Below are 177126 nucleotides of genomic sequence, written 5' to 3'. Positions count from 1 at the left end.
AGAAAGCTGCTGCGTAAGAGTTATAAGCTTTATAAAAAAGCTTTAAATCCTCTCTTTCTTTTTATTTCTATAAATGACGCAAGCCGTCGGCTCAAAAGCGCGGTTCAAGGATGAATGGCCTGTAAAAGACGTATATGAAGAAAAGCTGGTTGGAAATTGACCTAAGGGCGCGCTTTCTCTAGAATCCCCGATCTCTTAAAACGGGGGCCATTCCGGCCCGTAGTGGACGAACCAGGTAACACGCCATGAAACGTACTTTCCAACCCAGCACTATCAAGCGCGCCCGCACCCACGGTTTCCGTGCACGTATGGCCACCAAAAACGGCCGCGCCGTCCTTTCGCGTCGTCGTGCCAAAGGCCGTAAGCGTCTGGCAGTTTGATAAATCGGCACAGGAGGTGAGTCGAGACTTCAGTCGGGAAAAGCGTTTGCTGACTCCCCGGCATTTCAAGGCAGTCTTTGACTCCCCTACCGGTAAGGTTCCGGGGAAAAATCTCCTGCTCCTTGCGCGCAACAACGACCTTGATCATCCCCGTCTGGGGCTTGTGATAGGTAAAAAGAGCGTGAAGCTCTCCGTCGAGCGCAATCGTTTGAAACGCCTGATGCGCGAATCATTTCGCCAACACCAAGACAGTTTGGTCGGTTGGGATATCGTTATCGTCGCGCGTAAAGGTTTGGGTGACGTAGAAAACCCTGAACTGATTCAGCATTTCGGCAAGCTCTGGAAGCGTCTGGCGCGTAGCCGACCCACTCCGGAAGAAAAGTCCGAACCTGCAGGGGTAGACAGTACCGATGCGTAAACTGGCACTCGTTCCGATCCAGTTTTATCGCTATGCCATTAGCCCGCTGATGGCCAGTCACTGTCGTTTCTACCCCAGTTGCTCCTGCTACGCGTATGAAGCCATCGATAATCATGGCCTTTTGCGCGGCGGCTGGCTGTCAATTCGTCGCCTGGGTCGCTGTCACCCGTGGAATCCCGGTGGTTATGACCCGGTTCCAGCTGTCCCCACCTCCCGTTCTTCTTCGATGGCCGAGTAATCATGGATATTAAACGCACGATCCTGATCGTTGCCCTGGCAATCGTGACCTACGTCGGGGTCCTGAAATGGAACCAAGACTATGGTCAGGCTGCCATGCCAACCCAGAATGTTGCAGCCAGCAACACCGCACCGGGTATTCCGGATACGGCTGCTGGTAATAATGGTTCTGCAAGTGCCGACGTTCCGAGCGCTACTGGCAATACTACCAGTGCAGCGCCTCTTGAAACTCCGGCCGTAGCCAGCAAAGACCTCATCCACGTCAAGACCGACGTGCTTGATCTGGCGATCGACCCGGTAGGTGGTGACGTCGTTCAGCTTCGTTTGCCTCTGTACCCGCGTCGTCAGGATCGTCCTGACGTGCCTTTCCAGCTGTTCGATAACGGCGGCGAGCGTACTTTTCTCGCACAGAGCGGCCTGACCGGGACCAATGGTCCTGATGCTCGCGCCTCCGGTCGTCCGGTTTATTCCTCCGCGCAAAAGAGTTATCAACTGGCTGATGGCCAGGACTCGATGGTCGTGGAGCTGAAATTCTCGGAAAACGGCGTCAACTACATCAAGCGCTTCACATTCAAGCGCGGTCTGTACGACCTGGTCATGACTTACGTTGTGGATAACCAGAGCGCGCAACCCTGGGCCGGTAATCTGTTCGCGCAATTGAAGCGTGATGCCAGCTCCGATCCTTCGTCGACCACTGCAACCGGCACAGCCACCTACCTGGGTGCTGCGCTCTGGACTGCGGCCGAGCCGTACAAAAAAGTGTCGATGAAAGATATCGACAAGGGCCAGATCAAGGAAAACGTTCAGGGCGGCTGGGTTGCATGGCTGCAGCACTACTTCGTGACGGCGTGGATTCCTGATCATAACGTGACCAACGCCGTTCAGACCCGCAAAGACAGCCAAGGCAACTACATCATTGGTTTCACCAGCCCGACACTGTCGGTTGCGCCAGGCGCACAAGGCGAAACCACTGCCACGTTGTACGCAGGTCCGAAAAGCCAGGCGGTGCTCAAAGAGTTATCCCCAGGTCTGGAGCTGACAGTCGATTACGGTTTCCTGTGGTTCATTGCCCAGCCTATCTTCTGGCTGCTGCAACACATCCACGCGATTCTGGGCAACTGGGGCTGGTCGATCATCGTCCTGACCATGTTGATCAAAGGCCTGTTCTTCCCGCTGTCCGCAGCCAGCTACAAGTCGATGGCACGCATGCGCGCCGTGGCTCCAAAGCTTGCAGTGCTGAAGGAACAACATGGCGATGATCGTCAGAAGATGTCCCAAGCAATGATGGAGCTGTACAAGAAAGAGAAGATCAACCCACTGGGTGGATGCTTGCCGATTCTTGTACAAATGCCGGTTTTCCTCTCGCTGTACTGGGTACTCCTGGAAAGCGTGGAAATGCGTCAGGCGCCGTGGATCCTGTGGATAACTGATCTGTCGATCAAAGACCCGTTCTTTATCCTGCCGATCATCATGGGCGCGACCATGTTCATCCAGCAGCGTTTGAACCCTACTCCGCCGGACCCGATGCAGGCCAAGGTCATGAAAATGATGCCGATCATTTTCACGTTCTTCTTCCTGTGGTTCCCTGCCGGTCTGGTTCTGTACTGGGTTGTGAACAACACCCTGTCGATCGCACAGCAGGCGTACATCACTCGCAAGATCGGAGCAGCTACCAAGAAAGCAGCTGCCTGATCTAACCTGTGAACACGCTATACAAAACGCCCCCTAGTGGGGCGTTTTGCTATCCGTCATTTGTCCTGGAGCCGGACCATGAACGTTCCTCGTGAAACCATCGCCGCCATCGCTACCGCCCAGGGGCGCGGTGGTGTCGGTATTGTCCGTGTGTCGGGGCCTTTGGCCGGCAAAACCGCGCAAGCCATTACCGGTCGAATGCCCAAGCCACGATTCGCGCACTACGGCCCTTTTGCCGACGAGTCGGGGCAGGTGCTCGATGAAGGCATTGCGTTGTATTTCCCCGGGCCAAACTCGTTCACCGGCGAGGACGTGCTGGAGCTTCAGGGTCATGGTGGGCCCATCGTTCTGGATATGCTGCTGCAACGCTGCCTGCAACTGGGCAGCCGCCTGGCGCGTCCGGGTGAATTCAGCGAACGTGCGTTCCTCAATGACAAGCTCGATCTTGCCCAGGCCGAGGCCATTGCTGACCTGATCGAGGCGAGTTCTGCACAGGCAGCGCGCAATGCGCTGCGCTCGTTGCAGGGTGTTTTTTCGCAGCGTGTGGATAACTTGACCGAGAAATTGATCAGCCTGCGTATCTACGTCGAAGCCGCCATCGACTTTCCAGAGGAAGAAATCGACTTTCTCGCCGACGGCCATGTGCTGGGTATGCTCGACGATGTGCGTGCCGAGTTATCCACAGTGCTGCGTGAGGCAGGACAGGGTGCGTTGCTGCGTGACGGCATGACGGTGGTGATCGCCGGTCGTCCCAATGCGGGCAAGTCCAGCTTGCTGAACGCTCTGGCGGGCAGAGAAGCGGCCATCGTTACCGAGATTGCCGGCACGACTCGCGATGTATTGCGTGAACATATCCACATAGACGGAATGCCCTTGCACGTCGTGGACACTGCTGGTTTGCGCGACACTCAGGACCAGGTTGAAATGATCGGCGTGCAGCGTGCACTCAAGGCTATAGGTGAAGCTGACCGGATCCTGCTGGTGGTGGACGCAACCGCCCCGGAAGCTGCAGATCCGTTCGCCTTGTGGCCGGAATTCCTGGAGCAGCGTCCGGACCCTGCGAAGGTCACTCTGATCCGTAACAAGGCTGATTTGAGTGGCGACAGCATTGCCCTGCAAACAAGCGCCGATGGCCATGTCACGATCAGCCTCAGCGCCAGGTCAGGAGGAGAGGGGCTTGAGCTGCTGCGTGAGCATCTGAAGGCCTGCATGGGCTATGAGCAGACATCGGAAAGCAGCTTTAGCGCGCGTCGGCGCCACCTTGAGGCGCTGCGCCACGCCAGTGACTCGCTGGAGCACGGCAGGGCGCAATTGACCCTGGCTGGCGCTGGAGAGCTGTTGGCCGAAGACCTGCGTCAGGCGCAACAGGCGCTTGGCGAGATTACCGGGGCATTCAGTTCCGATGACCTGCTCGGCAGAATCTTTTCCAGCTTCTGTATCGGCAAATAATAGCCACCTGATGAAGGTATGACCGCTCCGGTCATACCTCCCTGCCTGGCACAACCTTCTTTTAGCTACGCCCTTCCTCACCCGATGCAACAGACCACTGCTTTTCAGCTCGGGTTTTGATTTTTTTCGCACGAAAATCTTCATCGAGTGGATTTTTTGCGCCTCTTTTTTGTTCACCAGGCAATTTTTTGTGGATTAAGCCCTGTGAATAACTGCCCCTCAGCTCGGTGGGTAAGCAGGGTGCAAACCTGAAGATAAACCGGCCTGTGGACAAGTGGACATTTTATCAACAGGCTCAAGACGGTTATCCCAACCCCTCATACCCACATGAACACAGAGTTTTGAATCCCTGTACATAACGTAAATAAAGGCCTGTAGCGTTCTATCCACAGAAACTGTGCTCAGTAAGAATAAACATAAAAATAAGGCTTTATAAACTTTCTTTCCTTTTTATTTTCTTTATTCGCGAGTTTTCCACAGCTGGTTAAATTTTGTCCAACGGGTTTCATTCAGGTGGGGTAAGTCCCTATACTTGTCAGCTATCCCAATTTCTCATCGACAACAGGCACGAGGTGCGTGGTGGATTTCCCTTCCCGTTTTGAAGTGATCGTCATCGGTGGCGGTCATGCCGGTACCGAGGCCGCACTGGCGTCGGCACGCATGGGTGTCAAAACCCTGCTGTTGACGCACAACGTGGAAACCCTGGGCCAGATGAGCTGCAACCCGGCCATCGGTGGCATCGGCAAAAGCCATCTGGTCAAGGAAATCGACGCCTTGGGCGGCGCAATGGCAATGGCTACCGACAAGGGCGGTATACAGTTTCGTGTCTTGAACAGCCGCAAAGGCCCTGCGGTACGGGCAACCCGTGCTCAGGCAGACCGGGTGCTGTACAAAGCCGCCATTCGCGAGATCCTCGAAAATCAGCCGAACCTGTGGATATTTCAGCAGGCCTGCGATGACCTCATCGTCGAACAGGATCAGGTGCGTGGTGTAGTGACCCAGATGGGCCTGCGCATCCTTGCCGACTCCGTGGTGTTGACCACCGGAACGTTCCTCGGTGGACTTATCCACATCGGGATGCAGAATTATTCAGGGGGCCGTGCAGGCGATCCACCGTCGATCGCGCTGGCTCAACGGTTACGTGAACTGCCACTGCGTGTAGGACGACTGAAAACAGGAACTCCGCCTCGCATCGACGGGCGTTCTGTCGATTTTTCGGTCATGACCGAGCAACCAGGTGATACGCCTATTCTGGTCATGTCGTTCCTGGGCTCCAAAGAGCAGCACCCGGCGCAGGTCAGTTGCTGGATTACCCACACCAACGCCCGGACTCACGAAATCATCGCGTCCAACCTGGATCGATCGCCCATGTATTCCGGTGTGATCGAAGGCATCGGGCCGCGCTACTGCCCGTCGATCGAAGACAAGATTCATCGTTTTGCCGACAAGGAAAGCCATCAGGTTTTCATCGAGCCAGAAGGCCTGACCACCCACGAGCTGTATCCGAACGGGATATCCACCTCGTTGCCGTTCGACGTGCAGTTGCAGATCGTACGTTCGATTCGTGGCATGGAAAACGCACATATCGTCCGCCCCGGTTACGCTATCGAATACGATTATTTCGACCCGCGTGATCTGAAATACAGCCTGGAAACCAAGGTCATCGGCGGGTTGTTCTTTGCCGGTCAGATCAACGGCACAACTGGTTACGAAGAAGCGGGAGCCCAGGGTTTGTTGGCTGGAACCAACGCTGCCCTTCGGGCGCAAGGCCGAGACAGCTGGTGCCCGCGTCGTGATGAAGCGTACATCGGCGTGCTGGTTGACGACCTGATCACGCTCGGCACGCAAGAGCCCTACCGAATGTTTACGTCCAGGGCCGAATACCGTCTGATCCTGCGCGAAGACAACGCTGATCTGCGTCTGACCGAAAAAGGTCGCGAGCTGGGCCTGGTCGACGATGCGCGCTGGGCAGCGTTCTGCACCAAGCGCGAAAGCATCGAGCTGGAAGAGCAGCGGCTGAAAAGTACCTGGGTTCGCCCCGGTACCCAGCAGGGTGATGCAATATCCGCACATTTCGGCACGCCGCTCACCCACGAATACAATTTGCTCAATCTGCTGACCCGTCCGGAAATCGATTACAACAGCCTGATTGCCCTCACAGGCCAGGGCTGTGCTGATCCTCTGGTGGCCGAGCAGGTCGAGATCAAGACAAAATACGCCGGTTACATTGATCGGCAGCAGGAAGAAATTGCCCGCTTGCGCGCCAGCGAAGACACACGTCTGCCCGAAGACATCGACTACACCGGTATTTCTGGCCTGTCGAAAGAAATCCAGAGCAAGCTGGGGATAACTCGCCCGGAAACACTTGGCCAGGCCTCGCGCATTCCAGGCGTCACGCCAGCCGCTATTTCCCTGTTGATGATTCATTTGAAAAAACGCGGCGCGGGCCGTCAGTTGGAGCAAAGCGCTTGAGTTCTATGGTCACCCCGCAACATGCCCAAGAGTTATCCACAGGTGCCCGGGAATTGGGCATTGACCTCAGCGAGGCTCAGCACGAGCAATTGCTGGCGTATCTGGCGCTGTTGATCAAGTGGAACAAGGCTTACAACCTGACCGCTGTACGCAATCCGGACGAAATGGTCTCGAGACATCTGCTCGACAGTCTCAGCGTTGTGCCATTCATCGAAGGTACGCGCTGGATGGATGTAGGCAGCGGCGGCGGGATGCCTGGTATTCCTATGGCCATCCTGTTTCCTGAACGAAATATTTCGCTGCTGGACAGCAACGGCAAGAAGACCCGGTTTCAGACACAGGTCAAACTGGAGCTGAAACTGGACAATCTTGAAGTTATCCACAGCCGTGCAGAAAATTATCAGCCTGATGTGCCGTTCGACGGGATCATTTCCAGGGCCTTCAGCAGCCTCGAAGACTTTGCTGGCTGGACGCGCCACATGGGCGACGTCAATACGCGCTGGTTGGCAATGAAAGGGCTGCATCCTGCTGATGAGCTGGTAGCATTGCCCTCGGATTTTCACCTCGATAGCGCACAAGCCTTGACCGTTCCGGGTTGCCAAGGCCAACGCCATCTGCTGATACTGCGCCGCACGGCATGATTGGGAACACAAGCAAGAATGGCTAAGGTATTCGCGATAGCGAACCAGAAAGGTGGGGTAGGCAAGACCACCACATGCATAAACCTCGCCGCGTCGCTGGTTGCGACCAAGCGCCGTGTGCTGTTGATCGATCTCGATCCCCAGGGCAACGCGACCATGGGCAGCGGTGTGGATAAACACACTCTGGAAAACTCGGTCTACGACCTGTTGATCGGTGAATGCGATCTGGGCGAGGCCATGCAGTTCTCCGAACACGGTGGCTACCAACTGCTTCCGGCCAACCGCGACCTGACTGCAGGCGAAGTGGTGCTGCTGGAAATGCAGATGAAAGAGAGCCGTCTGCGCAATGCGCTGGCGCCGATCCGGGAAAATTACGATTACATTCTGATCGACTGCCCACCTTCGCTGTCGATGCTGACACTGAACGCGCTGGTTGCCGCCGACGGCGTAATCATCCCCATGCAGTGCGAGTATTTTGCGCTGGAAGGTCTCAGCGACCTTGTGGATAACATCAAGCGCATCGGTGAACTGCTCAACCCGCAGTTGAAGATCGAAGGCCTGTTGCGCACCATGTACGACCCGCGTCTGAGCCTGATCAACGACGTTTCGGCGCAGCTTCAGGAGCACTTCGGCGAACAGCTGTACGACACCGTGATCCCCAGAAACATCAGGCTGGCCGAGGCGCCGAGTTTCGGCATGCCTGTGCTGGCGTATGACAAATCGTCTCGCGGTGCGCTGGCCTATCTGGCCCTGGCAAGCGAGCTGGTTCGTCGTCAACGTCGCGGCGCAAAAAGCGCTCAGCCAACCTAAGGAATTTCCATGGCCGTCAAGAAACGAGGTCTCGGACGTGGGTTGGACGCACTTCTGAGCAGTCCAACCGTCAGTTCGCTGGAAGAGCAGGCCGTCAAGGCACCACCCAGCGAGTTGCAACATGTGCCGCTGGACCTGATCCAGCGCGGCAAGTATCAGCCGCGCCGTGACATGGACCCGCAAGCGCTTGAAGAGCTCGCGCAGTCGATCAAGTCGCAGGGTGTGATGCAGCCGATCGTGGTTCGTCCGATCGGCAACAACCGTTTTGAAATCATCGCCGGCGAACGTCGCTGGCGCGCCAGTCAGCAGGCTGGCGTCGAGACCATCCCGGCGATGGTTCGTGACGTACCGGACGAAACTGCCATTGCGATGGCGCTGATCGAAAACATTCAGCGTGAAGACCTCAACCCCATCGAAGAAGCCATGGCGTTGCAGCGTTTGCAGCAGGAGTTTCAGCTGACCCAGCAGCAAGTGGCGGATGCCGTTGGCAAATCACGGGTCAGCGTGGCCAACCTGTTGCGCCTGATCGCATTGCCCGAGGCCATCAAGACCATGTTGTCGCATGGCGACCTGGAAATGGGTCATGCCCGTGCATTGCTCGGCCTGGGTGAAGATCGGCAGGTCGAAGGTGCGCGACACGTTGTCGCACGCGGGTTGACCGTACGCCAGACCGAAGCACTGGTCAGGCAATGGCTGAGCGGCAAGCCCGAGGCGGCAGAACCGGCCAAGGCCGACCCGGACATCAGCCGGCTCGAGCAGCGTCTGGCCGAGCGTCTGGGCTCTGCAGTGCAGATTCGCCATGGTCAGAAGGGCAAGGGTCAATTGGTCATCCGTTACAACTCGCTGGACGAGCTGCAAGGAGTGCTCGCTCACATCCGCTGAAACAATTGCTCTGTAGCGTGTAGTCGGAAATCACTACCCGCCTGTTGAATAGGGGCTGAACCGCCCCTATACTCTGCGCGCATTTTGTCGGCACAAATTATGCCAAGTTATTGATTATGGCGACCGACATCAGAGGAGCAGTTGCGATGGAATCCCGCATGCCAGACCGCTTGCCGTTCTATTGCCTGGCGGTTTTTCCGTTATTGCTGGCTCAATTGATCGTCCTGCTCATCGCCGCGTTGGTGCTGTGGCAGTGGCAAGGAGTCGTAGCGGGATACTCGGGACTCTGCGGAGGCCTGATAGCCTGGCTACCCAATTTATACTTTGCCCACAAGGCATTCCGGTTTTCCGGGGCCCGGGCAGCGCAAGCCATCGTGCGGTCGTTCTACGCCGGCGAGGCTGGCAAACTGATTTTCACGGCAGTGCTTTTTGCATTGACGTTCGCAGGTGTGAAGCCATTGGCGCCGCTGGCTGTATTCGGCGTGTTCATGTTGATCCAGGTGGTCAACTGGTTCGCTCCCCTGCTTACGAGAACAAGACTTTCGAGACCTTAGGGCGTTTGAGGCAACCATGGCAGAGCAAACAGCTTCGGGCTATATCCAGCACCACTTGCAGAACCTTACATTCGGGCACCTGCCCAATGGCGATTGGGGCTTTGCCCACACCGCAGCAGAAGCCAAGGAAATGGGTTTCTGGGCCTTCCACGTCGATACACTCGGCTGGTCGGTTGCGTTGGGTCTGATTTTCGTTCTGATCTTCCGCATGGCGGCCAAGAAGGCAACTTCCGGTCAGCCAGGCGCCCTGCAGAACTTCGTTGAAGTTCTGGTCGAGTTCGTCGACGGCAGCGTGAAAGACAGTTTCCACGGTCGTAGCGCGGTCATCGCGCCACTGGCTCTGACCATCTTCGTCTGGGTTTTCCTGATGAACGCGGTCGATCTGGTACCGGTGGACTGGATTCCACAACTGGCGATGATGATCTCGGGCGACGAGCACATTCCGTTCCGCGCCGTACCGACCACCGACCCGAATGCGACGCTGGGCATGGCCCTGTCGGTGTTCGCGCTGATCATTTTCTACAGCATCAAGGTCAAGGGCATTGGCGGCTTCATCGGCGAACTGACCCTTCACCCGTTCGGCAGCAAGAACATCTTCGTTCAGGCACTGCTGATCCCGGTCAACTTCCTGCTCGAATTCGTCACGCTGATCGCCAAGCCGATTTCTCTGGCTCTGCGTCTGTTCGGCAACATGTATGCTGGCGAGCTGGTCTTCATTCTGATCGCCGTGATGTTCGGCAGCGGTCTGTTGTGGCTCAGCGGTCTGGGTATTGTTCTGCAGTGGGCGTGGGCTGTGTTCCACATCCTGATCATCACCCTGCAGGCGTTTATCTTCATGATGCTGACCATCGTCTACCTGTCGATGGCGCACGAAGACAACCATTGAGATTCGTCTCACGACGTGTCTGATGACCGTCTCGCCATCGGCGAGGCGGTGCCCGCAAGGGCTGATGTAGAAACGATTTTGTTTTACCGCTTCAATTAAAAAAACCTAACCAATACGACGTAAAAGTCGGGAGGAAAGATGGAAACTGTAGTTGGTCTAACCGCTATCGCTGTTGCACTGTTGATCGGCCTGGGCGCACTGGGTACTGCAATCGGTTTCGGCCTGTTGGGCGGCAAGTTCCTGGAAGGCGCTGCGCGTCAACCGGAAATGGTCCCAATGCTGCAAGTCAAAATGTTCATCGTTGCGGGCCTGCTCGACGCCGTGACCATGATCGGTGTCGGTATCGCTCTGTTCTTCACCTTTGCGAACCCCTTCGTTGGTCAACTCGCTGGCTGATCACTCGAATTTTCGAGTTGATTGGTGTGATGGACAACGAACGAGCGAGGTGTTGGCGTGAACATTAATGCAACCCTGATTGGTCAGTCCGTTGCGTTCTTCATCTTTGTGCTGTTCTGCATGAAGTACGTGTGGCCTCCGGTCATCGCTGCTTTGCACGAACGTCAGAAGAAGATCGCGGATGGACTGGACGCTGCTTCCCGAGCAGCTCGCGACCTGGAGCTGGCCCAAGATAAAGTGGGTCAACAACTGCGCGAAGCTAAGGCTCAAGCAGCCGAGATCATTGAGCAAGCCAAGAAGCGCGGAACTCAGATTGTCGACGAGGCCCGTGAAACGGCACGCGTTGAAGCTGACCGTGTGAAGGCTCAGGCTCAGGCCGAGATCGAGCAGGAACTGAACGGTGTCAAAGACGCCTTGCGCGCCCAGTTGGGTAGCCTGGCAGTCAATGGCGCAGAGAAGATTCTGGGCGCCACAATCGATCAAAACGCGCACGCGGAGCTGGTTAACAAACTGGCTGCTGAAATTTAAGCGAGGGCGATCATGGCAGAACTGACCACGTTGGCCCGACCTTACGCGAAGGCGGCCTTCGAGCATGCGCAGGCCCACCAGCAACTGGCCAATTGGTCAGCCATGCTCGGCCTGGCTGCTGCAGTGTCGCAAGACGACACCATGCAGCGCATGCTCAAGGCCCCGCGAGTGACGAGCGCACAAAAGGCCACCACTTTTATTGAAGTGTGTGGCGAAAAGTTCGATGCCAAGGCACAGAATTTCATTCACGTCGTTGCTGAAAACGACCGTCTCCCGCTTCTGCCGGAGATCGCCGAACTGTTCGACCTGTACAAGGCCGAGCAGGAAAAATCGGTCGATGTGGATGTCACCAGTGCTTTTGCATTGAACCAAGAACAGCAAGACAAACTCGCCAAGGTTCTCAGTGCACGGCTCGGCCGGGAAGTGCGCCTGCATGCTGCGGAGGATGCCTCTCTTATAGGGGGTGTCGTAATCCGCGCCGGCGACCTGGTTATCGATGGCTCAGTTCGCGGCAAAATCGCGAAACTAGCCGAAGCATTGAAATCTTGAGTTTGAAGGGGCAGCAGAGCAATGCAGCAACTCAATCCTTCCGAAATAAGTGAAATCATCAAGGGTCGCATCGACAAGCTCGATGTAACCTCCCAAGCCCGTAACGAAGGCACAGTCGTCAGCGTGTCTGACGGTATCGTGCGGATTCACGGTCTGGCCGACGTAATGTACGGCGAGATGATCGAGTTTCCGGGCGGCGTCTACGGTATGGCGCTGAACCTTGAGCAAGACTCCGTAGGTGCCGTTGTACTGGGCGCTTACACGACTCTGGCTGAAGGCATGAGCGCCAAGTGCACTGGCCGCATCCTCGAGGTTCCGGTGGGTAAGGAACTGCTGGGTCGCGTTGTCGATGCACTGGGTAACCCGGTTGACGGCAAAGGTCCGCTGAACAACACCGAGACCGATGCGGTCGAGAAAGTTGCTCCAGGCGTGATCTGGCGTAAGTCGGTAGACCAGCCTGTACAGACTGGCTACAAGGCTGTCGATGCCATGATTCCTGTCGGCCGTGGCCAGCGTGAGCTGATCATCGGTGACCGTCAGATCGGTAAAACCGCTCTGGCCATCGACGCAATCATCAACCAGAAGAACAGCGGCATCTTCTGCGTCTACGTAGCAATAGGTCAGAAGCAATCGACCATCGCCAACGTTGTTCGCAAGCTCGAAGAAAACGGCGCACTGGCTAACACCATCGTCGTGGCTGCAAGTGCTTCCGAATCCGCTGCGCTGCAATTCCTTGCACCGTACTCGGGTTGCACCATGGGTGAATTCTTCCGCGACCGCGGTGAAGACGCGCTGATCGTTTATGACGATCTGTCCAAGCAAGCAGTGGCTTACCGCCAGATTTCCCTGCTGCTGCGCCGTCCACCAGGCCGTGAAGCTTACCCAGGCGACGTGTTCTATCTCCACTCCCGTCTGCTGGAGCGCGCATCGCGTGTTTCCGAAGAGTACGTAGAGAAGTTCACCAACGGCGCAGTGACCGGCAAAACAGGCTCCCTGACCGCGCTGCCGATCATCGAAACCCAGGCTGGCGACGTTTCCGCGTTCGTTCCGACCAACGTGATTTCCATCACCGACGGTCAGATCTTCCTGGAATCGGCCATGTTCAACTCCGGCATCCGTCCGGCTGTGAACGCCGGTGTTTCGGTATCCCGTGTGGGTGGTGCCGCTCAGACCAAGATCATCAAGAAGCTTTCCGGTGGTATCCGTACTGCTCTGGCTCAGTACCGTGAACTGGCGGCATTCGCCCAGTTCGCTTCTGACCTGGACGAGGCGACCCGCAAGCAACTTGAGCATGGTCAGCGCGTTACCGAGCTGATGAAGCAGAAGCAATACGCACCAATGTCGATCGCTGACATGGCGCTGTCGCTGTATGCCGCTGAGCGTGGGTTCCTGACTGACGTCGAAATCGCCAAGATCGGCAGCTTTGAACAAGCGCTGATTGCTTACTTCAACCGCGATCACGCCGATTTGATGGCCAAGATCAACGTTAAGGGTGACTTCAATGACGAAATCGACGCTGGCATGAAAGCCGGTATCGAGAAGTTCAAGGCCACCCAAACCTGGTAAGCCGCAGCGGGGGCCGCAAGGCTCCCGCTTGCTAACCTGATAGGTGTTACATGGCAGGCGCAAAAGAGATTCGCAGCAAGATTGCGAGCATCAAAAGCACGCAAAAGATCACCAGCGCCATGGAAAAAGTGGCGGTCAGCAAAATGCGCAAGGCTCAAATGCGTATGGCTGCTAGCCGTCCTTACGCGGAGCGCATTCGTCAGGTGATTGGTCACCTGGCAAACGCCAACCCGGAGTATCTCCACCCGTTCATGATCGAGCGCCCTTTGAAGCGTGTCGGTTATGTCGTAGTGAGCAGTGACCGTGGTCTGTGTGGTGGCTTGAATACCAACCTGTTCAAGACTCTGGTCAAGGACATGGCGGTGAACCGTGAAAACGGTGTAGAGATCGATCTGTGCGTGGTCGGCAGCAAAGGTGCGGCATTTTTCCGCAACTTCGGCGGTAACGTCGTCGCTGCGATCAGCCACCTGGGCGAAGAGCCGTCGATCAACGACTTGATCGGCAGCGTCAAGGTGATGCTGGATGCCTACCTGGATGGCCGTATTGATCGCCTGTCCGTGGTATCCAACAAGTTCATCAACACCATGACCCAGCAACCCACCGTGGAGCAATTGATTCCGCTGGTGGCAACCCCGGATCAAGGGCTCAAGCACCACTGGGACTATCTCTACGAACCCGACGCCAAAGAGCTGCTTGACGGCCTGATGGTTCGCTACGTGGAATCGCAGGTGTACCAGGCGGTGGTCGAGAACAACGCAGCTGAACAAGCGGCGCGGATGATCGCGATGAAGAACGCCACAGACAACGCCGGTGATTTGATCAGTGATTTGCAGCTGATCTACAACAAGGCGCGTCAGGCAGCGATCACCCAAGAGATCTCGGAAATCGTCGGCGGCGCTGCCGCGGTTTAACGGTTCAAATATTAGAGGAACCAGCTAATGAGTAGCGGACGTATCGTTCAAATCATCGGCGCCGTGATCGACGTGGAATTCCCACGCGATAGCGTACCGAGTATCTACAACGCGCTGGAAGTCAAAAGCGCGGCAGGAACCACTCTGGAAGTTCAGCAGCAGCTGGGCGACGGCGTGGTTCGTACCATTGCGATGGGCTCCACCGAGGGCTTGAAGCGTGGTCTGGAAGTAACAGACTCTGGCGCAGCCATCTCCGTACCGGTCGGTAAAGCGACGCTGGGCCGGATCATGGACGTGCTGGGCAACCCGATCGACGAAGCTGGCCCGATTGCCACCGAAGAGCGCTGGGGCATTCACCGTCCTGCACCGTCCTTCGCTGAGCAAGCTGGCGGCAACGACCTTCTGGAAACCGGCATCAAGGTTATCGACCTGGTCTGCCCGTTCGCCAAAGGCGGTAAAGTCGGTCTGTTCGGTGGTGCCGGTGTCGGCAAGACCGTAAACATGATGGAACTGATCCGTAACATCGCCATCGAGCACAGCGGTTATTCCGTGTTCGCCGGTGTGGGTGAGCGTACTCGTGAGGGTAACGACTTCTACCACGAGATGAAGGACTCCAACGTTCTGGACAAAGTGGCACTGGTTTACGGTCAGATGAACGAGCCGCCGGGTAACCGTCTGCGCGTAGCACTGACCGGCCTGACCATGGCCGAGAAGTTCCGTGACGAAGGTAACGACGTTCTGCTGTTCGTCGACAACATCTATCGTTACACCTTGGCCGGTACTGAAGTATCCGCACTGCTGGGCCGTATGCCTTCCGCAGTAGGTTACCAGCCGACCCTGGCTGAAGAGATGGGCACTCTGCAAGAGCGCATCACTTCCACCAAGAATGGTTCGATCACCTCGATCCAGGCCGTATACGTACCCGCGGACGACTTGACTGACCCGTCGCCAGCGACCACGTTTGCCCACTTGGACGCCACCGTCGTTCTGTCCCGTGATATCGCTTCCCTGGGTATCTACCCAGCGGTAGATCCACTGGACTCGACTTCGCGCCAGCTGGATCCGAACGTCATTGGCCAGGAACACTACGACACCGCTCGCGGCGTTCAGTACGTGTTGCAGCGTTACAAAGAGCTGAAAGACATTATCGCGATCCTGGGTATGGACGAGCTGTCGGAGACCGACAAACAGTTGGTTAACCGTGCTCGTAAGATCCAGCGCTTCCTGTCCCAGCCTTTCTTCGTGGCAGAAGTCTTCACCGGTGCTTCGGGTAAATACGTTTCCCTGAAAGACACCATTGCTGGCTTCAAAGGCATCCTCAACGGTGACTACGACCACCTGCCAGAACAAGCGTTCTACATGGTCGGCGGCATCGAAGAAGCGATCGAGAAAGCCAAGAAACTGTAATCCCGGCGCCCGGCAACGGGCGCTAATTAGGTTGAGGCAAGCAAATGGCTATGACAGTCCATTGCGACATCGTCAGCGCGGAAGGGGAAATCTTCTCCGGTCTGGTCGAGATGGTGATTGCGCACGGCAACCTGGGTGATATCGGTATCGCTCCAGGCCACGCGCCGCTGATCACTGATCTGAAGCCGGGCCCGATCCGCTTGATCAAGCAGGGTGGGGAAGCGGAGGTGTTCTACATCTCCGGTGGTTTCCTTGAGGTTCAGCCGAACATGGTCAAGGTGCTTGCCGACACTGTGCAACGTGCTGCCGACCTGGACGAAGCTTCTGCTCAGGCCGCTGTCAAGGCTGCCGAGAAAGCCCTGAACGAAAAAGGCGCGGATTTCGATTACGGATCTGCAACTGCTCGTCTGGCCGAGGCTGCAGCTCAGCTGCGCACCGTTCAGCAAATTCGCAAGAAGTTTGGCGGCTAACCCGCTGACTCCTATACGCGATTGAGAAAAAGGGTAGCTTCGGCTACCCTTTTTCTTTTTTCAGATTTCCTTTTCCACGTCAGCCTGCCTACGGTACCGGTTGCCGCTCAGTTGGTAGTCCTATCATGTCTCTCGATATCGTTATTCTCGCTGCTGGCCAAGGTACCCGGATGCGTTCGGCGCTGCCCAAGGTTCTACATCCAGTGGCAGGCAATTCCATGCTCGGCCATGTTATCCACAGCGCGCGTCAGTTATCCCCAGTCGGCATCCATGTGGTGATTGGCCACGGCGCGGATGCTGTGCGTGAACAGCTTGCGGCCGACGACCTGAATTTCGTGATGCAGGACAAACAGCTGGGCACAGGCCATGCGGTTGCTCAGGCATTGCCTGCGCTGACGGCTGAAACCGTGTTGATTCTGTACGGCGATGTACCGCTGATCGAAGTGGAAACCCTTCAGCGTCTGCTCAAGCGGGTGACACCCGAGCAACTCGGCTTGTTGACCGTGAAGCTGGATGACCCCACCGGCTACGGTCGTATCGTTCGCGACGATCAGCATCGCGTTTGCGCTATCGTCGAGCACAAAGATGCCACTGATGCGCAGAAGGCAATCACCGAAGGCAACACCGGGATTCTCGCGGTGCCTGCCTCCCATTTGCAGGACTGGCTCGGGCGCCTCTCCAACAACAACGCCCAAGGCGAGTATTACCTGACCGATGTCATCGCGATGGCGGTCAATGACGGCCTCGTGGTTGCGACTGAACAGCCACACGACGCAATGGAAGTGCAGGGAGCCAATGATCGCAAGCAGCTCTCGGAACTGGAGCGTCATTATCAACTGCGCGAGGCACGCCGTCTGATGGCGGCAGGCGTCACCTTGCGTGACCCGTCGCGATTCGATGTGCGCGGTGAGGTCAGTGTCGGGCGGGATGTGCTGATCGACATCAACGTGATCCTCGAAGGCAAGGTGATCATTGAAGACGACGTGGTGATCGGCCCTAACTGCGTCATCAAGGACAGCACCTTGCGCAAGGGTGTGGTCGTCAAAGCCAACAGCCATATCGACGGCGCACTATTGGGCGAGTGCAGCGATGCCGGCCCGTTCGCACGCTTGCGGCCTGGCAGTGTGCTGGGTGCCAAGGCGCATGTGGGTAACTTTGTCGAGCTCAAGAATGCGAACCTCGGCGAGGGTGCCAAGGTCGGCCACCTGACGTACCTGGGCGACGCCGAAGTTGGCGCACGCACCAATATCGGTGCCGGCACCATCACCTGTAACTACGATGGTGCCAACAAGCACAAGACCACGTTGGGTGCAGACGTCTTCATCGGTTCCAACAACTCTCTGGTTGCGCCTGTGGATATCCTGGACGGTGCGACGACTGCAGCCGGTTCGACCATCACGCAGAATGTGCCTGCTGAACAGCTCGGCGTGGCCCGTGCCCGCCAGCGCAACATCGAAGGCTGGAAGCGGCCGGTGAAAATCACGAAAGACTGAGTTATCCACAGCCCGGAAAAAATGATGCCCTGTGGGAGCGGACTCGTCCGCGAAAGCCATCTCACGTCCTGGAATCTTTGTGAATAGCTTTCGCGGACAAGTCCGCTCCCACAAAAATGCATTCCGGATCGGTCCAACTGGCCTATGCATACTTCTGAGAGCGGATCACTGGAACGTTAGTTACGAGAATCTCGTTCCTCATGCTCCAGTGGGAGTGCCTTGCATTACACTCTGCTCCACAATTGCTGCACACAAAGTAGCGGCAGGGAGCCAATAAAAGTGTCCTGCCAAACCCTCTGGCCTTGACCAATCCGCAAAAATAGGTTTTGATTGCCTTCGTTATCTTTCGAAACGAAACCTAAGGCAGTCATGACGAAGCGCAATACACCACAACGCCGCCACAACATCCTTGCCTTGCTTAACGAGCAGGGTGAAGTGAGTGTCGATGATCTGGCTAGGCGCTTTGAAACTTCCGAAGTTACGATCCGAAAGGATCTGGCGGCACTGGAAACCAACGGCCTGCTATTACGCCGCTATGGTGGTGCGATTCCTTTGCCCCACGAGTTGATCAGTGAAAGCAGTCAGCCGGTGTCCCGCTATAAAAAGGCCATCGCTCGCGCTGCCGTTTCAAGGATTCGTGAGCACGCCAGGATCATCGTCGACAGCGGCAGCACTACTGCTGCGTTGATTCCTGAACTGGGCCAGCAACCCGGCCTGGTGGTCATGACCAACTCCCTGCACGTCGCCCGCGCACTCACCGACCTGGAGCACGAGCCAGTACTGTTGATGACCGGTGGGACGTGGGACCCGCATTCCGAGTCGTTTCAGGGCCAAGTCGCCGAGCAGGTACTGCGCTCCTACGATTTCGATCAGTTGTTCATCGGTGCCGACGGCATCGATCTGATTCGTGGCACCACCACGTTCAATGAGCTGCTGGGCTTGAGCCGGGTCATGGCTGAAGTCGCCCGGGAAGTCGTGGTCATGGTCGAAGCCGACAAGGTAGGCCGCAAGATCCCCAATCTGGAACTGCCCTGGAGCAGTATCCATACCCTTATTACTGATGATCGCCTGCCCGTTGAAGCGCGCGATCAGATACAGGCCCGTGGCATCAATCTCATTTGTGCCGCTGTCAGTTAGGAGAGAACCATGTGTGGAATCGTCGGCGCCGTTGCTGAACGTAATATCACGGCTATTTTGCTCGAAGGCCTCAAGCGCCTTGAATATCGCGGCTATGACAGCGCAGGCGTGGCTGTCTTCACTAACGAAGGCGTTCTTGAACGCCGTCGTCGCTCCGGCAAGGTCAGCGAGCTGGAACAGGCGCTGGCCGGCGAGCCACTGATCGGCCGTCTGGGCATTGCTCACACCCGCTGGGCCACGCATGGCGCACCGTGCGAGCGTAATGCACACCCACACTTTTCGGCCGACGAGCTGGCAGTTGTCCACAACGGCATCATCGAAAACCACGAGGCCCTGCGCGAACAGCTCAAAAGCCTGGGCTACGTTTTCGTGTCCGATACTGACACCGAAGTCATCGTTCACCTGCTGCACCACAAACTCAAGGACACGCCTGATCTGGCGGTTGCCCTGAAGTCTGCCGTGAAAGAACTGCACGGTGCCTACGGCCTTGCGGTGATCAACGCCGCACAGCCTGATCGCCTGCTGGCCGCCCGCAGTGGCAGCCCGCTGGTGATCGGCGTTGGCATGGGCGAAAACTTCCTGGCCTCCGATCAACTGGCGCTGCGTCAGGTGACCGACCGTTTCATGTACCTGGAAGAGGGCGACATCGCCGAGATCCGTCGCGACAGCGTGCAGATCTGGACCGTTGACGGCCTGCCGGTCGTGCGTGAAGTGGTGCAGTACCACGAAGGTGCAGAAGCCGCCGACAAAGGCGAATACCGCCACTTCATGCTCAAGGAAATCCACGAACAACCTAAAGTTGTGCAGCGCACGCTTGAAGGTCGTCTGGGCCAGCATCAGGTATTGGTCCACGCATTTGGTCCACAGGCAGCCGAGCTGTTCGCCAAGGTCCGCAACGTTCAGATCGTGGCGTGTGGCACCAGCTATCACGCCGGCATGGTCGCGCGTTACTGGCTCGAAGGCCTTGCTGGCATACCTTGCCAGGTAGAAGTGGCAAGCGAGTTCCGCTACCGCAAGGTTGTGGTTCAGCCAGACACCCTGTTCGTCTCCATCTCGCAATCAGGCGAAACCGCCGACACGCTGGCCGCGCTGCGCAATGCCAAAGAGCTGGGCTTTCTGGCCAGCCTGGCAATCTGCAACGTGGGCATCAGCTCGCTGGTGCGGGAATCCGACCTGACCCTGCTCACCCAGGCCGGTCCGGAAATCGGCGTGGCATCCACCAAAGCCTTCACCACGCAACTGGTCGCCTTGCTGCTGCTGACCCTGTCGCTGGGTCAGGTCAAAGGCTCGTTGGAGGAGGGCGTCGAAGCGCAACTGGTCGAAGAACTGCGCCGCCTGCCGACCCGTTTGGGCGAAGCCCTGGCAATGGACGGCACCATCGAGAAAGTCGCCGAGCTGTTCGCCGAGAAGCACCACACCCTGTTCCTCGGGCGCGGCGCGCAATTCCCGGTGGCCATGGAAGGCGCGCTCAAGCTCAAAGAGATTTCCTACATCCACGCCGAAGCCTACCCGGCTGGCGAACTCAAACACGGCCCGCTGGCATTGGTCGACGCCGACATGCCGGTTGTCACCGTCGCGCCCAACAACGAGCTGCTGGAAAAACTCAAATCCAACCTGCAGGAAGTCCGCGCGCGCGGTGGAGAGTTGATCGTATTCGCTGACGAGCAAGCCGGCATGAAAAACGGCGAAGGCACCCACGTCATCGCCATGCCGCACATCATCGATGCGCTGGCGCCGATTCTGTACACCATTCCGTTGCAGCTGCTTTCGTATTATGTGGCAGTGTTGAAAGGGACGGACGTTGACCAGCCGCGGAATCTGGCGAAGTCGGTGACGGTGGAGTGAGTTATCCACAGGGAAGAGGCTTGTTGGCTGTTCAGAATAAAGATTGACACAAAATAATAAAGTTTGACACAGCGTGAAAACCCCCGAAAATACGGGGGTTTTCGGTTTCTGGACCAAGCCGTTGGTCCGGATTAGCGGCTTCGCTTTTCAGTAAGAGTAGGCTAGGGAGTACTTCCAAGAGGTCGTTTCGCGGACCGTTTTTTCCTAGGGAAACTCTGAAAAAGGTTTCCTGATTTGGCAAAATACCCCAACACCTTTCACCGAGCTTCCCTGATGAAACAGATGACCTTCGCCGATGCCGAGTACGCGGGTATGCGCTTTACGCAAAAAATAAGACATCCACGATCCGCAGTGCTTACGACAAAATGCTAAGGAGGTTCTACTCGGTAAAAGAACTCTCCAAAAATGCTGAGAACCGCGTCCGCTTGCTACCTGAGTCGGAAATACCGACATTCAATCAGTTTGATTATTGGGGCAAGCTCTTTTTCGATGAAATCGAAACCGATCGTGGGCGTAAGGGCAAGACGAGGTGGCTCAAGGATTGTCGTCCGCTAAACGGCACTGTTCGCGATTGGCTTCGAGGTCCATGCCATCAATTCGAGATTGACGCGACGATTGCCGACATCTATCTGGTCAACAGTTACTCCCGGCGTATGCTGATTGGCAGGCCCGTGGTGTATATCGTGGTGGATAGCTACTCGGGGATGATTGTGGGTCTATATGTCGGCCTGGAGGGTCCGAGCTGGAACGGTGCTCGGCAGGCTCTTTTCAATGCGTTCACTTCCAAAGTAGGCTTCTGCGCGCAGAACGGCGTTGAAATCAACTCTGAAGATTGGGCCTGCAGTCATCTGCCACATCACATCTATGCCGACAGAGGCGAGATGCTGTCTTTGGCAGCAGAAGGACTGGCGAGTGGCTTGGGTATCGAGATGGGTACGGCTCCTCCGTACCGACCAGATTGGAAACCCATGGTCGAGAGTCGGTTCGGTATCCTCAATGATCTAACTGGTATCAGGTGGCTTCCAGGCGGTGTGGCTGCGCGCGAGAAGGAACGGGGTGAGCGTGATTATCGACTTGACGCCACGCTGAACCTGAAGGAGTTCACCCAGATCGTCATTGAGTGTGTCCTTCACTACAACCGCTATCACCGGCAGCCGGACCGTCTCACTCAAGTCATGATGAACGACGATGTCGAACCTACTCCTATTGGCATTTGGACTTGGGCTTCGGAGAATGACCTGATTCAGGCCAACAACCGACCTGATGACCTGATCTATCTCCACCTGCTGCCCCGTGAACGAGCCACCGTGCAAAAGGGGGGCGTGATATTCCGTGGGATGCACTACGTCTGCGAGCTGGCGATCCAAGAAAACTGGTTCGCCAAAGCGCGGCGCAATGGTGTTTGGTCGATCGACTGCCGGTTCGACCCGAACTCTGCAGCCCATATCTGGATCCAGGGTGAGAACAAGCAGTTCCTACGCTGCGACCTTCGTCGCTCGGATGCCAAATACGCAGGTTATCGCTCCGACAAGATCTACGATGTGCTGGAAGCGCACCGGCAGTCGCCCCCAGCCCATAAGCGCGCGGAGTTGGAGAGCCGCGTAGGCTTGGTCGACACAGTGGAGCAGATCATCAATACGGCACTGGCCGAGCGGAAGCTTGAACCTCCTGCCCCTACTAAGGCAAAGGCGGTGGCCAATATCCGTGACAATCGTGCAGAGGAGCGGCGGCTAGAGCGAGAAAACGCCACGGTCCCTGATGGTGTTCGTGCGGAACCTGTCCTACCTGACGTAGAAGTCCCGTCCATTGCGCATGACTCGTATGCGGGGCCCCGCAGCGCGCAGGTTATCGACTTGCTAAAAAGGCTTCGGCCGGGGCATTCCAAATGAAAGGAGCGCAAATTTTTGCGAGCTATACCAAGCAGGCCATCACTGAGTATGCGGGAAATCCGTTGATTGAAGCCTTGCCGCCAATTCTTCCGGAAACGGTAGCCATCGAGTTGATATCGAATTTCCCCCAGCCAGTAACACCTGAAGAGCTTGATCTTGAAGGAACAACGCGGATTCACTGCATTGATCGTCTGAGGACAGTCGTACAGCCGTTCCTGCTGCATTTGGAGCTTGAGTCCATGTTCTCTCTGCTGATCCGCCGCGGATACGTTGGACGCAATCCAACCTCACCCGACACGGTCAGGCATCTGCACTCCTTATCGGGTTCTCAGCGCTATCATGACTCCTTCAAGTCGACTGCTGATTCTTTCAGCGTCGTAGGGCTGAGTGGTATTGGGAAGTCCACTGCTCTCCATGCCATTTTAAGCCTTTAAAGGTGCACTGAAGCCAGAGCTTGTGGCCGCCGGAGGTAATCTTGCCTGCCCCATGCATCAAGTGAATGCTCAGTGGCGTGCCGAAATGAGAGGGCTTGGTGTTCTGAGCATGAACCACCAGTTTCAGGGCAATACCCTGTTCAAAGAAATAAGCGGTACCAGCTTTTCCGCGCCCTACATCACCCATCTTGCGGGCCGTCTCCTTAACGAGCACCCAGAGGCATCGGCGAACCTCTTGCGCGCTATGCTGGTGAATCATGCGTCATTGTCTAGCGAGGTCGAGACGACTTTCTCCGACGACATGAGGAAGGGCTACAAAGCTAATAAGGCGACCCACAACCGTGAAATATCGCGCGATGTGAGTGGTTACGGCCAAGTGAATGAGGCAGACCTGTTTCGGTCTTCCGACCATTGCGTTGTGCTGATGTGTGAAGAGTCCATTGAGAAGGACTCGTGCCAGTTCTACGAACTGCCTTTGCCCACTTCGTTTCTTCGCAGGGCTAGAGGGGCAAGGCACCTGAGCGTCACGCTGGCTTATTCTCCTGCCGTCAGGACAACTCGGTTGGACTATCTGGCAACTCAGATCAGTTATCGCCTAGTGAAAGGTTCGTCGCTTGAGGAAGTCCAGGCCTCGTTTAACTACGACAAGCAGGACGAAACGAAGACCCGTGGAGATGACGCTGAGCAGAATCGAGACATCACTGCTCAGTTGAGAAGCCGCGGGACCGTCCAGTCCTCGCGGTGGACGTTCAAGAAGCGAAATCCAGAAGAAAAATGGTTTGTAGTTGTGATCCGCCAGGATCGGGAATGGAATCATCCCGACGTGCTGGATCGAGAATCTTACGCCCTGGTGGTAACAGTTGCTGATCGTGACAACGAACACGCGCAGTTGTATGCCGAAATTCAAGCCAAGCTGACGCTTCAAAATCAGGTGCGTGAAGAGGCAAGGCAGCGGGCTGTTCTGTAAAGGCACAATGCATCGCCAGTGATAAGGCTGGTTCAACGGGCCTTTTCGCTTAATCAACATCGAGTGCTGAGGTGATTCAGTTGTGAATGATCTTCCACGAACGCTATCTACCTATGACATGGCGATGCGATCTCTTATAAAAATTTTTTGAAGCTGCCCGTTAATAGGGGGCAAGCGGTGGGTAGATTCTTTTGGGTGTATCTTGACTTGGCTATGCATTCAATACGATAGCGCTCAAACCACTGGTCTTGAAAATTTACAACCAGAGGATATTCTTTGAAAAAGGACCACCTAAATTTCAATCTCAACACCCTATCAACGCGGTCTACTGAATATGCTTAAATCTCCACAAGAAGCAAAGCTCTGATTACAAGCCCAAGGAATCAGCGTAACTGAATTCGCACGCGATCATGGCCTCGACCTAGGGACTACTTACCAGGTACTTGCTGGTCGAAAGAAAGGGCTCCGAGGCAAGGCACATAAGGCGGCTATCGCACTGGGTATAAAAGCAGGGGTCCCGGCATCGCTTTTGTCAGTCAGCATATCGCGCACAAAGCTTTGATCAATTTTCAGTACATTGATGAGGACTTGCCGTCCACATTTCAGCGTCGCGCTATTGAATCGACCTGGCACAGCTCTATGAGCAAGGAGTGGGCAGACGAAGTCGGATGGGATCAGTCCTCGCGCTATAACCGTAAGCGATCCACCAACCACACCTACCATCAGATGCGGCTTCCGTTTATCTTGGCATTTCCGGTGAGCAGTTCCACGGCAGCAACGCCTCATAGTCGGCCACCGACTGCGCAAGTGGCAACCTCTCCAGTACGTGGCGCAGCCACGTATAGGGCTCCTGGCCGTTGACCTTGGCGGTCTCGACCAAGCTATAGATCTGTGCACTGGCGGTGGCGCCTTTAGGCGTGTCGCTGAACAGCCAGGCTTTGCGCCCAATAACAAACGGCTTTATTGCGCGCTCTGCCGGGTTGTTGTCGATCGGTAAAAAGCCGGCTTCCACGTAACGCTTCAGCCGACTCCAGTTATTCGCCAGATAACCAACTGCCTTGCCCAGCACGCTTTGCGGCGTCACGTGGGACTGAGTTTTATCCAGCCAGCTTTTCAACTGAGCCAAGATTGGCAGGCTTTTCTCCTGCCGACCGGTAAAGCGCTGTTCGTCGCTGCCGTCTTTCAATTCGCGCTCGATACCGTACAGCTTATTGATCATCGTCAGCGCGATATCGGCACGCCCGGTCTTGCCCTTAGGTTGCACTTTTTGTGCTTCGACAAATTTGCGCCGCGCATGGGCCATACACGCCAAGCGCTCCACGCCCGGTTGTAACGCCAGCGCGTTATAGCCCGCGTAATCATCAGTCATCACATAGCCGCGATAACTTTCCAGCAGCCGTAACGGTACGTCCTGCGCGCGGCTGGAAGTGTAGTCGAACAATACGACTTTATGATCTGGAGGCCCGCTGGCCTGTACCCACATCCAGGATTGGCTGGTCGGGTCTCGATCTGGTTCTTTCAGTACCTGAACGCGGGTTTCGTCACAGTGGATGACCGGGCTTTCCAGCAATCGATCACGCATCAGATTTAACAGCGGCTGCAAATGTTCGCCGCACTGGATAATCCAGCGGGCCAACGTTTGACGCGGGATTTCTATGCCATGTCGGCTTAGCACCGTTTCAAAACGATGCAGCGGCAAGCCGTCGACATACTTGGTGGTCAGCAGCATGGCCAACACGCTGGGGCTGGCCATGCTCTTTTCAATCAACTGCGCAGGCTTGCCGGCTGTGACCGGTGCCGACTCACAGCCACGACAGCCGTAGACTTTGCGGATGTGTTTGATCACCCGAATCTGCATCGGCACGATATCCAGTTGCTCGCTGGTTTCCTCGCTGACGACATGCTTGCGGCAACCGCAGGCACAGGTCAGTTCGTGTTCGGGCAGCTCGTGGATGACTTCAATGCGCGGCAGATCAGCCGACAGTGGCTTGCGCTTGCCACGGCGTGGCGCAGGAGCAACTACTTCCTCATCAGCATCGCCGACCGGGAGCATAGGCTCGCTTTCAGGTTCATTGAACAAGGCAAGTTGAGGGGTATTAGGCTCGACGGTTTGTTCGGACTTTCGACCAAAAATACGGTCACGCAGCAGCTTGATCTGCTCTTTGAGATCAACGATGTGAGTGGCGTAGGCGTCTTTAACTTCCTGTTCGCGCGAGCGTGCTTCGTAGCTCTCAAGCAGCATCTGTTTGAGCAATACGGGATCGTCAGGAAGGTTGTCGGGCAATGGTCGCATGCCCTGGATTATACCCGTCAGGCAACAAACCTTGGAGTCAAAATCTTATGAGGACGGTTGCGCCACAGATCAAATCCATCCAGCAGCCAATTCAATTCCTGAACCGTCAGCACAATGGCTTCGTCGACATCATCTGGCGAGATTTTGAAACGCTCGGACTCGAGACGCTTGAGCCAAAGGCAGAAGCCGTTACGCTCCCAATACAAAATCTTCACTCGATTCCGGGATTTGTTGAGAAAGACAAAGAGCACCGGATCAAAGACCGCCACTTTAATATCCAACTCGACCAAAGCAGCTAAGCCATCGATGGATTTTCTGAAATCCACGGGTTTGGGATAGAGGTAGACTTTCTCGACTTTGGCGTCGGGTCGCATCATGGTGCTGGCTCCTGAAAGAAAACGGGAGCACAGCATCAGGCGTCAGCCAGTGGCTTGAAATGTGGGGTTCGTGGATCGGATACCTATAACCAGATAAATAGGTACGTTGCGCGTTCTGTGCAGAGTCACTGGTTGGCCATTGATGACGACATTCAGGGGTGGCCCGATACAGACCGGACCCGATTGATCAGAACGATCCAGGTCTTGGCTTATCCGGCCCCGGCGCGTTGCCTGAACTCAGGCGCAAACTGGCTGACCTAAGCAAGCAATGATCGGCTTGCCAGTGCCAGTTTTCCCCGTAATGCACAGATACTGGAAAGCTTATGAGCCGCGCAATCAGAGGCCTGCTCACGCTACTATTTCGATAATTTCGAAAATTTGTAAAACAGATTCGGCTCGCTGACCACGTACAAGTTGCCATCATGATCCATCGTCAGTCCTTCGGGTTGAGGCGCGCTGTTTCGAAGATCGGAAAATGCACTCGTGAGTGAGCGTATGCTGACGAACCGGCCATTGCCGTCCAGCTCGGTAATCGAGCGTGACTGGTCACTGAGCAGCAGCAAGTGTCCGGTGCGCTGATCGTAGTGGCCGTCCGAAAGGTCGCGTGTCGCAACACTCTCTGTAATCCAGTCCAGCCGATCCACGACCTTGATCTGCAAACGATGTTGATCGATGGACCGCAAGACGCCTGAGACCTCGAACAGCTGGCGTGGATCGCGCTCCTTGATTGCGAATAAACGGTCGTTAGCCGGATCGTAAGTCACCCCCTCGAAGCCCTTGTTATGAAGGCTCGGATTGATCACCAACGCAATATATTCGGCCTCTTCGACCTGAATCGGACGCGCTTGCCCGGGCACCTTGATGATATCCAGTTGTTGGAGCTGTTCGTCGCAAAGTGCCACACGTCCGTTACCCAGGTAGGTCACCCCTTCGGTGTCCTCAAAGCCGATCAACGGATAGCGTTCGAGTATGTCTCCGTCCATGTCCAGCGCCAGCAGCTGCATCGGGCCTTTGTTGGTCACCGCCAACAGGCGATGGTTGTCGTAGTCGTAAGTGATTCCCGAGATATTGGCCACCGCCGGATCGATGGGCTTTGCGTCAATGACCACCTGAAAGCCCGGCAACCAGATGTTCCTTTCGGGAGCCTCATTGCCTTTCAGCCAGGTCAGGCCGTAATGGTAGAGCTGTTGATGAAGCTGAAAGTGGGCCGACACGGCGTATGCCAGTATCAACACCGCGAATACAGCTGCAAAGAGCAGTACCTGCAGGAACGAAACTCGTCGTCGAGGGAGACCCGACCAACCCGCCCGTTTTGTTTCAGTCTTTTCCAGAAGCATGGCTTCACGCGCTCCCTGCTGTTGTGGCGAGTGGGGCTTGCGGTCATTGAGCATTCTGTTTCCAGGCGAATCGATACACTTCCGGAGGGCGTTCAGGTCGGCACACGCCGTTGTCGGCCTGGGCATCGACTAAGAACCAGTCAGCTCTGGACGTCTTGCCCAGCGGGTGGGCTTTTTCTGGAAGGAAGCAGTTGGCCAATAGTTCGCCTGGCACCAGCGCGAAGGTGCCGGGGTGCTCTCTAAGCCAACTGGCCGCCCGCTCGTTCGCCAGCGCGTGGGCAAAGCCGAAATGCACCATGGGCTGGCGCGCATAGAGCCAGTGTCCTTCACGCCAATTGACCAGGACCAGGTCGGCCCCGTGGGTGACTTCAGCTGCCTGCTCCATGAGTTCTTTATGCGGGTTTTCGCCTTCAACGACAGGCTCGATAAAGCCTCTGGCGAACCACAGAGCGAGCCAGACAACGACGATCGTGGGAACGATTCGCCGGGCCAACACGCGTTCCCGAAACCAGCGGCGCAGGAGCCAGGGCACGAGTGGTGCAGCGACCAGGACCAGGCCAGGTAGCGCCGGAAAGATGTAGAGCTTGCGTTTGCCACTGGAAAGACTGAAGAACAGCAGTACCAGCAAGACCCAGCCCAGCAGTACCAGTACGCGACCATCCTGCTTGCTCAATTGCCTGCGCCAGGCCGGGATGAGCCAGGGCAGTGCGAACACCAGTGGCAGCCAGTACTGAGGGATGACGTTGACAAGGAAATACCAGAAGGGCTCGCGGTGGTCCCATGCGCTGGCGTAGCGGTTGGCCGTCTGGTGCAAGAGTATTTCATGAAGGTAGGCAAAGCCTTCGGGTCCACCGTCACGCACGACCGAGATCACCATAGGCACCAACCAGAGGCAGCATGCAATCAGTGTGACCAGCAGGCCAAGCGCCCAGCGTGCGGCCTGCCCAGGCATTCGCACCACACCGTGCCAGTTTTTACGTACGGCGTAGGCATACGGAATCAGCATAAGAGCCGGTACGAAACCTACGCCTTTGCTGATGATGCCCAGGCCCATCGCTGCGCAACTGAAGTAAAACCAGCCCCAGGCAGGTCCAAGCAACAGATGGCGAACCAATCCGTAGAAGCCCAGCGCGACCCACAGGCAAAGGAAGCTGTCGATTTGCCCTGTTCGCAGGATGCTGTAGGTTTGATACGTTGCCAGGAACAGCAAGGCGGCGTATCGACCGATGCGTCGTTCCCAAAGACGATTCCCCAGGTCATAGAGGACAGCGGTGATCGTGCCTGCGGAAAGGAGACCGGGCAGATAAAGTGCGATGTTCGGGCTACCGGTCAGCCAGATGAAGAAGGCGACCGTCCACATGAACAGCGGTGGCTTATCGGCGTAGATCTCGGCCGCCCGGTGCGGAACGAACCACGAACCGTTTTGCAGCATCTCCAGAGCAACACCCAGAAAGCGCTCTTCGTCAACGTTCTGCGGCTGGCGCATACCCAGACCTGCGCCGATCAGCAGGACGGCCAACGCGACCAGCAACCATCCTTCGAGGCGTGGCGAAAAGGGAGTTCGCAACATCACTGCTCCTTGGGCGTGCTGGCCTGGCGGCTGATCAATTGAAGATTTCGCAAGTACACGAGCAGACCGAAGGACTGACCTGCGATGAAGACCGGGTCCTGTCGATAGATGGCGTAGACCAACAGGATGGAACTGCCCAGCATGCTGAGGTACCAGAACCCTACTGGAATGACGCTGCGTTTCTTGAACTCGCTGTACAGCCATTGCAGAACAAAACGGCCGGTGAAGACCGCCTGCCCTACAAAGCCCACGATCAGCCAAAGCGTTTCGCTGTCCGGTTTCATGGGCGATGCTCCTGTGCCGGAACATTCAGACGTGTTCGGCGGATCAGCCACCAGACGCCGAACAGATCAAGAATGCCGACCAGTGCGCGGTCCAGATTGCCGTATTTGGAGACTCCGGCCTGGCGATGGCGGTGATTGACCGGGTGGACGATCATCCGGCCGTTGTGCCGCTGAATGAGCGCAGGAATGAATCGATGCATGTGGTCGAAATAGGGCAGGCGCAAGAACGCGGCTCGCTCGATCAGCTTCAAGCCACAGCCGGTGTCCGGCGTTGCGTCCTTGAGAAGGCGACGACGCAAGCCATTGGCGAATCGAGAAGCCCAGCGTTTGCTGGCCGTATCGCGGCGATTGACCCGGTGCCCCGCGACCAGTTGGATGGAGTCCGAACGCTCCTGGCGGGCTCGTACCAGCGACAGCATTCCCGGAATATCGGCAGGGTCGTTTTGGCCGTCACCGTCCAGCGTCGCCAGCCAGTTACCCTCGGCTGCCAACGCGGCGTGATAGATCGAGGTGCTCTGACCGAGTGATTGCTCATGGCGCAGGATACGCAACTCCGTTAGGCCGCTTTCCTTGAGCGTTGTCAGCACGTGCAGGGTTTCATCCGTGCTGCCGTCGTCAACCACCACGATCTCGTAATGCTCTTCAGTGAGCGCTGTACAGATTTCCCTTATCAGGACGGGCAGGTTCTGCGCTTCGTTCTTGGCTGGAATCACGACAGAAAGAAAAATGGGCGTGGTCATGGAGGTCCTTATTGGAGAGATAGCGGAGGCGGTCCGGATTGATAATGCTCTCGGTACCACTCAACGAACGCGCTCACACCGCTGTCGACCGAGACGTGCGGCTGGAAATCGATCCAACGGGCCAAGGCGGTAACGTCAGCCCAGGTCTGCAGTACATCGCCTGCCTGCAGAGGGAGATAGCGACGCTGGGCCTTGAGGCCCAGCGCCTTTTCCAGGCAATCGACGAACTCCAGCAGCTTGACGGGCTGGCCGCGTCCGATGTTGAAGAGCTGATGTGCAGGCTCACCGCCCGCTGGCTCGGGCGGGCGCAGACGCAGGCGTAGGATGCTTTCCACGATGTCGTCGATGTAGGTGAAATCCCGCGCCATCTCACCATGGTTGTAAATGTCCACAGGCTCTTCGCGGAGCATGGCTTGGGTGAACTTGAACAGCGCCATGTCCGGTCGACCCCAGGGGCCGTAAACCGTGAAAAAGCGCAGCCCGGTAGCTCGCAAGCCGTACAGGTGGCAGTAGCTGTAAGCCGCCAGCTCATTGGCGCGCTTTGTGGCCGCATAGAGGGAGAGCGGCCTGTCGACGGCATCCTCCACCCGAAACGGCAGGCGCGTATTGGCCCCGTAGACCGAACTGCTGGAGGCATAAATCAGGTGCGAGGGGCGGTGCTGGCGGCAGGCCTCGAGCACGTTGCTGAAACCGACCAGATTGGATTGGATGTAGGCGTCGGGTTGCTCCATCGAATAGCGCACACCCGCCTGGGCGGCGAGGTGAATGACCTGTTCGAAGGTATTGTGTTCGAACAGAGTGGACAGACCCGTTGCATCCGTAATGTCCAGCCTTTTGAAGACGAAACCTGGCATGCGCTCAAGGATGGCCAGTCGTGAATGTTTCAGTTCGACGCTGTAGTAATCGTTCAGGTTATCGATGCCGACAACTTCAATACCCTGCTCACACAGATGTTTGGCAACGTGGAAGCCAATGAATCCGGCGGCGCCTGTCACGAGCACCGTCATACGTTGATCCTCTGGCCGCGCCCAATGCCGTGGTACACAAACCCTGCTTCCCGTAGCTGTACCGGATCGAACAGGTTACGGCCATCGAAGATGACACGGTCGCGCAATGTCGTACCGAGCCGGTCCAGATTCAGAACGCGGTAGTCCTGCCACTCAGTGACCACTACCAGGGCGTCCGCGCCTTCAAGCGCATGTTCCTTGCAGTCGACGAGCTTCAAGTCATCACGCTCGCCATAATGAAGCCGTATGGCTTGCATCGCCTGCGGATCATGGGCCTGAATCCTCGCGCCAGAGGCCCAGAGCGCTTCCAGCAAAGCGTGACTGGAGGCTTCGCGGATATCGTCAGTGTTGGGTTTGAAAGCCAGCCCCCAGACGGCAAAGACTTTACCTGCAAGTTCGCCCTGATAATGGGTACGGATCTTCTCGAACAATCGGTGCTTCTGGCGACGGTTGACCTGTTCTACGGCACTGAGCAGCGAGGTCTCGACACCGTGTTCCGCAGCAGTGCCGATCAGCGCCTGAAGGTCCTTGGGAAAGCATGACCCGCCGAAACCGCAGCCAGGGTAGATGAAGTCGTAACCTATGCGCGGATCGGACCCGATGCCCAGACGAACCTGCTCGATATCGGCATCAACCTGTTCGGCCAGATTGGCCATTTCATTGATGAACGATATTTTGGTTGCGAGTAGGCAGTTGGCTGCGTATTTGGTGAGTTCAGCGCTTCGGGCATCCATGACTACAAACTTTTCACGGTTGCGGCTGAAAGGTTGGTAAAGCTCACGCAGGAGCTCCAGTGCCGATTGACTGGCACCGCCGACGATAATGCGATCCGGACGCAGACAATCGCCGACCGCAGAGCCTTCCTTGAAAAATTCCGGGTTGCTGATGACTTCGAAACCATCATCGCATCGCGGGCTGGCAGCGATTTCGGCGAGCAAACGGTCCACCGTCCCGACGGGTGAGGTGGACTTGTTGACGATGATCCGGGCACCGTCGGCGTGCTCGAGCACGGTGTGCATTACGGCAAGCACCTGGCTCAGATCGGCCCTGCCGTCCGCTAGCGGCGGCGTTCCGACAGCGATGAATATCAACTCGGCAAAGCGGCTGGCATGGGCTGCGTTCGTGGTGAACTGCAACCGTTGGCAAGCCAGACCGCTTTGCAGAAGGTCCGCAAGACCGGGCTCGAATATCGGGCATGCGCCTTCACGCAGTGCCTGGATACGTTTTTCGTCCACATCCACACAGCAAACGGTGTGGCCTACTTTCGCCAGACATGCGGCTTGGGTAAGCCCCACGTAGCCGGTTCCAAACACTGTCACTTTCATGCGCTGCTCCCTCTGCTCATGAAGCGATGAGCGTGGTTTGCTTTCAGATGCCAGCACCGGGTGCTGTATACGTAGCGCAAGATGAATGTCATAAATGTGTTAAGAAAAGATGACCGTGTTTGTCATATAAGGGTTGGTGGTGTGAAGTTTGAGCGCGTCGTCTCACACCTCCCGACATGAGACGCGGAGATCAGGTCCTGTTTATTGCTCCGCCAATGCGTCCTGTTCGCGGGGGCTTCGACAGCCTGAAAACATGTCCAGAGCGGGGTCGTAAGCCTTGGTATCTACTCGCATTAACCCCAGCATTGAGTGAAACAGGTTGTCCTGGCTCAGTGCTGAGTCGCGCTTCTTTTTCAGGCAGTCTGAGTTGATAGCGAACGATTTTTTATAGTTTTCAGAGAACCAGGTGATCATAGGGACATGCTTTTGCTGGATAGGCGCTAGCATGTAAGGAGTGCCATGCAGGAACAGGTTGTATTCCCCCAGTGATTCGCCATGGTCTGAAAGATACAACATGGCCGTATCGACTTTTTCCTGATTGCTGCGCAGGATATTGATCAGGCTGGACAAGACATGGTCGGTATAGGTCAACGTATTGTCGTAACTGTTGACGATGCTTTCTCGCGAGCAATTGTTCAGCGCGTTGCTTTCGCAAACAGGCGTGAATTTCTCGAATTTTTTTGGGTAACGTTTGAAGTACTCCGGGCCGTGGCTACCCATTTGATGAAGCACCAGCACTGTGTCCTTTTCGAGGTTATCGATGCGCGCCTGCAGACCCTGCAGCAGAATTTCGTCGCGGCATTCGTTATCAAGGCATAACGCAGGATCATCGAGATTGCTCACATCTTCAAAGGTCACTCGGTCGCAGGTGCCTTTGCAGCCGGACTGGTTGTCCCGCCAAATCACATCCACTCCGGCGCGTTTCAGTACATCCAGCAACCCTTCCTGATTCTTGGCCGTTGTAGGGTTGTAGTTTTTCCGACCCATATTCGAGAACATGCACGGTACCGATACCGCCGTCTCTGTGCCGCAGGATTGCACGTCGCTGAACGCGATTACACCAGACTGGCTGCGCAATTCTGGGGTGGTATCTCGGCTGTAGCCGAGGATTCCGAAGTTATCGGCACGTGCGCTTTCGCCGATGACCAGTACTGTCAGCGATTTTCGCGAATGTTGCGCCCAGGAGCTGTTCAGCTTTGCGTCTTCGGCAATGGTTGAAAAAGGCTTCTGAGCGGAGACCACCTTCTCGCGCAGGTAGCTGATAGAGGCACCAATGTAGTTGCTGGGAACCACCATAAGTCGCAATTCGTGGTGGTTGCGAAGAAGCGATGACAAGCCTTGGTAATTGAGCAGAGCAATCGAGCCTACAGCAAAGCCGCAGCCAGCTAGGACAATCGCTTTACTGAGTAACTCTCTGGGCCAGCGTCTATAGTTAATCGGGGTTTTCCACAGTACGATGGAGGGCACGATGCCCAGTAGCACGAGGTAGACAAGCAGTTTGAGAGAAAGCAATCCCTGGGCTTCGGTGATATTGGTTTCGGCCACGTTTCTGAACATGCCTACGTCAATCAAAACGCCATACTGGTCCATAAAGTATGAGACCGCTGCGCTCAGAACGAACAGGACAGTCAAAATTGGTTTTAGCACAACTTTAAAAGCTAGCAATGTCAGTACAATGTTGAAAATACAAAAAACTATGAGGCCGAATGCGACACGCAGCTCGGCACTTCCGTCATGATTGTCTGTGATGTTGAACAGGTGTTGCCACAACGTCGCATTGAAAGCCAGTAACAAAAATAAGCTGGCGAGCACAATCGCAAACTCGGGACGAGCTGCTTTGATTTTCCACATTCCGGTCTTCCTGACTTCAGTGAGCGAGTACTAGGCAGCTCAATGGCGGCCTCTGCAAGGCTGCGAACTTTAGGTCTAGGATTATAAAATTTGTGTGAAAAGCTCGGTGATAAAAGGTCGGTAAGTGCAGCGTTCAGCTCTTTTATTTTTCGGCTATGCTGGCATCGATCCCGTCCAAAAAATCATTGTTCGCATTAACTAATTTTTGACATCTTCTTCACTGCTCAGCCACGTCAGCATCTTTATTTTTCGCCCCATGTCGTGGTGCGACGCTTCATCCATATGAAGGGATACTGCGATGACCAATAGGAGCTCGATGTGTCACATACATTTATTCATGACCAAGGTGAGCCCAAAACAAGCTTTGGCTCACTTCATCTTGTCAACTGGCGCACATTGTTTGCGGTTTTCTCGTTAATGCTAACCACAACGTTGATCTGGTTTTCGACCACGGCCCAGGTTTCCGACTTGGCTAGTGGCAAAAATCTTGTCACCTCGGGGCTTGTCGAGCAATGGAGACATGGTGATGTAGTGGTCATGATCAGGCACGCGGAACGCTGTGACCGATCTGCAAATAGCTGTCTCGGCAGTCCTGACGGCATTACGGTGAACGGTAGCCATGCGGCGTCTGATGTAGGTGAGGGGCTGCGAAGGTTAGGGCTTGATCGGACCCAGCTGATCGCCAGCCCATTGACTCGTACGCAGCAGACGGCAAATTACATCGCGGGACAAGCAGTAGTCCCTCAGGGCTGGGCTGGGGACTGTAACAATCACTTCAAGGATGCAGTCGTTGCCCACAAAATAAAAGGGGAAAACCTGGTGTTGATAACCCACAGCGGTTGTATCGATCATTTCGAGCGAACCATGGGGGTGCCTGCAGGGGAGCGGTCTAGCGAATACGCTGAGGCATTCTTTGTAAAAATGGACGGCAAGTCGACCCCCAGAATTCTTGGCTCATTGAATGCGGTGCAGTGGAAGAGCTTGGCCAACGACCAGCTTAAGTAACGACCAGCTTAAGTAACGACCAGCTTAAGTAATGAAATACCCACCGTCATCAGCCGTCTGCTCGGAAATTAAGGTATGCGTCCGGCCAAGTCATCTACCCGGCCCCACAAAGCCAGGGCATGGTGTGCACTTAAATTTAGGGAAGGTCTGAAGTAGGCATCGATTTTTGACGCTCTCATGGCCTGAGGTTCAAAAAAAGCTCGCCCGATCAGATAATTAGACGTTTTCCGCTCTTAACTCATCGATTTTCCTTCAAACAGCACCTTTCCAAGGCGTTTTTCCGCATTACAGGCGCACCTCTCCCATCGCCAGCAGCCGTTTTCGCACCATCCAAAGGTTCGACAAGGCAAACAGAGTAGCCTGTTGCGCGGTGTTTTTAGCCAGCCCGCGAAACCGGACTTTCGTATAACCAAACTGGCGCTTGATCACGCGAAACGGATGTTCAACCTTCGCCCGTAACTGGGCTTTCGTGAACTCGATTTTGCGATAGACCCGTGCGATCAAACTTTTCTCGCCATGCTTTTTATAACGGCTTGGGCGGGCCGCAATTGACCAGATCATCTGACGATCCTGATGCTCCGCACGCTTGTCCACGCCGGTGTAGCCCGCATCACCGCTGACATAGGTTTCCTCACCATGTAGCAATTGATCAACCTGAGTCACGTCCGCCACATTCGCCGCAGTACCCACCAGGCTATGGACTAAACCCGACTCGGCATCGACGCCGATATGCGCTTTCATGCCGAAGAAATACTGGTTTCCTTTCTTCGTCTGATGCATTTCGGGATCGCGTTTGCCGTCCTTGTTCTTGGTCGAGCTCGGCGCATGAATGATCGTCGCATCGACCACCGTACCTTGGCGCAGCATCAAACCTCGATCACCCAGATAGCCATTGATGACCTGCAAAATCCCGCCTGCCAACTCATGCTTTTCCAACAGACGCCGGAAGTTGAGAATCGTGGTTTCATCGGCGATTCGATCCAGACTCAACCCTGCGAACTGGCGCAGGATCGTTGTCTCGTAAAGTGCTTCCTCCATCGCCGGATCGCTGTAACCAAACCAGTTCTGCATCAGGTGAATACGCAGCATCGCCATCAGCGGATAAGCCGGACGGCCACCTTCGCCCTTTGGATAATGTGGTTCGATAAGGGCAATCAAGCCTTTCCAGGGCACAACCTGATCCATCTCGATGAGAAAGCGCTCGCGGCGGGTATGCTTACGTTTACCCGCGTACTCGGCATCGGCGAAGGTCATCTGTTTCATCAGGGAAGCTCGGTGAAAGGTGTTGGGGTATTTTGCCAAATCAGGAAACCTTTTTCAGAGTTTCCTTAAGTGGACACCAGTTCTAGCTTTTTAAGCGGGTATTTCATGCAGCCAACACGCCGTTCCTATTCCAATCCCTTCAAAGCCCAGGTCATTCAGGAGTGTTCCCAACCCGGCGCTTCGATTGCCAGCGTCGCACTCAGCCATAATCTCAACGCAAACCTCGTCCACAAATGGATTCGGCTGCATGCGCAGAAAAGCCCAACGCTCCCACCTGCATTTATTCCGTTAGCCATGCCGCCGGCCGGTGCAAACCCCCATCCAGCATCACCGAATATCTGCGTTGAAATACAGCACACGCGCGGCACCGTAAAGGTGAGCTGGCCCACTGAAAATGCTGCTGCTTGCGCGACCTTTCTTCGAGACCTTCTGCGATGATTCGCATCGACTCCATCTGGCTCGCCACCGAGCCGATGGACATGCGCGCCGGTACCGAGACGGCATTGGCCAGGGTGCCGACGCAGCGTGCGAGTGAGATTAACAAGCTGCTGCCGCACAGGTGGGCACCTGTTTAATCGAGCAGGGTGTTTTGTGCTTATGTCTTCCCTGGCATCTACATTTTGCGCCACACCAAAGCAGGAATTGCTCGGATGTAAATTAGTTCGCTGACCAACTCAATCAGCGTTTGAGTAATGACTGCTGCCGCAGCCAGCCCTCTGATTTCCTCGGGCAAGGCCAATGCCAATGGTAGAACTACCAATGAGTTTCGTGTCGAACTGCTGAAAGCGACAGATCTTGCCGTGCTAGCCGGTAACTTAAACGCCCAAGCAACCAGCGCACCCACCACGGGTGCCAAGAGCATGAAACCAATGTAGACGGGAATAACAGGCAGCAGCTTGTCCATGTCTCTGACCACCGTTGAAATCTGAGAGCCGATCACTACGACCAATACAGCCGCCATAGCTGGCACAGGCATCCAAGCCCATACATTGTTCCAGCCCTCAACGACGCGTGACCCCTTTGCCCCGGCAGCTGTTGCTACTGCCAAGACCAAGGGTAAAGCGATCAGCACTCCGAAGGCCTCAACAAATGGGCCGACCGATATAACCACCGCCGAGTCATCACTCACCATGAAGGCTAGATAGAGGGGTAGTAGCACAAGCTGAAGCACGAGTAGTAATGGCGTTGCCGCCAGAGTCAGTTTGGAGTCGCCCTTACCGATATGGGTAAACACCACCACATAATCGATACAAGGCGTCAGCAAGACCAATAGTGCGCCCACCAAAATCGCCGGGTGGTCGGCTAGGCCCATCGTCAACGCCCAAACCAACAGGGGGGTGGCGACGAAATTAGCGGTCAGCAGCGCGGTCATGAAACGCTTGTTTGCAAGCCCTTTGCGGAGATCCAGGAATGGGATCTGTAGAAACATGGCGTACATCAGCACCGCGATGGCTGGTGTCACCAACGCACCTAACGCTTGAGAGGCATCAGGTGCGAGCAGGCCTCCGATAGCCGCGACAATGACCGCGACGAAGTAAACGGGAATCTGGTTCTTCTCTAGCTGTTCTCTGTCCACGGAATGCCCTTAAAACGCGTGAAATCATTTTTCGATTGAGCAGGTTAATATCTGTAGCTACTACAGGTTCAAGAAAATGCTTGGGGAGTTTGGATGTCAGGAATCGGAGCGCTGTCGAAAACAACGGGTTGCCACATTGAAACGATTCGCTACTACGAGAAAATAGGCCTTCTCCCTCCGGCCCTACGGTCGACAGGGCGGCATCGAATCTATACCGAAAAGCACCGGTCACGACTCATCTTCATCAGGCAGAATCGTGAACTGGGCTTTCCACTCGACGATATCCGCGAACTCATTGCGCTCGCGGCAGATGCTGATCGTCCGTGTGCTGATGCCTTGTCGGTGGTCAAGAAGCACTTGGCAGAAGTGGAATCTAAGGTAGCTAAGCTACAGCAGATCCGGATAGAGCTGCTCTCAATGTCACGCACGTGTGAGTCAACATGCCTAGGCTCGAACACTCCAGACTGTACGATTGTTGAGTCACTGTTCGAACCCGCTGCTGGGGCTCGCTCTGGTTGCTGCTCCTAGACGAGTCAAGAGCATAGGGGGAGCAAGCGGCCATCGAAACCGAATAGCGCGATAGTCTCGACAGGGTGTTTCGAGCGTCCGTCTACACCAAACGGCCTGGTGCAAGATGTGTTCGGCAGACGCTTACGTCCATTCACCGTGCTCCTCCATTGCTGACAGGAAAAGTGTACGAGCTATTCCGGAAAACTCACGATGCTGGTGGACGAACGGATTCAAAACTACGGCTTTCGGCTCGACTTGTCCGTAGCCGAGCTTCAAGGGGTACAGCCTGCCAGCGCAATATCTGATGGAAATGCTGACGGTTGTCTTTAGGTTTGCTTGGAAGCGTATGCCATGGAAGACGCTACAGCTTTCTCAAAAGATAGACCCGCCACATTGCGTAGAGCGGTATGAAGTCAATACGTTCTTCGATAGCGAACCCAGCCGAAAGAAATTCCGCCTCTGCGGTTGCGCGATGCAGGACAAACCGATTTTGGTAATCACCTTGCCTACCCGATGCCCTGCGAGCAGCCTCCTGGCGTGTGCGCCTCCAGGATTTGTAGTTGCCATCCACCCACAGCGAAAGGATGACAGTCTCACGGGTAACGCGGTGAAACTCTCTGAGCATCGTCATGCGGTTTTCTGCCTCACCAATGTGGTGGAGCAAGCGCATGCTGAAAATGGTATCAACTGAATTGTTGGGCAGCGAAATATTGAATGCTGACGTCTGTAATGGTTTTACCCGTTTGACAATGTCCTGATCCTGTAGCGTACAGGCAGTGCTTAGCATGTCTGCTGAGTTGTCTGCACCTATGATTATTCGACTTTTCTTTTCTGACAGGAGAGGCCAGAACCTGCCTGCGCCACAGGGTAAATCCAATACCAGGCCTGGGTCTCCAGCTAGCTTGAGCGCTTTACGCACCATTTGCTCATCCCGCAAGTGGGACATGCGACGGGCCAGAGTGGCATGGTGCTTCTGGAAATACTGCTCTGCATGATCCTGATCGTATTTTTCAGAAAACTTGAGTTTGACTGGGCCGCTCATGATGCTCTCCGGGTGTTCATGAGCAAAAGATAGAGCGATTCGCGTTGTTGCTGGGTCAAGTGATTGTGAAAACTGTGTTGCTCCGTAACAAGCTATTCCGCCTTACTGAGCTTGTAACCAAGGCCATGTGCGGTGTGAAGCAGAGGGGCGTCAAAGCCGCTGTGTAATGTACGTCTCAGGTGTCAACGCCAACTAAAAAGTGACCCCCTTCCGTGCTAAATCGCCAACTTAGTTTTGACCCCCCTCGGGTTCATATTTTCGAGCCGGTTCGGCCCGAGAAGATTTGGTTCCTGCTTTGCGCTTGTCCTTGAGTCGATAGCTTTCACCTGTCATCTGCACGATATGGGCATGATGTAACAGCCTGTCCAGCATGGCCGCTGTCAGTGTTTGATCATCCGCAAAGGTTCCGGCCCACTGGGTAAACGGCAAGTTACTCGTGAGGATCAGGCTGCCTTGCTCGTAGCGCTTGGCGACAACATTGAAGAACAGGTTGGCTTCATCACGACCAAACGGCAGGTAGCCGATTTCATCGATGACCAACAACCCAGGGGCCATCACCACACGACTGAAGTATTCCTTGAGCCGTTCCTGGCGGTGCGCAGCGGTCAGTTGCAGCATCAAGTCAGCCGCCGTGACGAAGCGGGTTTTGATACCGGCCATCACTGCCCGGTAGGCCAGGGCGATAGCCAGGTGGCTCTTGCCTACACCACTAGGCCCCAGGAACACGATGTTCTCGGCACGTCCAACAAAACTCAGTGCTGCCAGCTCCTGGAGCTGTGCCCGGGGGACGCCGGTGGCAAACGCGAAGTCGTATTGCTCCAGCGTTTTCACAGCGGGCAGCGCGGCAGTTTTCAGCAGGGCCTGTCGAGAGCGTTCACTTCGGGCATCGGTCTCGGCAGCCAGCAGCTTTTCGAGGAAGTCGGCAAAGCTGTCTTCGCCGCTTGCTGCTTGTTGGGCCAGGTGCGGCCAGTCCACCCCGACGCGCTCAAGCTTTAGCCCCTTGCATAGTTCTGTCAGGCGAGCATGTTGAAGGTTCATGCTCTCACCTCCAGCAGTTGCTCATAAACCGACAGCGGATGCTGCAAGCTCTCGTACGGCAGGACCCGTCCCAGGCGTAGGCCTTGGGCGGGTTGTGGGCGCAGGCTCTGTGTTGGCAGTGGTAATAGTACCTGCTGCTCTTGGGCCAGACGTACCGCCGGTTGAACACCCGTCGTGCCGTGAATCCGCTGATGAGCGACTTCGTCGAGCCATTGGCCGATATGTGCGTTGGCCGTCACCACATCCAGCGTCAGACCCGCACTCTTGAGCGTAGCGGCCAACGGGGTAATGAAACTGCCCTTCAGATACCCGTTGAAGCGCTCAACCTTGCCCTTGGTCTGGGCACGGTAAGGGCGGCAGACCTTGGGAATAAAACCAAACTCATCGGCCAGCGCAGCCAATCGGGGATGCCAACGGTGCTGGCCCTCCCCAAAAGCATCTCGCTCGGTGATGATGGTTCCGGCGTTATCAAACAATGCCTGCTCGGGCACGCCGCCAAAGTAAGCGAACGCCTCCCGAAGCCCTGTCAGCCAGGCTTCGCTGTCCTCTCGCTCGGAGAAACGGACAAAGCTTGCTCGACTAAAACCAAGTGTCGCCACGAACGCCTTAAGCGGCTGACGGCCTCGTCGAATGGTGGTGAAGTCCACCTGTATCTGCTTGCCGGGCAGTGTCTCGAAACGTACCACCGGCTCTTCTGCCTTACGTTTGAAGGGGCGAATATAAGCCTTCAGACGACTGACGCCGCCGCTGTACCCCAATGCCGTGATCTCACGCAGCAGGACGGTCGCCGGAATCCAGTGTGGGCGCGCCGCCTCAATACGCTCGTGCAGGTAGTCCTTGAAGGGGTCGATTTTGCACGGACGTGCGGGTCTCACCTTGTCACTGGGTAGCGACCGGGCCTTTCGCAGGTACTTGCGCACGGTGTTACGCGAAATACCCAGCTCACGGGCGATGAATTTGATGCCATGGCCCTGACGGGCCAACACTTTAATTTCCACAGACTGCTCCTGGGTCAACATATTGGCAGCTCAAAGCCGCCAGTTTTACCCAGGGGGGTCAATTCTAGGTTGGCGTTAGGGGGTCATTTTTACAGTGGCGGTGACACTCAGGATGTGAATATTGCTGCGCAAACTGTCGCTGTTGGGTGCGTCGCGCCCCCAAACGACATCTTCAAGCTCTGCGCGCTTTACGATGTGGGGACTTTTGCGCATCAACAACTCCAGCAATTTCATACTAGTAGGATTCAGTTTAAGGAGCTTGCCGTTTCTGGAAACCTCCCATGTGTCCAGGTCAAATTTTAGATCAGCAACGACCATGACTCGGTTATTCCGTCGTTGACTGCGAGCGACCACCGCTTCGACTCTGGCAAGGACTTCCGACATGGCGAAGGGTTTCGTAATGTAGTCGTCAGTGCCCACACTGAATCCTACAAGTCGATCTTCAAGCTCGTCTCGGGCGCTGAGCATGACGATCGCAACTTCCGTTTTGGAATACTGGCGTAAGCTTCGACAGATCTGGTTGCCATCGATTCCTGGCAACATGATGTCGAGAATGATGGCATCGAATTTCTGGGTGGCCGCCAAGTGCAGCCCGCTCAGGCCGTCGAGCGCGCTCTGCACGTTGTGCCCTCTCAGTTCGAAATATTCCACCAGGTTGTCGTGGATGTCTTGATGATCCTCAATAATCAGAATTTCCATCACTGCGCCTTATTATTGTCCATCAAATTTACTGAGAATCGGCATCCATTGGGCTCCTGACTGTAAAGCTGGACCTCCCATTTCTGGTTTGTGCAGATCCTTTGAACCAGAGAAAGCCCCAAGCCTAGACCCTCACCTCGTTTTTCATCACCCCTTACGAAGGGTTCAAACATGGCCCGCTGTTTCTCTTCAGGTATGCCAATCCCTGTGTCTTCGACCACAAAACCATATTCGGTCAGGGCCAGAGTGATGCGTCCTTTGTCGGTGTAATGCCAAGCGTTGCGCAGCAGATTGCCCATGACTGAAGACAGCAATGTATCGCTGTAGCGAGCTTGAGAATGTTCTGTAGGGTCATAGATAAACTCGAGACCTTTTGAACGGATCTGCTTTCCCCAAATATCTGCCTGTTCGTCCGCTACTTGCCTCAGCGAGACGGGATTTGCTTCAGTCGGATGACGGTCTTCATCGCGGGCCAACAACAGGAATGTGTCGACCAAATGAAGCATGGTGTCGGTTGCTCTAGCGATACGAGTCACCTGTTTTTGGCAGCGAATATCCAGCGAAGCAGTCTGGAGCAGTGTTTCTGAAGCGCTTGCAAGTACTATCAGTGGCGAGCGCAGTTCGTTGCTCACGTCACTCGTAAATAATTGCTCGCGCGCCAGGGCTGGGCGAAGCTTCAGCAACGTATCGTCGAATGAGCGGGCAAGGTCACCTACTTCGTCAGCAGCGTAATCGGGCCCAAGGGGGGGAGCGAAAGACAGCAATTGGTCGCGATGTCGAACTTGTCGCGCAAGACGAATGACAGGTGACATGACGCGGCGGGCGAGCAGCCAACCTAAGCCCAGTGCCAGGAGAACGCTTAACAAAACGCCTCCGCCTACAGTCATGAACAGCAGGTTTTCACGTCGCTGTAGGGCCTTATGGTTGCGTAGCAAAACATATTTCTTGCCGTCCACCTCTCGCACCATCGCGTAAAATGGAGCACCTTGGAGCTCGATCTCTTGAAAGCCTGAAGGCAACGAGAGCAAATTTCTGGGCATCAGCAGGTCGCCAGGTCCGTCCTGGACATAAAAGAACTCATCTTTTTCAGGCTCATGACGCCAGTCGTCGACTGTATCCATGGCAAGTATGCGGTGCAGGCTACCCGCCAGGCTTGTGTCGGTGAGTCTGCGCTCGACCACGTGAAAGGTCGCAACGATCCCTGCAGCAAAAACAATGGCTACAAAAGCAGTCATCAACGCGAACACAATGACGATTCTTTTCTTGATGCTGTGTGTGAAGTCCATATCGCTCCGTATCGTTGCTCAAGGCCGCCACTATGGCGCGGACCCAGCTCGCGACACCTTCCGATAGTGTCAGAGCGGTTCCTGATAAAGATAGCGCATCAGAAGGACGAAACCTGCAATCGTGTTGGTCGCGACCTCAAGTCGGTAAAGCTTTTGCCTTCTCCTCTGGCCGTTCGGTAAAAAATTCTTCATTGACCCGGAAAGTCGTCACGCTTTTGTGGAAAGCACTCGGTAGGGCCAGCACGCCTGTCCAGCGAATTTCTAAGAAGTACCAGGTTTAGGCTTTTGTTGATGAGTTCAGTATGATGGGGCTGTCAGCACGGATGGCTGCGTCAAACCCTTATGAGAGCACCCTCAGTTTTTCCTGTCCTCATGTCGTTGCTTCGCAACGCTGCCCTGCCTGAAAGGGGTGGTGTGGCCAAGCCACCGTCTGACTCATGCTCATTTTTGAACGATTCGTTCACGAGATTTGCCAACGGCGGTTTCAAGTCCACCTCGGTAACACCCTCTCGATCCGCAGTCTTGTAGAACTCCAGCGCCATTGGGCGCCGGGATAAAAACAAAGAAAGGATTCTCTTATGCTTCAAATGCGTTACTCCCCCCTGCGTTTATTAGCCATGATATGCGGCATCTGGTTCGTGATCTTTCTTGTCACTCGTTTTGCGTTGGTCATTAGCCACCCCGACGAGTCTGTTGATGGGTATGCGTCCGTTTTTGGAAAAGGGCTACTTTACGATCTGAGCTTCCTTGCCTATGCCATGCTTCCCTTTGGGCTTTATGTACTGCTGTGTCCACCCGTGTTATGGCGTTCTAGGTGGCACAGGTGGTGGCTGCAAGGACTCGTATCCGTTAGCTTTTTCGTGATGTTGTTCACCGCTGTGGCCGAATTGTTGTTCTGGGATGAGTTTGGGGTTCGCTTCAATTTCATTGCGGTCGACTACCTCGTTTATTCGGATGAGGTATTGAACAACCTGTTCGAGTCGTATCCCATGGGCACCTTGCTGACGGCACTTGGTGTTTCGGCAGTAACGCTCAGTTGGGCGTTGCATAAAACGTTATGGCGTATTCTCGATGCACCGTTGCCTAACTGGCGTACTCGCGCCGCTGTACTGGCTTCGCTCTGTGTGTTGATGGTGGCAAGCCTGATGTTTGTCGACCAGGACACGCCAAAGGGGCGCGGTGGAAATACCTACCACAACGAGTTGGCAAGCAACGGGCCTTACCAATTCTTTGCGGCTTTTCGTAATAATGAACTGGATTACGAACAGTTTTTTGCCAGCCTTCCGCCTGATCAGGCTGGAGGGCTTGTTCGGGCTGAGTTGGGTGAGCCTGGAGCCATATTTACGGGCACAGATCCTATGGACATCCGTCGCAGGATCACACGCCAAGGCAAGGTTAAAAAACTGAATGTCGTGCTAGTCACGATCGAGAGCTTTAGCGCCAAATACATGGGTAGCAATGGGGATGGTCGCAACCTGACGCCCAACCTTGATGAGCTGCGAAGACACAGCCTGTACTTCAGTAATTTTTATGCGACGGGCACCCGGACAGATCGAGGTCTGGAGGCCATTACGCTCTCTATACCGCCGACTCCCGGCCGTTCCATCGTAAAGCGCGTAGGTCGCGAGGGCGGTTATGCGAGCCTGGGGCAGCAGCTCTCTGCCGTGGGGTACGACAGTGTATTTGTCTACGGAGGTCGTGGTTACTTTGACAACATGAATGCTTTTTTCAGTGGAAACGGTTATCGAGTGGTCGACCAAAGCAGCGTTGCCGAATCGGATATTCATTTCAAAAATGCCTGGGGCATGGCTGACGAAGATCTTTACGCCCAAACACTCAAGTTAGCGGACGCAAACTTCGCTGCGGGTAAGCCCTTTCTGCTGCAGTTGATGACAACGTCAAACCACCGTCCGTACACCTATCCTGACAACAGAATTGACATCAAATCTGGCAAGGGCCGTGACGGGGCCGTGAAATATACAGATTATGCCATCGGTCAATTCCTGCTCGCCGCTAGGCAAATGTATGGTCAGCCCACCTCCTGCAATCGCAGTTCGATGAGCGGTAAAGCATGCTTGCGCTAATGTATCCGGGCTCATTCTGGGCAATTTCGCTGCCCGGCCCTTGATGAGTATTCGCCGCCTTACTGTCCTCAAAAATCCCTAAAGCCTCGAAGGCTGCTTTGCCTATCAGGTTTTCAGTCTGGCCATGAGCTGTTTATCGTCATCATCACTGCGTCGCAAAAGCCGGTACGCCTATGTCCTACTCAGATCATTGATGCGTTGTAAGTGCTACCTCGTCTGAGCACCGCCCATACGATTCTTGCCAGCTTGTTCGCTAAAGCACATGCCACCTTGTTCGGATGCTTGCGTGCCAACAAGTCTCTTACCCACTGCCCAAGGGCATCATCGCGGCGTTCTATTCGAATCATGAGCGCTCGAGAACCTTGCACCAACAGGGTTCGCAGGTGCCTGTCACCTCGCTTGCTGATACCCAGCAATACGGGTCTCCCGCCTGTAGAGAACTGTCTGGGAACCAGCCCCAGAAAAGCGGAAAGGTCTCGTGAGGCTCGAAAATTGGAAGCGTCACCCAGATCCGCTACAAATGCGCTGGCGGTAATAGGACCAATGCCAGGAATCGTCATCAAGCGTGTACCAGCATCGTCTTGCGCCAGTTGCTGCTTGATTTGCGCATCACAGGCCTTTATTTCGGTATCAAGGCGATGAATATCCTCCAGCAAATGCTCCATGACCCTTTTGAACTGCAGCGGCAGGTCGCTACGTGAATCGTCAATCAGCTCAGGCACTTTGGCGATCGCTGCCTTGGTGGCTGGCAAGGCAATTCCGAACTCAAGCAAAAAACCATGCACCCTGTTGATGGCTTCAGTACGGTGGCAAACCAGTGACTCGCGAAGACGATGTTGTACAGAAAGTACCTGCTGCTCCACAGTCTTGACGGCAACGTAATGAGTACGTGGTCTGGAGGCCGCCTCGCATATAGCTTCGGCATCGATGAAGTCATTCTTGTTGCCCGTCACGTAGGGCTTCACATGTTGCGGAGCAATCAACTTCACCCGGTGCCCCAGCGAGGCGAGTTTCCTGGCAAGCCAGTGAGAGCCACCGCACGACTCCATTGCAATGGTGCAGGGTTCAATCTGAGCCGCAAACTGCAGAAGGCGATTGCGATTGAAGCACTTGCGTAATACTTGGTGGCCGCCTGCATCATGGCCTATGAGGTGAAAACTGTTTTTACCAATGTCGATGCCTAAGAGCTTGAGGCCGTTTTTCATGAGTGATCTCCTCGACGTTAGAGAGAAACCCGGAAAGTGTAGACACTCCGGGTTTCTCGGATCGGGCTGACCATCTCATTAGCCGTGGTTTGACGAAACGATTTTTGTCTTCGTCGCGGATCACACCGCTGGGAGTGCAGGCAAGGAAGACTTGCCCGTGGTGAACTATCAGATCCCGCTTTTCATTTATGCGCCCAAGATCGTGCCGCCAAAGGACGATGGTCAGTTGGCGAGCCAGATCGATTTGGCACCGACCCTGCTCGGGCTACTCAATATGAGCTATGAATCAACGTTTTTCGGCCGAGATCTGCGACTTGCGCCGACGCTGCCCCCTCGCGTGGTATTGGGTAACTACCAGCATTTGGGACTCTTTGACGGACAGAATCTTGCCATCCTCAGCCCGCGCAATGGGCTACGTCGTCACAACGATGCGTTAGGTGCAAGTGTTGAAGAGGCTTCACAGAGTTCCGATCCGCTGATTGCTCGCGCTATAGCTTATTACCAGTCGGCGAGTCATGGCTTCAAGCATCAGCTTTTGATGTGGGCAGGCAGTCTGCAAGCACCACGCAGCGATGCCGGTAAAATAACGGAGCTTTGATTGGCACGTTTCGGGTATCTGATGAAAGCGGTTGCCACTTAATCGGTGGCAACTTTGAGATAGCCCTCTGGGCAGTTGTGAGGCCGAAAAAGCGCTGGCGCTCATTGAATTTTTTGCCCGTCTTGAGGCTAAAATTGGGGTGGGTTAGAGAAGATATCTTCCATTCGCAAGTGACCATCAGTGATCGCGGCTTCCAAGGTCTCAATCCGTCAGGAAAACGCGCATGGCGACCTCTCGATGCATGCCAGTCCGAGGAATGCCCTGGCGTCGCTGCGAGCAGCTTCTACGCTCAAGCCAAAACCTTTGTAAGCAACAGACCTGAATTTAGTGCCGGGCCGTCCCCTAATTGCACCGCCTTGCTGCAGAGCATAATCAAGTCCGGAATCGAAGTACCAGATCATTCAGGTTGACTGCCAGCTGCGATAGCTCGTTACTGGCGATGAGCGTCTGGCGAGTTCCCTCACTGCTTTGCATTGCGAGATCGCGAATACTGACCAGGCTGCGATCGACATCGCGCGCTACGTGCGCTTGTTGTTCGGACGCCGTTGCGATCTGCAGGTTGCGTTCGTTTATCTCCAGCACAGAATTTGCGATCTGTCGCAAAGACTGTCCTGCGTCTTCTGCGGTTTTGCGAGTGCTATGCACTTCCTGAGTGCTTTTTTGCATCGACTCCACAGTAGCAGACGAGCCTGCCTGTATGGCCGAGATCATCTGCTCGATTTCCTGAGTAGAAGTCTGTGTGCGATGCGCCAAGGCGCGCACCTCGTCTGCAACAACTGCAAAGCCTCTGCCTTGCTCACCTGCTCGGGCAGCTTCGATTGCGGCGTTCAGTGCCAATAGATTGGTCTGCTCAGCGATGCCTCTAATTACACTCAGTACCTTACTGATGTCTTGGGCCTGGCCTGCGAGTGCTAATACTTGTGCTGATGAACCTTCGACCAAGCCCGTCAACGCTTGCATGGCGGTTAGGGTCTCAGCGACACGGCTATTGCCCAGATCTGCTGATGCACTGGATTGCTGGGCTGCTTGAGATGTCGACGTAGCATTACGTGCAACCTCATCTACGGCAGCGCTCATCTCGTTGACGGCGGTCGCAGCCTGTTCAATTTCGCTATTTTGTTGCTGCAGCGTACGGTCTGCGCTTTCGGTGATGGATGTCATTTCTACGGCAGCGGTGCTCAGTTGCGTAGAGGCACCGGAGATATCTTGAATGGTGCTCCTCAATTTCCCAGACATCTGGTTAAGCGCCTGCATCAACCTTGAGGCCTCATCCCTGCCGGTAACCTCAAGATGTCGGGTCAAGTCACCTTCGGCAATATCTTCAGCAAGTTTCAGAGATACGCTCATAGGCCCTACAATGCTGCGTGTCATGGTGATTGCGAGAATGACGGTCAGAATAGAGGCGAGTACGACAACAGCTATCATAACGTTGACGCTATGGTTGTAAACCGATGTTGCATCTGCCCCCGACTGCTGTGCTTCCTTTGCATTCTCATCGCGGATTGTCGTCAAGGTTTCCTGATAAGCGCTCGCCCTGTCGGCCTGTTCCGAATTGGCAAAAGATACGGCTTGTTCATGGTCGGCAACATCCATTGCAATCACCTGCTTCAAACCGCCAAGGTAATTGCTCATTTTGTTACGGGCATCGTCAAATTGAGAGCGATCTTGTTCACCTGATATGAGATTTTTTTGATAGAAATCGCTGCGTGATTGAAGGGTGTCCATTGCTTGTCGCACCTTGGCCTCCGATGCCTTTTTAACGTCAGGATCTGTACTTGCTAGCATTCTTATACTTTCAAGACGTGCATGAAGAAGCGCGATCTGAATGTCATCAATGACCTGAATGCTGGGTAGCGAGTTTTGCTCAATGTTTTGTTCCGCTGCGCGCAAATGACCAATTTGAACGTAGGAGAAACCACCCAAGCCGATCAAAAGCAGAGTAATGACGCCGAAGCATAGGAAAGCTCTATGTGCGATTTTCAGAGATCTGAGATTCATGGATGGCTCCAGCGAGGCAGGACAGCAGGTAACAATTTATCAAAAGATGGCGCTATGCCGGTCATGACAGCTTTCGACAAAGCCGATGAAAATTTTGTGACCAGTGTGTGGTTTTTTTGAAAACGGCGGTATAGGTCAAGCGTAGCAACAGGATGAGATATAGCATGATGAGGCCTCTTGGCTTGTGGCGCTTCGGATGCATATCGGCGACATGGCGCGCGAAGGCTTTCGAGGTCATCACGAATTCAGGTATCAAATTGATGGTATTCAAGAAGCCAGATGCCCTGGATGGAAATCTATCGAGCAGCGAAGCTGCAGGGGGCCTCAAGAAAGGGCTGGCGTCTGAATCGCTACATTTCGCCTGAGCTGAGAATGAGACAAAATCACGGTAATCAATCCGGAAATTGATTTTTTCGCTACATTCCAGCCAAATTCTGAAACAACATGCGGAAATCACGGTTCATCTGAGTGGGCCATCTCTCAGAAATTTTAAAAATTCTTGACGGTGCGCTCAAGGCTATTGGCAGCATGGCGTCCAACTATGCGGGTTTGCATGCGGACAAACTGGAGCAGGACGGTAGCGCACGTCAGGCACGAATGATCAGAGAGTCCTACTAGAGCCCCGGTTGCCTTGTCCACGGCCCAAGATGGCTCCGGTAGGATAAGCTTTGGAACGCTTCCAGTGGACGGCGAAAGTCATCTTCATACTGTCGATGTGAGCCATCCCTCTGTCGGAGAAGCCGCCGTTCAGCCTAATCTTCTCATCAGCGATCAGAAATTTGATCATACCTATGTGTTCTTCTGCGGTTATACATAGTCGCAGCTACAATCATAGTCAGGAGAATCCCCACTAGTACCGCTGAGGAACCCACGGTGCCGAAGTCTAGGCCTCCTTTTGAATAGGGCTTGGTAAGCACGTCTCCGAGTGTTGCACCAAAGGGACGTGTCAGCACAAAGGCTATCCAGAACAAAGCCACAGAAGATAGTTTTGTTGTGTAATGTAGCGCCGCGACTATGGCGATGCCGCTGCCTACAAGAAGCGCGCCCCCCATGAAACCTAGACCTGAGTCATCAGCGAGGAAATCGCCTAGAGCGGTGCCGAGCGTGTTAGAAATCAGAATCGCAATCCAGTAGAAAAGCTCCGCTTTGAGCGAGGTTATACGGTTAACCGATAGTGATTTTTCGCTCCAGTACCACACTGAAAAAACTGCCAATAACACTGCGATCAGAATCGCCGAGCCAGTTGTATAACCAAGGCCCAATGTACGATCCATAAAGTCGGAGATAGTGGTGCCAGCAGTGCTGGTGGACAGGATTACAACCCAGTAAAGGGCCGGGTTGTAGCGTTTGCTGGCAAGCTGCATGAGAAGAGTTACGACAAAAACACTTACAAGAATTAGCGAGCTGATAGCGTAACCGACGTCCAAGGTCATGGACAACAAGTCGCCTGCAGTCTCACCAAGCGTGGTCGCGCAAATTTTCATTATCCAAAACGCGAGCGTAATTTTAGGTAGTTTATTCATGTTAAAACCTGGCCGATTAACCGATGGTGCAGGCTGAAGGTAGGTGCCTACTGAAGCTCATGATCAGGATATGTATGTTGAATATTTGTATAGTGAAGATGAAAAAAAGGTAGCTGATCTCAGCGTGAAGTCATTCGCCGCAATGCTTCAATCAACAAACGCTGTGTTTGTGGATCGCCTAGGCCCAAGTCGGGATTGCAGGCCACCAAGCGGTGTTGCGCGGTAGTTCCCCATCCTTCTGGGTCGTCTTCGAGTGACACCCAATTCGCAAGCTGGGCTCTAGCCGCATACCGGCTGATCTGGTCGTAACGCATCCGTCCATCCCATTTGTTTTCATCTGCCCAATCCCTCGCCATGGAGCTGTGCCATGTTGCGCCTGTAACCCGATTACCCAAATCGAATGGCAAAAAGCCCATTGCTCTTTTGAAGCTCAAATTTCGAACCCAGCTCGTACTGAGGACCAAGGAAACCTCTTGGAAATCTTCCAGGATCTTAACAAGAACGGGGGCCCACATGAAAAGCTCCCCTTCTGCACGCAGTACGGGTCCTTGGCGGGACAAATACACCGCATCTGGATGCAGTACACCGTCGTAATCCAGGAAAAGGACTTGTTCTCTTCTGGCTGGCATGAAGATTTTCCGTGGTTGGCAGTAGGTAATGGTGATCTTCTGCCCCATAGTCTGCCTGCTCGTCTTCGTGGTCAATCAAACGTGCCTAGCATTCAGCGGTGGATTCGTTCGACTGACCGTAAAAGCCAATTTATTGCAAACGAGAAACCGAAACGCGCATGTAGGACGAAGTTATTTTCAAACCGGAGAGCATGTCTAATTGCCATCATTCAGGAGGCGAAAGAGGGGAATTGAACGTAGTTGCGGGCAGTTCCAACAGCTCACCTAATGTCATTCAGTAAGCAAATGTACTTCGTGTAAACTCCCAAGAATCCTGGCCTCTGATAACCGCTTGGTTTGATACAAGCATACCGGTCACTGAATGCACGTATTTTCCGAGCCCTACTTCGTAAGTCGGTAACCGATGTCTGACCTTCTATTCTTCCCTATCTCTATGCCTGGCGAGACGCTACATTCCCGTATCACTCGCTACCACTTCCTTTCAGGCAATAAAACTGCGGGTGAGACCTTCCGCGACCTGTTCGGCTCGGCCACTTTCTCAGTAGGCATGTTGCCGAAGCAGATTGAGGTGCTTGCAACCAGGCTGCCCGGAGACACTGAGAGCAATCTCGACGAACTGATCTTTACGAACACCACGTTCCCTCTTTACAGACCTTTTCTGGGGATAAATCAAGGAGGAGACTGCGCTGGTGCAGGGCGTGGTCTCCATGGCGTTGCCCGTATTCCCCGCCGAGAGGGAACGGTCCACGGTAAGGCAAAGCTCTGCCCTACCTGCGTTCAGCAGGACCTCCTTGAACTGGGTTATGCATACTGGCATCGATCACACCACTTGCCTGGTGTGTCAGTCTGTTGGCGCCATGGCGACTCGCTGATGCATGCGTGTCCCAAATGCTCTCACCCGTTCTTTCGAAAGCTGCGGTTACTTCCTGGCCTATCAGAGCCCTGCGTATGTGGTTGGAGCGCTCTCGCCCCTGCGAAAGCTAATCAAGGCATTCAGCTTGATAAGAAGTTTGCGGAATTCGCGCATGAGCTTTTACAACGCAATTTACCCCTGATTAGCAGCGATGCGTTATGTTCTAGCTACCTACGGCAATGCAGAAAGAAAGGTTTTGTACACGGAAGGTTAGCTGGCACAGCAAAGTTATTTAACAGCATTCGGGATAAGTATGGTGATGAAGCTTTGTCACAAATGGATAGCGCATACGCAACGGGCAAACATGAACAATGGATAAGATTTACTTCTTATAAGGGCCAGATGGATATGCCCCTTGCGCGGCATATGATCATTGCGCTGCATTTGTTTGGTAGCGTTGATAATTTTGAGGACGCCTTAAAGAAAGAATCCATTCTTCAGAGCGTTGCAGGTGCCAGGTTAGCATCGCTGCAGGAAAAGCCAAAGGTCGGGAGTAAGGCGCAGTTTCGACAGAAAATCGAAACCGTTCTTGCGGTCCGAGCTGAAGCCAGCCTGGAGTATCTTTGGACGAGCGCGTACAAAGCAACTCGGTGGCTTTATGAGAATGACAAAGCATGGCTGATGGCGAAGATAAGCACGCCAAAACGTGAGCATGCTGAGGTCGAAGACGTTAGCGACTCCAGAGATAGCGCGTTTGCCGCGATCCTTCTCGAGGGGGGTAAGGATCTATATAGGATTTCCAGAAGGCAAAAACGGGTTAATTTAAGCAATTTGCAAAAACTACTCCCAGTCCGTTTACCTCCGGACCCGTCGACGCGGAAGAGCAAATTCCCCTTAGCCTCTCAGCGAGTTGAGATACTCTTGGAGTCGGTCTGGCATTTTCGGTTGAGGAGGTTAGTTTGTGCTCTATCCGACATGACACGGCTAAATCTCCCTATAAATATTGGAAGTCTTTACACAGTGTCCAGTGTGCCAGGTCCTGTGTTCCAAGCCATCGTCAGCTTTTTCGAATGGGACTTGGAGAGTTTTGCAAGAAATGGCGTAGACCCAGATGCTTTACTCAAGTCGACCGGCGTATCTCGGGATTGGCAGGGACCTCCAGGTTTCAATGTGGCTCTAGGGGGAAATGCGTACTATCACAATAAAAACGTGGGTGGGTTTGTCGTAAGAGTAGAAGGCTGAGCCCATGAGAGTCGGCTGACTTACCCTTCAGCCGATCATACTAGAAGAACCGGCATAGGCTCGATCAACGTTGATGGGGCTGTGAAGCTCTGGAACGGCAAGGCTATCGTTAAGCAAGCTTACCGGACGCAGTGTCAAACTTTATTATAGACGGTAGAGGGTGTTTTTCGTCAGCATATTTGTCTGTGTCAAACTATATTTTGGCTGCCGTAGTCATCAATGATGCTGAACCCCGCGGATCTAGGGGGGCAATGTGTCAAACTATATTACGGGCAGCCACTTGTTGGTTTTAGAGAACTAAAGCTTTCCCTGGAGCCAGTTGGGGCTATCCTTGCCCGCTCCCGAGCCATTCGTCTCGGGAGCGACTTTTTATCCTACTCCCCCTGTTTATGCTTATGGGGTTTCAGTTTTGGGTGATCCTTTTGCTTTTCAGGCCTAACCCTTTGCCTCTTATCCGGAGTGCCATCCTCGTTCGTTCTCTTCGGGCCAGGTTTGATGCTCATGATCGATTTCCTTTATCGCTTAGGTTGTTAAGTCCTGCTTCTCAAATATCCAAGCCTCTTTAATCTGTCAATAGGCAGTGGGCAAGGATTGCGTAGTCGCAATGTAGGCATTCGGTAGACAGCCTACATGCAAAAAAGGTGGTAAGTGGATGCAATTGTCCATGAAGGTGTTTTGCCAGCTATGACGACTTGATATATTATAACTACTGCCATTTCGATGGTAGCAATTGGTCGACTTAACTTTCCAACGGTGCCAGTGCAGACAGGCACTGAAGGTATAAATCATTACTCGGTAGTCTAGCAGCCAATAGTTAATAAGGAGTTTTACTTGAATCATTTAATGAGCAGGATGCGTAGAATTTTTCGTAGAGCGTACGTTGGAATGCCAAGGCTGCTCCAGGATAGAACGAGTAAGCCATCGTACCTATCGGTACTGGTGTCCATTCTGGTAGGTGCAAAAGCTATCCATGAGCGTCAACGCTACAACTTCTGGATTTTCCTGGTGGTCGGTATGATCTGCGTACTTGGTATGCTTATCCCTAATACAAGAGTGTCATCTTTCTTTAGTAGCATCTACGGTGAGCAATTGGCCTTCAAGACAATCCTGATGACGTTCACCGCTTGTTTTCTTCTCGTCCTGCTGACTTTTTTCACCAAGGGCCCACAACACTATCGCGGCCGACGCCGACATGTCTGGGCGTATCGCCTGGTTGAGCGACCTGCACTATTTGGGGAAGACTTGAGCTGCGTCGCCGCTGCGGTGAGTTTGCCGCTTTGCATTGCTGTCGCCATAGAGAGCGAGTTGAAGTGGGAGCACGTCATGTACCCTATTACGCTGGGATTAATCGCGCTGCTGTTCAGAGGAATACCTTGGATGGTCTATAGCCCCCTGTACCGTTCCGGAAATATGACGTTCGATCGCGTGATTTTTGGGCTCGGTGCTACCGCGGGGCTCGCGCTCCTTTGGTTCTCTGCGGGTGGAATTACTTGACGCGCGATTCCGATGATTTTTGTGTCGTTAAGTCATCTATTAGTATGGGGGCAGCACAGTGACGGCATAAAAATCTATGTGTTATGGGCAAAAAATTATAGCTACAGTTTAGACTCGCCTTCTACCGGTAGTTAGATACTTAAATATTAATACCTTTACATAGACACTTAGCGCTGAGCTGATGCATCGATTGCTCTGGCAGTCGACCAATAATCGCCTGTGAAAGTTTTCGTCAACGCTCACAGTCTGTTGTAGGGTTTATCACCTTGATTCATACAGTTCCTGAATGTGCATGGGTCGGTGCTTTTATTACACTGCGTCGTTTTTAGCTAGGCGGCTCTTGGCTTTGGAAAAAACTTAAGGAAGGTCTGAAGTAGGCATCGATTTTTGACGCTCTCATGGCCTGAGGTTCAAAAAAAGCTCGCCCGATCAGATAATTAGACGTTTTCCGCTCTTAACTCATCGATTTTCCTTCAAACAGCACCTTTCCAAGGCGTTTTTCCGCATTACAGGCGCACCTCTCCCATCGCCAGCAGCCGTTTTCGCACCATCCAAAGGTTCGACAAGGCAAACAGAGTAGCCTGTTGCGCGGTGTTTTTAGCCAGCCCGCGAAACCGGACTTTCGTATAACCAAACTGGCGCTTGATCACGCGAAACGGATGTTCAACCTTCGCCCGTAACTGGGCTTTCGTGAACTCGATTTTGCGATAGACCCGTGCGATCAAACTTTTCTCGCCATGCTTTTTATAACGGCTTGGGCGGGCCGCAATTGACCAGATCATCTGACGATCCTGATGCTCCGCACGCTTGTCCACGCCGGTGTAGCCCGCATCACCGCTGACATAGGTTTCCTCACCATGTAGCAATTGATCAACCTGAGTCACGTCCGCCACATTCGCCGCAGTACCCACCAGGCTATGGACTAAACCCGACTCGGCATCGACGCCGATATGCGCTTTCATGCCGAAGAAATACTGGTTTCCTTTCTTCGTCTGATGCATTTCGGGATCGCGTTTGCCGTCCTTGTTCTTGGTCGAGCTCGGCGCATGAATGATCGTCGCATCGACCACCGTACCTTGGCGCAGCATCAAACCTCGATCACCCAGATAGCCATTGATGACCTGCAAAATCCCGCCTGCCAACTCATGCTTTTCCAACAGACGCCGGAAGTTGAGAATCGTGGTTTCATCGGCGATTCGATCCAGACTCAACCCTGCGAACTGGCGCAGGATCGTTGTCTCGTAAAGTGCTTCCTCCATCGCCGGATCGCTGTAACCAAACCAGTTCTGCATCAGGTGAATACGCAGCATCGCCATCAGCGGATAAGCCGGACGGCCACCTTCGCCCTTTGGATAATGTGGTTCGATAAGGGCAATCAAGCCTTTCCAGGGCACAACCTGATCCATCTCGATGAGAAAGCGCTCGCGGCGGGTATGCTTACGTTTACCCGCGTACTCGGCATCGGCGAAGGTCATCTGTTTCATCAGGGAAGCTCGGTGAAAGGTGTTGGGGTATTTTGCCAAATCAGGAAACCTTTTTCAGAGTTTCCTTAACACCGCTGAGCCTCAGCCCCGCTTCATCATAAAAATAAAAAACACCCCACCCAACAGTGCGGTCGCAATACCTATCGGCAGATCCTCAGGCGCGATCAGCGTGCGGGAGATGACATCCACCCAGATCATCAACAACGCCCCCAGCAGAGTGGCGACTGGCAGCAGTCGTCGATGCTCCGAGCCCACCAGGCGTCTGGCGATGTGCGGCACCATCAGGCCGACAAAGCCGATGGAGCCGCACAGGGCGACCAGCACGCCGGTCATCAGTGAGGCGATCAGGAAAACCAGCAGGCGCACATTGCGTACTTGCAGACCAAGGCTTGTGGCGGTCTGATCACCACCCATCAGCGCGTTCAGGGAGCGACCCAGCCCTTGCAGGAGAATCCAGCCAGACATAACCGTGATCAGTGGCACGGTCAGCAGTTCCCAGCGTGCCAGCCCCAGGCCGCCGAGCATCCAGAACAGCACCGAGGAGCTGGCGCGGTGGTCGCCCAGAAACAGCGACAGGTTGGCGATTGCCATCATCACGAAGGACACGGCGACGCCGCCGAGCAGCAGGCGCTGGCTGTCCAGGCGGCCGTTGTGGCTGGCCAGCCACAACACCAGGCACAGGCTGACCAGCGAGCCTGCAAATGCAGCCAGTGGCAATGTCAGCAGGCCTGCCACTTCCCCGACATGCATGACCACAATAACCGCGCCGAGCGTCGCGCCTGAGGTCGCGCCCAACAAATGCGGGTCGGCCAGCGGGTTGCGAGTCGCTGCCTGCAGGACGCTGCCGATCAGTGCCAGCCCGGCGCCTGCCAGCACGCCCAGTAACACGCGTGGCGTGCGTATCAGCCAGACGATGGTTTCCTGTCCTGCCGTCCAGAGCGGTGGGGTTTGGGCAGTACCGAACAGTTTGAACATCAGGATATCCATCACCCGATTCAACGGAACAGGGGCCGCGCCGAAGGTGATGCACACCAGACAGGACATCAGCAGCACGAGCGTGAGGGTAACCAACAGACCCGTGTAACGGCTTCGCCGCTCGGTCAGCCACTGCGCCAGCGTCATTGCTTCAAGTCATGAAATGCCGCTGCAAGCGTCTCGATGGCCGAGACGTTGTCGAGCCCTGGCGTTACCGCCACGTAAGGCAGCACGACATAGCGTCGGTTGCGGATCGCATCGACAGATTGCAGCGCCGGGTTGCTTTCAAGGAAGTGCTGTTTCTGCGCAGCGCTGACCTCGCCGTAGTCGACGATCACGATCACCTCGGGGTTGCCTTGCACAACCGACTCCCAGTTGACGTGGGTCCAGCTGGCCGCCACGTCCGCCATGATATTGTGCCCGCCAGCCGCGCTGATCAGTGCCTGAGGGATAGCCAGACGTCCGGCGGTCATGGGTCGGTCTTCGCCGCTGTCATACAGAAAAACCCTGGGCGATGTTTTACCTGCCACGTTTGCCTGGACGTCACTCACGCTGCGGCGCATCTGCGCAACCAGTGTTTCTGCCCGGGTCTGCACGTCGAATATCCGGCCTAGATTGAGCAGGTCGTTGTAGACATCCGCCAGTGTCGCTTCAGCGCGAGGCATGATCTGCGCGCAGGACTCGGTCAGTTCATAGGCCTGAATACCCAATGGCGCGAGGCTCTGCGGCGTGACGTCGCCGCCCACGCGCATGCCGTAATTCCAGCCGGCAAAATAGAAGTCGGCATTGGCATTGAGCAGTGTTTCCAGCGACGGGTATTTGCTGGCCAGCTCCGGCAGGTTGCCAAGGTCATGCAACAGTGCCTGGTCGGGTTTGTTCCAGCCGGTGATGCCGCTGTAGCCGACCATGTGCGATTGCAAACCCAGGGCAACCATCATTTTAGTCAGGTTCACGTCGTTGCTGACGGCGCGCTGCGGCGCAGCCGTGAAGGTCACCGAGCGGTCGCAGCTTTGCACAGTGACGGGGTAGGCGGCGTGCGCCATCGGGCTGCATAACAACATGACCAAAGCCAGGCGGGTGAGCAGGGCGTTCATCTAGGGTATCCAGGTGATGCGTGGGTAGTCACGCAGAGGGTGGCTGTCAACCAGCGCCTTGGCGCCGAATACGGTGAGCAGCATTTCCGGGGTCAGTACCTCCCGAGGCGAGCCTTGCGCAATGAGCCGACCATGATGAATGACACACAGGCGATCACAGAACGCCGCTGCCAGGTTCAGGTCGTGAATACTGGCCAGCGTCGCCACGCCGAGCTGTTTGACCAGCCCCAGCAGTTCCAGCTGATGGCGCGGGTCCAGGTGGTTGGTCGGCTCGTCCAGTACCATCAACCGAGGCTCTTGCACCAATGCCCGCGCCAGCAGACAACGCTGCTTCTCACCGCCGGACAACGTATCGAAACGGTGCTGCTCATAGCCCGCCAGCCCGACGGCCTTGAGCGCGTTCTGCACAATGGCGCGGTCGTGATTACTGTCGGCGGCGAAAAACCCCTGATGAGGTGCGCGGCCCATGCTCGTCACATCCAGCAGCGTCAGGCCAAATGCGTCGGGAAACTCCTGGGCAACCACCGCGACGTGCCGGGCGCACCAGCGTGGGCTGCGGGACCAGATATCGTGAGCGCTGATTGTGACCTTGCCACTGTGCGGACGGCTGTACCGAAAGGCGCAACGCAGCAGGCTGGTCTTGCCGCTGCCGTTAGGACCAATCAGCCCGACGAACTCGCCGGTAGCGATCTGCAGGTCGATATCCTTCAGGGCGAAATGCTCGTGCGCGCACACTGACGCCTGTTCCGGTGCCCACGCGAGACGCTCTAGCGCAAGCATCAGAAACTCAGGTCCGCTGTGACGAACAACGAGCGGGGTTCGCCCAGAATCCATTGCTGACCTTCGTTGTACTGACTCGCTGCGTACTGACGGTCAAACAGGTTGCGCGCCTGCAGGCCTAGGGTGGTGTTGCGCAGTGCTTTCCATGACAGGCTGGCATCGGCCACAGTGTAGGCGGGCAGTTTTTCGCTGTTGGCGATGTCGGCGTATCGGCTGTCGACATAGCGCAGCCCACCGCCGATCTGCACCGAACTGCCGAGCTGTTTGTCGAGCCACAGGTTGGCCGTGCGCCTTGGCACATCGACCGGTGTATTGCCGTCACGCGAGACAGACACGCCCGATACGCCCTGATCAAATTGGTCATAGCGGGCGCGCACGATGGCCGCATTGGCTGTCAGAGCCCAGTCCTGCGGCAATTGCAGCTTCATGCTGGCCTCCAGCCCGTCGGCAGACTGCTGCCCGACCTGTTGGGTGAGGTCAGGGTTACCGGCGTCGGTGGTGAGCAGCTTTTTCTTGACGATATGGTAAGCCGCCAGCGTCCACTCCAGGCGCTGATCCCACAGGGCCTGTTTGAAGCCCACCTCCGATTGCCTGGCGGTGGCGAGGTCGAATTGTTGCTGCGTGGGGTTGAGCGAGACAAGGCTGCCAACCCCATCGGTGCTGGTCGAATATTGAGCGTAGGCGGAACTGTCCGGCGTCAGAGCGTAAACCAGTCCGATTTTCCAGTTGTTGCCGATCAGGTCCTTTTCAGTGCGGCTGTCATCACGCAGGTTATTGCGTTCGATATCCGCATAGTCACGCCGCACGCCTGTGATCACCGAGAGTTGATCGCTCAGTTGCGTGCGGTTTTCCCCGAATACCGACAGCTGCCGGGTCGTGCTTTTGAACAGCTCGGAATAAGGTGACGCACTCTGAAAAAGCCCCGGCACCGGGTGCTCTATATCTATCGGGTCGCCCGCCGGATTCACATCGTTGTAGGGCGAATTGTTGGTCAGCTTGAAGCGAATGCGGTTGACGTCCATTCCCAGCACACTCTGGCTGTCCAGCCCGCCCAGACTGTGTTTGAAGGTGAACGTCTGGCGATCGCCCACCTGTTCCTGGTTGTGCTTGATGCTGAAATAGCCGCTGCGCGATAGCTGTTGAGTAGCAGCGTCCCAGTTGTAGTTTTCGGCGTTCTGCCAGCGACGGTGCGAGGTCAGGTAGTAAAGCTCGTTGGATGAGGTCACATTATCGGACACCTGCCAGTCGGTGGTCAGCCGTGTCCATTGATCGTCGTAATGTTGTTTGTCGTTCTCGATGTTGTAGTTCTTGTCGCGCAGGACCTCGTGGTAGCGGCCGTTGATCAGCGGCACGCCGAAGTAGTTCATCGGTCGCTGGTTGCCGCCGTCGTGGGCGAGGGCGAACGACAGGTCTTCGTTGGCCTGCCAGCGCAGCGCACCGCTGAAGAACGTGCTTTGCGAGTCGCCGTCACCGATCCAGCCGTTGCTGCGCAGCTGATTGAGGTTCAAGCGATAGCTCAACTGATCGGTTAGCGAGCCGCCGCTGTCGAGCGCTGTCTGCTGGCTATCGTACGAACCGTAGCCAAGGCGCAGGTGGTTTTCGATCTCGCCTTCAAAAGGCTTCTTGGGGATGACATTGACTACCGCTCCCGTAGCACCTTCGCCATAAAGCACGGAGGCCGGGCCGCGCAACACGTCCATGCGCTCGATTGCCCAGGTATCCACGGGCAGGGTGACCGTGCCCATGGCGCTGTACATGCGGCTGCCGTCATACAGCTGCATCACCGATCCCTGGCCTGTGAAACCACGCGCGGACAACGCAGTGCCTCCGTCGCCTGGCGTACCGATAGCTGTGATGCCGGGGCTACGAGCCACGGCCTGCTGGACATTCGCGTCACCGCGACGACGCACCTCGTATCCGTCAAGCGAGCTGGTGCTTGCCGGAGTCTGTAACGCCGTCAATGGCAGGCGAGAACCGGCATTGGTAACGGAATCGAGATGTTCTTCCGCTTGGGGCTGAGCTGCAGCTCTTATCGTGGACGGAGCAAGCTCTACCTGTTCGGAAGCGTTTACATAACCCGCGCTGCTGGCCAGCAGGCAGAGCGTTGTGACTAGACGACGGGATTGGAAAAGAGGGCTGATCATGGAATGGAGGATCACTTGGGAGGAATGCGTTTGATAACCTAAATTTGTTATAACATAACATTTATAGGTCGGCATACCCGCTTATTGATCTCAAGCGACGGGAGCGCCCCAGCTAGCCCCGACGAGTCACCACCAGCTCCACCGCCGCAATACGGTCCACGTCCTCATAACCCTCTTCAAGCAATTCTTCGCTGAACACATCCGGGTCCAGTTCGCGATAGGTCCATGCCAATGCCGCATGATCAATATCGTCACGTACAGCCTCGAAGAACGGATCATGTTCACCGACCATGGCCACTCCGGTGTAAAGCACCAGTGAGCCACCGCGAGTGAGGCGATCCAGCGATTCGCGCACGATGCGCACTGACAGGTCCGCGCCCAGTGCATCGCCGCCGTGGCGGTAGGCTCGGCGTTTGGCGTCTTTCATGTAGGGCGGGTTGGCGACGATCAGGTCGAAATTGCCGGTCAGCCCCGAGAGGATGTCGCTGTGGCAGCACTCCATGTTTTGCAGCCCGGCCACGACGGCGTTGGCCTGAGCAAAATGCAGTGCCTTGGGGTTGATGTCGACGGCGTAGACCTGCGCGTCCGGGCGTGCAACGGCGATCAGCAGTGCACCAGCGCCCGTGCCGCAGCCGATGTCTGCTGCGCGTTTGATCGGGTGCGAGGTGCTTTGCAGGTGGTGATTGATCGATTGTGCAAAGCGATAGGTGTCGGGGCCAAAGAAGACCGAGTCTTCATCCAGAGTCGGGAATGCGGAGTGCATCAGCAGCAAATCATCCAGGCTTGAAAACCTGACCCGGCTCTTCAAGCCGTCTTCGCTGCGCTCAAGAATGCCGGCTTCCAGCAGGCCTTGTGCCTCGGCAAGCGGCAGCATGGTTTCCGGTATCAGGCGGCTCCAGCCGAACACGTCGCGCAGCGAGGCGGCCGTGCGGTTTTCCGGGCGCTGATTGACCTGCTGATGAGTCAGCGGCGTCGGCGTCACAAAACGATAACCATTGGTTTTGAGGCGCTGCGCCAACGCAATCAGTGCAGCGTGATCCGGTAAAGAAGTGCCCGGTAAAGAAACATCTGGTAGAGAAACACTCATGCAGGAACCCCTGTCACTCGCTCGGCCATGCTGCTGACAAACAGGCGTGTGGCGCACAATCCCGCTGCCGTCGCGTGCCTGGCGGGCGACATGCTCTCGATCAGCGTGGGCATCTTCTCGGACGCGGCCGCCGATTCAAGTTTCATGTGCAGCTCGCGTACGTCCGGGTCGGCGTCTGTGGCCGTGGGTGCGCCAGCAGTTAAAGAAGGCTGACCAGCGTTTTGCAGATTGCGAAAGCGCGAGCGAAACGCTTCGGGCAGTCGCTTGCCAACCGTCGGTGGCGCGCTACCGTCCGACAGCCAGTCACCCGCTATCCAGTCGTGCATCAGTTGCTTCTCATAGCCGTTGAACACCCCGAACATCGGCGCGCCGACGCCCTCGAACAGTTTCCAGAAGCGACTGTGAATGGGGTCTTCATGACGCTTGATCCAGCCCCTGCTTTGCAGCACGTCGAGAAACTCCGGGATCTGGTCGGGTTGCGCGAGCCACTCGTTGACGGTCTTGCCATCCAGACGGCAATAGTCGGAATGCATATGCTGACCGAACGTGCGCTTGCGCTCGAGCATCGCGACCACTTCCTGCTCCAGATCGAACGACTGGATCACGGCGGTAGAACCCATGCCCAGCTCGTTCAGTCGGTAACCACTGGCGACCCGGCGATAAAACTCGTTGCGTTCCTGCCCCACAGGCAGCAACTCGATGACGCTTTGCGCAGCCTTGCGGGCATGGCCGGTGCTGGCGTTATCGATGGTCACGTGCAGGGTGAAATAATAGGGGTCGATGCCCAGTTCGTTCAGCTCGAACGAGGTAATGAGCAAGTGCAGCGGCAGTTGCTCGTAGCCCAGGTTGTAACCGATGACTTCGGGCAGATATTGCTCGCTCAACTGGCCCAGTGACAGCTGAATGGCACCTTGCAGATAGGCTTCATCGGGCAGCGGGGCGCTGGTGTCGCAGTCCAGGTCGGCGAGCAGTTTGCGATACAGCGACACGTGGTTCTGCGCTTGTTCACCGTCGCCCAACTCTTCCAGATAGGTACGAATCAGGCCATGAAAGCGGTAGTCCGCCCAATGTGGCAACAGACCATACAGCCAGGCACCGTCGACCAGTTTGGCCGGTGCCACCTGCTGGATGAAATACATTGCCTGAGCTTTGCTTTTGAAAAATCGTCGTGGCTGCCCGGCGCGGCGTTGTTCCAGATACTGCGCGTATTGATCGGCTACAACACCTACGTTCTGTTCCATCCACTGTTCAAGCGTCTCGGGCTGGGCCGGAAGATCACAGTTTTCCCGCTCCGCCCGGGCCAGACAGTGGTTCAGAAACATGACCGCATCGTGTTGATGTTCTGGAGCGCGCTCATTCATCCATGATTGGTAGATGACTTTTGCACATGCTTCTTCAACAACGGTTTTGACGACGGCATTGCCGGCCATCACTTGAAGAGACGTCATGAAAATCGTACCTCGGCAGTTAAAAGTCACCCTTGACGCGGTCATGCAGGACTTTGTGTTTTTCTATGCCGTTGTTCTGTGCGGCGTAGAGAAGTGAGTGCTGCGGCGCGGGTAAAATTCAGCGTATTTTGCCGGGGGCCGATAGGTGGTGATTGTCGTGGGTGCCTTTATTCCATCAGGGCGAATGCCTCGTGGAAAAAAATGTATTCTCGTTATGTGTGCACAACCCTGAATGGATGATCATGGAAAACTCACAGGGCGGACAGAGTCTTGTCTGGCAACCCAGCCAGGTCTCTTCAAAGGACCGCGAGCAGCACTTGCGCCAGACGCCGAAGACGGTGTGGCTGACGGGACTCAGCGGCTCAGGAAAATCCACCATTGCTTTCGCGCTCGAGCGAGCGCTGATGGACCTCGGCAAACTTGCCTACACCCTTGATGGCGACAACATTCGTCAGGGTTTATGCCGTGATCTGGGCTTTTCTGCCGAGCACCGTTCGGAGAACATCCGACGCATTGCTGAAGTTGCCCGATTGATGAATGACGCAGGCTTGATCGTTATCTCATCATTCATTTCGCCCTATGAGGCGGACCGCGAAGCAGCCCGTTCGATCATTGGCAATGAACGCTTCATGGAAGTATTTATCAGCACTCCCCTGGAAACCTGCATTCAGCGTGACCCCAAAGGGCTTTATCGCAGGGCTGTGGCAGGAGAATTGAAAGACTTTACCGGCATCAGCGCCCCGTATGAGTCGCCGTTGTATCCCGTGCTGCAACTGGACACCCGCCATGTACCCATTGAAGAGTGCGTCGCACGGATTCTGGATATTCTTCAGATAACAAAAAACCATTTTCGCGCCTGATTTCTAAGGAAGGTCTGAAGTAGGCATCGATTTTTGACGCTCTCATGGCCTGAGGTTCAAAAAAAGCTCGCCCGATCAGATAATTAGACGTTTTCCGCTCTTAACTCATCGATTTTCCTTCAAACAGCACCTTTCCAAGGCGTTTTTCCGCATTACAGGCGCACCTCTCCCATCGCCAGCAGCCGTTTTCGCACCATCCAAAGGTTCGACAAGGCAAACAGAGTAGCCTGTTGCGCGGTGTTTTTAGCCAGCCCGCGAAACCGGACTTTCGTATAACCAAACTGGCGCTTGATCACGCGAAACGGATGTTCAACCTTCGCCCGTAACTGGGCTTTCGTGAACTCGATTTTGCGATAGACCCGTGCGATCAAACTTTTCTCGCCATGCTTTTTATAACGGCTTGGGCGGGCCGCAATTGACCAGATCATCTGACGATCCTGATGCTCCGCACGCTTGTCCACGCCGGTGTAGCCCGCATCACCGCTGACATAGGTTTCCTCACCATGTAGCAATTGATCAACCTGAGTCACGTCCGCCACATTCGCCGCAGTACCCACCAGGCTATGGACTAAACCCGACTCGGCATCGACGCCGATATGCGCTTTCATGCCGAAGAAATACTGGTTTCCTTTCTTCGTCTGATGCATTTCGGGATCGCGTTTGCCGTCCTTGTTCTTGGTCGAGCTCGGCGCATGAATGATCGTCGCATCGACCACCGTACCTTGGCGCAGCATCAAACCTCGATCACCCAGATAGCCATTGATGACCTGCAAAATCCCGCCTGCCAACTCATGCTTTTCCAACAGACGCCGGAAGTTGAGAATCGTGGTTTCATCGGCGATTCGATCCAGACTCAACCCTGCGAACTGGCGCAGGATCGTTGTCTCGTAAAGTGCTTCCTCCATCGCCGGATCGCTGTAACCAAACCAGTTCTGCATCAGGTGAATACGCAGCATCGCCATCAGCGGATAAGCCGGACGGCCACCTTCGCCCTTTGGATAATGTGGTTCGATAAGGGCAATCAAGCCTTTCCAGGGCACAACCTGATCCATCTCGATGAGAAAGCGCTCGCGGCGGGTATGCTTACGTTTACCCGCGTACTCGGCATCGGCGAAGGTCATCTGTTTCATCAGGGAAGCTCGGTGAAAGGTGTTGGGGTATTTTGCCAAATCAGGAAACCTTTTTCAGAGTTTCCCTAAGCGGGGAAGCGATGTGAAAACAGGGTTCAATAGAATTTTATAATTCAGCTGAAACTGCCATTATCTTCATGTATCTGTTTTGGTGCCTGTAGCGCCTGACTAAAAGCCGCCCAGTGCGTCACGCTGAAAACACCGAAAAAATGCAGCTATAAACAAACGCTATCAGTGAGTAAACCAAAGGGTTCAGATATAAAAGAGATTGTTGTATGGCTATCTGACATCTTTTAGATGACGGCATTAATATTTTGAATTTTTAGAAAAGGCCGCGATCTGTTTTTCGAGTCGACAAAGCAGGAGCACTCCCATGGCTGATGAAAAACACTTCCGTATCGATTACCTGCTGCATGGCAGTTACAAGACGTTCTATATAAGAGCAGGTGTCATGGACAACAAAGAGGCCTGGCATTGGGCGTCGGTGGATGCAGGGTTCGGTGCGATTCCCAAGTACCGTTCCGATCCGGTGCCCAAGCTGAGCAAGCCTCAGGCTGAAAAACTCGGGTTGTCGAATGTGGAGTGGACGAGGGCTTGAAACACAGCCTTGGTCTGCTCGGTCATTAACGCTCGCCGTCGTGCGTCACGATGTCGCACGACGGTGTAGCGGTTGATACGTAAAAACCGGCCGATCGGCCAAAACCAGCGTTTTTCTCGTGTTATCTGTCTAAAAACCCCCGTTTGAATCAACACCCGGCCCTGACTCTGTTCGTCATGCGCCATCCCCGCCGGTCCCCTTGCACCTTCTCAAGCTCACGTTCCATATGGCCTGGCCGATAGCTGGGTATCAGATTATGGCCCTCATTGAACTTCTCGATGAGGCATGCCTCTGAGGTGATATCACAGTGCCTTCATCTGAACGAATATGCCTGTTCAGCCTTGGCAAAGATGACGTAGCACCTGTCGCGACGCGAAGAAGGGATTTTCTTTAGCCGTATCAGGCACCCTAACTAAAAAGAGAACGTTATGAACATCCTTTCGCCTGGTATCTACCTGACCAACCGCCTGCGCTTCCCTGCCAAGTTCGCCGTATTAGCCATCATCGTCGTCATTCCGCTCATCGTTCTGGGGTTGCGGGTGTTCAACAGCCTGAACTCGAGCATCGACACCGTCGCCCAAGAGCGCGTCGGTCGAGAGTACCTGCACGTCGTAACGCCCATCCTGCGGCTGTCCATGCTGCAGCGTGCGGCAACCAACCGTTTGCTCGCTGGCGATGCGTCCGCGGCTCAAGACCTGGTCACCAACCGTGGCCAACTCGAGACAGCTTTCAATAACCTTGCCGACATGGACGCCCGTCAGGGCCGCACGCTGGAAACCGAGAATCGCGTGCAGCGCCTGCGTGACGGTGCCCGCTCGTTGATGGATAGCGTCAAGCCGGGCCTTGCGCAAGACGAGTTTTTTGCACAGTGGAGCGAGCAACTGGCTCAGACACTCAACTTTATCTACTACGTTTCGGCCACCTCGGGCATGGTGCTGGACGAAGATTACGCCTCGCTGTTTATGATCGACCTGAGCACCATCAGGATGCCTCGGGAAATCAACGTGGCCGGTCAGATCCGTGGCATTACGGCGGGATTGAGCACCGGGCAGGGCCTGAACGTACCGATGCGCGGTTCGCTTGAAAGCCTGTTGAAGATCGAGCTGCAATTTCGCGCGGAGCTTGAGCAAAGCATTCGCCTGCTCAAGCGTCGCGCTCCAGAACTCGCTGCCCGTATTGGCGAGCCGATAGCCACTGCCACCTCAACGATGGACAGCTTTCGCAACGATCTCTCGACCTACGTCAGAGGTTCTGAGTTTTCAGTGCAGCAGGGTCAGGCGCTGAGTGCTCGCGGCAATGTCGTGGTCGCGGGCCTCTACAAGGCTCAGGACGAAATTCAGACCGCGCTTCAGGGCGAACTGGATGCGCGTTACGACGCGCTCCTGCGTCAACGCGAAGTTGTCATCGCCATGTGCGTGGTGATGGGCCTATTGTTGCTCTATGCGTTCTGCAGCATTTATCGCGCCTTGCGCGTTGCCATCGACAGCCTGCTGGGTGTTACCCGGCGTCTGGCAGACGGCGATCTGAGTGCCCGTGCGCAGGTGGTCAGCCAAGACGAAATCGCGGATATCGGCAACGGCCTGAACGCGATGGCAGAGGCGTTCGCCAGCTCCATTTCGCACATGGATCGCACCTCCTACGAGCTGTCCGACGTCGCTGCACGACTGGGCACCTCCATCGGTCTGGCCAAGCAGTCGATGAACGCCCAGCAGGCTGAAACCGAACAAGTGGCCACGGCCATCAACGAGATGACCGCGAGCGTCGCCGACGTGGCGCAGAATACCGAAGGCGCAGCGATGGCGGCTGATGCGGCAAACACTGCGTCGCGTGACGGTTTGCGCATCATGGGCCAGACCCACTCGACCATTCAGGCGTTGGCTGAAGAGGTGGAAATCAGCGCCCAGAAAGTCCAGGCCCTGGCCCTGCATAGTCAGTCGATTGGTGGCGTTATCCAGGTCATCAGCACGATTGCCGACCAGACCAACCTGTTGGCCCTGAACGCTGCCATCGAAGCCGCACGGGCCGGCGAGCAAGGGCGCGGGTTTGCGGTGGTGGCTGACGAAGTCCGCACCCTGGCATCGCGCACCCAGGCTTCCACCCAAGAGATCCGCAGCATCATCGAGCAACTGCAAAGTGCAACCCATGCCGCCGTGCAACAGATGCAGGCCGGGCAGCACAAGGCGCAGGCCTGTATCAGTGCGGCCAGCGAAGCATCGGGCAGCCTGTCGAGCATCAGTCAGGGTGTGGAGCGTATCGTCGAGATGAACACCCAGATCGCCAGCGCTGCTGTGCAGCAGCATGCGGTGTCCGAAGACATCAACCGCAACGTCATGGAGATTCGCAACAGCTCCGGGACCCTGATGCTGGGCATCGACAACAATGCGGTCACGGCCGAAGAGCTGGCGCGGGTTGCCAGTGACATGCGCAGTGTCGTGGCGCGCTTCAAACTGGTTGCCTGACCTGCCGGGGGCGTTCAGCCCCCTGGCTTCCCCCGAATCAGCGCTCAGGCGCTGATTTCTTTTTTATAAAGTTTTGCTCCTGTGCGGCCGATAGCTCTGGCGCGCGGTTTTGCTGTCCATAAAAACAAGTCTTCAGCTCTTTCAGTGCACTTAAAAAAGCATAATCAGGAGATTTTATGAACAGCGGCTTCGCGAATATCAGCGTCAACATGAAGTTGGCATTGGGCTTTGGGACAGTTCTTTTTTTCACTGCCATTCTCGCCTTCGTCGGCTGGACCAGCCTCGACAAACTCATCTATCGCACCGACAGAATCGGCAACATCACTGAACTCAGCAACAACCTGACCAACCTGCGGGTTGCGCGTCTGCAGTACATGCTCACCGAAGGCGACGAGACCGCCGCGCAGAACATGCAGAGCAAACTGGACGTCTTCCGCACGCACCAGCAATCGCTGCTGACACAGTTCACCAACCCGCTTAACCTGAAGCCTCTGGGTGAGTTGTCGGATATCACCCGCGATTACGAAGCATCGCTGAACCGCATGCGCGCGGCGTATCAGTCCGGTGCCAAAGTGCGTGGCGAGATAGCCACCCATGCTGGCGCTGCTTCTCAAACCATTGAATCGCTGAACAATGCCGTGATGCAGATGGACCCTTCGGAGCCGGCGCGTTTCGACCAGGCCTTGTTGGTAAACACCGCCAGGCAGGACCTGCTGTTGGTGGGCAATGAAGTGCGTGGTTACACCGCCAAGCCGGATGAAAAGACCGAGAAGGCTGTCTTCCAACTGCTCGATACTGCCATCAGCCATCTGGACAAACTGAAATCCGCTTTTGATGCGGGCAATCGCGAGCGGATTACGCAACTGGAAACCGCTCTGCGTAACTACCGTGCCTCGATCGATGCGTTCAAGGTGACGACCCAGACCGCTGGCGCAGTTCGTAAAGACCTGACCACGCAAGGTGCGGCCATCGTCAAACTGGGCGAAGAGCTGTATGGCATCCAGATGCAACTCGCCAAGGCAGATACCGCCAAAGCGCGAAACTTGCAGTTGGGCTGCGTTGTGCTGGTGATGCTGTTCGGCATTCTGGCGGCCGTCATCATTACCCGTCAGATCACCCGTCCGCTGCGCGATACGCTGGCCATTGTCGAGCGCATTGCGTCCGGCGACCTGACCCATTCGGCGGCCATCACCCGACGCGACGAACTGGGCGTGTTGCAACAGGGCATCCAGCGCATGGGCGCAACCCTGCGCGACCTGATTTCCGGGATTCGCGACGGCGTGACGCAGATTGCCAGCGCTGCCGAGCAATTGTCGGCGGTCACCGAGCAGACCAGCGCTGGCGTCAACAGCCAGAAGGTCGAGACCGATCAGGTCGCCACTGCCATGCACGAGATGTCCGCCACTGTTCACGAAGTTGCGCGCAACGCTGAGCAAGCATCCGTTGCCGCATCGGATGCCGACAAGCAGGCGCGTGAGGGCGACAAGGTGGTGGGCGAAGCCATCCAGCAGATCGAACGACTGGCTGCCGAAGTCGTCCGTTCGTCTGATGCGATGAATGTGCTGGAGCAGGACAGCGACAAGATCGGCAAGGTCATGGACGTGATCAAGGCGGTTGCCGAACAGACCAACTTGCTCGCGCTCAATGCGGCCATCGAGGCCGCGCGTGCGGGTGAGGCGGGTCGTGGTTTTGCGGTGGTTGCCGATGAAGTGCGCGGTCTTGCCCAGCGCACTCAGCAGTCCACCGAAGAAATCGAAGGCCTGGTCGCTGCCTTGCAAAACGGCACTCGTCAGGTGTCGGGCATCATGCTGGGCAGCCGCACGCTGACTGACAGCAGCGTCGAGTTGACGCGCAAGGCGGGTACGTCACTGGAAAGCATTACCCGTACGGTGTCGAACATCCAGGCCATGAACCAGCAGATTGCAGCGGCTGCCGAACAACAAAGCTCGGTCGCCGACGAAATCAGCCGCAGCATCGTCAACGTTCGCGACGTGTCCGAACAGACCGCCGAAGCCAGCGAAGAAACCGCAGCATCCAGCGTCGAACTGGCACGCCTGGGTGGCCAGTTGCAGATGATGGTCAGCCACTTCCGGGTGTGATGAGGGGGCGTTGAGACGCCTGTCGTTGCGCACGCTCCAGCGTCGGATGCCGTGCGTCACACCTCTGCGCCGCTCATTCAAGACCGGACGCAGAGCGTCCCGAACGCCATGCGACGCAGAGCGTCGCACGATAGTGAGGTTATCGTTGCGCACGCTCCAGCGTCGCAATGCCTTGCGTGACGCTCTGCGTCACACCTCTGCGCCGCGCCGCATACTCAAGACCGGACGCAGAGCGTCGCACGATAGTGAGGTTATTGTTGAGCACATTATTAGCACGTTAGTCATAGCACTATACGTTGGTATATATAACCCATACTGACAGATAAGCACGACCTACTTTTGCAGGTTATATCTATTGTTTAAATCCCTATAAGCTTTACCTCATCATCCGGCAGCCATTAATGCCCTTTATCTGTAATCGCTGAAAGCCCGTCTGCTCGTAAAGCCGACTGGCCTGCGCCTGTGCAGCCGATTCGAGGTGAGCAATGCATTCTATATTTGAACTCGGTAAAAGCCTGCGTGCGCCCCGTTTTGTAAAACCCGGTGCGCGTAATACGTATTGGGCCGATGGTCTTTGTCTGGCCTTACTTGCGCTGTTTGTCGCGCTGGTGCTGTTTGGCGCAGGTCAGATGCTGCAGCCGATTGAAGTGCTTACTTCAAGCCCGATGAGCCTCGACCCTGCACGGTTGCCCGAGTACGCATTGCGCACCACGCTGCGCATGTTCATTGCGCTGGCGGCGTCGTTGATCTTTACCTTTGTCGTGGCCACGCTGGCGGCCAAGAGCCGCAAGGCCGAGCACGTCATCATTCCTGCGCTGGATATTCTTCAGTCGGTTCCGGTGCTGGGTTTTCTGACCTTCACGGTGACGTTCTTCATGGGCCTGTTTCCTGGCCGGCAATTGGGCGTCGAGTGCGCCGCCATCTTTGCCATCTTCACCAGTCAGGCGTGGAACCTGGCGTTCAGCTTTTATCAGTCACTGCGCACCGTGCCCAGCGACCTGAGTGAAGTCAGCCGCCAGTTCGGCCTGTCCCCTGTGTTGCGCTTTACCCGGCTGGAACTGCCGTTCGCCATTCCGGGGCTGGTGTGGAACATGATGATGTCGATGTCCGGCGGCTGGTTTTTTGTGGTGGCCTGCGAGGCGATTTCGGTCGGCGACACCACCGTCAACCTGCCCGGCATCGGTTCCTGGCTGGCGCTGGCCATCGAGCAGAAAAACCTTGCCGCGATTGCCTGGGCCGTCGGCGCAATGGCGCTGGTGATTCTGGCCTACGACCAGTTTCTGTTTCGCCCGATAGTGGCGTGGGCGGACAAATTCCGCTTCGAGCAAACCGCATCGTCCAAGCGTCCCCGCTCCTGGATGTACAGCCTGCTGGGCCGCTCGCGTGTGGCACCCATGCTGAGCGCGCTGCTGGCGGCACCGTGGAAAGGCCTGATGCTGATCAACGGGCGCGGTGTTTCCCGGCTGTGGAAAGTGAAGCCCACGCCCGGTGTCGTGCGTGTTATCGACTACCTGTGGCTCGCGCTGGTCATGGCGGGTTGCCTGACCGCCAGTGTCTACCTGTTCCGTTTCATCGAGGCGTCATTGGGCTTGAGCGACATGGTCGGCGCGTTTGGTCTGGGGCTGGCGACCATGCTGCGGGTAATCGTGCTGATCGCCATTGCCAGCGTGATCTGGGTGCCCATCGGTGTGTGGATCGGCCTGCGCCCGGTCTGGGCTGAGCGGTTGCAGCCGATTGCGCAGTTCATGGCAGCGTTTCCGGCCAACGTGCTGTTCCCCTTCGCGGTGATCGCCATCGTCGGCCTGCACCTCAACCCGGACATCTGGCTGTCGCCACTGATGGTGCTCGGCACCCAGTGGTACATCCTGTTCAACGTGATCGCCGGGGCCAGCGCACTGCCGACTGACCTGCGCGAAGCGGCCAGCATGTTCAACATGCGCGGTTGGCAATGGTGGCGTCGTGTGGCGCTGCCGGGCGTGTTTCCTTACTACGTCACCGGCGCGCTGACGGCGTCGGGCGGTTCATGGAACGCTAGCATCGTCGCGGAAGCCGTGTCGTGGGGCGATCAGCATCTGCAGGCGGCCGGGCTGGGTTCCTACATCGCCAACGCGACTCAGGCGGGTGATTTTCCACGCGTCGCGCTGGGCATTGTCGTCATGTCGATTTTTGTGATCGCGTTCAACCGGTTGCTGTGGCGCCCGCTGTACGGGTTTGCCGAGCGACGTCTGAGTCTGGTGTGATTTTGTGTGATTTTGTTTTAGGGAGGGCGCCATGATGATGGCTGTCGAAACGCGTTGCCTGGTAGATGTTCAGAAGGTCCGACACGTATACGGCAAAGGCAGCAAAGAGCGCTTGGTGCTGGAAGACGTGACACTGCAACTCAACGAGAACGAAATCGTCGGTCTTCTGGGCCGCTCAGGCTCGGGCAAGTCCACCCTGTTGCGTTCCATCGCCGGGTTGGTGGTGCCGACCGAGGGCGAGGTGAATTTCCCTCGTCGTGTGCAGGGGCGGGCGATGTCGGTAGGCATGGTGTTCCAGAGCTTCGCCTTGTTCCCGTGGCTGACCGTGCTGGAAAACGTTGAAGTCGGGCTTGAGGCGCAGCGTGTGCCTGCTGCCGTGCGTCGCAAGCGCGCGCTGGCGGCCATCGACCTGATTGGCCTGGACGGCTTTGAAAGCGCTTACCCCAAAGAGCTGTCCGGCGGCATGCGCCAGCGCGTGGGCATGGCGCGGGCGCTGGTGATCGACCCTGACGTGTTGCTGATGGACGAGCCTTTTTCTGCGCTCGATGTGCTGACCGCCGAAACCCTGCGCACTGACCTGCTGGACATGTGGAGCGAAGGGCGCATGCCCATCAAGTCGATCCTGATGGTCACGCACAACATTGCCGAGGCCGTGCTGATGTGCGATCGCATCCTGCTGTTCTCCTCCAATCCGGGGCGGGTGATCAGCGAGATCAAGGTCGATCTGCCACAGCCGCGCAATCGTCAGGACCCGATTTTCCGGGCATTGGTGGAAGAAATCTACGTGCTGATGACCCAGGACAACGATGCCGGCGAGATTCGTCAGGGCGTGTTTCCGGGCACCGGTCTGGGCATGGTCTTGCCGCAGGTGTCCACCAATGCGCTGGCCGGTCTGATCGAAGCGATCCATGCGCCGCCTTACAGCCTCAAGGCCGACCTGCCGGAACTGGCCAGCGCACTGCATTACAACGCCGACGAGCTGTTCCCGATTGCCGAAGTCCTGCAACTGCTGCGTTTTGCCGAGCTGAAGGGGGGCGACATACGTTTGCTGCCGGCTGCAAATCGCTACGCACTGGCGGATGTGGACGAGCGCAAGCAGCTGTTTGCCCAGCATCTGCTGAGCTTCGTGCCGCTGGTCGCGCATATTCGGCGGGTGCTGGATGATCGCCCTACGCACACGGCACCGGCGCGGCGTTTTCGTGATCAGCTGGAAGATTTCATGTCCGAAAGCGACGCCATGCAGACCCTGAATGCTGTTACCCAATGGGGGCGCTACGCCGAGTTGTTCGCGTACGATGAGCTGGCCGATCAGTTCAGCCTGGATAACCCGTCCTGAGGTTTGTACGACATACTCAGCGGGCGTTTTGAAGAGCGAGAGGGTGCAGATGCACGAGCCGGAATCCTGTAGCAAGGCTGCGATGGCAGTCAGGTGGGTCGCGTTGCTGTTGCTGGCGCTGTTTATCGCGGTTGCCGACACCCTGACCGATCTGGAGATCGCCGTGGGCGTGTTCCAGATCGCGGTGGTCTTGCTGGCCGTCATGCTCCTGCCGGTCAGGGGCGTGCTTGTCATTGCGCTGGTGTGCATGGTGCTGACGGTGGTCAGTTACGAGCTGACCACCTCCAGAGGCAGCGAGGCGTCCGGGCTGGTCAATTGTTTCATCAGCCTGGTGGCCATCGCCATGACCACCTGGCTGGCGCTGCGCCTGGCTCGGGCCATCCGTACGGTTCATGAGGCGCGTTCGCAGCTGGCACAGATCGCCCGGGTCAATCAGTTGGGCGAGCTTGCTGCGTCCATTGCCCACGAGGTCAATCAGCCGCTGTCGGCCATTGTCATCAGCGGCAACGCCTGTCAGCGCTGGCTGGCCGCCGAACCGGTCAACCTGGAAAAGGCCCGGCAGGCAGTCGAGCGCATGATCGGTGATGCCAATCGTGCTGGCGATATCATCGTGCGCGTGCGTGCGCTGGCCAAACGTTCGTCGACCTACAAGGAGTGGATCAGCGTGGCCGACACGGTGGCCGAGATCGTGGCGCTGGCGCACAGCGAAATAGACGCGCAGGGCGTCGCACTGACGGTCGAGGTCCCGGAGGGTTTGCCGCCGCTGTTGGCCGACCGGGTGCAGATCCAGCAAGTGCTGCTCAATCTGATGCTCAACGGTGTGGATGCAATGAGCAAGGTCGAGACGGATCAGGCGCAGCTGGAGATTCGGGTCGATTGGCGCGAGGGCGGCGATATCGGTTTCGCAGTGCGCGACAATGGCATCGGCGTGCAGGCGGACAACACCGACCGGCTGTTCGATGCCTTCTATACCACCAAGCAAGAGGGGATGGGGATTGGTCTGGCGATCAGCCGATCGATCATTGAGGCCCACGGCGGACGCATCTGGGTCACGCCCAACCCATCGATCGGTGCTACGTTTCACTTCACGCTGCCCACCGGAAAGATGGAAACCTGATGAACACACTCGCTGCTGCCCCGCAGGCCGAAGAGCCGATCATCTATGTGATCGACGACGACCTGTCGGTGCGTTCTTCGCTGGAAGACCTGTTGGCGTCGGTGGGCCTGCGCAGCCTGTTGTTCGGCTCGACCAAAGCGTTCCTGGAGGCTTCACGCCCTGATGTGCCGGGCTGCCTGATTCTGGACATCCGCATGCCGGGCATGAGCGGCCTGGACTTTCAGGAGCATATGGCCAAATCCGGGATTTTTCTGCCGGTCATTTTCATCACCGGGCATGGCGACATTCCCATGTCGGTGCGGGCGATGAAGGCGGGCGCGATTGAGTTTCTGACCAAACCCTTTCGCGAGCAGGACCTGCTGGATGCCATCCAGCAAGGGCTGGCGCAGGATCGCAGCCGTCGCCAGAGCGCAGCGATCGAAGCCCGCTTGCAGCGCCGCCACGCCAGCCTCAATCAGGGCGAGCAGCAGGTGATGGCGCTGGTCGTCAGCGGCTTGCTCAACAAGCAGATTGCCGCGCAACTGAACGTGAGTGAAATCACCGTCAAGGTTCGACGCGGCTCGGTCATGCGCAAGATGGAAGCCGACTCGCTGGCTGATCTGGTCAAGTTCGCCGAGCGGCTTAAAGAGCTTCATTGATTCCGGTGCGCGCATTCGTTCGCCTCTGATTCTGGCCGAAGGCCATGCGGACCGGGTGACGCTCAGGTATCCACGCGCTTTGGTGGGAGTGGACCGGGCGAAAACACCGAAAGTAAGACGTCTGAAGCACCGTCTTCGCGTCTACTCGTTCACCAACCGTGGCAGTACGTAATTGCGCACGACGTACAGCGAACCCTCTGCGCTCAGGTGCCCGGAGTCGATCTGCAGCAGTGAGGTGCTGTTTTCCGGACGCACCCGGCAGGCGTCGGCGATGCACAGTTTGTCGATCAGCGAAACGAACTGAATGCCCGCCGACGCCGCCAGCTCGCGGGTGGCCTGATCCACCGCCATGACGTTCTGGTCCAGCGCCGGATCGCTGATGTATGACTCGGTCAGCCCCCAGTGACGGTTGGCGATGACGCTGGGCAGCGATGGATTCCACGACGGCAGCGGGCCGATCAACACAATGTGTTTCACGCCCAGGCGCTTGAGCCGGGCTGCGATACGGTTCCAGTCGGTCTTGTCGTGGCTATCCTTTTGCGCGATGACCACGATATCCGGGTGCAGCCTCTCGATGCCTTGCAGCGCGGTGCGGTTGGAATAATCACAAGCCCGGCTGGTCGCCGACGCGCGTCCGTCATGGTCGCTGAGGCTGGGCAGGCAACTGGCCGACGCTACTTGATAGAACGGCGTAGTGCGCGCCAGCAAAGTGCGCAGCCCGAGCGACAGCGCCTGCGCGTGGGAGTCGCCCCACAGAAACACGCCCCCCGTGCCCTGTTTGCGCGTGCACGCCTCGTCGATGTCGGTTTGACCGCGCTGGGTCTGGGCTGAAAACGCGTCACACTTCAGCCAGTAAGGTTCGTAAAGGTTGTGCTGGCGGTCAACGTATTCCTGGATGAAATGCGCCTTGTCCGAAAGACTGATCGGGCGCACCGGCGATATCACTCCCTGAGTCGCACTGACCAGCGCGCCGCCCGTGAATACCAGAACAATCAGTGTGCCGAGCGGGGCAAATCTCCAGGGCCTCGCAGGTTGGCGTGTGCCGAAGGGCTGCTCGATCAGCCGCCACGACGCCAGCGCCAGCATCAAGGCCACGCCGATGCCGAGTGACACGTTGCGCAGCTCGCCCAGCCAGCCGGCGTAACTCATCCACACCACCACCGGCCAGTGCCAGAGATACAGCGAGTACGACAGCTTGCCGGTCCATTGCGACAGCGGGTTGCAGGTCAGCAGCGAGTCGTTGCGTGCTGCCGCGATCACCGCGAAAGTCCCCAGCACCGGCAGCAGTACCAGGTATCCCGGCCATGTGTCCTGCACTGACAGCGCGAAGAAACCGACCACGATCATTGCCAGCCCGACCTGTTCCAGAACGCGCTGCTGTAGGGCTCTCAGTTGAAACGGAAACAGGCACGCCACGCCGCCTGACAACAATTCCCAGGCGCGGGTCGGCAACAGGTAAAACGCCGCCTCCGGCCATTGCGACGACGCAAATACGCAAAAAATGAAACCCGTCAGGCACCCGCCCAGCACCCACCAGCGCAGGTTGTGCAGCGCGACGAAGTGGCTGAGCATCAGCAGTGCGATCGGGTACAGCAGGTAAAACTGCCATTCGACTGACAGTGACCAGGTGTGCAACAGCCATTTCTCATGGGCGCTGGCGGTGAAGTAGCCGGCCTCGCGCCAATACACAATGTTCGAAACAAACCCCAGGCTGCTGGCCACGTGCGTCCCCAGCGCGCTGTAGTCCAGTGGCAGCAGGTAAAACCAGCCCGCCAGCAACAAGGCCAGGCATACCGCCGCCAGTGCCGGGACGATGCGCCTGGCCCGTGACGCATAGAACGCCGTCAACCTGAAGCTGCCGTTTCTCAGGCCGCGCATGATGATTCCGGTAATCAGATACCCCGAGATCACAAAAAACACATCCACCCCGGCAAAACCGCCAGGCAGCCAGGCAGGGTGAAAGTGAAACAGCAGCACGGCGATAACCGCAATGGCGCGCAGGCCATTGATGTCTTTTCTGAAGTCCATTTGAGAAAGTCATCCATTGGTTAAGCGGGCGGTGGAAAAGCAGATTCGGCGGCTGGCAGCTCACGGCTCAGCCGAATGATCCTGGGGAAATCGCTCAGGCTGATCGAGGCTGAACAGTGATCGTCATGACACGCCCACAACTGATCGCTGTTGACCTGGCCGCGCTCGGCGTTAGTGGTATTGATCAGCCGTACAGGGCCGCTCATGGGGTGTTTGCTGGTCACCTGAATGTCTCGCGGTTTGCCGATGGCCCACGCCACCAGCACGCGCTCGTCGCCCTTGTCGAAATACAGCTGATAGAGGTCCTGCGTCAGCGTGCTGGCCTGAACGTCATAGGTGAAGTCGCGAACCACCGGCGCTATCGCCTTCATCATGGTGTAGGCGGGCTTGGGCGACAGGTCTTCATTGAGCAAGCCGAAGTTGTGCTCCTGATCGCGGCGGTCCGGCCCGTCGTTATAAAGGTCGTACCACCACATGCCTTTGACATTGGGCACCGTGCGGGCCAGAAAGTAGAGACGCGCCATGTACAGCGCCTGAGTGGTTTCGCTCTTGCCACACGCACCCTGATGGCTTGGCCAGCCTGTTTCGGTCAGATAGATCGGCACGGCGCGGCCCGCCTTTTGGCGAATATGCTGCTCGTAACCGGCTAGCCAGCGCACCCAGGCTTCCGGGGTGTTGCCATCGTTGGCGGCACAATGGGCATAAGGGTGTACGGAAAGACCATCGACCAGATCCAGCGCGCCGCTTTCGATCAACGGGTCAGCGAAACCTGAATCCATGCCGCCAGGCGTCACTGCACCGGCCAGAATCTTCGCCTGTGGACCGATGGCATTGCGCGTGTTCTTGCGAATCACCGGCGCGGTTTTCTGTACCAGCCTGACGTAGTCCAGGGCAAGTTGACGGTCCTTGGGGGCTTCGAGGTCCCACTCATTCCAGATTTCGTAAAAACTCACCCGATTGCCCAACTGCCGCGTGACGTAATCGACGTAATTCAGAAAGGGTTTCATCACCTTCTGTGTACGGGGCTTGGCGTTGTCGTGGAAGTACGTGCTGTAACCGAGGATCGCCACCCGGCTCAAGTTGCGGTCCTGGGCGGTTCGCAGGTAATTGCGCCATTGCGGGGTGATCCGCAGGTGATAGGGAGCAAACTCTGCGGTGGACCAGAAAATATCGTCCCTGACCGAGTTGAAACCGGCCTCGGCAGTGAGCATCAGCGGTTTGTGCAAGGGGCGGTTGTAATTCATCAGGTGCGTACCGACGCCCACGATGAAAGCAGGTTCGGCATGAACAGCCGGAGCACTGCTCAGGCAAGCGAGCAGTGCCAGGCACGCTATGGTGCGGCACGAAAATGCGTTCAGGGCGGCCATCTCAGCGTGGCTCCGCATGCGTGATCAACTGCAGCGCGGGAGAGTGGCCTTGTGAGGCGACTGCTTTACTGCGGGCAATGGCATAGCCAATCGCCAGACCGACAAACAGGTTGGCGACCGCAACCTCGAACATGTCGGTGGTCCAACTGATCAGGCACCAGCAAAAACTGATGGCCAGCAGCATGCGGCCGACGCGGGTCGGGTCATCGAGCAGTCTGAAAAGCAGCGGAATCTGCAGCCCATACAAGAGCAGTCCGACCACGCCCAGCATCGCCCACAGGTACAGGGCGGAGCTGTCCATGCCTAAAAATACGCCGCTACCTTGTACCGGGAAGATGGCCATCGTGCTGCCGACCATGCCGAAGCCTGCCCCGCTGATCATCCAGCCTTCACGGCTCATGGCGTCGATCAGCGTGGGCCAGGTGTTGATCAGCCGGTCGTAAAGCGAGGCCAGCGAGCCGCCGCTGCTCACGGTGTGGGCATCAGGACTCAAGATCAGACCCAGCGTCGGCAGCAGCAAACCGATGCACACCACCAGCACGCAGAGCGTCCTGCAGGTCCAGCTCATTCGCTGGATCAGCAACAGGCCGATGGTCAGGGCAAATGCTGCGGCCGGCGCTTTACTGGTGGTCAGCACGATAGCGTAAAGCGCCACCACGCTCAGCAATACCCTCAGCAGACGCGAGCGCAGGAACATGAGCAGGTACAGCGCGTAGAAGGCGATCATGATCGACAGCACGTTGGACACCCTGGCAAACCCGGCAATGCGGTCCACCTGGTCGTCGCTCCATGTGGTGTTGGCGCTCAGCTCGGTTTCACCGAGGGTGTAGCTGTAGCCTTTCCACGGCACTGACGTTGATGTGTCCAGAGCCACGCCCAGCAGCGAGGCCAGCAGGCAAAAACCGATCGCCCATTGCAACAGCGTGCGGCGATGCAGCAGGTGCTTGCCGCAGACCAGCCCGAACAGCAGCGGGCTCAAGGCAAACAGACTGAACGCCAGGTTGTGGATACTGGCGCGATGGAGCATCGCCAGCAGGCCTGAGATCAGCCATAGAATCATGAACGCCCAGAACAGCCGCCCGGCCTTGAACGTGCGCAGTTCGAGGATGAACAACAGGATGCAGGCGGCTTTGGGCAGATAGAGCAGGGGGCTGATGCCGGCCTGATCGAAATAGAAGCGCAGGGCACCTGAAAACGTCTCGACCAGCATCAGGCTGATAGCGACCCATGTCACTGCAGTGGATGTATCAAAGGAAATCATCGACGACCTGGCGTCGGCACTGCTCGCAGGATTGAACGCCATGCTGGCTGCCTTCTGATATGCATCAGGGAAATTACGCGGACAAAGCTACCGCCCGACGCTGTGGATAAACGCGTCGATACGAATGAGCCTGGGAGGTGAAGCGAAGTCTGGAGCGAATGCTCGCAACGGCGTGACAAGACGTATATCAGTCGCAGATCGGGGAACTGTCAATTAATTGTATCCGATCCACGAACCCCACATTTCAAGCCACTGGCTGACGCCTGATGCTGTGCTCCCGTTTTCTTTCAGGAGCCAGCACCATGATGCGACCCGACGCCAAAGTCGAGAAAGTCTACCTCTATCCCAAACCCGTGGATTTCAGAAAATCCATCGATGGCTTAGCTGCTTTGGTCGAGTTGGATATTAAAGTGGCGGTCTTTGATCCGGTGCTCTTTGTCTTTCTCAACAAATCCCGGAATCGAGTGAAGATTTTGTATTGGGAGCGTAACGGCTTCTGCCTTTGGCTCAAGCGTCTCGAGTCCGAGCGTTTCAAAATCTCGCCAGATGATGTCGACGAAGCCATTGTGCTGACGGTTCAGGAATTGAATTGGCTGCTGGATGGATTTGATCTGTGGCGCAACCGTCCTCATAAGATTTTGACTCCAAGGTTTGTTGCCTGACGGGTATAATCCAGGGCATGCGACCATTGCCCGACAACCTTCCTGACGATCCCGTATTGCTCAAACAGATGCTGCTTGAGAGCTACGAAGCACGCTCGCGCGAACAGGAAGTTAAAGACGCCTACGCCACTCACATCGTTGATCTCAAAGAGCAGATCAAGCTGCTGCGTGACCGTATTTTTGGTCGAAAGTCCGAACAAACCGTCGAGCCTAATACCCCTCAACTTGCCTTGTTCAATGAACCTGAAAGCGAGCCTATGCTCCCGGTCGGCGATGCTGATGAGGAAGTAGTTGCTCCTGCGCCACGCCGTGGCAAGCGCAAGCCACTGTCGGCTGATCTGCCGCGCATTGAAGTCATCCACGAGCTGCCCGAACACGAACTGACCTGTGCCTGCGGTTGCCGCAAGCATGTCGTCAGCGAGGAAACCAGCGAGCAACTGGATATCGTGCCGATGCAGATTCGGGTGATCAAACACATCCGCAAAGTCTACGGCTGTCGTGGCTGTGAGTCGGCACCGGTCACAGCCGGCAAGCCTGCGCAGTTGATTGAAAAGAGCATGGCCAGCCCCAGCGTGTTGGCCATGCTGCTGACCACCAAGTATGTCGACGGCTTGCCGCTGCATCGTTTTGAAACGGTGCTAAGCCGACATGGCATAGAAATCCCGCGTCAAACGTTGGCCCGCTGGATTATCCAGTGCGGCGAACATTTGCAGCCGCTGTTAAATCTGATGCGTGATCGATTGCTGGAAAGCCCGGTCATCCACTGTGACGAAACCCGCGTTCAGGTACTGAAAGAACCAGATCGAGACCCGACCAGCCAATCCTGGATGTGGGTACAGGCCAGCGGGCCTCCAGATCATAAAGTCGTATTGTTCGACTACACTTCCAGCCGCGCGCAGGACGTACCGTTACGGCTGCTGGAAAGTTATCGCGGCTATGTGATGACTGATGATTACGCGGGCTATAACGCGCTGGCGTTACAACCGGGCGTGGAGCGCTTGGCGTGTATGGCCCATGCGCGGCGCAAATTTGTCGAAGCACAAAAAGTGCAACCTAAGGGCAAGACCGGGCGTGCCGATATCGCGCTGACGATGATCAATAAGCTGTACGGTATCGAGCGCGAATTGAAAGACGGCAGCGACGAACAGCGCTTTACCGGTCGGCAGGAGAAAAGCCTGCCAATCTTGGCTCAGTTGAAAAGCTGGCTGGATAAAACTCAGTCCCACGTGACGCCGCAAAGCGTGCTGGGCAAGGCAGTTGGTTATCTGGCGAATAACTGGAGTCGGCTGAAGCGTTACGTGGAAGCCGGCTTTTTACCGATCGACAACAACCCGGCAGAGCGCGCAATAAAGCCGTTTGTTATTGGGCGCAAAGCCTGGCTGTTCAGCGACACGCCTAAAGGCGCCACCGCCAGTGCACAGATCTATAGCTTGGTCGAGACCGCCAAGGTCAACGGCCAGGAGCCCTATACGTGGCTGCGCCACGTACTGGAGAGGTTGCCACTTGCGCAGTCGGTGGCCGACTATGAGGCGTTGCTGCCGTGGAACTGCTCACCGGAAATGCCAAGATAAACGGAAGCCGCATCTGATGGTAGGTGTGGTTGGTGGATCGCTTACAATTAATTAGTCAGGATTAGTGGATATCCGGTAGAGCACTCGGCTTTTCTAGAAGCGGACCGGGCGACGTTTCGCTTGTCCACGATCTGCCGGGAACCGGTAGCAAAACCAGCCGCCTCGATGCACCAGATACAACCGATGCGGCCTGTTTTGGGGCCGCTTCGCAGCCCTTCGCGGACAAGTCCGCTCCTACGCCCTGCGGGCAGAAACGCTTTGCGCGGCAGCGGGCCGGGCGGCGCTTCGCTTTTGTGGGAGCGGACTTGTCCGCGAACTGCCGGGAACCGGCAGTAAAACCTACCGCCGCGGTGCAGCAGATACAACCGAGGCGGCCTGTTTTAGGGCCGCTTCGCAGCCCTTCGCGGACAAGTCCGCTCCTTGCCCTGCGGGCAGAAGCCCGTTCTCCGGGCCTCTCAGGAGGAACCCCCGCCTTACGGGTACTTGCGCTTGTCCAGTGCTGGCGGGAAGTACTGGTACATCCAGGTCTCGCTCAGCGTCCGGTCGCCGGTACGGATGAACATGCGCATTTCCACCGGATCGACCGAGTCGCTGTCCGGCACCCAGTCAAAGGTGATGCGATAACCCTTGATGTCCGGCAGCACGAGGATGTTGAAGTCCTGCACCTTGCCATGAGAAACGGTGACGATAGGCTCGATGCCCGTGCCTTCCGGCAAGCGATCCAGACCGCCGCCGTTGAAGTCCACCGCAAAGCGGCGTGCCCAGGTTTTCGGGTAATGCTCGCCCGGTGCCCAGCCTTCGAGGAAACCGCCCATGCCGGAACGTGTGGCGTGGACCTGAGCCAGCGGCGTGCTCACCGGCGGCAGCGGGCTCCAGAACAGCTTGTAGCCGTAATTCAACGAATCCCCGGCCTTGACCGGCGTCTTCGGTGTCCAGAACACCACGATGTTGTCCATCGTCTCGCCGGTGGTCGGCAATTCCAGCAGGCTGACTTCGCCTTCACCCCACGCTGTGATCGGTTCGACCCACAGGCTTGGACGACGGCTGTACCAGACCACGGTGTCCTGATAGCTGGAGAATTCGTGATCGCTTTGCACCAGACCGAAGCCTTTCGGGTCTTTGTCGGCGAACGCGCTGAATTGCGGTTTGGCCGGGTTGTTCAACGGGCGGCAGATCCACTCGCCGTTACCGCGCCACATCGACAGGCGATCGGAGTCGTGAATTTGCGGGTGGATGGTGTCGCACATGCGCCGTTCGTGGGTGCCGCAACTGAACATGCTGGTCATCGGCGAAATACCCAGTTGCTGGATATCGGTACGCGCATTGATGTGCGCATCGATTTCCATGACCACCTGACCGGCCTGGCAGTCGATGTCGAAACGGTAAGCGCCGGTGGCGCTGGGCGAGTCGAGCAGCGCGTACACCACAAAGCGCGTGGCATTCTTGTCCGGTGTTTCAAACCAGAACTTGGTGAAATCGGGGAATTCTTCCTGACGCTTGGCATAACTGTCGATAGCCAGGCCGCGGGCCGACAGGCCATATTGCTTGTTGCTGTCCACGGCCCGGAAATAACTGGCACCGAGGAACGAAACGACGTCGTTGATGGCGATTTCGGGCGCCTTGAACAACTTGAAGCCGGCAAAGCCCAGGTCGCCTTTGACCAGGTTCTTGTCGATGCCGCTGCTTTCGTAATTGAACAGGTCATGGCGGAAATGCACTTCCCGCGCCTGCTTGTTCTGCGGGTCGACGCTGTACATGCGTACCGGCGTCTTGAAACCCATGCCGACGTGGAAGAAGTGCACATCGAGCTGACCGTTGACGTCTTTCCACAGCGAATGATTGGGGTCGTAGCGAATGGCATTGAATTGCAGCGGCGTCATGTTCGCCAGGACGGGTGGCAGCACTTGCTTGTTGCTCACATAGCCTTTGCCTGCGAGCTTCTTGGCATGGGCTTGCAGCTCTGCAAAATCGAAGTGTTCGATCTCGCCATCGGCTGCTGCGGCCAGTGCTCGCGCAGCATAAAGACCTGAGGCCGATACGCTGCCGTAAGCGGCCAACGCCATGGACGCTTTCAGGAGATTTCTGCGATTCATAAGGGTGAAGCCTCTGAGTAATTCTGTGCGTCCTGCACAAAAAATGGCGCGCCAACGACTCCTTGCCGAACGCAAACTACCCACAACAGATAACAAAGACGAGATCCCGTTCGGAAATCGGCCAAAAAAAAACACGAATCATGCGCAATGAATTCGGCGTCAGGCCTTGAAAACGGACGTTTTTTCAAACGTATTACAGCTGTCCGATCACGCTCGTGGCCGCTTGGCACAAGGCCTGCGAGGGAGTCGGGTGCGCGAAAGTCATCAGGGCAGTAGCGTGCCTGGCCGTCGAGCGCTGCATTTGCCACGCAATATTCAGCAATCATTTTGCTGGCGCGTATTCGTGGCAAATGCCTGTCGGCCCCCCTACAGGCGACCGATTTTGCAGATCGCAGGCGCCCTCAGGTCCACCAGTAACGCACCAGATGGAAGAAAATCGGCGCGGCAAAACAGACCGAGTCCAGCCGATCAAGCATGCCGCCGTGGCCTTCGATCATGTGGCCCCAGTCTTTCACGCCGCGGTCACGCTTGATGGCGGACATGACAATGCCCCCTGCAAACCCCAGCAGGTTGATCAGCAGTGCGATCAGGACGCCCTGCCAGGCATTGAACGGGGTTATCCACCACAGCGCGCCGCCAATCAACGAGGCGAGGGCGATGCCGCCCAGAAAGCCTTCGACGGTCTTCGATGGCGACAGGTTGGGCGCGATCTTGCGTTTGCCGAACAACTTGCCGCACACGTATTGCAGCACATCGGAGATCTGCACCACGATCACCAGCCAGGCGATCAGCAACAGGTTGCGGCCCTCGTAGCCGGCGATCTCCAGGGTCAGCAGGGCGGGCACGTAGGAGACGCAGAACACCGCGATCATCAAGCCCCACTGCACTTTCGAGGCGCGCTCCAGGAAGTGCTTACTGTCGCCGCCCAGCGAGGCCAGAATCGGCAGCAGCAGGAACACATAGACCGGAATGAAGATCGAGAACAGCCCGTACCAGTTAATCGCAATCAGCACGTACTGCAACGGCAGCGCCAGGTAAAACGCCGCCACCAAGGCCGGGTAATCGCTGCGCCGGGTCGGCGTCAGGGTCAGGAACTCGCGCAGGGCGTAGAACGAAACAGCGTAGAACAGCAGGATGACCGCGCCCTGACCCAGCCAGAAGGCGAAGCCGATCACCAGCACCATCACCCACCAGGCATTGATGCGCGCGTTGAGGTTGTCGATAACCGAGTTGGGTCCGCCAGCCCTGCGCTTGAGCACATAGCCGATCAGCGAGGCGAGCAGCAGAACGATGCCGATGCCCATGAACAACAGTTGAGTCTGGTTATCCATTACAGCGGCTCCGGTGCCAGGGCCAGCAGCGCGTCACGGCTGCGGGTGAGGAATTGCTCTTTGCTTTCTTCGCTGTCCAGACGCAGAGGCGCGCCGAAACTGGTGGTGCATAGCAGGGGCAACGGCAACATGCGGCCTTTGGGCATGACCCGGTTGAGGTTGGCAATCCACACGGGCACTAGGTCGACCTGTGGATAACTCTGCGCCAAGTGATAAAGCCCGCTTTTGAAGGGCAGTAAGCCGTCTTCCGGGTTGCGCGTGCCCTCAGGGAAAAAAATCAGCGAGTCGCCGTTTTCCAGTGCTTCGAGCATCGGTTGCAGCGGGTTGCTTTCCGGCGTGCTGCGCTTGCGATCCACCAGCACACCGTTGAACACGCGGTTGATGATGTAGCGCCGCAACGGGCTGGTCTGCCAGTAATCGGCGCCGGCAACCGGCCTGGCGGTCTTGCGCAGCGCAGGAGGCAGCGAGGCCCAGAGCAGCACGAAGTCGCCGTGGCTGCTGTGATTGGCAAAGTAGATCCGTTGCCGCAGCTCAGGCGTGCAACCCAGCCATAAGCTGCGTGCACCGGTGATGCTGCGCGCGCCTGCGGTGATGATCGTGGCGACCAGAGGTTCGAACATGAAAATTCCTATAGGGCAAAGGACAGCCAGGGAAAGAGAAAGATGAAACCGACCAGCCAGAACAGCTGAAGCGCGATGTACCCGACCTGCACGCGCAGTTGCCGCAGCGCGCCCTGCCTGCGCAGCGTCCAGTCGCGACCGCCTTTATCCACAGGCTGCAAACCCAGCTCGCTGAGGGTCTGGTCAAGTTCCAGAGTGCGATCAGCCAGTTGGCTGGGCTGACTGGCCATGATCTGAAACAGGTCTGCGTCGAAAGCGACCCGGAATGCCTTGGATTTTGCCAGCAGCCCGGTCAGCACCATGACCACGATCCACACCGCCAACAAAGTGCTGAGTGGCGTTATCCACAACTGTGCGAGCCCTGCCGCAAGGCTCAACAGCAACAGCCCTGTGGACAGATAGTCCAGCGATTTACCCCGACGCAGCAGGCTGGCGGTGACCAAGAGGTGCATTTCTGGTGACATAAGCCGTCCGTCCTGTGGATAAACTATCGCGCGCCAATAGGCAGAGTGCTTGTGTGAATGACATCGCGGTTACGCAGCACATCCGCCAGAACCTGAAGATGTCCTTCACGCAGAACCACGCCAGGCCTTGCTGCCCTGATCAGCGCCGCCGCGTTATCCACCGACGTTGCCCTGCCTGAATAAAGCAGCCACGCCGCTACTGCCGTAGCACTGCGCGAGTAACCCAGTGCGCAGCAGACCAGCAAAGGCCCATGCTGGCGCAGGTTTTCGATGGCTTTTGCCGCGCGCAGGCAATTGTCTATATCGGGCGGGATCAGGTCGATTGCAGCGACCTGTTGATAACTTCGCGTGCCCGGATTGATTGGCAGCTCGGCGCACATATCCACAATCGCCTGAAACGGCTGCATCTGTTGTTCACTGGGCAATCGACCCAGCCATACGTTATCCACAACCTGATCCGGATCGGGCCGCTTTTTTGTCCACAGCCGCGAGTTTATCCACGCGCCGAGTACGTATGGGCCAAGCAACCAGTAAGCGGCAGCGGACAATCGCCCGTCGGCACGTTTCTGAAAACCGGCTGCATCGAACAGCAGGTAATTGAGCGCCACCAGCAGCAACGAGAGTGCCGGCCACGCCAACCACAACCCGCCACCAGCGAGCGCAAATGCAGGGATCGCCAGCAAAGCAGCGCCCATGCTGTAGTAAAGCGCCAGCCTGAGCCGTTTGGGATGTCGCGTCAGGCGCGCCGCCAGCAATGGGCTACGGCCCTCATCCGGCCACAGCCAGACACAGAACCAGCCGGCCAGTGCGCCTGTGGGCAAGTCAACGAAGTGGTGCTGCCAAGTGGTTAATACCGACAGGCCGATCAGGGCAAACCAGCTGTGCAGCAGCCAGCGCCACGCGACATGAAAGTGCCGAGCGTAGCGGTCGTAACACACCCACAGCACCACCAGCAGGGCGATGTGCAGGGACGGTGCCTGATTGAACGGCTTGTCGAAGCCTGCCAGCACCGCGAACAGCCAGCCGAAGATGCCGTCCAGTTCCGGACGCTCGAAGGTAAAGCGCAGCGGCCAGAGCAAAAAGCAGGTAACGGCGATGAGTTGCGCGCTGAACAGGCGCAAGGCATGCGTGTCCAGTTGCCGACGGGTCAGGCAGGCCAGCAGGGAAAAACCGTAAAGCAGGTCGATGGACCAATAAGGCAAGATGGTCCAGGCCCAGAACGGCATGTGTGCTTCCCAGTCGAACACCAGGCTGCCGACGTCGGTGCGCTGCGCCGTATACCAGGTGGCAAAGCCGTAACTGGCGAAAAAGAACGGCGCGAGTAACACCAGCCAGACGACCGCTCTTTTCCACAGGCCGCGCTCGCGTACCGCACTCACTGGATGCGCTGCGCGAGGGACACAGTGAAAATCCCCCATTCATCCACACGCTGGGTGATCTTGCGAAAGCCTGCGGCTTCCACCAGTTGGTCCATCTCTGACTGACTGCGACGGCGCATTACCCAGGCCTGGCCTTCGCGATGGCTGGTCAGGGCGCGGGCGATCAGCTCCAGTTGCGGGTGCCACGGCTGCCCGGTGTACACCAGATAACCGCCCGGTTCGACGGCTGCCGCCAGCCCGGCCAGCGAATCGCCGACCATCTGGTTGCTGGAAAACAACTCGTACAGCCCCGACACCACCGCCAGCGTCGGTTTGGGGTCCAGCGTCGCCAGGTCGTTGCGGTCAAAGGCATCGCCCTTGACGAAGCGCGCGATGTCTTCCAGATCTTTCTGCTCTATCAGCAGGCTGCCGTCGCGCACATTGATGTCGCTGTAGTCGCGCAGCAGAATGGATTCCGGCAGCGGCTCTACGCCCCGCAACGACTCCAGAATGTAGCGCCCGTGCCCGGCGGCGATGTCCACGATGCGTACCGGTTTGCCCTGATTGCGCAAATGCGCCATGGCCAGGCGCAGCAGTTCTTCGGCATGCAGCTTGCGTTGGCGAATGCCACGCCAGCCGATCGATTGCAGGTAGTTCTTGTCGATCATGCGACCCAGCGCGCCTTTGCCGGCGGGTCGGTTGCGATAGACGTAATCAAGCGTGCTGCCAGAATCGAAACCAGTGTCGAAACCCAGTTTCACCCCTGTGGATAACTTGCTGCCAAGGCGCATGCTGGCGTGGGTCATGCGCCAGTACAGGTCGCGCAACGAATTGTGCGGCAACGGCGCGGCCAGCTCTTCGGACTCCGCACAGGTTGCGCCCAGCCGGTCAGCGTCCAGCAACGACGGGCGGTGCATCGGCGTTTCAAAACTCTGCAAAACAAAGCGCCGCGCGCGGCTCAGCGCCAAGTGACGGTCGCGCTCGCCCAACGTGTCGTGGAAGAACCCTGGCAGGATGTGTTTCTCCTTGCGCAAGCTGCCCAGTTGTTCGAAAAAACGCTCCTGCGGCGCGCGATGCACGACGAAATCCGAGCCGGAAATCAGCAATTGGGTCGGGATCTGGATCGCCTGGGCATCGGCAACCACACGGTCGGCGGCTTCATACAGGCCCAGCAGTACATTCACTGAAATGGCCTTGGTGATCAGCGGGTCGCTGTCGTAGGACGCGATACGTTGCGGATCGTGGCTCAGGAAGCGCGCCTTGACGTAGCTGTTGACGAAGAAATTGCCCTTGAACCTGCGCAGCAGCGCCAGCCCCGTGCGGGCGAAAGGTACGTACAGCTTGACCTTGAAGGCGGGGGAGGCGAGGACCAGTGCGCGGATCTTCGGTGCGTAGTCGTGCGCCCATGTCGCTGCAATGACGGCGCCTACGCTTTGCGCGATCACCGCCATGTTCTCTTCGGCAATATCAAACGTGACGCGCAGGTGATCGACGAAGGTCTGCACGTCGCGAACGCTGGTCGCAAAGCTCGGGCTGTCACCACGGGCCCCGGGCGACTGGCCGTGACCGCGGGCATCCCAGGCGAAAAAATCAAAGCCTGGCAGGTCCAGTTCATCAACCAGATGCGCAATTCGCCCGGAATGCTCGTGGCCGCGATGAAACAGCAACACCGCTTGCCGTGGCGCACCGGGCGTCGGGTGTGCAACAGGCCAGTGGCGGTAGAACAGCTCCACGCCATCGTGGGTGGTGAAGCGCTGATCATTCACATCACGCATTGCGACTTCCTTATGCCAGTACGATGTTTTGATTATTGCTGGGAGGAGGGTGCTTCACTCAGGCCGCGCCGCACGCGGTTGAACAGGGTGTACACCAGCAGCGCACAGACGAGGAGCAGAATCACGTTTATCCACAGGGCGGGCAGCCAGCCAATGGCGACGCCTGCGCCGAGCACGCCGAAGACCAGTGCGCGGTCGCTTTTGCCCATCGGGCCGTCGTAGCGTCGTGATGCACCGTCCATCGGGCCGAGCACGCCTGCGTATTCGCTGAAAATCGCCAGCAGGGTCACCAGCAGCACCAGGCCCGGGCTGACATCGACAAGCAGCGCAAAAGGCAGAAACAGCGCGCTGTCGGCGATGACATCGGTCAGTTCGTTGAGGTACGCGCCAAGCCGGGACTTCTGGCCGAACTCGCGGGCCAGCATGCCGTCGATGGCATTGAGCGCCATGCGCACGATCATCCACGCAGGGATCAGTGCAAACACCCAGTAATGCGGGATCGCCATGGCCACGACGGCACCGATCAGCACTGAGATGGCGCACGCCGCGAGCGTGACTTGATTGGCTGTTATGCCGCGCTCGTACAGGCGCTGAACGAGCGGGCGCAACAGATTTTGAAAGCGCGGTTTGAGCTGGTAGATAGAAATCAACGCAAGAGCATCCGTGTCTGTGGATAACTACAACGCTCAGCGCCCTTTGCAGCGGCGCGGGCCGAGGCGCTAGTGAAACATAATGTGACCGGTACTACGTAACAGTGTTTGTGCGACAGGTCTCAATGCGCAGACGATTCTGCCGCCAAATGCTTGAGTGGACGGACATTTCGCGGCGCTCCACGTCGCAAATCTGCGCTGCACCCCCTACGCTGGACCAATGCGAAACCTGACGAAAGTTTCACTCTGCGTGTTATATCGTAACGCTATGATGCGGCGGCATTGATAGAAGCCGATATGGGGCTCTCTACAGGGCAATATTCAGCGGGTTCCGGGGTAGTGATGCGGGTTGATTTGGGTGAGCACGCAGACCTCGAAGGTCTGCCGCGTTTTCAGATGGCAGTGCAGCAGGTTCGGCGTCTCGGGCGACTGATGTATGTGACCGGCGGGTTGGCGGCGTTCGCGCTGCTGCTGGCGCTGTCCATTGATCTGTTTTCGCCAGGCTCATTGTGGATGGCAGTGCTGGGTAATGCGGCGGCGGCCTTGCTGTTGCTCAGCGCAGGCTTGCAGTCGGCACGGCACGTGGCGCTTTGGCGGGCCCGCGCATGGGGCGCACCTGCCCGCGGAGAGTCTCCTGAAACCGCAGCAACGCCTGATGAAACCGGCTGGTACGAGCGTCTGCTCGCCCGGTTAAGCGACGCAGGTCAGTCGATGGTCAGTTACATCGGCAGCTCGACCCTGTGGCTTGGCGGGTGGGCATTGCTGGCGCTGATCATCATCCGCGCCTTCTGGAACCTGACCCTGCTCGGCACTGACCTTTCGGCGCCGGGCAGTCTGGTCGGTGGCATCATGCTGCTGTTGGCGTTCGGCCTGCTGGTTATCGAGCGGCAACTGAGCAGCGAGCCAGAAGGCCAGTCGCCAGAAGCCGGCCCGCTCGCGCAACTGGTGCGCATGACCCTCATCGTTCTGCTGATCGGCGCGCTGTGCCTGTTCTTCTCCAGTGCGGACAGAGTCTGGCCTGCACGGCTGGCAGTATTGATCGGCCTGCTGCCGCTGGGCGTTGCGCTGGAGTTTGTGTTGCGTGCGGGCCTGTCGGTGTTCAGCCCGCGCACTGCGCTTGTCGAGCCGCGCCTGCTGGCGAGCAGCTTCGTCGCCGACCTGCTGCGCTGGCCGCCACGTCCGCTGCTGGCCTTGCAGCACGAACTGCACAATCGTTTTGGCATCGACCTGCGTCAGATCTGGGCCTTCACCTACATGCGTCGCGCCTTTTTGCCGGTGCTGGCAGTCGTTGCGGCGCTGGGCTGGGCGTTGAGCGGCGTGCACGAAGTGCCGATGCAGGGGCGCGGCATCTACGAGCGTTTCGGCAAACCGGTCGAGGTGTTCGGGCCAGGCTTGCATGCAGGATTGCCTTGGCCGTTCGGCCGGGTTCTGGCGGTGGAAAACGGTGTAGTGCATGAGCTGGCGACCAGTGTGTCTGCTGCCGACGCCGCCGAGCAGAGCCTGGACCCTGCCGAAGGACCGCCGCCCAACAGCGCCAACCGCCTGTGGGACGCCAGCCACATCAACGAAAAATCTCAAGTGATCGCCAGCAGCGCAGGCGACAAGCAGAGCTTTCAGATCGTCAACATGGACGTGCGCTTCGTCTATCGCATCGGTCTGACGGATTCGGCAGCCATGGCCTCGACCTACAACAGCGCCGACATTCCCGCGCTGATCCGCAGCACCGCCAGCCGCGTGCTGGTGCACGATTTTGCCTCACGTACCCTTGATGAGCTGCTCGGCGAGCAACGCAGCGGCCTGGCCGACGATATCGGCAAGGCTGTGCAGGCTGACTTGCAGCGCCTGGACAGCGGTGTCGAGCTGCTCGCCACCGTGGTCGAAGCGATCCACCCGCCGGCCGGTGCCGCCAACGCCTATCACGCCGTGCAGGCTGCGCAGATCGGTGCTCAGGCGTTGATTGCGCGCGAGCGCGGTGCCGCCAGTGACAAGGCCAACCAGGCTCAGCTCAACGCCAGCGTTGCCCGCGATCAGGCCAGCGCCGGAGCCCGGGAAGTGCTGGCCACCGCACAAGGTGCAGACCTGCGTTTCAGTGCCGAGCGCCAGGCTTACGCCAAGGCAGGGCAGGCGTTTCTGCTCGAGCAATACCTGGCCCGCCTCACCGAGGGCCTGGGCAATGCGAAGTTGCTGATACTCGACCACCGACTGGGCGGCGACAACGCGCCAACCATCGACCTGCGTTCGTTCACCCCACCGGCAGACCCAACGGCGCCGCGTAAAGCCGTTCAGTAAGGAGTCGTCCCTTGAGTCTGTTCCATCATCATCACGATCACAGCGACCACGATAGCCACGCCAGTCATGGGCATGGCGGTCATGGTCATCATCACCACCATCACGCAGCGACCGGGCCGTCGGTGTTCCCCTGGCGGCGAGCGAGCCTGGCTGCGCTGCTGATTGCCTTTGCCATCGCCGCGGCCAGCCTGGTGCAGGTGCGTTCTGGCGAGGCAACGGTGGTCACCCGTTTTGGCAATCCGTCGCGTGTGCTGCTCGACCCCGGCTTGAACTGGCGCTGGCCTGCGCCGTTCGAGGCGACCATTCCGGTGGACCTGCGCCTGCGTACCACCTCCAGTGGCTTGCAGGATGTCGGCACCCGCGACGGCCTGCGCATCATCGTTCAAGCCTACGTGGCGTGGCAGGTGCAGGGCGACGCTGACAACGTGCAGCGTTTCATGCGTGCGGTACAAAACCAGCCTGACGAAGCGGCGCGGCAGATCCGTACCTTTGTCGGTTCTGCGCTGGAGACCACGGCGAGCAGCTTTGACCTGTCCAGTCTGGTGAACACCGACGCCAGCAAAGTGAACATCACTGCGTTCGAAAACCAGCTGCGTCAGCAGATTGATCAGCAACTGCTGGCGACGTATGGCGTTCGTGTTCTGCAAGTGGGCGTCGAGCGACTGACCCTGCCGTCGGTGACGCTCAACGCGACCGTGGACCGCATGCGTGCCGAGCGCGAAACCATCGCCACCGAGCGCACCGCCGTGGGCAAGCGTGAAGCGGCGCAGATACGTTCGGCCGCCGAGCGTGATGCGCGTATCGTCGAAGCCGATGCCACGGTCAAAGCCGCTGATATCGAGGCGCAGTCGCGTGTCGAAGCCGCGCAGATCTACGGCCGCGCTTACGCCGGTTCGCCACAGCTGTACAACCTGCTGCGCTCGCTGGACACATTGGGCACCATCGTGACGCCGGGCACCCGACTGATTTTGCGCACCGATGCTGCGCCATTCCGTGTGCTGGTGGACGGCCCGCCGACGCTGGACGGCAAGGGTGGAACACAACCATGAGCGAAGCGGCTGACCAACCCGTGGCGCAACGACCGCCCGTGAACAGCCCGTGGCTGCAGGCCAGCCGTCTGGCGTTCATCGGGTTGTATGGCGTGACACTGCTGGCCGCGCTTGGCTGGGTAACGTCCAACGTGCGCCAGATCGATCCGCAGAACCGTGCCGTGGTGATGCGCTTCGGTGCGCTCGAGCGGGTTCAAAACGCGGGTTTGCTGACCGCCTGGCCGCAACCTTTCGAGCACGTGGTGCTGCTGCCCTCGGCGGATCGAGTGATCGAGCGGCGCGTGGAAACCCTGCTGCGTTCGCCCGCTGCGTTGAAAGCGGATGAAATCGTGACCCTGTCGGCACCGATGAGCGATGCACTGGCAGGTTCGGGTTTTCTACTGACCGGCGATGCCGGGGTCGTGCAGCTGGACGTCACGGTGTTCTACAAAGTGACTGACCCCAATGCCTTCGTGTTGCAGGGCGATCATGTGTTGCCCGCGCTGGACCGGCTGGTCAATCGCAGCGCGGTGGCACTCACCGCTGCGCGGGATCTGGACACTATTCTGGTGGCCCGGCCCGAGCTGATCGGCGCAGACAGTCAGGCGGCCGAACGCCGCGAGCGACTGCGTGGCGATCTGGTGCGCGGCATCAATCAACGTCTGGCCGAGCTCAACGCGACGGGGATGGGCATTGGCGTCGAGGTGGCGCGGGTGGACGTGCAGTCGAGTCTGCCGAAGGCCGCGGTCAATGCGTTCAATGCCGTGTTGACTGCCAGCCAGCAAGCGGATCAAGCGGTGGCCAACGCACGCACTGAGGCCGAGAAGCTGACCCAGACCGCCAATCAACAAGCCGACCGAACCCTGCAGGTGGCGCATGCCCAGGCCTCTGAACGGCTGGCCAAGGCCCAAGCCGCTACGGCGACGGTCGTCAGCCTGTCAGAGTCGGCGCAGAACCGCAGCGATCCTGGCCTCATGCAACGCCTTTATCGAGAACGTGTGCCGGGTATTCTGCACCAGGCAGGTTCGGTCACCACCGTCGATCCGCGAGACGATTCCCGCCTGATTATCCAGGGAGCACCGCAATGAGTGGCGAAGCCGTTCACACCCACGACGCTGTTCACTCAGAAGCGGCCGGCAGCCTGTTGAGCAACGCAGAACAGCGCAGCGCGGCCCGGCAACTGACGCTGGCGATGTTGGCATTGGGCCTGCTGGGGCTGGGTCTGATCTGGCGCTTCATCGCCCCGGAGCAGAACGGCGTCAGTCAGTTGCTGCTGGGTGCGGCTTCACTGTTGGTGGCCATCCCGGTGATCAGCGCCGGTTGGCACAGCCTGCGGCATCCAAGCCTGCACGGCATCACCGACCAGTTGATTGCGCTGGCCATGCTCGGTGCCTGGGCCACCGGCGACTTGATGACCGCGGCACTGCTGCCGATCATCATGATCTTCGGCCACGTGCTGGAAGAACGCAGCGTGATTGGCTCGCAGGAAGCCATCGAAGCGCTGGGTCGTCTGACCCGCAGTCAGGCTCGGTTGCTGAGCGCGGACGGGAGCATTCTTGAGGTCGACAACACCACACTGAAACCCGGCGACCAGGTTGAAGTGCGCGCCGGCGATCGGGTCCCGGCAGACGGTCGGGTGCTGTTCGGTCAGGCCAGCCTGGACACGTCGTCGATTACCGGTGAGTCAGTGCCGCTGGAAGCCAGTGTCGGCATTGAAGTGTTTGGCGGTGCGATCAATCTGGATGGCCTGCTGCGTATCGAAGTGACCCGCATCGGCGATCAGTCCACGCTGGGCAAGGTCATCGCGCTGATGCAGAGCGCCGAACGCTCCAAACCGCCCATCACCCGCCTGCTGGAACGCTACGCAGGCAGTTACATGGTGCTTGTGTTGCTGATCGCGGCGCTGACCTGGTTCATCACCCAAGATGCGCAGGCAATGCTCGCTGTGCTGGTGGCGGCCTGTCCGTGCGCGCTGGTGCTCTCGGCTCCGGCAACGGCCATCGCCGGCATTGCCGTCGCGGCACGGCACGGCATCTTGATCCGCAGTTCAGCGTTTCTTGAAGAGCTGGCTGACTTGAACTCGCTGGTTGTGGATAAAACCGGCACGCTGACCTACGGTCGTCTGCGTTTGCAGTCGGTACAGGCCCAGGGTGCAGAACATCCACAACTGCTGGAGTTGGCGGCAAGCCTGGGCTCGGCCAGCAGTCACCCGGTCAGTCGGGCATTGGCCGGGCTTGTGGATAATAGCCGCCTGCTACCGTTGACCGATACTCGTGAGCGCCAGGGGCTGGGAGTGCTGGCGGCGACTGAGCACGGCGATGCCGCACTGGGCCGACCTGAGTTGTTTGAACAACTGGGGATTGTCACGCCGCAGGTACCGGCACACGACGGCCCGCTGGCCGGGCTGTCGCTGGACGGTGTATTTCTGGCTTGGCTGCTGCTGGCCGACAGCGTCAAGCCCGAAGCCCAGGCCGCGCTGCTTGAACTGCGCGAGCTGGGCATGGGGCGGCAGTTATTGCTGACCGGTGATCGGCAAAGCGTGGCCGATAACCTGGCGCGTGATATCGGCATCGCTGATGTGCATGCGCAGGCGTTGCCGGAAGACAAGCTCAACCGGGTGATGGGCGAAATCGCCAGCGGCTTCCGGCCGATGGTGGTCGGCGACGGGGTCAACGATTCGCTGGCCCTCAAGGCGGGGGTAGTCGGCGTCGCGATGGGGGCGGGCGGGGCCGACATCGCGCTGGCGTCTGCCGACATCGTCCTGATCGGCAGCGACCTGCGCCGCCTGGGCACCTGTGTACGACTCAGCCGCCAGTGTCGCCAGACCTTGCAGGTCAACGTGATCATCGGCCTGGGCTGGACGCTGGCCATCGTGGCCCTGGCCGCCTTTGGCCTGCTAGGCGCCGCTGGCGCGATGGTCGCCGCCATTTTGCACAACCTCAGCACCTTATTGGTGTTGGGCAATGCCGGGCGTCTGTTGCGCTTTCAGGAGCCGTTGATGAAGCTGTAGGTGCGTTGTGCGTCACTTCTCGCTCCAGCTCGGTACGTAAGTTATGAAGCCCGGAAAGTGCGGATTCTGCCGCGGACCGGGCGACGCTTCGCTTGTCCGCGAACTGCCGGGAACCGGCAGCAAAACAGGTAAGCACGGTGCACCCGGTAAAATCAAGGTGGCCTGTTCTAGGGCCGCTTCGCAACCCTTCGCGGACAAGTCCGCTCCCACGCCCTCCGGGCAGAAGCGCGTTGTGTGTGCGGACCGGGTGAAGCTTCGCTTGTCCGGGATTTCTCGCTTTCTGTAGGAGCGGACTTGTCCGCGAACTGCCGGGAACCGGCAGCAAAAAGGTAAGCACGGTGCACCCGGTAAAATCAAGGTGGCCTGTTCTAGGGCCGCTTCGCAACCCTTCGCGGACAAGTCCGCTCCCACGCCCTCCGGGCAGAAGCGCGTTGTGTGTGCGGACCGGGCGAAGCTTCGCTTGTCCGGGATTTCTCGCTTTCTGTAGGAGCGGACTTGTCCGCGAACTGCCGGGAACCGGCAGCAAAACAGGTAAGCACGGTGCACCCGGTAAAATCAAGGTGGCCTGTTCTAGGGCCGCTTCGCAACCCTTCGCGGACAAGTCCGCTCCCACGCCCTCCGGGCAGAAGCGCGTTGTGTGTGCGGACCGGGCGAAGCTTCGCTTGTCCGCGAACTGCCGGGAACCGGCAGCAAAACAGGTAAGCACGGTGCACCCGGTAAAATCAAGGTGGCCTGTTCTAGGGCCGCTTCGCAACCCTTCGCGGACAAGTCCGCTCCCACGCCCTCCGGGCAGAAGCGCGTTGTGTGTGCGGACCGGGCGAAGCTTCGCTTGTCCGGGATTTCTCGCTTTCTGTAGGAGCGGACTTGTCCGCGATCTGCCGGGCACCGGCAGCAAAACAGGTAAGCACGGTGCACCCGGTAAAATCAAGGTGGCCTGTTTTTGGGCCGCTTCGCAACCCTTAGCGGACAAGTCCGCACGCCCTCCGGGCAGAAGCCTCGTTTTCGGGGACTTGAGGAGTTGTGTATAACTTCCAGTGCAGTCTCACAAAATCGGCGAGATCAGCCTGGCTACGCGCATGCCGAGCTGATGCAGGCGTCGGGTTTCATGGCTTTCCTGCAGGGATATTTCGCGCGCCGCAGCGAAGTCGGCGGTGAGCATGGCCTCGACCTGGCTGGAGAAGTCGCTGTCGACGGTGAGCAGCATCAGTTCGAAGTTGAGTCGGAACGAGCGGTTGTCGAGGTTGGCGCTGCCGATGGCGGTGATGTCGTTGTCGACCAGCACCACCTTCTGATGCAGAAAGCCCGGCTCGTAGCGAAACACTCGCACACCCGCACGGACGGCATCAAAGGCATAAAGGCTGGAGGCGGCGTAGACCACGTAATGGTCTGGGCGCGAGGGCAGTAGCAGGCGCACGTCCACACCGCGCAGGACCGCCAGGGTCAGCGCGGCGCTCACGGCCTCGTCAGGGATGAAATAGGGGCTGGTGATCCATACGCGTTCTTCGGCAGCATGAATGGCTTCGACGAAAAACAGTGAACAGGTTTCCTGGGCATCGGCCGGCCCGCTGGTCAGCAACTGGCACAGCACGCCGTCCTCGGGAAACTCGTCGGGCAGGCTAAGCGGCGGTAGTTCGCGGGTGGCCCAGAACCAGTCTTCGGCGAACGATTCCTGCAAGCAGGCGACCACCGGGCCGATGACTTCCACGTGTGTATCGCGCCAAGGCGCCAGCGGCGGTTTCAGGCCCATGTATTCATCGCCCACGTTATGCCCGCCGATGTAACCTTTCAGGCCGTCGACCACCACGATCTTGCGATGGTTGCGAAAGTTGATCTGGAAGCGGTTGAGCCACCCGCCGCGCGTGGCAAAGGCTTTTATCTGCACACCACCGTCGCGCAACGTGTCGATGTAGGCGCCCGGCAATGCATGGCTGCCGATGCGGTCGTACAGCACAAAAATCGCCACGCCCTGGGCGGCTTTTTCCAGCAGCAGCGTTTGCAACTGGCGGCCGAGGTTGTCGTCATGAATGATGAAGAACTGAATCAGGATCGTCTGTTTCGCTTCGCGGATTGCCTGGAAAATCGCGCCGAACGTCTCTTCGCCATTGATCAGCAGCCTGACCTTGTTGTTGGCCAGCGCCGGCATGTTCCCCAGCCTGGGCATTGCACGCAACGCCGCGTAGGCGTCTGATCGGCGTGCGGCTACGGCTTCTTCTATCCAGGGCCGCCAGTTGAGGCTGCCGATCGCTGCGCGCATCTCCTTGTTGGCCTCACGGCGGGCCTTGATATACGCGTCGAACGAGCTGCGTCCGAATATCAGATAAGGCAGCAAGGTGAAGTAGGGGATGAACAGCAACGGCATCGCCCAGGCGATCGCGCCTTGGGAGGTGCGCACCGTCAGCAGCGCATGGATGGCGGCACCTGTGCCCAGCAGGTGAATGAAACCGAGGACATAACCGAAAAAGTACGGGTCGTGATAATCCATGTGGAACAATGCTCCTCGCTTTGCTCCCTAACAGACCACAGCTGAACAGGAATGTCGCTATTTTATTCCCGCTGCAACTGGGCGGCGCTTGTGTCGTCTAAGGCTTATCTTTCGGCTGAACTATCGTTCCAGCCCTGTGTGTATCTGCAACTGCCCGATCAGGAATCTCGAAATGAACAAACGCATGTTGGCTTGGATGTTTTGTCTGGCTACCCCCTTGGCTCAAGCGCAGATGCTGCAACCAGGTCTGTGGGAGCTGACGTCGAGCAATATGAAGGTGGACGGCCAGCAGCTACCGGATATGCAGTTGATGCTGGGGCAACTGCAAAACCTGCCGCCTGAGCAGCGCGCCATGATGGAACAGATGATGAAGAAGCAGGGCGTCTCGCTCGGCGGCAAGGGCGTGCGGGCTTGCCTGACTCAGGCGCAGGTGCAATCGGACGATATCCCGCTGACTGATCCGGCTTCCGGTTGCACGCAAAAGATTACCGCGCGCAATGGCAAGACCTGGAACTTCCAGTTCTCGTGCCCGAAAGCGCAAGGTACAGGGCAAGCCCAGTTCCTCAGTGATCGTGAATTCACCACCAAAGTGGTGGGCACGTTCAACGCTACTGGCCAGCAACAGAACGGCAGCATGGACACCCGTTCCGTTTGGTTGGGCCCGCAGTGTGGCAATGTTGCTCCGCGTACCTGATTAAATTCATGGAGTTATGTTCCACGTGGAACATCGACTGAAAAGGCGATGATTTATTGTCGCCGATGGCTTGCAGTTGATGACGGAATCTTCATGAAGCGCTTCATCTTGCGTCTGTAACTGCATGTTATATTGTTACTATTACGTGGATGAACCCTTCATGAGCCGGGATGCTCGATTTGCTCTTTGAGACATTCCATGCACCGACGTCAAGTGTTGCTCAATATGTTGCTGGCCAGCGCCGCCCTGACGTTGCCGTTTGGCGTGTGCGCTACGCAGATCAGTAATGCGCGCCTTTGGCGGACCAACGACAAGCTACGGCTGGTGCTCGACCTGAGCGGCCCGGTGCAATACAAAACCTTCTCGCTGACTTCGCCCGACCGTCTGATCATTGATGTCAGCGGTTCGCGGCTGACTGGCGATTTCAGCCAGCTGGCGCTGGATCGCACGGTTATCAAATCGATTCGTTCCGGTCACTACGGCACGGGCGATGACACGCGCATCGTGCTAGACCTGACTGCGCCGGTGCAGCTCAACAGCTTCTTGCTCGGCCCGGAAGGCGGGCAGGGCCACAGGCTGGTGCTGGACATGAGTTCCACGGCTCGTGCGCCGGTACAGATGGCCGAGCTGCCGCCGCCCGTGCCGGTTCCCATCCAGAGCAAAGCGCGCACCGGCCGCGACATCATGGTGGTGGTCGACGCCGGTCATGGCGGCAAGGACCCAGGTGCTGTCGGGTCGCGTGGCGAGCGCGAGAAAGATGTGGTGCTGTCGATCGCCCAGTTGCTGGCCAAACGCTTGAAGCGCGAGAAGGGTTTTGATGTGCGCTTGGTGCGCAATGACGACTTCTTTGTGCCGCTGCGCAAGCGCGTCGAGTTCGCGCATAAATCCAATGCCGACATGTTCATCTCCGTGCACGCCGACGCCGCGCCTCGTCTGACGGCGTCCGGTGCTTCGGTGTTCGCGTTGTCCGAAGGCGGCGCCACGTCGGCAACCGCGCGCTTCATGGCGCAGCGGGAAAACGGTGCGGACCTGCTGGGCGCGACGTCGCTGCTCAACCTCAAGGACAAGGACCCGATGCTTGCCGGGGTGATTCTCGACATGTCGATGAACGCCACCATCGCCGCCAGTCTGCAACTGGGTCACACGATACTGGGCAGCCTGGAAGGCATCACCACGTTGCACCAGAAGCGTGTGGAACAAGCCGGATTCGCGGTGCTCAAATCGCCGGATGTGCCGTCGATTCTGGTTGAAACCGGGTTCATCTCCAACAGCCGTGACAGTCAGCGTCTGGTCACAGCGCGCCATCAACAGGCCGTTGCGGACGGGCTGTTCGATGGCCTGCAACGTTACTTCCAGCGCAACCCGCCCATGGATTCGCACCTGGCCTGGATGCAGGCGCAAAAGCAGGAGCAGCAGGCGTGAGCCCGTCAGCGGCAGCCATTCAGGCGGCTGCAGGTGATCTTGCTGCGCGTACCGCTTGAGCTGGATACCCGCGTGATGGTGGTCCAGCCCACGCGCTGGACAGTGCCAACCCAGGCTTCGCCATTCGAGGCCAGCCCGGTAAAAAACGTCAGTTGACCATAGCGAGTGTTGGTCTGCACCCAGCGACGTTTATCAATCTTCTCGTAACCTCTCAACCAGGTCGTCGAGCCCGCGGTGACAACGCTGTAGCTGTTGCCCTGTGCGTCGCTGCACGCCAGAACGGTCACGCTGCGTGTGCAAGTCGCGAGGTCGGCCGGGGGCTTGCCGAATGCTGCCATTGCCTGCGCACTGAACAGCACCGCTAGACCTATCGAAGCAATCAGACCTGTTGAAACCCGATTCATTAAGATCCCTTCACCAAGGTCAGTAGCTATTGTGTGTTGTTATACTATAACATCATGAAGTGATTAGAGCCGGCTGCCTGAGGGATTCGTTGCAGCCGACATAAACAAGGCCCAAGCCTTGCAGCTGCCCGGAGAATCCTGATGGCAAACCTTCTACCTGTTACCGTCCTTTCCGGTTTTCTCGGTGCCGGAAAAAGCATCTTACTCAATTACATACTGCGCAATCGTGAAAACTTGCGAGTTGCGGTGATCGTCAATGATATGAGCGAGATCAACATTGATGGCGGCGAAGTTCAGCGCGATGTCAGCCTGAACCGCGCCGAAGAAAAGCTGATCGAGATGAGCAATGGCTGCATTTGCTGCACCCTGCGCGAGGATTTGCTCGAAGAAGTCAGCCGCCTTGCCCAAGACGGTCGTTTTGATTACTTATTGATCGAATCCACGGGTATTTCCGAGCCGTTGCCGGTCGCCGAGACCTTCACCTTTCGTGACGAGGCAGGCAAGAGCCTGATGGACCTGGCGCGGCTGGACACGATGGTCACTGTGGTCGACGGGGTGAATTTCCTGCTTGATTACGAAGCGGCAGACGGCTTGTCCACACGCGGCGAAAGCCTCGGCGAAGATGATGACCGCTCGATCACTGACCTGTTGATCGAACAGATCGAGTTCGCCGACGTCATCCTGCTCAGCAAGATTGACCTGATCAGCTCCAGCGAGCGCGAAGAGCTGATGGCCATTCTGAAACGCCTGAACCCTGATGCGCAGATCGTGCCGATGGTCATGGGTCAGGTGCCGCTGGCGACAATTCTCAACACCGGTCGTTTTGACTTCGAGCGTGCGTCCCAGGCCCCTGGCTGGCTGAAGGAAATGCGCGGTGAACATGCGCCGGAAACCGAGGAATACGGCATCGCCTCGACGGCTTATCGTGCTCGTCGCCCCTTTCATCCGCAGCGCTTCTTCGATCTCATCAATCGCCCCTGGACCAACGGCAAACTGCTGCGCTCCAAGGGTTTCTTCTGGCTGGCCAGCAAGTACAAGGACGCGGGCAGCTGGTCGCAGGCGGGCGGCTTGATGCGTCACGGTTTTGCCGGACGCTGGTGGCGCTTCGTGACCCGCGACAGCTGGCCTCAGGACAAGGAAAGCGTCGCATCGATTCTGGAAAACTGGTCGAGCGAAACCGGCGACTGCCGTCAGGAGCTGGTCTTCATCGGGCAGAACATCGATTTCACGCTGCTCACGGCCGAACTGGACAACTGCCTGCTCACCGACGACGAGATGGCTGCAGGTGCCGAGCGCTGGCGCCAGCTGTCCGATCCCTTTGGCGAATGGTATGAAGACGAGGTGGCTGCCTGATGCTCGCGTATCGTATGAAACACAAGCCTGTGGTCCGTCAGGCGCAGGACTGCACGCCCGACGTGCTGAGCCAGGTGCTGGAAGACGGTGTAAATCTTGCTGTCTGGCAGCGTCGTTTGCCCGCGCACATCGAGGATTTCAGCACATTGCTGTTGTCGATGGGTCAGCCGCTTGCCGAGTCGATGACCCTGGAAGTGAAAGGCGGCGAAGTCGAGCCTGATTTGAGTACGCTGGCACGTGGGTATGCCGATCTGCAGGGTTATCAGGGCTTCATCGCCGACGTGTCCTGGCTGGTGAGCGCTTATGCCTGCCTGCTGGGGGCCGAGTGTGTCGGCTTACGCCTGCGGGTGCTCGACAAGGCCATGTGCCCGCGCTTCCATGTCGATCATGTGCCGGTGCGGTTGATTACCACCTATGGCGGAGTCGGTAGCCAGTGGCTGCACGAAGGCGTCATGGACCGTAAGCAACTGGGTCGCGCCGAAGCCGAGCCAGGCGATGCTGCCGATATTCAGCAGATCAACAGCGGTGACGTGGCATTGCTCAAGGGCGAGCGCTGGCATGGCAATGAGGGCGCGGGCCTGATCCATCGTTCGCCGCAATTGGTACGTAACGAGCGCAGGCTGATTCTGACCCTGGACTGGCTCGCATAGGGCGGGTTACGGCGTGATCCACTGACCCTTGCTCTGGCCTTCGCAAAAAGGTTTGAGGTACAGCGCGTCGCGGGCCACGCCGTAATAGTGGATGTTCTCGCGGTAGGGCATATTGGCCACCTGCGCGTTGCGACAGACGCCGAATGCGCCAGCCGGGCACTGCGCCGAGTAGGTCGTCTCGGTTTTCTGCCCGGCCAGTTGCGGCTGGCAAAAACTGTCGTGGAACAGGTTGGCCGGGATGTTGATGTTTTCCTGGCAGACTTTGACGTCCAGCCGCTCGGCCTGGCTATGCACCAGACACGCCTCAGCCCACGCCGTACCTGAAAACACCGCCAGCAGCATCAGCGCCAGGCGAGCAGTCGGCTGTATCGCTTGCATCGTTACCTTTCCTTGCTCTTCAATGAACCACGCACTCTTCAAAAGTGATCCCATGCTGCAGAACATCCCCACGCACGTTATCGGCGGCCCGCTGGGTGCCGGCAAGACCAGCCTGATCAAGCGCCTGCTAGCGCAGAAACCTGCCCATGAACGCTGGGCGGTGCTGATCAACGAGTTCGGGCAGATCGGCCTGGACGCCGCGCTGCTGACCACAACTGCCGATGGTATCGCACTTGGTGAAGTGGCTGGCGGCTGCCTGTGCTGCGTCAACGGGGTGCCGTTCCAGATTGGTCTGGGCCGATTGCTGCGCAAGGCCCGGCCTGATCGATTGCTGATCGAGCCTTCGGGGCTGGGGCACCCAGCGCAACTCATGGCCCAACTGCGCGAAGCACCCTGGCGTGGCGTGCTGACGGTGCAGCCCGGCGTGATGGTGCTGGACGCAGCGGCGATGGCGACCGGCCAGCCGTTACCGGCCACCCAGCAGGAAGCGCTGGCTGAGGCGGGGCTGGTGGTGATGAACAAATCCGAACAACTGGATGAAGCGGCGCGTCAGGCCCTGGCAGAACAGATGAAGCCATGCGCGTTGCTGTGGACCCGGCATGCAGATCTGTCGCTGAGTCGTTTGCCGGGATTCGTTGAGGGCACGGCTGTGGATAAACACGCTGTGGATAACCTGACGTTGCCCAACAGCATCGGACGGTTGCCTGCCCTGTGGGCTGACCCGAACGTGCCGATCTGCCTGAGCCAGACCAGCGCCGAAGGCTGGAGTGTGGGCTGGCGTTGGCACCCCTCGCAGCAATTTGATCTGCAGCGCGTGCTGCATTGGCTGGAAGGCATGGCGTGGCGACGGGCGAAGGTGGTTATCCACAGCGAGGGCGGCTGGTATTCCGGCAATGTCCTGGAGGGTGCACCACTGGCCTGGCAAATCAGCGAATGGCGACAGGATTCGCGCCTGGAACTGATCTTCTCGGCGCCGCAGGATGTGGATACATTGCAGGCGCAGATGGCGGGGTGCCTGGCCTGACGCACCGGCGCACAGGTCGCCCATACAACGATTTGCATTACCTGGCCGCTACTGCTTCCACTTCTGATGCGATTGACGCCATTCGCTCATTTGAATAATTTCAGCGCTGGGTGGTGGCGTTTTGATTTCAAAGGGGTAGGGTGCCAGTTCGATTTGCGCGGTGTGTGCGCCGAACAGGGTGATCGTGCCCGGATGACGTTGCTCGCCAGTCACGGTGAACTCGAAGGCATACACCCGAGCCAGACGCTTGCGACCCTGAGTGTCGAGGGCGAAGGTCAGGCGGCGCAGGGCGACCGCGTCGTCCAGCAGCTGGAGTTCGAGCCGTGCGCAGTGCTGTTTGACGCGTGCCAGCGCTTTTTCACGCAGACCATGGGCGTGCCACCACCAGGCCGCGGCGCTCGCGAACAGCATAAGCACGAAAATGTTTCCCAGGGTCAGCATGACGGAGTGCTCCAACGTAGGAGTCACCAGCTTAACTGTCCTGAGTGATTTACAGCCATACTGCGCAACTTATATTTCTCATTATTGCATTTGCATCGTGTTCAGGATTCTACCCGCCATGAAACGTACGCCCCACTTGCTCGCTATTCAGTCCCATGTGGTGTTCGGCCACGCCGGCAACAGCGCAGCGGTGTTCCCGATGCAGCGTATTGGAGTCAATGTCTGGCCGCTCAACACGGTTCAGTTCTCCAACCACACGCAATACAAGCAGTGGACGGGCGAAGTCCTGGCCCCGCAGCAAATCCCCGCGCTGATCGACGGTATTGCCGCCATTGGCGAGCTGGGTAACTGTGATGCGGTGTTGTCCGGCTATCTGGGCAGTGCAGCGCAGGGGCGGGCGATTCTGAGTGGTGTGGCGCGCATCAAGGCCGCCAATCCCAAGGCGCTGTACCTGTGCGACCCGGTGATGGGCCATCCTGAAAAAGGCTGCATCGTACCGCCGCAAGTCAGCGATTTTCTGCTCGAGGAGGCCGCAGCCGTGGCTGACTTCATGTGCCCCAATCAGCTGGAACTGGACAGCTTCTCGGGCCGCAAGCCTGAATCACTGCCCGATTGTCTGGCGATGGCACGGGCGCTGTTGGCGCGAGGCCCCAAGGCCATCGTGGTCAAGCACCTCGATTATCCCGGCAAGGCCGCCGATGGCTTTGAAATGCTGCTGGTGACCGCCGAGGCCAGTTGGCACCTGCGCCGTCCGCTGCTGGCGTTTCCGCGCCAGCCGGTTGGTGTAGGTGATCTGACGTCCGGGTTGTTTCTGTCGCGAATTCTGCTGGGCGACGATCTGGTCGCGGCGTTCGAGTTCACCGCAGCAGCAGTCCATGAAGTGCTTCTGGAAACCCAGGCGTGTGGCAGTTACGAGCTGGAACTGGTCCGTGCCCAGGATCGCATCGCGCATCCCCGGGTGAAGTTCGAAGCCGTGCGGTTATAACCTCAGCCGTTCAAGCGACTCAGGCGTCCTTGCCTGAGTCAGCGCATTACAAGGCTTCTTCCTTGATGTCCTGATAACGCTTCTCCAGTTCCTGGCGGATCTGGCGGCGTTGTTGCGCCTGAATGAAACGGCGCTTGCCTTCCGGCGTTTCCGGCTCCAGAGGCGGGACAGCCGCAGGTTTGCGATTGTCGTCCACGGCGACCATGGTGAAGAAACAACTGTTGGAATGACGTACCGAGCGCTCGCGGATATTTTCAGTGACGACTTTGATACCGACTTCCATCGACGTGTTGCCGGTGTAATTGACCGATGCCAGAAACGTCACCAGCTCGCCGACATGCACCGGCTCGCGAAAAATCACCTGATCCACCGACAGTGTCACCACATAGCGGCCGGCATAGCGGCTTGCGCAGGCGTAGGCCACTTCGTCCAGGTACTTGAGCAACGTACCGCCGTGCACATTGCCAGAAAAGTTGGCCATGTCCGGGGTCATCAATACAGTCATCGACAGCTGGGCGTTTCCGGGTTCCATAGCGTACTCACACGGTCAAGGTGTTCAAAGGACGCCTATGCTGGCGCTCAATAGGGCTTGCGACAGTTATCGGGACGCTGGCCAGCAGACGGCCGTCACGCGTCATAACTATCTGTTTCCATATATTGCACCGGCTTTATGTCCAAGGGGGCGGTGTTAACCTGCAAAAACCCGTGGATCGGGTTTTTTCTTACGTTTTAATCGGATTTCGATGACGAACCGGGTGGCTCACGCCTTACAAGGTGTGGCGATGTCGGTTGCGAACGTCATCACCAAAAGGAGCTTTGCCGCCATGCATGCCATCAATTTCATTCAAGACCTGGCAGTGATCATGCTGGTGGCGGGCGTAGTGACCATTCTCTTTCATCGCCTTCGTCAGCCCGTGGTACTCGGTTATATCGTCGCCGGCTTCATCATCGGCCCGCACACGCCACCGGTCAGCCTGATCCACGATGAGGACACCATCAAGATCCTGGCCGAGCTGGGGGTGATCTTCCTGATGTTCTGCCTGGGGCTGGAGTTCAGCCTGCGCAAGCTGTTCAAGGTCGGGGCCACAGCGTTCATCGCCGCGTTCCTCGAAATTGCCCTGATGATCTGGATTGGTTACGAGATCGGTCAGTTCTTCGGCTGGAAAACCATGGACTCGCTATTTCTCGGCGCGATTTTGGCGATCTCCTCGACCACCATCATCGTCAAGGCGCTCAACGACCTGAAGATGAAGAACCAGCATTTCGCCCAGTTGATCTTCGGCGTGCTGATCGTCGAAGACATTCTGGGCATCGGCATTATCGCGCTGCTGTCGGGCATTGCGGTCAGTGGTTCGGTCAGTTCGGGCGAAGTGTTCTCAACGGTCGGCAAGCTGTCTCTGTTCATGATTGTGGCGCTGGTCGTCGGTATTCTGCTGGTGCCGCGATTGCTGTCCTACGTCGCCAGGTTCGACAGCAACGAGATGCTGCTGATTACCGTGCTGGGCTTGTGCTTCGGCTTCTGCCTGCTGGTGGTCAAGCTGGAATACAGCATGGTATTGGGCGCGTTCCTGATCGGCGCGATCATGGCCGAGTCGCGAGAGCTGCTGAAGATCGAACGGTTGATCGAACCCATCCGGGACATGTTCAGTGCGATCTTCTTTGTCGCCATCGGCTTGATGATCGATCCGAAAATCCTTCTGGAATATGCCTGGCCGATTGCAGTCATCACTGTCGCGGTGGTGTTGGGCAAGATGATTTCCTGCGGCCTTGGCGCGTTTATCGCCGGCAATGACGGCCGTACCTCACTGCGTGTGGGCATGGGGCTGTCACAGATTGGCGAGTTTTCCTTCATCATCGCGGCGCTGGGCATGACCCTGCAGGTCACCAGCGATTTCCTGTACCCGGTGGCCGTCGCTGTATCGGCAATCACCACGTTGCTGACGCCCTACCTTATTCGCGGCGCTGATCCGTTGTCGCTCAAGCTGGCCGCAATAATGCCCCGGCGCGTGGCGCGGGTGTTCGGCATGTACGGTGAATGGCTGCGCAGCATTCAGCCGCAAGGGCAGAGCGCAGTGCTCGCCGGGATGATCAGGCGGATTCTGCTGCAGGTTGGTGTCAACCTGGCGCTGGTGATGGCGATCTTTTTCAGCGGTGGCTACTTCGCGGAACGTCTTGGCGGGTACATGGACGAGTGGGTGGCAGATGTCAGCCATCAGAAAGCCTGGATCTGCGGTGCGGCATTGCTGCTGTCGCTGCCGTTCCTGATTGCGGCGTACCGCAAGCTCAAGGCGCTGTCGATGTTGCTGGCAGAGATGGGCGTCAAGCCCGAGATGGCCGGCCGACATACCGTGCGTGTGCGCAAGGTCGTGGCGGAGGTGATTCCGTTGTTGTCGCTGGTGGTGATCTTTGTGATGCTGGCGGCGTTGTCGGCCAGTATTCTGCCGGCCAACGAATTGCTGCTGGTCGTTGTTCTGGTGGCTGCGCTGGTCGCCGCTTTGCTGTGGCGCTGGCTGATCCGCGTGCATACGCGGATGCAGATCGCGCTGCTGGAGACGCTGGGGAATAATCAGGAATCATCCGGGCATTGAGCCCGGTGATCTTTTCACAACCCGTGCAGCAGAGGTGCCTCAGCTTTCCAGCCAGACATCCCGAGCCCAGTGCCAGACCGACTCCCAGCTTTCTTCGGTAACCAGTTCTTCTTCGGCGGACCACAGCAACACAGTGCCGTCTTCCTCGACGCAGTAATAGTCTTCGCCGTCCTGGCAGATCGGGATCAGCTCGCGCGGCACGCCCAGATCCCAGGCGGTGGCACAGACTTCCGGCAGGTAGGTGTGCGACTGCGGGTCGGTCACAGTGACCGGCTCAAGGCTGCCATACACCACGTCGCTGACCGTCAGGAGAAACTCCTTGAAGACGAACGGGATGTTGATAAACAGCTGTTCCTCGATCTCGACCAGTTGGTCCTCGTCGGGCAGCTCAAGCGGAACCGGGACTGGTTCATTCGCTTCACGCAATTGTTCGATGACTTCTTCCACGACACGGATCCTCTCACTTGATGGCGCGGGTTATACAGTAGCGTAAAGCCTTTCTCAAAATAACTATCCGAACGGATAAACAAAAACCCCGGACATGTCCGGGGTTCTGAACGCGAGAACGGAATCTGGTTCAACCGTTCTGGCGAATTCCTGCGACCAGCCAAGGCTGGTTTTCACCTTGCGGGCGCTCCATGTTCCAGCTTTCGCTGAACACTTCGCCCTGGTCAAAGCGCGAGGTCTTGGACACGCCGGAGAAGGTCAGGGTAGCGATGGTCTTGTCGGCACGATCATCCAGACCGTCCAGCTGCACGTGCAGGTTATCGATGAAGGTCGACTGGAAGCCATCGCCCAGGTCTGCACGTTCCTTTTTCAGGAACTGCAGCATTTGTGGGGTGACGAACTCGGCGATCTTGTCCATCTCGTTGGCGTCCCAGTGCTGCTGCAGCGACTGGAAGTGACCACGGGCGGCGTCCAGAAAGCGCTCTTCGTTGAACCAGGCCGGTGCGTTGATGACGGGTGCGGCGGACGCAGGCGACGAGCTGCCGAAGATCGGGTTCTGTGCCGGCTGGCTGGTTTCACGCTGGTACGGCGCACCGGCAGCGGCCATTTTCGGCTGTTGCTGCTGACGACGGCGAGCGATGAAGCGGAAGATCAGGAAGGCGATGAGGCCCATGATCAGGATGTCGAACAGTTGCAGGCCGTTGAAGCCGTCACCCATGAACATCGACGCGAGCAGGCCACCGGCAGCGATACCGGCCAATGGGCCCAGCCAGCGGGAGGCACCGCTTGGCGCAGCAGCAGGGCGGCCAGCCGCGTTAGGCGCAGCTGCCGGAGTAGCCGGTGCGGTCTGGCGAGCCTGATGCGTAGGTGCCGAGCCCATGCTCTTGCCGCCACCGAAGCGCGCGGCGTTCACATCCAGGCTCATGGTGAGCCCGATGCACAGCGCCATCGCGATGCTTAGAAAACGTTGCATAAGGGTATTCCCGTTTTGTGATTGCACGCGCGCCATGTTGCACAGCAGATGCCGGCATGACCAGCGCGTTAGTGTTTCGGACTTTTACACAAATAGCGTAGGACTTTTCAGCGCGCTTCGTAGGACTTGTGATTAACCCCACGCAACGAGGTTATACACAGGTCTTGGAACGCCCGGAATAAACGATAGTCAGGGGCGTATGGACGATGATTGACCGGCCTACCCTACAACGCCACCAGCTTCGCATAGCCCATCATCAGCCACTTGCTGCCTTCGGCGAAGTTGACCTGCACGCGTGCCTGGGCGCCAGCGCCTTCGAAGTTGAGGATCACGCCTTCGCCGAACACCGCATGCTGCACGCGCTGGCCCATGGCGAACTCGGTTTCCGGAATGCCGGTGCCGTTGAACAAGCTGCCGCTGTTGAACTTCGGAGTGCCGCCGAAAGGACGGCTCACGCTGTTGGACAAACGGACTTCCTGAATCAGCGCAGGCGGAATCTCGCGGACGAAACGCGAAACCTTGTTGTAGGTTTCGCTGCCGTACAGGCGGCGTGTCTCGGCGTAGGTCATCACCAGCTGTTTCATGGCACGGGTGATGCCGACATAGGCCAGACGCCGCTCTTCTTCAAGACGGCCCGGTTCTTCCAGGCTCATCTTGTGCGGGAACAGACCTTCTTCCATGCCCACCAGAAACACATGCGGGAATTCCAGGCCCTTGGCGCTGTGCAACGTCATCAACTGAATGCTGTCTTCATGCTCTTGCGCCTGAGTGTCGCCAGCTTCCAGCGAAGCATGGCCGAGGAAGGCGGCCAGCGGGGTCAATTCTTCGTCGCTCTCGTGATTTTCGAAAGCCCGAGCGGCGCTGACCAGTTCCTCAAGGTTTTCTACCCGGGCCTGGCCTTTCTCGCCTTTTTCCTGTTCGTGATAGGTAATCAGCCCGGACTGCTCGATGACTGTCTGAGTCATCAGGTGCAGCGGCATTTCCATGACCTTGGCCGACAGGTTCTCGATCAGCTCGATAAACCCGCCCAGCGCGCCGGCAGCGCGGCCAGTCAGGCCCTTGTTGGCGACCAGCAGGCGCATGGCTTCCCACATCGACACGTCGGCATGCCGCGCGTGCTCGCGAATCGCTTCGACGGTTTTCTCGCCGATGCCGCGTGCCGGAACGTTGATCACCCGCTCCAGCGCGGCATCGTTGCCGCGACCTTCCAGCAGGCGCATATAGGCCATCGCGTTCTTGATCTCGGCGCGCTCGAAAAAGCGCTGCCCGCCATAGATGCGGTACGGAATACGCTCGCGCAGCAGGGCTTCTTCCAGCACCCTAGACTGGGCGTTGGAACGGTACAGAATGGCGATGTCGTTGCGTGAGATGCCGGTTTTCAGGGCGCTCTCGATGGTCTCGACCACGTAACGCGCTTCGTCGTGTTCGTTGAAGGCGGCATACAGATTGATCAGCTCGCCATCGCCGACGTCGGTCCACAACTCTTTGCCCAGACGCCCGCTGTTATTGATGATCAAACCGTTGGCGGCTTTGAGGATGCTCGCCGTGGAGCGGTAGTTCTGCTCCAGGCGGATCACTTCGGTGTCCGGGAAATCATCGGAATACTGATGGATGTTCTCGATCTTCGCGCCACGCCAGCCGTAGATGGACTGATCGTCGTCGCCGACCACCATCAGGCTGTCGCCACCCTGAGCAAGCAGGCGCAGCCAGGCATATTGCACGGCGTTGGTATCTTGAAACTCGTCCACCAGTACGTGGCGGAAGCGGCGCTGGTAGTGCGCCAGCAAGCCAGGGTTGTCACGCCACAGGTCCAGCGCGCGCAGCAGCAACTCAGAGAAGTCGATGACGCCTGCACGCTGGCAGGCAGCCTCGTAGGCTTCGTAAACGCTTTTCATGGTGGTCAGGAACAGATCGCCGCTGGCCTGAATATGTTTCGGGCGCAGGCCTTCGTCTTTCTGACCATTGATGAACCACTGAGCCTGACGCGCAGGCCAGAGTTGCTCGTCCAGACCCAGCTCGCGCATCACGCGCTTGACCAGACGTTGCTGGTCATCGCTGTCGAGAATCTGGAAGGTCTGCACCAGCCCGGCTTCCTGCCAGTGCGCCCGCAACAGGCGGTGCGCCAGGCCGTGGAAAGTGCCTACCCACATGCCAGCAGGGCTGATGCCCATGAGCTGCTCGATGCGGTGGCGCATCTCGGCAGCTGCCTTGTTGGTGAACGTCACCGACAGGACCGAATGCGGGGAGGCTTGCTCGACCTGCATCAGCCAGGCGATGCGATGCACCAGCACTCGGGTTTTGCCGGAGCCAGCACCGGCCAGGACCAACTGACGACCCAATGAGGCGGCTACGGCCTGACGTTGGGCATCGTTGAGGGAATTAAGAAGAACAGAGAGATCATCGCGCATCAGCGCATTCTAGGGTGCCGCGCGATGACGGGCAAACCATGCTTTGCGTCAGGCATAAAAAATGAGCAGGTGCTGACGACCGGTCGTCGCCATGCTGCCTGGCTTGAATAAGGTCAGTCTATCGTTGCCCGATGAGCGTGCGCGGGTCTGGTGTGAGGCTCGACGTAATGTAGGATTATTCCCACATATTTTTTTGAATTTTCCTTTTCAGGCTCGCGCAGGACGTTCCAGCGTCGTTTAACTGGGCGGTTTGCAGGTCATGTAGTATAACTACAAGAAAGCTACAACCCAGCCCATCTTCCCTTTGTTGAGTCTGCCCCTTGAATCTGCTGCAACACATCGCTCAGTCACGTCACCTGCTGCGCAAATCGGAGCTCAAAGTAGCCGACCATGTGCTGCTTGACCCTGCGGCTGTGATGCACAGTTCCATGGCCGATCTGGCGCACAGCGTCGGCATCAGCGAGCCGACCATCGTGCGTTTCTGTCGCGCCATTGGTTGCACCGGGTTTCAGGACCTCAAGCTCAAGCTGGCGCAAAGTCTGGCGGCGGGCGCCAGTTTTGGGCAGTTCGCGATTCACGAAGATGATTCGGTCGCTGATTACAGCCTGAAGATTTTCGACACAACCCTGCACACGCTTATGGAAGTGCGCGAGAACCTTGATCCCCACGCCTTGCAGCAGGCGGTCACGGCGATGGCCGGGGCCAATCGGGTGGAGTTTTATGGGTTTGGTGCATCTGGCGCCGTGGCTGCCGATGCGCAACACAAGTTCTTTCGACTGTTGCTGACCGCCGCTGCGTATTCCGACCCGCACATGCAGGCCATGTCGGCAGTTACGCTCAAGCCGACCGATGTAGCAGTGTGCATTTCCCAGTCGGGGCGCTCCAAGGACTTGTTGATCACCGCCAATCTGGTCCGCGAAAGCGGCGCTACGCTGATCACGCTGTGCCCGAGCCAGACGCCGCTGGCCGAGCTGTCTTCGGTCAACCTGGCCATCGATGTGCACGAAGACACCGAAATCTATACACCGCTGACCTCGCGTATCGCACATCTGGTGGTTATCGATGTGCTGGCAATGGGCGTCGCGATGGCTCGAGGGCCGAGCCTGGTCAATCACCTCAAGAGCGTCAAGCGCAGCTTGCGCGGCTTGCGTTTGTCGCCGAAGTCGATCAAGAGCCACGAAGACTGACGGCATTCATGGTCAGCTACAACAAAGAGGAAAGCTCTCCCCGGAAACCCTGAGGCATCCGGAGAGAGCTGTCCTTAATCTGCTGCTTGTCGATCAATGGATGACGGTTATGTCATCAATGCCTACCAGCAACTTATTGTCCTGATAGATCCAGACGGAGGTAATGGTCGGGTCGCTTGGCTGGGTGTATATAACCTGTGCCTCGCCCATAACTTGCAGGCCGTAGTCTTCTGTTTTGTAGGTCAGGTTCAGGACCAGTTGGCCTGTACCACCCTGTGTGTTGCTGACGGTCAGCATGGGGAACGTGTTGCTGGCGGTTGTAGGTACGACGCCTGCTACTGTCAGGGTGTTCACGTCTGACGCTCTGTCATCGCGCACAATCCAGTTTTTGTTTTGGCTAGTCATTGTGTAGCTCCTTGCTATGATTTCATTTAATGGGTGAGTTGCATCCTGCAGGGCCAGTTTCTTTCGTTGGGGGCATCGGAGTGCGGTAAATATATATTTTTCTCATTTCCGAGCTGGCTATCACGTTTCAAAATTTAACCAAGCTGTCATGTGTCCGCCGCCTGACTGTCACTGTAGCGCTCCATTCTGGTGCTCCCACAAAACGTATTGGGAGACAGGACATGGCTCGGCATTACGATGATTTACCCAACAGCACCGTGAAAACCCGCCGTCAGCAGGAAGATCAGCGTCGCATGGAGTTTCGTCGGGCAATCGAGAGCTACAGCGAAGCGCGGCAGCTCAATCAGGAGCTTTGCGACTACATGGACGGTGTGAAAAACGCAGTCTGGCAGACCGCTACACCGCCTGCGGTCGACCGTCGAAGCGCTCGACAAGCTGGCTGATCTGCGCACGTTCGGTGCGGATGAACGCAAGAAAGGCGTGTGCCACGGGTGACAGGCGTTTGTCCCTGGCCTGAACCACGCACCAGCTTCGGTACAGCGGCAGCTCCGCCACTGGCAACTCTACGAGAGTGCCGGTGGCGAGTTCCTGGCAGACCGCATGCCGCGTCAGCATCGCCAGGCCCAGCCCGGCAACCACGCATTCACGCTGCGCTTCGCTGGACGACACCTCCAGGGTCTGGGTGAAGTGCACGCGTTTCTCCTTGAAATACTCCTCGCAGGCCCGGCGTGTACCCGATCCCGTTTCGCGGGTCAGCAGCGGCCACGGCTCCAGGTCTTTCAGGCTCAACGTTTCACGGCTGCTCAGCGGATGATCCGGCGGGGCCACGGCCACAATCGGGTTGTTGAGGAAGGGCAGAAACTCAAGGCCCATGTCCAGAGGCACTGCCGACATCACCACCAGATCGTCGCGGTTATCCGACAATCGCCTGATGATCTGCGCACGGTTGACCACCATCAGGCTCAGGCTGACTTCCGGATGCTGGCGTTTGAATGCAGCGAACAGGTGAGGAATGAAGTACTTGCAGCTCGACTCGACCGCAAGCTTCAGCTGGCCTTGCAGCGAGCCCTGCATATCGGAGAGCTGCATATCCAGGCTTTCAAGGCGCCCGAAAATATCCCGGCTGGCCAGTTGCAGCGCTTCGGCGGCTTCTGTCATGTAGAGCTTCTTGCCGACGTACTCGAACAACGGCTGGCCGATCAGCTCTTCAAGCTGGCGAACCTGCAGGCTGACGGCGGGCTGTGTAAGGGACATTTCTTCTGCGGCGCGGCTGTAGGAGCGCAGGTCGCACACTTCGTTGAAAATACGCAGCTGACGCAATGTCATACGCATCAATGACTTACGCATGTATAAGGCCTTCAGAGGGGCGGCTGGGCGTTCAACTATAAGCTTTTACTTATGCACGACCCAATTTTTAATCATTTTTGTTAATCCTTGATCAGGGCTAGGGTGTCCCTGCGGCATTCAGTCACATGCCTGTCTGCAAAAACGGCTGTAAAGCGCCATGCAGATGTATCGACCGGTTTGACCGGGTTTGTCCTTAGGGTCGAGGAAACACCAGTGATAACAAAAATTCTGATCGCCAACCGCGGAGAAATCGCCGTCCGCATCGTGCGTGCCTGTGCCGAAATGGGCATTCGCTCGGTAGCGATCTTCTCCGATGCGGACCGGCATGCCTTGCACGTCAAGCGGGCCGACGAAGCCTATAGCATTGGTGCCGAACCACTGGCCGGTTACCTGAACCCGCGCAAGCTGGTGAATCTGGCGGTGGAGACCGGGTGTGATGCATTGCACCCAGGTTATGGTTTTTTGTCGGAAAACGCTGAACTCGCTGACATCTGCAATGAACGTGGCATCAAATTCATCGGGCCGTCGGCAGAAGTGATTCGCCGTATGGGCGACAAGACCGAAGCGCGGCGCAGCATGATCAAAGCCGGTGTGCCGGTAACGCCGGGTACTGAAGGCAATGTGGCAGATATCGAAGAAGCGCTGGTCGAAGGCGAGCGTATCGGTTATCCGGTGATGCTCAAGGCCACTTCCGGTGGTGGGGGGCGCGGTATCCGCCGTTGCAACAGCCGCCAAGAGCTGGAGCAGGCTTTCCCCAGGGTGATTTCCGAGGCGACCAAAGCCTTTGGCTCGGCAGAAGTCTTTCTGGAAAAGTGCATCGTTAACCCCAAGCACATCGAAGCGCAGATTCTCGGCGACAGCTTCGGCAACGTGGTGCACCTGTTCGAGCGTGACTGTTCCATTCAGCGCCGTAACCAGAAGCTGATCGAGATCGCTCCCAGCCCGCAACTGACCCCTGAGCAGCGCGCCTATATCGGCGATCTGTCGGTGCGTGCGGCCAAGGCTGTCGGTTACGAGAACGCGGGTACCGTGGAGTTTCTGCTCGCCGAGGGCGAGGTGTACTTCATGGAGATGAACACCCGTGTACAGGTCGAGCACACCATCACCGAAGAAATCACCGGCATCGACATTGTTCGCGAGCAGATCAGCATCGCGTCCGGCCTGCCGTTGTCGGTCAAGCAGGAAGACATCATTCACCGCGGTTTTGCCCTGCAGTTTCGAATCAACGCAGAAGACCCGAAAAACAACTTCCTGCCCAGCTTCGGCAAGATCACCCGGTATTACGCCCCCGGCGGGCCTGGCGTGCGCACCGACACGGCGATTTACACCGGCTACACGATTCCGCCGTACTACGACTCCATGTGCCTGAAGCTGATCGTCTGGGCATTGAGCTGGGAAGAGGCGATGGACCGCGGCCTGCGCGCGCTGGATGACATGCGCCTGCAAGGGGTGAAGACCACGGCTGCCTATTACCAGGAAATTCTGCGCAACCCGGAGTTTCGCAGCGGTGAGTTCAATACCAGCTTTGTCGAAAGCCACCCTGAGCTGACCAATTACTCGATCAAGCGCAAACCCGAAGAGCTGGCCCTGGCCATCGCTGCCGCCATTGCCGCACATGCAGGCTTATGAATGAGTCAGCTGCAAGTTGTCAGCTGCAAGCTTCAAGCAAGAGCGACTCGGCTTTTACTTGCGGCTTGTAGCTTGAAACTTGCAGCTTGAAAGGAGCTACCAATGACCAAGAAGATATTCGTAACCGACACCATCCTGCGCGACGCTCACCAATCGCTGCTGGCGACCCGCATGCGCACCGAGGACATGCTGCCAATCTGCGACAAGCTCGACAAGGTCGGCTATTGGTCGCTGGAAATGTGGGGTGGCGCGACGTTTGACGCCTGCGTGCGTTTTCTCAAGGAAGACCCTTGGGAGCGTCTGCGTCAGTTGCGTGCGGCTTTGCCCAATACCCGTCTGCAAATGCTTCTACGCGGTCAGAACCTGCTGGGCTATCGGCATTACAGCGATGACGTGGTCAAGGCGTTCGTGGCCAAGGCGGCGGTGAATGGCATCGACGTGTTCCGTATTTTCGATGCCATGAACGATGTGCGTAACCTGCGCGTTGCCATCGAAGCGGTGAAGGCGGCAGGCAAGCATGCGCAGGGTACCATCGCCTACACCACCAGCCCGGTGCACACCATCGAAGCGTTCGTCGCGCAGGCCCGGCAAATGGAGGCGATGGGCTGCGACTCGGTGGCGATCAAGGACATGGCCGGTCTGTTGACGCCGTATGCCACCGGCGAGCTGGTCAGGGCGCTGAAAGCCGAGCAGTCGTTGCCGGTGTTCATTCACTCCCATGACACGGCGGGTCTGGCTGCGATGTGTCAGCTCAAGGCCATCGAAAGCGGCGCGGACCATATCGACACCGCCATCTCCAGCTTCGCCTGGGGCACCAGCCATCCAGGCACCGAGTCGATGGTTGCGGCGCTCAAGGGCAGCGAGTTCGACACCGGGCTGGACCTGGAGCTGTTGCAGGAAATCGGTTTGTATTTCTACGCAGTGCGTAAGAAATACCACCAGTTCGAGAGCGAATTCACGGCAGTCGATACCCGCGTGCAGGTCAATCAGGTGCCTGGCGGGATGATTTCCAACCTCGCCAACCAGCTCAAGGAGCAGGGCGCGCTCAATCGCATGAGCGAAGTACTGGCGGAAATCCCGCGCGTGCGCAAAGACCTGGGTTATCCACCGCTGGTCACACCGACTTCACAGATTGTCGGCACCCAGGCGTTTTTCAACGTGCTGGCTGGCGAGCGTTACAAGACCATCACCAATGAGGTGAAGCTTTACCTGCAAGGCGGGTATGGCAAAGCGCCGGGGCAAGTGGATGAAAAACTGCGTCGGCAGGCGATTGGCAGCGAGGACCTGATCGATGTTCGTCCGGCCGACCTGCTCAAGCCGGAGATGACCAAGCTGCGTGCTGACATTGGCGCACTGGCCAAATCCGAAGAGGACGTGCTGACCTTTGCCATGTTTCCGGACATTGGCCGCAAGTTTCTTGAAGAGCGCGCCGCCGGGACCCTGACGCCGGAAGTGTTGCTGCCGATCCCCGAAGCCGGAAGCGTGGCCAAAGCAGGCGGCGAGGGTGTGCCGACCGAGTTCGTGATTGATGTGCATGGCGAGACCTACCGGGTGGACATCACCGGCGTGGGCGTCAAGGCCGAGGGCAAGCGCCACTTCTACCTGACCATCGACGGCATGCCGGAAGAAGTGGTGTTCGAGCCGCTCAACGAATTTGTCGGCGGCGGCGCGAGCAAACGCCAGCAGGCCAGCGCGCCGGGCCACGTCAGTACCACCATGCCGGGCAACATCGTCGATGTGCTGGTCAAGGAAGGCGATGTGGTGAAGGCCGGTCAGGCCGTGCTGATTACTGAAGCGATGAAGATGGAAACCGAAGTTCAGGCATCCATTGCCGGCAAGGTCGTGGCGATCCACGTTGCCAAGGGCGACCGCGTCAACCCGGGCGAGATACTGGTCGAGATCGAAGGCTGATCAGACGCCTCACATCATTCAACCGTTTACCTCAGGGAAGCACTCGTGGCTTCCCTTTTTTTATTCTGCAGGCGAAACGCCTTGCTTATGAAGCGCAGCACGATAGTCAGGATTATCGTTCCTACGGCCCCGCGTGGGAATGCAGCTCTCGACGCTCTGCGTCGCGAAGAGGACGCGGAGCGTCCGGAACGGCATGACGACGCAGAGCGTCGCACGATAGTTGAGATCAGCATATCGACACAGAATTTCAGCACGATAGTCAGGGCTATCGTTCCCTACGCCCCCCGTGGACTGCCCCCCGGAAGTTGGACAGTTTTAGCTTGCCGCCTGAGTCCTGTATTTTACGGGGCTCAGGCCGCCTAGCTTCAGCTTAATGCGGTCATGGTTGTAGTAGCGGATGTACTCCTCCAGACCTGCCGTCAGCTCTTCTATGCTTTCAAATCGTTTCAAGTAGAAAAACTCGGACTTAAGCGTACCAAAAAAGCTTTCCATCGCAGCGTTGTCCAGGCAATTTCCCTTACGAGACATGCTTTGCTTCACACCCTTTGCCGCCAGTTTCTGACGGTACTGCGCGTGTTGATACTGCCAGCCTTGATCCGAGTGCATCACAAGCTTCGGCTCGTCTTGCAACTGCTGCAACGCCTTGTCCAGCATACTGGTGACCAGCTCAAAGCACGGCCTGGTAGACAATTCGTACGCCACGATCTCACCGTTGTACAGGTCCATCACAGGCGAGAGATACAGCTTTCGATTGGCCACTTTAAACTCGGTCACATCGGTCACCCATTTCTGGTTCGGGCGTTGCGCCGTGAAATTGCGCTCCAGCAAATTCGGTGCAATTTTTCCGACGGTGCCCTTATAGGAACGGTATTTTTTTGGTCGAACAACGGAGCGCAGACCCAGTTCAGCCATCAATCTCTCCACAACCTTCTTGTTGACCAGCGTGCCTGAGTTGCGGATAACCGCTGTGATGCGCCGAGCCCCATAAAGACCTCTCTCCTCGTGATAAATCCGCTCTACCTCCTGCTTTAGAGCAGCATCTGGATCGGGTCTGGATTGCACCTGAACCTGATAGTAGAACGTACTGCGCGCCAAGCCCGCCAGCGTCAGAAGGGCGCAGAGCGAGAAGCGGCTCCTCAGTTGTTTGACGATCAGGGCTTTTTCTTTTGCCGTCGTTGCTGCTCCTTCAACTCTTCCAACTTTTTTAGGTAAGCGTTCTCCATGCGCAGGTATTCGAGCTCGGCCATTAACTGGTCACGCGTCTTCTGCGTATCGTCGTCGATTACTGGTGCGGTGGGATAAGGCTTCTTGGGCATGGCAACAGACTTTCTTCTCTTGGGAACGTAGGGGGCTAGATCGTTACTGTAATGCTGCTGTTCCCAAATGACTATTTGGCCAGGATCACCAATACCAAAATGCGCTGCGGTCTGGCGAAGGGACAGCCCGTGCTCGCGCTTGTGCTCCAGCACTGAGCGTTTGAAGGCTTCGCTGTACCGAAGACCAGGCTTACGATGGCCTGTGTGCCCATGGCTCTTGTAATTGGCGACCCAGCGTCGAAGCAGGCTGGAATCGATCGAGAACTGGCTGGACACCTTGCGAAAGCCTATGTTGCCTGCAAGATAGGCTTTGACGACGGTGAGCTTGAATTGCTCTGAATACTTGGCCATTTGAACACCCCCATTAGGTCGGATTGGTGTCCAACTTCTTGGGGGCAGTCCACCGCGTGGGAATGCAGCTCTCGACGCTCTGAGTCGCGAAGAGGACGCGGAGCGTCCGGAACGGCATGACGACGCAGAGCGTCGCACGATAGTTGAGATCAGCATACCGACACAGGATTTCAGCACGATAGTCAGGATTATCGTTCCCTACGCTCCCGCGTGGGAATGCAGCTATAGACGCTCTGCGTCGCGAAGAGGACGCAGAGTGTCCCGAACGGCATGCCGAGGTGGTTTTTCGAGCGCCATGCTGATGCAGCGTCGCACGATAATGGTGTTCCTTCATCGAAACGCTTCAAGCCCTTTGATCTGCTGACCGTCTGCGAAGTTATCCACAGCCAGCCAGTGCTCGAATGCCTTTTGCCGTTCAGGCCATTCGCTGTCGAGCATCGAGTACCACGCGGTGTCTCGGCTCAGGCCTTTCACCACCATGTGTTGGCGAAAGGTACCTTCGTAGCTGAAACCGAATCGCTCGGCAGCGCGTTTGGAACGAGCGTTGTTGGCGTTGCATTTCCATTCCACACGTCGATTGCCCAGCGCAAAGGCTTCCCTGGCCAGCAGGTAAACGGCTTCGGTGCCTTTGGGGGTGCGTTGCATGGCGGCGCTGAACGTGACGTGGCCTATTTCGATTCGGCCATGTACGGCGAAGATCGACATCAGGCTGATAACGCCTTCGGCTTTGCCGGTCTGTTGATCGATCACGGTGTAGAACCAAGGGTCGGAGGCCGCCTGATGCCCGGTCAGCCATGTGTCGAAGTCAACGCGTTCGATGAAAGGACCGTAAGGCAGATAATCCCACAACTTGAGGTCGGCATCCGGGCCTTGAAGCACGGCCCACAAGTCATCGCCGTGACGTGAAGTATCGAGCTTCTCCAGGCGAATAAACCGGCCGGCGAGCGTTTTATCAGTGGGCAGCTCTGCGGCTTGCCAGTCCAGCATGATGTCCGACATGAATCACTTCCTGTTTCAGAGTGCTTTACGAAATTGGATGTACCCGCCGCGATCAGCAATCCGCCCATACAACCGGATGGCCGTGGCGTTGGTTTCATGGGTCAGCCAGTGCACCTTGTCGCAGCCATCGGCCCTGGCCGTGGCGTAGACAAACTCGATCAACTGCCGGCCTACGCCCGTCCCGCGCTGCTCGGGGGTGACGATCAGGTCTTGCAGGTAACAGGCGTTGTTGATGCTCCAGTTGGAGCGATGATAGATGAAGTTCACCATGCCCACCGCCTTGCCATCCAGCCAGGCCAGTGCCGAATGAGTCGGCTCGCTGGGGTCGAGAAAGCGTTGCCAGGTGATCTCGCTCACGCCTTCGGGCAGCTCGGTCTTGTAAAAACTCAGATAGGCCTGCCATAACGGCAGCCAGGCCTGATGATCGTCGGCAGCGACGGGGCGAATCCGGACGTCGGTCATGAAGGTCTCCATCCGCTCATCAAGCGAGCGATTTGTTGGTCATTTGCAAGATGGCTTGCGCCAAGACCGTCGCGTACACCGGCCATATCCTCAGCGCTGCGGTTCTGGCTGAGTTTGCGTTTACCTTGCAGGCGCTGCACGGGAATGGAAAACCCGACAATGGCGCCGAGCATCTTTGCAATGTAGTCCGCGGGCGCATCGTTGATCGACCACGGTTGGGCGCGACTGGACTCGTGCCGATCGGTGAGGTCATTGAGCAGTTGATGCAGCCGGTCGGGATCGGTGAAGCACTCAGCCTGACCATAGGCGTGCACGGCCAGATAATTCCAGGTCGGCACGACCTTGCCGTGTTCCGCTTTACTCGGGTAGAACGACGGGCTCACGTAGGCATCTTCACCCGGGAAAATCACCATTGCCTCGGCGTCGGCATTCAGTTGCTGCCATTGCGGGTTGGCCTTGGCCATGTGCCCGTAGAGCGTGCCATACGGGCCTTCATCGCTACGCAAAAGCAGCGGCAGGTGGGTCGCGTGCAAGCCGTCGTCACCTTGGGTGACCAGAATGGCCAGGCGAGTCTTGTCCATGTGCTCCTGAAGGTTGTGTGTATCGCTTTCCCTGAAGGCATTGGGTATGTACATAACGATTTTCCTCGGCTGATGAGGGAATCCTAGGCAAGCTATTGGTCTGTTGTAAGATCCATTTTCAATAGATTTCACAGAGCCAATCTAATGCCGGCAGACCGCGTTGCGTTTCCACCCACGCTTATCGGTATCGAACTGGACCCACGCCAAGGTCTTAGCAAGCAGCTGTATGAAATTCTGCGTCGGCAAATCCTCGACGGACGCCTGAGCAGCGGCATGCGCCTGCCTGCCAGCCGGGATCTGGCAAAATCGCTGGCGATTTCTCGCAACAGCGTGATGCGCGCCTTCGATCAGCTATACGCCGAAGGTTTCATTGAAGGGCGCGTTGGCGATGGCACATACGTCGCGCAACTGGCCGGACGTCACGCTGCGCTTCAGCGCAATGCTCCCGGAAAACTATCCACCAACTTACCCACAGGTTTGCACACAGGGTTATGCACAGGTTTGTCCACATTTGCGGTTGAAAACACGCAGAATCTGCTGAATCAAGTTATCCACAACCCCGCGCTGCAACGGGTTGAAAAGCACCACCTCAATGAGCCCCCGGATGACCGGCCCAAGGCCTTTAGGGTCGGGGTTCCCGCGTTTGACCTTTTCCCGTTCGCCTTGTGGGGCAAGCTGTATGCGTCTTTTTGGCGCAAGCCAAATCTCGATCAACTGGGCTATGGCGCTGCGGCGGGAGAGTGGCGGCTGCGAGAGCTGGTTGCGGCGTATCTTCGCTCCTCGCGAGGGCTGGGCTGTACTGCTGAGCAAATTGTGATCACCAGTGGCGCGCAGCACGCAATCAGCCTTTGTGCACAGCTGCTGGTGACGCCAGGCGAGGGCGTTGCAGTGGAAAATCCGGGCTATCGCGCGGCAGGTCACGCGTTCGCACTGGCTGGTGCGCGGTTGCAGGGTGTAGCGGTGGACAGCGAGGGTATGCGTTGCGCCGACCTTGAGCAGACGGACTGTCGGCTGGCGTACGTTACGCCTTCGCATCAATACCCTACAGGCGTGGTCATGAGCCTGGCCCGGCGTCTGGAGTTGCTGGCCTGGGCCGAGAAAAACCAGAGCTGGATCGTCGAGGACGATTACGACGGCGAGTACCGCTACAGCGGGTCGCCCTTGGCACCCTTGGCTGCGCTCGATCAGAACGGGCGAGTGCTTTACGTCGGGACGTTCGGCAAGATTGTTTTCCCGGCGCTGCGCCTGGGCTATCTGGTGCTGCCCGAGCATCTGGTGCGTCCGTTCAGCCAGCGCAAGGCGGTGGACATGCGCCATACCGAGATCGGCGTGCAGGCGGTCATGGCGCAATTCATTGCCCAAGGGCATTTTCAGCGACACATCCGCCGCATGCGTCGTGCGGCCCTGAGTCGTCGTGATGCGCTGCTGGCCGGCTGGCCTGACAACGTTCCCGGCTGCGCGGCAATGCCCAAAGTCGTGGCGGGCCTGCACGTAATGGTCAAGGTCGACAGCGTTGCGCGCGAGCAAGCGTTGATTGCCAAAGCCAGAAGCGTTGGCGTCGAGATGAGCCCATTGAGTGGATACTGGCTGTCCGATTCCGACGAGCCTGTGGATAACCGTGCCGGTCTGGTGCTTGGGTTCGCCGCTGTGCCTGAGCCCGCCATCGCGGATGCGTTGAACAGGCTACGCATGGTCTGGTCGGAGTAGGTCGGCAGTACCCCGTATACTCTGCACTTTCTGCAACTTGTCGTTGAGATACCCATGAACAACTCTCTTTCTGCAACACCCGGCCGCAAGTTCGGCGCGCCGCTGGCTGCGCTGTTCCTGCTGCTGATGGGCGCCCAGTTTCTGCTGCTCAGTGTCGGCACTCGCCAGGTGATGCTGTGGATCGTCGGTGCCGCGCTGGGCGTGACGCTGTATCACGCGGCATTCGGCTTCACCTCGGCGTGGCGGGTGTTCATCCGTGAGCGGCGTGGCGCGGGCCTGCGCGCACAAATGGTCATGCTGGCAGTAGCCGTGGTGTTGTTTTTTCCGGCATTGGGTGCGGGCACGCTGTTTGGCCAGCCTGTTACCGGGCTGGTTGCACCGGTGGGCGTTTCAGTCGTGGTGGGTGCGTTTATTTTCGGCATCGGCATGCAACTGGGCGGCGGTTGTGCGTCCGGCACGCTGTTCACCGCGGGTGGCGGCAACGCGCGCATGCTGGTGACGCTGCTGTTTTTTATCCTCGGTTCGTTGATCGCTACCCATCATGTGGACTGGTGGTTTGCACTGCCTGCGTTCCCGGCTGTTTCGGTGGTCAAGACCTTCGGCGTGCTGCCTGCGCTGATCGTGAACCTTGCGCTGTTTGCCTTGATCGCATTCGTGACCGTGAAGCTCGAAAAGCGTCGTCATGGCCGGCTTGAAGCGCCTGTGACCACTGAGCATCGCGGTCTGTCTCGCGTGTTGCGTGGGCCGTGGGTTCTGGTCTGGGGCGCTGTGGCACTGGCGCTTCTGAATTACGCGACACTGGCGTTGGCCGGTCGCCCCTGGGGGATCACCTCGGCGTTCGCGTTGTGGGGCGCCAAGGCTGCCAGTGGTCTAGGCGTGGACGTCGGCAACTGGGTGTTCTGGCAGAGCGCTGCGAATGCCAAGGCGCTGGCGGCACCGGTGTGGGAAGACATCACCAGCGTGATGGACATCGGCATCATGCTCGGTGCCTTGCTGGCTGCAGGTCTGGCCGGTCGTTTTGCGCCGAGCCTGGACATTCCCGTGCGTTCGCTGGTGGCGTCGGTCATCGGCGGGTTGCTGCTGGGCTATGGCTCGCGTCTGGCATATGGCTGCAATATCGGCGCGTATTTCAGCGGGATTGCTTCGGGCAGCCTGCACGGCTGGCTGTGGCTGGTCGCGGCCTATGCCGGTAACGTCATCGGCGTCCGGTTGCGGCCGATATTCTTCACCGGCGAACGCCCGCAAGTGGCTCTGACTGGCTGTTAAGAAACCCCAAGGCCCTGAGATAAAGCCCCGAGATAAAGCGGGCCGTTTGCGAACCATCTGCTGGATTGGCATTCAAAGGCCATGCAGTAGCGGTCCGAATGCGCGCTCGCTTATTTATCGTGGGGTAGTCCTTTGCAGCAAACGATCATGTCAAAAGTCCGTTTTCTCGGCAAAACCATTGGTTACGTCGGTTGGTCGCTGTTCTGGCTGCTGATCTGGGACGTGATCGTCACCGTCGATTTCATGCTGTTTCTCGATCGCAAGATCAACCTGCCATCGTTGCCGCTGACCTTGCTCGGTTCGGCGCTGGTGGTGCTGACCAGCTTTCGCAATTCCAGCGCTTACAATCGCTGGTGGGAGGCGCGCACGCTGTGGGGCGCGATGGTCAACAGCTCACGCAGCTTCGCCCGTCAGGTTCTGACGCTGGTCGAAGACGACAACGGCATCAACCCGGTCAAGGCCATCTTGTTGCGTCGCCATGTGGCCTACGTGAAGTGCCTGTCCGCGCACTTGAAGGGCGTTGAACCGGGCGACGAGATTCAGATGCTGATCCCCCGCGAGGAATTTGAACGCCGTCGCGATACCAACAACTTCCCCAACGACCTGCTCAACACCTCGGCTGCACTGCTGGCCAAGGAGTATCAGGCAGGGCGTCTGGACAGTATTCGTCTGGCGCGTCTGGAGTCGACCATGGTCGATCTCTCCAACTGCCAAGGCGGCATGGAGCGGATCGCCAACACGCCTTTGCCTTATCCGTATGTGGCCTTCCCGAGGCTGTTCATCACGCTGTTCTGCCTGATCGTCCCGATTGGTCTGGTGGAAACCCTGGGCTGGTTCACGCCGCTGGCCTCCACCGTGGTGGGCTTCATGCTGCTGGCCATCGAGAAGATCGGCACCGACCTGCAGAGCCCGTTCCGTGCCAGTGAGCACGTGATTCAGATGAATGCGTTGTGCGAAAACATCGAGCGCAATCTGGATTCGATGCTCAGGGGCGCGCAGGAAGAAAGCAAAGCGTCGTAAGAGGGGTGAGGTGCTCCGCATGTGCGGAGCGCCTCGGATACAGCAGAAGAAAGCTACCGCGGCTTAACGCAACTCGCCACACAGGTCCAGCTCGACAAGACGCCGAACTTCTTCGGTGGTCAGGCCGGCACCGAGCAGCGCATGCAACTTGCCAAGCGCCGCTTCACGGGTCATGCCACCACCGGAAAGCACACCTGCACCGCGCAGACGGCTTCCCGCCTCGTACACATCCAGTTCGACACCACCTTCATGGCACTGAGTGATCGCGACCACGCAGACACCCTGCGCGCGAGCGTTCTCCAGGCTGGCCAGAAACTGCGGATCATCACTGGGCCCGGTGCCGCTGCCGAAGCATTCGAGTACCAGACCCTGGATACGGCTGTTGACCAACCCGTCCAGCTGGGCTGCGCCGACGCCTGGAAACAATGGCAATACAGCGACCCTGGCTTGCGCCTTGGTTCGCCGGTAATCCAGTGCATCAGGCAGCGAAACCACCGCATGACCGCCGCGCGAGCGTTGCAGTGGCGCGAACGGTTGACGACCGAAGCTGCGAATTTTTGCGCAGCGCACAGGCGTCATCAGTTGCCCGTGGAAATACAGCTGAACGCCCGACACCAGGCCGGAACCCAGCGCAAGCAGGGCACCGTTGACGTTTTCCCAGGCATCGCTGTCCTGCACACCGGCAGGCAGCATGGAACCGGTGAACACCACTGGCGCGCTGAAACCCAACAGCTGGAAGCACATGGCGGCGGCGCTGTACGCCAGGGTGTCGGTGCCGTGCAGCACCAGCACCGCGTCGCAGCCCTCGACATCCACCGCCTCGATCACCGCCTCACGCAGGCGCAGCCAGTAGGCGGGGGTCATGTTGGCGCTGTCGATCAGCGGCGACATCTCGCGAAAGCGCCACTGCGGCACCCGCAGTTCGGGGTGGTCGGCCAGTTGCCCGGCCATCCGCGCTTCAAACCCCGAGGCAGGAGCCAGGCCGTTGGCGCTGGCCTGCATGCCGATGGTGCCGCCGGTGTAAAGAACCATGACTCGCTGAGCGGGTTGATGTGCATCATGACTCATGGGTCTTCTCCGGCGTAATGTCGCGTGGTTTATCGGGCTTCAGGCGCAGGCTTGCCCGCCAGTTCGGCATCGTGTGTCGACTGACGGCTCGGGTTGGCCGGCCAGGCGCTACGGTCCAGGTCCAGATCAGGGAACTGGCTGGAGTCGAACACTGGCGTCTTGATGCCTGCCCGACGCTGCGCATCGTAGTCGTTGAGGATACGCTTGACGACTTTGAACAGCATCGCCAGTGCGATCAGGTTGACGAACGCCAGCATGGTCATGGTGATGTCGGCGAAGGCCAGTACATCTTTCAGGTCGACGACAGCGCCCCACATGATCAGCACCAGCACCGCGATACGGTAAATGATGATGGTCTGGATCTTCTCGCCGAACAGGAAACGCAGGCTGTTTTCGCCCAGGTAGTAGTTGTAGAGAATCGAGGTGAAGACGAACAACGCCAGCGCCACGCTGATGAAGATCCGGCCCCAGTCGCCGACCACGGCGGCCAGCGAGTTTTGCGCCAGCACGATACCGTTGCCGTCGTAACCGATGTCGTAGATACCCGACAGCAGGATCAGCAAGGCGGTGCAGGTGCAGATGACGAAGGTGTCGAGGAACACGCTGAACGCCTGAACCACGCCCTGTGCCACCGGGTGTTCTACATGCGCTACAGCCGCCACGTTGGGCGCACTGCCCAGACCGGCTTCGTTGGCAAACACACCACGCTTGACGCCCATCACGATCGCGCTGCCGATCAGGCCACCGAATACCGGGTCAAGGCCGAAGGCGCTTCTGACGATGGTCATCAGCATGCCGGGCACGTGGTCGATCTGCAGAACGATGACGTAGATGGTGACCGCGATGTAGATCAGGGTCTTGACCGGGACCAGCAGGTCGGAAATTGCCGCGATGCGCTTGATGCCGCCGACGAACGCCAGACCCAGCAACACAACCAGGCAGATGCCGGTGGTTTTGGTGTCGACGTTGAACGCGCTTTTCAGCGAGTCGGTCACGGCGTGGGATTGCAGGCCGTTGAAGGCAAAGCCGAAGGTCACCAGCAGCAGTACGGCCATGACCATACCCAGCCAGCGTTTGCCCAGACCGTGCTGGATGTAATACGCCGGACCGCCGCGGAACTGGCCTTCGGAGTCCTTGCGCTTGTAGAGCTGCGCGAGCGAACACTCGATGAAGCTGCTGGACATGCCGACCAGTGCGGTGACCCACATCCAGAACACGGCACCCGGACCACCCAGCGTCACGGCAATGCCGACGCCTGCAATGTTGCCTGCACCGACGCGGCCAGCAAGGCTGAGCATCAGGGCCTGAAACGAACTCAGCTGGCCGGCGCTGCTGCGCAGACTGTCGCGGAAAACCGAGAACATGTGGAAAAAGTGTCGAAACTGGACGAAACGCGAGCGGATCGTGAAGTAACTACCCAGGCCAACGATAAGTACGATCAGTACCTTACCGGAGAGAAAGTCGTTAATCATTTCCAACATTTTTGTTATTCCTCGCTACTTTTGAGGGGGCGCACTATACCGGTGCAAAGTTTTTACGTCTGTAGTCGCTTTCTTGTGAGGCTGATTCTTCATTCGCGACGATGAATGAATGCTCCTGCGGATCGCTCCTTGGAAGCAGGTCGCCGCAGGCTCTGGGTCAAGCATCTGAGCCCTTTGCAGCAGGCAAAAAAAAGGGTCTGGAGAATCACTCCCAGACCCTCAAAAAATTGAGGGGTGTCTAGGCCCTCAATCTGGTGAGCGTGTTGCGCAGGTCATTCCCTGTCAGGCCTTCAAGGGGGCCAGACGTGGAGCGATCATGTTTTCCGGTCGCAGAATGTCGTCGAGCATGGCGTCGTCGAGCAGACCTTCTTCGCGGACCAGTTCCAGTACGCCACGGCCGGTTTCCAGCGCGATACGGGCGATACGGGTGGAGTTTTCATACCCGATGTACGGGTTCAGTGCGGTGACCAGACCGATCGAGTGCTCGACCAGTTCGCGGCAGCGCTGTTCGTTGGCGGTGATGCCGACGATGCAGTGTTCGCGCAGCATGTCCATGGCGCGCTGCAGCAAGCGGATCGAGTCGAAGATCTTGTAGGCGATCAGCGGCTCCATGACGTTGAGCTGCAACTGGCCACCTTCGGCTGCCATGGTCAGCGACAGGTCGTTGCCGATGATCTCGAAGGCCACCTGATTGACCGCTTCCGGGATTACCGGGTTGACCTTGCCGGGCATGATAGAGCTGCCTGGCTGGCGCGCCGGCAGGTTGATTTCGTTGATGCCGGTGCGCGGGCCGCTGGACAACAGGCGCAGGTCGTTGCAGATCTTCGACAGCTTGACCGCGGTGCGTTTGAGCATGCCCGAGAACAGTACGAACGCGCCCATGTCGGAGGTCGCTTCGATCAGGTCGGCTGCCGGCACCAGCGGCTGACCGCTGATCAGCGCCAAACGGTCGACAGCAAGCTTCTGGTAGCCGGGGTCGGCGTTGATGCCGGTACCGATGGCCGTGCCGCCCAGGTTGACTTCGGTCAACAGTTCGGGTGCCAGGCTGCGCAGACGGTTGAGGTCTTCGGTCAGCGTGGTGGCAAAGGCGCGGAATTCCTGGCCCAGAGTCATTGGAACGGCGTCCTGCAACTGGGTACGACCCATCTTCAGCACATGGTTGAATTCTTCGCCTTTGGCGGCGAACGCCTGGATCAGGCTGGCAAGGCTGGCGAGAAGGGCGTCATGACCCAGCAGCAGACCCAGGCGGATCGCGGTCGGGTAGGCGTCGTTGGTGGACTGCGCCATGTTCACGTCGTTGTTGGGGTGCAGGTGTTTGTATTCGCCCTTCTCGAAACCCATGGTTTCCAGCGCGATGTTGGCGATGACTTCGTTGGCATTCATGTTGGTCGAAGTGCCAGCGCCGCCCTGAATCATGTCGACCACGAACTGGTCATGGAAGTCGCCGCGGATCAGCCGGGCGCACGCCTCGCTGATCGCTGAATGCTTGGTATCGTTGAGGTGCCCAAGCTGATGGTTTGCATCGGCTGCCGCCTGCTTGACCATGGCCAGCGCTACTACCAGTTTCGGATAGTGCGAAAGCGGTACGCCCGAAAGGTGAAAGTTGTTCACCGCTCGCAGGGTCTGGATGCCGTAATAAGCGTTGGCAGGTACTTCGAGAACACCTAGCAGGTCTTTTTCGATGCGCGATGATGCAGGCGAGGACATGATAAAAAAAGTCTCAAAAAGGCACGGACAATGCCGGAACGCCACGAATAGTGGGCTTGCCGTTCTTGATTGACCAATGCTGTTAAACGCTGGGCTATGCAATAACGGCATAATGCAGGTGTGACCTGGATTACATCCGGTGCGTAAAGAGGGCAAAATGTCGCACCCGGCCCGTGCCGTGTCTGCTGATCAATAGCGATTGTTCATGTATCTGCGCCGAGTTGTCGTTCGTCCCACAGGCGTCGTTAAAAGGATGCCTGTCGAGGGCCTTCATTCATTGTCCGGGAGGACCTGATGAATCTGGAAAGCAAATGGCTGGAGGATTTCAGTGCCCTGGCGGCCACGCGCAGCTTTTCCCAGGCTGCCGAGCGTCGTTTCGTCACCCAGCCGGCGTTCAGCCGACGCATCCGCAGCCTTGAGGCCGCGCTGGGGCTGGTCTTGGTCAACCGTTCACGCACGCCTGTAGAATTGACCGCCGCCGGGCAGTTGTTTCTGGTGACGGCGCGCACTGTGGTCGAACAACTGGGCGAGGTGGTGCGGCATCTGCATCATCTGGAAGGCGGGCAGGGCGAGGTCATGCAGGTTGCCGCTGCGCATTCGCTGGCGCTCGGCTTCTTTCCACGCTGGATTGCTCAACTTCGTAACGAAGGGTTGAACATTGCGACTCGTCTGGTAGCCACCAACGTCGGTGACGCGGTGCACGCATTGCGTGAAGGCGGCTGCGATTTGATGCTGGCGTTCTATGATCCTGATGCTGCGTTGCAGATGGATGCTGAAATCTTCCCCTCGCTGCACTTGGGGCATACCGAGATGCTGCCGGTTTGCGCCGCCGATGCCGAGGGCCGGCCATTGTTCGATATGGAAGGCGAGGCCAGTGTGCCTTTGCTTGCCTACAGCACGGGGGCGTTTCTCGGGCGTTCAGTGAATTTGCTGCTGCGTCAGCGCAATTTGCGCTTCACCACGGTTTACGAGACAGCGATGGCCGACAGCCTGAAAAGCATGGCGCTTGAAGGGTTGGGCATCGCCTGGGTGCCGCAGTTGAGTGTGCGCGCCGAACTGGCGCGCGGTGAATTGGTGGTGTGTGGCGGGCCGCAATGGCACGTTCCGCTGGAGATTCGTCTGTACCGTTGCGCATTGGTGCGCAAGGCCAATGTGCGTCTGCTGTGGCGCAAGCTTGAAAGCGCTGCGCCACCAGAGTCATTGTAAGGCGGGCCGCTCCTGGCAAGCGGCCCGCGCTTTATTCAGGGGTACTCACTCAGGTTTGCGACGATTTTTTGCTTGTTTTGGTCGCTGTAGAAGTAGCAGTTGGCACGTACGGATTGGCGGGTCGCTACCAGATTGGTTTCACACCACCAGCCCCCTTTGTAAATGACCTCTGCGAGTTCGTGAGTACCGCCGAGCATATGGCCAAGCTCATGTGCAGGTGCGGTAAACGTTTCCAGCGAGGCTATGCCGGTATTCCCACCGAGGGTGGCGAAACCAGCCGTGGTTGAATTCATCCTGCTTTGGGTCACCAACAGGTATTTGCTGGTGCCATTGATCGGCAGGTTTTGCTCCTTCAAATACTGATTGATTTCGCTCCTCCATGCGCCATAGGTCTGGTCCGTGTTTTCGTTCTTGTATTGAAAGTCCGTCACGTCAGGAACGTTGCGAATGAACTGTAAATGGACGCGGCGACCCGTGAAGCTTTCCAGGTCCTTGATGAGCCAGGCAAAGTAGTCCTCGACGAGACGCTTGTCGCTGGTTTCCTTTACGTCGTCATGAATGAGCAGAAAGAAAAATAGCGGGCGCTTCGAGGTGTCATCCGCCAGTGCGGCCTGGCATAGCGTGAAGGTAGCGATTAACAGCAGAGTTCTTGCGATTGTCTTGAACATGTTTTTACTCGTCCGTGAGTAGTTAATTAGCATTCATGACCCAAGGCAGGTCATGTCCCTAATTAATAGCAATCGCGGCGTCGGGTGAATCAGCATTGTCAGCGGTCGATGTAGTCCTCAGCTGTAAAATGGTGCAGGACAAATCCACGCATTTCATGAGGTCGCAGATGCCGGTAGCCGTGGCCGTAAAAAACTGAACGGCGGCCCATTGCAACGGGGTGTGCGCGCCGAGCCGGCGCGCAGCGAGGCGAGTTCTCAGTTAACGGCAGGTGTGCCGTCGACGTAACTACGAATCAGCGCCTTGTTGGCTTCGCTGAAGTAGTAGCAGGGAATGATCGAGGTCGTGAAGTCTCCCCACATCGTCGTCTGGCACGGGAAACCGGTTGCGGCTTCGTGCGTGGCGCCAAGCAGGTGGCCGACTTCGTGTGCCAAGGTGTTGTAGTTCTTCAGCGACGCAATGGCGACGTTGTAGTTTGTTGCCGAAACCCCATGTGTCAACGGGCTGATTTTATTGGATGTCAGGAACACGTACTTATGCCGCTCTGACGGGAGCGGCAGGTTTTTCGCGTCTGCATATTTCTCACTGATGAAAGACAGGTTGGTCATCAGGTCGGCCTTTTCCAGCCCGCGATAGTCGAAGTCAGTGATCCCGGGTTCGTTGGCGATGGAGGTCACGGTGACTCTACGCCCGGTGATCTCAGTCAACTGTTCGATCAGCGGGCTCAAGTAACTCTCGTTCAGATCGGCGCGTTCCTGCTGTGTGAGCTGATCATGCATAACCAGGAACAGCCCCAGATTGGGTCCGCTTGCAGTTGCAAATGGCAGGTAAAAAAAGACGGCCAGAGACAGCCATGTTTTCAATGTGGTTTTCACGTTTACGTTTTTCATAGTGACGTTCTCATCCTTGATAGTCAGATTCAGGTGGCGACTTTACTGTCGCGGCACCAGTCAAGCAGATACCGATCAGCGATAACAGGCGCACTTTGCGCTGCAAGCAGTAGTTTCAGTGCCTTTGTGGTGTAGGGCGTATGGGTTGAGTGTCAGGAATCCGGCCGCTGACAGAAGGTGATCGCAGGTGCTTTAAACAGGCAACTTTGCGCTATACTGCGCGGCCTTTGGCCGGCTAAGTCGGTCATTATTCGTACAGCAAGCCACGCCGGTTCCCTGCGTGGCTTGTTGTTTTAAGACGCGCCTGCGGGCGCCCGATGAGAGGCACGACGATGAGCGCACTGGTTGGCGTGATCATGGGCTCCAAGTCCGATTGGTCCACCCTTAGCCACACCGCCGACATGCTGGAAAAGCTCGGCATTCCTTTTGAAGTCAAAGTGGTGTCAGCTCACCGCACGCCGGACCTGCTGTTCCAGTACGCCGACGAAGCCGAAGGCCGTGGCATTGAAGTGATCATCGCCGGTGCCGGTGGTGCCGCTCACTTGCCGGGTATGTGCGCTGCCAAGACTCACCTGCCTGTATTGGGCGTTCCGGTGCAGTCCTCCATGCTCTCGGGTGTCGACTCCCTGCTGTCGATCGTGCAGATGCCCGCTGGCATTCCGGTCGCGACGCTGGCCATCGGCAAGGCCGGTGCGATCAACGCAGCGCTGCTGTCGGCAAGCATTCTCGGCGCCAAGCACCCGCAATTTCACGCAGCGCTGAAGAAATTTCGCACTGAGCAGACAGACAGCGTCCTGGACAATCCAGACCCACGCCACGCCTGAGGTTTTTCCATGAAGATCGGTGTAATCGGTGGCGGCCAGCTCGGTCGCATGTTGGCATTGGCAGGGACGCCGCTGGGCATGAACTTCGCCTTTCTCGATCCCGCGCCGGATGCTTGCGCAGCTGCGTTGGGTGAGCATTTGCGTGCCGATTATGGCGATCTGGATCATCTGCGTCAGTTGGCTGACGAAGTCGATCTGGTGACGTTCGAATTTGAAAGCGTTCCGGCTGAAACCGTCGCGTTCCTGTCGCAGTTCGTGCCGGTCTACCCGAGTGCCGAAGCGCTGCGCATTGCGCGTGACCGCTGGTTTGAAAAAAGCATGTTCAAGGATCTGGGCATTCCGACCCCGGCGTTCGCCGATATCCAGTCGCAAGCCGACCTGGATGCCGCCGTGGCCAGCATTGGTCTGCCCGCTGTTCTGAAAACCCGCACCCTGGGTTATGACGGCAAGGGCCAGAAGGTTCTGCGTTCGGCAGCCGATGTGGTCGGTACGTTCGCCGAACTGGGCAGCGTGCCTTGCCTGCTGGAAGGCTTCGTGCCGTTCACTGGGGAAGTATCCTTGATTGCCGTGCGTGCGCGTGACGGTGAAACCCGTTTTTACCCGCTGGTGCACAACACTCATGACAGCGGCATTCTGCGCCTGTCCATTGCCAGCACCGATCACCCCTTGCAGGCACTGGCAGAAGACTATGCCGGGCGTGTGTTGAAGCAGCTCGATTACGTCGGCGTGCTTGCATTCGAGTTCTTCGAGGTCGACGGTGGCCTGAAAGCCAACGAGATTGCACCGCGTGTGCACAACTCCGGCCACTGGACCACCGAAGGCGCCGAGTGCAGCCAGTTCGAAAACCACCTGCGGGCGGTTGCCGGTCTGCCACTGGGCTCGACGGCCAAGGTTGGCGAGAGCGCCATGCTCAACTTTATCGGCGAAGTGCCATCTGTGGACAAGGTCATGGCTGTCGAGGACTGTCACCTGCACCACTACGGTAAAGCGTTCAAGGCTGGCCGCAAAGTGGGCCACGCCACCGTTCGCAGCGCCGACCACGCCACGCTGGATCGCCAGGTGAAGTTGGTCGAAGCGCTGATCAAGCCGTAACGCTTGTGCCAATGCTCTGCGTCGCAAGAGGACGCGGAGCGTCCAGAACGGCATGCGACGCAGAGCGTCGCACGATAGTTGACCTTGTGGGGGCGACCGTGGGTTTTGGCAGTTCGTGGCGCTCTGGGTCGCGAGAGGATGCAGATGCCCTGCCATTCATGAAGAATTCTCCACCTCGACTCAAACTCGCCATTTTGCCGGAACCATTCCCTGCTACTGTTCTCAGATAGCAGTAAGTCGGGGCTGCTATTGCCCAGGCATGTTCACTTAATACAGAGGGAAATGGCATGGGTATCATTGGAACCATCTTTATCGGCCTGATCGTTGGTCTGTTGGCTCGCTTTCTGAAGCCGGGCGATGACAGCATGGGCTGGATCATGACCATTGTGCTGGGTATCGCCGGTTCGCTCGCGGCAACCTATGGTGGCCAGGCGTTGGGTATCTATCACGCAGGCGAGGGTGCAGGTTTCCTCGGTGCACTGGTCGGTGCAATCATCCTGCTGGTTATCTACGGCATGATCAAAAAGAAATAACGTTTCATGTTCAGCCCTCTGTTCTGTACGGCGCAGAGGGCTAGAATGCGCGGCAACTCTTCTCCCTTTTGCCGAGCTTTATCATGCGTCGCTTTCTGTTGATGACCCTTTTACTGCTTTCCGGGCTTGCACACGCCCAGTTGCCGGAAACCGACTGGCTTGAGCTGATGCCCAAGTCCGATCAAAAAGCCCTCGACGCCATGCCCGAGATTGACCACAACTCTCCGGAAGCCATGGGCACGTTCGACAGCAAAGGTGGCTTGAAGCAGAGCAAGGGTTTGCCGGCAGTGATGTATTCCACCAAGACCGTCCCGGCCATGAACGGCAAGACCATTCGCTTGGGTGGCTATCCTGTACCCCTCGAAACCGACGCCAAAGGTCATAGCACGCTGTTCTTTATCGTGCCTTACCCCGGCGCCTGCATCCACGTGCCGCCTCCGCCGCCCAACCAGTTGGTGCTGGTGCGCTACCCCAAGGGTCTGAAGCTGGACGACATCTACACACCGCTGTGGGTAGAGGGCACACTCAAGATCGAGAAAGTCAGTAACGATCTGGCCGATGCCGCTTACGCAATGGATGCATCAAAGGTCCGCGTGGTGGTGGAGTCGGACCTTTGATGGCTGATCTCTGATCAGGTTTCGATCAGAGACTCTCACCCCAGATACTCACCCCCAGCACATGCATCTGGTCAGGCGCCAGCGTGACCACGTCGTCCAGCACGTTGGCGGTTTCGACGCAGACCATGCGCTGCCAGCCGTCGGCTGCCATGTCGGTGAATGTGCCGGTTTTCTCGATCCACGGGTTCCACAGGATGGCTGATTTCGAGCCGGTGCTGCGGATGTGGATGCGTCGCTGCCACTCAGGGTCAATGATGCTGAGCACGCCTGGTGTGTCCTGGTAGATGCGGTCGGTTTCGCCGGTGAACGTCAGGTCGCCGGTCTGTTCGCGTTCTTCCCAGTTTGCCAGGGTTTCGATGTAGCGCAGGCCGTCGAGTCCTTCGATGCTGACCTGACGAACATCGCTGACGGCGAAATAGGTGTGCAACGCCTGACTGAAGGTGACCGGTTCTGCGCCGCAGTTATAGCTGACCAGACTGACGTTCAGAGCGTGGTCCAGGCGAATGCTCAGTTTCAGGGCGACGTTGTGCGGCCAGCCTGGCAAGTGGCCTTCAGCTTCGGGGAGGACAAACTCTACCAGCAGTGCATCGCCATCTGCGCCAATACCGAGCAGTTGCCAGTCCAGTGCGCGGACTTCTCCGTGGGCCTTGGCGGGTTCGCTGCTGTCGCGCATGGCCTGCACGCTCTGAGGGTTGCGCTCCAGATTGCCGAACCACGGCCAGCAGATGGGCATGCCCGCACGGATCGCTTTGCCTTTCTTGAACGCCGCTTCTTCGTTCAGCCACACCAGTGGCGGTTGTCCGGCCACCTGATAGCTGAGGATGTGTGCGCCTTGCTGGGCGACCAGCAGCTCTGCTTCGCCGTGGCGAATGCGCCAACAGTTCAGTTCATCGTACTGGACGGATTCGACGAGGGGTTCAACCGGGGATGTTGGCATGCAAGGTTCTCACTCAATGACCGTGACGAAAATAGACCGCTTCACGAAGAATGAGTTTACCGTGCAGCCAAACCTGGGCCGAGCAACAATTTACCGTCGTGCAGGAACCGAGCGTGTCCGGCCGCTGGAATCTATGGCCACGAACACGAACGCAGCCTCTGTTACCTTACGCCACTCGCTGGTAACCGGGTCATCGCTCCACACTTCGACCATCATCTTGATCGAGGTGCGCCCCACTTCCAGGGTGCGCGTATAAAAGGAAAGCTGCTCGCCGACTGCGACCGGCACCAGAAACGCCATGCGATCGATAGCCACGGTCGCCACGCGACCGCCGGCCACTTTGCTGGCCATTGCAGTCCCGGCCAGGTCCATCTGAGACACCAGCCAGCCGCCGAAGATATCGCCGAAGCCGTTGGTTTCACGGGGAAGAGCAGTAATTTGCAGCGCAAGGTCGCCTTGCGGAGTTGGATCTTCTTGTTCGAGCTCGATCATGCCTAGGGTGCCTCTGACCCATGACTCTCATTATTGTGTGCCGCGGTTAACAGGGGCCATTCAAAACCATGCGCATGAACGTTAGGGGTTCAGCACCGGTGTGGCCTAAGGGAAACTCTGCGAAACCCGCTGATTCAGACGTTTTCGCACAACTTCCCACTGCTGTTGACGGCTTGCGAGTATATCGGGCGTTGCGTCTTAGAACGACCGTCGGGTTTTCATTTTGTATTGATGCAGTTCTTGACATGTGTTTTTTGAAAGCAATTTGCTATCTTGCTGGACCTCTACAGGTAACAAGACTGCCTGTACACGCAATTTTGGTGCCTATCTGCACCGTTGCTCCCGACTATCGCTTCTGCACGGCACCCCGCAGCAGCCAGCGTTGCTGTCGCTTGCCCCCTTCGAAGAACAAGTAAAGAGAAGCCTTGTCATGTCATCTGTTCCCTCAAGTTCCACGCAGCCTGCGCGGCCGTTGACTCGCAGCGATTACAAAACCCTGTCGCTGTCCGCTCTGGGTGGTGCCCTGGAGTTCTACGACTTCATCATCTTCGTGTTTTTCGCGGCCGTGGTTGGAAAGCTGTTTTTCCCGGTCGATATGCCTGACTGGCTGCGCATGATGCAGACCTTCGGCATTTTCGCCGCCGGTTATCTGGCAAGACCGCTAGGCTGCATTATCATGGCGCACTTCGGCGATCTGCTGGGGCGCAAGAAAATGTTCACCCTGAGCATTTTCATGATGGCGGTGCCGACGCTGATCATGGGCCTGTTGCCCACTTATGCGCAGATTGGCATGTGGGCACCCATTCTGCTGCTGGTGATGCGGGTCATTCAGGGCGCGGCCATTGGCGGCGAAGTGCCGGGGGCGTGGGTGTTCGTGTCCGAGCATGTACCTGCACGTCGCGTCGGTTATGCCTGCGGCACACTGACGGCTGGCCTGACTGCCGGTATTTTGCTGGGCTCGCTGGTTGCCACGGCGATCAACAGCATTTATACACCGGTTGAAGTGTCGGACTACGCCTGGCGGATTCCTTTCCTGCTGGGCGGCGTGTTCGGTCTGATGTCGGTGTACCTGCGTCGCCTGCTACACGAGACCCCGGTGTTTGCCGAGCTGCAACTGCGTAAGGCTCTGGCAGAAGAAGTGCCACTCAAGGCGGTGTTGCGTGATCATCGCGGTGCCGTTGCGCTGTCGATGTTGATGACCTGGTTGCTGTCGGCGGGCATCATTGTCGTGATCCTGATGACGCCTACCATCCTGCAGACTATCTACGGCTTCCCGGCGGCCACGGCGTTGAAGGCCAACAGCCTGGCCATCGTGTTCCTCAGTGTGGGCTGCATCGCTGCCGGTGCGCTGGCGGATCGTTTCGGTGCAGGCTGGGTATTTCTGCTGGGCAGTGCCGGTCTGCTGGTCAGTTCCTGGACGTTTTATCACGTCCTCGGCAGCCACCCGGAGGTGCTGTTCCCGCTCTATGCAATCACCGGGCTGTTCGTCGGCACCATCGGCGCGGTGCCTTACGTCATGGTCAAAGCCTTCCCGCCGGTGGTGCGCTTTTCCGGGCTGTCGTTTTCCTACAACCTGGCGTACGCCATTTTCGGCGGTCTGACGCCGATGGTGGTGACCTTCATGCTCAAGAGCAGCCCGATGGGGCCGTCCTGGTATGTCGCGATTCTCTGCGGCCTGGGCATGGCAATCGGTGTGTTCCTGCTGACCAGGAAGCGTTGATCAGCTTCGCCTGAAAACCTGCTTGTTGATCCCTACCGCTAAAAGGCTGTCGCCCCTGCTCAGGGGCGGTGGCCTTTTCATCTTATTGTCATAATCAATTCATAGAGTGTTCACAAGACGGGCCGACGAGGCTTGTGAACACCTACATACCCTGCCGGGAGCGCAAGGAATGACACTCAAGCGTTTGATGACTGCACTGACGTTCGTTGCCGCTGGAGTGGCAGCAACCCACACGTTCGCGGCCGTCGACCCAGCCATCAAGGCCTATACCAAGACCTCGGGTGTGTCGGGCAATCTCTCCAGTGTCGGTTCCGATACCCTGGCAAATCTCATGACCTTGTGGGCCGAGGCGTACAAGAAAGAATACCCGAGCGTGAACATCCAGATTCAGGCGGCGGGTTCTTCCACCGCCCCGCCTGCATTGACCGAAGGCACCGCCAACCTGGGGCCGATGAGCCGCAGGATGAAAGACGGCGAACTGTCGGCCTTCGAGCAAAAGCACGGTTACAAACCTACTGCGATTCCGGTCGCGGTCGATGCGCTGGCGGTGTTCGTGCACAAGGACAACCCGATCAAGGGCCTGACCCTGCAGCAAGTGGACGCGATTTTCTCAGTAACCCGGCTGTGCGGTGCCAAGGCTGATGCAAAAACCTGGGGTGATGTGGGCGTGACGGGCGATCTGGCGGGCAAGCCGATCCAGCTGTTTGGTCGCAACTCGGTGTCAGGCACTTACGGTTACTTCAAGGAAGAAGCCCTGTGCAAAGGCGACTTCAAGGCCAACGTCAATGAGCAGCCGGGTTCGGCATCGGTGGTCAGCGCCATCAGCAACTCGCTGAACGGTATTGGTTACTCGGGCATTGGTTATAAAACGTCCAATGTCAGGACCGTGCCGCTGGCCAAGAAAGCGGGTGGCGAGTTTGTCGAAGACAACGAAGCCAACACGTTGAACGGCACCTATCCGCTGTCGCGCTTTCTCTACGTTTACGTGAATAAGGCACCCAACCAGCCTCTGGCACCGCTGGAAGCAGAGTTCGTCAAACTGGTGCTGTCCAGACAAGGCCAGGAAGTGGTGATGAAAGACGGTTATATTCCGCTGCCCGCGCGCGTAGTGGAAAAGACCCTGACTGATCTCGGCCTGCAGGGCGCAAGCGGGCTGGCAGTCAAGTAGCCGCGAGGCGCAATGGACTGGCCTGTACACACGTTCGACAGTCCGCCGCCGGCTTCACGGGCAGCGGGCTTTTCTGCGTCACCTTGCTGTAATGTTTTTGTCATACAAGGCGTCTACGGTGTGTGCGCATGAATGAGCTGTTCAAATCCTCGATGAATCAGAGTTCGCCTCCGGAGCGGATCGACTTCAATACGCCTGCGATGCAGCGCAAGCGTCGTGTCCGCGCGCTCAAGGATCGGCTCACTCACTGGTACGTCGCCATTGGTGGTCTCGCCGTGCTGGCCGCCATCACGCTGATCTTCTTCTATCTGGCCTATGTCGTTGCGCCGCTGTTCAAAGGCGCAAGCCTGACCTCTGCACCGGCGCTTGATGTGCCGTGGATGCAGGGCGCCGGCGAGCCGTTGATGATCTCGATCGAAGAGCAGAACCTGATCGGCATGCGTGTTTCCGACAAGGGCGAGGTGATCTTTTTCAATGTTCAGAGCGGCGCAGAGCTGCATCGGGTGGCCTTGCCGCTCCCTGCGGGTGTGTCCGTTGCTTCCATCGGCAAGGATCAGCCCGGCGCGCCGCTTATAGCATTGGGCCTTTCCAATGGTCAGGTGCTGATTTTCAGGCATACCTACCTGACCACGTACCCGAACAACCAGAAAACCATCACCCCGAGCGTGGCCTGGCCTTACGGCGAAACACCGCTGGTGCTGGATGAAGCCGGGCGGGCGGTCGAACATGTGACGGTCAGCGCGGACGGCGACAGCCTGAAAGTGGCGGGCTCTACTGGAACCCAGCTGCACGTCATGTCGCTCGAACAGAAAGAAAACATGATGACCGGCGAAATGACGCGTGACCAGACACGCATCGAACTGCCGCAGATGTCCGCCGAGGTCAAAGCCATCTACATCGACCCGCGCCAGCAATGGATGTACGTTATCAATGGCCGGGCGCAGGCGGATGTGTTCAGCCTGCGTGATCGCAGCCTCAATGGACGTTACAAGCTGCTGGAAGACGGCAACGCCGAAATCACCGCCAGCGCTCAGTTGGTCGGCGGTATTTCGCTGATCATCGGCAACTCCAAAGGCAGCATGTCCCAGTGGTTCATGGCCCGTGACACTGATGGCGAACAGCGCTTCATGCGGATTCGTGACTTCAAGATGGGCAAAGCGCCGATCCGTCAGATCAGGGCCGAGCAGCGTCGCAAAGGTTTTATCGCCCTTGATGAGTCGGGCCGGCTGGGGGTGTTTCACAGCACCGCGCACCGCACATTGCTGGTCGAAAAGGTTGCAGATGGCCCCGGCATCCTGACGCTGTCGCCGCGCGCCAATCAGGTGTTGATTGAAAGTGGCGGCAAGTTGTTGCCCCTCACGCTGGATAACCCGCACCCGGAAGTGTCCTGGAGTTCGCTGTGGGGCAAGGTCTGGTACGAGAACTACGACGAGCCCAAGTACGTCTGGCAATCCACGGCTTCCAATTCCGACTTCGAGCCCAAGCTGAGCCTCGCACCGCTGACCTATGGCACGCTCAAGGCGGCGTTCTACGCCATGCTGCTGGCCGCGCCGCTGGCCGTTGCTGCAGCTATCTACACCGCCTATTTCATGGCACCGGGCATGCGCCGCAAGGTCAAGCCGGTGATCGAATTGATGGAAGCGATGCCGACGGTGATTCTCGGCTTCTTTGCCGGACTGTTTCTTGCGCCGTACCTGGAAGCGCACCTGCCCGGCATCTTCAGCCTGTTGCTGCTCACGCCGATCGGTATTCTGCTGGCAGGCTTTTTCTGGACCCGTCTGCCTGATTCGATTCGCCTGCGCGTGCCCGATGGCTGGGAAGGCGCGATTCTGATTCCTGTCGTGCTGTTGGTAGGCTGGTTTTCCCTGAGCATGAGCCCGCACCTGGAGAACTGGTTCTTCGGTGGCGACATGAGCACGTGGATCCGGGACGAATTGGGCATTACCTACGATCAGCGCAACGCGCTGGTGGTCGGCATTGCGATGGGCTTTGCGGTGATCCCCAACATTTATTCGATTGCCGAAGACGCCGTGTTCAGCGTGCCACGCAGCCTGACCCTCGGCTCGCTGGCACTGGGCGCAACACCTTGGCAGACCCTGACGCGGGTCGTCATCCTGACCGCCAGCCCGGGCATTTTTTCGGCGTTGATGATCGGTATGGGCCGCGCGGTGGGTGAAACCATGATTGTGCTGATGGCCACGGGCAACACGCCGATCATGGACATGAACCTGTTTGAAGGCATGCGCACCCTGGCGGCCAACGTTGCGGTGGAAATGCCCGAGTCTGAAGTCGGTGGCAGTCATTATCGGGTGCTGTTTCTGGCCGCGTTGGTGCTGCTGATCTTCACCTTTGTGATGAACACCCTCGCAGAGCTGATTCGTCAGCGCCTGCGCAAGCAATATTCGTTGCTGTAGGAAGGTAGACGTTGTTGAAACGGAACTCACTCAAAAGCTGGTTCAAAAGCGGCGCGCCTGGCGTCTGGATGAGTGCGGGCGCCGTTTCCATCGCGGTGATCATGACCATCGGGCTGCTGGCGGTGATCGCCGTGCGCGGGCTGGGACACTTTTGGCCTGCTGACCTGGTGGTCGCGCAGTACGCGGTGCCCGATCAGCCGGCGCATGTTCTGGTCGGTGAATTGGTCGAGCAGGAGCAGGTGCCGCGTGCGCGCCTGAAAAGCGCTGGTCTGCCGGTGCCTGATCAGGGGCCAGAGTTCATGACCCGTGAGCTGTTCAAGGTTGGCAACCGTGACCTGAACCCCAGCGATTTCACCTGGGTAGTCGGCGAGTGGCTGAGCGGGCAAAGCAGCCCCGCAGAGCTGATGACGCTGGAGCGCCGCGAGTGGGGTAATTTCTACGGCTATCTGGTCAACGTCAAGGAAGGTGGCAGAGTCGTGGCCGAAGGCGAGGCGGCCTGGCCAACCCTGCAAGAACGCATCAAACGCATCGAAACGCTCGCTGACGAGCTCTACAGCCTGGAAAAGAAAGACATCGGCGCGATCAATCATGGCATTGAGCGCTTGCGTCTGCAGGCCCGCAAGCTGGAGCTGGCCGGCAAGCTGGATGCCGCTGCGCAAGCCGACATGGCGGCAGAGCGTGCCGAGCTGGACGCGCGCTACAAGGTCATCGAGGGCCGTCTTGAAACGCTGCATCAGGCCTTTGACCGTGACAGCCTGACGGCCCGCGATGCCGACGGCAAAACAATCGAAATCAGCCTGGGCAAGGTGGTGCATGCCTATCAGCCCAATGCGATGGGCACGTTCACCAAGCTGGGTTTCTATTTCCAGAAGCTGTGGGAGTTTCTCAGCGACGACCCGCGTGAGGCCAATACCGAGGGCGGTATCTTCCCGGCCATCTTCGGCACGGTGATGATGACGCTGATCATGGCAGTGATCGTGACGCCGTTCGGTGTGCTGGCGGCGGTTTATCTGCGTGAGTACGCGCGTCAGGGCCTGGTGACCCGCCTGATCCGCATCGCCGTGAATAACCTGGCCGGTGTACCGGCGATTGTGTACGGCGTGTTCGGCCTCGGGTTTTTCGTTTACGTGCTGGGCGGCTCGGTGGATCGTCTGTTCTTTCCCGAAGCGCTGCCGGCCCCGACGTGCGGCACGCCTGGCCTGTTATGGGCCTCGTTGACGCTGGCGCTGCTGGCGGTTCCGGTGGTGATCGTAGCCACTGAGGAAGGGCTGGCGCGCATTCCGCTGACCCTGCGCGAGGGCTCGCTGGCACTGGGTGCCACCAAGGCCGAGACGCTGTGGAAGATTGTGCTGCCAATGGCCAGCCCGGCGATGATGACCGGTCTGATTCTGGCGGTCGCCCGCGCAGCCGGTGAGGTGGCGCCGTTGATGCTGGTGGGTGTGGTCAAACTGGCCCCGTCATTACCCGTGGATGGCAACTATCCTTACCTTCACCTCAATCAGAAAATCATGCACCTGGGTTTCCATATTTACGACGTAGGGTTCCAGAGCCCCAATGTCGAGGCGGCACGACCGCTGGTTTATGCCACCGCGCTGTTGCTGGTGCTGGTCATCGCCTTGCTCAACCTGTCGGCGGTCAGCATTCGTAATCATTTGCGGGAAAAGTACAAGGCGCTCGACAATTGATCCTTACGACGCCTGCGGGCAAGCAGGGCAGTTCGATGCAACGAATGGTTCGCACAGGAGCAATCCATGCAGCATGAAAGACCGACTCACGGCATGAACATACCGGCCCTGCGACGTCGCAAACAAGTCCTGGACCTGGCCGAGGAGACGGTGGCCATCGAAGTGCCGGGGCTGAGTCTGTTCTATGGCGACAAGCAGGCGTTGTTCGACATCGCCCTGAATATCCCCAAACAGAAGGTGACCTCGTTCATCGGTCCGTCCGGCTGCGGCAAGTCGACGTTGCTGCGCAGTTTCAATCGCATGAACGATCTGGTCGATGGCTGCCGCGTCGAAGGCGCCATCAACCTGTACGGGCACAACATCTATACCAAGGGTGAGGAAGTCGCTGAATTGCGTCGGCGCGTCGGCATGGTGTTCCAGAAGCCGAACCCGTTTCCCAAGACGATCTATGAAAACGTGGTCTATGGGCTGCGCATTCAGGGGATCAACAAAAAACGCGTACTCGATGAAGCTGTCGCGTGGGCTTTGAAGGCTGCGGCGCTGTGGGATGAAGTCAAGGACCGGCTGCATGAGTCGGCCCTGGGTTTGTCCGGTGGTCAGCAACAGCGTCTGGTGATTGCCCGAACGATCGCCGTGGAGCCGGAAGTCCTGCTGCTCGACGAACCCTGTTCGGCACTCGATCCGATTTCGACCCTTAAAGTCGAAGAACTGATCTACGAACTGAAATCCAAATACACCATTGTGATCGTTACCCACAACATGCAGCAGGCGGCTCGGGTGTCGGATTACACCGCGTTTATGTACATGGGCAAACTCGTCGAGTTCGGTGACACGGATACGTTGTTCACCAACCCGGCAAAAAAGCAGACTGAAGACTACATCACCGGTCGTTACGGCTAGGACGTGCTTCGTCAGCCCTGAACCACCGCTGTGTTTTCGCAATTAACCGGACGTTCCAAGGACACCCAGCATGATCCACAAAGACAGCCATACGCATCACATTTCCCAACAGTTCAACGCTGAACTCGAAGACGTTCGCAGCCATTTGCTCGAAATGGGTGGCCTGGTCGAGAAACAGGTCAACGATTCGGTCACGGCATTGATCGAGGCCGACTCCGGTCTTGCCCAGCGTGTTCGTGAAGTCGACGACCGGATCAATCAGATGGAGCGCAGCATCGACGAAGAATGCCTGCGCATTCTGGCTCGTCGTCAGCCTGCGGCGTCCGATCTGCGCCTGATCATCAGCATTTCCAAGTCGGTGATCGACCTGGAGCGCATTGGTGATGAAGCCACCAAGATCGCCCGCCGTGCCATCAAGCTCTGCGATGAGGGCGAGGCACCGCGCGGTTACGTCGAGGTGCGGCATATCGGCGATCAGGTGCGCAACATGGTGCGTGACGCGCTGGACTCGTTCGCGCGCTTCGACGCCGAGCTGGCCCTGTCGGTCGCGCAGTACGACAAGATCATCGACCGCGAGTACAAGACCGCTCTGCGTGAGCTGGCGACCTACATGATGGAAGACCCACGCTCGATCTCCCGGGTACTGGACGTCATCTGGGTGCTGCGCTCGCTGGAGCGCATCGGCGACCACGCACGCAATATCTCTGAGCTGGTGATCTATCTGGTGCGCGGGACCGACGTGCGGCACATGGGCCTCAAGCGCATGAAGGAAGAAGTGCAGGGTATCTCGAGCGAAACCGCTAATGTTCCGGGCAACGCTGACGATAAGTAAGATTGCCTGCGAGAAAAACGCCCGGCACGCGCTGGGCGTTTTTCGTTGTGCAGCGCAATTTTCCGTCGCCTGCGGATTAAATGTCGCGGCGTAGTCAATCAATATGGCTGTTGGCCATCGGTCAACGCTATGCTTGCCGAAACAAAGGGCGTGTTGGCATACCGCAGTTCGCCTCCAGGTGAACACGCCCGCAGGAGCGTCGATGAGTAAGGTCAGTGTATTGGTGGTGGATGACGCGACTTTCATTCGCGACTTGGTCAAGAAAGGGCTGCGCAATTATTTTCCCGGGATTCATACCGAGGACGCGGTCAACGGTCGCAAGGCTCAGGCATTGCTGAGCAAAGAGTCGTTCGATCTGATTCTGTGCGACTGGGAAATGCCCGAGATGTCCGGCCTTGAGTTGTTGACATGGTGCCGCGAGCAAGACAATTACCTGAAAACCGTTCCGTTCATCATGGTGACCAGCCGTGGCGACAAGGAAAACGTCGTGCAGGCGATCCAGGCCGGCGTCACCGACTTTGTCGGCAAGCCATTCACCAACGAGCAGTTGCTGAGCAAGGTCAAGAAAGCGCTGGCCAAGGTCGGCAAGCTGGACGCGGTCATGTCCACGGCCCCGGCGCGCATGAATTCGCCGCTCAACGACTCGCTCAGTGCACTGACAGGCGGCAAGGCCGAGGTGGTTCGCGCCACGTCTGCTGCAGCGCCTGCCAGTATCCCTAAAGCACCGCCAGTCGCAGCAGTCCGCTCGGCAGAGCCTACCGGTCGTGGTCAGGGTCAGTTGCGCCTGCCCAACGGTACTCAGCCTTGCGTGATCAAGGCCCTGAGCCTGAAAGACGCCACGCTGGTGGTGCGCGTCAGCGAAAAGCTGCCGCAGGTACTCGAGAGCGCGGTACTGGACCTTGAGCAGGGCGAAAGCAACGAAGTTGCACGTCTGAACGGCTACCTGCACTCGGTTGCTGCGTTCGAGCAGAAGCCTGACAGCGAATGGCTGCAAGTGACCTTCCGCTTTGTCGATCAGGATGCACAGAAGCTGGATTACCTGTCGCGTCTGATCGCGCGCGGCACGGCGCAGAAGCACTTCGTTCCGGGGGCCTGATACCGCTGGTGCAGGGGCGTGCGGAACGAGAGGGTCTGACTCTCGCACCGATGCTCCGTGGTCGGGACGCCTTTCTCGACGCTGCGCGTCACAGCGCAGCCTACGACCCGCGGCGGCTTTTCCTGCGTCATCCATACAGCTCGTCGTCTATCGGTGCCGGGCAATAGTCTATTTAGTTTTTCCAGTCGCATGAAAATGCAAATCACTACTGGAAATCCACCCGATGACTTCAACTCCGCTCCAATCAAACGTCCACACGGCTGTTGCGCCTCCTGCACCCTCCGCCCATCAGCGCTCTGACCTGGGCATTTTCTGCCAGGCTCTGGTCGGGCTGACCCCCGTTGGCGAGTACCACGACAAGGCGCTTGCGAATTCGCTCAACCAGCAACTGGCTGCACCTGAGCGCCAGATTGCAATTGCGCACCAGTTGGCAGCGATCCCGGTCAGCCACTGGCCCGACAGTAATCTGCACGTCGACCCCTCGACCGCCATGGCGCTTGCCAGCCGGGCCGAATACCTGCGCAGGATGGCCATCCATCTTGTCAATCCGGATGGCGCACGCTGGCTGAATACGGCTATTGAGGATGCAACCGCCGCGCCGGGTATGCGCGCGCTTTCTCTGGCAATCAGCCTTGGTGCCGAGCACTCCAGATTATCCTTCGAGTCGCTGATTGCGCTCGCAGCCATAGTGCTGATGCCGGTGCTGCATGCGAGCGTGGCGCTGGACGAGTCGTTGCCCAATGCCAAAAGCCTTGATGCAAAGGTTCCGCGCCTGGACACCTGGAGCACTGTCCGCGATGTGGGGTATCTGCTGCAGCGTTCGGGTATGGCGCTGCTGTGCGAGCCTGAGTCGCAAGGCAGCTTTCTGCGCTTTAGCCCGCACGCGACCTGGCATGCGCTGTGCCAGACCGCGCAGTTCAAATCTGTCTTCAAGCCGCTGTTGAGTTACATGGATTGGTTCGGTGGACGATCGGGCGAACATACCTCGCCCCTCGTTACCCAGGCACTTGCCGGCCGTGTGATCGCCGATCACGTTGCAGCAGCCGTGCAACTTGATGGCGAGCCACTTGAAAAGGCCCTGCGTCGCCGCTGGGTCTGTGAACACAGCCATGTGCAGATTCATGACAAGGTGCGCAAGCTTGTTCGCGCTCACTTTCCTCAAGCCCTGCCGAGCACTCTGGACATAATGTGTCACCTGTTTTTGCGTGAAGCGATGCCCGAGCTTCTGGTCGAGGGCGTGCCCGACCACCTTCAATATGGACGTTCTTTGCAGAGCGTCGCCTTCATTCATGGCGTTGCACTGGTTGAAGCGTTGTCGCCGGGCCTGTCACAGATCACGCCATACGACACGCTGATCAAGGTCAGCGCGGATCTGGCTCAATCCAGCGATGTCGATATTCATGCGCTGTGGGCGAAAACGCTGATTATCCCGGCCCTGCGTTACGCCACTGCGCACGGCGCTATTGAATGGAAAAATAATGATGATGTCCATCAAGCCAGCGCCGCGCAGATCAGTCAGGCGCTTGCTTATCTGGATGCTCAGCAGAGCCTTCATGCTCAGGAACTGAACAGTTTGCTGGGAATAAAGCCAGCGGACCGGAAAGGCCTGGCGCAGCAGATGCTGAAAGCGGCAGGTGTCGATCATTGGCTTTGGGAGCAGAGCATTCATATCGACCACTGGCCGATATTGCAGGCACATGGGTTCACGGTCGCCTCGTCTTACTCCATTGACCGTCTGCTGGCAGCCGGGCGACCGCAGGCGTCAGTGGTCGAGCTGGTGATGATGGGTGAGGTGTACATTCAGGGACAGCCCACGGTCCCGGAAGCCTACGCCACTGCATTCGATGCATTTCAGCGCGCACTGGTCCGTGCCGAGGCCAGCGTCATCCGGCGCCAATTGTCCGAAATGCAGGTGATTGACCAAAAGACCCTGCTTGATTCCACCTGCGAGCTGAGCAGGGTCCGATTCGGCGCTCAGGAAGGAACGCAGGGGCTTTTCATCCGGTGCCAGGCGGGCGATCACCGCAGCGATTTTGAGGGCCACTCGGTGGGCGAACGCTTTTTCGAGTTGATCCCGGCAGCGGGCGTCGCAGGAGAAGTTCGTCAGGCGTTCAGGTACGCGGTAGAGGGCGTTACGTGGTCCGGCACTATTCCGATCACAGAAGCGCTCAGCCGCAAGGAGGCTCACCAGCGACGCATTGAAAAAGCCAGAGTTACCCCGCTATGGCCAATGGACAGCGATGCTTATCTGCTTGGGGCCGTATCACGTTCCTCGGCAGCCTTGCACCAGCCACAACAAGGGACACTGATTCCTTCTGCAACGCTGGTCTACTTTGCTGATACCGATCAGCAAAGCGGCCTGGACGTCCTGGCAAGCAAGGCGGCAGAGCATTTGCTCGGCGACTTTCTCGAGCGCAGTAAAGCTGAACACCTGCACGAGACTCAATGGGAGCAGGTCTGGGCGAAGGAACGTGAATACGCCGATATCGCTGCACGTCTGATCATTCCGTTTTACGGCTGTATCAAGGACCTTGCATCCGGTGATCGGTCGGGCGGTGCGATAGTTGGCTGTGTAATGGATGTTGCCTTCGTGTTGCTTCCTTTGGGGCAGTTCGTCAGTTCAACCGCGCGCATCGTTCTGCGAGCGGGCGAAATGAGCGTCGAGTCAGTTGCCAGACTCACTGGCCAGGCGGTCGGCAAGTTGATCGCTGGGCTGGCGAAGTCCAGTGCTGTATTCGCCTTGCGCGATATAGGCAGGCTGGGACTGAAAATGGGTGTCCGAGGCTGGGCCGCATTGTTGGAAGACGTGCCGTCGCTGAGCAGCGTGTTTTCATCGCAGGCTGTGCTTGACGCCACTTTCGGCCTGGACAAGGGAATGTATCGGCTCGCCGAAGACATGCAGTTGCCGATAACTGCCGAGCCTGCGAGCAAGGTTGTAATGGTCGATGGCAGAGCCGACGTAGTGGTGCGCGACGTAGGCACTCTGGAGCAACCGGATTTCAGGCTGTCTGATCCACGGTCAGGCGCGGCATTTGGTAAAAAGCTGACGCAGGTGGCACAGAGCGAACGAATGGAGTTTTCGGTTTTTTCAGCGCAGGAGCGCATAAGCCCTGAACACTACCCGTCCATCGCGCCGGTAACGGAGGTCGAGTACGGCACTGCCTGCGAGGTGCGCATTGTGGAACGCTGCAATGTCCGGGCTATCGAGCGGGAAGGGGGCGTATTCGATATTCTGGTCGATGATCAGATCTACCACATCGACGCCAACACGCCTGACGCAGCATTGCGCAAGCTCGCTGTTGAAAAGTTATCTCTGCGTTCAACGCAACTGCAGGAAACAGAGAGACTCTGCCGGGTTCGGCGCAACCTGATAGAAATCCCCTGCACCAATGGTGTAAAGCTGGCAACACCCGCGCCGGAGCCGATAATGGATGGCTCGACGTCCCCGAAACGTACTGGCAAATACCCGAGCAATGCCATGGATGCCCGTGAGTTCGGGCTGGACAGGCTGTCTTTGGGGGCCGACTCTGCGGCGAGTAGCATTGATGTATTCGTCAACGAGGGCAAGTTCTGTAAATGGGCCGATTCTGTTGAGCCAGTGGCCTCCACGTCGGCTGCCGTGAAACAGGTCGTGCCGCTTTCCGAGGCCGAACGGGCACTGCTTGCGTTGCCTGAAACGCCGGTCTATCTGCCCCAGCTTCGCGGCGCACTGGCAAGGGCAGGGCTACTTGGCCTGCCGGAAAACTTCCCGATGGATGATGCGCTGTGGATATACGCGCATATACCTGTCATCAAGATCGGCCCCATTGCTTCAGACATCGCTGATGCTCGAGCTCTTCGCGGTATCCGGCTGGAAATGGACGGGGAGAACTGGATTTTCATCGAGCCAGACACCGGGCTGTTCTACAAGGCACCCATTTCTATGGATGAGGCGCCTGATCTGAAGTTTTCTCGCGTTACCGAGGCGGCTGAAATCAATGAATACATCCGGGTATCCGAGCAGTATCGGTTGGTTCGCGAGTTTCCAGGAGCCGAGCAGGACCAGGAAAATATTGCCCGGCTGCTTTTTGATTTGCTGGATGATTCCGCGCGGGCTGATTGGCACGTGTCCTGGGGGGAGCCCGTCACTCATTATGACGACTACGTGCAGTGGTGCACTGCCAATCAAAAACCCAATGACCTTCTGAAGTTTGCCGCCAATATCATGTCCGGCGAAGAGATTCAGAAAAAGTTCGTGACGCTGGCCAGAAACAGTATTCCAGACTTCAAGAAGATTACTCTGAGAAGCCTGCCGGATCAGCAGCACATCGTGGAAGTACTCAATCAACTGCTGCCGACGCAGGGCTCTCCCATCAAATGGGAGAAGCTGACCCTGGAAAGCATCGTGACGCCCCAGGCACCCAAACGCATAATGAAACAAGTCCGCGGGGCAAACCTTTCATTCTTGCAGGCCTATACCGAGTCCGGTGAGCGGATTGTGTATTACGCGCTGTCTGGTGGTAACAAAGCCAAAGATCTGAAGCTGCAACTCGATGTCACTGAAAGCACCGAGCGAGTCATCGATGGCGTGATTTACCGGGATGCACGCGCTCGTATGGCTGGGCGTCAGCCGGATCCGGGGTTTACCAGCCTGCCGGTCATCAGAGACGTCGATCATTTGGTCGTCAGATCATTCGGCCGTTATCTTGATTCGGAACGGTTGATTGCGACTGTCTTGAAGGAAGACATGGCGTCCACCAAACTGACGCATATCAAGGTTTTCACTGTGTTGGACACTTGCCGTTCGTGTGGCGGATTCGTTTTGCCGCGTTTGAAGCTCGACTTCCCTGATGCGCAATTTTCGGTGACTTACCTGAAACCTTATCAAGCTATCTGACCGTATTCACCTCGCGCAGTGTTTTAACGGCACTGCGCGTCTTGTGTCTGGCGCGGCTTGTCTGGCGCTTCATTCATGTCCGATTGATACCGGTGAGTCCTCTTCTGCCTGCAAGGCTGCTAGGCTTGGCACCCGGCACCTTTGAACCTGATCGCCTCCGATGCTTGAACGCCTGCTCATCCTGTTTGCCCTGACGTTGACTGTGCAGTCGGCGGGGGCAGTCACGATCTACAAATTCACCGATGCCCAAGGCGTGGTGTCGTTCTCTGACCGGCCGACGCCGGGTGCATCGGTCATGGTCTTTCGGGACCGGATGGTCGAACGTATCGACCAGCAGGTGCACCTGAGTGTGCGGCGGGAAAAGGGCGTGCACAGCCTGTATGTGCGTAACGACCTTTATGCCCCGGTCGAGGTTGAACTCAAGCTTTCCAGCGTCACCAACGTGTTGGGTGTGGCAGGAGCTTCCTCGACATTGCGCCGCACTATCCCGGCACGCAGTAACGAACGGGTGGTGGTCTTGAGCCCCAAGGTTGCGAGCAAGCCGATGAATTACGCGTCGATGCTCACCTCCACGCTGGGCGATCCCAAGGGCTCGGTACACGCTTACAAATACCCGTTGCCGTGGATCGGTGGGCCGTTTCGTCTGACCCAGGGGCCTAATGGCAGATACAGCCACTTCGGTGTCAAAGGGCGCTACGCGATGGACATCGCCATGCCCGAAGGCACGCCGATCATCGCAGCGCGCGGCGGCACGGTGGTGAAGATCGAAAACAGCCAGTCAGGCAGAGGCTCGAATGCGTCAGGCAACTTTGTGCGGATTCTGCACGAGGACGGCACGATGGGCGTCTACCTGCACTTGATGCAAGGCTCGGTGGCGGTCAGGGAAGGTCAGCGGGTCAGTGTCGGTACGGCGCTGGCGCGTTCCGGCAATACCGGCAACAGCACCGGCCCGCACCTGCACTTTGTCGTGCAACGCAATTCGGGCAATGAACTGGTCTCCATCCCCTACGAATTCGCTACACCGGTACCGAGCCTGCCCAACTTCGCGGTGGGCGGGAATTAGCGCTGTTGCCTATCGCGCCAATGCTCCGCGCGGGCATGCAGCTCATGACGCTTTGCGGCCGATTTTGAACAGGCGGCGCTGATCGGGTCAATCCAGCTTCAGCACTTTAGCCAAAACGATTTTCGGGCCTTTCATCTTTTTGATGATGATGCGCAGGCCCTCGACTTCCATCTGCTCTTCTTCTTCCGGCACGCGCTTGAGGGTTTCGTAGATCAGACCTGCCAGGGTTTCCGCTTCGATGTGATCCAGGTCGATGCCCAGCAGACGCTCGATCTTGAACAGCGGCGTATCGCCACGCACCAACAGCTTGCCCGGCTGGTAAGCGAGAATGCCGCGCTCCACCTTGCGGTGTTCGTCCTGAATATCGCCGACCAGCACTTCGAGTACGTCTTCCATGGTCAGGTAGCCGACGATCTTGCCGTCGGCTTCTTCGACCACGGCGAAATGCGCGCCGCCCTTGCGGAACTGCTCCAGCAATTGCGACAGCGGCATGTGCCGCGACACGCGCTCCAGCGGGCGGGTCAGTTCAGCCAGGTTGAAGGATTCGGGAATATGATCCAGCGCGGCCAGCTCCAGCAGCAAGTCCTTGATGTGCAACAGCCCGACGAACTCGCCACGTTCGGCGTCGTACAGCGGATAACGGCTGAATTTGTGGCGACGAAACAAGGCCAGAATTTCCTTGAGCGGCGCGTTGAAGTCCAGCGAGACCATGTCTTCGCGGGAGTTGGCCCAATCGACCACTTCCAGCTCGCCCATTTCCACAGCAGATGCCAGCACCCGCATGCCCTGATCGCTTGGGTCCTGACCACGGCTGGAGTGCAGAATCAGTTTCAGTTCATCGCGGCTGTAGCTGTGCTCATGGTGCGGGCCAGGCTCGCCCTGGCCTGCGATGCGCAGAATGGCGTTGGCGCTGGCGTTGAGCAGGTAGATGGCCGGGTACATCAGCCAGTAGAAAAAGTACAACGGTGCCGCCGTCCATAGCGACAGCAGCTCCGGCTTGCGGATTGCCCATGACTTGGGGGCCAGCTCGCCGATGACGATGTGCAGGTAGGAAATGATGAAGAAGGCGGTAAAGAACGACACGCCCTTGATCAGTTCCGGGGTGTCGACGCCCATTGCTGCGAGCAGTGGCTCCAGCAGGTGCGCAAACGCCGGTTCGCCCACCCAGCCCAGGCCGAGAGAGGCGAGGGTGATACCCAGCTGGCAGGCCGAGAGATAGGCGTCCAGTTGGCCGTGGACCTTGCGCAGAATGTGCCCGCGCCAGCCGTTCTTGTCGGCGATGGCCTCGACCTTGGTCGAGCGCAGTTTGACCATGGCAAACTCTGCCGCAACGAAAAAGCCGTTGAGCAGGACCAGGAACAGAGCAAAGAGAATCATGCCGAAGTCGGCAAAGAGTGAAGACAGGTTAAAACTAGGAGAAGGGTCCATGATGGGGTTTTGCAGGGTCCGTATTAACAGAAAGAGAGCGATTTCGCGCCAAGGAAGACGCTATGAACCCGGCAATGTAGCGGCTGAAAGCTCGATTGCCTAGTAGTCTGAATCGTCGTTCAAGGGTTTGGACAATTGGTCGTCGGCAAAGTGGCAAGTAAAAACGCTGCCCTTGCCCGGAACGCTATTGATCTCAAGGTGGCCGCGATGGCGCAGCAACACGTGTTTGACGATCGCCAGGCCCAGCCCCGTGCCACCGGTATTGGACGCCCGGCTGGTATCGACCCTGTAGAAGCGTTCTGTCAGGCGTGGCAGATGTTTGGTCTCGATGCCGATGCCCGAATCCTGCACGCTAAGGTGCGCGCCCCGTTCGTCGTTCCACCAGCGTATGCGGATAACGCCTTCGGCCAGGGTGTACTTGACCGCGTTGAAAATCAGGTTGGAAAACGCGCTGCGCAGCTCGCTTTCGCTGCCTTTGAGGAGCATGTCGCTTTCAAGGCTGAGGTGGATCTGTTGATTCTTGCTGCCCGACAGCGCATTGGCGTCGGCGGTAATGGTCTTGAGCAGCGCAGTGACCACGACCGGATTGTTGTCCGAAGGGTAATCCGTGGCTTCGAGCTTGGCCAGCAACAGCAGGTCGTTGAGCAGCGTCTGCATGCGCCCGCCTTGTTGATGCATCTGTTGCAGTGCCCGCACCCAGCGTGGGTTCACCTCTTCCACGTTGTCGAGCAGTGTTTCCAGGTAGCCGAAGATCACGGTCAGCGGCGTGCGTAATTCATGGGATACGTTGGCGACGAAGTCTTTGCGCATCTGCTCCAGCAGATGAATGCGTGTGACGTCACGTACCAGCATCAGATGCTCGTTGTTGCCATAGCGGGTAATCAGCAACTGAATGCGCATGCGGTCGTTGGTGGGCGAGGAGATCTCCAGCGGCTCGCTGTAGTCGCCCAGCGCAAAGTATTCCTTGAAGCGTGGATGGCGCACCAGATTGGTCACGGGCTGGCCACTGTCCTGCGGCGTCTTGAGGCCCAGCAAGGTTTCGGCGGCGCGGTTCCACCACTCCAGATTGCCTTCGCTGTCGAGCATGATCACCGCATCGCGCAGAGCAGCGGTGGATTCCTGCACGCGGTCGATGACGGCCTGCAAGCGGCCACGCACCCGTTGGTCACGGCGTTGCAGGTGGTAGATGCTGTCGAACACTTCGCCCCATAGGCCGTAACCGTCTGGAGGTGGCTCGTCGGCCTTGTGGCTGCTCAGCCAGTCATGCAGGCGCAGTAATTGTTTGAGGGTCCAGGCCAGATACAGGCCCAGACCGGTGGCCAGGCTCCAGCCATAGTGTCCGCTGATCAGGCCCACCAACAGGCAGGCGGTGACCAGCAGCAACATGTGGCGTATCAGGGTGCCGTACCAATTTTGATTCAATTAAGGGTAAATCCTTGTCTGGTCCGCACCGGTCGCTGCCCTGCATCGACGAAACGGCTGTCAGCTCTTCGTTGAAAAGCGATAGCCGGTGCCGCGCACGGTTTGTACCAGATTTTCATACGCATCACCCAAGGCCTTGCGCAGGCGACGAATGTGGACATCGACGGTACGCTCTTCGACGTACACGTTGCCGCCCCAGACCTGATCCAGCAGCTGGCCACGTGTGTAAGCGCGCTCCTGATGGGTCATGAAAAATTGCAGCAGGCGGTATTCGGTTGGGCCCATTTCTGCCGGTTTGCCATCGATGGTGACGCGGTGGCTGATCGGGTCGAGCAGCAAGCCGCCGACTTCGATAGGGGACTCTCCGTCAGTCGGCCCGGCCCGGCGCAGCACGGCCTTGAGGCGGGCAACCAGTTCGCGGGGCGAAAACGGCTTGGTGATGTAATCGTCAGCGCCCACTTCCAGGCCCTGGATCTTGTTGTCCTCTTCGCCCTTGGCGGTGAGCATGATGATCGGGATATCCCCGGTCAGCTCATCACGTTTGAGGCGTCGGGCCAATTCGATGCCGGATGTGCCAGGCAGCATCCAGTCGAGCAGAATAAGGTCAGGCTTGCGGTCGACGATGATCGCGTGGGCCTGCTGAGAGTTTTCGGCTTCAATACAGTCGTATCCAGCCATTTCCAACGCAACGGCGATCATTTCACGAATAGGCGCTTCGTCGTCAACGATCAGGATGCTCCTGCCAGCCATGCTCGAACCTCTTGTCATTTAACTGTCTTGGGGCGCATTAGATAACGGAATTATTGCAGTCGTGTGACAGGTCTGGATGAGGCTAGCATGCGCACAGGATACCGGGGGCCCGCACGCCCAGTGATCACGCCTTTATTTCAATCGCCCGAGTGCGCTTGGCGGCTGTGCTCAGCGCAAGGCGTAATCGGCGACGATGCCGAGGAATATCGCAAGGCCCGCCCAATGATTGTGCAGAAAGGCCTTGAAGCAGGCATCGCGCTCGCGCAGGCGCGTGCTCCAGAATTCCCAGGCGAAGCAGGCAGCCGCGACCAGCAACCCCATGTAGAAAAAGGCACCCAGCTCAAAGCGCGAACCGGCCAGCGCCAGACAGCCCAGCGCCAGACCTTGCAGGGACAAAATGATCACGCGGTCGGCATCGCCAAACAGCACGGCGGTGGATTTCACGCCGATTTTCAGGTCATCGTCGCGATCGACCATTGCGTAGTAAGTGTCGTAGCCCACTGTCCAGAGCAGGTTGGCGATGTACAACAGCCAGGCTGCGGCAGGCAGCTCGCCGGTTTCAGCGGTAAACGCCATCGGCATTCCCCACGAGAACGCGGCACCCAGCACCACCTGCGGGTAATAGGTGTAGCGCTTCATGAACGGATAACAGGCAGCCAGCGCCAGCCCGCCAAATGACAGCCAGATCGTCGTGCTGTTGGTGAACAGCACCAGCACAAAACTCAGGCTGACCAGTACGGCAAACAGAACCAACGCTTCACGCGAACTGACTTTACCGCTGACCAGCGGGCGTTGTTCGGTACGCTTTACGTGACCATCGACCTTGCGGTCGGCGAAGTCATTGATCACGCAGCCCGCCGCGCGCATGAGGAATACGCCTGCCACGAAGATGAACACCGTGTTCAGCGACGGCGAGCCCTTGCCTGCGATCCAGACCGCCCACAGGGTTGGCCACAGCAACAGATAAATGCCGATCGGCTTGTCGATACGTGTCAGTTGGACAAAATCCCAGGCGCGTGGGCTCAGGCGATTGAGGGATTTGAGCAGGGACAGGTACATCAGGCGTGGTCCTTGTTATGAATCGCATTCCACAGGGCGGGCAGAAAAACTTCGGCAACCAGCACGCTCAACGCACCGCGACTGAATTGTGAGCGGCGTGCCCACAGCCCGGAAACTGCATCGGCATCAGGCAGCCAGCTTTGCGGGTAATGACACACCTGGAGGGTGCCGCGGTCGAACGCCGGGTCGCTGAACAGCAATGCGCCCAGCGAGCGGGTACCCAGTTCGTCCATGTGCAAACCGCCGTGTTGCAGCGCGTCCCGTGCGGCGACGCTACGGGCGAACACCCAGTTTTCGCCGTTACCGCGCAAGTACACCTCGCGCACCCAGCCTTCGCTGGCTGCTGGCAAGCCCAAAGCGGCGCATTCGTCGTCGCGCAACGCTTGCCAGCCTTCAGACAGGGGAACGATATCGAAGCCGCCGTCAGACAGGCGGTCCAGTCGGCGTGTAAGGGATTGCTGATTGAATAGCCAGCCGAAAAATACAGGTGTGGGCGTGTCAGTCAGTTGCTCGCGCTCAAGCCAGTCAGGGGTAACGAATGCGGGGGAATGCTGGGTCACAATAAGTCAGTTTCGACGGCCAACGAGGCAGCGAGCTTATCACGATTGCCTGGCTTGACCGCCGACCGGCAGAGCAACAAGTCATAGAATCAGGCTTGCATCCGGGCCTTGTGATCAGTACAACGCCCGTTCAGGTGGCAATCGACCGCCGCACTACATTTAGCCTGATAACCAAGAGAATCAAAACATGAAGAAGTGGCAATGCATTGTCTGTGGCCTGATCTACAACGAAGCCGATGGTTGGCCGGATGACGGAATTGCCGCCGGCACACTCTGGCAGGACGTGCCTGAAGACTGGCTGTGCCCGGATTGCGGCGTTGGCAAGATGGACTTTGAAATGATCGAAATCGCCTGATCGTTCTTCGGTAACACTGAGCAGAAAAACATTGAGCAGGAAAAAACAATGAGTGCACCCGTCGTCATCGTCGGCACCGGCCTTGCGGGCTACAACCTCGCTCGGGAGTTTCGCAAGCTGGACGCAGACACACCGCTGCTATTGATCACGGCCGATGATGGCCGCTCCTATTCCAAACCAATGCTGTCCACAGGCTTTGGCAAGAACAAGGAAGCCGACGGCCTGAGCATGGCCGAGCCGGGTGCAATGGCCGATCAGCTCAAGGCCGAAATCCGCACGCACACGCGTATCAGCGGCGTTGATCCTGGCCACAAACGCCTGTGGATCGGTGAAGAGGCGGTATATTACCGTGATCTGGTGCTGGCCTGGGGGGCTGAAACCATACGCGTGCCGGTGGAAGGCGATGCCAGCGATGCGGTGTTCCCGATTAACGACCTGCAGGATTACGCGCGCTTTCGGGCGGCGGCTGCGGGCAAGCGCCGCGTATTGATTCTAGGGGCAGGCCTGATTGGCTGCGAGTTTGCCAACGACCTGATGCTGGGCGGTTACGAAGTGGACCTGGTTGCGCCCTGCGAACAGGTCATGCCGACCCTGTTGCCGCCTGCTGCTGCGGCGGCCGTCAAGGCCGGGCTTGAAAGCCTGGGGGCACGTTTCCACCTCGGCCCGCTGCTGACACGTTTGCAACGCGCAGATGAAGCCCTTCAAGCGCATTTGTCGGACGGGCAGGTGATTGATTGCGACGTGGTGGTTTCGGCCATTGGCCTGCGGCCGCGCATCGATCTGGCCGCCGCTGCCGGCCTGCAGACGGGGCGCGGCATTCTGGCGGACCGTCAGTTGCAAACCTCCCACGCCAATATCTACGCGCTGGGTGATTGTGCTGAAGTCGACGGTCTCAACCTGTTGTATGTCATGCCATTGATGAGCTGTGCACGCGCCCTGGCCCAGACGCTGGCCGGAACACCGACGGCCGTGAAGTATGGCCCCATGCCGATCACTGTAAAGACGCCGGCGTGTCCGCTGGTGGTTTCCCCTCCGCCGCGCGGTACTGACGGGCAGTGGAGCATCGAAGGGCAGGGGGCTGATATCAAGGCACTGTGTCACGACACTGGTGGCAATCTGATGGGTTACGCACTGACCGGCACTGCGGTTATGGAAAAACTCGCACTGAACAAGGTTTTACCTGCGTTATTGGCATAATTTCGCGGCATTTTGTCGGATATACCACGTTTTTTTGTCAAGAAACCATGCCCGTGCACTGGCGCGGGCCACGCCAGCATGCCATCCTCGGTCTGTCTGCCGCTACGTAGAGCCGTCGCGGCGCCTTGTTGCCGCTTTTCACGAGCGGCGCGGGACATAAAAACAAAAAACCGTTAAAGAGGCTTCATATGCGTAAACCAGATGTTGCAGCCGCTATTGCTGAAAAAGCGGATCTCACCAAAGAACAGTCCAATCGCGTTCTCAATGCCATTCTCGAAGAAATCACTGGCGCACTGCACCGCAAGGACAGTGTCACGCTGGTAGGCTTTGGCACGTTTCTACAACGCCATCGCGGCGCCCGGACTGGCAAGAACCCACAGACCGGAGAGCCAGTAAAAATCAAGGCAAGCAACACCGTAGCCTTCAAACCGGGGAAAGCCCTGAAAGACAGCGTCAACCCTTGATACCTGGTCGCGCGCCTCGGCGGGAGGCGCGTTACTGAAATGCGGGCACACCATTCAGTTGGCGTGCCCGTTTTTGCATCTGGCGTGTCGTACGGTTCAGGCGCGAGCGCCTGTGGTGAGAATAATCCTACTGAATTTTGTACAGCAGCCTTCCTGAACACTGGCATTTGCCTGACATTTTCTTGTTTCGCATTCCCCTAGAGTGCCGCTCCTGCTGCACCCCTTAAAATTACTCTTGGGAAATCTCGAATGAAGAAGCTATGGATGTCTGCTGCTGTTGCGGCGCTGATCGCCACCACCAGTGGTTGCGTGAGCTACAACGTCAGCCAGCCAAGCGCACCGCTGGAAGGCACGGTCAAAACCGACCTTAAAGCGGACGTCAAGGTCGGCGGCACCATCACCGGTGAGTCCTCCACCAATGTGCTGTTCAACTTCCTGAGCTTCGGTGGCGACAACCATTTTGCCGATGGCGTGACCTACGGCGGCGCGAGTGGTGGCGGTGGTCTTGGGCTGGCGCTGCCTGACCCTGTATCGACCGCCAAGGCGGCTGCTGCCTACAAGGCAGTCAAGTCCTCGGGTGCCGATCTGATCGTGGCACCACGTTATGAAGTCAGCGTTCAGGACTACTTCATCTTCAAGAAGGTCAACGTGAAGGTAACGGGCAGCAAGGGCAGCATCAGCAGTATTCGCTGATTTGGTGACGGTGCTGCTTTCCACGCGGAGCAGCACCTGGTTGTGGATTAAGGTTTATGTACCGATCTTCGTCGAAATAGATCTTTCCTTGCAGGCTTTTCCCTTCAACCTACTACACTGTACTAGCCACCCGGGCTCTGATGACAGGGTCTGGTTCACGCCGAGGAACTGTATGAAATTTCGCTTTCTTCTTTGGATGCTGGGCCGAATGATGGCCCGCGCCAGTAGAGACAATCCTGATTTCCAGCAGCAGTTGGCTGGCAAGAACCTTACCTTTCAGTTGCAGACCATAGACGGCAGGATTGCGCGCCATTTCGTGGTTCAGGATCAACGCATTCGCACAGCGAGCGGTGTAGTGGCAGAGCCTGCCTTTGCCATCGCGTTTCGTGACGCAGCGTTCGGTTTTGCCACACTTCAGGCAAAAAACAAGCAATTGGCGTTCATGAGGGGCGTTCAGGACAAGGACATTCAGATCAAGGGCAACCCGGCTCTGGTAATCTGGTTCCAGGGCCTTACCAAGTACCTCAAGCCGAAAAAGAAAGCAGCCTGATCAAGGCAGTTGCAGACCGCCTGCTGCTTTGTGCAGCGCGCGAAGGTGTTCGCCCATCTGTTTCAGATTGTTTTCGTTGGCTGCGATTTCCTTGGCCCGTTCAGGCTCCAGCAATGCGCGCACTTCCTTGTCGAGATCGCCGGTCAGGCGCTTGAGCTGTTTCTGGCGCTGACTGCTTTCTGCCTCAAGACGCTGCCATTCACTGGCCTGCGGCAAGCCATAACCGTCGCTGCCCAGCAGCTCGGCAGGGCGACTCAGAAAGCCGCTGCTGGCAAGAATCTCCTGCAGCGTCGTGGTTGCCTTGGAAACCCTGCCGTCGTTCAACTGCCGTGCGCCCAGATAGCGTTGCTTGACTTCATCCTGTGCCAGCAGCAATTGCCGACGCAGGCTCGCCTGTTCCAGTAGCAGGATGGCGGCACTGGTGCGCAGGTCAGCCTTCTCGAACCATTGGCTGCGTTCGCTGGCGGACAGGGTCATCCATTCTTCGACGGTGTTCTGCTTGATCGGCAGGTATTTCTTCAATACCTCGAACATCGCCTGATAACGATCGCGGTAGGAGTCGAATCGATAGCCCAGACGCAGCGCTTCCTTGGGGTCGTCCAGCACGCTGGTATCCGCCAGCCCACGGCCTTTAAGCACTTCAAGCAAACCGTTGGGCAGAATGCTGTCCAGGCCGACCAGCTTGGGATTGTGCGTGCCGCTGCGCAACAGTTTGAGGTTTTCAACCGCGCAGTTGTTCGAGAGAAAGTAGTAGTTGCCGTCGTAGCTCCAGTGCATCTCGGCAGCATGCTGAACCAGCCCTTCGATCTCCGGGCGGGACAGCGTGATCGGCACCGATGCCAGGCTGCGCAGTTCGGTCTTGGTGTATTCATCAATGACCTGAGCAAGCGGCAGCACAAACAGCCGTGACGGGTACGCACCCATCAGGCCATCCCAGCTCGAGAGCTGCACGTCGCCGACAAACGCCCGGTAAGACAGAACCAGATGCTGGTCGAGGTCCAGTCGGCAATCCGGGCCGCGCGGGCGACCGGGTTTGCAGATCACCAGCCGCAACATGCTGTGACCCCAGCGGCTTGCCCAGTTCTGGTTCGCCTCGGCCAGCAGGTAATCGACCGCATAGACCCGCTCCGGGTCCAGCTTGCCCAAGGGCTCTCGGCCGAAGTCGCTGCCGGCGTTCAGGTACGGGTAATACGTCGGGCATTCATCGCGTGCCGCAGGTGCCCAGCCGAAGCGCTGCTTGTAATAGGCATACAGCGCGGGGCGACGGCAGGCGTAGGCCGGGTCGAGGAGAAAATACTCCATATTGACGGCCACGAATTCCAGCGGGCTGGTGGTTTCGTAAATGTCCGGGCTGCGCGCGACCTGGCCGTTATGTTCTTCGCGTTCACCGCGGCGTCCGACATATTGCTGCCAGCCGGCGAGGTCCAGCAGGCGCGGATCGTCGCTCAGGGTGAAGCGTCGTTCGGTCTGACCGCGACAGCTGTCGGGCAGGCCGATCTTGCCCAGCGAATTGTTACGCGAGGCGCAGCGGAAAATAGCCGCCTTCTCGGCGGGTGACCACAGACGAGCGCGGTCGTACACGTGGGTCAGTTCATGCAGGACGGTGGCGAGCATTTCCCGGCGAACCGTGCCATGTGGTCGGCCTGTCTGGGCTGTGGCCGCCGAGCCGTCGGTCAACGCAGCCAGCAAATGGCTGTTGAGGTACAACTGATAAGGGCCGGCAGCCTGGCCATAGGCGTTTTGCGGCATGTCACCGGACCAGCTCACCTCGACGGTACGGTCCAGCGTCTCGACGAAACCGGGTGGCAGCGCCTGCATGGCTTCGTCGAGCAGCGTCTGGCTGGCTTGCTGTTGGGCGGCGTTGAGGCCATCGGCCTGCAGTTCCAGCTTCAGGCTGGCAAAGGCAGGTGTCCCGACCAGCGACAGCGCGCCAGCAAGCAGCCAGGCGCGAAACCGCCTCACAATGCGAGGATTGCTTCAGCCAGGGTCTGGTCGCTGGCACCGCGCGCTTCCGGCACGCGAGTACGCAGCGTATCGAAGGCTGCGTCGAGCTGGGCACCATGAATGTCGCCGCCGCTGGCAACGTAGCTGGCGGCATCGTCCTTGGCCTGGATGACAACCTTGGAATCACGGATCGACGTGGTGGTGTCCGAGGTAAAGTCGATGGTACGGCCGAACGCGCGAACGATGATGTTGCTCGTGGCCACAACGGTCTGAGCCTGGGCAAGATCGGCCAGCAACAGCAGGCCAAGTGAAGCAGCAGCAATCAGCGGGGTACGCATGTAGTGACGTCTCCAGTTACGCAAAGAGGGGAAAGTGGCTATTGGACGAGGATTGCCTGCGCCAGTTCAAGGTCGCTGGCATGAAGTTTTGCATTTGCCTGGCGCAGAGCGAGCAAGGCCGATTCAAGCCTCGCACCGCGCATTGCTCCACCACTGGCGACAAACGCTGCAGCGTCGTCCCGTGCCGCGATGATCAGCTTGTTATCGAACGGCGCCGTTGTGACCTGACTGGTGACATAGCCGGTGATGACCAGGCTTTGTGTGGTCGTATCGAACGCTTGAACCTGACTGACAACGGCCAGGCTGGCAATGGGTGCGATAAACAGAAGGTGCAGTAAACGCATGGCTTTCACGAACCGGCAAAACAGGCCTCAAGGCTAGCGCAATGCTCTGGCACGGGCTACCCCGACACGTGGCCGGGGCGTTATGTGTCAGATGGCCAGAATGGCCTGAGCCAGCTGGTTGTCGGTGGCTTGCAGTTCAGGCAACTGTTGGCGGATGTGCTGCAGGGCGCCTTCAAGGCGAGCGCCGCGAATTTCGCCGGAGCTGGCCACGAAGCTGGCGGCATCTTCGCGTGCGGCCAGAACGATCTTGTCGTCCTTGAGGGACGACGACACTTTGGAGGTGGCGCGGGTCGCCGCGTTGACTGCATCGACCACCGCGTCAGTGGTCACGATGAAGCTGGAGGCGTTGGCGCCTGCTGCTGCGGTCAACAGGATGGCAGCGCCAAGGGTACGTAGCAGAGACATGATCGAATTCCATCGTGGACAAAAGGGCATAGGCTGCTTGCGAAGCCAAAGGGCTGGGGTAGAGCGCTAGATTATCCCAGCGGTACCGCGCTTGTCATGGCGGTCGACGGCCTGTTGTCATCTAACATGCGATATTTGGTAACTGTACAGGCTTATTTTTGAAATAACTAAAACTGTACTGCTGCTTGGGAATCAGCCTGTATTGTAAGCCTGAAACGACAAAACCCGCCTCGGTTGCCTGAGACGGGTCTTGTATGAAGCAATTCGGGGTGCTGGTGGGAGACCTTTGGAGGTCTGGGACCAGCGAGCGCTAAATTAGCGCCAGAACGGCTTGCTCAGCTCTTCGTAACGCTGGGATTCGCTGATACCGGCGTCAGCCAGCAGACGGGAATCCAGGCGAGCCAGTTGATGGCGGCTGGACAAGCGACGCTGCCAGAGCATCAGGTTGGCGAATACGCGCAGAGGCAAAGAAGCTTTTGCAGTGTTGACGGTGCTTTCGCTGAACAGATCGGAACTGATTGTACGTTCCATGGTGTGACTTCCTTCCGCTTGTGGCGGGATTAGTGAGTTGCTTGACTGGTGCCCATTTTCCTCGTACGCGTCCAGCTTCGATAGACACAGTTCAGCTGTATTGTGAGGGTTCAGTTAACTGTGATCGGGCACTGTTTTGTTCATAAATGGGGAAACTGTACCGGTCGGCACCAATCCAGTGCGTTTTATGCTCGATTGTGGTGATTTTGGTGTTTTAAGGCAGTTTTATGACCGGTACAGAAGTACAGTTTTCTCGGATACCGCTCAGCAGCACCAGGAAGTGATCAAGCAAAGGTCTCGATCACTTCCAACTGTCCTGTTCAGGTCGGCAGCATGCGCCCGTTTTCTTCCAGGTTGATGTGCCAACTCAGTGCTTCCCGAAGGATGTGCGGCGTATGCCCGCCCAGCGCGCAGGCGGCGTCGAAATAGGCGTTCAACGCATCGCGATAATCAGCATGTACGCAGTTATCGATGATCACCCGCGCCCGCTCGCGAGGTGCCAGCCCGCGTAAATCGGCCAGCCCCTGCTCGGTCACCAGAATGTCGACGTCATGCTCGGTGTGGTCGACATGGCTGACCATCGGCACAACGCTGGAAATGGCACCGCCCTTGGCAATCGACTTGGTGACGAATATCGCCAGGTGCGCGTTGCGCGAAAAATCCCCAGAGCCGCCAATGCCGTTCATCATCCGCGTGCCACAGATGTGGGTGGAGTTGACGTTGCCGTACAGATCGAACTCCAGCGCGGTATTGATCCCGATAATCCCCAGGCGCCGGATGACTTCGGGGTGATTGGATATTTCCTGCGGGCGCAGCACCAGCCTGGATTTATAGCGGTTGAAGTCGGCAAATACTTCGGCGTGTTTGGCCGCTGACAGGGTCATGGAGCTGCCGGAAGCAAATGTCAGTTTGCCGGCGTCGAACAGGTCGAATGTCGAGTCCTGCAATACTTCGGAATACATGGTCAGGTCAGTGAATGGCGATTCCAGCAGGCCATGCATGACTGCGTTGGCGATGTTGCCAATGCCCGCCTGCAGGGGCATCAGTTTGTCGGTGAGCCGGTCTTCGCGCACCTCCTTCTTGAAGAACTCCACCAGGTGGTTGGCGATGGCCTGAGTGTCTGCGTCAGGTGGCGTGACGGTGGAAGGCGAGTCAGGCTGGTTGCTGATAACGATGCCGACGATCTTCGCCGGGTCGATCTTCACCGCATGGCTGCCGATGCGCGAATCGGCTTCCAGCACCGGGATCGGCAGGCGCGTCGGCCGGTAGCTGGGTATATAGATGTCATGCAGGCCTTCCAGCTCCAGAGGCTGGGACAGGTTGATTTCCACGATGACCTGTTTGGCCAGAATAGCGAAACTGGCCGAGTTGCCAACGGAGGTGCTCAGCACCAGGTGGCCTTCCTCGGTAATTGCCACACACTCGATCACCGCCAGGTCCACGGCCTTGATCTGCCGATTGCGCAACAACTCGACGGTATCGGACAAATGCTGGTCGATGAACATCACCGTGCCGTTGTTGATCGCCTTGCGCAGAGTGCTGTCGACCTGAAACGGCATGCGCCGGGACAGCACGCCGGATTCGGTCAGTTGCTTGTCCAGGTCATTGCCCAGGCTGGCACCCGTCATCAGGCTGATTTTCAGGGGTGTCACCTTGGCGCGCTCGGCCAGCGCATGAGGCACGGCCTTGGCTTCGCCTGCGCGGGTGAAGCCGCTCATGCCGACGGTCATGCCGTCTTCAATCAATGCAGCAGCATCGGCTGCGCTCATAACCTTGCTCATCAGGGAGGGCAGGCGGATACGGTCACGGTACATGGGATCTGTCTCGTAGATAGAAGCGAGCGACAAGTCTAGAGAACCGGGCCTTGTTCGTCCCGCTACCAAGGTCGCATTTGAGGGATCTAATGGGCGGCTTCAGCGCAAAACACTGTTACGCGAAATGTAAAAAGCCCCGGTCGCCAAGCGAGCCGGGGCTGTGCTGAAGCAGGGTCAGGCTAGGCGTTTTCCACAGCCTTCACCATGTCCTCGATCACCTTTTTGGCGTCTCCGAACACCATCATGGTTTTATCCAGATAGAACAGCTCGTTATCCAGTCCTGCGTAACCACTGGCCATCGAGCGCTTGTTGACGATGATGGTTTTGGCCTTGAAGGCTTCCAGAATCGGCATCCCGGCAATGGGCGATTTCGGATCGTTCTTGGCGGCCGGGTTGACCACGTCGTTGGCACCGAGCACCAAAACCACGTCAGCCTGGCCAAACTCGGAGTTGATGTCGTCCATCTCGAACACCTGGTCGTAAGGCACTTCCGCTTCGGCCAGCAGTACGTTCATGTGCCCCGGCATACGCCCGGCAACCGGGTGAATGGCGTACTTCACGGTGACGCCACGGTGCACAAGCTTTTCTGTCAGCTCCTTGAGGGCATGCTGCGCGCGAGCCACAGCCAAGCCGTAACCCGGCACGATGATCACGGTGTCGGCATTGGTCAGCAGGAAGGTTGCATCGTCTGCCGAGCCGGACTTCACCGGGCGCGCTTCCTTGGCGCCTGCAGGCCCTGCCGAATCCGTTGCGCCACCGAAGCCGCCGCCGATCACGTTGAAGAACGAGCGGTTCATCGCCTTGCACATGATGTAAGACAGGATCGCGCCAGAAGAACCCACCAGCGAGCCGGCGATGATCAGCATCGAGTTGTTCAGCGAAAAGCCGATACCCGCCGCTGCCCAGCCTGAATAACTGTTGAGCATCGAGACCACGACCGGCATGTCGGCGCCGCCAATCGGGATGATCAGCAGCACGCCGATCACGAACGCAAGGGCAAGCATGATCGCAAAGGCTGTGAGGCTGCCGGTGAACATGAAAGTCAGGCCAAAGAACAGCGTGGCCAGGCCGAGCGCCAGGTTGAGCTTGTGCTGCCCGGCAAACTGTACCGGTGCACCCTGAAACAGCCGGAACTTGTACTTGCCCGACAGTTTGCCGAAGGCGATCACCGAACCCGAGAACGTGACCGCGCCAATGGCCGCACCGAGGAAAAGCTCCAGACGGTTGCCCGCCGGGATAGCGTCGCCCAAGTGCTGAACGATGCCCAGTGACTGGGGCTCGACCACAGCGGCAATGGCAATGAACACCGCCGCCAGGCCGATCATGCTGTGCATGAACGCTACCAGCTCCGGCATTTTGGTCATTTCGACACGTTTTGCCATGATCGAGCCGGCGGTTCCGCCTACCAGCAGGCCGACCACGATGTAGCCAATGCCGGCGCTAGTGCCTTCAGCGCTGGAAAGGGCTGCCAGTTTGAACACCAGGCCTATCGTGGTGATAACCGCCAGACCCATGCCGAGCATGCCGAACAGGTTGCCGCGGCGGGAGGTGGTCGGGTGTGACAGGCCTTTGAGTGCCTGGATGAAACAGATCGATGCAATCAGATACAGCAGCGTGACCAGATTCATGCTCATGACTTTGGCGCCTCGTCTTTCGCTTTGGGTGCCTTTTTCCTGAACATCTCCAGCATTCGCCGCGTGACCAGAAAACCGCCAAACACATTCACTGCAGCCAGCGCGACGGCCAGCGTGCCCATGGTCTTGCCCAGCGGCGTGACAGTGAGGGCAGCGGCGAGCATGGCGCCGACAATCACGATGGCAGAGATCGCGTTGGTAACGGCCATCAAGGGCGTGTGCAGCGCAGGCGTGACGTTCCAGACCACGTGGTAGCCGACATAGATGGCCAGCACGAAGATGATCAGGTTATAGACGCCGGGGGAGATCAGCTCATCCATGGGTGTGTCCTCAGCCGTTTTTGCGTACGACTTGACCGTCGCGGCACATCAGGCACGCGGCGACGATGTCGTCTTCAAGGTTGATCGAGAGTGTGCCGTCTTTGTCGAACAGCAGCTTCATGAAGTCCAGCAGGTTGCGGGCGTACAGCGCGGACGCATCGGCGGCGACCAGTGCGGGCAGGTTGGTGTGCCCGACTAGGGTGACGCCGTGCGCGACGACAACCTCATCCGCCACCGTCAGCGGGCAATTGCCGCCTTGTGCAGCCGCCAGGTCGATCACTACCGAGCCGGGCTTCATCTGCGCCACGGTTTCGGCGCTGAGCAGCACCGGTGCCTTGCGGCCGGGGATCAGGGCGGTAGTAATAATGATGTCCGCCAGCCTGGCCCGCTCGTGAACGGCTGCGGCCTGGCGCTGCATCCAGCTGGCGGGCATCGGCCGGGCATAACCGCCGACCCCTTCGGCGCACTCGCGCTCTTCATCGGTCTCGTACGGCACATCAATGAATTTTGCGCCGAGCGATTCGATCTGCTCTTTGACTGCCGGCCTCACGTCGGAGCCTTCCACCACTGCACCCAGCCGTTTGGCAGTAGCAATGGCCTGCAGGCCTGCGACACCTGCGCCGAGTATCAGCACGCGTGCCGCTTTGACGGTGCCAGCTGCGGTCATCAGCATCGGCATGAAGCGCGGGTAGTGGTGCGCGGCGAGCAGCACGGCTTTGTAGCCGGCAATGTTGGCTTGCGAAGACAGCACATCGAGGCTCTGGGCGCGGGAGGTGCGTGGCGCGGCTTCCAGGGCGAAAGCGGTGACGCCGCGATCGGCCATCTTGCCGATCAGCTCGTTATTGAACGGGTTGAGCATGCCGATGACCACCGAGCCGCTGTTTATCAGTGCTAACTCGTTATCGTTCGGCGCGACGACCTTGAGGATCAGCTCACCTGCAAACGCTTCGCTCGCCTCACCTATGACCGCGCCTGCGGCCTCAAAAGCGCTGTCTGGAACGCTGGCCTGAATACCGGCGCCGCGCTGCACGGTGATCCTGTGTCCTTGGCTGATCAGCTTTTTGATAGTTTCCGGGGTAGCAGCCACCCTGGTTTCGCCCGCTTGCGTTTCGAGAGGAACACCAATGTGCACGACAAATCTCCTGCGCGATTTTTTATCGTTTGTAGGTAGGCCAGGGCACTACGGTTGGTGCGTCTGGCTGGTGCGTCTGGAACGGTCAATCAACGCGCCCTTTCGAGCAGGCGCGGGGCATTTTGCAGGCGATGTTTCCAAGCATCAATATATTCTGTAACGAAACTATAGATGAACTACAAGTCACACTGTGACTTATTGTCGCAGTAATTCCGTACAACGCTTTGGTTGCGGGTGTTTGGGCGCTAATCCACAAGAAATACAGGTGATAAAACTTTTTTCTTAAAAGCTCCAGGGGCCAAGCTGAAATCAATGAAATAACCCCGTGGATATTGAGGGGTTAACTTGATTTCCGAGTTTTTTAGCGAGTTGCCCTCATGCGACATAAGGTTATATATGTAGGGGTTTACGGAGTGTCACTACCTTCAAACGAGTGCTTGTTCTTTGTCTTGCGGCAGTGAGTAATCATGGGCCTGATTGACCAGCCAGTCGCGAAATGCGGTCAATGAAGCAGATTCTACTTTTCGCTCGGGGATCATCAGGTGATAAGCCTTGTTGCTGGGCAGGGCGCTGATGCTGGCGATCACCAAGCGTTTTTCGTGCAGTTCACGCAGGATGAGAAAGGGCGGGATCAGCGCCACGCCCATGTCGTGCATGGCTGCCTGCGCCAGCATCGAGAACAGCTCGTAGCGAGGGCCGGTCATGTCGCGGGCAACGTTCAGGTTCTGCGCGTTGAACCATTGGCGCCACGCATAGGGGCGGGTGGTCTGTTGAAGCAGCGGCAGCTCGGCCAGCTCGCTGGCCTTGAGGCTGCCTCGCCCGCCCAGGAATGAAGGGCTGCACACCGGCAATGAGTTTTCGCCCATCAGCCTGTGTGACTGGGTGCCGGACCAGTCGGCGTCGCCAAAATAGATGGCGGCATCGAAGTCGGTGTCGGCGAACAGAAACGGGCGCGTGCGGTTGGTCAGATGAACCGTGACATCAGGGTGCTTGTGCTGAAAGTCTTTCAGACGCGGCAATAGCCATTGGGTGCCGAAGGTGGGGACTACGGCCAGCTCGATGGCATGCGCGCCTTGTTCGCCCATGACCGAAAGGGTGTCCCGTTCGACGGCGTCCAGCTGCTGGGCAACACGGCGGCTGTAGGAAAGCCCTGCTTCTGTAAGCTTTACGCCCCGCCTGGAGCGTCGGAACAGTTCTATGCCGAGGAACTCTTCCAGCCCGCCTATCTGCCGGCAAACGGCGCCCTGCGTGAGGGAAAGTTCATGCGCGGCTTTGGTGAAGCTCTCATGGCGCGCGGCTGCCTCAAAACTCACCAGGGCGGTTGTACTGGGTATTTTGCGTCTCATGTACTTTCTTCTCACTGATCTTTTTGTTGTGGGGCCATTAACCGAACTTCGGAGTGAGAAATTAGCACAGGGCCTTGATAAAACCTCGATTGTCGCAGGGGTAAGCCGGGGCTAGGATCGTTACAGGATTTTTCAGCTGAGCGTGAGGAACAGACATGAGCGGTGAAGCGAGCTTTAACTGGATCGACCCATTGTTGCTGGATCAACAGCTTTCTGAAGAAGAGCGCATGGTTCGCGACACTGCCGAGCAGTTCGCCCAGGGCAAGCTTGCGCCGCGTGTGCTGGAAGCGTTTCGTCACGAGAAAACCGACCCGGACATCTTTCGCGAGATGGGTGAAGTGGGGCTGCTGGGTGCGACCATCCCTGAAGAGTTCGGCGGCAGTGGCTTGAATTACGTCTGCTACGGGCTGATCGCTCGCGAAGTAGAGCGCGTTGACTCGGGCTATCGTTCGATGATGAGTGTGCAGTCCTCACTGGTCATGGTGCCGATCAATGAATTCGGCACGCAGGCCCAGAAAGAGAAATACCTGCCCAAACTGGCGTCTGGCGAGTGGATCGGCTGCTTTGGCCTGACCGAGCCCAATCACGGCTCCGACCCTGGCGCGATGATCACCCGGGCAAGGAGTGTCGAAGGCGGTTATCGCCTGAGCGGCAGCAAGATGTGGATCACCAACAGTCCGATCGCGGACGTGTTCGTGGTGTGGGCCAAGGACGACGCTGGAGATATTCGCGGTTTCGTTCTTGAAAAAGGCTGGGCGGGGCTGAGTGCTCCGGTCATTCATGGCAAGGTCGGTTTGCGCGCGTCAATCACCGGCGAGATCGTCATGGACAATGTGTTCGTGCCCGAAGAAAACATCTTCCCGGACGTGCGCGGTCTCAAAGGTCCTTTTACCTGCCTTAATTCGGCACGCTACGGTATTTCCTGGGGTGCGCTGGGTGCGGCTGAATTCTGCTGGCACACCGCTCGGCAATACACCCTTGATCGTCAGCAGTTTGGCCGTCCGCTGGCAGCCAATCAGTTGATCCAGAAAAAGCTCGCAGACATGCAGACCGAGATCACCCTGGCGCTGCAAGGCTGTCTGCGACTGGGGCGCATGAAAGACGAAGGCATTGCAGCGGTGGAAATCACCTCGATCATGAAGCGCAACTCCTGCGGCAAATCTCTGGATATCGCGCGCATGGCTCGCGACATGCTGGGCGGGAACGGGATTTCCGACGAATTCGGCATTGCGCGCCATCTGGTCAATCTGGAAGTGGTGAATACGTATGAAGGGACGCATGACGTTCATGCGTTGATCCTGGGGCGAGCGCAGACCGGTATTCAGGCTTTCTATTAAGGAGGGCTGATCATGGGTGCGCTTTCACATATAAGAGTGCTCGATCTTTCGCGTGTTCTGGCCGGACCCTGGGCCGGGCAGATCCTTGCTGATCTGGGCGCTGACGTCATCAAGGTCGAGCGTCCGGGCTGTGGCGATGACACTCGCGCCTGGGGGCCTCCGTTTCTTAAGGATGCGGCCGGGCATAACACCAGTGAGGCGGCTTATTACCTGTCGGCCAATCGTAACAAGCAGTCGGTCACCATCGACTTCACGCGACCTGAAGGGCAGAAGCTGGTCAGGGAGCTGGCGGCGAAGTCCGATATCGTCATAGAAAACTTCAAGGTTGGTGGGTTGGCGGCGCATGGCCTGGATTACGCGTCGCTCAAGGCAATCAACCCCCGACTGATCTATTGCTCCATTACCGGTTTCGGTCAAAGCGGTCCATATGCGACTCGTCCGGGTTACGACTTCATGATTCAGGCGCTTGGCGGTCTGATGAGCCTTACCGGTTTGCCGGGGGGCGAGGAAGGTGCAGGTCCGGTGAAGGTCGGCGTCGCGCTGACCGACATTCTGACCGGCCTGTATTCAACGACCGCAATCCTTGCAGCTCTGGCTCATCGCGATCAAAGCGATGTAGGGCAGCATATTGATATGGCGTTGCTGGACGTACAGGTGGCCTGCCTGGCCAATCAGGCCATGAACTACCTGACTACCGGGGTCGCACCAGAGCGTCTGGGCAATGCCCATCCCAATATCGTGCCCTATCAGAGTTTTCCGACTGCCGATGGCGACCTTATCCTTACGGTGGGTAACGACAGTCAGTTCAGGAAGTTTGCCGAAGTGGCGGGGCAGTCGCAGTGGGCAGATGATCCGCGTTTTCTGACCAACACGCTGCGAGTTGCTCATCGTGCTGAACTGATCCCGCTGATTCGGCAGGTGACGGTTTTCAAGGCGACCGCTCAGTGGGTGGCCGTACTGGAGGCTGTGG

Annotated in this window: 150 protein-coding genes and 5 pseudogenes (1 of these 155 running past the window's edge); 81 read left to right on the top strand and 74 right to left on the bottom strand. The window is 57.8% G+C overall.

What is annotated here, in order from left to right:
- Positions 1 to 245 precede the first annotated feature (245 nt).
- The 25 genes and pseudogenes from rpmH (at position 246) to PSPTO_RS28950 (ending at position 24575) form a co-directional block, all read left to right on the top strand.
- Positions 246 to 380 carry a 50S ribosomal protein L34 gene (rpmH, locus tag PSPTO_RS29070; protein WP_002551315.1) on the top strand — a complete coding sequence of 45 codons (135 nt, stop codon included), beginning with the start codon at positions 246 to 248 and terminating at the stop codon, positions 378 to 380.
- 16 nt (positions 381 to 396) lie between these two features.
- A complete protein-coding gene (gene rnpA / locus PSPTO_RS29065) occupies positions 397 to 798 on the top strand; it encodes a ribonuclease P protein component (protein WP_005768230.1) in 402 nt (133 codons plus the stop codon).
- The gene (gene yidD / locus PSPTO_RS29060; RefSeq protein ID WP_003377879.1) at positions 791 to 1036 is read left to right on the top strand and encodes a membrane protein insertion efficiency factor YidD; all 246 of its coding nucleotides are present in this window, start codon (positions 791 to 793) and stop codon (positions 1034 to 1036) included. The genes rnpA and yidD overlap by 8 nt, the downstream gene beginning before the upstream one ends.
- Positions 1037 to 1038: 2 nt before the next feature.
- Complete coding sequence (gene yidC / locus PSPTO_RS29055; RefSeq protein ID WP_011105595.1) at positions 1039 to 2727, top strand: membrane protein insertase YidC; 1689 nt, start codon at positions 1039 to 1041, stop codon at positions 2725 to 2727.
- A 78-nt stretch (positions 2728 to 2805) separates the two neighbouring features.
- Complete coding sequence (gene mnmE, locus PSPTO_RS29050) at positions 2806 to 4176, top strand: tRNA uridine-5-carboxymethylaminomethyl(34) synthesis GTPase MnmE (protein ID WP_007244945.1); 1371 nt, start codon at positions 2806 to 2808, stop codon at positions 4174 to 4176.
- Between the two features lie 579 nt (positions 4177 to 4755).
- Positions 4756 to 6648: a tRNA uridine-5-carboxymethylaminomethyl(34) synthesis enzyme MnmG gene (mnmG, locus tag PSPTO_RS29045; RefSeq protein WP_011105594.1), complete on the top strand. Its 1893-nt coding sequence runs from the start codon at positions 4756 to 4758 to the stop codon at positions 6646 to 6648.
- Complete coding sequence (gene rsmG / locus PSPTO_RS29040; protein ID WP_003377883.1) at positions 6645 to 7289, top strand: 16S rRNA (guanine(527)-N(7))-methyltransferase RsmG; 645 nt, start codon at positions 6645 to 6647, stop codon at positions 7287 to 7289. The genes mnmG and rsmG overlap by 4 nt, the downstream gene beginning before the upstream one ends.
- Positions 7290 to 7307: 18 nt before the next feature.
- Positions 7308 to 8099 carry a ParA family protein gene (locus PSPTO_RS29035; protein ID WP_003377884.1) on the top strand — a complete coding sequence of 264 codons (792 nt, stop codon included), beginning with the start codon at positions 7308 to 7310 and terminating at the stop codon, positions 8097 to 8099.
- Between the two features lie 9 nt (positions 8100 to 8108).
- Positions 8109 to 8981 (top strand): ParB/RepB/Spo0J family partition protein, encoded by an 873-nt coding sequence (locus tag PSPTO_RS29030; RefSeq protein ID WP_003377885.1) that lies wholly within the window; start codon positions 8109 to 8111, stop codon positions 8979 to 8981.
- A gap of 146 nt (positions 8982 to 9127) precedes the next feature.
- On the top strand, positions 9128 to 9535 hold the full coding sequence (locus PSPTO_RS29025; protein WP_011105593.1) for a F0F1 ATP synthase subunit I: 408 nt from the start codon (positions 9128 to 9130) through the stop codon (positions 9533 to 9535).
- Positions 9536 to 9551: 16 nt separating this feature from the next.
- Positions 9552 to 10421, top strand: a complete 870-nt coding sequence (gene atpB / locus PSPTO_RS29020; RefSeq protein WP_003377888.1) for a F0F1 ATP synthase subunit A — start codon at positions 9552 to 9554, stop codon at positions 10419 to 10421.
- 138 nt (positions 10422 to 10559) lie between these two features.
- Positions 10560 to 10817, top strand: coding sequence for a F0F1 ATP synthase subunit C (atpE, locus tag PSPTO_RS29015; RefSeq protein WP_002555987.1), 258 nt, complete (start codon positions 10560 to 10562; stop codon positions 10815 to 10817).
- 57 nt (positions 10818 to 10874) lie between these two features.
- Positions 10875 to 11345: a F0F1 ATP synthase subunit B gene (locus PSPTO_RS29010; protein WP_005613564.1), complete on the top strand. Its 471-nt coding sequence runs from the start codon at positions 10875 to 10877 to the stop codon at positions 11343 to 11345.
- Positions 11346 to 11357: 12 nt separating this feature from the next.
- Complete coding sequence (locus tag PSPTO_RS29005; protein ID WP_011105592.1) at positions 11358 to 11894, top strand: F0F1 ATP synthase subunit delta; 537 nt, start codon at positions 11358 to 11360, stop codon at positions 11892 to 11894.
- Positions 11895 to 11915: 21 nt separating this feature from the next.
- Entirely contained in the window at positions 11916 to 13460 is a 1545-nt protein-coding gene (atpA, locus tag PSPTO_RS29000; RefSeq protein WP_003377895.1) for a F0F1 ATP synthase subunit alpha, read from the top strand.
- Between the two features lie 50 nt (positions 13461 to 13510).
- Positions 13511 to 14371, top strand: a complete 861-nt coding sequence (atpG, locus tag PSPTO_RS28995) for a F0F1 ATP synthase subunit gamma (protein WP_011105591.1) — start codon at positions 13511 to 13513, stop codon at positions 14369 to 14371.
- A gap of 27 nt (positions 14372 to 14398) precedes the next feature.
- A complete protein-coding gene (atpD, locus tag PSPTO_RS28990) occupies positions 14399 to 15778 on the top strand; it encodes a F0F1 ATP synthase subunit beta (protein ID WP_003377898.1) in 1380 nt (459 codons plus the stop codon).
- A 44-nt stretch (positions 15779 to 15822) separates the two neighbouring features.
- On the top strand, positions 15823 to 16248 hold the full coding sequence (locus PSPTO_RS28985; protein ID WP_004882435.1) for a F0F1 ATP synthase subunit epsilon: 426 nt from the start codon (positions 15823 to 15825) through the stop codon (positions 16246 to 16248).
- A 125-nt stretch (positions 16249 to 16373) separates the two neighbouring features.
- On the top strand, positions 16374 to 17741 hold the full coding sequence (glmU, locus tag PSPTO_RS28980; RefSeq protein WP_011105590.1) for a bifunctional UDP-N-acetylglucosamine diphosphorylase/glucosamine-1-phosphate N-acetyltransferase GlmU: 1368 nt from the start codon (positions 16374 to 16376) through the stop codon (positions 17739 to 17741).
- A gap of 369 nt (positions 17742 to 18110) precedes the next feature.
- Positions 18111 to 18878 carry a DeoR/GlpR family DNA-binding transcription regulator gene (locus PSPTO_RS28975; protein ID WP_007244951.1) on the top strand — a complete coding sequence of 256 codons (768 nt, stop codon included), beginning with the start codon at positions 18111 to 18113 and terminating at the stop codon, positions 18876 to 18878.
- Between the two features lie 9 nt (positions 18879 to 18887).
- The gene (gene glmS, locus PSPTO_RS28970) at positions 18888 to 20723 is read left to right on the top strand and encodes a glutamine--fructose-6-phosphate transaminase (isomerizing) (RefSeq protein WP_011105589.1); all 1836 of its coding nucleotides are present in this window, start codon (positions 18888 to 18890) and stop codon (positions 20721 to 20723) included.
- Positions 20724 to 21022: 299 nt separating this feature from the next.
- Positions 21023 to 22612, top strand: a pseudogene (locus tag PSPTO_RS28965) (Mu transposase C-terminal domain-containing protein); the annotation flags it as partial.
- Positions 22609 to 23043 (top strand): annotated as a pseudogene (locus PSPTO_RS28960) (ATP-binding protein); the annotation flags it as partial. The pseudogenes PSPTO_RS28965 and PSPTO_RS28960, both read left to right, overlap by 4 nt.
- 10 nt (positions 23044 to 23053) lie before the next feature.
- Complete coding sequence (locus tag PSPTO_RS28955) at positions 23054 to 24013, top strand: S8 family serine peptidase (protein WP_080946619.1); 960 nt, start codon at positions 23054 to 23056, stop codon at positions 24011 to 24013.
- Between the two features lie 328 nt (positions 24014 to 24341).
- A pseudogene (locus tag PSPTO_RS28950) lies at positions 24342 to 24575 on the top strand (DNA-binding protein).
- 177 nt (positions 24576 to 24752) lie between these two features.
- On the opposite strand, the gene PSPTO_RS28945 reads toward PSPTO_RS28950, so the two are convergent.
- From PSPTO_RS28945 to PSPTO_RS28905, 9 genes are all read right to left on the bottom strand, one after another.
- Positions 24753 to 26306, bottom strand: a complete 1554-nt coding sequence (locus PSPTO_RS28945; RefSeq protein WP_003409202.1) for an IS66-like element ISPsy5 family transposase — start codon at positions 26304 to 26306, stop codon at positions 24753 to 24755.
- A gap of 17 nt (positions 26307 to 26323) precedes the next feature.
- The gene (gene tnpB / locus PSPTO_RS28940) at positions 26324 to 26683 is read right to left on the bottom strand and encodes an IS66 family insertion sequence element accessory protein TnpB (RefSeq protein WP_003409203.1); all 360 of its coding nucleotides are present in this window, start codon (positions 26681 to 26683) and stop codon (positions 26324 to 26326) included.
- A gap of 356 nt (positions 26684 to 27039) precedes the next feature.
- Complete coding sequence (locus PSPTO_RS28935) at positions 27040 to 28020, bottom strand: SdiA-regulated domain-containing protein (protein WP_011105587.1); 981 nt, start codon at positions 28018 to 28020, stop codon at positions 27040 to 27042.
- A gap of 43 nt (positions 28021 to 28063) precedes the next feature.
- On the bottom strand, positions 28064 to 29593 hold the full coding sequence (locus PSPTO_RS28930; RefSeq protein WP_161797815.1) for an ArnT family glycosyltransferase: 1530 nt from the start codon (positions 29591 to 29593) through the stop codon (positions 28064 to 28066).
- Entirely contained in the window at positions 29590 to 29874 is a 285-nt protein-coding gene (locus PSPTO_RS28925) for a lipid-A-disaccharide synthase N-terminal domain-containing protein (protein ID WP_025995396.1), read from the bottom strand. The genes PSPTO_RS28930 and PSPTO_RS28925 overlap by 4 nt, the downstream gene beginning before the upstream one ends.
- Positions 29871 to 30614 (bottom strand): glycosyltransferase family 2 protein, encoded by a 744-nt coding sequence (locus PSPTO_RS28920; RefSeq protein WP_011105585.1) that lies wholly within the window; start codon positions 30612 to 30614, stop codon positions 29871 to 29873. The genes PSPTO_RS28925 and PSPTO_RS28920 overlap by 4 nt, the downstream gene beginning before the upstream one ends.
- An 8-nt stretch (positions 30615 to 30622) precedes the next feature.
- Complete coding sequence (locus PSPTO_RS28915; RefSeq protein WP_011105584.1) at positions 30623 to 31621, bottom strand: SDR family NAD(P)-dependent oxidoreductase; 999 nt, start codon at positions 31619 to 31621, stop codon at positions 30623 to 30625.
- Positions 31618 to 32946 carry a UDP-glucose dehydrogenase family protein gene (locus PSPTO_RS28910; protein WP_011105583.1) on the bottom strand — a complete coding sequence of 443 codons (1329 nt, stop codon included), beginning with the start codon at positions 32944 to 32946 and terminating at the stop codon, positions 31618 to 31620. The genes PSPTO_RS28915 and PSPTO_RS28910 overlap by 4 nt, the downstream gene beginning before the upstream one ends.
- A 201-nt stretch (positions 32947 to 33147) precedes the next feature.
- A complete protein-coding gene (locus PSPTO_RS28905) occupies positions 33148 to 34797 on the bottom strand; it encodes a phosphoethanolamine transferase (protein ID WP_011105582.1) in 1650 nt (549 codons plus the stop codon).
- A gap of 417 nt (positions 34798 to 35214) precedes the next feature.
- Between PSPTO_RS28905 and PSPTO_RS28900 the strand changes: the two genes are divergently transcribed.
- On the top strand, positions 35215 to 35802 hold the full coding sequence (locus tag PSPTO_RS28900) for a histidine phosphatase family protein (RefSeq protein WP_161797816.1): 588 nt from the start codon (positions 35215 to 35217) through the stop codon (positions 35800 to 35802).
- Between the two features lie 285 nt (positions 35803 to 36087).
- On the opposite strand, the gene PSPTO_RS28895 is transcribed toward PSPTO_RS28900, so the two are convergent.
- On the bottom strand, positions 36088 to 37065 hold the full coding sequence (locus tag PSPTO_RS28895) for an IS5-like element ISPssy family transposase (RefSeq protein WP_007247571.1): 978 nt from the start codon (positions 37063 to 37065) through the stop codon (positions 36088 to 36090).
- A 105-nt stretch (positions 37066 to 37170) separates the two neighbouring features.
- Here PSPTO_RS28895 and PSPTO_RS28890 point away from each other — a divergent pair, with 105 nt between their 5' ends.
- The gene (locus PSPTO_RS28890) at positions 37171 to 37503 is read left to right on the top strand and encodes an IS66-like element accessory protein TnpA (protein WP_011105580.1); all 333 of its coding nucleotides are present in this window, start codon (positions 37171 to 37173) and stop codon (positions 37501 to 37503) included.
- Between the two features lie 175 nt (positions 37504 to 37678).
- Here the strand turns inward: PSPTO_RS28890 and PSPTO_RS28885 are convergent, their stop codons facing one another.
- On the bottom strand, positions 37679 to 38641 hold the full coding sequence (locus tag PSPTO_RS28885; protein ID WP_011105579.1) for an arsenic resistance protein: 963 nt from the start codon (positions 38639 to 38641) through the stop codon (positions 37679 to 37681).
- Positions 38642 to 38734: 93 nt separating this feature from the next.
- Here PSPTO_RS28885 and PSPTO_RS28880 point away from each other — a divergent pair, with 93 nt between their 5' ends.
- Positions 38735 to 39169, top strand: a complete 435-nt coding sequence (locus PSPTO_RS28880) for a MerR family transcriptional regulator (RefSeq protein WP_011105578.1) — start codon at positions 38735 to 38737, stop codon at positions 39167 to 39169.
- Between the two features lie 343 nt (positions 39170 to 39512).
- Here PSPTO_RS28880 and PSPTO_RS28875 read toward each other — a convergent pair whose 3' ends face one another.
- From PSPTO_RS28875 to PSPTO_RS28855, 5 genes are all read right to left on the bottom strand, one after another.
- Positions 39513 to 40193: a class I SAM-dependent methyltransferase gene (locus PSPTO_RS28875; protein ID WP_011105577.1), complete on the bottom strand. Its 681-nt coding sequence runs from the start codon at positions 40191 to 40193 to the stop codon at positions 39513 to 39515.
- A gap of 228 nt (positions 40194 to 40421) precedes the next feature.
- Positions 40422 to 41231, bottom strand: coding sequence for an IS21-like element ISPsy4 family helper ATPase IstB (gene istB, locus PSPTO_RS28870; RefSeq protein WP_005741073.1), 810 nt, complete (start codon positions 41229 to 41231; stop codon positions 40422 to 40424).
- The gene (gene istA, locus PSPTO_RS28865) at positions 41228 to 42250 is read right to left on the bottom strand and encodes an IS21-like element ISPsy4 family transposase (protein WP_002551322.1); all 1023 of its coding nucleotides are present in this window, start codon (positions 42248 to 42250) and stop codon (positions 41228 to 41230) included. The genes istB and istA overlap by 4 nt, the downstream gene beginning before the upstream one ends.
- Positions 42251 to 42304: 54 nt before the next feature.
- Complete coding sequence (locus PSPTO_RS28860; RefSeq protein ID WP_159229484.1) at positions 42305 to 42928, bottom strand: response regulator transcription factor; 624 nt, start codon at positions 42926 to 42928, stop codon at positions 42305 to 42307.
- Entirely contained in the window at positions 42928 to 44214 is a 1287-nt protein-coding gene (locus tag PSPTO_RS28855; protein WP_011105576.1) for a sensor histidine kinase, read from the bottom strand. The genes PSPTO_RS28860 and PSPTO_RS28855 overlap by 1 nt, the downstream gene beginning before the upstream one ends.
- 578 nt (positions 44215 to 44792) lie before the next feature.
- Here PSPTO_RS28855 and PSPTO_RS28850 point away from each other — a divergent pair.
- Positions 44793 to 46235, top strand: a pseudogene (locus PSPTO_RS28850) (LTA synthase family protein); the annotation flags it as partial.
- Between the two features lie 245 nt (positions 46236 to 46480).
- Here the strand turns inward: PSPTO_RS28850 and PSPTO_RS28845 are convergent.
- Positions 46481 to 47503, bottom strand: a complete 1023-nt coding sequence (locus PSPTO_RS28845) for an IS110-like element ISPsy7 family transposase (protein ID WP_011103120.1) — start codon at positions 47501 to 47503, stop codon at positions 46481 to 46483.
- 82 nt (positions 47504 to 47585) lie between these two features.
- Between PSPTO_RS28845 and PSPTO_RS28840 the strand changes: the two are divergent.
- Positions 47586 to 48101, top strand: a pseudogene (locus PSPTO_RS28840) (sulfatase-like hydrolase/transferase); the annotation flags it as partial.
- Positions 48102 to 48473: 372 nt separating this feature from the next.
- Here the strand turns inward: PSPTO_RS28840 and PSPTO_RS28835 are convergent.
- The 3 genes from PSPTO_RS28835 to PSPTO_RS28825 all read right to left on the bottom strand — a co-directional run bounded on the left by PSPTO_RS28835 (position 48474) and on the right by PSPTO_RS28825 (position 52299).
- Positions 48474 to 50099, bottom strand: coding sequence for a methyl-accepting chemotaxis protein (locus PSPTO_RS28835; protein WP_011105575.1), 1626 nt, complete (start codon positions 50097 to 50099; stop codon positions 48474 to 48476).
- Between the two features lie 764 nt (positions 50100 to 50863).
- Positions 50864 to 51622: a COG4705 family protein gene (locus tag PSPTO_RS28830; RefSeq protein ID WP_011105573.1), complete on the bottom strand. Its 759-nt coding sequence runs from the start codon at positions 51620 to 51622 to the stop codon at positions 50864 to 50866.
- Between the two features lie 119 nt (positions 51623 to 51741).
- On the bottom strand, positions 51742 to 52299 hold the full coding sequence (locus PSPTO_RS28825; RefSeq protein WP_052746254.1) for an HAD domain-containing protein: 558 nt from the start codon (positions 52297 to 52299) through the stop codon (positions 51742 to 51744).
- 355 nt (positions 52300 to 52654) lie between these two features.
- Here PSPTO_RS28825 and PSPTO_RS28820 point away from each other — a divergent pair, with 355 nt between their 5' ends.
- Both PSPTO_RS28820 and PSPTO_RS28815 read left to right on the top strand, forming a co-directional pair.
- Entirely contained in the window at positions 52655 to 54346 is a 1692-nt protein-coding gene (locus PSPTO_RS28820; RefSeq protein WP_011105572.1) for a TniQ family protein, read from the top strand.
- Between the two features lie 831 nt (positions 54347 to 55177).
- On the top strand, positions 55178 to 55840 hold the full coding sequence (locus PSPTO_RS28815) for a hypothetical protein (protein WP_164923177.1): 663 nt from the start codon (positions 55178 to 55180) through the stop codon (positions 55838 to 55840).
- Between the two features lie 506 nt (positions 55841 to 56346).
- On the opposite strand, the gene PSPTO_RS28810 is transcribed toward PSPTO_RS28815, so the two are convergent.
- The 7 genes from PSPTO_RS28810 to PSPTO_RS28780 all read right to left on the bottom strand — a co-directional run bounded on the left by PSPTO_RS28810 (position 56347) and on the right by PSPTO_RS28780 (position 64852).
- Complete coding sequence (locus PSPTO_RS28810; RefSeq protein ID WP_007247571.1) at positions 56347 to 57324, bottom strand: IS5-like element ISPssy family transposase; 978 nt, start codon at positions 57322 to 57324, stop codon at positions 56347 to 56349.
- 81 nt (positions 57325 to 57405) lie between these two features.
- Positions 57406 to 58446, bottom strand: coding sequence for a FecCD family ABC transporter permease (locus PSPTO_RS28805; RefSeq protein ID WP_011105570.1), 1041 nt, complete (start codon positions 58444 to 58446; stop codon positions 57406 to 57408).
- Positions 58443 to 59393 carry an ABC transporter substrate-binding protein gene (locus PSPTO_RS28800; protein ID WP_011105569.1) on the bottom strand — a complete coding sequence of 317 codons (951 nt, stop codon included), beginning with the start codon at positions 59391 to 59393 and terminating at the stop codon, positions 58443 to 58445. The genes PSPTO_RS28805 and PSPTO_RS28800 overlap by 4 nt, the downstream gene beginning before the upstream one ends.
- Entirely contained in the window at positions 59394 to 60173 is a 780-nt protein-coding gene (locus PSPTO_RS28795) for an ABC transporter ATP-binding protein (protein WP_011105568.1), read from the bottom strand.
- Positions 60173 to 62317, bottom strand: coding sequence for a TonB-dependent receptor (locus PSPTO_RS28790; protein ID WP_226992672.1), 2145 nt, complete (start codon positions 62315 to 62317; stop codon positions 60173 to 60175). Before PSPTO_RS28790 ends, PSPTO_RS28795 begins: the two co-directional genes overlap by 1 nt.
- Positions 62318 to 62429: 112 nt before the next feature.
- Entirely contained in the window at positions 62430 to 63404 is a 975-nt protein-coding gene (locus tag PSPTO_RS28785; protein WP_011105566.1) for a methyltransferase, read from the bottom strand.
- Positions 63401 to 64852: an iron-containing redox enzyme family protein gene (locus tag PSPTO_RS28780; protein WP_011105565.1), complete on the bottom strand. Its 1452-nt coding sequence runs from the start codon at positions 64850 to 64852 to the stop codon at positions 63401 to 63403. The genes PSPTO_RS28785 and PSPTO_RS28780 overlap by 4 nt, the downstream gene beginning before the upstream one ends.
- Before the next feature lie 236 nt (positions 64853 to 65088).
- Here PSPTO_RS28780 and cysC point away from each other — a divergent pair, with 236 nt between their 5' ends.
- On the top strand, positions 65089 to 65712 hold the full coding sequence (gene cysC / locus PSPTO_RS28775) for an adenylyl-sulfate kinase (protein WP_175284159.1): 624 nt from the start codon (positions 65089 to 65091) through the stop codon (positions 65710 to 65712).
- Between the two features lie 152 nt (positions 65713 to 65864).
- Here the strand turns inward: cysC and PSPTO_RS28770 are convergent, their stop codons facing one another.
- Entirely contained in the window at positions 65865 to 66842 is a 978-nt protein-coding gene (locus PSPTO_RS28770; RefSeq protein ID WP_007247571.1) for an IS5-like element ISPssy family transposase, read from the bottom strand.
- Between the two features lie 373 nt (positions 66843 to 67215).
- Between PSPTO_RS28770 and PSPTO_RS28765 the strand changes: the two genes are divergently transcribed.
- The 7 genes from PSPTO_RS28765 (at position 67216) to PSPTO_RS28730 (ending at position 77329) form a co-directional block, all read left to right on the top strand.
- Positions 67216 to 67440 (top strand): DUF6555 family protein, encoded by a 225-nt coding sequence (locus tag PSPTO_RS28765; protein ID WP_003378280.1) that lies wholly within the window; start codon positions 67216 to 67218, stop codon positions 67438 to 67440.
- A gap of 428 nt (positions 67441 to 67868) precedes the next feature.
- A complete protein-coding gene (locus PSPTO_RS28760) occupies positions 67869 to 69899 on the top strand; it encodes a methyl-accepting chemotaxis protein (protein ID WP_011105562.1) in 2031 nt (676 codons plus the stop codon).
- A 176-nt stretch (positions 69900 to 70075) separates the two neighbouring features.
- On the top strand, positions 70076 to 71998 hold the full coding sequence (locus PSPTO_RS28755; protein ID WP_007244964.1) for a HAMP domain-containing methyl-accepting chemotaxis protein: 1923 nt from the start codon (positions 70076 to 70078) through the stop codon (positions 71996 to 71998).
- Between the two features lie 485 nt (positions 71999 to 72483).
- Positions 72484 to 74238: an ABC transporter permease gene (locus PSPTO_RS28745; protein ID WP_011105560.1), complete on the top strand. Its 1755-nt coding sequence runs from the start codon at positions 72484 to 72486 to the stop codon at positions 74236 to 74238.
- A gap of 31 nt (positions 74239 to 74269) precedes the next feature.
- Positions 74270 to 75574: an ABC transporter ATP-binding protein gene (locus PSPTO_RS28740; protein ID WP_005739694.1), complete on the top strand. Its 1305-nt coding sequence runs from the start codon at positions 74270 to 74272 to the stop codon at positions 75572 to 75574.
- A 49-nt stretch (positions 75575 to 75623) separates the two neighbouring features.
- Complete coding sequence (locus PSPTO_RS28735; protein ID WP_011105559.1) at positions 75624 to 76691, top strand: sensor histidine kinase; 1068 nt, start codon at positions 75624 to 75626, stop codon at positions 76689 to 76691.
- A complete protein-coding gene (locus PSPTO_RS28730; RefSeq protein ID WP_011105558.1) occupies positions 76691 to 77329 on the top strand; it encodes a response regulator transcription factor in 639 nt (212 codons plus the stop codon). The genes PSPTO_RS28735 and PSPTO_RS28730 overlap by 1 nt, the downstream gene beginning before the upstream one ends.
- Before the next feature lie 141 nt (positions 77330 to 77470).
- Here the strand turns inward: PSPTO_RS28730 and PSPTO_RS28725 are convergent, their stop codons facing one another.
- Genes PSPTO_RS28725 through PSPTO_RS28715 form a run of 3 tightly spaced genes read right to left on the bottom strand, consistent with a single transcriptional unit; the run spans position 77471 to position 82027 of the window.
- On the bottom strand, positions 77471 to 79357 hold the full coding sequence (locus PSPTO_RS28725) for an acyltransferase family protein (RefSeq protein ID WP_011105557.1): 1887 nt from the start codon (positions 79355 to 79357) through the stop codon (positions 77471 to 77473).
- 20 nt (positions 79358 to 79377) lie between these two features.
- The gene (locus PSPTO_RS28720; protein ID WP_011105556.1) at positions 79378 to 80724 is read right to left on the bottom strand and encodes a hypothetical protein; all 1347 of its coding nucleotides are present in this window, start codon (positions 80722 to 80724) and stop codon (positions 79378 to 79380) included.
- 1 nt (position 80725) lies between these two features.
- Positions 80726 to 82027, bottom strand: coding sequence for a membrane protein (locus PSPTO_RS28715; RefSeq protein ID WP_011105555.1), 1302 nt, complete (start codon positions 82025 to 82027; stop codon positions 80726 to 80728).
- Between the two features lie 260 nt (positions 82028 to 82287).
- On the opposite strand from PSPTO_RS28715, the gene tnpB (PSPTO_RS28710) reads away from it, so the two are divergent.
- Both tnpB (PSPTO_RS28710) and PSPTO_RS28705 read left to right on the top strand, forming a co-directional pair.
- Positions 82288 to 82647, top strand: coding sequence for an IS66 family insertion sequence element accessory protein TnpB (gene tnpB, locus PSPTO_RS28710; RefSeq protein WP_003409203.1), 360 nt, complete (start codon positions 82288 to 82290; stop codon positions 82645 to 82647).
- A 17-nt stretch (positions 82648 to 82664) separates the two neighbouring features.
- Positions 82665 to 84218, top strand: a complete 1554-nt coding sequence (locus PSPTO_RS28705; RefSeq protein ID WP_003409202.1) for an IS66-like element ISPsy5 family transposase — start codon at positions 82665 to 82667, stop codon at positions 84216 to 84218.
- A gap of 473 nt (positions 84219 to 84691) precedes the next feature.
- On the opposite strand, the gene PSPTO_RS28700 is transcribed toward PSPTO_RS28705, so the two are convergent.
- The 7 genes from PSPTO_RS28700 to PSPTO_RS28670 all read right to left on the bottom strand — a co-directional run bounded on the left by PSPTO_RS28700 (position 84692) and on the right by PSPTO_RS28670 (position 92509).
- Positions 84692 to 86311 carry a glucan biosynthesis protein D gene (locus tag PSPTO_RS28700; RefSeq protein WP_005768286.1) on the bottom strand — a complete coding sequence of 540 codons (1620 nt, stop codon included), beginning with the start codon at positions 86309 to 86311 and terminating at the stop codon, positions 84692 to 84694.
- Between the two features lie 401 nt (positions 86312 to 86712).
- The gene (locus PSPTO_RS28695; RefSeq protein ID WP_011105554.1) at positions 86713 to 87642 is read right to left on the bottom strand and encodes a phosphatidate cytidylyltransferase; all 930 of its coding nucleotides are present in this window, start codon (positions 87640 to 87642) and stop codon (positions 86713 to 86715) included.
- Positions 87642 to 88262, bottom strand: coding sequence for a lysophospholipid acyltransferase family protein (locus PSPTO_RS28690; RefSeq protein WP_011105553.1), 621 nt, complete (start codon positions 88260 to 88262; stop codon positions 87642 to 87644). Before PSPTO_RS28690 ends, PSPTO_RS28695 begins: the two co-directional genes overlap by 1 nt.
- Before the next feature lie 8 nt (positions 88263 to 88270).
- On the bottom strand, positions 88271 to 88726 hold the full coding sequence (locus PSPTO_RS28685; protein ID WP_011105552.1) for a hypothetical protein: 456 nt from the start codon (positions 88724 to 88726) through the stop codon (positions 88271 to 88273).
- Between the two features lie 23 nt (positions 88727 to 88749).
- The gene (locus tag PSPTO_RS28680) at positions 88750 to 90105 is read right to left on the bottom strand and encodes a phosphatase PAP2/dual specificity phosphatase family protein (protein WP_011105551.1); all 1356 of its coding nucleotides are present in this window, start codon (positions 90103 to 90105) and stop codon (positions 88750 to 88752) included.
- On the bottom strand, positions 90102 to 91859 hold the full coding sequence (locus PSPTO_RS28675; protein WP_011105550.1) for a bifunctional alpha/beta hydrolase/class I SAM-dependent methyltransferase: 1758 nt from the start codon (positions 91857 to 91859) through the stop codon (positions 90102 to 90104). The genes PSPTO_RS28680 and PSPTO_RS28675 overlap by 4 nt, the downstream gene beginning before the upstream one ends.
- A 32-nt stretch (positions 91860 to 91891) precedes the next feature.
- Positions 91892 to 92509 carry a CDP-alcohol phosphatidyltransferase family protein gene (locus PSPTO_RS28670; RefSeq protein ID WP_011105549.1) on the bottom strand — a complete coding sequence of 206 codons (618 nt, stop codon included), beginning with the start codon at positions 92507 to 92509 and terminating at the stop codon, positions 91892 to 91894.
- Between the two features lie 342 nt (positions 92510 to 92851).
- Here PSPTO_RS28670 and hflK (PSPTO_RS28665) point away from each other — a divergent pair, with 342 nt between their 5' ends.
- The 4 genes from hflK (PSPTO_RS28665) to PSPTO_RS28650 are packed head-to-tail and all read left to right on the top strand — an operon-like array spanning position 92852 to position 98836.
- On the top strand, positions 92852 to 94798 hold the full coding sequence (gene hflK, locus PSPTO_RS28665) for a protease modulator HflK (protein ID WP_011105548.1): 1947 nt from the start codon (positions 92852 to 92854) through the stop codon (positions 94796 to 94798).
- A gap of 11 nt (positions 94799 to 94809) precedes the next feature.
- Complete coding sequence (gene hflC, locus PSPTO_RS28660) at positions 94810 to 95847, top strand: protease modulator HflC (RefSeq protein WP_005768300.1); 1038 nt, start codon at positions 94810 to 94812, stop codon at positions 95845 to 95847.
- Positions 95844 to 96914, top strand: a complete 1071-nt coding sequence (gene hflK, locus PSPTO_RS28655) for a protease modulator HflK (protein ID WP_011105547.1) — start codon at positions 95844 to 95846, stop codon at positions 96912 to 96914. Before hflC ends, hflK (PSPTO_RS28655) begins: the two co-directional genes overlap by 4 nt.
- Positions 96911 to 98836, top strand: a complete 1926-nt coding sequence (locus tag PSPTO_RS28650; protein ID WP_005768304.1) for a cation-translocating P-type ATPase — start codon at positions 96911 to 96913, stop codon at positions 98834 to 98836. Before hflK (PSPTO_RS28655) ends, PSPTO_RS28650 begins: the two co-directional genes overlap by 4 nt.
- 1042 nt (positions 98837 to 99878) lie before the next feature.
- On the opposite strand, the gene cls is transcribed toward PSPTO_RS28650, so the two are convergent.
- A complete protein-coding gene (cls, locus tag PSPTO_RS28645) occupies positions 99879 to 101318 on the bottom strand; it encodes a cardiolipin synthase (protein WP_005768306.1) in 1440 nt (479 codons plus the stop codon).
- Positions 101319 to 101490: 172 nt separating this feature from the next.
- Here cls and PSPTO_RS28640 point away from each other — a divergent pair, with 172 nt between their 5' ends.
- Both PSPTO_RS28640 and PSPTO_RS28635 read left to right on the top strand, forming a co-directional pair.
- Positions 101491 to 102012: a DUF3617 domain-containing protein gene (locus tag PSPTO_RS28640; protein WP_003378325.1), complete on the top strand. Its 522-nt coding sequence runs from the start codon at positions 101491 to 101493 to the stop codon at positions 102010 to 102012.
- A gap of 198 nt (positions 102013 to 102210) precedes the next feature.
- Positions 102211 to 103434 carry an N-acetylmuramoyl-L-alanine amidase gene (locus tag PSPTO_RS28635; protein WP_007244980.1) on the top strand — a complete coding sequence of 408 codons (1224 nt, stop codon included), beginning with the start codon at positions 102211 to 102213 and terminating at the stop codon, positions 103432 to 103434.
- A 5-nt stretch (positions 103435 to 103439) separates the two neighbouring features.
- Here the strand turns inward: PSPTO_RS28635 and PSPTO_RS28630 are convergent, their stop codons facing one another.
- Complete coding sequence (locus PSPTO_RS28630; RefSeq protein ID WP_005768307.1) at positions 103440 to 103838, bottom strand: hypothetical protein; 399 nt, start codon at positions 103836 to 103838, stop codon at positions 103440 to 103442.
- A gap of 141 nt (positions 103839 to 103979) precedes the next feature.
- On the opposite strand from PSPTO_RS28630, the gene zigA reads away from it, so the two are divergent.
- Positions 103980 to 105191: a zinc metallochaperone GTPase ZigA gene (gene zigA, locus PSPTO_RS28625; protein ID WP_011105544.1), complete on the top strand. Its 1212-nt coding sequence runs from the start codon at positions 103980 to 103982 to the stop codon at positions 105189 to 105191.
- Positions 105191 to 105841 (top strand): DUF1826 domain-containing protein, encoded by a 651-nt coding sequence (locus PSPTO_RS28620; RefSeq protein ID WP_005768309.1) that lies wholly within the window; start codon positions 105191 to 105193, stop codon positions 105839 to 105841. Before zigA ends, PSPTO_RS28620 begins: the two co-directional genes overlap by 1 nt.
- A 6-nt stretch (positions 105842 to 105847) precedes the next feature.
- Here the strand turns inward: PSPTO_RS28620 and PSPTO_RS28615 are convergent, their stop codons facing one another.
- Complete coding sequence (locus PSPTO_RS28615; RefSeq protein WP_007244983.1) at positions 105848 to 106219, bottom strand: hypothetical protein; 372 nt, start codon at positions 106217 to 106219, stop codon at positions 105848 to 105850.
- A gap of 52 nt (positions 106220 to 106271) precedes the next feature.
- Here PSPTO_RS28615 and PSPTO_RS28610 point away from each other — a divergent pair, with 52 nt between their 5' ends.
- Positions 106272 to 107243, top strand: coding sequence for a CobW family GTP-binding protein (locus tag PSPTO_RS28610; RefSeq protein WP_011105543.1), 972 nt, complete (start codon positions 106272 to 106274; stop codon positions 107241 to 107243).
- 48 nt (positions 107244 to 107291) lie between these two features.
- On the opposite strand, the gene PSPTO_RS28605 is transcribed toward PSPTO_RS28610, so the two are convergent.
- On the bottom strand, positions 107292 to 107684 hold the full coding sequence (locus tag PSPTO_RS28605) for a DUF3301 domain-containing protein (protein ID WP_005621919.1): 393 nt from the start codon (positions 107682 to 107684) through the stop codon (positions 107292 to 107294).
- Positions 107685 to 107802: 118 nt separating this feature from the next.
- On the opposite strand from PSPTO_RS28605, the gene pdxY reads away from it, so the two are divergent.
- Positions 107803 to 108669, top strand: a complete 867-nt coding sequence (pdxY, locus tag PSPTO_RS28600) for a pyridoxal kinase PdxY (protein WP_005768313.1) — start codon at positions 107803 to 107805, stop codon at positions 108667 to 108669.
- Between the two features lie 46 nt (positions 108670 to 108715).
- Here pdxY and PSPTO_RS28595 read toward each other — a convergent pair whose 3' ends face one another.
- The gene (locus PSPTO_RS28595; protein ID WP_003378342.1) at positions 108716 to 109201 is read right to left on the bottom strand and encodes an acyl-CoA thioesterase; all 486 of its coding nucleotides are present in this window, start codon (positions 109199 to 109201) and stop codon (positions 108716 to 108718) included.
- A gap of 292 nt (positions 109202 to 109493) precedes the next feature.
- Here PSPTO_RS28595 and PSPTO_RS28590 point away from each other — a divergent pair, with 292 nt between their 5' ends.
- Positions 109494 to 111257, top strand: coding sequence for a cation:proton antiporter (locus PSPTO_RS28590; RefSeq protein WP_005768314.1), 1764 nt, complete (start codon positions 109494 to 109496; stop codon positions 111255 to 111257).
- Positions 111258 to 111296: 39 nt separating this feature from the next.
- On the opposite strand, the gene PSPTO_RS28585 is transcribed toward PSPTO_RS28590, so the two are convergent.
- From PSPTO_RS28585 to uvrD, 3 genes are all read right to left on the bottom strand, one after another.
- A complete protein-coding gene (locus PSPTO_RS28585; protein WP_005768316.1) occupies positions 111297 to 111704 on the bottom strand; it encodes an SMI1/KNR4 family protein in 408 nt (135 codons plus the stop codon).
- A 130-nt stretch (positions 111705 to 111834) separates the two neighbouring features.
- A complete protein-coding gene (locus PSPTO_RS28580) occupies positions 111835 to 112677 on the bottom strand; it encodes a Tim44 domain-containing protein (RefSeq protein ID WP_005768318.1) in 843 nt (280 codons plus the stop codon).
- A 224-nt stretch (positions 112678 to 112901) separates the two neighbouring features.
- A complete protein-coding gene (uvrD, locus tag PSPTO_RS28575) occupies positions 112902 to 115085 on the bottom strand; it encodes a DNA helicase II (protein WP_011105542.1) in 2184 nt (727 codons plus the stop codon).
- Between the two features lie 320 nt (positions 115086 to 115405).
- Between uvrD and hexR the strand changes: the two genes are divergently transcribed.
- Positions 115406 to 116272, top strand: coding sequence for a transcriptional regulator HexR (hexR, locus tag PSPTO_RS28570; protein ID WP_005768321.1), 867 nt, complete (start codon positions 115406 to 115408; stop codon positions 116270 to 116272).
- 93 nt (positions 116273 to 116365) lie between these two features.
- Here the strand turns inward: hexR and PSPTO_RS28565 are convergent, their stop codons facing one another.
- Positions 116366 to 116677, bottom strand: coding sequence for a hypothetical protein (locus tag PSPTO_RS28565; RefSeq protein WP_005768323.1), 312 nt, complete (start codon positions 116675 to 116677; stop codon positions 116366 to 116368).
- Positions 116678 to 116934: 257 nt separating this feature from the next.
- Here PSPTO_RS28565 and PSPTO_RS28560 point away from each other — a divergent pair, with 257 nt between their 5' ends.
- On the top strand, positions 116935 to 117120 hold the full coding sequence (locus tag PSPTO_RS28560; protein WP_005768325.1) for a PA3496 family putative envelope integrity protein: 186 nt from the start codon (positions 116935 to 116937) through the stop codon (positions 117118 to 117120).
- On the opposite strand, the gene PSPTO_RS28555 is transcribed toward PSPTO_RS28560, so the two are convergent.
- A complete protein-coding gene (locus tag PSPTO_RS28555) occupies positions 117074 to 118024 on the bottom strand; it encodes a LysR family transcriptional regulator (RefSeq protein WP_005768326.1) in 951 nt (316 codons plus the stop codon). The two genes, PSPTO_RS28560 and PSPTO_RS28555, sit on opposite strands and share 47 nt — an antisense overlap.
- 213 nt (positions 118025 to 118237) lie before the next feature.
- Between PSPTO_RS28555 and PSPTO_RS28550 the strand changes: the two genes are divergently transcribed.
- Together PSPTO_RS28550 and oadA are read left to right on the top strand one after the other, a co-directional pair.
- Positions 118238 to 119653 (top strand): acetyl-CoA carboxylase biotin carboxylase subunit, encoded by a 1416-nt coding sequence (locus PSPTO_RS28550; RefSeq protein ID WP_011105540.1) that lies wholly within the window; start codon positions 118238 to 118240, stop codon positions 119651 to 119653.
- 102 nt (positions 119654 to 119755) lie between these two features.
- On the top strand, positions 119756 to 121564 hold the full coding sequence (gene oadA / locus PSPTO_RS28545) for a sodium-extruding oxaloacetate decarboxylase subunit alpha (protein WP_011105539.1): 1809 nt from the start codon (positions 119756 to 119758) through the stop codon (positions 121562 to 121564).
- A gap of 315 nt (positions 121565 to 121879) precedes the next feature.
- Here oadA and PSPTO_RS28540 read toward each other — a convergent pair.
- The 4 genes from PSPTO_RS28540 to PSPTO_RS28525 all read right to left on the bottom strand — a co-directional run bounded on the left by PSPTO_RS28540 (position 121880) and on the right by PSPTO_RS28525 (position 125327).
- Positions 121880 to 123231, bottom strand: a protein-coding gene (locus PSPTO_RS28540; RefSeq protein WP_149032136.1) for an IS3-like element ISPsy8 family transposase whose coding sequence is annotated in 2 segments (ribosomal slippage) — positions 121880 to 122772 and positions 122772 to 123231 — 1353 coding nt in all. Because the reading frame shifts where the segments join, the coding sequence is not laid out codon by codon here.
- A 330-nt stretch (positions 123232 to 123561) separates the two neighbouring features.
- Positions 123562 to 124230: a GNAT family N-acetyltransferase gene (locus PSPTO_RS28535; protein WP_011105538.1), complete on the bottom strand. Its 669-nt coding sequence runs from the start codon at positions 124228 to 124230 to the stop codon at positions 123562 to 123564.
- Between the two features lie 15 nt (positions 124231 to 124245).
- Positions 124246 to 124692, bottom strand: coding sequence for a GNAT family N-acetyltransferase (locus tag PSPTO_RS28530; RefSeq protein WP_011105537.1), 447 nt, complete (start codon positions 124690 to 124692; stop codon positions 124246 to 124248).
- Entirely contained in the window at positions 124689 to 125327 is a 639-nt protein-coding gene (locus tag PSPTO_RS28525; RefSeq protein ID WP_011105536.1) for an FMN-binding negative transcriptional regulator, read from the bottom strand. The genes PSPTO_RS28530 and PSPTO_RS28525 overlap by 4 nt, the downstream gene beginning before the upstream one ends.
- Positions 125328 to 125417: 90 nt before the next feature.
- Between PSPTO_RS28525 and PSPTO_RS28520 the strand changes: the two genes are divergently transcribed.
- The 3 genes from PSPTO_RS28520 to PSPTO_RS28510 all read left to right on the top strand — a co-directional run bounded on the left by PSPTO_RS28520 (position 125418) and on the right by PSPTO_RS28510 (position 129266).
- Positions 125418 to 126980 (top strand): PLP-dependent aminotransferase family protein, encoded by a 1563-nt coding sequence (locus PSPTO_RS28520; protein ID WP_011105535.1) that lies wholly within the window; start codon positions 125418 to 125420, stop codon positions 126978 to 126980.
- A 54-nt stretch (positions 126981 to 127034) separates the two neighbouring features.
- A complete protein-coding gene (locus tag PSPTO_RS28515) occupies positions 127035 to 128246 on the top strand; it encodes a YeeE/YedE family protein (protein WP_005768334.1) in 1212 nt (403 codons plus the stop codon).
- A 147-nt stretch (positions 128247 to 128393) separates the two neighbouring features.
- Positions 128394 to 129266: a bestrophin family protein gene (locus tag PSPTO_RS28510; protein WP_005768336.1), complete on the top strand. Its 873-nt coding sequence runs from the start codon at positions 128394 to 128396 to the stop codon at positions 129264 to 129266.
- Positions 129267 to 129329: 63 nt separating this feature from the next.
- Here PSPTO_RS28510 and PSPTO_RS28505 read toward each other — a convergent pair whose 3' ends face one another.
- The 3 genes from PSPTO_RS28505 to aspA form a co-directional block, all read right to left on the bottom strand.
- Positions 129330 to 130334, bottom strand: coding sequence for an asparaginase (locus PSPTO_RS28505; protein ID WP_011105534.1), 1005 nt, complete (start codon positions 130332 to 130334; stop codon positions 129330 to 129332).
- A gap of 29 nt (positions 130335 to 130363) precedes the next feature.
- Positions 130364 to 131815 (bottom strand): alanine/glycine:cation symporter family protein, encoded by a 1452-nt coding sequence (locus PSPTO_RS28500; RefSeq protein WP_007244998.1) that lies wholly within the window; start codon positions 131813 to 131815, stop codon positions 130364 to 130366.
- 282 nt (positions 131816 to 132097) lie between these two features.
- A complete protein-coding gene (gene aspA / locus PSPTO_RS28495; protein ID WP_005739655.1) occupies positions 132098 to 133522 on the bottom strand; it encodes an aspartate ammonia-lyase in 1425 nt (474 codons plus the stop codon).
- Between the two features lie 294 nt (positions 133523 to 133816).
- On the opposite strand from aspA, the gene PSPTO_RS28490 reads away from it, so the two are divergent.
- A complete protein-coding gene (locus PSPTO_RS28490; RefSeq protein ID WP_005768341.1) occupies positions 133817 to 134728 on the top strand; it encodes a LysR substrate-binding domain-containing protein in 912 nt (303 codons plus the stop codon).
- Positions 134729 to 134763: 35 nt separating this feature from the next.
- On the opposite strand, the gene PSPTO_RS28485 is transcribed toward PSPTO_RS28490, so the two are convergent.
- Both PSPTO_RS28485 and PSPTO_RS28480 read right to left on the bottom strand, forming a co-directional pair.
- Positions 134764 to 135396: a hypothetical protein gene (locus PSPTO_RS28485; protein ID WP_011105533.1), complete on the bottom strand. Its 633-nt coding sequence runs from the start codon at positions 135394 to 135396 to the stop codon at positions 134764 to 134766.
- 255 nt (positions 135397 to 135651) lie between these two features.
- Positions 135652 to 136269 carry a reprolysin-like metallopeptidase gene (locus tag PSPTO_RS28480; protein WP_046464028.1) on the bottom strand — a complete coding sequence of 206 codons (618 nt, stop codon included), beginning with the start codon at positions 136267 to 136269 and terminating at the stop codon, positions 135652 to 135654.
- Positions 136270 to 136616: 347 nt separating this feature from the next.
- On the opposite strand from PSPTO_RS28480, the gene purE reads away from it, so the two are divergent.
- From purE to PSPTO_RS28460, 4 genes are all read left to right on the top strand, one after another.
- Positions 136617 to 137108, top strand: coding sequence for a 5-(carboxyamino)imidazole ribonucleotide mutase (gene purE, locus PSPTO_RS28475; protein ID WP_003340324.1), 492 nt, complete (start codon positions 136617 to 136619; stop codon positions 137106 to 137108).
- A gap of 9 nt (positions 137109 to 137117) precedes the next feature.
- Entirely contained in the window at positions 137118 to 138200 is a 1083-nt protein-coding gene (locus PSPTO_RS28470) for a 5-(carboxyamino)imidazole ribonucleotide synthase (RefSeq protein WP_011105529.1), read from the top strand.
- Positions 138201 to 138487: 287 nt separating this feature from the next.
- Positions 138488 to 138733 (top strand): GlsB/YeaQ/YmgE family stress response membrane protein, encoded by a 246-nt coding sequence (locus PSPTO_RS28465; RefSeq protein WP_003378385.1) that lies wholly within the window; start codon positions 138488 to 138490, stop codon positions 138731 to 138733.
- Positions 138734 to 138816: 83 nt separating this feature from the next.
- On the top strand, positions 138817 to 139350 hold the full coding sequence (locus tag PSPTO_RS28460) for a DUF3299 domain-containing protein (protein WP_005621857.1): 534 nt from the start codon (positions 138817 to 138819) through the stop codon (positions 139348 to 139350).
- Between the two features lie 25 nt (positions 139351 to 139375).
- Here the strand turns inward: PSPTO_RS28460 and PSPTO_RS28455 are convergent, their stop codons facing one another.
- Positions 139376 to 140287 carry a D-hexose-6-phosphate mutarotase gene (locus PSPTO_RS28455; protein ID WP_011105527.1) on the bottom strand — a complete coding sequence of 304 codons (912 nt, stop codon included), beginning with the start codon at positions 140285 to 140287 and terminating at the stop codon, positions 139376 to 139378.
- A gap of 90 nt (positions 140288 to 140377) precedes the next feature.
- Positions 140378 to 140779 carry an acyl-CoA thioesterase gene (locus tag PSPTO_RS28450; protein WP_003378389.1) on the bottom strand — a complete coding sequence of 134 codons (402 nt, stop codon included), beginning with the start codon at positions 140777 to 140779 and terminating at the stop codon, positions 140378 to 140380.
- Positions 140780 to 141209: 430 nt separating this feature from the next.
- Between PSPTO_RS28450 and PSPTO_RS28445 the strand changes: the two genes are divergently transcribed.
- The 9 genes from PSPTO_RS28445 to PSPTO_RS28405 all read left to right on the top strand — a co-directional run bounded on the left by PSPTO_RS28445 (position 141210) and on the right by PSPTO_RS28405 (position 156533).
- The gene (locus tag PSPTO_RS28445) at positions 141210 to 142499 is read left to right on the top strand and encodes an MFS transporter (protein WP_057443137.1); all 1290 of its coding nucleotides are present in this window, start codon (positions 141210 to 141212) and stop codon (positions 142497 to 142499) included.
- Positions 142500 to 142668: 169 nt separating this feature from the next.
- The gene (locus PSPTO_RS28440) at positions 142669 to 143667 is read left to right on the top strand and encodes a phosphate ABC transporter substrate-binding protein PstS (protein ID WP_005768354.1); all 999 of its coding nucleotides are present in this window, start codon (positions 142669 to 142671) and stop codon (positions 143665 to 143667) included.
- 128 nt (positions 143668 to 143795) lie between these two features.
- The gene (locus PSPTO_RS28435) at positions 143796 to 146081 is read left to right on the top strand and encodes an ABC transporter permease subunit (protein WP_005768357.1); all 2286 of its coding nucleotides are present in this window, start codon (positions 143796 to 143798) and stop codon (positions 146079 to 146081) included.
- A 68-nt stretch (positions 146082 to 146149) separates the two neighbouring features.
- Positions 146150 to 147766 (top strand): phosphate ABC transporter permease PstA, encoded by a 1617-nt coding sequence (gene pstA / locus PSPTO_RS28430; protein WP_193383857.1) that lies wholly within the window; start codon positions 146150 to 146152, stop codon positions 147764 to 147766.
- A gap of 66 nt (positions 147767 to 147832) precedes the next feature.
- Entirely contained in the window at positions 147833 to 148666 is an 834-nt protein-coding gene (gene pstB, locus PSPTO_RS28425; RefSeq protein WP_011105523.1) for a phosphate ABC transporter ATP-binding protein PstB, read from the top strand.
- 70 nt (positions 148667 to 148736) lie between these two features.
- A complete protein-coding gene (phoU, locus tag PSPTO_RS28420) occupies positions 148737 to 149498 on the top strand; it encodes a phosphate signaling complex protein PhoU (protein ID WP_003378397.1) in 762 nt (253 codons plus the stop codon).
- Positions 149499 to 149700: 202 nt separating this feature from the next.
- Positions 149701 to 150594: a response regulator gene (locus PSPTO_RS28415; RefSeq protein ID WP_005768363.1), complete on the top strand. Its 894-nt coding sequence runs from the start codon at positions 149701 to 149703 to the stop codon at positions 150592 to 150594.
- A 223-nt stretch (positions 150595 to 150817) separates the two neighbouring features.
- Positions 150818 to 155470, top strand: coding sequence for a deaminase domain-containing protein (locus PSPTO_RS28410; RefSeq protein WP_011105522.1), 4653 nt, complete (start codon positions 150818 to 150820; stop codon positions 155468 to 155470).
- A gap of 160 nt (positions 155471 to 155630) precedes the next feature.
- Positions 155631 to 156533: a peptidoglycan DD-metalloendopeptidase family protein gene (locus PSPTO_RS28405; protein WP_046464026.1), complete on the top strand. Its 903-nt coding sequence runs from the start codon at positions 155631 to 155633 to the stop codon at positions 156531 to 156533.
- Between the two features lie 87 nt (positions 156534 to 156620).
- Here the strand turns inward: PSPTO_RS28405 and PSPTO_RS28400 are convergent, their stop codons facing one another.
- The 5 genes from PSPTO_RS28400 to PSPTO_RS28380 form a co-directional block, all read right to left on the bottom strand.
- Positions 156621 to 157961: a hemolysin family protein gene (locus PSPTO_RS28400; protein ID WP_003383143.1), complete on the bottom strand. Its 1341-nt coding sequence runs from the start codon at positions 157959 to 157961 to the stop codon at positions 156621 to 156623.
- Between the two features lie 99 nt (positions 157962 to 158060).
- A complete protein-coding gene (gene phoR, locus PSPTO_RS28395; protein WP_007245011.1) occupies positions 158061 to 159383 on the bottom strand; it encodes a phosphate regulon sensor histidine kinase PhoR in 1323 nt (440 codons plus the stop codon).
- A 60-nt stretch (positions 159384 to 159443) separates the two neighbouring features.
- Positions 159444 to 160133: a phosphate regulon transcriptional regulator PhoB gene (gene phoB, locus PSPTO_RS28390; RefSeq protein ID WP_003383141.1), complete on the bottom strand. Its 690-nt coding sequence runs from the start codon at positions 160131 to 160133 to the stop codon at positions 159444 to 159446.
- Between the two features lie 168 nt (positions 160134 to 160301).
- Positions 160302 to 161192: a 4-hydroxybenzoate octaprenyltransferase gene (gene ubiA / locus PSPTO_RS28385; RefSeq protein WP_007245012.1), complete on the bottom strand. Its 891-nt coding sequence runs from the start codon at positions 161190 to 161192 to the stop codon at positions 160302 to 160304.
- Positions 161192 to 161752 carry a chorismate--pyruvate lyase family protein gene (locus PSPTO_RS28380; protein WP_011105520.1) on the bottom strand — a complete coding sequence of 187 codons (561 nt, stop codon included), beginning with the start codon at positions 161750 to 161752 and terminating at the stop codon, positions 161192 to 161194. Before PSPTO_RS28380 ends, ubiA begins: the two co-directional genes overlap by 1 nt.
- A gap of 187 nt (positions 161753 to 161939) precedes the next feature.
- On the opposite strand from PSPTO_RS28380, the gene PSPTO_RS28375 reads away from it, so the two are divergent.
- The 5 genes from PSPTO_RS28375 to PSPTO_RS28355 all read left to right on the top strand — a co-directional run bounded on the left by PSPTO_RS28375 (position 161940) and on the right by PSPTO_RS28355 (position 165011).
- A complete protein-coding gene (locus tag PSPTO_RS28375; protein ID WP_003383136.1) occupies positions 161940 to 162107 on the top strand; it encodes a rubredoxin in 168 nt (55 codons plus the stop codon).
- Positions 162108 to 162155: 48 nt separating this feature from the next.
- On the top strand, positions 162156 to 163304 hold the full coding sequence (locus PSPTO_RS28370) for an NAD(P)/FAD-dependent oxidoreductase (RefSeq protein WP_011105519.1): 1149 nt from the start codon (positions 162156 to 162158) through the stop codon (positions 163302 to 163304).
- Between the two features lie 188 nt (positions 163305 to 163492).
- The gene (locus PSPTO_RS28365; protein WP_003383132.1) at positions 163493 to 163768 is read left to right on the top strand and encodes an HU family DNA-binding protein; all 276 of its coding nucleotides are present in this window, start codon (positions 163493 to 163495) and stop codon (positions 163766 to 163768) included.
- Between the two features lie 249 nt (positions 163769 to 164017).
- On the top strand, positions 164018 to 164461 hold the full coding sequence (locus tag PSPTO_RS28360; RefSeq protein WP_024658065.1) for a hypothetical protein: 444 nt from the start codon (positions 164018 to 164020) through the stop codon (positions 164459 to 164461).
- A 172-nt stretch (positions 164462 to 164633) separates the two neighbouring features.
- The gene (locus tag PSPTO_RS28355) at positions 164634 to 165011 is read left to right on the top strand and encodes an SCP2 sterol-binding domain-containing protein (RefSeq protein WP_024667547.1); all 378 of its coding nucleotides are present in this window, start codon (positions 164634 to 164636) and stop codon (positions 165009 to 165011) included.
- On the opposite strand, the gene PSPTO_RS28350 is transcribed toward PSPTO_RS28355, so the two are convergent.
- The 10 genes from PSPTO_RS28350 to PSPTO_RS28305 all read right to left on the bottom strand — a co-directional run bounded on the left by PSPTO_RS28350 (position 165012) and on the right by PSPTO_RS28305 (position 174819).
- The gene (locus PSPTO_RS28350) at positions 165012 to 166973 is read right to left on the bottom strand and encodes a DUF4105 domain-containing protein (RefSeq protein ID WP_011105516.1); all 1962 of its coding nucleotides are present in this window, start codon (positions 166971 to 166973) and stop codon (positions 165012 to 165014) included.
- Positions 166970 to 167293 carry a DUF2388 domain-containing protein gene (locus tag PSPTO_RS28345; RefSeq protein WP_003383126.1) on the bottom strand — a complete coding sequence of 108 codons (324 nt, stop codon included), beginning with the start codon at positions 167291 to 167293 and terminating at the stop codon, positions 166970 to 166972. The genes PSPTO_RS28350 and PSPTO_RS28345 overlap by 4 nt, the downstream gene beginning before the upstream one ends.
- Positions 167294 to 167331: 38 nt before the next feature.
- Positions 167332 to 167637, bottom strand: coding sequence for a DUF2388 domain-containing protein (locus PSPTO_RS28340; protein ID WP_011105515.1), 306 nt, complete (start codon positions 167635 to 167637; stop codon positions 167332 to 167334).
- A gap of 87 nt (positions 167638 to 167724) precedes the next feature.
- Positions 167725 to 168042: a DUF2388 domain-containing protein gene (locus PSPTO_RS28335; RefSeq protein ID WP_005768387.1), complete on the bottom strand. Its 318-nt coding sequence runs from the start codon at positions 168040 to 168042 to the stop codon at positions 167725 to 167727.
- 315 nt (positions 168043 to 168357) lie between these two features.
- Complete coding sequence (locus tag PSPTO_RS28330; protein WP_003383123.1) at positions 168358 to 168573, bottom strand: DUF1127 domain-containing protein; 216 nt, start codon at positions 168571 to 168573, stop codon at positions 168358 to 168360.
- Positions 168574 to 168893: 320 nt separating this feature from the next.
- Positions 168894 to 170387 (bottom strand): acetyl-CoA hydrolase/transferase family protein, encoded by a 1494-nt coding sequence (locus PSPTO_RS28325; protein WP_011105514.1) that lies wholly within the window; start codon positions 170385 to 170387, stop codon positions 168894 to 168896.
- Positions 170388 to 170566: 179 nt separating this feature from the next.
- Entirely contained in the window at positions 170567 to 172021 is a 1455-nt protein-coding gene (locus tag PSPTO_RS28320) for an NAD(P)(+) transhydrogenase (Re/Si-specific) subunit beta (protein ID WP_005768392.1), read from the bottom strand.
- Positions 172018 to 172341, bottom strand: a complete 324-nt coding sequence (locus PSPTO_RS28315) for an NAD(P) transhydrogenase subunit alpha (RefSeq protein WP_005768393.1) — start codon at positions 172339 to 172341, stop codon at positions 172018 to 172020. The genes PSPTO_RS28320 and PSPTO_RS28315 overlap by 4 nt, the downstream gene beginning before the upstream one ends.
- A gap of 10 nt (positions 172342 to 172351) precedes the next feature.
- Positions 172352 to 173473, bottom strand: a complete 1122-nt coding sequence (locus PSPTO_RS28310; RefSeq protein WP_044392973.1) for a Re/Si-specific NAD(P)(+) transhydrogenase subunit alpha — start codon at positions 173471 to 173473, stop codon at positions 172352 to 172354.
- 425 nt (positions 173474 to 173898) lie between these two features.
- On the bottom strand, positions 173899 to 174819 hold the full coding sequence (locus PSPTO_RS28305; protein WP_011105513.1) for a LysR family transcriptional regulator: 921 nt from the start codon (positions 174817 to 174819) through the stop codon (positions 173899 to 173901).
- A 155-nt stretch (positions 174820 to 174974) separates the two neighbouring features.
- Between PSPTO_RS28305 and PSPTO_RS28300 the strand changes: the two genes are divergently transcribed.
- Together PSPTO_RS28300 and PSPTO_RS28295 are read left to right on the top strand one after the other, a co-directional pair.
- Positions 174975 to 176156 (top strand): acyl-CoA dehydrogenase, encoded by a 1182-nt coding sequence (locus PSPTO_RS28300; protein ID WP_011105512.1) that lies wholly within the window; start codon positions 174975 to 174977, stop codon positions 176154 to 176156.
- A gap of 9 nt (positions 176157 to 176165) precedes the next feature.
- Positions 176166 to 177126: the 5' portion of a CaiB/BaiF CoA transferase family protein gene (locus PSPTO_RS28295; RefSeq protein WP_193383856.1), read on the top strand. It continues 263 nt past the right edge of the window; 961 of the gene's 1224 nt are visible here — the first part of the coding sequence; the start codon lies at positions 176166 to 176168; its stop codon lies beyond the right edge, outside the window.

The sequence above is a fragment of the Pseudomonas syringae pv. tomato str. DC3000 genome (assembly GCF_000007805.1).
Taxonomy (GTDB): Bacteria; Pseudomonadota; Gammaproteobacteria; order Pseudomonadales; family Pseudomonadaceae; genus Aquipseudomonas; species Aquipseudomonas avellanae.
Note: the sequence above shows the minus strand (reverse complement) of the source record. Positions and strands in the feature narration are given on the sequence as shown.

Excerpts from the sequence above, each read along its gene's own strand:
- rpmH (WP_002551315.1), top strand. The coding sequence starts at position 246 with ATGAAACGTACTTTCCAACCCAGCACTATCAAGCGCGCCCGCACCCAC.
- yidD (WP_003377879.1), top strand. The coding sequence starts at position 791 with ATGCGTAAACTGGCACTCGTTCCGATCCAGTTTTATCGCTATGCCATT.
- yidC (WP_011105595.1), top strand. The coding sequence starts at position 1,039 with ATGGATATTAAACGCACGATCCTGATCGTTGCCCTGGCAATCGTGACC.
- mnmE (WP_007244945.1), top strand. The coding sequence starts at position 2,806 with ATGAACGTTCCTCGTGAAACCATCGCCGCCATCGCTACCGCCCAGGGG.
- PSPTO_RS29035 (WP_003377884.1), top strand. The coding sequence starts at position 7,308 with ATGGCTAAGGTATTCGCGATAGCGAACCAGAAAGGTGGGGTAGGCAAG.
- PSPTO_RS29030 (WP_003377885.1), top strand. The coding sequence starts at position 8,109 with ATGGCCGTCAAGAAACGAGGTCTCGGACGTGGGTTGGACGCACTTCTG.
- PSPTO_RS29025 (WP_011105593.1), top strand. The coding sequence starts at position 9,128 with ATGGAATCCCGCATGCCAGACCGCTTGCCGTTCTATTGCCTGGCGGTT.
- atpB (WP_003377888.1), top strand. The coding sequence starts at position 9,552 with ATGGCAGAGCAAACAGCTTCGGGCTATATCCAGCACCACTTGCAGAAC.
- atpE (WP_002555987.1), top strand. The coding sequence starts at position 10,560 with ATGGAAACTGTAGTTGGTCTAACCGCTATCGCTGTTGCACTGTTGATC.
- PSPTO_RS29005 (WP_011105592.1), top strand. The coding sequence starts at position 11,358 with ATGGCAGAACTGACCACGTTGGCCCGACCTTACGCGAAGGCGGCCTTC.
- atpA (WP_003377895.1), top strand. The coding sequence starts at position 11,916 with ATGCAGCAACTCAATCCTTCCGAAATAAGTGAAATCATCAAGGGTCGC.
- atpG (WP_011105591.1), top strand. The coding sequence starts at position 13,511 with ATGGCAGGCGCAAAAGAGATTCGCAGCAAGATTGCGAGCATCAAAAGC.
- atpD (WP_003377898.1), top strand. The coding sequence starts at position 14,399 with ATGAGTAGCGGACGTATCGTTCAAATCATCGGCGCCGTGATCGACGTG.
- PSPTO_RS28985 (WP_004882435.1), top strand. The coding sequence starts at position 15,823 with ATGGCTATGACAGTCCATTGCGACATCGTCAGCGCGGAAGGGGAAATC.
- glmU (WP_011105590.1), top strand. The coding sequence starts at position 16,374 with ATGTCTCTCGATATCGTTATTCTCGCTGCTGGCCAAGGTACCCGGATG.
- PSPTO_RS28975 (WP_007244951.1), top strand. The coding sequence starts at position 18,111 with ATGACGAAGCGCAATACACCACAACGCCGCCACAACATCCTTGCCTTG.
- glmS (WP_011105589.1), top strand. The coding sequence starts at position 18,888 with ATGTGTGGAATCGTCGGCGCCGTTGCTGAACGTAATATCACGGCTATT.
- PSPTO_RS28945 (WP_003409202.1), bottom strand. The coding sequence starts at position 26,306 with ATGCGACCATTGCCCGACAACCTTCCTGACGATCCCGTATTGCTCAAA.
- tnpB (WP_003409203.1), bottom strand. The coding sequence starts at position 26,683 with ATGATGCGACCCGACGCCAAAGTCGAGAAAGTCTACCTCTATCCCAAA.
- PSPTO_RS28935 (WP_011105587.1), bottom strand. The coding sequence starts at position 28,020 with ATGCTTCTGGAAAAGACTGAAACAAAACGGGCGGGTTGGTCGGGTCTC.
- PSPTO_RS28925 (WP_025995396.1), bottom strand. The coding sequence starts at position 29,874 with ATGAAACCGGACAGCGAAACGCTTTGGCTGATCGTGGGCTTTGTAGGG.
- PSPTO_RS28920 (WP_011105585.1), bottom strand. The coding sequence starts at position 30,614 with ATGACCACGCCCATTTTTCTTTCTGTCGTGATTCCAGCCAAGAACGAA.
- PSPTO_RS28915 (WP_011105584.1), bottom strand. The coding sequence starts at position 31,621 with ATGACGGTGCTCGTGACAGGCGCCGCCGGATTCATTGGCTTCCACGTT.
- PSPTO_RS28910 (WP_011105583.1), bottom strand. The coding sequence starts at position 32,946 with ATGAAAGTGACAGTGTTTGGAACCGGCTACGTGGGGCTTACCCAAGCC.
- PSPTO_RS28905 (WP_011105582.1), bottom strand. The coding sequence starts at position 34,797 with ATGTGGAAAATCAAAGCAGCTCGTCCCGAGTTTGCGATTGTGCTCGCC.
- PSPTO_RS28900 (WP_161797816.1), top strand. The coding sequence starts at position 35,215 with ATGCTAACCACAACGTTGATCTGGTTTTCGACCACGGCCCAGGTTTCC.
- PSPTO_RS28895 (WP_007247571.1), bottom strand. The coding sequence starts at position 37,065 with ATGAAACAGATGACCTTCGCCGATGCCGAGTACGCGGGTAAACGTAAG.
- PSPTO_RS28890 (WP_011105580.1), top strand. The coding sequence starts at position 37,171 with ATGCAGCCAACACGCCGTTCCTATTCCAATCCCTTCAAAGCCCAGGTC.
- PSPTO_RS28880 (WP_011105578.1), top strand. The coding sequence starts at position 38,735 with ATGTCAGGAATCGGAGCGCTGTCGAAAACAACGGGTTGCCACATTGAA.
- PSPTO_RS28875 (WP_011105577.1), bottom strand. The coding sequence starts at position 40,193 with ATGAGCGGCCCAGTCAAACTCAAGTTTTCTGAAAAATACGATCAGGAT.
- istB (WP_005741073.1), bottom strand. The coding sequence starts at position 41,231 with ATGAACCTTCAACATGCTCGCCTGACAGAACTATGCAAGGGGCTAAAG.
- istA (WP_002551322.1), bottom strand. The coding sequence starts at position 42,250 with ATGTTGACCCAGGAGCAGTCTGTGGAAATTAAAGTGTTGGCCCGTCAG.
- PSPTO_RS28860 (WP_159229484.1), bottom strand. The coding sequence starts at position 42,928 with ATGGAAATTCTGATTATTGAGGATCATCAAGACATCCACGACAACCTG.
- PSPTO_RS28855 (WP_011105576.1), bottom strand. The coding sequence starts at position 44,214 with ATGGACTTCACACACAGCATCAAGAAAAGAATCGTCATTGTGTTCGCG.
- PSPTO_RS28845 (WP_011103120.1), bottom strand. The coding sequence starts at position 47,503 with ATGAAAAACGGCCTCAAGCTCTTAGGCATCGACATTGGTAAAAACAGT.
- PSPTO_RS28835 (WP_011105575.1), bottom strand. The coding sequence starts at position 50,099 with ATGAATCTCAGATCTCTGAAAATCGCACATAGAGCTTTCCTATGCTTC.
- PSPTO_RS28830 (WP_011105573.1), bottom strand. The coding sequence starts at position 51,622 with ATGAATAAACTACCTAAAATTACGCTCGCGTTTTGGATAATGAAAATT.
- PSPTO_RS28825 (WP_052746254.1), bottom strand. The coding sequence starts at position 52,299 with ATGGGGCAGAAGATCACCATTACCTACTGCCAACCACGGAAAATCTTC.
- PSPTO_RS28820 (WP_011105572.1), top strand. The coding sequence starts at position 52,655 with ATGTCTGACCTTCTATTCTTCCCTATCTCTATGCCTGGCGAGACGCTA.
- PSPTO_RS28810 (WP_007247571.1), bottom strand. The coding sequence starts at position 57,324 with ATGAAACAGATGACCTTCGCCGATGCCGAGTACGCGGGTAAACGTAAG.
- PSPTO_RS28805 (WP_011105570.1), bottom strand. The coding sequence starts at position 58,446 with ATGACGCTGGCGCAGTGGCTGACCGAGCGGCGAAGCCGTTACACGGGT.
- PSPTO_RS28800 (WP_011105569.1), bottom strand. The coding sequence starts at position 59,393 with ATGAACGCCCTGCTCACCCGCCTGGCTTTGGTCATGTTGTTATGCAGC.
- PSPTO_RS28795 (WP_011105568.1), bottom strand. The coding sequence starts at position 60,173 with ATGCTTGCGCTAGAGCGTCTCGCGTGGGCACCGGAACAGGCGTCAGTG.
- PSPTO_RS28790 (WP_226992672.1), bottom strand. The coding sequence starts at position 62,317 with ATGATCAGCCCTCTTTTCCAATCCCGTCGTCTAGTCACAACGCTCTGC.
- PSPTO_RS28785 (WP_011105566.1), bottom strand. The coding sequence starts at position 63,404 with ATGAGTGTTTCTCTACCAGATGTTTCTTTACCGGGCACTTCTTTACCG.
- PSPTO_RS28780 (WP_011105565.1), bottom strand. The coding sequence starts at position 64,852 with ATGACGTCTCTTCAAGTGATGGCCGGCAATGCCGTCGTCAAAACCGTT.
- cysC (WP_175284159.1), top strand. The coding sequence starts at position 65,089 with ATGATCATGGAAAACTCACAGGGCGGACAGAGTCTTGTCTGGCAACCC.
- PSPTO_RS28770 (WP_007247571.1), bottom strand. The coding sequence starts at position 66,842 with ATGAAACAGATGACCTTCGCCGATGCCGAGTACGCGGGTAAACGTAAG.
- PSPTO_RS28765 (WP_003378280.1), top strand. The coding sequence starts at position 67,216 with ATGGCTGATGAAAAACACTTCCGTATCGATTACCTGCTGCATGGCAGT.
- PSPTO_RS28760 (WP_011105562.1), top strand. The coding sequence starts at position 67,869 with ATGAACATCCTTTCGCCTGGTATCTACCTGACCAACCGCCTGCGCTTC.
- PSPTO_RS28755 (WP_007244964.1), top strand. The coding sequence starts at position 70,076 with ATGAACAGCGGCTTCGCGAATATCAGCGTCAACATGAAGTTGGCATTG.
- PSPTO_RS28745 (WP_011105560.1), top strand. The coding sequence starts at position 72,484 with ATGCATTCTATATTTGAACTCGGTAAAAGCCTGCGTGCGCCCCGTTTT.
- PSPTO_RS28740 (WP_005739694.1), top strand. The coding sequence starts at position 74,270 with ATGATGATGGCTGTCGAAACGCGTTGCCTGGTAGATGTTCAGAAGGTC.
- PSPTO_RS28735 (WP_011105559.1), top strand. The coding sequence starts at position 75,624 with ATGCACGAGCCGGAATCCTGTAGCAAGGCTGCGATGGCAGTCAGGTGG.
- PSPTO_RS28730 (WP_011105558.1), top strand. The coding sequence starts at position 76,691 with ATGAACACACTCGCTGCTGCCCCGCAGGCCGAAGAGCCGATCATCTAT.
- PSPTO_RS28725 (WP_011105557.1), bottom strand. The coding sequence starts at position 79,357 with ATGGACTTCAGAAAAGACATCAATGGCCTGCGCGCCATTGCGGTTATC.
- PSPTO_RS28720 (WP_011105556.1), bottom strand. The coding sequence starts at position 80,724 with ATGGCCGCCCTGAACGCATTTTCGTGCCGCACCATAGCGTGCCTGGCA.
- PSPTO_RS28715 (WP_011105555.1), bottom strand. The coding sequence starts at position 82,027 with ATGGCGTTCAATCCTGCGAGCAGTGCCGACGCCAGGTCGTCGATGATT.
- tnpB (WP_003409203.1), top strand. The coding sequence starts at position 82,288 with ATGATGCGACCCGACGCCAAAGTCGAGAAAGTCTACCTCTATCCCAAA.
- PSPTO_RS28705 (WP_003409202.1), top strand. The coding sequence starts at position 82,665 with ATGCGACCATTGCCCGACAACCTTCCTGACGATCCCGTATTGCTCAAA.
- PSPTO_RS28700 (WP_005768286.1), bottom strand. The coding sequence starts at position 86,311 with ATGAATCGCAGAAATCTCCTGAAAGCGTCCATGGCGTTGGCCGCTTAC.
- PSPTO_RS28695 (WP_011105554.1), bottom strand. The coding sequence starts at position 87,642 with ATGGATAACCAGACTCAACTGTTGTTCATGGGCATCGGCATCGTTCTG.
- PSPTO_RS28690 (WP_011105553.1), bottom strand. The coding sequence starts at position 88,262 with ATGTTCGAACCTCTGGTCGCCACGATCATCACCGCAGGCGCGCGCAGC.
- PSPTO_RS28685 (WP_011105552.1), bottom strand. The coding sequence starts at position 88,726 with ATGTCACCAGAAATGCACCTCTTGGTCACCGCCAGCCTGCTGCGTCGG.
- PSPTO_RS28675 (WP_011105550.1), bottom strand. The coding sequence starts at position 91,859 with ATGCGTGATGTGAATGATCAGCGCTTCACCACCCACGATGGCGTGGAG.
- hflK (WP_011105548.1), top strand. The coding sequence starts at position 92,852 with ATGCGGGTTGATTTGGGTGAGCACGCAGACCTCGAAGGTCTGCCGCGT.
- hflK (WP_011105547.1), top strand. The coding sequence starts at position 95,844 with ATGAGCGAAGCGGCTGACCAACCCGTGGCGCAACGACCGCCCGTGAAC.
- PSPTO_RS28650 (WP_005768304.1), top strand. The coding sequence starts at position 96,911 with ATGAGTGGCGAAGCCGTTCACACCCACGACGCTGTTCACTCAGAAGCG.
- cls (WP_005768306.1), bottom strand. The coding sequence starts at position 101,318 with ATGGATTATCACGACCCGTACTTTTTCGGTTATGTCCTCGGTTTCATT.
- PSPTO_RS28640 (WP_003378325.1), top strand. The coding sequence starts at position 101,491 with ATGAACAAACGCATGTTGGCTTGGATGTTTTGTCTGGCTACCCCCTTG.
- PSPTO_RS28635 (WP_007244980.1), top strand. The coding sequence starts at position 102,211 with ATGCACCGACGTCAAGTGTTGCTCAATATGTTGCTGGCCAGCGCCGCC.
- PSPTO_RS28630 (WP_005768307.1), bottom strand. The coding sequence starts at position 103,838 with ATGAATCGGGTTTCAACAGGTCTGATTGCTTCGATAGGTCTAGCGGTG.
- zigA (WP_011105544.1), top strand. The coding sequence starts at position 103,980 with ATGGCAAACCTTCTACCTGTTACCGTCCTTTCCGGTTTTCTCGGTGCC.
- PSPTO_RS28620 (WP_005768309.1), top strand. The coding sequence starts at position 105,191 with ATGCTCGCGTATCGTATGAAACACAAGCCTGTGGTCCGTCAGGCGCAG.
- PSPTO_RS28615 (WP_007244983.1), bottom strand. The coding sequence starts at position 106,219 with ATGCAAGCGATACAGCCGACTGCTCGCCTGGCGCTGATGCTGCTGGCG.
- PSPTO_RS28610 (WP_011105543.1), top strand. The coding sequence starts at position 106,272 with ATGCTGCAGAACATCCCCACGCACGTTATCGGCGGCCCGCTGGGTGCC.
- PSPTO_RS28605 (WP_005621919.1), bottom strand. The coding sequence starts at position 107,684 with ATGCTGACCCTGGGAAACATTTTCGTGCTTATGCTGTTCGCGAGCGCC.
- pdxY (WP_005768313.1), top strand. The coding sequence starts at position 107,803 with ATGAAACGTACGCCCCACTTGCTCGCTATTCAGTCCCATGTGGTGTTC.
- PSPTO_RS28595 (WP_003378342.1), bottom strand. The coding sequence starts at position 109,201 with ATGGAACCCGGAAACGCCCAGCTGTCGATGACTGTATTGATGACCCCG.
- PSPTO_RS28590 (WP_005768314.1), top strand. The coding sequence starts at position 109,494 with ATGCATGCCATCAATTTCATTCAAGACCTGGCAGTGATCATGCTGGTG.
- PSPTO_RS28580 (WP_005768318.1), bottom strand. The coding sequence starts at position 112,677 with ATGCAACGTTTTCTAAGCATCGCGATGGCGCTGTGCATCGGGCTCACC.
- uvrD (WP_011105542.1), bottom strand. The coding sequence starts at position 115,085 with ATGCGCGATGATCTCTCTGTTCTTCTTAATTCCCTCAACGATGCCCAA.
- PSPTO_RS28565 (WP_005768323.1), bottom strand. The coding sequence starts at position 116,677 with ATGACTAGCCAAAACAAAAACTGGATTGTGCGCGATGACAGAGCGTCA.
- PSPTO_RS28555 (WP_005768326.1), bottom strand. The coding sequence starts at position 118,024 with ATGCGTAAGTCATTGATGCGTATGACATTGCGTCAGCTGCGTATTTTC.
- oadA (WP_011105539.1), top strand. The coding sequence starts at position 119,756 with ATGACCAAGAAGATATTCGTAACCGACACCATCCTGCGCGACGCTCAC.
- PSPTO_RS28535 (WP_011105538.1), bottom strand. The coding sequence starts at position 124,230 with ATGTCGGACATCATGCTGGACTGGCAAGCCGCAGAGCTGCCCACTGAT.
- PSPTO_RS28530 (WP_011105537.1), bottom strand. The coding sequence starts at position 124,692 with ATGACCGACGTCCGGATTCGCCCCGTCGCTGCCGACGATCATCAGGCC.
- PSPTO_RS28525 (WP_011105536.1), bottom strand. The coding sequence starts at position 125,327 with ATGTACATACCCAATGCCTTCAGGGAAAGCGATACACACAACCTTCAG.
- PSPTO_RS28520 (WP_011105535.1), top strand. The coding sequence starts at position 125,418 with ATGCCGGCAGACCGCGTTGCGTTTCCACCCACGCTTATCGGTATCGAA.
- PSPTO_RS28515 (WP_005768334.1), top strand. The coding sequence starts at position 127,035 with ATGAACAACTCTCTTTCTGCAACACCCGGCCGCAAGTTCGGCGCGCCG.
- PSPTO_RS28510 (WP_005768336.1), top strand. The coding sequence starts at position 128,394 with ATGTCAAAAGTCCGTTTTCTCGGCAAAACCATTGGTTACGTCGGTTGG.
- PSPTO_RS28505 (WP_011105534.1), bottom strand. The coding sequence starts at position 130,334 with ATGAGTCATGATGCACATCAACCCGCTCAGCGAGTCATGGTTCTTTAC.
- PSPTO_RS28500 (WP_007244998.1), bottom strand. The coding sequence starts at position 131,815 with ATGTTGGAAATGATTAACGACTTTCTCTCCGGTAAGGTACTGATCGTA.
- aspA (WP_005739655.1), bottom strand. The coding sequence starts at position 133,522 with ATGTCCTCGCCTGCATCATCGCGCATCGAAAAAGACCTGCTAGGTGTT.
- PSPTO_RS28490 (WP_005768341.1), top strand. The coding sequence starts at position 133,817 with ATGAATCTGGAAAGCAAATGGCTGGAGGATTTCAGTGCCCTGGCGGCC.
- PSPTO_RS28485 (WP_011105533.1), bottom strand. The coding sequence starts at position 135,396 with ATGTTCAAGACAATCGCAAGAACTCTGCTGTTAATCGCTACCTTCACG.
- purE (WP_003340324.1), top strand. The coding sequence starts at position 136,617 with ATGAGCGCACTGGTTGGCGTGATCATGGGCTCCAAGTCCGATTGGTCC.
- PSPTO_RS28470 (WP_011105529.1), top strand. The coding sequence starts at position 137,118 with ATGAAGATCGGTGTAATCGGTGGCGGCCAGCTCGGTCGCATGTTGGCA.
- PSPTO_RS28465 (WP_003378385.1), top strand. The coding sequence starts at position 138,488 with ATGGGTATCATTGGAACCATCTTTATCGGCCTGATCGTTGGTCTGTTG.
- PSPTO_RS28460 (WP_005621857.1), top strand. The coding sequence starts at position 138,817 with ATGCGTCGCTTTCTGTTGATGACCCTTTTACTGCTTTCCGGGCTTGCA.
- PSPTO_RS28455 (WP_011105527.1), bottom strand. The coding sequence starts at position 140,287 with ATGCCAACATCCCCGGTTGAACCCCTCGTCGAATCCGTCCAGTACGAT.
- PSPTO_RS28450 (WP_003378389.1), bottom strand. The coding sequence starts at position 140,779 with ATGATCGAGCTCGAACAAGAAGATCCAACTCCGCAAGGCGACCTTGCG.
- PSPTO_RS28445 (WP_057443137.1), top strand. The coding sequence starts at position 141,210 with ATGTCATCTGTTCCCTCAAGTTCCACGCAGCCTGCGCGGCCGTTGACT.
- PSPTO_RS28440 (WP_005768354.1), top strand. The coding sequence starts at position 142,669 with ATGACACTCAAGCGTTTGATGACTGCACTGACGTTCGTTGCCGCTGGA.
- PSPTO_RS28435 (WP_005768357.1), top strand. The coding sequence starts at position 143,796 with ATGAATGAGCTGTTCAAATCCTCGATGAATCAGAGTTCGCCTCCGGAG.
- pstA (WP_193383857.1), top strand. The coding sequence starts at position 146,150 with ATGAGTGCGGGCGCCGTTTCCATCGCGGTGATCATGACCATCGGGCTG.
- pstB (WP_011105523.1), top strand. The coding sequence starts at position 147,833 with ATGCAGCATGAAAGACCGACTCACGGCATGAACATACCGGCCCTGCGA.
- phoU (WP_003378397.1), top strand. The coding sequence starts at position 148,737 with ATGATCCACAAAGACAGCCATACGCATCACATTTCCCAACAGTTCAAC.
- PSPTO_RS28415 (WP_005768363.1), top strand. The coding sequence starts at position 149,701 with ATGAGTAAGGTCAGTGTATTGGTGGTGGATGACGCGACTTTCATTCGC.
- PSPTO_RS28410 (WP_011105522.1), top strand. The coding sequence starts at position 150,818 with ATGACTTCAACTCCGCTCCAATCAAACGTCCACACGGCTGTTGCGCCT.
- PSPTO_RS28405 (WP_046464026.1), top strand. The coding sequence starts at position 155,631 with ATGCTTGAACGCCTGCTCATCCTGTTTGCCCTGACGTTGACTGTGCAG.
- PSPTO_RS28400 (WP_003383143.1), bottom strand. The coding sequence starts at position 157,961 with ATGGACCCTTCTCCTAGTTTTAACCTGTCTTCACTCTTTGCCGACTTC.
- phoB (WP_003383141.1), bottom strand. The coding sequence starts at position 160,133 with ATGGCTGGCAGGAGCATCCTGATCGTTGACGACGAAGCGCCTATTCGT.
- ubiA (WP_007245012.1), bottom strand. The coding sequence starts at position 161,192 with ATGTACCTGTCCCTGCTCAAATCCCTCAATCGCCTGAGCCCACGCGCC.
- PSPTO_RS28375 (WP_003383136.1), top strand. The coding sequence starts at position 161,940 with ATGAAGAAGTGGCAATGCATTGTCTGTGGCCTGATCTACAACGAAGCC.
- PSPTO_RS28370 (WP_011105519.1), top strand. The coding sequence starts at position 162,156 with ATGAGTGCACCCGTCGTCATCGTCGGCACCGGCCTTGCGGGCTACAAC.
- PSPTO_RS28365 (WP_003383132.1), top strand. The coding sequence starts at position 163,493 with ATGCGTAAACCAGATGTTGCAGCCGCTATTGCTGAAAAAGCGGATCTC.
- PSPTO_RS28360 (WP_024658065.1), top strand. The coding sequence starts at position 164,018 with ATGAAGAAGCTATGGATGTCTGCTGCTGTTGCGGCGCTGATCGCCACC.
- PSPTO_RS28355 (WP_024667547.1), top strand. The coding sequence starts at position 164,634 with ATGAAATTTCGCTTTCTTCTTTGGATGCTGGGCCGAATGATGGCCCGC.
- PSPTO_RS28345 (WP_003383126.1), bottom strand. The coding sequence starts at position 167,293 with ATGCGTACCCCGCTGATTGCTGCTGCTTCACTTGGCCTGCTGTTGCTG.
- PSPTO_RS28340 (WP_011105515.1), bottom strand. The coding sequence starts at position 167,637 with ATGCGTTTACTGCACCTTCTGTTTATCGCACCCATTGCCAGCCTGGCC.
- PSPTO_RS28335 (WP_005768387.1), bottom strand. The coding sequence starts at position 168,042 with ATGTCTCTGCTACGTACCCTTGGCGCTGCCATCCTGTTGACCGCAGCA.
- PSPTO_RS28330 (WP_003383123.1), bottom strand. The coding sequence starts at position 168,573 with ATGGAACGTACAATCAGTTCCGATCTGTTCAGCGAAAGCACCGTCAAC.
- PSPTO_RS28325 (WP_011105514.1), bottom strand. The coding sequence starts at position 170,387 with ATGTACCGTGACCGTATCCGCCTGCCCTCCCTGATGAGCAAGGTTATG.
- PSPTO_RS28320 (WP_005768392.1), bottom strand. The coding sequence starts at position 172,021 with ATGAGCATGAATCTGGTCACGCTGCTGTATCTGATTGCATCGATCTGT.
- PSPTO_RS28315 (WP_005768393.1), bottom strand. The coding sequence starts at position 172,341 with ATGGATGAGCTGATCTCCCCCGGCGTCTATAACCTGATCATCTTCGTG.
- PSPTO_RS28305 (WP_011105513.1), bottom strand. The coding sequence starts at position 174,819 with ATGAGACGCAAAATACCCAGTACAACCGCCCTGGTGAGTTTTGAGGCA.
- PSPTO_RS28300 (WP_011105512.1), top strand. The coding sequence starts at position 174,975 with ATGAGCGGTGAAGCGAGCTTTAACTGGATCGACCCATTGTTGCTGGAT.